General features: G+C 59.7%; 168 protein-coding genes. 74 read left to right on the forward strand and 94 right to left on the reverse strand.

From position 1 onward, the window contains the following. Nucleotides 1-260: 260 nt before the first annotated feature. The 4 genes from ASTEX_RS17510 (at nt 261) to ASTEX_RS17525 (ending at nt 4,326) form a co-directional block, all read left to right on the forward strand. Entirely contained in the window at nt 261-1,679 is a 1,419-nt protein-coding gene (locus tag ASTEX_RS17510; RefSeq protein ID WP_013480970.1) for an alkaline phosphatase, read from the forward strand. 69 nt (nt 1,680-1,748) lie between these two features. Next, nucleotides 1,749-2,693, forward strand: coding sequence for an NAD(P)/FAD-dependent oxidoreductase (locus tag ASTEX_RS17515; RefSeq protein ID WP_013480971.1), 945 nt, complete (start codon nt 1,749-1,751; stop codon nt 2,691-2,693). Further along, nucleotides 2,683-3,855 carry an FAD-binding domain-containing protein gene (locus ASTEX_RS17520; RefSeq protein WP_013480972.1) on the forward strand — a complete coding sequence of 391 codons (1,173 nt, stop codon included), beginning with the start codon at nt 2,683-2,685 and terminating at the stop codon, nt 3,853-3,855. The genes ASTEX_RS17515 and ASTEX_RS17520 overlap by 11 nt, the downstream gene beginning before the upstream one ends. A 15-nt stretch (nt 3,856-3,870) precedes the next feature. Beyond that, a complete protein-coding gene (locus ASTEX_RS17525; RefSeq protein ID WP_013480973.1) occupies nt 3,871-4,326 on the forward strand; it encodes a DUF3429 domain-containing protein in 456 nt (151 codons plus the stop codon). A 3-nt stretch (nt 4,327-4,329) separates the two neighbouring features. Here ASTEX_RS17525 and ASTEX_RS17530 read toward each other — a convergent pair whose 3' ends face one another. Beyond that, the gene (locus ASTEX_RS17530) at nt 4,330-5,382 is read right to left on the reverse strand and encodes a pyridoxine 5'-phosphate synthase (RefSeq protein WP_041659716.1); all 1,053 of its coding nucleotides are present in this window, start codon (nt 5,380-5,382) and stop codon (nt 4,330-4,332) included. Nucleotides 5,383-5,598: 216 nt separating this feature from the next. Between ASTEX_RS17530 and ASTEX_RS17535 the strand changes: the two genes are divergently transcribed. From ASTEX_RS17535 to ASTEX_RS17545, 3 genes are all read left to right on the forward strand, one after another. After that, nucleotides 5,599-6,903, forward strand: coding sequence for an ABC1 kinase family protein (locus ASTEX_RS17535; RefSeq protein WP_013480975.1), 1,305 nt, complete (start codon nt 5,599-5,601; stop codon nt 6,901-6,903). A 124-nt stretch (nt 6,904-7,027) separates the two neighbouring features. Beyond that, nucleotides 7,028-8,950: a methyl-accepting chemotaxis protein gene (locus ASTEX_RS19550; protein ID WP_013480976.1), complete on the forward strand. Its 1,923-nt coding sequence runs from the start codon at nt 7,028-7,030 to the stop codon at nt 8,948-8,950. A gap of 83 nt (nt 8,951-9,033) precedes the next feature. Then, nucleotides 9,034-9,444, forward strand: a complete 411-nt coding sequence (locus tag ASTEX_RS17545) for a hypothetical protein (RefSeq protein WP_013480977.1) — start codon at nt 9,034-9,036, stop codon at nt 9,442-9,444. 7 nt (nt 9,445-9,451) lie between these two features. Here the strand turns inward: ASTEX_RS17545 and ASTEX_RS17550 are convergent, their stop codons facing one another. Both ASTEX_RS17550 and ASTEX_RS17555 read right to left on the reverse strand, forming a co-directional pair. After that, nucleotides 9,452-10,636 carry an MFS transporter gene (locus ASTEX_RS17550; protein ID WP_245532588.1) on the reverse strand — a complete coding sequence of 395 codons (1,185 nt, stop codon included), beginning with the start codon at nt 10,634-10,636 and terminating at the stop codon, nt 9,452-9,454. Nucleotides 10,637-10,749: 113 nt separating this feature from the next. Further along, nucleotides 10,750-12,747 carry a sialate O-acetylesterase gene (locus ASTEX_RS17555; protein WP_013480979.1) on the reverse strand — a complete coding sequence of 666 codons (1,998 nt, stop codon included), beginning with the start codon at nt 12,745-12,747 and terminating at the stop codon, nt 10,750-10,752. Nucleotides 12,748-13,001: 254 nt separating this feature from the next. Between ASTEX_RS17555 and ASTEX_RS17560 the strand changes: the two genes are divergently transcribed. From ASTEX_RS17560 to ASTEX_RS17575, 4 genes are all read left to right on the forward strand, one after another. Continuing rightward, on the forward strand, nt 13,002-16,160 hold the full coding sequence (locus ASTEX_RS17560; RefSeq protein ID WP_013480980.1) for a TonB-dependent receptor: 3,159 nt from the start codon (nt 13,002-13,004) through the stop codon (nt 16,158-16,160). A 15-nt stretch (nt 16,161-16,175) separates the two neighbouring features. Beyond that, on the forward strand, nt 16,176-17,282 hold the full coding sequence (locus ASTEX_RS17565) for a LacI family DNA-binding transcriptional regulator (protein ID WP_013480981.1): 1,107 nt from the start codon (nt 16,176-16,178) through the stop codon (nt 17,280-17,282). 13 nt (nt 17,283-17,295) lie between these two features. Then, nucleotides 17,296-18,990 carry a glycosyl hydrolase family 28-related protein gene (locus tag ASTEX_RS17570; RefSeq protein ID WP_013480982.1) on the forward strand — a complete coding sequence of 565 codons (1,695 nt, stop codon included), beginning with the start codon at nt 17,296-17,298 and terminating at the stop codon, nt 18,988-18,990. Nucleotides 18,991-19,095: 105 nt separating this feature from the next. Continuing rightward, complete coding sequence (locus ASTEX_RS17575; RefSeq protein WP_013480983.1) at nt 19,096-19,950, forward strand: hypothetical protein; 855 nt, start codon at nt 19,096-19,098, stop codon at nt 19,948-19,950. Between the two features lie 193 nt (nt 19,951-20,143). Here ASTEX_RS17575 and ASTEX_RS17580 read toward each other — a convergent pair whose 3' ends face one another. The 3 genes from ASTEX_RS17580 to ASTEX_RS17590 all read right to left on the reverse strand — a co-directional run bounded on the left by ASTEX_RS17580 (nt 20,144) and on the right by ASTEX_RS17590 (nt 22,127). Beyond that, nucleotides 20,144-20,755: a hypothetical protein gene (locus ASTEX_RS17580; RefSeq protein ID WP_013480984.1), complete on the reverse strand. Its 612-nt coding sequence runs from the start codon at nt 20,753-20,755 to the stop codon at nt 20,144-20,146. Nucleotides 20,756-20,766: 11 nt separating this feature from the next. Continuing rightward, the gene (locus ASTEX_RS17585; protein ID WP_245532589.1) at nt 20,767-21,396 is read right to left on the reverse strand and encodes a DUF2490 domain-containing protein; all 630 of its coding nucleotides are present in this window, start codon (nt 21,394-21,396) and stop codon (nt 20,767-20,769) included. 140 nt (nt 21,397-21,536) lie between these two features. After that, the gene (locus tag ASTEX_RS17590; protein WP_013480986.1) at nt 21,537-22,127 is read right to left on the reverse strand and encodes a hypothetical protein; all 591 of its coding nucleotides are present in this window, start codon (nt 22,125-22,127) and stop codon (nt 21,537-21,539) included. Between the two features lie 161 nt (nt 22,128-22,288). Between ASTEX_RS17590 and ASTEX_RS17595 the strand changes: the two genes are divergently transcribed. The 4 genes from ASTEX_RS17595 to ASTEX_RS17610 are packed head-to-tail and all read left to right on the forward strand — an operon-like array spanning nt 22,289 to nt 26,447. Then, nucleotides 22,289-23,395 carry a sensor histidine kinase gene (locus ASTEX_RS17595; protein ID WP_013480987.1) on the forward strand — a complete coding sequence of 369 codons (1,107 nt, stop codon included), beginning with the start codon at nt 22,289-22,291 and terminating at the stop codon, nt 23,393-23,395. 10 nt (nt 23,396-23,405) lie between these two features. Next, nucleotides 23,406-24,062: a response regulator gene (locus ASTEX_RS17600; RefSeq protein ID WP_013480988.1), complete on the forward strand. Its 657-nt coding sequence runs from the start codon at nt 23,406-23,408 to the stop codon at nt 24,060-24,062. Continuing rightward, entirely contained in the window at nt 24,059-25,993 is a 1,935-nt protein-coding gene (locus ASTEX_RS17605; RefSeq protein ID WP_013480989.1) for a sensor histidine kinase, read from the forward strand. Before ASTEX_RS17600 ends, ASTEX_RS17605 begins: the two co-directional genes overlap by 4 nt. A gap of 10 nt (nt 25,994-26,003) precedes the next feature. After that, entirely contained in the window at nt 26,004-26,447 is a 444-nt protein-coding gene (locus ASTEX_RS17610; RefSeq protein ID WP_013480990.1) for a response regulator, read from the forward strand. A gap of 49 nt (nt 26,448-26,496) precedes the next feature. Here ASTEX_RS17610 and ASTEX_RS17615 read toward each other — a convergent pair whose 3' ends face one another. The 4 genes from ASTEX_RS17615 to kduI (ASTEX_RS17630) form a co-directional block, all read right to left on the reverse strand. Then, entirely contained in the window at nt 26,497-27,843 is a 1,347-nt protein-coding gene (locus ASTEX_RS17615; RefSeq protein WP_013480991.1) for a BNR repeat-containing protein, read from the reverse strand. Then, nucleotides 27,827-29,083: a DUF2264 domain-containing protein gene (locus ASTEX_RS17620; protein WP_013480992.1), complete on the reverse strand. Its 1,257-nt coding sequence runs from the start codon at nt 29,081-29,083 to the stop codon at nt 27,827-27,829. Before ASTEX_RS17620 ends, ASTEX_RS17615 begins: the two co-directional genes overlap by 17 nt. 25 nt (nt 29,084-29,108) lie before the next feature. Further along, nucleotides 29,109-31,199 carry a glycoside hydrolase family 88 protein gene (locus ASTEX_RS19555; protein ID WP_013480993.1) on the reverse strand — a complete coding sequence of 697 codons (2,091 nt, stop codon included), beginning with the start codon at nt 31,197-31,199 and terminating at the stop codon, nt 29,109-29,111. Between the two features lie 75 nt (nt 31,200-31,274). Continuing rightward, nucleotides 31,275-32,123 (reverse strand): 5-dehydro-4-deoxy-D-glucuronate isomerase, encoded by an 849-nt coding sequence (kduI, locus tag ASTEX_RS17630; protein ID WP_013480994.1) that lies wholly within the window; start codon nt 32,121-32,123, stop codon nt 31,275-31,277. Between the two features lie 411 nt (nt 32,124-32,534). Here kduI (ASTEX_RS17630) and ASTEX_RS17635 point away from each other — a divergent pair, with 411 nt between their 5' ends. Beyond that, nucleotides 32,535-33,857 carry an MFS transporter gene (locus ASTEX_RS17635; protein WP_013480995.1) on the forward strand — a complete coding sequence of 441 codons (1,323 nt, stop codon included), beginning with the start codon at nt 32,535-32,537 and terminating at the stop codon, nt 33,855-33,857. Further along, nucleotides 33,850-35,076, forward strand: a complete 1,227-nt coding sequence (locus ASTEX_RS17640; RefSeq protein ID WP_013480996.1) for an alginate lyase family protein — start codon at nt 33,850-33,852, stop codon at nt 35,074-35,076. Before ASTEX_RS17635 ends, ASTEX_RS17640 begins: the two co-directional genes overlap by 8 nt. Here ASTEX_RS17640 and ASTEX_RS17645 read toward each other — a convergent pair. Both ASTEX_RS17645 and ASTEX_RS20395 read right to left on the reverse strand, forming a co-directional pair. Further along, nucleotides 35,073-36,284, reverse strand: coding sequence for an energy transducer TonB (locus tag ASTEX_RS17645; RefSeq protein WP_013480997.1), 1,212 nt, complete (start codon nt 36,282-36,284; stop codon nt 35,073-35,075). The genes ASTEX_RS17640 and ASTEX_RS17645 overlap by 4 nt on opposite strands. A 465-nt stretch (nt 36,285-36,749) precedes the next feature. Further along, nucleotides 36,750-36,962, reverse strand: coding sequence for a hypothetical protein (locus ASTEX_RS20395; protein ID WP_144004816.1), 213 nt, complete (start codon nt 36,960-36,962; stop codon nt 36,750-36,752). Between ASTEX_RS20395 and ASTEX_RS17650 the strand changes: the two genes are divergently transcribed. Together ASTEX_RS17650 and ASTEX_RS17655 are read left to right on the forward strand one after the other, a co-directional pair. Then, on the forward strand, nt 36,961-38,946 hold the full coding sequence (locus tag ASTEX_RS17650; protein ID WP_013480998.1) for an alpha/beta hydrolase family protein: 1,986 nt from the start codon (nt 36,961-36,963) through the stop codon (nt 38,944-38,946). The two genes, ASTEX_RS20395 and ASTEX_RS17650, sit on opposite strands and share 2 nt — an antisense overlap. Before the next feature lie 399 nt (nt 38,947-39,345). Next, nucleotides 39,346-42,330, forward strand: coding sequence for a TonB-dependent receptor domain-containing protein (locus ASTEX_RS17655; RefSeq protein ID WP_013481000.1), 2,985 nt, complete (start codon nt 39,346-39,348; stop codon nt 42,328-42,330). Between the two features lie 378 nt (nt 42,331-42,708). Here the strand turns inward: ASTEX_RS17655 and ASTEX_RS17660 are convergent, their stop codons facing one another. Continuing rightward, the gene (locus ASTEX_RS17660; protein WP_013481001.1) at nt 42,709-43,731 is read right to left on the reverse strand and encodes a hypothetical protein; all 1,023 of its coding nucleotides are present in this window, start codon (nt 43,729-43,731) and stop codon (nt 42,709-42,711) included. Nucleotides 43,732-43,933: 202 nt separating this feature from the next. After that, nucleotides 43,934-44,089, reverse strand: a complete 156-nt coding sequence (locus ASTEX_RS20605; RefSeq protein ID WP_168148185.1) for a hypothetical protein — start codon at nt 44,087-44,089, stop codon at nt 43,934-43,936. 935 nt (nt 44,090-45,024) lie between these two features. On the opposite strand from ASTEX_RS20605, the gene ASTEX_RS17665 reads away from it, so the two are divergent. The 3 genes from ASTEX_RS17665 to ASTEX_RS19560 are packed head-to-tail and all read left to right on the forward strand — an operon-like array spanning nt 45,025 to nt 47,645. Further along, nucleotides 45,025-46,317, forward strand: coding sequence for an ATP-binding protein (locus ASTEX_RS17665; RefSeq protein ID WP_013481002.1), 1,293 nt, complete (start codon nt 45,025-45,027; stop codon nt 46,315-46,317). Nucleotides 46,318-46,322: 5 nt separating this feature from the next. Then, a complete protein-coding gene (locus ASTEX_RS20610) occupies nt 46,323-46,853 on the forward strand; it encodes a TOTE conflict system archaeo-eukaryotic primase domain-containing protein (RefSeq protein ID WP_041659717.1) in 531 nt (176 codons plus the stop codon). Then, nucleotides 46,854-47,645 carry a DEAD/DEAH box helicase gene (locus tag ASTEX_RS19560; RefSeq protein ID WP_049781774.1) on the forward strand — a complete coding sequence of 264 codons (792 nt, stop codon included), beginning with the start codon at nt 46,854-46,856 and terminating at the stop codon, nt 47,643-47,645. It abuts the gene before it with no gap. Between the two features lie 393 nt (nt 47,646-48,038). On the opposite strand, the gene ASTEX_RS17680 is transcribed toward ASTEX_RS19560, so the two are convergent. Beyond that, nucleotides 48,039-48,842, reverse strand: a complete 804-nt coding sequence (locus tag ASTEX_RS17680) for an IclR family transcriptional regulator (RefSeq protein WP_245532590.1) — start codon at nt 48,840-48,842, stop codon at nt 48,039-48,041. 324 nt (nt 48,843-49,166) lie between these two features. Here ASTEX_RS17680 and ASTEX_RS17685 point away from each other — a divergent pair, with 324 nt between their 5' ends. Next, nucleotides 49,167-50,009, forward strand: coding sequence for a fumarylacetoacetate hydrolase family protein (locus tag ASTEX_RS17685; protein WP_013481004.1), 843 nt, complete (start codon nt 49,167-49,169; stop codon nt 50,007-50,009). Nucleotides 50,010-50,301: 292 nt separating this feature from the next. Continuing rightward, on the forward strand, nt 50,302-51,135 hold the full coding sequence (locus ASTEX_RS17690) for an alpha/beta fold hydrolase (protein ID WP_013481005.1): 834 nt from the start codon (nt 50,302-50,304) through the stop codon (nt 51,133-51,135). Here ASTEX_RS17690 and ASTEX_RS17695 read toward each other — a convergent pair. From ASTEX_RS17695 to ASTEX_RS17715, 5 genes are all read right to left on the reverse strand, one after another. Next, nucleotides 51,126-51,932, reverse strand: coding sequence for a kinase (locus ASTEX_RS17695; RefSeq protein ID WP_013481006.1), 807 nt, complete (start codon nt 51,930-51,932; stop codon nt 51,126-51,128). The genes ASTEX_RS17690 and ASTEX_RS17695 overlap by 10 nt on opposite strands. Next, nucleotides 51,916-52,884 (reverse strand): 2-hydroxyacid dehydrogenase, encoded by a 969-nt coding sequence (locus ASTEX_RS17700; RefSeq protein ID WP_013481007.1) that lies wholly within the window; start codon nt 52,882-52,884, stop codon nt 51,916-51,918. The genes ASTEX_RS17695 and ASTEX_RS17700 overlap by 17 nt, the downstream gene beginning before the upstream one ends. A 49-nt stretch (nt 52,885-52,933) precedes the next feature. Then, nucleotides 52,934-53,899: a zinc-binding alcohol dehydrogenase family protein gene (locus tag ASTEX_RS17705; protein WP_013481008.1), complete on the reverse strand. Its 966-nt coding sequence runs from the start codon at nt 53,897-53,899 to the stop codon at nt 52,934-52,936. A 121-nt stretch (nt 53,900-54,020) separates the two neighbouring features. Beyond that, complete coding sequence (locus tag ASTEX_RS17710; protein WP_041659742.1) at nt 54,021-54,887, reverse strand: LysR family transcriptional regulator; 867 nt, start codon at nt 54,885-54,887, stop codon at nt 54,021-54,023. 203 nt (nt 54,888-55,090) lie between these two features. Next, nucleotides 55,091-56,779 carry a methyl-accepting chemotaxis protein gene (locus ASTEX_RS17715; protein ID WP_013481010.1) on the reverse strand — a complete coding sequence of 563 codons (1,689 nt, stop codon included), beginning with the start codon at nt 56,777-56,779 and terminating at the stop codon, nt 55,091-55,093. Nucleotides 56,780-57,099: 320 nt separating this feature from the next. On the opposite strand from ASTEX_RS17715, the gene ASTEX_RS17720 reads away from it, so the two are divergent. The 4 genes from ASTEX_RS17720 (at nt 57,100) to ASTEX_RS17735 (ending at nt 62,468) form a co-directional block, all read left to right on the forward strand. Next, a complete protein-coding gene (locus tag ASTEX_RS17720) occupies nt 57,100-58,335 on the forward strand; it encodes an AAA family ATPase (protein ID WP_013481011.1) in 1,236 nt (411 codons plus the stop codon). An 11-nt stretch (nt 58,336-58,346) separates the two neighbouring features. Beyond that, nucleotides 58,347-59,429, forward strand: a complete 1,083-nt coding sequence (locus tag ASTEX_RS17725) for a ParB/RepB/Spo0J family partition protein (RefSeq protein ID WP_013481012.1) — start codon at nt 58,347-58,349, stop codon at nt 59,427-59,429. A gap of 224 nt (nt 59,430-59,653) precedes the next feature. After that, nucleotides 59,654-60,757 carry a replication initiator protein A gene (locus ASTEX_RS17730; protein WP_013481013.1) on the forward strand — a complete coding sequence of 368 codons (1,104 nt, stop codon included), beginning with the start codon at nt 59,654-59,656 and terminating at the stop codon, nt 60,755-60,757. A gap of 673 nt (nt 60,758-61,430) precedes the next feature. Beyond that, a complete protein-coding gene (locus ASTEX_RS17735) occupies nt 61,431-62,468 on the forward strand; it encodes a glycoside hydrolase family 43 protein (protein ID WP_013481014.1) in 1,038 nt (345 codons plus the stop codon). A 467-nt stretch (nt 62,469-62,935) separates the two neighbouring features. Here ASTEX_RS17735 and iolB read toward each other — a convergent pair whose 3' ends face one another. The 5 genes from iolB to ASTEX_RS17760 form a co-directional block, all read right to left on the reverse strand. After that, on the reverse strand, nt 62,936-63,739 hold the full coding sequence (gene iolB, locus ASTEX_RS17740) for a 5-deoxy-glucuronate isomerase (protein ID WP_013481015.1): 804 nt from the start codon (nt 63,737-63,739) through the stop codon (nt 62,936-62,938). Further along, nucleotides 63,736-64,638 (reverse strand): myo-inosose-2 dehydratase, encoded by a 903-nt coding sequence (gene iolE, locus ASTEX_RS17745; RefSeq protein WP_013481016.1) that lies wholly within the window; start codon nt 64,636-64,638, stop codon nt 63,736-63,738. The genes iolB and iolE overlap by 4 nt, the downstream gene beginning before the upstream one ends. Further along, the gene (gene iolD / locus ASTEX_RS17750) at nt 64,635-66,461 is read right to left on the reverse strand and encodes a 3D-(3,5/4)-trihydroxycyclohexane-1,2-dione acylhydrolase (decyclizing) (protein ID WP_013481017.1); all 1,827 of its coding nucleotides are present in this window, start codon (nt 66,459-66,461) and stop codon (nt 64,635-64,637) included. Before iolD ends, iolE begins: the two co-directional genes overlap by 4 nt. 14 nt (nt 66,462-66,475) lie before the next feature. Further along, nucleotides 66,476-68,392, reverse strand: a complete 1,917-nt coding sequence (locus tag ASTEX_RS17755) for a bifunctional 5-dehydro-2-deoxygluconokinase/5-dehydro-2-deoxyphosphogluconate aldolase (protein ID WP_013481018.1) — start codon at nt 68,390-68,392, stop codon at nt 66,476-66,478. A gap of 88 nt (nt 68,393-68,480) precedes the next feature. Continuing rightward, complete coding sequence (locus ASTEX_RS17760) at nt 68,481-69,359, reverse strand: MurR/RpiR family transcriptional regulator (RefSeq protein WP_013481019.1); 879 nt, start codon at nt 69,357-69,359, stop codon at nt 68,481-68,483. A 183-nt stretch (nt 69,360-69,542) separates the two neighbouring features. On the opposite strand from ASTEX_RS17760, the gene iolG reads away from it, so the two are divergent. Continuing rightward, complete coding sequence (gene iolG, locus ASTEX_RS17765; protein ID WP_013481020.1) at nt 69,543-70,526, forward strand: inositol 2-dehydrogenase; 984 nt, start codon at nt 69,543-69,545, stop codon at nt 70,524-70,526. On the opposite strand, the gene ASTEX_RS17770 is transcribed toward iolG, so the two are convergent. From ASTEX_RS17770 to cyoA, 9 genes are all read right to left on the reverse strand, one after another. After that, nucleotides 70,516-72,813, reverse strand: coding sequence for a GH92 family glycosyl hydrolase (locus tag ASTEX_RS17770; RefSeq protein ID WP_013481021.1), 2,298 nt, complete (start codon nt 72,811-72,813; stop codon nt 70,516-70,518). The two genes, iolG and ASTEX_RS17770, sit on opposite strands and share 11 nt — an antisense overlap. A 4-nt stretch (nt 72,814-72,817) precedes the next feature. Next, entirely contained in the window at nt 72,818-73,828 is a 1,011-nt protein-coding gene (locus ASTEX_RS17775) for an ABC transporter permease (protein WP_013481022.1), read from the reverse strand. Continuing rightward, a complete protein-coding gene (locus tag ASTEX_RS17780; protein WP_013481023.1) occupies nt 73,828-75,369 on the reverse strand; it encodes a sugar ABC transporter ATP-binding protein in 1,542 nt (513 codons plus the stop codon). Before ASTEX_RS17780 ends, ASTEX_RS17775 begins: the two co-directional genes overlap by 1 nt. A 7-nt stretch (nt 75,370-75,376) precedes the next feature. After that, nucleotides 75,377-76,339, reverse strand: coding sequence for a substrate-binding domain-containing protein (locus tag ASTEX_RS17785; protein WP_013481024.1), 963 nt, complete (start codon nt 76,337-76,339; stop codon nt 75,377-75,379). A gap of 147 nt (nt 76,340-76,486) precedes the next feature. Beyond that, on the reverse strand, nt 76,487-77,986 hold the full coding sequence (locus ASTEX_RS17790) for a CoA-acylating methylmalonate-semialdehyde dehydrogenase (RefSeq protein WP_013481025.1): 1,500 nt from the start codon (nt 77,984-77,986) through the stop codon (nt 76,487-76,489). 153 nt (nt 77,987-78,139) lie between these two features. Then, entirely contained in the window at nt 78,140-78,583 is a 444-nt protein-coding gene (cyoD, locus tag ASTEX_RS17795; protein ID WP_013481026.1) for a cytochrome o ubiquinol oxidase subunit IV, read from the reverse strand. Further along, on the reverse strand, nt 78,583-79,260 hold the full coding sequence (gene cyoC, locus ASTEX_RS17800; protein ID WP_013481027.1) for a cytochrome o ubiquinol oxidase subunit III: 678 nt from the start codon (nt 79,258-79,260) through the stop codon (nt 78,583-78,585). The genes cyoD and cyoC overlap by 1 nt, the downstream gene beginning before the upstream one ends. 2 nt (nt 79,261-79,262) lie before the next feature. Then, entirely contained in the window at nt 79,263-81,290 is a 2,028-nt protein-coding gene (cyoB, locus tag ASTEX_RS17805; protein WP_013481028.1) for a cytochrome o ubiquinol oxidase subunit I, read from the reverse strand. 46 nt (nt 81,291-81,336) lie between these two features. After that, nucleotides 81,337-82,302, reverse strand: coding sequence for a ubiquinol oxidase subunit II (gene cyoA / locus ASTEX_RS17810; RefSeq protein WP_049781787.1), 966 nt, complete (start codon nt 82,300-82,302; stop codon nt 81,337-81,339). A 381-nt stretch (nt 82,303-82,683) separates the two neighbouring features. Between cyoA and ASTEX_RS17815 the strand changes: the two genes are divergently transcribed. After that, nucleotides 82,684-83,115, forward strand: a complete 432-nt coding sequence (locus tag ASTEX_RS17815; RefSeq protein ID WP_013481030.1) for a hypothetical protein — start codon at nt 82,684-82,686, stop codon at nt 83,113-83,115. 214 nt (nt 83,116-83,329) lie between these two features. On the opposite strand, the gene ASTEX_RS17820 is transcribed toward ASTEX_RS17815, so the two are convergent. Then, a complete protein-coding gene (locus ASTEX_RS17820) occupies nt 83,330-84,040 on the reverse strand; it encodes an SURF1 family protein (protein WP_013481031.1) in 711 nt (236 codons plus the stop codon). Nucleotides 84,041-84,267: 227 nt separating this feature from the next. Between ASTEX_RS17820 and ASTEX_RS17825 the strand changes: the two genes are divergently transcribed. Next, nucleotides 84,268-85,413, forward strand: a complete 1,146-nt coding sequence (locus tag ASTEX_RS17825) for a hypothetical protein (protein ID WP_013481032.1) — start codon at nt 84,268-84,270, stop codon at nt 85,411-85,413. 38 nt (nt 85,414-85,451) lie between these two features. Here the strand turns inward: ASTEX_RS17825 and ASTEX_RS17830 are convergent, their stop codons facing one another. The 7 genes from ASTEX_RS17830 to pelA form a co-directional block, all read right to left on the reverse strand. Next, nucleotides 85,452-88,319 (reverse strand): M16 family metallopeptidase, encoded by a 2,868-nt coding sequence (locus ASTEX_RS17830; RefSeq protein ID WP_013481033.1) that lies wholly within the window; start codon nt 88,317-88,319, stop codon nt 85,452-85,454. 125 nt (nt 88,320-88,444) lie between these two features. After that, complete coding sequence (kduI, locus tag ASTEX_RS17835) at nt 88,445-89,293, reverse strand: 5-dehydro-4-deoxy-D-glucuronate isomerase (protein WP_013481034.1); 849 nt, start codon at nt 89,291-89,293, stop codon at nt 88,445-88,447. A gap of 2 nt (nt 89,294-89,295) precedes the next feature. Next, nucleotides 89,296-90,666: an oligogalacturonate lyase family protein gene (locus tag ASTEX_RS17840; protein WP_013481035.1), complete on the reverse strand. Its 1,371-nt coding sequence runs from the start codon at nt 90,664-90,666 to the stop codon at nt 89,296-89,298. 11 nt (nt 90,667-90,677) lie between these two features. Beyond that, nucleotides 90,678-92,927 carry a glycoside hydrolase family 88 protein gene (locus ASTEX_RS19565; RefSeq protein ID WP_013481036.1) on the reverse strand — a complete coding sequence of 750 codons (2,250 nt, stop codon included), beginning with the start codon at nt 92,925-92,927 and terminating at the stop codon, nt 90,678-90,680. 81 nt (nt 92,928-93,008) lie between these two features. After that, nucleotides 93,009-96,317: a TonB-dependent receptor gene (locus ASTEX_RS17850; RefSeq protein WP_013481037.1), complete on the reverse strand. Its 3,309-nt coding sequence runs from the start codon at nt 96,315-96,317 to the stop codon at nt 93,009-93,011. 116 nt (nt 96,318-96,433) lie between these two features. After that, complete coding sequence (locus ASTEX_RS17855; RefSeq protein WP_013481038.1) at nt 96,434-97,864, reverse strand: glycoside hydrolase family 28 protein; 1,431 nt, start codon at nt 97,862-97,864, stop codon at nt 96,434-96,436. A 7-nt stretch (nt 97,865-97,871) separates the two neighbouring features. Further along, entirely contained in the window at nt 97,872-99,185 is a 1,314-nt protein-coding gene (pelA, locus tag ASTEX_RS17860) for a pectate lyase (protein ID WP_013481039.1), read from the reverse strand. Between the two features lie 376 nt (nt 99,186-99,561). On the opposite strand from pelA, the gene ASTEX_RS17865 reads away from it, so the two are divergent. Next, entirely contained in the window at nt 99,562-101,835 is a 2,274-nt protein-coding gene (locus tag ASTEX_RS17865; protein WP_013481040.1) for a hypothetical protein, read from the forward strand. 46 nt (nt 101,836-101,881) lie between these two features. On the opposite strand, the gene ASTEX_RS17870 is transcribed toward ASTEX_RS17865, so the two are convergent. Continuing rightward, nucleotides 101,882-102,355, reverse strand: a complete 474-nt coding sequence (locus ASTEX_RS17870) for a VOC family protein (protein ID WP_013481041.1) — start codon at nt 102,353-102,355, stop codon at nt 101,882-101,884. 620 nt (nt 102,356-102,975) lie between these two features. Continuing rightward, complete coding sequence (galB, locus tag ASTEX_RS17875) at nt 102,976-105,687, reverse strand: beta-galactosidase GalB (protein WP_013481042.1); 2,712 nt, start codon at nt 105,685-105,687, stop codon at nt 102,976-102,978. On the opposite strand from galB, the gene ASTEX_RS17880 reads away from it, so the two are divergent. Continuing rightward, a complete protein-coding gene (locus tag ASTEX_RS17880; protein ID WP_041659719.1) occupies nt 105,686-105,880 on the forward strand; it encodes a hypothetical protein in 195 nt (64 codons plus the stop codon). The two genes, galB and ASTEX_RS17880, sit on opposite strands and share 2 nt — an antisense overlap. Nucleotides 105,881-105,917: 37 nt before the next feature. Here the strand turns inward: ASTEX_RS17880 and ASTEX_RS17885 are convergent, their stop codons facing one another. Further along, the gene (locus tag ASTEX_RS17885; RefSeq protein WP_013481043.1) at nt 105,918-108,776 is read right to left on the reverse strand and encodes a TonB-dependent receptor; all 2,859 of its coding nucleotides are present in this window, start codon (nt 108,774-108,776) and stop codon (nt 105,918-105,920) included. Nucleotides 108,777-109,223: 447 nt separating this feature from the next. Continuing rightward, nucleotides 109,224-112,589, reverse strand: a complete 3,366-nt coding sequence (locus tag ASTEX_RS17890) for a DUF4450 domain-containing protein (RefSeq protein ID WP_013481044.1) — start codon at nt 112,587-112,589, stop codon at nt 109,224-109,226. Nucleotides 112,590-113,542: 953 nt separating this feature from the next. Here ASTEX_RS17890 and ASTEX_RS17895 point away from each other — a divergent pair. The 8 genes from ASTEX_RS17895 (at nt 113,543) to ASTEX_RS17930 (ending at nt 130,990) form a co-directional block, all read left to right on the forward strand. Then, nucleotides 113,543-116,083: a GH92 family glycosyl hydrolase gene (locus ASTEX_RS17895; RefSeq protein WP_245532591.1), complete on the forward strand. Its 2,541-nt coding sequence runs from the start codon at nt 113,543-113,545 to the stop codon at nt 116,081-116,083. A 44-nt stretch (nt 116,084-116,127) separates the two neighbouring features. Continuing rightward, nucleotides 116,128-119,259 carry a glycoside hydrolase family 2 TIM barrel-domain containing protein gene (locus tag ASTEX_RS17900; RefSeq protein ID WP_013481046.1) on the forward strand — a complete coding sequence of 1,044 codons (3,132 nt, stop codon included), beginning with the start codon at nt 116,128-116,130 and terminating at the stop codon, nt 119,257-119,259. A 14-nt stretch (nt 119,260-119,273) separates the two neighbouring features. Continuing rightward, a complete protein-coding gene (locus ASTEX_RS17905) occupies nt 119,274-122,048 on the forward strand; it encodes a glycosyl hydrolase 115 family protein (RefSeq protein WP_013481047.1) in 2,775 nt (924 codons plus the stop codon). Between the two features lie 34 nt (nt 122,049-122,082). Beyond that, complete coding sequence (locus ASTEX_RS17910; protein ID WP_013481048.1) at nt 122,083-122,811, forward strand: DUF6445 family protein; 729 nt, start codon at nt 122,083-122,085, stop codon at nt 122,809-122,811. Between the two features lie 298 nt (nt 122,812-123,109). Continuing rightward, nucleotides 123,110-124,669, forward strand: coding sequence for a rhamnogalacturonidase (locus ASTEX_RS17915; RefSeq protein ID WP_013481049.1), 1,560 nt, complete (start codon nt 123,110-123,112; stop codon nt 124,667-124,669). Beyond that, nucleotides 124,656-125,552, forward strand: a complete 897-nt coding sequence (locus ASTEX_RS17920) for a formylglycine-generating enzyme family protein (protein ID WP_013481050.1) — start codon at nt 124,656-124,658, stop codon at nt 125,550-125,552. Before ASTEX_RS17915 ends, ASTEX_RS17920 begins: the two co-directional genes overlap by 14 nt. Before the next feature lie 497 nt (nt 125,553-126,049). Then, nucleotides 126,050-129,163 (forward strand): TonB-dependent receptor, encoded by a 3,114-nt coding sequence (locus ASTEX_RS17925; RefSeq protein ID WP_013481051.1) that lies wholly within the window; start codon nt 126,050-126,052, stop codon nt 129,161-129,163. Between the two features lie 183 nt (nt 129,164-129,346). Continuing rightward, nucleotides 129,347-130,990 carry an alpha-L-fucosidase gene (locus ASTEX_RS17930; protein WP_013481052.1) on the forward strand — a complete coding sequence of 548 codons (1,644 nt, stop codon included), beginning with the start codon at nt 129,347-129,349 and terminating at the stop codon, nt 130,988-130,990. A 29-nt stretch (nt 130,991-131,019) separates the two neighbouring features. Here the strand turns inward: ASTEX_RS17930 and ASTEX_RS17935 are convergent, their stop codons facing one another. Then, nucleotides 131,020-133,929, reverse strand: a complete 2,910-nt coding sequence (locus ASTEX_RS17935) for a glycoside hydrolase family 31 protein (RefSeq protein WP_013481053.1) — start codon at nt 133,927-133,929, stop codon at nt 131,020-131,022. Between the two features lie 196 nt (nt 133,930-134,125). Between ASTEX_RS17935 and ASTEX_RS17940 the strand changes: the two genes are divergently transcribed. After that, nucleotides 134,126-135,706, forward strand: coding sequence for an alpha-N-arabinofuranosidase (locus tag ASTEX_RS17940; protein WP_013481054.1), 1,581 nt, complete (start codon nt 134,126-134,128; stop codon nt 135,704-135,706). A gap of 4 nt (nt 135,707-135,710) precedes the next feature. Here the strand turns inward: ASTEX_RS17940 and ASTEX_RS17945 are convergent, their stop codons facing one another. The 5 genes from ASTEX_RS17945 to ASTEX_RS17965 form a co-directional block, all read right to left on the reverse strand. After that, complete coding sequence (locus ASTEX_RS17945) at nt 135,711-136,628, reverse strand: family 43 glycosylhydrolase (RefSeq protein WP_013481055.1); 918 nt, start codon at nt 136,626-136,628, stop codon at nt 135,711-135,713. 8 nt (nt 136,629-136,636) lie between these two features. After that, on the reverse strand, nt 136,637-139,063 hold the full coding sequence (gene galA, locus ASTEX_RS17950) for a beta-galactosidase GalA (protein ID WP_013481056.1): 2,427 nt from the start codon (nt 139,061-139,063) through the stop codon (nt 136,637-136,639). Between the two features lie 144 nt (nt 139,064-139,207). Continuing rightward, nucleotides 139,208-140,119, reverse strand: a complete 912-nt coding sequence (locus ASTEX_RS17955) for a glucosamine kinase nucleotide-binding domain-containing protein (RefSeq protein WP_013481057.1) — start codon at nt 140,117-140,119, stop codon at nt 139,208-139,210. A gap of 45 nt (nt 140,120-140,164) precedes the next feature. Further along, complete coding sequence (locus ASTEX_RS17960) at nt 140,165-141,283, reverse strand: acyltransferase family protein (protein ID WP_013481058.1); 1,119 nt, start codon at nt 141,281-141,283, stop codon at nt 140,165-140,167. Further along, nucleotides 141,280-143,577 carry an alpha-N-acetylglucosaminidase gene (locus ASTEX_RS17965; protein ID WP_013481059.1) on the reverse strand — a complete coding sequence of 766 codons (2,298 nt, stop codon included), beginning with the start codon at nt 143,575-143,577 and terminating at the stop codon, nt 141,280-141,282. The genes ASTEX_RS17960 and ASTEX_RS17965 overlap by 4 nt, the downstream gene beginning before the upstream one ends. A 994-nt stretch (nt 143,578-144,571) precedes the next feature. Here ASTEX_RS17965 and ASTEX_RS17970 point away from each other — a divergent pair. From ASTEX_RS17970 to ASTEX_RS17990, 5 genes are all read left to right on the forward strand, one after another. Beyond that, a complete protein-coding gene (locus tag ASTEX_RS17970; RefSeq protein ID WP_013481060.1) occupies nt 144,572-147,583 on the forward strand; it encodes a TonB-dependent receptor in 3,012 nt (1,003 codons plus the stop codon). A 144-nt stretch (nt 147,584-147,727) separates the two neighbouring features. Further along, the gene (locus ASTEX_RS17975) at nt 147,728-149,233 is read left to right on the forward strand and encodes a tryptophan halogenase family protein (protein ID WP_013481061.1); all 1,506 of its coding nucleotides are present in this window, start codon (nt 147,728-147,730) and stop codon (nt 149,231-149,233) included. Between the two features lie 8 nt (nt 149,234-149,241). After that, nucleotides 149,242-151,608 (forward strand): glycoside hydrolase family 95 protein, encoded by a 2,367-nt coding sequence (locus tag ASTEX_RS17980; protein WP_013481062.1) that lies wholly within the window; start codon nt 149,242-149,244, stop codon nt 151,606-151,608. Nucleotides 151,609-151,792: 184 nt separating this feature from the next. Further along, a complete protein-coding gene (locus ASTEX_RS17985) occupies nt 151,793-152,554 on the forward strand; it encodes a FadR/GntR family transcriptional regulator (protein WP_013481063.1) in 762 nt (253 codons plus the stop codon). Between the two features lie 183 nt (nt 152,555-152,737). Next, nucleotides 152,738-153,547 (forward strand): FadR/GntR family transcriptional regulator, encoded by an 810-nt coding sequence (locus ASTEX_RS17990; protein ID WP_013481064.1) that lies wholly within the window; start codon nt 152,738-152,740, stop codon nt 153,545-153,547. A 264-nt stretch (nt 153,548-153,811) separates the two neighbouring features. Here the strand turns inward: ASTEX_RS17990 and ASTEX_RS17995 are convergent, their stop codons facing one another. Next, entirely contained in the window at nt 153,812-156,490 is a 2,679-nt protein-coding gene (locus ASTEX_RS17995; RefSeq protein ID WP_013481065.1) for a TonB-dependent receptor, read from the reverse strand. Nucleotides 156,491-157,184: 694 nt separating this feature from the next. On the opposite strand from ASTEX_RS17995, the gene ASTEX_RS18005 reads away from it, so the two are divergent. Then, complete coding sequence (locus ASTEX_RS18005; RefSeq protein ID WP_013481066.1) at nt 157,185-157,544, forward strand: YciI family protein; 360 nt, start codon at nt 157,185-157,187, stop codon at nt 157,542-157,544. Beyond that, complete coding sequence (locus ASTEX_RS18010) at nt 157,544-158,779, forward strand: RNA polymerase sigma factor (protein WP_013481067.1); 1,236 nt, start codon at nt 157,544-157,546, stop codon at nt 158,777-158,779. The genes ASTEX_RS18005 and ASTEX_RS18010 overlap by 1 nt, the downstream gene beginning before the upstream one ends. A 31-nt stretch (nt 158,780-158,810) precedes the next feature. On the opposite strand, the gene ASTEX_RS18015 is transcribed toward ASTEX_RS18010, so the two are convergent. Continuing rightward, nucleotides 158,811-160,652, reverse strand: coding sequence for a glycoside hydrolase family 97 protein (locus ASTEX_RS18015; RefSeq protein WP_013481068.1), 1,842 nt, complete (start codon nt 160,650-160,652; stop codon nt 158,811-158,813). 254 nt (nt 160,653-160,906) lie between these two features. Between ASTEX_RS18015 and ASTEX_RS18020 the strand changes: the two genes are divergently transcribed. Then, nucleotides 160,907-161,914: an NAD-dependent epimerase/dehydratase family protein gene (locus ASTEX_RS18020; protein WP_013481069.1), complete on the forward strand. Its 1,008-nt coding sequence runs from the start codon at nt 160,907-160,909 to the stop codon at nt 161,912-161,914. 5 nt (nt 161,915-161,919) lie between these two features. On the opposite strand, the gene ASTEX_RS18025 is transcribed toward ASTEX_RS18020, so the two are convergent. The 3 genes from ASTEX_RS18025 to ASTEX_RS18035 all read right to left on the reverse strand — a co-directional run bounded on the left by ASTEX_RS18025 (nt 161,920) and on the right by ASTEX_RS18035 (nt 164,108). Beyond that, on the reverse strand, nt 161,920-162,132 hold the full coding sequence (locus tag ASTEX_RS18025; RefSeq protein WP_049781777.1) for a carboxymuconolactone decarboxylase family protein: 213 nt from the start codon (nt 162,130-162,132) through the stop codon (nt 161,920-161,922). A 244-nt stretch (nt 162,133-162,376) separates the two neighbouring features. Continuing rightward, nucleotides 162,377-163,723 (reverse strand): IS1380 family transposase, encoded by a 1,347-nt coding sequence (locus ASTEX_RS18030; RefSeq protein ID WP_013479916.1) that lies wholly within the window; start codon nt 163,721-163,723, stop codon nt 162,377-162,379. Between the two features lie 76 nt (nt 163,724-163,799). Then, nucleotides 163,800-164,108, reverse strand: a complete 309-nt coding sequence (locus tag ASTEX_RS18035; protein WP_049781778.1) for a carboxymuconolactone decarboxylase family protein — start codon at nt 164,106-164,108, stop codon at nt 163,800-163,802. A 117-nt stretch (nt 164,109-164,225) separates the two neighbouring features. Here ASTEX_RS18035 and ASTEX_RS18040 point away from each other — a divergent pair, with 117 nt between their 5' ends. After that, entirely contained in the window at nt 164,226-165,119 is an 894-nt protein-coding gene (locus ASTEX_RS18040; protein WP_013481070.1) for a LysR family transcriptional regulator, read from the forward strand. A gap of 37 nt (nt 165,120-165,156) precedes the next feature. Here ASTEX_RS18040 and ASTEX_RS18045 read toward each other — a convergent pair whose 3' ends face one another. Both ASTEX_RS18045 and ASTEX_RS18050 read right to left on the reverse strand, forming a co-directional pair. After that, nucleotides 165,157-166,602 (reverse strand): S41 family peptidase, encoded by a 1,446-nt coding sequence (locus ASTEX_RS18045; RefSeq protein WP_013481071.1) that lies wholly within the window; start codon nt 166,600-166,602, stop codon nt 165,157-165,159. 14 nt (nt 166,603-166,616) lie between these two features. Further along, the gene (locus ASTEX_RS18050) at nt 166,617-167,705 is read right to left on the reverse strand and encodes a serine hydrolase domain-containing protein (protein ID WP_013481072.1); all 1,089 of its coding nucleotides are present in this window, start codon (nt 167,703-167,705) and stop codon (nt 166,617-166,619) included. Between the two features lie 167 nt (nt 167,706-167,872). Here ASTEX_RS18050 and ASTEX_RS18055 point away from each other — a divergent pair, with 167 nt between their 5' ends. Further along, nucleotides 167,873-168,889, forward strand: coding sequence for a glycoside hydrolase family 43 protein (locus tag ASTEX_RS18055; protein ID WP_013481073.1), 1,017 nt, complete (start codon nt 167,873-167,875; stop codon nt 168,887-168,889). 241 nt (nt 168,890-169,130) lie between these two features. Here the strand turns inward: ASTEX_RS18055 and ASTEX_RS21015 are convergent, their stop codons facing one another. Then, on the reverse strand, nt 169,131-169,241 hold the full coding sequence (locus ASTEX_RS21015; RefSeq protein WP_342626505.1) for a GntT/GntP/DsdX family permease: 111 nt from the start codon (nt 169,239-169,241) through the stop codon (nt 169,131-169,133). A gap of 79 nt (nt 169,242-169,320) precedes the next feature. Here ASTEX_RS21015 and ASTEX_RS18060 point away from each other — a divergent pair, with 79 nt between their 5' ends. Continuing rightward, entirely contained in the window at nt 169,321-169,632 is a 312-nt protein-coding gene (locus tag ASTEX_RS18060; RefSeq protein WP_041659724.1) for a substrate-binding domain-containing protein, read from the forward strand. Nucleotides 169,633-169,642: 10 nt separating this feature from the next. On the opposite strand, the gene ASTEX_RS18065 is transcribed toward ASTEX_RS18060, so the two are convergent. Then, complete coding sequence (locus ASTEX_RS18065) at nt 169,643-170,122, reverse strand: hypothetical protein (protein ID WP_144004821.1); 480 nt, start codon at nt 170,120-170,122, stop codon at nt 169,643-169,645. Between the two features lie 496 nt (nt 170,123-170,618). On the opposite strand from ASTEX_RS18065, the gene ASTEX_RS18070 reads away from it, so the two are divergent. The 3 genes from ASTEX_RS18070 to ASTEX_RS18080 all read left to right on the forward strand — a co-directional run bounded on the left by ASTEX_RS18070 (nt 170,619) and on the right by ASTEX_RS18080 (nt 175,363). Further along, nucleotides 170,619-170,798, forward strand: coding sequence for a hypothetical protein (locus ASTEX_RS18070; RefSeq protein WP_049781779.1), 180 nt, complete (start codon nt 170,619-170,621; stop codon nt 170,796-170,798). An 88-nt stretch (nt 170,799-170,886) separates the two neighbouring features. Then, nucleotides 170,887-173,148 carry an alpha/beta hydrolase family protein gene (locus tag ASTEX_RS18075; protein ID WP_013481075.1) on the forward strand — a complete coding sequence of 754 codons (2,262 nt, stop codon included), beginning with the start codon at nt 170,887-170,889 and terminating at the stop codon, nt 173,146-173,148. Nucleotides 173,149-173,281: 133 nt separating this feature from the next. Next, entirely contained in the window at nt 173,282-175,363 is a 2,082-nt protein-coding gene (locus tag ASTEX_RS18080; protein WP_013481076.1) for a methyl-accepting chemotaxis protein, read from the forward strand. A gap of 86 nt (nt 175,364-175,449) precedes the next feature. Here ASTEX_RS18080 and ASTEX_RS18085 read toward each other — a convergent pair whose 3' ends face one another. Beyond that, nucleotides 175,450-177,807: a beta-galactosidase gene (locus tag ASTEX_RS18085; protein ID WP_013481077.1), complete on the reverse strand. Its 2,358-nt coding sequence runs from the start codon at nt 177,805-177,807 to the stop codon at nt 175,450-175,452. Between the two features lie 329 nt (nt 177,808-178,136). On the opposite strand from ASTEX_RS18085, the gene ASTEX_RS20015 reads away from it, so the two are divergent. Together ASTEX_RS20015 and ASTEX_RS20020 are read left to right on the forward strand one after the other, a co-directional pair. After that, the gene (locus ASTEX_RS20015) at nt 178,137-178,946 is read left to right on the forward strand and encodes an ATP-binding protein (RefSeq protein ID WP_083805653.1); all 810 of its coding nucleotides are present in this window, start codon (nt 178,137-178,139) and stop codon (nt 178,944-178,946) included. Beyond that, complete coding sequence (locus ASTEX_RS20020) at nt 178,873-179,295, forward strand: DUF4143 domain-containing protein (RefSeq protein WP_083805654.1); 423 nt, start codon at nt 178,873-178,875, stop codon at nt 179,293-179,295. Before ASTEX_RS20015 ends, ASTEX_RS20020 begins: the two co-directional genes overlap by 74 nt. Before the next feature lie 169 nt (nt 179,296-179,464). Here ASTEX_RS20020 and atzF read toward each other — a convergent pair whose 3' ends face one another. Genes atzF through ASTEX_RS18115 form a run of 5 tightly spaced genes read right to left on the reverse strand, consistent with a single transcriptional unit; the run spans nt 179,465 to nt 186,790 of the window. After that, nucleotides 179,465-181,225 carry an allophanate hydrolase gene (gene atzF / locus ASTEX_RS18095; protein WP_013481078.1) on the reverse strand — a complete coding sequence of 587 codons (1,761 nt, stop codon included), beginning with the start codon at nt 181,223-181,225 and terminating at the stop codon, nt 179,465-179,467. Then, complete coding sequence (gene uca, locus ASTEX_RS18100; RefSeq protein ID WP_013481079.1) at nt 181,225-184,833, reverse strand: urea carboxylase; 3,609 nt, start codon at nt 184,831-184,833, stop codon at nt 181,225-181,227. The genes atzF and uca overlap by 1 nt, the downstream gene beginning before the upstream one ends. After that, nucleotides 184,830-185,447 carry an urea amidolyase associated protein UAAP2 gene (locus tag ASTEX_RS18105; protein WP_013481080.1) on the reverse strand — a complete coding sequence of 206 codons (618 nt, stop codon included), beginning with the start codon at nt 185,445-185,447 and terminating at the stop codon, nt 184,830-184,832. The genes uca and ASTEX_RS18105 overlap by 4 nt, the downstream gene beginning before the upstream one ends. Then, a complete protein-coding gene (locus ASTEX_RS18110) occupies nt 185,447-186,256 on the reverse strand; it encodes an urea amidolyase associated protein UAAP1 (RefSeq protein WP_013481081.1) in 810 nt (269 codons plus the stop codon). The genes ASTEX_RS18105 and ASTEX_RS18110 overlap by 1 nt, the downstream gene beginning before the upstream one ends. Nucleotides 186,257-186,280: 24 nt before the next feature. Then, nucleotides 186,281-186,790: a CopG family ribbon-helix-helix protein gene (locus ASTEX_RS18115; RefSeq protein WP_013481082.1), complete on the reverse strand. Its 510-nt coding sequence runs from the start codon at nt 186,788-186,790 to the stop codon at nt 186,281-186,283. 201 nt (nt 186,791-186,991) lie between these two features. Between ASTEX_RS18115 and ASTEX_RS18120 the strand changes: the two genes are divergently transcribed. From ASTEX_RS18120 to ASTEX_RS18130, 3 genes are read left to right on the forward strand one after another with little or no spacing between them, the layout of a single operon-like run. Beyond that, the gene (locus ASTEX_RS18120) at nt 186,992-188,083 is read left to right on the forward strand and encodes a putative urea ABC transporter substrate-binding protein (RefSeq protein WP_013481083.1); all 1,092 of its coding nucleotides are present in this window, start codon (nt 186,992-186,994) and stop codon (nt 188,081-188,083) included. 8 nt (nt 188,084-188,091) lie between these two features. Beyond that, the gene (locus ASTEX_RS18125) at nt 188,092-188,910 is read left to right on the forward strand and encodes an ABC transporter permease (protein WP_013481084.1); all 819 of its coding nucleotides are present in this window, start codon (nt 188,092-188,094) and stop codon (nt 188,908-188,910) included. Next, a complete protein-coding gene (locus tag ASTEX_RS18130) occupies nt 188,907-189,686 on the forward strand; it encodes an ATP-binding cassette domain-containing protein (protein ID WP_013481085.1) in 780 nt (259 codons plus the stop codon). The genes ASTEX_RS18125 and ASTEX_RS18130 overlap by 4 nt, the downstream gene beginning before the upstream one ends. Before the next feature lie 318 nt (nt 189,687-190,004). On the opposite strand, the gene ASTEX_RS18135 is transcribed toward ASTEX_RS18130, so the two are convergent. The 7 genes from ASTEX_RS18135 to ASTEX_RS18160 all read right to left on the reverse strand — a co-directional run bounded on the left by ASTEX_RS18135 (nt 190,005) and on the right by ASTEX_RS18160 (nt 193,532). Continuing rightward, nucleotides 190,005-190,385 carry a type II toxin-antitoxin system death-on-curing family toxin gene (locus tag ASTEX_RS18135; protein WP_013481087.1) on the reverse strand — a complete coding sequence of 127 codons (381 nt, stop codon included), beginning with the start codon at nt 190,383-190,385 and terminating at the stop codon, nt 190,005-190,007. Next, nucleotides 190,385-190,816, reverse strand: coding sequence for a hypothetical protein (locus ASTEX_RS20890; protein ID WP_245532586.1), 432 nt, complete (start codon nt 190,814-190,816; stop codon nt 190,385-190,387). Before ASTEX_RS20890 ends, ASTEX_RS18135 begins: the two co-directional genes overlap by 1 nt. Nucleotides 190,817-191,013: 197 nt before the next feature. After that, the gene (locus tag ASTEX_RS20895; RefSeq protein ID WP_013481089.1) at nt 191,014-191,541 is read right to left on the reverse strand and encodes a hypothetical protein; all 528 of its coding nucleotides are present in this window, start codon (nt 191,539-191,541) and stop codon (nt 191,014-191,016) included. Next, a complete protein-coding gene (locus ASTEX_RS18150) occupies nt 191,538-191,816 on the reverse strand; it encodes a type II toxin-antitoxin system TacA family antitoxin (RefSeq protein ID WP_013481090.1) in 279 nt (92 codons plus the stop codon). The genes ASTEX_RS20895 and ASTEX_RS18150 overlap by 4 nt, the downstream gene beginning before the upstream one ends. Before the next feature lie 157 nt (nt 191,817-191,973). Next, the gene (gene vapC, locus ASTEX_RS20025; RefSeq protein WP_013481091.1) at nt 191,974-192,393 is read right to left on the reverse strand and encodes a type II toxin-antitoxin system tRNA(fMet)-specific endonuclease VapC; all 420 of its coding nucleotides are present in this window, start codon (nt 192,391-192,393) and stop codon (nt 191,974-191,976) included. Then, the gene (vapB, locus tag ASTEX_RS18155) at nt 192,393-192,617 is read right to left on the reverse strand and encodes a type II toxin-antitoxin system VapB family antitoxin (RefSeq protein WP_041659775.1); all 225 of its coding nucleotides are present in this window, start codon (nt 192,615-192,617) and stop codon (nt 192,393-192,395) included. The genes vapC and vapB overlap by 1 nt, the downstream gene beginning before the upstream one ends. 615 nt (nt 192,618-193,232) lie before the next feature. Continuing rightward, the gene (locus tag ASTEX_RS18160) at nt 193,233-193,532 is read right to left on the reverse strand and encodes a hypothetical protein (RefSeq protein WP_013481093.1); all 300 of its coding nucleotides are present in this window, start codon (nt 193,530-193,532) and stop codon (nt 193,233-193,235) included. Between the two features lie 192 nt (nt 193,533-193,724). On the opposite strand from ASTEX_RS18160, the gene ASTEX_RS18165 reads away from it, so the two are divergent. Together ASTEX_RS18165 and ASTEX_RS18170 are read left to right on the forward strand one after the other, a co-directional pair. Continuing rightward, nucleotides 193,725-194,060 carry a helix-turn-helix domain-containing protein gene (locus tag ASTEX_RS18165; RefSeq protein WP_041659726.1) on the forward strand — a complete coding sequence of 112 codons (336 nt, stop codon included), beginning with the start codon at nt 193,725-193,727 and terminating at the stop codon, nt 194,058-194,060. Continuing rightward, a complete protein-coding gene (locus tag ASTEX_RS18170) occupies nt 194,053-195,300 on the forward strand; it encodes a type II toxin-antitoxin system HipA family toxin (RefSeq protein WP_013481095.1) in 1,248 nt (415 codons plus the stop codon). The genes ASTEX_RS18165 and ASTEX_RS18170 overlap by 8 nt, the downstream gene beginning before the upstream one ends. Nucleotides 195,301-195,535: 235 nt before the next feature. On the opposite strand, the gene ASTEX_RS18175 is transcribed toward ASTEX_RS18170, so the two are convergent. Then, nucleotides 195,536-196,168, reverse strand: coding sequence for a TetR/AcrR family transcriptional regulator (locus ASTEX_RS18175; RefSeq protein ID WP_041659727.1), 633 nt, complete (start codon nt 196,166-196,168; stop codon nt 195,536-195,538). Nucleotides 196,169-196,311: 143 nt separating this feature from the next. Between ASTEX_RS18175 and ASTEX_RS18180 the strand changes: the two genes are divergently transcribed. The 5 genes from ASTEX_RS18180 to ASTEX_RS18200 all read left to right on the forward strand — a co-directional run bounded on the left by ASTEX_RS18180 (nt 196,312) and on the right by ASTEX_RS18200 (nt 203,690). Beyond that, nucleotides 196,312-197,349 carry an efflux RND transporter periplasmic adaptor subunit gene (locus ASTEX_RS18180; protein WP_049781783.1) on the forward strand — a complete coding sequence of 346 codons (1,038 nt, stop codon included), beginning with the start codon at nt 196,312-196,314 and terminating at the stop codon, nt 197,347-197,349. Continuing rightward, the gene (locus ASTEX_RS18185) at nt 197,346-200,414 is read left to right on the forward strand and encodes an efflux RND transporter permease subunit (RefSeq protein WP_013481098.1); all 3,069 of its coding nucleotides are present in this window, start codon (nt 197,346-197,348) and stop codon (nt 200,412-200,414) included. Before ASTEX_RS18180 ends, ASTEX_RS18185 begins: the two co-directional genes overlap by 4 nt. Next, nucleotides 200,407-201,750, forward strand: coding sequence for an efflux transporter outer membrane subunit (locus ASTEX_RS18190; RefSeq protein ID WP_013481099.1), 1,344 nt, complete (start codon nt 200,407-200,409; stop codon nt 201,748-201,750). Before ASTEX_RS18185 ends, ASTEX_RS18190 begins: the two co-directional genes overlap by 8 nt. 35 nt (nt 201,751-201,785) lie before the next feature. Then, complete coding sequence (locus ASTEX_RS18195) at nt 201,786-202,595, forward strand: oxidoreductase (RefSeq protein ID WP_013481100.1); 810 nt, start codon at nt 201,786-201,788, stop codon at nt 202,593-202,595. 201 nt (nt 202,596-202,796) lie between these two features. Further along, a complete protein-coding gene (locus ASTEX_RS18200; RefSeq protein WP_013481101.1) occupies nt 202,797-203,690 on the forward strand; it encodes an NAD(P)/FAD-dependent oxidoreductase in 894 nt (297 codons plus the stop codon). A 747-nt stretch (nt 203,691-204,437) separates the two neighbouring features. Here the strand turns inward: ASTEX_RS18200 and ASTEX_RS18205 are convergent. Further along, on the reverse strand, nt 204,438-204,788 hold the full coding sequence (locus ASTEX_RS18205) for a cupin domain-containing protein (protein ID WP_013481102.1): 351 nt from the start codon (nt 204,786-204,788) through the stop codon (nt 204,438-204,440). A 123-nt stretch (nt 204,789-204,911) separates the two neighbouring features. After that, nucleotides 204,912-205,850 (reverse strand): 5-dehydro-4-deoxyglucarate dehydratase, encoded by a 939-nt coding sequence (kdgD, locus tag ASTEX_RS18210; protein WP_013481103.1) that lies wholly within the window; start codon nt 205,848-205,850, stop codon nt 204,912-204,914. Between the two features lie 294 nt (nt 205,851-206,144). On the opposite strand from kdgD, the gene ASTEX_RS18215 reads away from it, so the two are divergent. From ASTEX_RS18215 to ASTEX_RS18230, 4 genes are read left to right on the forward strand one after another with little or no spacing between them, the layout of a single operon-like run. Continuing rightward, nucleotides 206,145-207,485 carry an MFS transporter gene (locus ASTEX_RS18215; RefSeq protein WP_013481105.1) on the forward strand — a complete coding sequence of 447 codons (1,341 nt, stop codon included), beginning with the start codon at nt 206,145-206,147 and terminating at the stop codon, nt 207,483-207,485. Continuing rightward, nucleotides 207,485-209,326, forward strand: coding sequence for a DUF8034 domain-containing protein (locus ASTEX_RS18220; RefSeq protein ID WP_013481106.1), 1,842 nt, complete (start codon nt 207,485-207,487; stop codon nt 209,324-209,326). Before ASTEX_RS18215 ends, ASTEX_RS18220 begins: the two co-directional genes overlap by 1 nt. 55 nt (nt 209,327-209,381) lie before the next feature. After that, nucleotides 209,382-209,609: an AbrB/MazE/SpoVT family DNA-binding domain-containing protein gene (locus tag ASTEX_RS18225; RefSeq protein ID WP_013481107.1), complete on the forward strand. Its 228-nt coding sequence runs from the start codon at nt 209,382-209,384 to the stop codon at nt 209,607-209,609. Continuing rightward, a complete protein-coding gene (locus tag ASTEX_RS18230; protein ID WP_085930508.1) occupies nt 209,606-209,989 on the forward strand; it encodes a type II toxin-antitoxin system death-on-curing family toxin in 384 nt (127 codons plus the stop codon). The genes ASTEX_RS18225 and ASTEX_RS18230 overlap by 4 nt, the downstream gene beginning before the upstream one ends. Before the next feature lie 27 nt (nt 209,990-210,016). Here the strand turns inward: ASTEX_RS18230 and ASTEX_RS18235 are convergent, their stop codons facing one another. The 11 genes from ASTEX_RS18235 to ASTEX_RS18285 all read right to left on the reverse strand — a co-directional run bounded on the left by ASTEX_RS18235 (nt 210,017) and on the right by ASTEX_RS18285 (nt 223,622). After that, nucleotides 210,017-210,913: a LysR family transcriptional regulator gene (locus ASTEX_RS18235; protein ID WP_013481109.1), complete on the reverse strand. Its 897-nt coding sequence runs from the start codon at nt 210,911-210,913 to the stop codon at nt 210,017-210,019. A gap of 179 nt (nt 210,914-211,092) precedes the next feature. Next, nucleotides 211,093-213,879, reverse strand: a complete 2,787-nt coding sequence (locus ASTEX_RS18240; RefSeq protein WP_013481110.1) for a TonB-dependent receptor — start codon at nt 213,877-213,879, stop codon at nt 211,093-211,095. A 182-nt stretch (nt 213,880-214,061) separates the two neighbouring features. Further along, nucleotides 214,062-214,781, reverse strand: coding sequence for an SDR family NAD(P)-dependent oxidoreductase (locus ASTEX_RS18245; protein WP_013481111.1), 720 nt, complete (start codon nt 214,779-214,781; stop codon nt 214,062-214,064). Continuing rightward, entirely contained in the window at nt 214,781-215,932 is a 1,152-nt protein-coding gene (gene dgoD, locus ASTEX_RS18250; protein WP_013481112.1) for a galactonate dehydratase, read from the reverse strand. The genes ASTEX_RS18245 and dgoD overlap by 1 nt, the downstream gene beginning before the upstream one ends. A gap of 6 nt (nt 215,933-215,938) precedes the next feature. Beyond that, nucleotides 215,939-216,688, reverse strand: coding sequence for a FadR/GntR family transcriptional regulator (locus ASTEX_RS18255; protein WP_013481113.1), 750 nt, complete (start codon nt 216,686-216,688; stop codon nt 215,939-215,941). Between the two features lie 11 nt (nt 216,689-216,699). Beyond that, a complete protein-coding gene (locus ASTEX_RS18260) occupies nt 216,700-218,139 on the reverse strand; it encodes a sugar porter family MFS transporter (RefSeq protein WP_013481114.1) in 1,440 nt (479 codons plus the stop codon). A gap of 125 nt (nt 218,140-218,264) precedes the next feature. Next, on the reverse strand, nt 218,265-219,467 hold the full coding sequence (locus ASTEX_RS18265; protein ID WP_013481115.1) for a glutathionylspermidine synthase family protein: 1,203 nt from the start codon (nt 219,465-219,467) through the stop codon (nt 218,265-218,267). Nucleotides 219,468-219,480: 13 nt separating this feature from the next. Then, entirely contained in the window at nt 219,481-220,188 is a 708-nt protein-coding gene (locus ASTEX_RS19580) for a DUF1190 domain-containing protein (protein ID WP_013481116.1), read from the reverse strand. Nucleotides 220,189-220,203: 15 nt separating this feature from the next. Continuing rightward, nucleotides 220,204-220,626, reverse strand: coding sequence for a DUF350 domain-containing protein (locus ASTEX_RS18275; protein WP_013481117.1), 423 nt, complete (start codon nt 220,624-220,626; stop codon nt 220,204-220,206). A gap of 78 nt (nt 220,627-220,704) precedes the next feature. Beyond that, nucleotides 220,705-222,786 (reverse strand): hypothetical protein, encoded by a 2,082-nt coding sequence (locus tag ASTEX_RS18280; RefSeq protein ID WP_013481118.1) that lies wholly within the window; start codon nt 222,784-222,786, stop codon nt 220,705-220,707. A gap of 89 nt (nt 222,787-222,875) precedes the next feature. After that, on the reverse strand, nt 222,876-223,622 hold the full coding sequence (locus tag ASTEX_RS18285; RefSeq protein WP_013481119.1) for an SDR family oxidoreductase: 747 nt from the start codon (nt 223,620-223,622) through the stop codon (nt 222,876-222,878). Between the two features lie 217 nt (nt 223,623-223,839). Here ASTEX_RS18285 and ASTEX_RS18290 point away from each other — a divergent pair, with 217 nt between their 5' ends. Then, nucleotides 223,840-224,967: a glycoside hydrolase family 130 protein gene (locus ASTEX_RS18290; protein WP_041659783.1), complete on the forward strand. Its 1,128-nt coding sequence runs from the start codon at nt 223,840-223,842 to the stop codon at nt 224,965-224,967. Nucleotides 224,968-224,989: 22 nt separating this feature from the next. Here the strand turns inward: ASTEX_RS18290 and ASTEX_RS18295 are convergent, their stop codons facing one another. The 4 genes from ASTEX_RS18295 to ASTEX_RS18310 all read right to left on the reverse strand — a co-directional run bounded on the left by ASTEX_RS18295 (nt 224,990) and on the right by ASTEX_RS18310 (nt 227,742). Continuing rightward, nucleotides 224,990-226,099: a Fic family protein gene (locus tag ASTEX_RS18295; RefSeq protein WP_013481121.1), complete on the reverse strand. Its 1,110-nt coding sequence runs from the start codon at nt 226,097-226,099 to the stop codon at nt 224,990-224,992. Between the two features lie 159 nt (nt 226,100-226,258). Further along, complete coding sequence (locus tag ASTEX_RS18300; RefSeq protein ID WP_013481122.1) at nt 226,259-226,780, reverse strand: YciE/YciF ferroxidase family protein; 522 nt, start codon at nt 226,778-226,780, stop codon at nt 226,259-226,261. Between the two features lie 101 nt (nt 226,781-226,881). Further along, complete coding sequence (locus tag ASTEX_RS18305; protein ID WP_013481123.1) at nt 226,882-227,067, reverse strand: hypothetical protein; 186 nt, start codon at nt 227,065-227,067, stop codon at nt 226,882-226,884. Nucleotides 227,068-227,088: 21 nt separating this feature from the next. Further along, the gene (locus ASTEX_RS18310) at nt 227,089-227,742 is read right to left on the reverse strand and encodes a DUF6766 family protein (protein WP_013481124.1); all 654 of its coding nucleotides are present in this window, start codon (nt 227,740-227,742) and stop codon (nt 227,089-227,091) included. Between the two features lie 235 nt (nt 227,743-227,977). Between ASTEX_RS18310 and ASTEX_RS18315 the strand changes: the two genes are divergently transcribed. Beyond that, nucleotides 227,978-229,156 carry a zinc-dependent alcohol dehydrogenase gene (locus ASTEX_RS18315; RefSeq protein ID WP_013481125.1) on the forward strand — a complete coding sequence of 393 codons (1,179 nt, stop codon included), beginning with the start codon at nt 227,978-227,980 and terminating at the stop codon, nt 229,154-229,156. A 6-nt stretch (nt 229,157-229,162) separates the two neighbouring features. Here ASTEX_RS18315 and ASTEX_RS18320 read toward each other — a convergent pair whose 3' ends face one another. Both ASTEX_RS18320 and ASTEX_RS18325 read right to left on the reverse strand, forming a co-directional pair. Then, on the reverse strand, nt 229,163-230,086 hold the full coding sequence (locus ASTEX_RS18320; protein ID WP_013481126.1) for a FecR family protein: 924 nt from the start codon (nt 230,084-230,086) through the stop codon (nt 229,163-229,165). Next, complete coding sequence (locus ASTEX_RS18325) at nt 230,071-230,616, reverse strand: RNA polymerase sigma factor (RefSeq protein ID WP_013481127.1); 546 nt, start codon at nt 230,614-230,616, stop codon at nt 230,071-230,073. The genes ASTEX_RS18320 and ASTEX_RS18325 overlap by 16 nt, the downstream gene beginning before the upstream one ends. Between the last annotated feature and the right edge of the window lie 70 nt (nt 230,617-230,686).

Below are 230,686 nucleotides of genomic sequence, written 5' to 3' on the forward strand. Positions count from 1 at the left end.
TAAAGCGTAGCGCGGAAAAAGGAAGCCGCTCATTCGAACCGGCCGCAGGCTCACGCACGACCAAACGGGGAGCACCGCTTTAAAGCCCGTGTCTGCGGTCACCGGGGGCCCAAACGCCATCGCACTAGACAGCAACCAAAGTTGTCATATAAATACGCAAAAACCACCGAAAAAGGTCTGACCAATTGTGCAGGCCTTCGGTTATCCCTTCAACGCCTGGCCCAACACCAATGCGGTCAAGCCTCCAGGTCCGGTTCCCAATGAAATCCCTGCTCGCCTGCCTGTCCCTGTCCGTTTTTTTCGTCGCCCCAGCTATGGCAGAGGCCCCGGCCCCGCTGACGCCGGAGCTGCGTGGCGCGCTGGCCCGCACGCCCAATACCCAAAAAGCGCGCAATATCATCCTGTTCATCGGCGACGGAATGGGCATCAGCTCGGTCACCGCCGGCCGAATTTTGGCGGGTCAGACGCGTGGCGTGGATGGGGCTTCTTATCGCCTGACTTTTGAAGGCCTGCCTTATACGGGCCTGTCCAAGACCTATTCGGCGGACAAGTTTGTGACCGACTCGGCCAACGGCATTTCGGCCATCACGACGGGCGTCAAGACGATCAATGCCGCCATTGGCGTCGATGCAACGGTAAAAAGCAATGACTGCGCCTCATCACTGAAAGGCCGCGTCCCGACGATCGCCGAAACCCTGAAAGCACAGGGCAAGGCCACGGGCATTGTCACCACGGCCGGCCTCACCGACGCCACGCCGTCCGGAGCTTATGGCCACGTACCAACGCGCGGCTGGCGCTCGGATGCCGAATTGCCCGCCGAAGCGAAACAGGCCGGATGTATCGACCTCGCCCGCCAGATGATCGAAGCCCCCAAGGCGGTGCGCCTTGATGTGGCGCTGGGCGGTGACCGCGCGCGGTTTTTGACGACCGCGCAGGGCGGCAAGCGCCAGGACCGCGACCTTACGGCCGACTGGCGCAAGTTGCCCGGTTCCGTGGTGATCACCGACAAGGCGGAGCTGGCTGGCGTCGATACGAAGGCCACAAAGACCCTGCTTGGCCTGTTTGCCGATGGTGACCTGCCCTCGGTCGTCGATCACAAAGGTCAGGGCTCGACACCCACTTTGGAAGAGATGACGCGCATAGCCATCTCGGTGTTGTCGCAGAACAAGGACGGTTTCTTCCTGCTGGTCGAATCCGCTTCCATCGACAAATGGCACCACGAAAACAACGCCTACCGCGCCCTGACCGATGTCGATGAGCTTGATAAGGCGGTGAAGGCGGCGCTGGAAATGACTGACGCCAGCGACACGCTGATCATCATCACCGCCGACCACAGCCACGGCCTGACGCTCAGCGCCGGATCAACGCGCAATGAGCCGATTTTGGGGCTGGCGCGCAAGAACGGCGCCAATGAGCCGGACAAGAACGGCCTGCCGCGCCTGACGCTGAACTATGCGACCGGCCCCGGCGCGCGCCCGGCGGGCAGCCCCCCTCTGACGGAAGAGGAGGCGTTATCGCCCGACTTCCATCAGTTGGCTCTGACGCCCATGTCGAGCGCCCAGCACGCCGGCGAAGACGTGCCTGTCTATGCCTCTGGCCCGTTTGCGCACCTGCTGACAGGGACGGTGGAATCGACCTTCCTCTATCAGGTCATGCGTTACGCCGCAGAAAAGCGCTAGATCATTCCGCTCAAGCGTGAAGCAACCCGGCCCGCTGATCCACGAGAAAGACCTGATCGTAAAGAGGTTATGTCACAACGTATCGGGATTATCGGGGCCGGGATCAGCGGCCTGGCGGCAGCGCAGCGCCTCATTGCCACGGGCTATGCCGTAGATATATTCGATAAGGGGCGCGGCCCCGGTGGGCGCATGTCAACGCGCCGCGAGCGGATTGACGATGCAACGTACCTGTTCGATCACGGTGCGCAATATTTTACCGTACGTGATCCGCGCTTTGTGTCTCAGGTCGATGCCTGGACCCACGAAGGACTAGCGGCGCGCTGGCCAGACGCCGGGCCCGATGCCTTTGTCGGCACGCCGATGATGTGTTCACCGCTGGCCGCCCTGTGCGAGCCTTTTGGAGTGCGTTTCGCCACACGCATTGAAGGCATCATCGGGGCACCCGGCGCGTGGCACCTCACAGCCGAAAACGAGACGTTTGGCCCCTATGCACAGGTGATTGTCGCCATTCCCTCCGAACAGGCAGCGAGTCTGCTCGCGTCTTGGGCACCGGACTTTGCGCAACTGGCCCTAAAGAATGTGTCTCAGCCCTGCTGGACCACGATGGTGTCTTTTGAAGAAGACCCGCGCGACCTTGCGCCCGTAATGCGGGTGCAGGGGCCGGTACTGGCGTGGGTCGCTAACAATGCCTCAAAGCCCGACCGTTCGGGGGGCAGCGCTTGGGTATTGCAGGCGACACCCGACTGGACGGCGGCCTATATCGACCTCAGCCGCGAAGACGCTGCCGCGCCGATGTTCGCCGCATGGCAGGCGCTGGTGAGCCATCCCCTGCCGCAGCCCGTGCTGCTCAAGGCGCACTTGTGGCGCTATGCCCGCACAGGCGAGGGTGTGGACGGTTGTATTTACGATAAGGCGCTGTGTCTGGGTGTCTGCGGCGACTGGTTGAAGGGACCGCGCGTCGAAGCGGCATGGCTGTCCGGCCTCGAACTGGCGGAGGCCCTCCTTGCCGCCTGAAGGGCTTACGCGTGCGCAGGCACTTGAGCGTCTGGAGGCCTTCCTGCCGCGTGCCGGAAGCGCCTACGCCCGCGATCGCAATATCGACCCCGGTCCCAACGACACCGGGCACGTGTCAAAACTCTCCCCCTATGTGCGCCACCGTCTGATCGGTGAATGGGAGCTGGCCCGCGCGGCCGAAAAAGCGCACGGTGCCGCCGCCAGCAAGTTTATCGACGAGGTGTGCTGGCGATCCTACTGGCGCGGCTATCTGGAGATGCGCCCGGCGCTCTGGGCGAGCTATGTTGATTATCTCCTCAGCGATGAGGCCGAAACGGCGCGTCAGACAGATACCTACTGCGCGGCGGTGTCCGGGCAGACCGGCATCGACGCGTTCGATGTCTGGACGGCTGAGTTGATTACGACGGGCTATCTGCACAATCACGCGCGCATGTCATTTGCCAGTATCTGGGTGCACACGCTGCGTCTGCCCTGGCAATTGGGCGCGGCCTTTTTCCTTGAGCATCTCCTCGACGGCGACGAAGCGGCCAACACCCTGTCATGGCGCTGGGTCGCCGGCTTGCACACGCCGGGCAAGGTCTATCTGGCCTCAAGCGAAGCTATAGACACCTGCTCCGCCGGGCGTTTCCGCCCCACCGGTCTGGCGCACACAGCCGCCCCGGTACCTATGGAACCTCCTGTTTCCCTTTCGCCCTTAGCGGGTCCTCTGGCCACACCGCGCGAGCCCTCTGTGCTGCTGATCACCGCCGAAGATCTGGGGGCCGATGGCTTCCGGCTGGGCGATATACGCCTTGCCGGCATCGCGGCTTATGTCTCCGGTAAGGCACCGGTCGGCGCAGCCATCGCCGCCACCGCGCAGACATTGGCAGAGCAGACGGACACAGAGGTCCGCTTGTTTGACACCCCGGACGAACTGGCGGCGGCTGTGGCAGCGTTCGGTGCCGGCAGCCTCGTCACCAGCCGCCTGCCCATCGGGACGACGCGCACGGACCTTCTGCATCTCTTGGGTCGCATGGACGTTCCCGTCCGACTGCATGAGCGCACCCGCCTCTGGGACGCGATCGCCTGGGCCGCCGCCAGCAGGGGCTTTTACGCCTTCCGCCCCGTGATTGCGCACCTCATGGCGCTCACCGACCCCGGCGGGTTTCAGGACAGGCTCTAACCGGGAGACCGAACTATGGACGCTACTCTGTCGAAACTGGACACCCGCTGGGTTACTGCGCTTACGCTCGCCGGCGGCCTGCCGTTCATAGCGGCTGTCCTTATGGCCGCACTCGGTGTACGCTTGCTCACCCTGAGCGGCCCGGACATCGCCATCACCTATGGGGCCGTGATCGCGTCCTTTTTGTGCGGCCTGCACTGGGGCCTTGTGCTGGGGGGACGAGCTCAGGCAACGTGGCTGCTAATCCTAAGCAATGTCCTTTGCCTTCTCGCATGGTCAGGGCCGCTTCTGGCCTTGTCCGGTTGGTCAGTGGCCGCATTAGGCGTTCTGATCGCCGTTTTCTTGAGTTTGCTGGCGGTCGACAACATCCTGATGCTTCGGGGCGGGTTGTCGGCTGCGTTTTTCAGGTTGCGCGTGGTCATAACCAGTCTCGTCGTCGCGTGTCTGCTTACGGTGGCCCTCCTCGCATGAGCCTCAGCCCGCGCGCCGCAAAGGCGTGCCGGAGCGGCCCGGAGCCTCAGTCTGACGCAGATGTTTGATGAGCGTAATCCCCGCAAAACTGGCCGGCAAGTTCGCCGCGAGCGCAAGCGCCTCAAGACGCGCTAACGGCAAGGCCAGAAGACGTTCTGCTGCATAGAGCTGTGGGTCCTCCAGTTGAGGCAGGGTCTCACAACAAAACCGTTCAAGGCTCTCTTTTAGCTGCGTATCATCCATACCAGCGACACGCTCAGCAATGCGTTTGTGTCTCTCGGCCGAAGCATCATCTCCTATGCCCGCCCCAGACATGCGTTCACGTAAGGTCTTGACTGCCGCAGACAGCCCCACGTTCAGAGCTTCAGGCATCAGCCGCCGTCCGATATTGACCTGCCGGAAACTGCGCGATCGCGCCAACACCACAAGGTCAGCAGGCCGCAGCCCGCCACCGAGATGCACCTCAACACCGTGACGATGGAGATAGCGACCCAGGCTGAGCACGTGCGACAAGGCATCAAAGGCTCGGTCGATATCAAGGCTGTGCAGGCTGGCCGCCAGATGCGACATATCAAGTTCCACCGCAAAAAGACCGTAGCGAAGGGCCTGTTCCGCGGCCTCCAGCGTCGGTTCCAGCGTGACAAACAGCGCACTTTCGCTGTCCTTGAGCGTCTTTTGGACCTTCTGGATGTGGCCTATATGGGATTTGAGGAAGAGGCTGGTGCTCGTCCATTGGCCGACCTTCGCTTCGCGCCCCAGATAGATGCGGTCGGCCTTGAGGCGACGCGCGCGCTCAACGTGGTCATGGGCCGTGGTCACCCGCAAACAGAAGTCTCTGTGCCGTTCGCCGCAAACGGCCGCCATGCGCGCCAGGTCGTCATCCGAGATCAGGCCATGATCGGAGGTCAGGTGGATCATCACCCCTTCGGCCCCGCCTTCGATCACACTGTCGGCCAGCCGTGACAGGTCAACGGTTTCGCCGACGCCGAGCCCCGGTAGAAGCGCCGCACTTTCAAGACTGACGGCCAGTCGGAGGCCGGGCTTGGATCCCAACATGAAAATCTCCGTATACCACGCACCACGCACCACGCAACCTCCCGCGGCTCGTCTGGTTTACGTCTGGGTGCAGGGGCCCGATGACGGCCAAAATGTCGCAGGGCACAGTGGTCTTCTTGCGCGCCCCGCGCATCCATCACCACCTGTAGAACGTAAATCACCTGAACCCGGTGCTCGCTTATGTCCGCAAAACCGCCAAGCCTGAGACCCTCCGCCATGCCGGCTGGTGCCGCCGCACGCCTGTTCGCGCTAGGCGGGCTGGCCGCATCTGGCCTGGGCCACGTGGTCAAGGAAAGCGCCAGACAGATGTCGCGCGGACAGAAGCCGGAGCTCGCCAGCCTGTTGTTTGATGAAACCAACGGCCTTCGCGTGGCGGATCAGCTGGCGCGGATGCGCGGCGCGGCCATGAAAGTGGGACAGATTCTGTCGATGGACAGCGGCGACATCCTGCCGCCCACTTTCACTCAGGCCTTGAGCCGCCTGCAGCAGGAGGCCCACATCATGCCGCGCGACCAGCTGGAGCGCGTCTTGCGCAGCGCATGGGGCGATGACTGGCGTCAGCATTTCGTGCGTTTTGACCTGACGCCCTTTGCGGCAGCGTCGATAGGTCAGGTGCACCGCGCGCAACTAAAAAACGGCGAGGCGCTGGCCATCAAAGTTCAGTTCCCGAACGTGACGAAAACCATAGATTCCGACGTCGCCAATATCGCCGGGCTCCTGAAACTGCTCGGTGTGGCGCAGAAGGTGAAGGATCTGCCGGACCTCATTGAGACGGCGCGCGTTCAATTGCACGAAGAGGCGGATTACCTTCGCGAAGCCGCCCACATGGCACGCTACGCCGACGCCCTGTCCGACGACCCGACCTTTGTGGTGCCGCGCGCTCATGCGCCGCTTCTGCGTCCCAACATCCTGCCGATGGATTTCGTCGAGGGCGAGCCGGTCGAGACGCTGCTCACTGCGCCTGCCGCCACACGTAATCAGGCGATGGAGACACTGTTTGGTCTGGTGCTGCGCGAGCTGTTTGACCTGAGGCTGATGCAGACCGACCCCAACTTTGCCAACTTTAAATGGCGGCCGCAAACGGGGCAGGTGGTACTTCTTGATTTCGGTGCCACGCGCACTATTCCCGAGACCACGGTGGAGGCCTATCGCATCCTGATGGAGGCGGGCCTCAACGAAGACCGCGAAGGGCTGATCGTGGGCTTAAGCGAGATCGGGGCAGTCAATGAGGCCGTCCTGACCGCACACCGCGCGCGCCTGAACGCCATGCTCGACATCATGATACAGCACCTGCGGCGGCCGCTACTCGATCTGGCGGATCGCCGTTTCGTACCGCTGATCCGTGAGAAAGCGCACGAAATCGCTATGGATCAGACAACCTGGCAAAGCCCGCCTGCGGATACCCTGTTTGTGCAGCGCAAACTCAGCGGTATGGCGCTTTTGGGGGTGCGCATGCGCGCGACCCTCCCCTTGCGTGGCATGGTGGCTCAGGCGGTAGGTTCAAAATTATCACACCCCTAAAGCGAATGACGCGCCTCCTGGACATGCCCTTGATAGCGAGCATGCACAATTTATAGGTTTGTTAACCCCACTCAAAGAATGATGTTATTCCACAAATACGCGTAAGCGATACATCCGAGGGAACATGCGTCTGAAACTGGCAAATCTGCCTCTGGCGGGGAAATTCATCCTGATCGTAGCCGCTATGGCCGTTCCTCTATCCCTCATGACCGGCCTTTTCGTAGTGAGCGAAAAGTCTATGATTTCCTTCACAGAAATGGAACGTGAAGGCGTGAGCTACATCCGTCCCCTGTGGGCTGCATTGGCAGACCGTACGGCCCTGACGCTCAATGAGACGCCCGGTTTTGCCCCTACAGCCGATTTTCAAAGCGCCCTCACCGCGGTAAAATCAGACGGCGGAAACGATCCCCATCTTCTGGCCACCCTCATAACGCGCGCAGCCGATGCGAGTAATTTGACGCTCGATCCGGACGTTGACACCTACTATCTCCAGTCGAACGCAACCGTTACCCTGCCTCAGATCGTTGCCTTGAATGACGACCTTTCGCGCGCAGTAAAAAGCCTTACGAAAGCCCCTAACACGTCGGACCTCATCGCCTTTGAAATCGCGGGCGCCAAACTGGATGCGGCCAATGACACTTTGGCATTCAATCTGTCGTCAGCCCTTTCGGGCACGAAAAGCAAGACGCTGTCAGCAAGTCTGGAAACCCCGCGCCTGCGTCTCAAGGCGGCGACACAGGTCTTGACCGAGTCGCGGGAGGCGATATCAAACCGTCTGCAGCAGGGACAGGCGGTTGACGCGCAGGCGCAGGCGCAATTCTACGAAGCCCAGACCCGCTTTCATCAGGCCGTTGTAGCGGTCTGGCAGGTGACCACCCAAGACCTTGACCGTTTGCTTCAGGCTCGCATCCAGTTTGTGTGGAAAGAACTGATCAGCATGCTGAGCCTTGCCGGTTTGGTGGCGGCCCTATCGATAGGACTGGCGGTTTACGTTGCGCGTCAGATGTCTTCGCAACTGGTCGCACTGTCGCGCGTCATGGGCCAGCTCGCAGAAGATAACCTCGCCTCAGACGTCGTGGCCACGGCTCAGAAGGACGAGATCGGGGCCATGGCGCGCGCTATCCTGGGCTTCCGCCAGGTCCTTATTGACCGCAAAACCCTACAGGCTGAGCAGGAGGCCACGCGGGTCGCGAGACAGGCCCGGCTGGATTATGAACGCGACCTCATCGACCGGTTCCGAACCCGAATGGCCGTTATGGCCAGTGATCTGGTGCGCTCATCCGAGGAGCTTTCGGCCGCAGCCCAGACCCTTTCAGCCTCGGCCGAAGAAACCACCCGACAGGCCTCTGCCGTCAATGAGGCAGCCAGTTCCGCCTCCAGCAATGTGCAGACCGTGGCCGCCGCAACTGAAGAGATGAGCGCGGCCGTTATGGAAATCTCCAGTCAGGTGCGTGAAACCACCTCGGCCTCGAAGGATGCGGCGACTATCGCTCAGAAAAGCCAGTCCGAAATCCGCGCCCTGGCGACGGCCGCGGCGGGTATTGGCGAAGTCGTCAGCCTGATCAGCAGCATCGCCCGGCAAACCAATCTTCTGGCGCTCAATGCCACTATTGAGTCTGCCCGTGCCGGTGAAGCGGGCAAAGGCTTCGCAGTGGTCGCCACAGAGGTCAAGGCGCTGGCCAACCAGACCGCGATGGCGACTGATGATATCTCGCGTCGCATCGAAGAGATTCAAGACGCCACAAACGCCTGTCTGTCCGCTATTAATGAGATTGCGCTGCGAATTGACGACGTCGCTGACCGCAATGGTGCGGTCGCGGCCGCGGTGGAGCAGCAGGGCATGGCCACTCAGGAAATCGCCTCCAACACCCATCAGGCTGCCTCCCGCACCCTGTCGGTAACGGAAAACATCTTCGGCGTAGAGACGGCGGCTGAATCCACCGGTGCGGCGTCTGTTCAGTTGCTGGGCCTGTCCCAGCACCTAACGCAACAGGCCGAAACGCTTGATGCTGAATTTCAGACATTTGTGCGGGCGCTGGCGGCCTGAGTCACCAGCGTCAGGTTTGAGTAGACAAGATCGCAGTAATCAGGCCTAATCGTGCCAACGATTGCACAATCGAGGGGATGAAGATGGGGCCCGATCCGCACACCGCCGCTGCCGCGTGGCAGCACGCCCACCCGCTGACCATGGTGATGATTTCCAGCACGATCTCGCTGATCGTGGTCAGTCTTATCGTGCTGATCCGCTGGGGCGTCAGCCACAAGGCGTGGGCCTTTCACCCGGAGGGGCCGCGCGGTTTCCTGAAAGACGAATGCGTGCGCTGGGGGGCGATCCTGCTGCCCTATCTGGTGCTGTCGATCGCGTTCAAAGTCTTCATCTATGACCTGCACCCGGAATGGAACCGCCCGGAGGTATGGGTAGGTTTCGCTATCGTGGCCATTGTGGGCCGCCGTCTGCTGGCACGTCACCCCTTCATAAAGGCCATGGGTCGCCACATTGATCTGGCCAAGGCGCAGGCCAAGGCTGCGGCCAAAGGCTGAGCCGATTTTACGCTTGGGCCTGAGAGGCATAAACCCGCGACAGGTGCAAAACGCCGACCGCCGCCAGATAGACCGTACCGGCGACAAAGAATATCAGGCTGTAAGAGCCGGTATACTCCAGCACCACGCCTGAAAACAGCGCCATTAGCATAGCGCCCACCGCCCCCGCCGCCCCGCCAAGGCCGACGACGCTGCCAACCACCTCCGGCGGGAAAAGGTCCGACGGCACGGCCAGCAGATTGGCCGAAAAAGCCTGATGCGCGGCGGCTGCTACGGCCACGATCACGACTGACAGCCATAGCCAGGGACTGAGCGGCACCGCGACCAGGGGCAGGATGACCAGCGCGCAGGCGAGCATCACGCGGCTGCGCGACTGTCCGACACTGAGGCCACGCGCCATCAGACGCGCCGAGGCCCAGCCGCCGATGATGCTGCCTAAATCGGCCAGCATAAAGATCAGCAATAAAGGCACGCCAAACTGCCGCAAATCCAGACTGTGGGTGCGATAAAGAAAGTCCGGAAGCCAGAACAGATAGAGCCACCACACGGGCACGGTGAGGAACTTCACCACAATATAGACCCACGCGCGCCGCGTCCGGATCACCTGCGCCAGTGCGGACCAGCTGGGCGGCGCTAAGGGCCGCGGTGCCTCCGCCGTCTGTGGCCGCTTATACATTCTGAACCACAGGAGCAGCCATAGAAAGCTGACAAGGCCTGTGATCAGAAACGCCCCGCGCCAGCCATAGGTCTGGGTGAGCCATGGCACGAGCGCCAGAGTGAGCAGAGCCCCGGAGGCCGAGCCGGCGTTAAAGAGGCCAATGGCCAACGCGCGTTCCTGCGCGTGGAACCCCTCGGAAATCGCCTTCAGACGCGCGGGAAAGGTGCCGGATTCGCCCACCCCCAGCAGAAAGCGGATCAGACCAAACTGCGCGGTTGTGGTGGCCAGCCCCAGCAGGGTGTGTGCCGCTGCCCATAAGGTAAAGGCCCCGGCATAGCCCAGCCGCGCGCCGACACGGTCCATCAGTGGCCCGAAGGTCAGAAACCCCACCACAAAGGCCGCGTGAAAGGCGATCACCACGCTGGAATAGTCGATTTCAGACCAGCCCAGTTCGGCCTGCATCATCGGTTTGAGCAGGCCAAACATCTGACGGTCCATATAGGTCAGGCAGGAGGCCACAAAGATGAGGCCCACGACCCGCCAGGGTCGGCGCCGCGCGCCCGTTTCCATCGCTTACCTGTCCCGTCTTTTGTTTGCCTGATCATGGGGCAAAGACGGGGCCTTGTCACGCACGGGCAAGCCACCCCTTATAAGCCGGGCGGCATAGGCAGGCTGAAGGGCACGACCGGCAGGCCGCTCTTGCCATAGAGATTAACCGGCGGTGAGCCCTGCCAGGCGTAGCGCACCTGACGCGCGGACGCGTCGGCGGGAAGGCGTACGGTGTCGCCCTCGACCTGCGCCGGAACGAAGCGGCACTTGCCCGCGGTGTCGCACAGCTCAAAGGTCGCGGCTTCGTGCGAGCCGTAGGCGATCAGGCTGCCGCCCGTATCGGTAAAACGCACGCGGATTGCGTCAGGGGCGGCTTCGGCCTTAACCGGTGACGGCGCGCGCAACAGCGGACGACCATAGGCGACACGCAGCATCTCAGTGCCCAGACGCGCCCCGACCTCATCCTTATGCGCCGGGTGAATGTCATAAGAGACGCCGAGATCGATCAGGACAGCAAGGCCCATGTGCGGGTCCTTCGCTACGGTCAGGCGCTGCGCTTCCCGCAGCCTTGCCCAGTCATTGTCGCCCGGCACAGCACTGCGCGGTCCATAGCCCGGCAGTTGTGCGATGATCACCGGCAGGGCTGGATCGTGGAAAAACGACCGCCACGAGGCCGCCCAGCCGTCCAGCAGCTCCGCATAGGTCGCCGCCTCGGCCGTATTGGTTTCGCCCTGATACCAAGCGATGCCTTTCAGCGCAAAACCGTCGAGCGGGGCGATCATGCCGTTCCACAACATGCTGACGCCACGCGGCGCGGCCCACGGCACGAAGGGCGGCGGCGTCTTCCAGTTGCGGCGCTCTGACCCGGTCTGATAGCGCCACGGCCCGGACAGATCGACCGAAGGCGCACCGCTCAACTCAAGGTGCAACTCCCCCGCCTTGCCGATCAGCCCGCCGGCTCCGCGCTCATCGAGCACGCGGATAACGATGTGATTGCGCCCGGACCTGAGAAGTCCCGCGGGAAGGGTGTAGGCGCGGGGTTCACTGCCCAGCAGCGTTGCGCCGACCACATGACCGTTGACCCACACCTGATCGCGCTCATCAATTCGCCCCAGCCGCAGGATGGCGGGTTTGCCCGCCTGTTCCGCCGTCAGCTCGACGCTATGTCGATACCACATCAGGCCATCAAAGGCGCGCAAAGCCGCGATGCCGGAACGCTCCCATGTGCCGGGCAGCGGCATTTGGGGCCATTGACGATCATCAAAAGCCGGGGTGTGCCAGTTAGCGGCGGCGGTATCGGCGGTTTTGGCCCAGGCGTCCGTCGCCGCAATCAGCTCCGCCGTGGCCGCCTTTGGATCGCTAGCAAAAGCATTCAGGCGCTTGATATCGGCGGCATAGTCAGGGCGTTGGCCAAGAACCGCCGGAGCCATCCAGTCTTCGATCGAGGTGCCACCCCACGACGACTGCACCAGACCGATGGGAGCCCCGGTATTGGCGGCAGCCATAGTGCGCGCCATATGCCAGCAGGCAGCGGAAAAGCCCGGCAGAGTTTCCGGCCCGGCCAGCGCCCACGCCTGTTCCGGCGTTACAAAGCGCTCGGCGCGTGGGCTGGCTGTGCGCTTGACCTTGAACAGGCGAACGGGCTTGCCCTCCCCCTCTTCAGCCGTGCGCTTGGGGTAGGAGGTATCGCCGACCGACAGGTCCATGTTCGACTGACCCGAGCAGAGGAAGACATCGCCCGCGACCACGTCTTTTAGCGCCAGGCGGCTGCCATCCGACGCGCTTACCTCTAATGTGCCGCTGGCCCCGTCCGTAACCGGCGGCAAGGTGGCGCGCCATTGCCCACCGCTATCCGCTTTGGCAGTGACCGAGGCGGTCCCAAAGCGCACGGTGATCGTGGTCCCGGCGGGCGCATCGCCGCGCAGGCTGACGGGCTTTCCGCGCTGAAGCACCATATGATCGCCGAACAAAGGGTCAATTTTGAGCGCGTTTTGCGGGGCCTGTGAGGCTTGTGGGGCTTGGGCACTGGCGGCTGAGGTCAGCGCCATAAGGCCCGCCCCGATGGCCGCAGCCCGTCGGGCGGTCTTCCTGATCATGCGTGTCTTCCTGTGTTCACTCTTGTTTTGCCCAGCTGCGCACAGACGCAGAGGTTTGCCCAGAGTTATCCGGGAAGGTAAGCAAAAAAAGATACCGGTGTCTATTTCAATCCCGGATCTACGACTTAAGTCGAACACCTTTCTTTAAAGACAAAGGATTGAGTGTCGGATTCAAACTTGACACCGGTATCGGATTCGATTTACGCCATACCCATAGCCGGGCGTAGATAAAAAAAGCCCGCGGAGGAACACCCATGATGCCATCTTTCCTGACGGGCGCCCGGCCCTTCAAGGCGGCCTGCCTATCAACCGTCGCCGCTTCCGCCCTTACCCTTCTGGCCGGGCTGAACCCCGCCATGGCCCAGACCAGCCAGGCCGCAGAGCCCGCCACCGCTAACGACGGCGTCGAAGTCGTCGTAGTGCGCGGTATTCGCGGGTCGCTGAATGACGCGCTGGAAATCCGCCGCAAATCGGATGTCATCCTCGATGGGATCTCCGCCGATGATATCGGCTCGACCCCCGACCTTAATCTGGGGGAGGCACTGCAACGCATCCCCGGCGTGCAGATCAACCGCTCCGACGACCGCCGTGACGCGACGATCAGCGTGCGCGGCCTGCCCAGCGAATACACCAAGACGACCGTGATGGGACAAAGCATCGCCGCCCCGACTCTGGGTACGCGCGGATCGGGCAATCCGTTCGGCATCTATGACGCTTCGATCTTTGGCGGGGCCGATGTGGTCAAATCCTTCTCGGCCGACATGCCGGCGGGGGGGCTGGGCTCGGTAGTCAATCTGCGCATCCGCCCGGCCCTGTCGCGCAAGGAAGGCGGCGTCTTCCGCGCCGAAGCGCAATGGGAAGAGACCACGGCCAAGCTCAACCCCGCCTTCTTCGTCACGGGCTCGAAGAAGCTGTCACCGGATTTTGGCATCTACGGCACCCTGTCCTACTCGCGCCAGCTGTTCCGCCGCGACACCATCCGCATCAATGCCTATACGGCCTATACGCAGGCCCGCCTGACGCAGTTGGCGGCGGGTAATCCCGCCTTCGCCATTCCGGCCACCACGGACGGCGTCGCCAATCAGGTCGTCTATCCATCCGAAGTGCGGCAGTATTCGCGCACCTCCGACGGCTATCGCCTGTCGGGTGCCGCGGGCTTTGAATGGCGCGTCAATGACGCCCTAAATGTGCGCCTCGATGCGATTGCCACACGCCGCGATCTGGATGAGGCCAATCTCGACATCCTCACGGCCTTCGCCTCAGACACGACCGGCATTGTGACGCCGCTCAGCAATCCGGTGAAGGTCGGGCAGTTCGACCGCGGATCCGACGGCACCATCGAAAACGTCTATGTGGTCAACAAGGTTCAGGCCAGCGACGTACAACTGCCCATTGGCAACCGCGGCATGCCGTCAGTTGACGAAAGCTTTGCCCTCTATCCGCAGATCAACTTCCGCACCGGGGCCTGGCGCATTGATGCCATTGGCACCCTTTCCGAAGCCTTGGGCACGCGCGATGAATACCTCTATGAGCAACGTGTTCAGCCGACGACGGGCCGCACCGACACCAATGGCGACGGCATCGACGATACGACCAATGGCATCACCGCCGTGCTTGATACCGGCCTTGGCGATTACAGGAACTACCGCCTCGATCTCAACCTGCCCGCGCGACTGCTGAACGTCGTGGGCCCCTATACGGTCAGTGCCGGCAATGCCATTCAGGCGCGCAATGGTCTGCGCCCGGAAAACGTCGTCTTTACCGCCAGCGGAGCCAATCATCGGGTGCGGCGTAGCCTCTATGCGCTGGACCTAAAGGCGGTACGCGAACTCGATTTCGGCCCCATCACCAGCATCGAGTTCGGCGTCTATTATTCGAAGGAAAAGGCCCGGCAAATCTATCAGGAAAACGCCAATCTGGGCCTTCAGCTGAACAATCTGACCAACGACATTTTCAAGCTGAACGATGCAGTCACCAAGGGCGGCAACTTCTTCGGCTCAGGCGCGCCCCATGCCGAAATTGATAACTTCTGGTCGGTCGATTACCGCCTGATCCAGCAGCAGATCTTCCCGGTGCTTAACACCGTGCCAACCAATGTCGGTTTCACCATGACGGCGGCGCAACTGGCCACCTTCTTCCCGGAACTGACGCCGGCGGCGCGCAACCGTATCACCTATGCAAAAATCCTTGAGCTGGCCCCGCGCAACGAATTGTCGGGCATGATCCAGCGCTTCCCGCTCAACCGCGTGGCCGGTCAGAACTTCCGCGCCTCGCGCGAAAACCTCGAAGCCTTTGCCCTGACGCGTTTCGACTTTTCCGAAGTGATGGACCTTAAGGTGCGCGGCAATCTGGGCCTGCGCTACGTCAAGGCCGACCTGTCGGGCCTGATCGAGGATCAGGCGCTGAACTTCTATCAGGCGCTGGGCTTCACCAGCACCGACTTCCGACCCGGCTACTTCCTGCCGCCGGAGCCGGCCGGCGGCAGTTATGATGCGCTTTTGCCGTCGATGAACCTGATCGTCGATCTGACGCCCAAGCTGTTGGCGCGCGCCGCCTATTACGAGACGTTTGAAGCCTTTGATATGGTGGAGTTTTCACCCGCTCCTACCCGCGTGTTGGAAAATGTCGATCCGGATACGGGCGAGTCGCTCAGCTCCATCCGCATCGACATGAACCGCTTTGACCTGAAACCGCGCAGCTCCAAGGCGTTTGATCTGGGCCTGTCGTGGTATAATCGCCGGGGCAATGTGGTGGCGCTTGGCTACTTCCACAAAAAGATCGAAAACAATATCGTCCTGCAGAACAACTACTGCCCGGTGGGGCAGAGCTTCAGCGCCGAGGGTCAGACCTTCGGGCCGCTCTATGTCGATGGCACGGGCTTCTGCCGCATTCAGCAGGGGGCCACGACCGACCTCGGCAATCAGCGCATCACGATTAACCGCACCATCAATGACCCGAACGCCATTACGGTCGAGGGCTTTGAATTCCAGGTTCAGCAGGACTTCTCCTTCCTCCCCGGCCTCTGGAAGAATTTCGGCATGGTCTTCAACGCCACTAAGGTCACCTCCAGCGGGGCCAATGGCTCCAAGCTCTATGGCGTGGCCGACAGCACCTACAACCTGATCGGCTATTACGAAGACGACAAGTGGCAGGCGCGTCTGGCCTATAACTACGCGTCCGATATCCTGCTCGAAGGCGGCTCGACCTTTACCGGCTCCTCCAGCCGCGTGCGGCCGCGCGGTCAGCTCGACTTCTCCGGTGCTTACACGCCAAATGCCACGACGGAGGTGCGCCTTGAGGTCTATAACCTCACCAATTCGCGGCGCGAGGAATACGAAGGCGTCGAGGCCTTTAACCGCGTTGCAGATTACGACGGCATCACCTATTCCCTCAGCGTAACAAAGAAATTCTAAACAGGCGTAAACAGCGTGGACGACACCAAACGGACCCCGGCCCCCAAGGACCGCAACGCGGCCCCTCTTGGCCCCTCTGTGCGCAAGCCGGGGTCAGCCCTGACCATTACCGATGTCGCCGAATTTGCCGGGGTATCGAAAAAGACGGTCAGCCGTGTGCTTAATCGCGAACCGATGAAGGCCACCACGCGGGCAAAGGTCGAGGCCGCGATCGAGACTCTGGGCTTTGTGCCCAATGCGCAGGCGCGCGCGCTGGCCTTTCGCAAGAATTTTGTGATTGTGCTGTTCATCCACGACTCGACCTCGCCCATGGCCATGACGTTTCAGCGCGGCGTCCTGTCGGCCATTGGCGACAGCGAGCTGGCTCTGGCCGTGCGACCGGTCAACCGCGAGTCGCCGGAACTTCTGAGTGAGATCGAGACTTTTCTGGCGCGTCAGAAACCAATGGGGGCTATCTTCCTGCCGCCCTTGTCCGAGCGCGACGATATTGGTGAGATGTGCCAGAGGCTGAACGTCAAATATGTGCGCGTCGGCTCGGCCCAGCTCGATATGATGTCTCGCAGCGTATGGTCGAACGACCGCGCAGCGGTGATGGACGCGGTGCGCGACATCGTCGCCCTCGGTCATAAGCGCATCGGCTTTGTGCGCGGCCCCAAAGGCTTCTTGTCGGCGCGGGAGCGCGAAGCGGGATTCCGTCAGGCGCTGGCGGCGGCCGGGGTCACCCCGGACGAAACGCTGTTTGCTGACGGACGCTATACGTTCGACTCTGGCCTTGCCGCCGGTGAGACCCTGCTCAGCCTGTCGCAACCGCCGAGCGTGATTTTCGCCAGCAATGATTCCATGGCCGCCGGCGTGGTGCGGGCGGCGCATGAAAAGGGGCTGAGGCTGCCGCACGACCTGTCGATTGTCGGCTTTGACGATGGACCGGTCGCTGTGCAGCTCTGGCCAACCCTGACCACGGTCCACTGGCCAGTGATCGAAATGGGCGTGCTGGCCGTGCACAAGCTGGTCCCTGAAACCCTGCCAGTGGGCGAGGACCCCGCGGCCCTGCCCTCCATGGTCGCCTCGTCCCTGATACGTCGAGAGTCTCTGGGGGAGTCTCCAGACGCACCCGCCCGATGAAAGGAATACCGCCATGTCTGACACGCCCTCCCGCCGCGACACGCTGCGCCAACTGTCTGCCCTCGCGGGGGCGGGCCTGACGGGCATGGGGCTGTCGGGTGAGGCCCTGTCGCGGACGCCGTTTACGCGTACCCACACCCTGCCCTCGCTGAAGGGGCTACCTGACTATTCCTACGCGGGTTACGGCTTCGGCGTGGCGCCGATTCCGTCTGAACCGGGCACGGTCATCGACGTCAGAAGCTTCGGCGCGAAGGGCGACGGAGAGACCGACGATTCCCCGGCTGTGCGTGAGGCGCTGGCGGCGGCGCACAGGGTTGAAGGGAAGGTAACGCTGCGCTTTCCGGCGGGACGCTTCGTCCTGACCGAGGTGCTCCGCATCGAACGCAGCAATTTTGTCTTTGAGGGGGCCGGACAGGACGACGAAGGCACCACACTCTATTTCCCGCGCCCGCTGCGTCTGGTGGACGAAACCCAGACCCTGAAAGAACTCCGCGAGTATATCCGTAAGGAAAACAAACGGCAGGTCGAAAAGGACCGCAATATCGACTACTGGTTCAGCGAATATAGCTGGAGCGAAGGTTTTATCCGCGTTGGGATTCCCGGCGTGCGCTACGCTGAGTACCTGCCGGAATACGACACGCCGCCCGACATCGTGACCGCCGGGGCTTCGGGCGCTAAATGGACGCGGCAGCTGGAGGTGGCTGACGCTTCGGGAATCACGCCCGGTCAGATCCTCCAGATCCAGTGGTTCGCCGACAAGGGCCGCGACAGTGCCATCCTGCGCTCGCTCTATGGCGACACCACGCGCACCCTGGGGCAACGTCACTACGACAATCCGGCACGCGCCCTGATCAGCCAGACCACCCGTGTCATTTCGGTCAAAGGCAGGCGGCTGGAGTTGGGGGATCCGTTATTGCACGCCGTCTCGGCGGCGCAACCGGCGCGCCTTGTGCGCAGGGCCTTTCTGACCGATGTCGGCATTCAGGGCCTGCGCATCGAATTTCCCGACGCGCCCGCCTTCGGCCATCATCTGGAAGAGGGCTATAATGCCATCGCGCTCAATGAGATGTTTGACGGCTGGGTGCGCGACGTCACCATACACAATGCCGATTCCGGCATCCTGACCTATGACAGCGCCAGCCTTACCCTTAGCGGCATAGCAACGACCGGAGCGCGCGAAGCCCACTATTCGGTACACGTCGGCAATGCCCACAATGTGCTGGTCAAGGACGTGCGGGTCGCTAATCCGGTCGTTCATCCTTTAAGCGTCAATACGCAGGCAACGCGCGCCGTTTATTCGCGCGCCGTCGTCCTGATGCGCGGCCTGATCGATCAGCATGCCGGGGCCAACCATGAGAACCTGTTTGACGCCGTGCGTCTGCACATCCGCCCCAAAAAAGCGGACGGCGTCTGGGTGCACGACACTTGGGCCGGGGGCGGCGCCCCCTACTGGCAGCCCAATCACGGTCTGCACAACTCAACGTGGAACCTCGAAGTCGTGATCGAAGGTGGTGCGCCGTGGAGCGCCGAAGTCACCCTGCGCGGTCTGAAACAGGGGATCGGGGAAAACGTCATCGGCGTCTATGGAAACCGCCGCCTGAGCGTGATCTATCCCGACGCCGCGCGGATCGAGGGCATCAATGTCTGCATCGAAGCCGCCCCCTCCCTCTACGATCATCAGCTGGCGCAGCGACAGACGCGCACATAAGGAGGGCATCTCAAGAAATCCGAAGACGAGGTCACGACGTACCAGAGGCACATCGCGATGATTGAACGTGCGTTTTGGATAGACCTCTAACCTTATGGAATTCTTATGAAAACGCTTGCACTCACCCTGCTTTGCGCGCCCGCTCTTGCGTCCCTGTCTCTGGCGTCTGTGGCCCATGCCGGGCCCGTGGATTCCGGGCGCTGGGCCGTCAGCGGCAGCATTGGAACTGAAGTCCCGGTTTCCGGCGATGTCCACGGCGGCACAACGACGGGTCAGATTCCGCTGGCAACCATTGCCTCGCTGCGCGATGCCGGCGCGCCAGCCCTGCCCACTGCCCTGACGGCCACCGGCAATGCCGGTCAGTTGCGCATTCAGTCGCGTGGATTCGACGATATTTACGACAACGCTACGGCGCTGAACTTCGAAGCCACCTATGGCATTGGTGATGGTCGCGAATTGTTCGGCAACTTTGAGTATGTAAAGGCCGATGAAGGCTCGACACAGGTCGGCACTGCCGCTGTGGTCAATGGCACCAGCACCGTGGCCGAAGTCCCGGTCTATGGCCGCTTTGGCGAATACAAGGGCATTGGCGTTTCTGTCGGTGCGCGTCAGTGGTTTAACGAAGGCGGCACGTTCGAGCCCTATATCGCCGGACGCATCGGCGTCAGCAAGATCGACGAAATCCGCGCCACCTTCACCATCCCGGACCTGACCATCAATCAGGCTCTGCGCAACGTGCCCTTCTATGACGACACGACGATCCTCACCGCCGGGGCGGAAGCGGGCGTCAGCTATAAGATGTCGGAAAATGTCTCACTGATCGCGGAAACGGGCCTGCGCTACTATGGCAAGCTGGACGGCAATGACAGCGCCGTAGGCGGTCTGGGCCTCGCCTCAATCAACGAAGAAGGTAACCGGCTGGTGGTGCCGGTGACACTGAAACTGCGCGCCGTTTTCTGAGCAAAGCGGCCAATTGTAATGATTGAGGGCCGGACCCGGTGGGTCTGGCCCTTTTTTGATAGTGCAGTTGCATTCAAACCGCGATCAGAGAACCCAACACGAAATCCGACAAGCAAGATGCAGTTGTTTTGAAATTACACTCTAAAACGACACTTTAGATTTATTGTGCGTCCAGACTGAGCTGACAACGCTCCTAATTCAACGCATATCGCGCCTGCCACGCACCCGCTACCTCGGCGGGGGCGACGCCGATAGTCACATCTTCCCCACGGGCTTCTTTCAGGCGGAACAGCCACGGCGTGCGCGATTGTGGCTGATAGGACTGGGCCATGGCGCGGATATCCTCTTCAGGCACCTCGAACACCACGCGCGTAAACTGGCTGCATTCACCGGGCATTTCAAACGCCGGGCAGTAGTCGATCCAGTGTGTCACTGTGCTCGGTTTGACCTTCACAAGGCGGTCACCGATCTGATAGCGCACCTCTGATATCTCACGTCGTGCCCCGCTATAGGTAAGGTCGTGCCAGACCTCCCAGCGTGCCTGACCTGTCTGCCGGTCTATGCGTACCTGAACGTGGCCGTCCCAGATATAGGCCCCATTGGCCGGCCCCGGTTTGCGCGTCGCTTTCACGGTTGACAGAAGAATTGCATCGTCAAGGTGGTCGCCCTTGATGAGGGCGCGGCGTGCAAAATGTGCCGGCTCAAGCTTAGCCAAGCCCTTGGACAGGCGCATGTTTTCGACCGGAGTCGAGTCCGACGGACCAAAGAAAAATGCGGCCATGATGGCCAGATGCGCGACGCTCATACGAAAATCCTTTAAAACTGCGCGGTCAGGCTGAGGCTGAGAATATGATCAACAGCGTCTTCGCCCGGACGGCGCACCCACTGATGAATATATCCCGGCTCAAGGGTCAGGCGGGACGTCAGGGGCACCGATACGCCGACGCTGTTACGCCAGCGCTCAAGGCCCTCGCGTTGTCCCCAGTCCGTGGTGTTGGCGGCCCAGAAGGCCTCGCTCCACACGACACCACTGACTTTTTGAGTGAGCGGCTTGCTGAAGCGAAGCTGCTGACGCAGACGCCAGCCCATATCGTCACGCCCGTCTATCCGCCTTTGCTCCAGACGCGTGCGCCCGTTCAAAACCGCACCGCCCTCAAAGGCCGCTACGCGGTAAGTCAGTTGTTGCCACAGACGGTGTTCATCCGTTTTAGCCGGCCCCGGCGGATTGGTTTGCACGAAGGCATAGCCCAAGCTCCCGCGGGTGGTTGGGCTGAAACCATAACTGACGCTGGGGCGGATAAGATACTGTCCCAGACGCGAGGCGTCATTGTTAAAGCGCTTTTGCACTTCGACCGTAGCAGAGACCTGGCCATTTACCTTGAAATGGGAATGCAGACCACCCCACACGGCAGTGTCTTCGCTCGCCGCGTGAGCGGCAAAAGGCATAAGACAACCAAAAGCGAGCGGCACCAGCCGGGATATGCGAAACATCAAACGGACCTTGAAAGAAAGAAAAGACGCAGGCGGATCAGAAGTCGGGGGGTCAGCGCCTGACCCGCCTGCACACGGCTTAAGTAAGGGGGGTATTACTTAGCCGAGTAGGGCAGGGAGGAATGGTGCAGAACGATGCGCAGCTTGCCTTCGCCGTCCCGGATATAGCCCCAGGTCTTGTCCACCACGGTGACATTGCCCTTCGCGTCGGTCAGGGTGACATTGCCCATCGAAATGGCGCTGTCGCCAGTGATAACGATGCCGGCATTATCGATCTTGAAGCCACGCCAGCTCTTTAGGGCAAAGCCCTTATCGTTTGGGAACTTGGTGTCGCCGCCGACAAAATACGCCAGCGCACCGTCACGGGTCGTGCGGAAGGTTTGCGGGGCCACCGTTAGGGTCGGCTTGAACAGCACCTGGCCGTAATTATAGCCGTAAGCGCTATCCAGCACCTTTTCGGCCAGCCGCTTTGCGGCTGCGTAGCCGTTTTTGTCATTTTCGGTCGAAATCGCGACCAGCGCTTCGCCCCAGGCCTTCTGGGCGGCTTCGACTTCGGCCACAGTGATCGGGGCATAGACGGCCGGGCTGATCTGAGCCGTGTTACCCGCCGCTAGCGCCGGGGCACCCGCGAAGGCCAGCGGCAAGGCCAGAGCCAGACAGGCAGCCTTCAAATTCATCTTTTTCATCGTTTTGCACCTTTCCTCTTCAACCGCCGCCAACATCGTTGCGGCTTGTGAGAAGAAGGTAGGGGCAGACGGGACGGCAGCGCATCCGCCGACTGGCGCGCCTTGCGGCCTAGGCCGGATGGCCTATGCACAACAGGGCTTTCCCGTTATAGAGACAAGCAATGGAAAGCGCCTCTCCCCTGCTGTCTACGCAGATTGAAACCGTCGCCGAACTGCGAGAGCTTTATCGCGCGGCCGAGGCGCGGGCGGCGCGTCTGCGGCTGTTGTCACAGGCCGGGGGTGAGCTGGCGCTGGCCGAGATGACCACGGTCGAGACCGTGCTGCAGGCATGCGCCGGGCGACTGGCGCATTTTCTGGGGCGAGGTAGAGCGTCTATCGCACCACAAGGGCCGGGGCTGGGTCTGCGCGCGCCGGGTCAGAGCGAAGGCACGGCTGCGGCTCCTTTCGCCTTCGTTATTATCGACGGCTTCGCTGATCTGAGCGACATACCGGATAGCGAAGACCGTGAGGCCGTGCGGCTCGTTTTGGAACTGATGGGTGCCACGGCCAGCCGCATCGAGCGTGAGGCCGAACGCGGCCGACTGACCGCCACCCTGCGTGAGCGCGAACAGCGGCTGGAATACGTCGTCGGACGCCTGTTCACAGCGCAGGAAGACGAACGCCGCCGCCTGTCGCATGAATTGCACGATGGTGTGGCTCAGACAGCGACGGCGCTGGTTCGCCTGCTCGAAGGCGGCACGGATCGCGTAAAGGAACCCGTCGCCGGTCCGCAGCGGGCGCGTCTGGCGCAGATTGCGCGCGAGCTGGTGCAGGAAATCCGGGCCATTATCGGCGGTCTGCGCCCCACCCTTCTAGATGATCTGGGTCTGCGCGCCGCCTTGCGCTATCTGGCCGAGTCACTGGAGACGGACGGTTATACCGTGACCTTTGACGTGCCTGTGGGGGCCATGCCCCTGCCCTCCGCCGTCGAAACCGCCCTGTTTCGTGTGGCGCAGGAGGCCGTCAGCAATATCCGTAAACACGCCGGAGGCCCCTGCCCGGTCACCCTGAGCTTACGCGCCGATGCAGATTCGGGCATCACCTTGCAAATAGGCGATGCCGGGCGTGGCCTGAGTTACTCAGAGCCCACCGGCTTGGGGGCGCGGCAAGGCATGCATGTGGGGCGTGAAGTGATGCACGAGCGCATGCTGGCCATTGGCGGACACCTCTTGTGGGAGGCCAGTCCCGACGGCGTCAGCGTTACAGCCCACCTGCCCCAACCTTTGTGAGTGTATCCTTTTGACCGCCGATCCCTTACGCATCCTGATTGTTGACGACCACGCCCTGGCGCGCGAGGGGCTGAAGGCCGTGCTGACCAGCAGCGGATTCAGCGTTGTGGGCGAAGCCGCCGATGGCCCGGCCGCTATTGCCCTGACCGAGGCCTTGTGTCCGGACGTGGTGCTGATGGATGTCCGCCTGAAGGGCGATATGGACGGCCTTGAAGCCACGCGACGCATCGCGGCCCTCGGCCTGGCGGCGCGCGTGCTGATGCTCACCCTGCACGATCTGCCCGCCTATGTGCGTGAAGCTCTGGCGGCGGGAGCGGCAGGCTATGTTCTCAAGGATACCGCTATTGACGATCTTCAAGCGGCCATTGTGCGTGTGGCGCAGGGGCAGACCGCCCTGCCGCTTGATCTCGTCAGCGCCGCCATGCGCGCGCCGGAACCGGTTGAACGTGACCCGACTGCCCTGTCCAGCCTAACCGGGCGCGAGCGCGAAATCGTCCATCTGATCGCCGAAGGCATGACCAATAAGGAGATCGGGCGGTCCTTAGGTATCAGCCCAGCGACGGTAAAGGCGCATGTCGAGCGGCTGATCGCCAAGCTGGGGGTCACAGACCGCACACAGGCGGCGGTACTGGCGTCGCGCCATCTTCCAGCGGGGCGTGAGGCATGAGGCTGGCACGCTTTCTGACCCGCTTCTGGGCCGACCGGCCGCTGGCGCTCAAAGGGCTGGTGGTGGTGGCTCTGCCGCTGGCCATCCTGCTGGTGTCGCTCAGCCTGCTGTTTCAGGCCAGCCATGCCGAAGAACAGGCCGAAGACGATGTGCGCCGCGCCTTCGCCGTGCAGCGCGACACCTATCAGGTCCACGCCCTTCTGGCCGAAGCCGCCGCCGGGGTGCGCGGCTATGTGCTGACACGACAGGCGCGGTTTCTGGAACCCTATCGCAAAGCCGAAGCCGATCTGCCGCCGACCTTTAACAGACTGGACGGAATCATCCGCGACGCCGAAATCCGGCAGCGGTTTGAGCGCATCCGCTCACTGGCGGTGCGCAAACGAGAAGGCCTGCACACTATTGTCGAACTCGCCGACGGTCGACCCGGCAACGGACGCAATACGGCTGAGATCGAGGCCGCGCTGGTATCCAACAAGATCGTGCTCGACGCCATGCGCCAGGAAATCGACCGCATTCAGGTGCGTGAAAACGCGCTTCTTGATCAAAGGCTGCGCCGCGTGGAAGAGGTGCGCAACCGCTTCCTTTTCCTGACGGCCATCAGCGCCATTGTCGGCCTTCTGGGCAGTCTGGCGGCCGTCTATCTGTTCTCGACCGGCATTGTGCGCCGCATCGGCAACCTTGAGGACAATGCCGAGCGACTGGCGCAGGGCGAGGCGCTGAACGACCTGCCGCAGGACGCTGATGAGATCGGGCGGCTGGCGCAACGGCTGACGCGTGCCAGCGCGCTCTTGCGTGGCCGTGAACAGGCCTTGCGCGAAAGCGAGGAACGCTTCCGCCTCGTGATCGAAGAAGTGCGTGATTACGGCATTTTTGCGCTTGATCCCGATGGCGTGGTGACGAGCTGGAACCTGGGGGCGGAACGCATCAAGGGCTGGACGGCACCGGAAATTCTGGGGCAGCATTTTAGCCGTTTCTACCCCGACGAAACGCGCGACTTTCTGCCCGCCCAGATGTTGCAACGGGCACGCGACCGCGGCACGGTAGAAGACGAGGGCTGGCGCCTGCGCAAGGACGGCTCGCGCTTCTGGGCCAATGTGGTGATCACCAGCCTGCACGATGATAATGGCCAGGTGCGGGGCTTTGCCAAGGTAACGCGCGACATGACCGAACGCCGCCGCAGCGAAGAGGCGCTGCGCATGGCGCGTGAGGACGCCATTGCCGCCAATTTGGCCAAGAGCGAATTCCTGTCGCGGACCAGCCACGAACTGCGCACACCGATGAGCGCCATTCTGGGCTTTGGGCAGTTGCTGGAATTGGATGAAGAGACGCTGTCGACGCCGCACCGGGCCGCCGTACAGCAGATCATGAAGGCCGGACGACATCTTCTGTCGCTGATCAACGACCTTCTCGATATTTCGAGCATCGAAGCCGGGGCGACCGATATGTCGATCGAAGCGGTCGATCTGGACGACGTTGTGCAGGAGGTGCACGCACTGGCTGCCCCAATTGTGGCTACGGGCGGGTTGAGCTTCCAGCTTGATGCGGCCGAGCCCGGCCTGATCGCCCAGGCGGACCGGCGGCGGCTGATACAGGTCCTTCTGAACCTGATTGCCAACGCTGCCAAATATAACCGCACCGGTACCTGCGTGCGTCTGGCCTATGGACGCAAGGGCGACGACATTCGCATCGAGGTCGAAGACGATGGCGAAGGCATCGACCCGTCGGCAGCCTCACGCCTGTTCACGCCGTTTGACCGGCTGGGCCAGCAGTCGAAGACGCGAGTCGAAGGCACAGGGCTGGGGCTCGCCTTGTCCAAGCGCCTCGTGGAATCCATGAGCGGCGAGATTGGCTATGAGGCCCCGGCGCAGGGGGCGCGCTTCTGGTTTACACTGCCGGCGGCCTCACCTACATCCGATAAACCAGAGACCTGAGACCACGACCATGCCGGGACACCTGATCGCACCGGGAGACCTTTTGTCACGCCGCATCCTCGTAATCGACGATGAAGAGGCCAATGTGCTGCTGCTAATCGCGCTGCTGAAGCGCGAAGGCTATAATGATGTGCACGGGATTACCGACCCGGCCCGCGCCATGCAAGCCTACATCGACCTCGCGCCCGATCTGGTGCTTCTCGACCTGATGATGCCGGAAGTGGACGGGTTTCAGCTTCTTGAAGCCTTCGGACGCCATGAACGCGCCGATGAATACCGCCCGGTTTTGGTGCTGACGGCGGATACCACGCTTCAGGCGCGCCGACGCGCGCTGTCGCTGGGGGCCAAGGACTTTGTGGCCAAGCCCTTTGATGTGATCGAAGTCGCCTTACGGATTTCTAACCTTCTGGAAACCCGGCTCTTGTACGAGCGCTTGCGTCAGCACAGCGCATAGGGGTTTCAAAGGGCACTGGTGCCGTGGCTATGCAGTTACTTGCGAGCTTTTAACGACCGAAGGCGGTCAGGTCGGTCAGCAGGATCAGGTCGGATGGCTCCGGAATACGCGTTTGTGGCAGGTCGCGATTGGGCGGCAGGGCCTGCCAGACGAGGGTGTACACCCGGCCGTCCGGGCCGGTCGTCTGGGTTGTCTGCACGCGGCTGACATCCGTGACCCCGATCCGGGCGGCCGCGCGGGCATTGAGGCTTTCGACCCTGCGCTCCTCGATCGGCTTCAGGGTACGGGAATCGACGACGAACGCCAGCGCCTGCCCCAGCCGCGTCACCGGTATAATGAGCTGACCGGCCGACCCGGGGCGCGCCCCTTCGACAAACAGTTCGCTGTTGAGCGAGCCGCCGCCTTTAAAGTCCCAGCGGTAGCTGGTCCAGGCGCTGATCTGTTGGCGGTTCCACGTCTTGCCTTCGCGGCGCGCCAGCCAGATCTGCGTGTTTCCGGCGGCGTCGTACTTGTGGTAGGTGATCGTAACGCGCTTGTCGGCATCAAAGCCGATCACGGTGTTGTTGTTGATCATGCCGCCCTTGACCGGCACCGGATCGACGACTTCGGCGTCCTTCAGGCGGATCGGCAGGGGCAGTGGTGATCCGTCAGCCTTTTCCCAGTGTATCAGGTCACGGCTGCGCGCATAGGACAGGTCATGATTGGTCTCGGCCATTGGTGAGTCGCGCCACACCCAGGTGATGTGAAACCAACCGTCCGGCCCCGACACAGGGCCAACGAAATAGGCGTTGCGCTGCCCTTCGCCATCGACCAGCGGGGCCGAGGTAAGTGAAGACCAGCGCCCGGCGCCAGTGTCATAGACATTATAGACTTCGTTGCCGCGGCCGCTTGACCCATCGCGGTACTTATAGACCAGACGCCCGTCGCCATCGTGCAGGAAGATGGGATAGGTCATGTGGGCTTCACGCGTCGCCTCGACCATGACCGGCACGCGTTTCAAGGTGCGCACATCGCCAGACGGGTCGCTGCGGAAATAGGTCAGGGGATCGACGTGCATATTGCCCGCTACGTGCAGCGCCCCTATGGGATCGAGCGCCATGGCGATATAGTTATGGCTGTCCCAGCCGAGCCAGGTATCCACCTTGTGATAGACCCAGTGAGCCGGGTTGTTCAGCGGGCGCTGTGCCACGGTTAGTTGCCGATTGGCATCGTAATAGGCGACGTAAAGATGGGTCTTTGACACCGCCATAGCAAAGCGCGCGCTATGGCCCGCCCAGACGCGGTCAATCGCTTCCGGCATCGGCGGTGTCTGCGCCACAGCGGGCGGCAGACCGACCCACAGTCCGAACAACCCAATGGCCAAAGCTTTGATAATCGACCTAGTAATCAACAGCATAATCCTTCGAGAAGCCCTGACCAGCAAAGGCCTTCTTCTGAGTCCAGTCCTCGGCGGGCGCGGTCCAGAAACTGTCACTGGCCGGCAGTCCGAGTGCTAGAAAGCTCTCTGACGTTATGTACATGCTGCCGTTGTTCGAATACCAGTCGCCCAGTTCCGGGTGATGTCCGACAAAACCGATGGTCAGATACCCCTCCGAAGTGAAGTTCGACGGCGCGCTGAACACCGCGCGATGCACGGCGCTCAGGGCCGCGCGCACCTGCCCTTCGGAGAGTTTCGCCGGTAGGGCCTTGCGCAAGGCCAGAAGCGCCAGCGGCTGAAACGCCGCCGTGCGATAGGTCAACGAGCGGCCGACGGGTGGATAAGTGCCGGTCGGTGACACGAAGCGCTCCAGATGCTCGCCGTAGCGCTGCATACGCTTTTGCCATTTGGGCAGTTCGACCTCTGGCTTGAGGTTGTTGAAGCTGGGCTTCAGCCGCACCAGTACCTCAAGGATTTCGACCAGCATCGGATAGATAACGTAGGAATTGTAGTAGTCGAAGTGCAGCCGCGTGCCGTCCGCGATCCAGCCATCGCCCGCATACCATTCCTCCATCTTCTTTATCGTCAGATCGACGCGCATGGGGTCCCAGTCTTCGCCGATCATCAGCAGGAAGACCTCGTTCATGGCGGCAAACAGCAACCAGTTGGTATAGGGCGGTGACACGCGGCGAAGCTGTTTGATCTCGGTCACGATTCGCGATTTGGTCGTCGCATCAAGCGGCTCCCAGAGCTGTTTGGGCGCACGCATCAGGGCATTGGTGAAATAGGCGGAATCGACCAGCGCCTGACCGTGCCCCCGCCACAACAGATAGTCGGGGCTCTTAGGATCAACGGAATGAACATAGGCTTCTGGGGCCTGTTGCGTCAGTGTGCGGCGAACGCGGCCCTCAGCTGTGTCATCGTCCGGCAGAGTCAGCCATGGCGCCACGCCGGCAATCAGGCGCGCGAAAGCCTCCATATAGGCGACGTCGCGATTGCGCCCATCCCAGGTGGGGCTGACCTCCAGCTGAAACCGGGCTTTCAACTGGCCTTTGGCCATGTTCGACAGCACAGGTTCGGCTATCTTTTGCAACAGCCCGGCCATATAGGCGCGATCCGTCTCAGCCGCAGCGACCTTGGGCTTAGCCGCCGACGCGGCCCCGGCCCCCAGCGCCGCCGTGCCCGCTACAGCCGCAGTCAGAAAATCCCGTCTTTGCATGGTATCACCTTACTGTTGGCGGTCTTTACTTCTTCAGTTCCGCGCGACGCGCATCCAGCCACGTCCGGAAGGCGTCGAGGGTTTTGACGCCTTGCTGATCCTGACTCCACGCCGTGCCAAAGGCGTAACGAACGCTTTGGGGGTCCCGGAATGTGACGAAGACAGAGTTGCCGTCATCGCGAACACCGCCGTCGATGGCCTCCGGTCGGTAAAACACAACGAGGCCAAGCGCGTCATCGGCAAGAGATTGAACGCCCCAGGAGGCGATATAGGCCCAGCCCGACGCATCGGCTTCCCCCCGCAAAAGCGTGACGCCCGGATGTTTGACAAAGCCCGTCAGCAGCGGCGACTGCCCCCCTTCGCCCTTGGCGCTGACATGGGTCAGGGCCGAGCCCTTGCGGATCTCCAGCCGCGTCGTCAGACGCGACGCGGCCCCGTCAAAGCCTGTATTGCCCACTTCGATAATCGCGGCTGCCGGGCCGTTTTCGATGACCTTCGCCGTGATGGCCGACTTGCCCAGTTGAGTCGCGCGGTTATTGCGCAACACCCCGACCCCGCCGATCCCGACCGTGTCACCAACCTTGAAGATGTCCATGCCCCACGGCGCCATGGCGTGATAGTTGTCAACGCCGTGCCCGATCGTGTGCAGGATGGGGCCCGGCGTTTTTTTGCCGAAGATGTCGATGGCCAGACGCTCATCGAGATACATGCGGTAGGCGGCAAGGTCCGATTCCCAGCCGATCCCTTCAAAGGCCAGCAGGCCATCGTGAATGAAATGCGACTCCGGCACGGTGTAGTCCTTGCGCAAATGGAAGACACCGCCGCTCAGCACATTGTTGATCAGTGTGCCGCCGTCCTGAACGTTCAGCACCGCCTGCACCGGAACCGGTGCGCTTTGCACGGTCAAATCCTTGCCCGGCTTCAAATCGAGATCGGCCACCGCCGTGGCGGCGAGCAGAAACGCCCCGACGCCATAGAACTGCGTGTCGTCATAGGAGACGTTTTCGGGGCGGTCAGAAACCGGCTGTACCCAGCCAAACTTGCCATCGGGATGCACGGCGCGCACAAGCGCCGTCCAGCCCTTGCGCAGGGTGGGCTCATATTCCCGCGCGTCCAGCAAACCCGCCTTGATGCCCCAGGCAAACCCGTAGGTGAAGAAGGCTGTACCGCTCGATTCCGGCAGCGACTTGGTGGGGTCGGACAACAGCGACGGCGACCAGTAGCCATCCGGCTTCTGGATCGTTTTCAGCTTGCCCGCCATTTCCTTGAAGACAGTCTGCATGCGTCCGCGCACGGGGTCGCCCTCAGGCAGAAGCGGGATCATGCGCGCAAGCCCGGCAAAGGCCCAGCCATCGCCCCGGCTCCAGAACACCTTTTCCCCATTGGGCCCGCGGCGATCAAAGAAGCGGGAATCGCGGAAATAGAGGCGCTCCTGCGGATCATAAAGATAGTCAGTCGTCGCCAGAAACTCTTTCTTGGCGTAATCCGCATACCTCGGATCGCCGGTAACACGCGACAGCTCAAACCACGCCGGCGGGGCCATGAAGAGCGCATCGACCCAGCACCAGCGCTCATCGCAATCGACGCCACGCGGATCGGAATATTCCCGGTGCTTCAGGCCAACCTCGGGCGGGAAGGCCAGAATGGTGTCAAACCTCTGCTTCAAAGGCGCAATGGCCTCCGGCCCCGCCCCGTTCTGCGAGGCCCACAGATAGGACTGACCGATCACGTGATCATCAGCGTGGTAGGGCGTGGGACCCAGTTGCCATTTATTGGCCTGACCACGGGCGAGGATGGTTTGCTTATAGATCGGATTGCTGGAGTGTTTGGCCATCTCGGTCAGGCCAACAAACAGGGCCCCCTGCACCCAGCCGGTCTTGTGCGGCGTATCGGCAGAGGCATTGGCCGGGATCGCGCCGCCCGCCAGATTGGCTAACTGATACGCCGCCACCTTGTCGGCTAGCGCCATGACCTCCGCCGGACGGTACGGAATGGCTGCCTCCGTCTGTGCCGTTGCCTTTTGCGCGGGTTGCGGTGTTGCAGAGACGGCATTTGAGGGCAGGCCCGCCGTCACACAAGTCGTAAGGGCGGCGGTCGCAAACAGAAACGTTTTCATGGGCGTTCTCTCTGTAGTTTTGATTTCAGACGCGGCGGGACAGGTCATAGGCGTGAGCTTCCACTTTTCATCGCCTCAGGACAACTGGCAGATTTCGAGCGGGGTCATATCGTCATAGTCGAGGTTTTCGCCGCCCATAGACCAGATAAAGGCATAGCGCGACGTGCCCGCACCCGTATGTACGGACCACGGCGGGCAGATAACGGCCTGTTCGTTGCGCACCACCATTTGCCGCATCTGATCAGGCCGGCCCATAAAGTGAAACACCGCATCGTCGGCGCCGAGGTCGAAATAGAAATAGACCTCCGAACGCCGATCATGGGTGTGCGGTGGCATGGTGTTCCACACGCTGCCCGGCTGAAGGAGGGTCAGTCCGACGAGAAGCTGTGCCGATTCGCACACGCCCGGCACCACGAGCTGGTAAATCGTGCGGGCATTGGCGGTTTCCAGCGCCCCGCGATGCAACGCATTGACGTCCGCGATGGACAGATGTCTGACCTCAAATGCCTTATGCGCCGGCGTCGAGGCCAGATAAAAGCGGGCCGGGTTTTGCGGCGTCAGGGAACGAAAGACCACGCACTCAGTCCCCTTGGGCAGATAGAGGGCGTCGTGCAAAGCCAGCGTATAATCCACGCCGTTGACGCAAACTATCCCTACACCCGGACCGATATTTACTGCCGCCATCTCGCGGCTCGATAGGAAGGCCTGACCGCCCAGAGACGCCGGTTCGGAGATGACCGGCAGCGCGACAGAACCGCTAACCGGTAAGGCGCCACCGATTACAAGCCGCTCCTGATGGACATAATTTAAACGGATGTCATCGGCGACAAACAGGCCATCAATAAGATAGCGTTCGCGCAGGTCATCCGCTGAGGCCCCCATTAATTCATCGGGATGGGTGGCGTAAAAGGTTCGCTCGTACACGGAAAGGTCTCTGGGAATTGGGTCTATCGGACAACGATTTCGGGCCCTGCACCCGATTTTTTATCTTACAAATAACGCGTACCATTTTATGGTTCCATAGTCCATATATAGTGACAAACAATCTCCACGTTGCGCACCGCTGGTCGAGGCGCCTTCAAAAACGCATTGATCCCTTCGCCCGGATGAGTATGCTCGATAACAAAAAGTCAAAACGGGGCCCGACATGAAAAAAGCTTTGCACAACGCTGGGCGCACGTTTGCAACGCGTTACGACAACAGGTTTTGGCCACTCTAATAAACGGATATCGCCAAAAAGCGGGTTGAAACCCGGCCAGATTTGTTTCTATATGAGAAACAATTATCTCCATAAATGAAACTCCAGCCATTTTAAGGCTGGACAGGGAGTTCTGAATGACCGCCTCTGCCTCACCGGCCGCGACGGGCCCGGTCACCCGCTATCGCTGGGTGATCTGCGCGCTGTTGTTCATCGCCATCGGCATCAACTATATCGACCGGCAGATGATCGGCATTTTGAAGCCCACCCTTCAGGGCGAGCTTCAGTGGACTGAGATCGACTATGCCAACATCGTCTTCTGGTTTCAGTGTTTCTATGCGGTTGGCTTCCTCACCTTCGGTCGCGTTATCGACGCCGTCGGCGTGCGCATCGGCTATGCGGTAGCCTTTACCATCTGGACCATCGCCTCGATCGGTCACGGCCTGATCCACAGCATCACGCAGTTCGCCATTGCCCGCTCGGTTCTGGGCTTCGGGGAGGCCGGCGCCTTCCCTGCATCGCTTAAGGCCGTGTCGGAATGGTTCCCGCAGAAGGAACGCGCGCAGGCCGTCGGCATCTTCAACGCAGGGACCGCCATGGGGCCGATCATCACGCCCCTGCTCGTCCCGGCCATTACGCTGGCCTTTGGCTGGCGCGCCGCCTTTATCGCCATCGGCATCATCACCGCCCTGTGGCTGGTGGCGTGGGTGATCATGTACCGCCGTCCACAGGAGCATCCGAAGGTGTCGCCCGCCGAGCTGGCGCATATTCAGTCCGACGACACGAGCGCCACCGAAGCCGCCGCGCCCACGGCGAAAATCTCGTGGTTCAAGCTTTTGACCTTCCGTCAGACCTGGGCCTATGCGCTGGGTAAGTTCCTGACCGACCCCATCTGGTGGCTCTATCTATTCTGGTTGCCGGACTTCCTGCACAAGCGGCATGGCCTTGATCTGAAGACCTTCGGACCGCCGTTGATTGCCATCTATCTGCTGGCCGATTTCGGGTCGATCTTCGGCGGCTGGGCGTCGTCAAAACAACTTAAGGCCGGGCGCACGCCCAATGCGGCCCGCAAATCCACCATGCTGATGTGTGCGCTTCTGGTGACGCCCATCGTCGCGGCGCAGTTCGTCGATAGTCTCTGGGCCGCAGTCGCCATCATCGGGCTAGCCGCCGCCTCGCACCAGGCGTGGTCGGCCAACCTGATGACCCTGCCGTCGGACCTCTTCCCCAAACAGGCCGTAGCCTCGGTTATCGGCATTGGCGGCATGGCCGGAGCCATCGGCGGAATGCTAATGACCACCTACAACGGCTATATCCTTGAGCTGTTCAAATCGTACCAACCGATCTTCATCGTCGCCGGCTCGGCCTATCTGGTGGCCATTCTCGTCATCCACACCCTGACGCCCAAGCTCGAAAAGGTCGCCGAAGAAAAGATTTTGAAGGCAAAGACCGATGCGTAATCTCATCGCACTGAGCCTAATCCTGTCGCTTGGGGCTTCTGCGGTCGCTGCCGCACCGGTATGCGAAGGCACGAAAGGTTACAGCGCGACCTTTGACGGGCGGCGCACCTTCGGCTGGTCCCCGACCCGGCTTGAGAGCTTTCGGATCAAGGGCCTGGAGGCCCCTGCTGTGGTGAAAGTCATTAAAGACGCCGAAAAGGTCCTGACCGCCGGGCCGTGGAGCGTCACCTATAAGACGCGTACGCCGCCGTCCGGAGACCGGCACGACTATATGAGCCTGGGGCCCTACTGGTGGCCCGACCCGGCAATGGCGGGCGGCGAGCCCTATATCCGACGCGACGGGCAGGTCAACCCGGAGCGTGCCACTGCCGCCTTCGACCGCACAGCCCTGACCCGAATGGCCGATGCGGTGGAGGCACTGTCGCTCGCCTACTTTTTCACCGGCAAGCGCGCCTATGCCGAGCGGGCGGCTCTGATCCTGCGCGTGTGGTTCCTAGACCCCGCCACCCGCATGAACCCCAATGTCAACTTCGGTCAGGGGGTGCCCGGCCGCACCAAAGGCCGTGCCGAAGGCCTGATCGACATGGAAAACCTGATCGGGGTGGTCGAAGGCATCGGCCTTCTGGCCCCGTCCGGGGCTTTGACGGCCAAGGACACGGCAGGTCTGCAACAGTGGTTTTCGGACATGGCCGACTGGTTCGTCACCGATCCGCTGGGCAAGGAGGAAGCCGCGGCGCTGAATAACCATGCCGTCCATTACGATCATCAGTTGATCACCTTTGCCCTGTTTGCCGGGCGAACCGATCTGGCGCGGCAGGTGGCAGAAGGCTTCACGAAACGCATCGACGCGCAGATCGCCGCCGACGGCCGCCAGCCGAAAGAGCTGGAACGCACGCGCTCTCAACACTACAGCTACACCAATCTGTCGGCGATGCTCGATATTGCCGCCCTGTCGCGCTGCGTCGGGGTCGATCTATGGATGCACAAGGGGCCGCAGGCGCAGTCTTTGCGCACCGCGCTCGATTTCCACGCGGCTTTCGCGGGCGATGGCAAACAGTGGGCGTGGAAGGAAATCTCGCCCGAACCGGAGATGGTCTATCAGCTGCTGCTCAAGGCCACTGCCGCGACGAGCGATGCGTCGCTGGCTGCCAAGGCGCAGACCTACGCTGCCGAACACGGCTCAGAGCGCTTTGTGCTGCGGGATGGCCCAGCGTTTTAGGACGCCGAGTCTTCCAAACCGCCGGGCACTTCGTTTTCATCCGAACCGTCCTTTCCGCGGACAAAACGGACCAGCAGACGACAACCACTCAGTCCACGCTCAGATACCTTGAACGTCGATTGCGTGAGCATACTTGAAGCCGCCTGACCAAATTCCGGCAGAGGGTGGCTCCAGCTGGATTTCAGCCGCACCTGCCCCCAGGGCGCAACGTCGAAACTCAACATCGCAACGCCTTCGACTCCAAGGCGAGCCGCTTGAGCCGGATAATATTCCGGACGGTAAATAAAGCTCATCGCTCGGCTGCGCGCCTCCGCCGGACAGGTCTTTTGCTCGTCACCGTCGCCGTCCGATCCGAACGTTGTATTGTTGAGCGTCATAAGCTCGCCCACGCCCTGCTCCACAGGCAGATCGGCGGCGGGAATAGCAAAGCTGGTTAGGCACTGTGCCACCGCCTGACCGGGATAGAAGACGCGCTGGCCAAGGGCCTTTTCAATGGCGTCAAGATCCGCCGTCTCGCCCGAACCCCGCAGTCGGTGGCCGGTTTTGACCTTGCCATTCGCCAAAATATCATATTCCGCGACCAGCCATTGCGGACGGCCGGGTTTACGACTTAGACGGCTGGCCTCCGGATAGGCTTTCAGACGAATGCGGCGGTCGGCGGCCCGGCAATCCTCCGAACGCGAATCAGACAGCTTCAGACCGCTCGCATAGTTGCGCAAATGCCTGGCCTCATAGGTCAGGGCGCGGGCCATCTCCGGTGAAAAGTCCGTCTTCACGTCCCACGTCATCTTACAGCCGGTAAGCGGCTTTGCCTGTGGTCCCAAATTCCAGCCCGCTGCCCAGGCCGGTAGAAATGCGTTTCTATTCAGCGCCAAATCCCCGCCCGCCGGACGGATATTGGTCATTCGGCCATTGGACAGCACGTCGAAGGCCAGAGAGTAGCCCTTGCGCGAGGCCTGATCCGAACTATTGAACGTGATGGGGTCGCTGTTCTTTATTACAGGTATCTGCGCCATCAAACCGGCTGGGAAAATGAAGGTCACGGGCCAGTTCAGCGTGCCATTGCTACAGCTTATCCCGTCGCGGGCCTCAAGGGTAAAGACCTGCGTCTTTGTTACCGGCGCAGGCTGATAGGAGATCTGCGCCTGCGCTGACACGCCCGCGGCCAAAAGCGACGCCACCGTAATGGCAACTACAGCGTGTTTCATGCAATACCCCTCCCTGTGTGCGGCTTTGCGCCCGCCACTCAATTGATACGACAAATGACACCGACTGCAAAGTGAAATTGTAATGACATACCGCAAAAGGCCGTTGTATTTCAAAATTCAAAACCGCAGCTTATGAGCGACTTGGGACTGGGCTGTTAACTCGCGCCGAAAATAAAGAGTCGCGTAAATGGCTGTCTTCTAGACCCGCGACCAGGCCCAGATCGGGATCTGGGGAGCATCCGCACGCACACCGCCAAGAAGGATTTTTCCCCAAGTCGAACGCTATCGCGCGACAAGGTCGAGTCACGCTGCAAAGTCTCTTCCGCTCGAAAATGCATGTCAGTCTGGTACACGCGTCATAATTGCGCCCGCTCTCACGGGGACTACCCTACCCATCAGTCCAAAGTTCGGGCGGACCTTACCTGGTCCGAAAGTCGTGCGAAGATATCATTTCAAATAACGCGGTCATTCAAAAAGAATACTGTCGCTTAAAATCTTTGCTCTCATTTGATCCAGAAGGAGGAGTTTGCAGATATCACTTGCGGATAAAGCATCTGGACTGCCAAGACTCTTAAAACGGTTGCTAATAACGTGCGTTTTTGAGTTGCGCAGCTTGACGGAAAGCCCCAAAAAAGGCTCATAAGATACTTCTCCAAAGGACGTTACGGAGCTTCCCATGACTGGCCTTCCCTTCGCCCGCCGTCGCACCGGTGCGTTACTCGCCTTTGCGGCAAGTCTGGCTGTTGCCGCTGCCATTACGCCTGTGATGGCCGCGCCGGTACCTATAGAATCCTTCGCGAAGTTCGAGGCGATTAACAATGTTACCATTTCGCCCGACGGAAAGCACGTCGCGGCGATCGTGTCAGCACCGAACCAGAAGTGGCCGGTCATTTCGGTATGGGATGCATCTGATCTGGCCAAGCCGCCAGTGTGGATCCCATCAGCAACCAATCGCATCACCGGTGTCGGCTTTTTCGGCAATGACAAGATTCTGTTCCGCGCCGAACAGGAGATCACACGCGGGGATGGCCGTCTGAGCTTTACCGTCAAAACCTACATGGCCGATATCGACGGTAAGAACATCATCGAGCCGTTCAAGACAGGCGGTCGCAGCGAGGCCAATACGGTCGGAGATGCAGCCTCGGTCTGGCTCAGCAACCTCTATGACGAGGACAAGGTGATTATCCGTAAGCCCGGCGAAGGGGCGTGGGAATACTACGAGCTGAGCCGCAAAACAGGGGCTACTCGCCTTGTCGCTAAGGACAGCGAGAAGTGGGAATTTGTCGCAGCTGGCGTCAACCTCACCACGGCTGAGCCTCTGATCCGGCAGGCGGTCGATGTGCGGGAAGGGGGTAAGTTCTACCTCATCACCCAGATCAAGAATCCGGCCACCGGAATGTGGGTCGATCACCCGCAACTGGGCTATGTTCTCGAAGAACGGGTCGATCTGGCCATACTGGGTTACGATACGGATACCAACAAGCTGTTTGTGCGCACCAATCGCGGTCGCGACAAAAGCGCGATCTACAGCTACGACATCACGGCCAAGGCGTTCTCTGAAGAGCCGCTCTTTGCCAATGACAAGTACAATATCATGGCCATCGGCCTGAAGCAGAACTATGCCGAGAAGAAGCTAGACTCCGTGTCTGCGATCTACCTGGGTGGCCCTGCGGAAATTCAGGTATTTCTGGATGAAAAATGGGCCGCCGTGCAAAAGCAGGTCAAGGCGGCCTTTCCCGGCAAAAACGTCACCTTTCGCGTGAACCGCGGCGACGACAAGGCCGTAGTTGCCGTCGATGCCGTCGATTATCCGACCGACTACTATATCTATCAGAACGGTGCCCTGACTAAGATGGGTAACGAGCGGCCCTGGATCGACCCCAAATCCTTGGGGAAAGGCGAGTTCGTCACCTATAAGGCGAGAGACGGGCTGGATATCCCGGCGATTGTCACCTATCCGCCGGAATGGACGCCCGCCAAGGGGCCAGTGCCGCTGGTAGTTCTGCCGCATGGCGGTCCGTGGGCTCGCGATGAAATGAGTTGGGATGGGTCGGGCTGGCCGCAATTTCTGGCGACCCGCGGTATCGCAGTGATTCAGCCCCAGTACCGGGGCTCTGAAGGGTGGGGTGACAAGTTGTGGAAGGCGGGTGACCGCGAGTGGGGTCAGAAGATGTCAGATGACAATGACGACGCTGCCGCCTTTATGGTGACCAAGGGGGTTGCCGATCCCAAGCGAACGGCGATCTTCGGCTACTCCTACGGCGGCTTCGCAGCCATAGCGGCCAGCGTACGTCCCAACAGCCCGTATCGTTGCGCCATTGCCGGTGCCGGGGTTTCCAGTCTGGAGCGGCTCGGCAGTTTCTGGGGCGGCAACCACATACAGCGTGACGTTCAGGGGCACACGGTTAAGGGCATGGATCCCCTGAAAAATGTCGGCAACGCGAATATCCCTATATTGCTCTATCACGGTGACCGCGACCGTCAGGCCGATACGGATCACTCACGCATGTTCTTCAAGGCGATGAAGGCCGCCGGAAAGGATGTCCAATATGTTGAAATCAAGGACATGTGGCACACCCTGCCGTGGCGTCCGGAGTGGCATACGCAAAGCCTGACCCTGATCGAAAACTACCTTAAGTCCGATAAGTGCGGTTTGCTGTAAATCGGCGCTGAAAAGGGCTTTAGCTTTACCCCGCCATCCTTGGCGGGGTTTTTTGTGTTCGCACTCGACATCGCGCGCATAGCGGCTCGCCTTAAAGTTTTGTTTTATTGCGGATTTTTAAAAAAAGACTGCGCTAATTTAAGACTGGCTTTTTCAGAAAACGTTTTTCTATTCTTCGGAGCATTAAATAAGTTTAATGTATAACGTTGGTATTTTGAATGATTTGCGTCAGTTATCCCAAGTATTTGAGGCAAACTTACCACAGGACCAGGGTTTGTTACGTCGCCAACGATTTTTGCATTGCGTCTCAAATGTGACGAGTTAGTGTCGGATTGTTGAAAATTCGCCTTCCGCTATGCACCGGAGGGCTTCCCCGCAATACAAATCCCGGAGGCGGCATTGACCAAACCCTCTCACCTGACTCGTAAATGGCTTCTGGCTGGTACGATTTTAACCGGCGTTCTGTTCGGCGTGGCGGCTGCCAACGCGCAAGACGCTCAGCCAGCAAAGACCGATGAGCCTGCGGCCGACGAAACGACCGAAGTCGTGATCACCGGCTCGCGCATCAAAGGCAAGGAATACACTTCGGCGTCGCCGGTAACGGTGATTACGGCTGAACGTTCCTCGGCCGCGGGTCTGATCTCGGCGACCGAAATTCTGCAAAGCTCGACCACGGCGGCCTCGTCGGGTCAGATCAACAATACGTTCACAGGTTATATTGTCGGTGGCGGTGATGGCATCAACACCATCTCCCTTCGCGGTCTGGGTGCCCAGCGCTCGCTGGTTCTGATAAACGGTCGTCGCATGCCCCCCGCCGGTGTCGGCGGCACGGTCGGTCCGGTCGATCTCAACACCATCCCTTCCGCCTTCGTTTCGCGCTATGAAATCCTGAAAGACGGGGCCTCCTCGATCTACGGTTCTGATGCCGTTGCGGGCGTGGTCAACGTCATCACCCGCTCGAACTTTGAAGGCCTGACCCTTGAGGCCCAGACGAACCGCACGCAGGACGGCGGTGGCGGCACCGCTAACCTCAGCGCCATCTGGGGCAAGTCGTTCGACAAGGGGCACTTGGCCCTTTCGCTCGAAGGCTTCAAGCAGGATGCGCTCACGATCGGTGATCGTGACGCCTTCCTCTGCCCGCAGGATAACTATTACAAGGCTGACGGCTCGCGCGCCGACCTGATCGACCCGACGACAGGCAATATCAAGTGCTATACGCACGGCATCGAAGGCTATGTTGGCGTCTACGCGCCGTTCGACGCCTTTGGTCTGAGCAGCTACTGGGGTAGCCGCAAGATTTCGCCGGGCAGCACGCCTACGGAAGGGGTCACCGGCTGGGCCTTTACCCCCTATGCCGAGCGCAGCTTCAACGATCCGAAGTCGCACGACGCCACGATCATATCGCCGGTGAAGCGTCTGTCCTTCTTCATGCAGGGCGAGTATCGTCCGGACTGGCTGGGCGGCGGTGAACTTTACAGCGAACTTATGTTCACCCTGCGTAATTCCGAGCAGGTGGCTTACGCACAATTCTTCCCCTATGTGCACGAACAGTCCACCATCAATCCGTTCCGTACCGGTACGGTGCCTATCCGCTCCATCATTCCCAGCTTTCCGGTCAATGCGACGCTCGCCCAACTCGGCTATCCCGGCATGGGCGCCAACCCGATCAGCCTTTACCGTCAATCCTCCGAGCAGGAAGTGCGCACCCTGCGTGCACTGGGCGGGGCTCGCGGTGAATGGAACAGCTGGGCGTGGGACGTTTATCTGTCGCACTCTGTCAGCAACGGCACCTATTCCAACGATGCGATCATTCTGGATCGCCTGAACTGGGGTACCGGCACCAACCAGGACACGCTCGAACTGATGCCGGGCAATGCCTGTGGTGCGGGTGCACCGACGGGTTGTATCCCGTTCACAGAACTCTTCTCGAAAGCCGGTCTTGAAGACGGCAACTATTCGAAAGCGGTTCGCGACTGGTACTTCACGCGCGACAACGGCTCCACCAAGTACACGCAGACGATCCTCGAAGGTTCTGTCACGGGCGACCTTATCACGCTTCCGGCTGGTCCGGTCGGCAGCGCCTTCGGTGTCAGCTTCCGTCGTGACAAGATCAACGATCAGCCGGGTGAGCTATCGCTGACAAAGAATATCTGGGGCCGCACCACGGCCGGGGTTACCAAGGGCACGGACACGCTTTCGGAAGTCTATGCCGAATTCGAGGTGCCTCTGGTCAACAATGTCTTCCTCGTGAAGGACCTCAAACTGAACGCATCGGGTCGCTACTCGAACTACGACAGCGTTGGCGACGACACGACCTATAAGCTGGGTCTGAACTGGGCCCTGAACGATGTCCTGCGTCTGCGGGCGACCCATGGCACCTCGTTCCGCGCGCCGGCGCTTTACGAACTGTACCTGAAGGACCAGACCGGCTTCCTGCAGCAGGCCTCGGTCGATCCGTGCATCAACTACGGTCGGGTCGGTGAAGACGGCGGCTTCGTGCGTAATGACCGCGTCCGCGCCAACTGCGCCGCGGCCGGACTTCCGGCGGATTTTGCCGGTGGCGGTTCGTCGGCGATCGTGAAGACCGGTGGCGGGCTTGACCTGAAGCCTGAAACCTCGACGGCGACGACCTACGGAATCGTTCTGACGCCACCGGAAACCGGACTCCGCCTGGCGGTCGATTTCTGGAAAATCGAAGTCCGCGATCAGATCTCTTCGACGGGTGCGGGCGTCGTGGGGGCGTGCTACAACGCCGTGGACTTCGCGACCAACAAGTTCTGTACTCTGTTCAGCCGCCGCGCCAGCGACGACGGCATCGACGTCATCGATGCCAGCTATCGCAACATCCCGACGGAAACAACCAAGGGTGTGGACATCGTCGCCAGTTACGAAAAGGACTTCAATTTCGGCAACCTCCTGATTGATCTGCAGGCGACCCACACCGAAGAGTATCTCTCCCAGCTCTTCCCCGGCGACGTAGTCTACGACTATCAAGGCATTGCGGGTCAGCCGGCTTGGGTGGGTAACGTCCAGACCTCGTTCAAGAAGGACGACTGGCGCATGGTGTGGACTCTCAACTACACGGGCGACACCGAAAACCTCGGCCGCTTTGGTGAGGAGGGTAAGACCAGCCCGACATCGATCATCCCCAACGCCACATATCGCACTGACGTCGAGGCCTTCATCACGCATGATCTGAGCGTGCAATATCGTGGCAAGGATTGGTACGCGACCGCGGCGGTTTCGAACCTGACCGACGAAAAGCCCACGGTCATAGGCAACGGCAGCACGATCACCCGTCTCGGTAACTACCCCCTGTCCAGCCAGTATTTCGAAGGCTACCTGGGGCGTCAGTTCTATCTCAAGCTCTCCAAGAGCTTCTGATCCCACCGGGAGTGATAAGAGAGAGCGGCAGTCAACTGCCGCTCTTTTTTTGTCAAAAATGGGCGCAAGAGTGAAATGCGGTGCGCCGGTCCCCGTTGAACTCGGCATCCTCCCGGACGGGTCTGAGGGAGGTTGAATAGAGTGTGTGTTGAGTTCCGCCAGAAAATGACCCCTTGAGGGTCGAAATTTTCATCTCACCGTGACCCTCATTTGAGAGATAAACCCGTTACGCGATAACGGTAGGCTTGGGTCATTCCGCGGCAAACATGCAGACTCTAGCTAAGGCGAAAATCAGCACGCACGGCTTAACTCCCCGTCTATGTAAAAGACCCACGCCGAGATCGTAGACATCCCGACCGTGAGCCACCCCCTCACGACCTACTCGTTCTTTTTGCCGCCCGGAGTCCCGACATTGCCCTGAGCGCCACCGCCGGCTTGGCCGGGTTCGGTCGGGTTGCCGTTTGAGCGGTCTGGATTAATGACATTGGTGTTGTCGATGACAGGCACCTTGCCATCGATCTTGATCGGCGTGCGAACATTCTCAGGACCTCCAGGATTGACTACGCCGCCACCAGGGAGGGTCGGGATCGGAGCGGTTCGGTCCATGCCCGCTGTTGCACCCGTACCATCATCCGGCGCTGGGTTCGTGACATGGCTGCCGTTGCGCGGATTTTTTAAGTCATTGGCGCTCAAGTCGGACGGCAGCGCCCGGCGCGGGTTGCCTTCGGGGTTCGGCCGGCTGGCTCCGCCACCGGTGAATCTGTAACCACACATGACGTCGCCATCATCGCCGCAAGACGGCTTAGGGCCATACTTTTTGTCCCATTCGGCCTGCATGTCGGCATCGGACTTCGTCAACCAGTCCCAGATGCCGGGATTATCGACATCGGAAATCATCGAGTTGTCGCGCCCGGGGGTACGCGTCCGTTCGGTGACCGAGGTCAAGGCAGGTGCGTTTACGTTGCGAGACCCAGTCAACGTGCTCTGAGCCTCGGTCACCGTGGACTGGGCGTCGGCGCGTTGGGTCGGGCCAGTAACTCCGGGAGTTACGGTCGTCGAGACACCGCCACGTTTTCCGCTGACAGCGGCCTGCGCTGCGGTGATGGCGTCCAGAACCTTGGCTCCGCTTGTTCCGAGGAGAGGAGTGCCTAGGTCCACGCCGACTTGCTGCATTTCGTTAACATGGTCGTCGACGAAGCGGTCGCTGGTCGCCAGACGCACGCCCAACGACTGGGCTTCCTGAAGGGTGACTACTTTCTTGGCATGGGCAACCTGCGCCATGTTAGCCAATTGTTGGCGCGCCAAGTTGCGGTTGTATCCCGGCGGCAGGGCATGGGCGGCGCCAGCGGCCAGCATGAGGGTAAAGAGGGCGCATGCCGATAGCAGATGGGTTTTACGCATGGGATTATCCTTTGTGTGGAGGAAAAAGACGTCAGGAGGAACTCAAGGCAACACAAGGTCTTTTAGGATTTCGCTTTAATCGTGTGGCACCCCTTGGCCAGGTCAGTCGGGCTTAATCCTTGCTGGGAGGGGTAAACCGGCGTCCGCTTTGCAGCCTGTCGGAAGTGCTCGCCAGGTCGCTTTTTGGAGAGATGACCGTGCGCTACAAAGCGATCCGGTGAAGGGCGCGCGGGTCGTCAGGCCGCATCAGGACGGCACAGGCGGAATAACTCTGCGCATCGCGGTAGCGGCTCCAGTCACGGGCCGCCTTGCGCACAAGAACCGCAGGCTTAAGGCCGGCGACGCAGCCAACACGCAATGGGCCCCCGCGGCGACCAGGCCGGCGCTTGGAACAGCTCTGTGGGCGAAGAGAGACATGCGAGAATCCATCGAACGGGGGCCATCAGGGACTGACCAATCATGTTCGAATTTCGCGGATTGACGTTGTTGCAAGCTGTTGCATCCCGCAGCAAATCGCGGTGGTCAGCTGTTGCAAACCGTTGCTTCGTAGGGGTTGTAACTTGTTGGAAGGGGGAAGTGCGGTCTATTAGATCTGGTGGTCCAGCGTCAGTGTGAATGTGAACCGCGCCTAGTTCACCGCGGACCTAAAACCCAAGTGCAACGTCGGCTATGATGAAATGGCAATCAAACTCCACAGCATGGTTGGACGAACGAGAAACATCTACGACCGCCAAGTTTTTAGCTGCGATTTGTGCTTAACTTCTTTGGCAATAAGATCAAAGGTTAATAGGGGATTCACCGCAAGCTAGGAAACCTCGCACCATTTGGTTCAAACGCAAAAAGTTCATTATGCCATTGATATTATTGCCTTTTTGCCCAATCTCGAAAGCCAGATTTGAACCGACGACCTTCAGGTTATGAGCCTGATAAAAATACAAATATCTATCTGAATTTAAATACAATTCCGACACTTGAATAATACTTGTGCCAATTTTTGTGTTATAACATCACTCACTAAGCCCATTGATCAATATTTTAGCTGTTCATCCTAAAGGCCGCCGCCCATATGAGCGCGCCGGTCAGGCCATCCATGACACCGCCAATACCGTTGCCCGGCGCTCGGAATTTTCCCGCCCTAGGCGAAGTCGGCGCTGGCAGCTATTGTACTCGAGAGCGCAAAGAACCATTTTCAACCGCGGAAATCATCCCTAACGTTCGTTTCGCACACTATCTAATGTACATTCCGCACAAATTGTAATATGCAAACCGCACATTTCAATAAATCCGCGCGAGATGATGGACAACGATCTTTTCCCCCGGCACATGACGTCGATGCTGACAGAGGCTTTGCAATCAGCCCGCGTCGTTAACGTCGTTGGCCCGCGTCAGGCCGGCAAGACCACACTCGTGCGGGAACTCTATGGGCGTGGCAGGTTCCTAACGCTAGATCACGAAGCGACTCTTACGGCATTCGAGAATGATCCGGCCGGCCAACTTGAAGCCCTCATGTCCGAAGGCGCAACTCCCCTAGTCATCGATGAAGCGCAACGGTCAAAACGACTCGCCTTGGCAATTAAAGCCCATGTAGACCGGCATCGCCGAATGGGCCAAGTACTGCTCACGGGGTCATCGAATATATTTTCGAGTGCCGAGGTCATGGATTCGCTCGCCGGACGCGCCCAAACGCTCGTGCTACACCCGTTGTCGGCTGCGGAAATCTACCGTGAAGCCCCGACCGCTCTCCTGGACTGGGCGCAGCATTCCGCCGACATCGCCAGCTTACCAGACCTGCCTAATTTCACGCGCACTGAGGCTATCGATCTCCTAACAAAGGGCGGTTACCCTGAAATCAGACCGCTCGGCGAGCGCGCCCGGCAGCGCCGGTACCGCGCCTATATTGACAGTATCGTCGATCGCGACGTCGCCGATATTCTGAAAGTCCGCAAAACAGACGCCCTGCGACGCACGATCGATCAATTAGCCGTGCGGACCGCAAATGAGCTGAACATGCAAGAGCTTTGCTCGAATGTCGGTATCCAGCGCCAAACGGCGGATCAATATTGCGACGTCCTTGAACGGCTGTCCCTAGTTAAGCGTTTGGCCGCCTGGGCATCTGGGGAGGTGCGCCGCGATATCCGTCACCCCAAAATTCATATGCTAGATACCGGGATCGCCACCGCCCTACGCAACCTGGGCGCCGATAGCTTTGCCCCTGACGCCCATCCGGCGGCCTTGGGCGGCCTCCTGGAAACGTGGGTCTTCAGCGAATTAATCAAGAACCTCCCTTACGCGGATTCCGAATGGCGGCCTTGGCATTGGCGTGGCGACGCTGGCCGCGAGGTGGATATACTGCTTGAAACAGGACGAGAACTCGTTGCCTTTGAGATCAAGGCATCTACCACTATCACGCCGGCCGATCTTAAAAATCTGAAATGGTTCATTTCCGAAGGGCCCGGCAAAAGCTGGAAAACGACTGGTATTATTATCTACCTGGGATCCCAACCGCTCAGTCTCGGCGACCGATTGTTTGCCGTGCCGTTATCGGTGTTCTGGGCAAAGAACTGGCGCAAAAGCCGCGGGATTTAATAGCCATGCCGGCCGAGGAACTCGAACAGCGCCTTGCCAGACTTGAGAAGGCATTGACGGAGATTGATACGGCGCGGGCCCGCCTAGTCGAAGAAATTCAAACCCTCCGACTCGGCGCGGTCACGACGGCACATACCCTGCAGGCCCCCGCAGTTACGATGAACTCCAGAACAGCGGACAAACTTGCACTGTTTCGTAGCCTATTTGGTGGCCGGACGGATGTTTACGCTCAACGGTGGGACAATCCCAAAACAGGCAAGTCAGGGTATTCTCCGGCCTGTCAAAATGAATGGGCCAAAGGGATTTGCGACAAACCCCGCATCAAATGCGGGGACTGTCCCAATCAAGCCTTTAAAGCCTTTGACGATGCGGCAGCATTGCGACATCTGACAGGCAAGCCGGCTGGCAAAGCTTCGAAGCGCTTTTGCGCGAAGCCAAGGCCCGATACGTCGTTGGGTTATCCGCGACCGTCGCTCGAAAGGATGGCCACCATCCCATCATTTTCATGCAGTGCGGCCCCGTCCGTCACCGAGTAGATGCAAAGTCGCAGGCGGCTCTGCCGCCCGTTCCGTCACCAAGTCGCCTTCCGTAATACGGCATTTAGGGCCCAACGAACCGCGCCTGAAGAAAAGCTGTCGATCCAGGAGCTCTACAAACAGCTTGCGGCCGACCAGGGACGAAATGATCTCATATTTAATGACATCCTGGAGGCATTAGAGAACGGGCGCAGTCCGGTCGTCATCACGGAACGCAAGGACCATCTGCTTCAGATGGCCGAACGCCTTGGGAAATTCGCCCGCAATGTTATCGTGTTGCACGGCGGCATGGGCATCCGGCAACATCGCGCAATAGCGGCGAAGCTCGCTGAAATAGCACCTTCTGAAGAGCGGGTCATCATGGCAACCGGCCGTTATCTCGGCGAGGGCTTCGACGATCCTCGCCTCGACACGCTTTTCTTAACGATGCCAATTTCGTGGCGCGGAACACTCGCTCAATATGCCGGGCGGCTGCACCGGCTGTACGCCGGGAAGACCAACGTTCGCATCTATGATTATCGAGACCACCACGAGTCTGTGTTGTCGAGAATGGCCCAAAAGCGCGAGTTAGGTTATAAAACCTTGGTTATGAAATTGGAACGACGCTTCTATGATTTTTACGATATTGATACTGAAACAGAGCTGGATCTTGGTCAGCGACCGCTAAGTCGAGCGTGGCGAAACGTTGCAGTTGACCGAGGTAACAGCGACAAGGTGCCCCGATGCTTGGCAGCGCGCCAAGAGCGCCGACCGACAACAAAACGCGCCACGCGAGGGATAAAGTTGTCCTAGTCGAAGACGAAGCGCGCGCCTTTCCCCACGACCAGTTCGCTACAGCGCTCCCTTCGTTTTCCAAAAACCTTCGGTGGCGTCCCTGGGGACGAGCTTCGACGGTCGTCATCCGTGTCCTTTAGGGCCGACAGGTTTTTTGGCGCTTTTTGTGCTAACACATCGGCCTAATAGAATCAGAGGCTTGTGGTTGCCCAATTGGCTGAACTTGCCTTAGGTGGCTGGGGTAAAAGTGGAAGCGAAAACGATTTGACTGGTGGTAAATTATTGATTTAAAACATTTTTTGTCTTTAGGCGCCGGAGCCAGATTTGAACTGACGACCTTCAGGTTATGAGCCTGACAGCCATAAGGTAGGCCAGAGGGTTCGAGCAGCGGTCAACCTATGCGGGAATGCGTTACCCTTTGTAACCTAACTCACGGCTTATCGTCAAGGTGACTTCCTTTACGTAGCCCTTTAGAGTTTCAAGTCTTCCATCGTCCATATACTGGGCGGCGCTGGAGATAGAGACGGCCGCGACAATCTTGCCCGACAGGTCGCGGATGGGCGCGGAGACGCACCGAATGCGATCTTCGTTCTCATCCATATCGAGCGCATACCCACCTTCGCGGTAGGTCTTCATGATGTCGAGCCAGCCTTTGAGGTCGTAGCGATAATTTGGGAATTCGCGCGCCTCACGGTTATAGACCTCGCGCAGCTTGTCCTCATCGGCGTCGAGCAGCAGGGCCTTACCCAAGCCCGTCGGGCGCAGATATTGCCGCTCACCGATCACACAGCGCACCTCGATGCGGCGGGTGCCGGGGATTTTATCGATATAGTGCACCTGATGGCCGTCGAGCACGCCCAGATTGACCGTATCGCCCGTATCGGCCGCCAGCCTCACCAGATGATCGTGCGACACGCGTGTCAGAGTGATCTGCTGCGAGGCCGCATGGCCCAACTCCAGCAACCGCGTGCCCAGCGCGTAGCCTTCGCGCTGCGTAAATGACAAAAAGCCGTAGTCGACCAGAGTCGAGGCCAGACGGTGCACGGTCGATTTGTTGAGCCCCAGAGACCGCGAGATTTTGGGCAGGGTGTTGTCACCCTTGGCCACGCGGCCGAGCACGTCCAGACCGCGCATCAGGGTCAAGGCCCCGGCGATTCCCTTTTCCTTTTCGGCGCCGACCTCGGCCATGTCTTCGACATCGGCCACCAAAGCCATATTTTCCACTGCTTTTACTCGCGCCAACTCAGGCATCTCCGGCCACCGACAAACATCTGTGTAATCTAAAGGGCATTGAGGTTCCTGTGAAGCGTTTTTGAAACAGTAGCTTCACAAAGCGGGACGGAACAGTTTTATACGCGGTGTCGGGTGCCGTCCCTGCGTGGCGCTGGCCAAAACAATCCCTCTTTCACAAACGGCAGAGGCCCCAAAGCGATTTTATATAAGAAAGAGATTCTGCTGGCGAAAGCATTTCGACTCTTTGCCGTCGCGCGCAAACCCGCTATCCCTGACCCATTGCCCCTGAACTTATAAGGAAACCCTATGAAACTGCTGCGTTTTGGTGAGCCCGGTCAGGAAAAGCCCGGCCTGCTTGATGCTGACGGCCGTATCCGCGACCTGTCTGGCGTTGTCGCCGACATCACCGGTGCCACCCTGTCGGATGAGGCGCTGGCCAAACTGAAGGCCATCGACCCCGCCACCTTGCCGCTGGCCCCCGAAGGCGTGCGCTACGGTCCATGCGTGGCCGGCGTAGGTAAGTTCCTGTGCATCGGCCTCAACTATGCCGACCACGCCGCCGAATCGAACCTGCCCATCCCCGAAGAGCCGGTCCTGTTTTCCAAGACAACCTCGTGCATTATCGGCCCGAACGACGAAGTGAAGAAGCCGCGCGGTTCGACCAAGCTCGACTGGGAGGTCGAACTGGGCATCGTGATCGGCAAGACAGCTTCTTACGCGACCGAAGCCGAAGCCGAAGCCTGCATCGCCGGCTATTGCACCATCAATGATGTCTCCGAACGCGCGTTTCAGCTGGAACGCGGCGGCACCTGGGACAAGGGCAAGGGCTGCGACACCTTCGGCCCCATCGGCCCGTGGCTGGTGACCCGCGATGAAGTCGCCGACCCGACAAACCTCAAAATGTGGCTGAGCGTCAACGGCAAGACTTATCAGGACGGTTCGACCGCCACCATGATCTTCAAACCCGCCTTTATCGTCTCCTACGTCTCGCAGTTCATGAGCCTGCATCCGGGCGATGTCATCTCGACCGGCACGCCGCCGGGCGTCGGTCTGGGGCAAAAGCCGCCGGTCTATCTGGAGGTTGGCGATGTGATGGAGCTGGGCATCGAAGGCCTTGGCACCCAAAAGCAGACGGTTATTGCGGCCTGACTCCGAGCCCATATTTAACAAAGAAGCGTCGGTCCATTTTAGCGGATCGGCGCTTTTGTTTTTCGCGTAAAAGTTTATTATGCCGCAGGGTTACCACCCTGCCCCAGCGTTGCGCATTTAACAACGCTCTATTCCAAAAGTTCCGGCTTCTGTAACAACGGTGATCGCGTTATCTCTTCATTCGTCGAATGTAAGCGTCCCGCTCAAAACCGAACTCTCTCAAATTTCAGACCTTTTTTGAAAATGGCCTCTTGCCGTGACCGGCGGAGCCTTACCCGAACGGAGCCACACCATGTCCAATTTCGTCACCGCCGCCGATGGTACCCAGATATTCTTCAAGGATTGGGGCCCCAAGTCCGCCCAGCCCGTCGTCTTCCACCACGGCTGGCCCCTGTCGTCCGACGACTGGGATACGCAGATGCTCTACTTCCTCGCCAAGGGCTACCGCGTGGTGGCCCACGACCGCCGCGGCCACGGTCGCTCCGAGCAGGTCAGCGAAGGCCACAATATCGATACCTATGCCGCTGACGCCCACGCGGTGGCGGAATATCTCGACCTCAAAAACGCTATCCACATAGGTCACTCGACCGGCGGCGGCGAAGTCGCCCGTTATGTGGCGCGCTACGGCGGCAATGGCCGCGTCGCCAAGGCCATTCTGGTCAGCGCCATTACACCCATCATGCTAAAGACCGATACCTTCCCCGGCGGCCTGCCTATCGAGGTCTTTGATGGTCTGCGTGCCCAGACGGCCGCCAGTCGCACGCAGTTTTTCAAAGAACTGCCCATCCCCTTCTATGGCTTTAACCGTGACGGCGTCGCCCCGATTGATGCCGTGATCGACAACTGGTGGCGTCAGGGCATGATGGGCTCGGCCAAGGCCCATTACGAAGGCATCAAGGCCTTTTCGGAAACCGACCTCAGCGAAGACCTGAAAGCGATCGACGTGCCCGTGCTGATCCTGCACGGCGACGATGACCAGATTGTGCCAGTCAAGGCCTCAGCGCTCGAAGCCATCAAACTGGTGAAGAACGGAACGCTGAAAATCTATCCCGGCCTGTCACACGGTATGCTGACCATCAATGCTGATCTGCTCAACGCCGATATGCTGGCCTTTATTCAAAATTGATCGACGCTACGGTCTGAATTGAAGCGAATCGTCAAATTTGCATAACGCGGCATGTCCTCCAGGATATGCTGCGTCAGGCGTTCATAGTGGGCAATAAAGCGCGCCAGCGCCGCCGCTTGCATGAGACCGGAAGTGTCGCGGCTTTCGGCCTGTAATCTCTGGCGAAGGGCATCTTCTTGCTGGGTGCGCCACCCTTGAACCACCTCAAAGCCGGGCGCGGCCAGCAGGATAAGCCGGTCCATCCGCGTAAAGAGGTCGGCATAGGGTCCCGCCAACTGTTGATTCACATAGGCCCGCCAAACCCCATCCGGGTCTTCGTCGCGCTCCAGCGCGTTGACCGGCGTGCGTATGGCGCTTTCGCTTTGAGGCCGCGCCCCGACGCACCAGCCTTCGAACAGGATCAGATCCGGCGCGGTGATACGCGGCCAGTCGTGACGCGGCAGCGGGTGATCCGTCGCCTTGTCAAAACGCGGCAGGGCAACCCCCTCGCCGCCTTTCAGTGCATCGAGCACCGACACCCCCAAACCCACATCGTGCGTGCCGGGCACACCGCGCGTGGCAAACAAGGGATGGGCCGAAACGGGCCGCTTGTCTGGCGGCAAACACAGATCATCCAGCGACAGGACGGCGACGCGCAGCCCTCTTTCGGTAAACGTCTGTCGCACCCCTTCGGCAATGGTTGATTTTCCACAGCCCTGTGCCCCGCACAGGCCGATCAGCCGCGCCCCTTCGTCTCGCCAGCGTGCGATGGCGTCTATCACCAGACGGGCCGCCGGGAGGTCAGGCAATGGGGTCAATCAGTGGCTCCCCGGCAAAGAAGCGATCGAGATTATAGGCGGCGCGCAGGCCCATCTCATCGCGGGTTTCGCGCGTCGCCGAACCCAGATGCGGCAAGAGGACGACATTATCGAGCGGCAGCAGGTCCGGATGCACCTGCGGTTCGCGCTCATAGACATCCAGCCCGGCGGCCCAGATCGTCCCTGCCTTCAGCGCATGGACGAGGTCCGCCTCATTGACGACCGAACCGCGCGCCGTATTGATCAGAATGGCGGTTGACTTCATAAGGCGAAGCAAGCGCGCATCAATCAGATGTCGCGTCGACTCACCACCAGGCGTATGGAGCGATAGCACATCCGCTTCGGCAGCCAGCGCGTCAAACGAATCCACATAACGTGCCTTAAGGCGCGTCTCGATCTCTGGCGCGACGCGGTGGCGACTGTGATAGGCAATCTTCATCCCCAGTGCCGTCTGCGCCTTATAGGCCGTCGCCTGACCAATCCGGCCGAACCCAACAAGACACAGCGTCTTGCCCTTCAAGCCCTGTCCCAGAAACTGCGTCGGCTTCCAGCCGTTCCAGCGCCCGTCACGCAGACCGCGTTCGGCCTCTGAAGCCCGGCGGCTGGTCATCAGCATCAGCAAGAGGGCGATCTCGGCTGTGGCTTCTGTCAGCACATCGGGCGTGTTGGAAACGCGGATTCCCGTCGCTTTCGCCGCTTCAAGGTCGATATGTTCGAATCCTGCCCCAAAATTGGCAATCATCCGCACACGCGTGCCAGGGCGTAACATTTCTTTGGTGAGTATGTCGGTCACCGTCGGGCACAGCGCGTCGTAAGCGTCCATAGCCTCACTCAGTTGCGCCTGCGTCAACGGCACACCCGTCTCATTGACGGTCACCTCATAACGGTCCTTCAGATAGGCGAAGGCCCCTTCGGGCCAGGAACGGGTCAGTAAAATGCGGGGACGGGACATCAGAGCTCCTTGGCGGGAGTCTCAGTTGTCTTCCTCCCCTCTCCTTAAATCAATCGGGAAAACCGCTTAAGACCGTTTTGCCGATGCTGGAACCCGCCTCTATCTGATCGTGCACGCGGATCAGGTTAGCCGCACTGATCGGGCCGGCGTGCTGCGTCATTGTGGTGCGAATCTCACCGCGATCGACCAGGGCCGACACTGCGGCCAGCAGCCGGTGCTGCTCGATCATATCCGGCGTCTGAAAAGTGGATCGCGTGAACATAAATTCCCAGCTTAGCGTCACGCTTTTGCGCTTAAACGGCACGATATCGAAGTGCTCAGGATCGTCGATCAGCACAATATGGCCTTGTGGTTTGATGACCGTCTTGAGGGCCTCATAATGCCGGTCGCTGGCGGTCAGACTGGCGATAAAATCGACCTCCTTGAGTCCTATGCGCCGCAGTTCTTCCGCCAACGGGAGTCTATGGTTTATAACGGCGTTAGCTCCCATGTTTTCAACCCATTGAACCGTTTGCGGGCGCGATCCTGTGGCGATAACGGTCAGATTTGTTAGGCTTCGGGCCAACTGTATCAATATTGACCCCACTCCCCCTGCCCCGCCAACGATCAGCAGGGTTTGCGGTGCCGCCGAAGCGTCACGCGACACCTTCAAACGCTCAAACAAGATCTCCCAGGCGGTGATGGCCGTCAGCGGCAACGCGGCCGCTTCGGCGAATCCCAGAGTCTGCGGTTTCGGGCCGACAAGCCGCTCATCGACGGCGTGAAATTGGGCATTTGTGCCCGGACGGGCGATATCGCCGGCGTAAAAAACGGCATCGCCAGGGCGGAACAGGGTCACCTCTGAGCCCACGGACTCTACGACCCCCGCCGCATCGAATCCCAGCACCCGCGGCCGGTTGTCCGGAGGGGCGGCGAAGCGCCTCAGCTTTGTATCGGCGGGGTTGACCGACACCGCTTCGACCCGAACGATCAGATCGCGCGGCCTGGCAACGGGTTTGGGCAGGTCCGGTTTCACTGTAGCCTATCGCCTTCATCACAGCCTCCTTATCGGCAAAGGGACGATGAACGGCATATAATTCATTCAAATGTTTGCAAAACAGCCAGTTTTGCATAGGCTCCATTCATAATTGAATGCATCAAAGGTGAGAAGGTACGCTCTGCGTGACATAGTCAATTAGAGCGCGCAGACGCGCCATGGGTTTGAGATCGGCATGATACCCCACAAACACCTCGCGACCCGGGGTCTCTTCGCCCAGATCGACCGGAACCAGCCCTAGAGGGCGCGCAATGCGTGTGGGTAGCACCGCCAGACCACGCCCGCCGACGGCGGCCAGGGCTTGAAGGTCGCGGCTGTTGGAGCGAAAAACCGGGCGCGCCAGTGGCAGGAGCCGTTGTAGCCATATGACATCGCTGAGATGGCCAAGGGCTTCGTCCATAAGAATCAATTGATGATTTTCTCCTTCGCCGGCTTCTGGCAACCCATGGCGGTTGAGATAGCTTGCCGAGGCATAAAGACCATAGTCGATGTGCGTCAGCTTGCGCTGCACGGCATTGCACTCGGTAAAGCCGCCGAACCGGAACACCAGATCGGCCTCGCGACGGTCGAGATCAAGGGCGCGCGTGTCCACCACGGCCTCAATCACCACCTGTGGGTGGTCGGCCATGAAGCCTTCAAAAACCGGCATCAGAACATGATTGAAAAACCACTCGGAAGAGGACACGCGGATGATACCCGACAGGGCCTGTTGCGCGCCGCTCAGACGCCGCGACAGGGCCAGCACCTCGTCCTCCATGGCGCGTGCGTGTTCGGCCACCGCCAACCCCAGCCCTGTCGCTACCAGACCGCGCGTTGTGCGCTGAAACAGGCGCTCGCCAAAAGCCGTCTCAGCGGCTTCAAGACGTCGCCCCATAGTCGGCTGACTGAGATCCAGCGTCTTACCCGCCGCTGACAGCGTCCCTTCGCGATGGATGGCCAGCACCAGCCGCAGATCATCCCACGACAGATTGGGGACCTTATCTTGCCGATTTTGAATGGAAAATGACAAAAATAGCCCCCGGCCTGCAAATACGCATGAAGGCTACTCTCCTGGCCAGCAAAAGCAAGTGCCCAAAAATGGAAGAGACGGCGCAGCCTGTGGGGGCCTGCCACGCCGTCTCTTTGCAATCACGCCCTACTCACGCGGCGCAATTGAGCCTGAAGTGGGGGTTACGCTGCCCGCACCGTACTCAGGAACTGATCCATTTCCCGGCGCAGACGCTCAGCCTGTTGTGCCAGTTCTCCCGATGAGGTCAGCACCTGCGCGGCGGCATCACCCGTCTGACCCGAGGCCTGCGCCACGCCGGTGATGTTCAGCGTCACCTCCTGCGTGCCCACACACGCCTGATTGACCGCCTGAATGATTTCCTGCGTAGCCGCGGACTGCTGCTCAACCGCGGCCGAGATCATAGCGTTGGTCGTGTCAATGTTCTGGATGGTCGAGGTGATGGTGCGGAAGGCGGTTGCCGCCTTGGACGTGGCCTCCTGAATCTGTCCGATACGGGCGGAAATATCCGTTGTGGCCTTGGAAGTTTGACCTGCCAGTGCCTTGACCTCTGAGGCGACCACGGCAAACCCTTTACCGGCTTCACCCGCGCGTGCCGATTCGATCGTGGCATTGAGTGCGAGCAGATTGGTTTGTCCGGCCAGGCCCGCGATCAGATCGACAATGCCGTTAATCGAGGCTGCCACTTCGCTCAGCTCGTTAACCACTTCGGCTGCGGAGTCGGCCTGCGCCACTGCCGCCCGTGAGGTCTGGGCCGATGAAGCCACCTGACGGCCGATTTCGCCGACTGATGCGCCCATTTCCTCCGCCGCGGAGGCCACCGAGGTCACATTGGTGCCCGCCTCTTCGGCCGCTGATGAAACAGCCACCGACTGCGCAGCGGTTTCCTGTGCCGTGGCGGTCAGTTGGGCCGCGGAAGCCTGCATTTCGGTGGCCGCCGACGACACCATGGCAACGATCTGACCGACCGAGGCTTCGAAATCGTCGGCCAGTTTCAGCATGGCCCGGCGACGGTCTTCCTCGGCACGGACCTTCAAGGCCTCGGCCTCATTGCGCAGCGTCTCAGCCTCAAACAGGCCCTGACGGAAGATCTCCAGAGTCTGGGCCATGGCGCCGATTTCGTCGCCGCGCGTCTGTCCGTCGATCCTGAGGTCGAGCGCGCCCTTTGAAACCTGCAACATCTGGTCGGTGACCCGGCGCAGCGAACGCACGATGTCACCAAAGGCAATAAATGAGGCCAGGGCCGTAATCAGGACGACCACTGCGATGGAAATGACGAGACCCATTATCGCCTGATTGTGGGTTTTGGCGCTCAGCGCTTCCAGCTCAGCTTCATTAGCCTTTTGCTTAGCGTCGATAGTATTGCGGATGTCGGTCGTCAGCTTGTCCACCGTCCCTGCCTGCTCCGCCAATCCCGCCGCCAGCGCGGTTTGGTCATTATTGAGAGCCATAGGCAGGTAGCGGTTGCGAATATCGTCGGAAATCAGACTAAACTGGCCTTTCAAAGGCTCAAAATCGGCTTTGTATTGAGGTGCCAGCTTGATCAGAGCTTCATATCTCTGATGGAAGCGCTCATCTGCAGTTTTGATCTGGGCCTCATAAATTTCGCAGGCCCTGCTTGGGCAGGTTTGAAACGCCAGACCATTGATAGCTCCCTGTATTGCATAGACGTTCTGGTTCATCCGCGCCCCTGCCAGCAGGGCAGCATCCTGAGAATTGATGTAACCTAGATAAGCCTCTTCAGCCTTTGCCATATTGGCATTTTGCCATAGCGTCATGCCTATGGCAGATAAGCCGAAGGCACCGATAATGGCCAAGATCTTGGTGCCGATCTTGATGTCCGACAGTTTCATACGCCTCTCCTGCACTGGTGACGGCATTCATTGGCCGTCAGGGACACACCTGCTGCGCTTTGGTGTCGGCCAGGGGTTAACAGGGCGGCAACCATACACATATCATTGATATTTGATTTTCAGCGTAAACCCTTGCCGACGGGTTAACGGCTGACGGTTTTTTGAAAAAGTTTAAACTTGTGTTTTCTCGGTAGAATCCCTGTTTATCCACAGCCCGATAGCCGTATTAGGGTTAACAAAATTTTTACCCCTTGGCCTCATTGAAGCTTTACGGGTACATTTCCTAAAATTTTCATTCATCGGTCTTTGGAGGCGTCAAAATGAACGCAAATCATTGGAATAATGAGGGCTTTCATTCTCACCTCGCCGAAGCCGAACGAATCACGCAACTGGCGCAGGCCGGTGAACAGATGGTTGAGCGCTTGCGCCGCACCGCTTTCCTGCCCGGCGCGACCAAGGCGCTGAATGTACGGCTGGGCATTGCCGAAGCGGCTGAATTGCTGGGCTGTTCCACGAACCGCATCCGCATGGCTGAGCAGGATGGCCGCCTCCCCCCGCCGCCCGAAAGCGATACGGGCCGCCGTCTGGGCTATGACATCCCGGCATTGCTCAACATGCGTCAGGTGCTGGGGGCGTCGCCGCGCCGCTCGCCCGAAGACCCGCCGGCCATCATCACGGTCCAAAACTTTAAGGGCGGCGTCGGCAAATCAACGGTCACCACCCACCTCGCCCACTATCTGGCCGTTCAGGGCTATCGGGTACTGGTCGTCGATTGCGACAGTCAGGCGACCACCACCACTTTGTTCGGCTTCAATCCGCACTTTGCGATCCGTCGGGAAGAGACCCTTTATCCCTATCTGTCGATAGAACCGACGGAGGACAGCCTGCATTATGCAGTCAAATCGACCATCTGGCCTAATGTCGATCTGATCCCCTCCAATCTTCAGATGTTCGATGTCGAATATGAGCTGGCGGCGGCCGGTTCGGGCGGCGGCGGCACCCTCGCCTCGCGCTTCCGTAAGCTGAAACAGGGGCTCAATGAGCTGGCGCAGGATTACGATGTCGTGCTGCTCGACCCGCCCCCGGCGCTGGGCACCATTTCGTTGGCTGTGATGCAGGCGGCCAATGCCCTTCTGGTGCCCCTGGCGGCGACCACGCCCGACTTCTGCTCAACGGTACAGTTCCTGTCGATGATGTCGCAGGTAATCACGCAGCTTCAGGAGGCGGGGATTCAGGTCGAGTACGACTTCTGCCGCCTGATCTGCTCCAAATTCAATTCCAACGATCCCAGCCACGCTATGATCCAGCGCATTATGGAGCAATCCTTCGGCCCGGCGCTCTTACCTATCCCCATACTTGAGTCCGCTGAGATCAGCCACGCCGCCCTGCGCATGATGACGGTCTATGAGCTGGAGAAGCCAGTGGGGACACCCAAGACGCACAAACGCTGCCGCAGCAATATCGACGAGGCGATGGGCCAGATAGAAAAACTTATCCGTCTGCGTTGGGGACGGGTGGATAATGAGAAGGGCGCGGCACTGGCCGCGGCCTTGTAGGGGATCACATCATGTCCAAACGACAGTCTGACTACCTCTCCGCCCTGCTCAACGACGCCCTGTCTGAAAGTACGCCCGCACCGGCGGCGCCTGCCCGACCGTCACCAGTCGTGCCGGCGGCCCCCGCACCCGCAAGTGTCCGCTCAGCCACCACCCTGCTGGCCCGGGAGTCCGCTCTGGCGCGTGTGGCCAATGGCGAGGTTAAGCAGGTGACGCAGCTTCTGCTCGACCCGGCTCGCGTGCGCATCTGGTCCGGCAACCCACGCCACCAGGAGTCCCTTACCGAAGCCAATTGCCGCGAGCTGATCGATGCCATTCTGGCAGAGGGTGGGCAAAAGGTCCCTGCCATTGTTCGTCGCGTCGATAATGACCCGGAATGCGATTACGAGGTGATTGCCGGTTCGCGTCGCCACTGGGCCATTTCGTGGCTGCGTGCGAACAACTATCCGGACATGATGTTCCTGGCGCAGGTCTACGCGCTCGACGACGAGTCGGCCTTCCGCATCTCGGATATCGAAAACCGGGCGCGTAAGGATGTCTCTGATTTCGAGCGCGCCCGCACCTATCTGGCGGCACTCGACCAGCACTATGGCGGCAAGCAGGTGCGTATGGCCGAACGTCTGCGTCTGTCAAAGGGCTGGCTGTCGAAAATGCTCAGCGTCGGTGCCCTACCCGACTGGGCTGTCGCGGCCTTTGCCAGCCCGGCCGATATCCAACTTGCCACCTGCTACCCGCTGGCGCAACGCATCCAGTCTCTGGAAGCTGCCAACGACACTGAGCTTTTGCCGCTTATGAAGTACGCCGCCGAAGAACTGGCCAAGTTGCAGGCCAACTTCCGTGACGGCCCCAGCGTTCCCGCCGCCGAGGTGGTGCGTCAGTTGATGACCGTCGATGCGCCCGCAGCTGCCGAAGACCGCAGCCTGCTCACCCTCCCTGCCCCGTCCGGCCGTCCCGCTCTCAGCGTCATGTCCTCCAATCGCAACGGTGTATCACTGCGCCTGCACGCGGGATCTGGCGCTTCGGCGCGAGAACTGACCGAACTGTTTCGTAAGGCCCTTGAGGCTCTGGACAAGCAGGGCAAGGGGCTCAGGTAAAAAGTTTCTTCGAGGAAATTTTTTGGGGTTTTGAGCCTGCGGCCCAAGCCCCTGATCTGAAAGTCTTCAAGTTTGTAGGGCCTGAAGGCCCCACACGCCGAGACTCACCTCCACCTGAGAATCGGGGTATGAAAAAGTTTCCTCAAAGAAACTTTCCGGGTTCCGCAACTTTGTGGAACTTAAGAAGCCCCGAATTCTTATGCGTCTTACGTTAGCACTCAGACATGGCTTACAGCATTATGGCCGAAGACAAGTCCGAACAGATTGATCTCTTCCTGCCGTATCTGGCCGATCTGAGCCTGCGCGATCAACGCGAGATGATGGAGCGGCCTTTTTTCAGTCTGGCCAAATCGAAGCGCCTAAAGCCGATCGACTACACCTCACCCGATGGCAAGGTGTGGGTGCATGTCTCGGCCAATCCTGACTATGGTATGGCGACCATCTGGGACGCCGACATTCTGATCTATTGCGCCAGCGTGCTGAACGACCTCAAACAGCGTCGCGTCAACGACATTCCGCGCACGCTGAAAATCATGCCCTATGACCTCCTGCGCTCCATCGGTCGCCCTATTTCGGGCCGCTCCTATGAGCTTTTGGGGCAAGCCCTGGACCGGCTGCAATCGACAACCGTCAAAACCAATATCCGCTCGGACTTACGCCGTGAGGCCACCTTCTCCTGGCTCGACAACTGGAGCCAGCTGGTCGACGAAAAGACTGATCGCTCGCGCGGGCTGAGTCTCTCGCTCTCAAGTTGGTTCTATGAGGGCGTGCTGATGAATGGGGGCGTCCTGTCGATCGACCGCGCCTATTTCGACATCACGGGCGGGCGCGAGCGCTGGCTGTACAAGGTCGCGCGCAAACACGCCGGCGGGGCAGGTGAGGGCGGTTTCGCCATCGCCCTGCCAACCCTGTTCGAAAAGTCCGGCGCCGAAGGCCAGTACCGCCGCTTCAAGTTCGAAATAGCTGCCATCGTTCGCCGAAACGACCTGCCGGGGTACGATCTCAGCCTGACCGAAGCCGCCACCTCGCGCGAACCACTTCTGCATATGGTCCGCCGCGATGCCAGCCCTGCGCCCGTCGAAGTGATCAAGCCGACGGCTAAACCCAAACCCGTCAGCGCCAATGACGAACCGCGCGGCTATATCACCGAAGACACGCTGGAGCACCTGCGTAAACACTATCGCGGCTGGGACTTCCACGCCCTGCATGCAGACTTCCGCGCCTGGCTGAGCGAAAGTGCTGAACGCGCCCCCGACCGCTACCAGAGTGCCTTTATCGGCTTTGTGAAGCGCTATCACGAAAAGAACCGTCATCAGTTGCGGGCCTAGATTTGATGAAGGGACAACGCACGGATCGCGCTCAAACAGCAAAGCGGTAGCGCAACAAAAAACGCCCATTGCATGCCTATACGCTCAGGCGTCTACGATCTTCCGGCGAACTCGCTTCCCACCAGGTCACCCAATAAAGGATTGTCGTTTACGCGCCCGGTGTGGGTGGCGAGGGCTGCGGCACCGGCGTGTTTCATCTTCATTCTTTTCGATCTTCCTCAAAAGCGTTCCCGAAGTGACGAATCACTCTGCGGCGTCTGGCGACAAACCCTCACAAAAACCGAATCTGTTGACAGGAAGGGAATCGGTTTGAACGAGTTTTGCAAAGGGGGAAGCCAAATTGATTCAAAATCCCCAGCCCTGCACGGGAGTTTCGACACATCGGGAACGGCCTTTGGCACATCAGGAACAATCCCCTGACACTTCGGGAACGCAGTCTTTGATACTTCGGGAACGTAGACCAGACACAACGGGAACACTGTGCAGGCCTAGCCAGATGAATCCATTGCGAATTTAAGGCTTCGGCGGGCGTTTAACTTTGTAACTTAAGACTCTTGAACGTCTCTAACGCTTCCAGATGTTTAGATATGGAAAAGGATCAAAGGAGCGTTTTGACAAGGGCAGGGGAGGGCGATAGGGTAATTGTAAGACATAATTACAATGGGATGCCGAAATGCCAAAACTCACTTCATTATCGCGCCGTCTGTTTATTGGGTCTGCGAGCGCTGCGGGACTAAGCGCGCCATTAATCGCGAAGGCGAAAACCGCACCGATTATCAACCCGATTATCGAGCAGCGCGCCGATCCACAAATCCTGAAGCACAGTGACGGCTATTACTATTTCATGGCGACAGTGCCGGAGTATGATCGTTTGGTCATTCGCCGCGCCAGGACGCTGGGGGGACTGTCCGCAGCGGAGGAGGTCGTGGTTTGGCGTCGCCCAACTGAGGGCAAGATGGGCGGCTACATCTGGGCACCGGAACTGCATCATTTCGATGGTCAGTGGCGGCTCTATTTCGGAGCCGGGGATAAGGGCGAGCCCTTTCGCGTGCGCACCTACGTCATCTCTACGGCTGAATCCAATCCACTGACCGCGAAGTGGAACCCGCCGGTGCAGGTGCAGATGCCCTGGGACACTTTCAATCTCGACGCCAGCCTGTTTAAGCACCGGGGCGTGACCTACATGATATGGGCCCAGAAGGAGCCCGGCATCGACACCAATTCCAACCTCTACCTCGCGCCTTTGGCCACGGCGACGACCTTTGCGCAGGCGCCCGTGCGCCTGACCATTCCCACCTACGACTGGGAGACGGTGAAGTACAAGGTCGCCGAAGGTCCCGCGGTGCTGATACGCAATGGCCGCGTCTTCGTAACCTATTCGGCCTCGGCGACCGATCACAACTATTGTCTGGGTCTTCTCTCGGCCAGGGCTGATGCCGAGTTAATGGACCCGGCCTCGTGGAGCAAGTCGCCGGTACCGGTTTTCGTCAGCTCTGAGAAGAACAATATCTGGGGACCGGGGCACAATGGCTTCACAGTGGACGAGCGCGGCCGCGATGTCATCGTCTATCACGCCCGCGACTATAAGGAGATCAAGGGCAACTCGCTTTTCGACCCCAACCGCCACTCCCGATTGCAATACGTGAAGTGGCGCAAGGATGGCACCCCCGATTTTGGCGAACCGGTGGCCGTGGGACCGCTGAAGCAGTAAATTTCTGATTCAAAATCAGAGTCTTAACGACTTTCGGAGCGTTTATTTTCGCGACCTTATCAACGGCGCGCTCAGAAGGCGCGTGAGTGGCCTTCAAGTTCGTTTTTGATGCAGAGTGCCAAAAGGGAGAAATCCCGCCATACGGGCTTCTAAATGCCCGTTACGTGGATTTGTGATTTTCGGAGCTGGAGAGCTAAAGTCTAAGGGGCCACAGCCCCCTCTATCCCAATAACGAGGGGCGAGAACGTTAGGTCAGGTGCAGAGCTCGATGGGGCAGAGGGCTTCGTCCGAATGCAGGTTCGCACCCGGTTTCGGGGTGCAGGGGGCGTGACCCCTGCATGCTTAATCATGTTCGAAGAAACTCAGTTTTCGAACACGTCCTCCTTGTCATGTTAGAAAAGGCCAATTTTTGTAACATGTGGGGTTGGAGTTTTGGGGAGGACACAGTCTGATCATCCCGACACCCCTCAGCCTTTCAGCATCCACTCGTGTTGCGGGTCATTGCGGAAGATCCAGCGGCGTTCCGGTCCAGCCATGACGTTGAGGTAGTAGAGGCTGTAGCCATGCGGCGCACCGACCGGGTGATAGCCGCGCGGAACCAGTACCACGTCGCCGTCTTCGACCAGCACCGCCTCATCGAGGCTGCGATCATCGGTATAGACGCGCTGAAAGCCGAAGCCCTGCGGCGGGTCGATACGGTGATAGTAGGTTTCTTCGAGCTGCGTCTCCAGCTCAGGCTCGGCGCTGTCGTGCTTGTGCGGCGGATAGCTGGACCAGTGTCCGGCAGGAGTGACCACCTCGACAACCAGCAGGCTATGGGCCGGGCGGTCCTGCGGCAGGATGTTGCGGATATAACGGGTATTAGTGCCCTGACCGCGCACTTCCCTCGACATGTCCGAGGCCGCGATCTGGCGCACCGCATGACCGACCTGACCAGGCGCGGTACAGATGGCCAGTTCGACTGCGTCCATGGAGGTAACGGCATAGGCGGTGGCGGGCGGTACGAAAACGGCCCCGGGTGGCGCATCCTCGAATGCTGAGCGCCGCCCGCCGACGGCGGCGAAGTGATCCGTTCCGGCCGCGATATTGGCGGTCCCGCTGACGATGACGAGGCAGGTTTCGCGCGTCTCTTCGTGCCCGTGATAGGTCTGACCGGCGTCCAGTCGCACCAGGGTGAAACCCACATAGGTCCAGCCTGCCGACTGCGGCGTAATGACGGTGACGCGGCCCTCGGTATCGGGCGGGGCCGGGCGAACGCGCAGATGGCTCATCGGGCGGCCTCTGACAGTCCGGCGGCCAGAGCGGCGGTCCGCAGGGTTTTCAGTCCCATATCAGCGTAGGCGCGTGGATCTGCTTTGGCCGGGTCCTGCTCAGCCTCGATGATAATCCAGCCCGCATAGTCTATGCGTTTCAGGCCCTGCATAATGCGGGTAAAGTCAATCGAGCCGTCGCCCGGAACTGTGAACATACCCGCCAGCACGCCGTTGAGGAAGCTGTCCTCAGCCCCGGCGGTGCGGTCAAACACGGCCTGACGCACATCTTTGCAGTGAACGTGGACGATGCGTTCCGGATGGCTGTCGATCAGGCGATAGGGGTCGATACCGCCCAGAACGGCGTGGCCCGTATCGAGCGTTACCCCGACATTGGGCGTGGTGTGGTCTAGAAATGCCGTCAGGTCCGCTTCGTCCTGCACAACCGTGCCCAGATGGTAGTGGTAGGCGAGCTTGAGGCCATGACTGTTAACATAGTCGGCCACCGCGCTCAGGCGCGCACCAAAGCGGACCCAGCCTTCGGCATCGAGATGCGGGCGGTCCTTCAGCGGGATGTCCTTCTGACCGTGAATGGCATTGCTGGTTTCGGCGATGACGAAGACGCGGCTGCCCATGGCCTTCAAAAGCGCCAGATGTCCTTGCAGGGCCGCGATTTCGGCTTCGGCTTCACGCGTCAGAAGCTCGCAGCTATACCAGCCCCCAACCAGTTCCAGCCCGTAGCCACCAAGCAGGGCCTTCAGAACCACGGGGTCTTTGGGGAATTTTCCGCCCAGCTCCGACCCGGCAAAACCGACCTCGGCAATGTCTTTCAGAACGCTGTCGAGCGGCGTATCGCCGCCGAGTTCGGGCATGTCGTCATTGATCCAGGCAATGGGGCTGACGCCGAAGGTAATGGTCATGAGGGGTCCCTGAGTGCTTTGAGTTTTTGTTCATAGGCGTTGCGTGCGGCGCGGACGGTGGCGGAGTCGGAGACTTCGGGAACGGCCACGTCCCACCATGTTCCGCCTTCGCCCAAGCCTTGCGTGGCCTCGGTTTCTATGAGGATCAGATTGACACCGCCGCGGGTTCTGGCGGCTTCGATGGCACTTTCCAGTGCGTCGATGGAGCCCGCGTGCTGGGCGTGGGCCCCCATGGCGCGAGCGTGGGCCACAAAGTCGATATCGGGCAGGGTTTCGTGGTGACTGTCTTCGAGGCGGTTGTTGAAGGGGGCTCCGCCCGTTGCCTTTTGCAGACGATGGATGCAGCCAAAGCCGCGATTGTCGATCAGGATGACGGTCAGTCGCACACCCATCATGACGGCTGTGGCCAGTTCCGAATTCATCATCAAATAGCTGCCATCGCCGACGAGGACATAGACCTCGCGCTCCGGCTCGGCCATGGCCACACCGAGCCCGCCGGCAATCTCATAGCCCATGCAGGAATAGCCGTATTCCATATGATAGCCGCCGCTCTGACGCGTCCGCCACAGCTTATGCATATCGCCGGGCAGGCCTCCGGCGGCTGCCACGACTACGGCGTTTTCAGGGGCCCGCCGCATGAGTGCGCCCAGCACCTGAGCCTCGGTAGGCGTGCCCTGTGCGGCCATAACCGCGTCAGCGCGTGTCTCCCACACGGTGCGCGCAGCGCTCAGGCGCTCTGCCCAGTTCTGCGGAGCCTGATAGTCGCTCGAGATCTGCGACAGGACGGTCTTTGCGTCGCCGATGACGGGCAGGGCATCGAACTTATGCGCATCGAAGGCAGCCGTATTTATCGATGCGATCCGCGCCTGCCGGAAGAGGGCCGCAGAACCGGTCGTAAAGTCCTGAAGCCGCGTGCCGATGGCAATGATCAGGTCAGCCTCACGCGCCGCCTGATTGGCGACATCCGTGCCGGTGACGCCTATAGCGCCCAGATTGAACGGGTGGTCATAGGGGAGGGCGCCCTTGCCGGCTTGCGTTTCGCAGAGCGGAATTCGGTGTTTCAGGCAGAATGCCGACAGGGCGCTTTCGGCCTGACTATAGCGCACGCCCCCTCCAGCGATAACGAGGGGGCGTTTGGCTTCATTCAGCGCCTGATGCAGGGCGGCCAGGTCCTGGGCATCGGCCGGCGCGCGCCGGCGGGACCACAGGCGTTGCTCAAAGAAACGTTCAGGATAGTCAAAGGCTTCGGCCTGCACATCCTGACAAAGGGCGAGGGTCACTGGGCCGCAGTTGGCAGGATCGGTCAGCACCGCCATGGCGGCGGGGAGAGCCTTCAGTATCTGTTCGGGGCGGGTAATGCGGTCGAAGTAGCGCGAAACGGGCCGGAAACAGTCATTTGCCGAGACGGTGGCGTCACCGAACGCCTCGATCTGTTGCAAGACCGGGTCGGGGCGGCGGCTGGCATAGACGTCGCCGGGCAGGAAAAGGACCGGCAGGCGGTTGACATGGGCCACGGCGGCGGCGGTGACCATATTGGTCGCCCCCGGCCCGATGGAAGTTGTGCAGGCAAAAGCGCGGCCGCGTGCCATCTGCTTGGCATAGGCTATGGCGGCGTGCGCCATGCCCTGTTCATTATGGGCCCGATAGGTCGGCAGGCGATCGTGCACCGCATAGAGGGCTTCGCCCAGACCGGCCACATTTCCATGCCCGAAAATGGCCCAGACGCCGGCAAAGAAGGGCACGGGGCCGTCGTCTGAGTCGATCATCTGCACGGCCATCCAGCGCGTCAGGGCCTGCGCCATGGTCAGTCGGATAAGGGTCATGGCGTCTCTCCCGCTCAGCTTTGCGGCTGACGGATTGTCCGCCACCCGTCCACCAGCCGCGACAGCTTGTCTGCCATGACGACGGTGGCGGCGTCATCATCCAATTCACCACGCAGCCACTGTGCCGCGACATCATGGAAAATGGTGCGCCCGATGGCAAAGCCTTTCACGCGCTCAAAGCGGGCAGCCACCGCGAAGGCCTCCAGAAGCTCGTTTTCGGGGGCTGAGAGGCCCAGAACGACGACGCCGCGGCACAGCGGGTCATTGGCGGCAATGACAGCTTCTATATTCTGCCAGGTATCAGCATCAGCGACGGGTTCCAGCTTCCACCAGTCGGGCTTGATACCGAGGTCGTACAGGCGCTGCATGCCACGTGCGCGGGTCATCGCATCGGTCGCCATACCGGCAGGCAGGATCAGTTCCAGCAGCAGTTCGTGACCTGAGCGGCGGCACGCGTCATAAAGGGTGATAAGCTGACGCTCCTGCTCGCCGCGCAGGTCCTTTTCATCGTCGGGATGATAGAGGACAAGGCATTTGACCACCTGATTGACGGGCCAGGTGTGCAGGTCAAGCCCCACATCTGCCCCTGTTTCAAATTGCAGCGGCCTTGATTTCGGCACCTCCACCGGGCGGCCTATCCAGTAGGTCGTATGTCCGGCCTCGCTGAGGGCTTCGGCGCCATAGCGGCCATCAAGCAGCACGCCGAAATCGGGATTGCCCTGCGCCAGGCGGTCCACGGCCCTGAGCGCCAGCCGTTTGAAGGCCGACACGCGCGTCAGGTCGGCACCGAAATCGCTTGCCATCTCCTCGAACTGAAACCGGTGATCCATGGCCAGGATCATCAGGGCGTCGTAGTCGCGGTGGCGGGTGCGCGCCCAGTGCAGGTGATCCAGCGCGCTTTGGGCTTCGTGCGCCATCGGGTGCTGCGCGGCCATAAAGGCTTGTAACTCATCGAAGGTCGGCATGGCCGGAGCGCAGGAATGGCGGGTGACCACGAGCGCCCCGCAGGCATTGGCCCAACGTCCACAGGTAGCGAGGTCTTCGCCGCCCAGCCAGCCGCGCAGGAAGCCGGCGCTGAAGGCATCTCCGGCCCCCAGCACATTCATCACCTCGATAGGGAAGCCCGGTACGACGAGCCCGTCCGTGATGTGGTCAGGGACCTCACCGGGGAAGATGGCGCAGCCGTCCGGCCCGAGCTTGCACACCAGTATGGCGTTTGTCTGGGCGCGAATGACCTTGAGGGCGGTTATCACATCCTCATGCCCACCGAGAATGCGTACCTCTTCTTCGGTGCCGATAATCAGGTCACACAAGGGTGTGACGGTGGCCAGACGCCGCGTCACCTCCGGATCGGCGACGTAGCGCTGCTCGCCCATGTCTCGCGTCGTCAGGCCCCACAGAACGGGGCGGTAGTCGATGTCAAAGGCGATCTGGCCGCCTGCGGCCTTCACTTGCCGCACGGCCTCCAGACTGGCGGCAAAAACGCCCGGTTGGGAGAGGTGTGTGCCATCAATGACCAGCGCGCGCGCTGAAGTCAGCCAGCGAGTGTCAATATCGGCCATGTCGATGGCCATGTCGGCGCAGTTTTCGCGATAAAAGATGAGCGGGAATGTGTCCTTATCGACAATCCCCAGCAAAACAAGCGCCGTCAGGCGCGCCGGATCGGTTACCACACCGGTCGTATCTACGCTTTCGCGACGCAGCGCCTCAAGGATGAAGCGGCCCATATGATCGGCGCCGACCCGCGTGATCAGCCCGGCCTTCAGCCCCAGCCGCGACGCACCGATGGCCGTATTGGTCGGGCTGCCGCCGACATACTTGGCAAACGAGGCCATGTCTTCGAGACGGCCACCGATCTGTTGCCCGTACAGGTCCACACTGGACCGGCCCAGCGTAATGACATCCAGTCCGCCAAGGGTGTTAGCGCCCATAAAACCTCCCACGAGGCCCTTAAAACGGCCTCTTTTGGAATGTTTATTTCTTTATTTGAAATTTTGCAATTGTCATTTCAAAACGATTTTACCCCTCGGGTGCATTGGCGAAGGCGTAAGCGACGACGAGGGACTGCGCCAGACACAGAGGCGCCGTGAGCGAGCGGAAGGCGCGTACTTCGGACTCTCGTAGCAAAAGGCTTTGGTGCCCCGGCTTGACGAGGGGGGAGACGTTGGAATCTGTGATCGACAGGACCTGCGCGCCGCGTTCCAACGCCAGCGCATGGCAACGCACGGTTTCTTCGGCATAGGGCCGGAAACTGATGGCAATCAGCAGGTCTTCGGCACGGATACCGCGCGCCTGCTGCTCCCAAAGGCCGCCCGCCCCGTCAAGAAACACCACGCGCTTACCGGCCCGCTGAAGGGCGTAGGCGAGGTAGGACGCGACGGGAAAGGCGCGGCGAAAGCCGGCAATATAAACGTTCTCGGCGGCGATAATGGCCTCTACACTGGTACGAATCTGATCGGCTGAAACACTCTGCCGCAAATGATTGAGGGCCAGAATATCGGCCTCGGCAAACTCGTCGAGAATGGTGCTGAGCCCTTCCTCTCCAATGGCCTCAGAGGCCCCAAAGGCGCGGGCCCGCTCCCCATAGGCCAGACTGATGTGGCTGGACAACAACTCATCGCGGATGACCTTCTGCATCTGCGACGCCCCGGCATAGCCCAGCGTCTTGGCAAAGCGTACCAGTGTTGAAGGCTGGACGTCGGCGCGTTCGGCGACCACGGCCAGCGTCTCAAAGGCCACGTCCTCAGGCTTGTCCAGGACGAAGCTGGCCACCTGCTTCATGCGCCGCGAGGCGTCGTCATATTGACGCATAATCGCCGTGCGCAGGGCATCAAGCGTCTGCGGCGCATCGCCGCCGGGCAGGTCATCTTCGGGGATTTCCGTTGGGTGTGGGCTCATCGGTGCGCTCCGCCGCAGAGTAGGGAATCAGGCATTTTCCAAGTTGACACAATATGGAATATTTGTTCCAAAACACAAAGCCAAACGTGGAACCCTGCAATCTAAAGTGCGGGTTTCAAAAATGGAATAAATATTTCAAAGCGGGATCAGGCCTGCTGCCAGACCCAAACCAAAGGAAACGCAATGTTTGAAGTGGCTGTTATCGGCGCCGGGCGTATCGGTCGTATCCACGCCAGAAATGTCGCCGCACACCCGGCCTTACACCTGAAGGCCATTGTCGATCCGGTGGGCGACAGCGCGGCGGAACTGGCGAAGGCGCTGGGGTCTGAGGTTTCGACCTTTGAGGCCGTATTAGCCGACCCGAAAGTCAAGGGTGTGATCATCGCCTCACCGACAGATCAGCACCTGACGCAGACGCTTCAATGCATCGCGGCGGGCAAGGCGGTCCTGTGCGAAAAGCCGCTGGATCAGGATCTGGAAACCGCACGCGGAGCCGCAGCGCAACTGGGTGGGGATAAACCGCTTCTGTTGGGCTTCAATCGTCGTTTCGACCGCCATTTCGGGGCTCTGAAACAGCAGCTTGAGGCCGGGCGTATCGGCGCGCTGGAAAGCCTTTTGATCGTCAGCCACGATCCCGCGCCGCCGCCGGTGTCCTACGTCAAGGTATCGGGAGGCCTGTTCAAGGACATGGCTATCCACGATTTTGACATGGCGCGCTTTATTCTGGGCGAAGAGATCGTCGAGGTCTATGCAGCGGCGGCCTGTCTGGTCGATCCGGCCATCGGTGAGGCGGGGGATGTGGACACCGCGAAGACGACGCTGAAAACCGCCTCTGGTCGTCTGTGCGTCATCAGCAATTCGCGCCGTTCCGGCTATGGCTACGATCAGCGCCTCGAAGCCTATGGGCAGAAGGGGCTTCTGAAAGCCGACAATGTGCTGGAAAGCACGGTGGCGCACTGGGGGGCCGAAGGTCCGGTGCTCGATGCCTTCCAGAACTTTTTCCTCGACCGCTATGCCGAGGCCTATCGTAGCGAAATCGCGCACTTTGCCGACATCGTGGCGGGTAAGGCCAAGCCGATGGTGGGCTATGACGATGCCGTGCGCGCGCTGGAACTGGCCGAAGCGGCGGCCTATTCGGTCGCCACCGGTCAGGTCGTCAGGGTTTAGTAAACTGGGTGGCCCAGCCATTGGGTTGGGCCGCCATATCCAGCTCCAGCGTACCGCCCCTGATCAGCTCGGCATGGGTGAGCCACGCGCGGTCGATCATCTTGCCATTCAGACGCGCACCCGTGACATAGAGATTGGTCTCAGAGGTGTTGGGCGCGACGATCTGAAAGGTCTTGCCGCCGTCAAGGTGAATGGTCGTCTTCCGGAACACGGGTGAGCCGATGTAGTAGAAGGGCTGCCCCGCATTGGGATAGAGCCCCAGACTGGCCCAGACGTACCATGAGGACATGGTGCCCGCGTCGTCATTGCCGGGCAGGCCATTGCGCGTCGGCTTATAGTGCATAGTCAGGATCCGCCGCACACGCTCGGCGGTGCGATCCGGACGCCCGGCGTGGATATAGAGCCAGGGGGCCAGAATATCGGGCTCATTGCCCTGAAGGTAATAGCCTTCGTCAAACAACCGGTCGAGCCAGCGCACAAAGCCTTCGCGCCCGCCCGTTTTCGCCATCAGCCCATCGACATCGTGCGGTACGTAGGTCGAATACTGCAGCGAATTGCCCTCATAGAACGGGGCCTCCCACCACGGGCCGGACTTGTCCGGATAGTCATAGGTGCAGGTGAAGTTTTCCAGCCAGCGTCCGTTTGCATAGCGCGGACGGATGCAGCCCAGATCATCGTCCCACAGCTTTTTCCACGCCTCGGCGCGTTTGAGATAGCGGGCCTGAACGGCTTTGTCACCCAGATGCGCGGCCACAGAGGCGATGGCGAAGTCGTTATAGGCGTATTCGAGCGTGCGCGACGCCGAGCGCGTCTGGCTCATCGAGACATAGCCCAGAGACAGATAGTCCTTCAGCACGCGCCCCTGAAGGAAGGGCTTGTCGCTTTCGACCTCGCCATTCTTAAGCAAGGCGGCATAGGCCTGTTTGACATCAAAGCCACCGAGGTTTTTGACGACGGCATCGGCGATCAGCACATCGCCGTTCGATCCTCCCTGCGTCATGCCATTGGCCCCGGCGATGCGTGAATCCGGCAGCCAGCCCGTATGGGCATAGGTATCGATCAGCGAGCGGATCATGTCGCGCTGGCGCTGCGGCTGGATGATGGTCATCAGCGGATGCAGGGTACGGAACGTATCCCACAGGGTATAGAAATCCTCGTAATGGGGCTCGTTTGAGTTCCACCAGACGTTCTCGCCGCTCAGGTCGTGCGGCATGGTGTGGCTGCGGTAGAGTCCCGAATAGAAGTTGCGTTTCTGGGTGTCGTCGCCGCCTTCGACCTCGATTTTGGAGAGCGCGCCGTTCCACAGATCGCGTGCCCTTTCGTGCTGCGCATCGAAGTCCCACCCAGGCAGTTCGGCGGCGAGATTGGCTTTGGCCTTTTCGACGCTAATGAAAGAGACAGCCAGCTTCATCTGCACGACAGAGCTGTTCGTCGTATCGAACGTCATGAAACCACCCAGCCGGTTCGAAAACTCCTGCTCAGTGTCGTATTCGATCATAAGCCCCTGACGGTTTGCGGCGCTCTTGGTCTGATTGCCGCCGTCCAGACGCCCGGTGCCGGTCTGAATCTGGGCCTCGCCCTGTCGGGCTCTCCACGCCCCGTATTTTACCGCTGGTCGGTCGAACACAGCGTAGAAGTAGAGCTTGTAGGGGGCCGGGTTCCAGCCGCCTTCAAAGCTGGCCCAGCCGGAGAGGGTGTGGTCGTCCACCACCTCGACCTGTGCCGCCGTGGTGCGTTGACCACTCCCGCGCAGACCGATGACAGAAGTGGCGTCGAGCACAAACTGACCGGGCGCGCCCTTGGGGAAGGTCACGCGCTGGAAGCCTACCAGTCGTGAGGCCGTCAGTTCGACACGCACGGCCTTTGACGGATCATTGGCCAGGGTTACGGCATAATAGCCGGGCGAGGCCATCTCATCGTGCCTGGCGAAAACCAGATGGTTGACGCCCAGTTCACCAGACGTCGGGGTGACGCGGAAATTGCCGTACTTGCTGGTGCCGCCGGTTCCGGTGACGTGGGTGAAGCTGAAGCCCAGAATGGCGCTTTTGGAGTCGTAGCCATTGGTGTCGCCATTGGCCGTATCCGGGCTCAAGGAGATAAAGCCAAAGGGGATGCCCGCGCCGGGGACTGTATTGCCACCGTCATCAACGCCTACGAACGGGTTGGCCAGAACCGTATAGTCCGGGGTCGCCGTCTGCTGCGCCCCAGCCGGAACACTGAGGGTGCACAGGGCCGCTGCCAATATCAGGGCGCGGACCGAACCGCTACGTTTCAAACCATAGGACATACGATCAGACCTTTCCACGATGCGATTTGGCGTAGGCATCAAAGGCGACGGCCGCGACGATGATCAGGCCGATCACCACCTGCTGGAAATAGGACGACACGTGCATGATGACGAGCCCGTTCGACAGCACCCCGATGAGCAGCGCTCCGATAAGCGTGCCGCGGATATTGCCCGCGCCGCCCGACAGGCTGGCCCCGCCGATCACGACCGAAGCGATGACGCGCAGTTCGTAATTGATGCCCGCCACGGCCTCTGCCGAACCGAGGCGAGCCGACAGCAAAAAGCCCGACAGCCCAGCCAGAAAGCCAACGATCACATAGACGCTGATCAGTATCGCCTTGACATTGATCCCGGCCAGGCGTGCGGCTTCGGCATTACCGCCTACCGCATAGACCTGCCGCCCGAAGCGCGTATAGCGCAGTGTCACATGCCCGGCCAGCGCGACGAGGGCAAAAAGGATGACCGGCACCGGTACACCCAGAACCGTCCCCGTGCCCCACCAGCGATAGCCGGCATCAAAGCCGGAAATCGGCCCGCCGTCATTGAGGATCAGTGTTGCCCCGCGCCAGATGGTCATCCCCCCGAGTGTCACGATAAAGGCGGGCACCTTCAGCCAGGTAATCGTTTTGCCGTGCGCATAGCCTGCCGCCAGACCAATGGCTGAGGCGACGCTGAGCGCCACCAGCCATTGCGGCAGGTCGCCGCCCATATGCTGCACCACCCAGGCGGCGGCAATCGCCGCAAAGGCCAGCAGTGAGCCTACCGCCAGATCGACCCCGGCGGTGAGGATGACGAAAGTCATGCCGACGGCGATGACGCCATAGATCGACACCTCGGTCAGTATGTTAAGCGCATTGCGCAGCGACAGAAAGCGCGGGTTCCAAGCTGCGAACCCGACAATCAGCAGCAGCAGAAACAGGGTCGTCCCCCAAGTCCGCAAAAAGGCCACCGTGTCGAAGGGCGGCTTGGCCGGGGGCGCAGGCAGGTCAGGGGCGGGGGCAGGGGTGGACGTCATCAATGGGACTCAAGGGTTGGAGGCTTGGGGGCGCTGCCGGTGGCCATCAGCGCCATCAGGGTTTCTTCATCCGCAGCGGCGGCTTCCAGTGTGCCGGTGATGCGGCCTTCGCGGAAGACGATGATACGATCGCTGACGGCCATCACTTCGGGCAGTTCGGAGGAGATGACGATGACCGCCATGCCTTCGGACGCCATGTCAAACAGGACCTGATGCACGTCAGCCTTGGCGCCGACATCAATGCCACGTGTCGGTTCATCGACGATCAGCACCTTGGGGGACAGGGCCATGCAGCGCGCCAGAAGCACCTTCTGCTGATTGCCGCCAGACAGGGTGCCTATGGCGGCTTCGGCACTGCTCATGCGGATGCGCAGCTTCTGCCGGAAGGTTTCGACGAGGCGGCGCTCGGCCCCCTCATCGACGAAGCCGCCGGGACGCGACAGGGCCTTCAGCCCTGATAGCGAAAGGTTATGGCGGATAGAGTGATCGAGAAAACAGCCCTGCTGCTTACGGTCTTCGGGCACCAGCGCGATTCCAGCGTCCAGGGCCTGCGCCGGGGAGGCGATGTCGAGCGCGCGGCCACATAACTGGATGCGCCCGCTATCCTTGCGGTCGGCCCCATAAAGCACGCGCGCCAGATCCGTGCGTCCTGCGCCGACCAGCCCGGCCAGACCAACGATTTCTCCGGCGTTCACCTCAAAAGAAATATTGTCGAGGGAGGTGCCGCGCGCCTCATGCGCGCCACGTCGGCGGCTAACCCCTTCGATCCGCAGAACTGGCGTCGGTGCGACCTGACGCGCAGGGCGCTTGAGAAAGGCGACATCGCGCCCGATCATCAGGCGCACCATGTCATCGATACTGACGTCTGACACCTGACCGCTGGCCACAAAACGCCCATCGCGCAACACCGTATAGGCGTCACAGATGGCCTTCACCTCCTTCAGGCGGTGGGTGACATAGATGACCGCGATGCCGCGTGCTTTAAGTGTGCCAACGATGCGGTGCAGTATGTCCACTTCACGCGGGCTGAGCGCCGCTGTGGGTTCGTCCATAATAATCAGCTTCGCCTGAAGCGTCATGGCTCTGGCGATTTCGACCATCTGCTGATCTGCGACATTGAGGCGGCTGACCTCCAGATCGGGATCGAGGCTGAGACCCAGATCGTTCAGAATGCGGCAGGCATCGGCGCGCATCTGCCGATGATCAATCAGGCCCAAGCGCAGGGGTTCACGCCCCAGATAGAGGTTTTCAGCGACGCTCAGGAAGGGCTGAAGGTTGAACTCCTGATAGATGGTAACAATGCCCGCCTTTTGCCGCTGGCTGGGCGTATCGTCGGGGCGGAGAGGCTTCCCGTCAAAGGTAAGCGTCCCACCGTCGCTGCCCTGCGCCCCGGCCAGTATTTTCAGGAGCGTCGATTTGCCCGCGCCGTTTTCTCCCAGCAGGGCATGAACCTCGCCTGCTTCGACGCGCAAGCTCGCCCCGCCCAGCGCCACGACACCGGGAAAACGCTTGGTGATTTCACTGGCTTCGAGCAGGGCCATGGTCGGCCTACTTCACTTCGCCAATGCGCGACGCCTGAGCGAGCGTGTCGCGGGTGATCAGCACCGGCGTCAGACTTTTGGAGACAATCGGGGTTTTGTCTTTCAGATTGGCCACGACAGCGCGCAGAGCCGATCGGATCTGCTCGCCCGGATTCTGTTCGACGCTGGCGGCCATTTCGCTGTCGCGGATACGTTCCAGCGCTTCGGGAATCGCATCGAAGCCCAAAACGGCTATCTGCTGCGTCGTAAAGCCTGCGCCGCGAATGGCCTCAAGCGCGCCCATGGCCATGTCGTCATTAAGGCAAAGGATGACGTCCGGATGCGCGCCGCCCATCGACGTGAGGACGTTCTGGGTGACGCTAAGCGCCTGATCCCGCTTGGAATTGCCGGTCTGTTCGGCGACGATCTGATAGGTCGCACCGCCCGCCGCCAATCCTTCATGCACGCCCTTGACGCGCTCAATTGAAGAGGTGCTGCCCGGATCATTCGTGATGACGACGACCTTGGCCCCCTTGGGGTAGGTCTTGACCACCCAGTCTGCCATGGCTCGCCCGCCTTCGACATTATTGGCCCCAAAATGCGGCACCGGGTGTTTTCCGCCGCCGATCTGACGATCGACGGACACGACCAAGGTCTTTTCGTCGATCAGGGCGTCGGTGGCCGAGGCCAGCGCCTTGGAGTCGGTGGGGGCGATGATTACCGCCGAGATGCCCTGGACGCGCGCGGCCTCCAGATCGGACACCTGCTTGGAGGAGTTGTTCTGACCGTCCAGCACCTGTACCTTTACACCGAGCTTTTTGGCCTCGTCCTCCAGATCGCGGCGCATGGCCACGAAGAAGGGTTGTGACAGGTCACTGAAGCTGACGACGATGCCGTCGGTAGCGGAGGCGGAACCGGATTTCTGACAGGCGGTCAGGCCCAGACCAAGGCCAAGACTGGCGGCCAGCAGGTGGCGGCGGTTAATCGACATAGAGTTCCTCCCGTGGAACCGTGCGCCTTACGGCTGCGTCATCTGTTCTATGTCCGGGGCGAAGGCGTGTGGCAGGGTGCCCCGGATGGACGTGCCGATTGGTCGGCTTGTTTTGTTTAGATAGTAAATGGAATTTTTATTCCAGCGTCAACGCATAGTCGGAATAATGAAGCTGGAATCGTGACTCTGGCCCGCGCGCGGCCATCTTTGTGTAACGGTTTTGGTGCGGGTATAGAAACGCACGCCATCGATGCCATATTGGTTGAGGTCGCCGAAACCGGAGCGCTTCCAGCCGCCGAAGCTGTGATAGGCGACTGGGACGGGGATGGGGACATTGATGCCGACCATGCCGACCTCAACCTGTGAGGCGAATTCGCGCGCCGCGTCGCCGTTGCGCGTGAAGATAGCCACGCCATTGCCATACGGGTGTTGCGACGGCAGGCGGATGGCCTCTTCCAAGGTCCTAGCCCGCACGATTTGCAGCACCGGACCGAAGATTTCGTCCTGATAGGTCTGCATGGCGGGGGTCACGTGATCGAACAGGCTGGGGGCCAGGAAGAAGCCCTCCTCATGCCCCTGAAGTTTGAAGCCCCGCCCGTCGAGCACCAACTCAGCCCCCTCATCGACGCCCATCTGGATATAGTGTTCGATGCGCGCCTTGTGCGCCGCCGACACGACCGGGCCATAGTGGGCCTCGGCATCGGTCGAGACACCGACGCGCAAGCCTTCGGCCGCCGCCAGAAGCTTCGGCCGCAGACGCTCCGCCGTCTCTTCGCCCACCGGCACCACCACAGGCAGCGCCATGCAACGTTCGCCGGCAGAGCCATAGGCGGCCCCCATTATATCGGCCACCGCCTGATCGAGATCGGCATCAGGCAGGACGATGCCGTGGTTCTTTGCGCCGCCCATGCACTGCATCCGCTTGCCGTTTTGCGACCCGCGACCATAGACGTATTGCGCGATGTCAGACGAGCCGACGAAGCTCACGGCGCGGATATCGGGGTGATCAAGTATGGCATCAACCACCACCTTGTCGCCGTGCACGACATTGAGCACGCCTTCGGGCAGACCAGCCTCCAGCAGCAGCTCCGCCAGCCGCACGGGGACGGAAGGGTCACGCTCGGACGGCTTGAGGATGAAGGCATTGCCGGTGGCCAGCGCCGGTGCGAACATCCACATGGGGATCATGGCCGGGAAGTTGAATGGCGTGATGCCGGCCACGACACCCAGTGGCTGACGCATCGAAAAGACGTCAATGCCAGGCCCGGCGCCTTCTGTATATTCGCCTTTCAGCAGATGCGGGATGCCGCAGACGAACTCAACGACCTCCAGCCCACGCTGAATATCGCCCTTCGCATCGGAAATGACCTTGCCATGCTCGGATGCCAGAAGATGCGCCAGCGCGTCCATGTCACGTTCCAGCAAGCGTTTGAACTCAAACATCACCCGCGCGCGGCGCTGCGGATTAAGCGCGGCCCAACCCGCCTGCGCCACCTTCGCCACCGCTACGGCCTGAGCCAGCTCCTCCGAGGTGCCCAGATCGACCTTCGCCTGAACCCGGCCGGTATTCGGATCGAACACCTCACCGACCCGGCCCGACACCCCCGCTACCGCCTGCCCGCCGATAAAGTGTGAGATATGTCGCATGGGTTTCCACCTGTCAGGGCTAATCTTTGACGTTTTGGAAAAATTATTTCATATAATTTAATTTTGCAATGATCATTTTATTTTATCAGACGGCATAAGAAAACCGCCCAGACAAAGTCCGGGCGGTACGGTGTCGTCAATGAGGGCGGGGGCTTAACCCATACCGCCGCCGCTCATCATGCCGGGGGCCATGTTGTGGTTGAGATGCGTCATCACCCACAAGGAGCCAACGATCAGGATGCCGACAATAATCGCCGTGAAGATAAAAGCGAGATTGTTCCACACCTGGCTCGAGGAGCTGTTCATGTGCAGGAAATAGCGCAGGTGCACCACAATCTGGATCACGCCAAGGATCAGGATGACCGGCACCAGGGTCGCGGCCGGCAGAAGCTTCAGCATGGTCAGGGCGAACGGAATAGCCGTCAGAATGACCGACAGACTAAAGCCGATCAGATAGTCCTTCACCGAGGCGTGGCCCGCGCCATGATCGCGGCCATGGCCCTGACCATGCTGGAGCTTATCCACCGCATGGTGGTCTGCCAGCGAGGTATGCGGGTCCTTGGCGGGGTGCAGGGTGGGTTTGTCAGGGATGTGCATCAGGCGGCTCCCATCAGATAGACGATGCTGAAAACGCCGATCCAGATGATGTCGAGGAAGTGCCAGAACAGGCTCAGTTCCATCATGCGGATACGGTTGGCGGGGGTGAGGCCGCGGCGGAACAAGTGGACGAACATGACACCCATCCAGATCAGGCCCGACGTGACGTGCAGGCCGTGCGTGCCGACCAGCGTAAAGAAGGCCGACAGGAAGGCCGACCGGTCGGGACCGGCACCTTCGTGGATCAGGTGGTTGAACTCATAAAGTTCCATGCCCATGAAGCCAAGGCCCAGAAGCCCGGTCACGGCCAGCCAGCCCAGAACGCCGTTCAGCTTGTTGTTCTGCATCGAAATCATCGACAGACCGAAGGTCAGCGACGACAGCAGAAGCAGCGAGGTTTCGATGGCGACGAAGCCGAGATCGAACAGCTCACGGCCATTGGGGCCGCCTGCGGTTGCGTCCTTCAGCACCGCGTAGGTGGCAAACAGGGTCGCAAAGATCAGGCAATCGCTCATCAGGTAGATCCAGAAGCCGAGTGTAACCTTGGCCTCTTCGTCGTGGTGATGGTGATCGTGCGTGTCGTGGACGTCGTTCGGATTGTGGTCGTAGGCCGATTCCAGCTGTTGCTTGAAAGCGCCCACGGGGTTTTCCGCCGGATTAACGGGGGTGCTGCTCATGGTTACGCCTCCGTCGTTTTGAGCTTGGCGAAGCGCGCGTCTTCGATAGCCTTGATCTCGTCAGGCTGGACGTAATAGTCGCGGTCTTCATTGAAGGTTTGCAGGATGGCCAGACCGATCATGCCGATCAGGGTGACGACAGCCAGCCACCAGATGTGCCAGACGAGCGCGAAGCCGAACGAAATGCTGGCCAGACCGATCAGCAGGCCGGTTGCCGTATTGCGCGGCATGTGGATTGGCTCATAGGCCTTGGGCTGGATATAGGCCTGACCCGTCTGCTTGGCGTCCCAGAAGGCATCGTGGTTCCCGATGGCCGGGGTGACGGCGAAGTTATAGAAGGGCGGCGGCGAAGAGGTCGCCCATTCCAATGTGCGGCCATCCCATGGGTCACCGCTATCGTCGCGCAGCTCATCGCGCTTCCAGATGGAATAGCCGATCTGCACGATCTGGGCGATGATGCCGGCGAAGATGATCAGGGCACCGATGGCGGCGACGATCAGGTACTGATGCCAGACGGGGTTGTCCATGTGGCTCAGGCGGCGGGTCATGCCCATCAGGCCCAGCGCGTAGAGCGGCATGAAGGCAACGTAGAACCCGATCAGCCAGCACCAGAAGCTGACCTTGCCGATGCCCGAATGCAGGCGGAAGCCGAAGGCCTTCGGGAACCAGTAGTTCAGGCCCGCGATACAGCCAAACAAAACGCCGCCGATGATGACATTGTGGAAGTGGGCAATCAGGAAGACCGAGTTATGCAGCACGAAGTCTGCCCCCGGAATGGCCAGCATGACGCCGGTCGCGCCGCCGATGACGAAGGTGATGATGAAGCCCATGGTCCACAGCATCGGTACTTCGAGGCGCACGCGGCCGCGGTACATGGTGAACAGCCAGTTGAACACCTTAACCCCGGTGGGGATCGAGATGATCATCGTTGAGATGCCAAAGAAGGCGTTGACGTTGGCACCTGCGCCCATGGTGAAGAAGTGGTGCAGCCATACGATGAAGGACAGAATAGCAATACACATGGTCGCATAGACCATGGCGTCATAGCCAAACAGACGCTTGCGGCAGAAGGTGGCCACGATCTCCGAGAAGATACCGAAGGCGGGCAGGACAAGGATGTACACTTCCGGGTGACCCCAGGCCCAGATCAGGTTGACGTACATCATGGCGTTGCCACCGCCGTCATTGGTAAAGAAGTGCATCCCCAGATAGCGGTCGAGGCCCAGCAGCGCCAGAGTGACGGTCAGAATGGGGAAGGCGGCGACGATGAGGATGTTGGCGGCCAGTGTCGTCCAGGTGAAGACCGGCATTCGCATCAGGGTCATACCCGGCGCACGCATCTTGAAGATGGTCGCAATCAGGTTCACCCCGGACAGCGTTGTGCCTATCCCGGAAATCTGGATGGCCCAGAGATAATAATCCACCCCAACACCGGGTGAGAACTGTAGTCCCGACAGTGGCGCATAGGCTAGCCAGCCCGTGTGCGCGAATTCACCGATGACCAGCGAGACGTTGATCAGCACCGCACCCGCCGCCGTGAACCAGAAGCTGAGGCTATTCAGATACGGGAAGGCAACGTCGCGCGCCCCGATCTGAAGTGGCATAATGACGTTCATCAGGCCGATTACGAAGGGCATGGCGACGAAGAAGATCATGATCACGCCGTGCGCGGTGAAGATCTGGTCAAAGTGGTCGGGCGGCAGGAAGCCCGCGCCGCCTGCCGAGGCCAATGCCTGTTGCGCGCGCATCATCAGGGCGTCGGCAAAGCCACGTAGCAGCATGATGAGGGCCAGGATGATGTACATCACGCCGATCTTCTTGTGATCAACGCTGGTCAGCCACTCTTTCCACACATAGGGCCAGAGCTTGAAATAGGTGGTCAGGCCGAGAACGAGCACGGCGGCACCGACCATACCGGCACCGGCCCCCATGATAATGGGGTCGTGCCACGGCACGGAGCTGATATCGAGTTTACCGAAGAGGAAGCGAAGAACGGGGTCTTCGTGGAGTTCGGCGACAGGGCTGGACATGGGTTATAATCTTTTTACGGGTCAAACGGTGGGGGCGGCGCGGAACTCAGCTTTCCGGAATGGCGCGGTTCAGCGCCACCTTGTCGGCCGTCTTGTTTTTGGACGTCAGAATTTCTGGGGCAACGCAATCGACCGCGCCGGGCACCAGATTCTTCATCATCGCCATGTTGAAGGCGTCTTCCTTACACAGGCCACCATCGGCGCAGCCGTTGAGTATCTTGGTAAAGAGGGCGGGCTGAACCGCCGCATAATAGGCCGGCGCTTTCAGGGTGCTTTTCTGATGCAGGGTCTTGTAGGCGCCGGTATCAAGTGTCTGACCGGACGCCTTGGCGCTGGCTACCCACGCGTCGAAACCGGTCTGATCCACGGCCTTCGCCTTGAACTTCATTTCGGCAAACCCGAAGCCCGAATAGTTGGCCGAAATGCCGTCATAGACACCGGCGTGGTCGGCGCGCAGCGACAGGTGGGTCTGCATGCCGTTCATGGCGTAGATCTGCGTGCCGAGCTGCGGTATGAAGAAGGAGTTCATCACGCTGGCTGAGGTGATCTCAAAATGAACCGGCACGCCGACGGGCATTGCCATTTCGTTGACCGTGGCGATACCGTACTGCGGATAGATGAACAGCCATTTCCAGTCGAGCGCCACGACCTGCACCTCGATGGGAGTCACGCCTACCTTGTCGGCGGCGGCCTCGACCTTTTTGTGCGGGTCAAGCTCGTGCGTCGAAATCCACGTCACTGTGCCGAGCGCAATAATGATCAGTGTCGGGATGGCCCAGACCACGGCTTCGATGCGGTTGGAGTGCTCGAAATTCGGATCATAGGTGGCCTTAGTGTTGGACGCGCGGTAACGCCAGGCGAACCACAGCGTCATGACGATCACCGGCACGACCGGTATCAGCATGAGCAGGGTAGCGAGGATGATCAGGTCCTTTTGCGCGAGACCGACCGGACCTTTGGGGTCCATCAGCGCCCAGTCACAGCCGCTCAAGGAGACGGCGGCGGTCACCATCAGGCCCGCGATTAGGCCTTTGCGGATCAGGTTCCTGCCTTCAAAAAAATTCAGATGCACGACGCGTTCACCGAAGTAAGTCCCGCATGCGGGAGGTTTTCAAATGTCAAAGCGTTCGCGTCCTAATGAAATTGCGGAGAAGCGCAAGGGACAAATTGTCTCAGGCGCATAGGCCGCAGACTGTTAACCATGTGGGTAATTTTGTTATTTGAAATTCGGCACTTATGTAAAAAATGCGTGAGGGTCGCCGCCTCTGGGGATAAATAAATGACGCATGTGTCAGATTGCCGCAGATTCCGCTTGCGCAAACCGTTGCGGCGCGTAACACTGAGACAAATTGACGCTTTCGTGAGTTTTGGCGTCAAGTTTGGAGGAACTGATATGACGGATGCTCTGCACACCTACCGTTTCGGACCGGTCGTCAAGATTGCCCTGCTCAGCGCGGCCCTGCTTCAAATTGTCGCAGGCGTATTGCTGATGTCGCAGGCCTATCTGGCGGGCGGCACCGTCCTGCAGCAGTTTTCGGGCGTGGTGCTGGGGATGATCCCGGTCTCAATCGCCCTGTTCCTGACGCCGGTCCTATGGCGTTGTGAACTGCGCGTCTTTGAAGACCGTCTGGAGTATCAGGGTATCCTGCTCGACATCGCTATTCCGCGCGATCACATTGTCGCCGCCGTTGCCCCGCGTCGTGGGCTGGGCATGTTCGACGTGTCGCTGGAACTGGTCAATGCGCCCTTCCGCCGCTTGCATCTGGCCATTATGGACCGCAATGAGGAGCGACTGGCGCGTTGGCTGAACAATGTGCATGCCTGATTGCTGATCCGCAGGGTTGAAACGAGAAGAAAAAAAGGCGCTCGTCCATCGGACGGGCGCTTTTGTTTTGGGTATGACGTTGGTCGAAAAACAGCAAAAAGGACGTTCGAGGCAGACCTAGGGGGACACAATCGATTGGGCAAAAGCGGCGCGAAGCGGTGATTTAAGGCAAACACGCGTCACGCCTTTTCCCAACTTTTCGTGCTTATCTGGGCTAATTCCCGCCCTCACGCCCACCGCGACGGCTCAACCATAAACTGACGCCGGCCAGTCCGCCCGCCAGAGTGAACCACGTGATCGCATATACCAGATGATTGTTGGTAAAGCGCACCACAGTTAGGCCGCCCTGCGGTAAGCCGCCCGGCACCGGCATGGCCTCCGCATCGATGAACCACCCGGGGAGCGCCACCTGACGCACTTTAGCGATTTGCGCGACGTCACGCAGGAACCATTGGTCTTTTGTCGGGTCATTGGGCTGCGAGAACAGCCAGCCCTTGTTCTGGCTCATGCGGATAAGGCCCGTGACCTGCACCTCACCTGACACCTGCCCGGCGGCGCGCGTGGCCGGGTCGCGTTTGTCGGTCGGTACGTAGCCGCGATTGATCATCACCGTGCCGTCTGGCGTTTCCAGCGGCGTCATCACCCAGTAGCCGGCCCCCAGATCGGTCAGGGCATAGACCTGTGTCTCCTTATCGTGGCGGAAATGCCCTCGCAGCGTCACGCGACGGTATTCATCGCGTTCCGCTGTAAAGGCGGGCCAGCCCCCCGGTCCTGCCCGCAAAGGCTGCGGTGCGGCATTGATGCGGGCATTTACGGTTTCGATCAGCGCCGTTTTCCACATCAGGCGCTGCACCTGCCACACCCCCAACGCGGTCAGGCCCAGTACGGCTACAAAGATGACGACAAGGGCCAGAAGACGACGCATTGCACTTCCTTTTGCGAGGGCATCGCAGGCCCTATAGGCCATCATTTCGCATTATGCACGAAAATGTGTCATTGGAGAGGGTTCACAGAGACAACTGACCGGTGTTTATTTACCCTGCATTAACCGTGTGATCTCATATGTCGCGGTTGCATAAGTGGCGTACCTTAAAGAGACGCATGGTCGCAACGGGCGGCCGGCGAGTTGCAGAGTCGGGCGGGGGGCCTCTTATGGTATTTGAAATGTCAGGCGGACAAAGAGACGTTCGCAGCCTCGCCAACCTTAGCGAGACGGCTTCGACCTCGCGCGTGCTCAACCTCGGTCTCGTGTACCGCACACATGGTGAACAGGCGGAGTACCGGCAAAAGCCGTTCTTCGCCAACCAGCAAATGAACCGCGCCCTGATCCTCAAACACACCTTGCGCGCCAACGAGCAGGACCTGTTCACCAAGCCACGGCGTACGACGACCAAGATCATCCTGCCCTTTGATCTTGATGACCTTAAGCTGGGAGGGCAGTCGATCCTGATCGGGCAGATCGGTTACGAGGCTTTTCTCCGCAACATCTATAACACCAAGGCGGTCGCGGCCCTGCCGGATGTTGAAGTGCTGCGAGCGCTTGACGAACTGCCTTCGCTCGATCCGTTTCTGGTGCGTGAGCATCTGGGCCGCCGTGGCTATAGACCCGCAGCCTGCTACCTCTATATCACTCAGGCCGATATTGCCCGCATGATAGGCTTTGCCAATGGCGAGATCGAGAGCCTTGTGCGCGAAGCCTTCGGCACCACCATGCAGCAGGCGACGCTGAAGCTGGCCGGCAAGATCTTGGCCAATGAGCTGGATAATGAACTTGATCCGCTGCGCATGACGCTGCGCCTTTCGACCGCGGAATTCTCTGACGGAATCTTTTCCTGGCGCGGCTTCCTTTATTTCAAATGGCGCTATACGGAGCTTCAGGGGGAGCTGAACAAGGTGCTGAACGGGCTGGCCACCTATCAGCCCATGCTGACGCGTGACAAGTCAGTGCTGGAGTTTCTGGGCGACATCCGCCCGCGTCTGGCACGGCGCATTTCACATGCCATTGTCGCGGTTGGGCGCACACTTGCCATTTATGATCAGGCCTATCTGGCCCTCACGAAAGGGCGCGATCCAGGTCCATTCCGCCGCTTTTTGCTGGAAGGGCCGTCGCTTTTTTTCGAGCTTGGCGAGCGGATCGGCATCCTTAGCCATATTAGCTCGTTCTGGAGCTATCGCATGGCGCGTGTGCACCGGCTCCAGAGATTGTCGGCGGAAGAGTATGCCGAACTCCTGATGGACTATTCCGACAGCCTGTCTGCGCTTTATATCGACGAAGAAAATACGGCCCAGAACTGGTAACGCGTACCTTATAAAGTAAAAGCGCCCTCCGCTGACGATCAGCGGAAAGGCTCAACCTTCTGAACCGGACCGTAGCCCAGCGCGTCCAGTCGTTTAGCCTGTGTGGCTGCGTCACCGACCACCACGAGGATCATACGATCCGTATTGAGATAAGTGCGTGCGATCTCTTGCACGGCGGCCTTATCCAGAGTGGCAAGTGTTGCGCTTTCCTGTGCGATATAATCCGCCGGTAAACCCTCATCGCCGATGCGGGCCAGAAGTCCCAGCTTCGCACGCAGGGTCTGGAAGGACCGCGCCCGGGCCTTGGTCAGCGACTCCTTCGTCAGAGCAAGGTCTGCCTCCGTATAGGTCGAGCCAAAGTCGCGCATAATATCGCGCATCAGCGCCGCCGATTCCAGCGTGACATTGGCGCGCACGGGCGCATTCATCTGAAAACGCCCGCCCGTCGTGCCGCCGGCAAAGCGCGAGTCGGCCGCATAGGTATAACCTTTGCCCTCCCGCAGTTCCTGCGTCAGGCGCGACGCAAAGCCCCCGCCGCCCAGAATGTAGTTCGCCGCATACCCTTTGAACCAGTCGTCCGAGGCGCGGGCAGGTCCCGGCCGCACAAACAAAAGCGCTGACTGCTTTGCACCCGCCACGTCATAAAAGAGGACCTGCGTCCGCTCCGGCGCGGTAAAGGCGATACTGCCGGCCGGTTGCAGTGGCTCCCCCTTCCACTGTGCCGCCAACGGAGCAAAGGCCTTGGCGACCTCGGCTTCGCTGATTGCGCCGGCGACACGGATGCGGGCGTTTTGCGGCGAATAGGTGAGTTTCACAAAGCTCTTCAGGTCGTCCAGAGTGAGGCTGGCAACCGACTCCGGTGTGCCACGCACATCGTTCGACAGCACCCGACCTTTATAGAGGGCCTGTCGCATCACAAGTTCCGCCAGTTCCTCCGGCTCGGCGCGCGAGGCCTGAATACCTGCGACCGCGGCGGATTTGGCCAGCGCCAGCTCCCCCGCCTCCCAGCGCGGGGCCGTGAGCATTTCGGTTATAAGGGCGGCCGTGGTGTTGAAGTTACGCGCCAGCGTCGTGCCGCTGATGAGCGTTCGCTCTTCACCAACCGACACCGAAAGGCTGGCCCCCAGACCTTTAAGAGCATTCTGGAATTGTTCACGTGTGCGGGTTTTCGTGCCACGCATAAGCATATCGGCGACAAGGCTGGCGGCGCCCGGTTTGGCCGGATCGTCGCGCAACTGACCGCCATCAATGGCGATCTGGAATGAGACGACGGGCAGCTCATGATCTTCGATTCCACTTACACCCAGGCCGTTGGACAGGGCCGTTTTCCAGATGGCGGGCGTGCGGATCTGGGGTGTCGGTCCGGCAGGTGGTTCGACACTTCGGTCAATCCGCGAAGGGGTGCGCGCGACCGCGGTGCGCCCGGCCGTCTGATCGACCGCCGCTTCGGCCCCCAGTACAATGGCTTCTTCGGCCTCGACCGTGGCCGGTTGCGACCCCGTGAGGGCCAGCGCGTCCTGACCCTTGGGCAGGGTGCCTAGCTCCAGACGCGGTCGTCCCGCGACATAGCGATCCAGCGCCGCCATCAGGTCCGCCGGCTTTGTGGCTTTCAGACGCTGAAGATAGCTGTCAACCATGTCCGGACGCCGGGTCTGGGTTTCGGAGTTGGCAATCATCTGCACCTTGCCGATAACGCTGCCCACTTGCTGATAGAGGGCGGCCTCTCTGGTTGCTTTCAGGCGCTCGAGCTTGTCAGTGCTGATGCCCTCGCGTTTGAAGCGTTCTATGCCGTCGTTGACCGCTGCAAGAACCTTGTCGAGCGGCACGTTTTCAAAGGCCCTCACCTGTATAAAGCCGAGGCCCGCCATTTGATTATCCCAGGTGGACCCATCCACCCCATCGCTAAGCTTCGCCTCATCGACAACGGCGCGATAGACGGGTCCATCAGGCGCTTCTGTCAGGGCCGCAAACAGGAGCTCTGTAGCCACCGCATCAGGTGCGGTGCTTTCCGGCGTCGGCCACGCCAGAGTGAGCTTGGGAAGAGGCGCAAAGGCATCGACGTGGCTGAGGCGGCGCGTGGCTTTCAGGCTGGCCGGGCGGGGAGCTGGGATGGCCGCTGGCTGTCCGGCCTTGAATTCCCCAAAATAACGCTCAACCCACTGTCGGGTCTGAGCGGGGTCAAAGTCCCCCGAAATCACCAGTGTCACATTGTTAGGCACGTACCAGCGACGGTAAAAGCCGCGCACATCTTCAAGCGAGGCTGCTGATAAATCGGCCAGAGAGCCGATGGTCGTCCAGCTATAGGGGTGATCGGGCGCGAACAGGTTAGACTGGATAATTGGCAATTCCTGACCGTAGGGGACATTGTCTACTCGCTGCCGCTTCTCGTTCTTAACGACCTCGATCTCCTTGGCAACGACCGCCGGAGTGACCGTATTGATAAAGAAACCAAGCTTGTCCGACTCCGCCCACAGCATCTTTTCCAGGGCGTCATTCGGCACGGTCTGCAGATAGACCGTCTGGTCCATGCTGGTATAGCCATTGGCCCCTTCCCCGCCGACCCGAGCGGAGAGCTTGTCCAGACCGCCGGGTCCGAGATTTTCGGAGTCTAGGAAGAAGAGATGCTCGAACAGGTGTGCAAAGCCCGTTCGGCCCTGCGTTTCCCGCCCTGAGCCCACATGGGCGACCAGCGCTACTGCGACAACGGGGTCTGAGCGGTCCACATTCATCACGACGCGCAGGCCGTTGGGCAGAGTATAGACCTCTGTCGGGATCAGCGACGCGGTAGCGGCCGATGAGGGGATGGGCGCTTTGGCGGCGGGCTGCGCATAGGCGGGCGTATACCCCAGTGAGACGACCAGAGTGAGGGCTGCGGCCATGCGCAAACGACGAACAGATATGGTCATGATCAATGGCTCCCCGCCCTATGCATCTGTGGTCGGAAGATGTGTGTTACCTTACCTTCGCCTAAGCGAAACCGGATAACGATGTAACCATTAATGGGAGAAGGCGACAAGCCCGTGATTTGTGTTCAGGCGAGCTGGCACAGGTCAAGTTCGCTGAAATCGCCATAGTCGAGGTTTTCGCCGCCCATAGCCCAGATGAAGGCGTAGTTGGACGTGCCCGCCCCGCAATGGATCGACCACGGCGGGCAGATAATGGCGTCTTCATTGGCGGCGACGAGATGGCGCGTGTGACCCGGCTGACCCATGAAGTGAAAGACGCGATCACTTTCACCCATCTGAAAGTAGAAATAGGCTTCTGAGCGGCGGTCATGCAGATGCGGCGGCATGGTGTTCCACACATTGCCGGGCTTAAGCAGCGTCAGGCCCATCAGCAACTGCGCCGAACGGCAGATGCGCGGCACAATCAATTGATGGATAATGCGCTCGTTTGAGGTCTGAAGGCTGCCGCGTTCCAGCGGGTGGCTGCCCGACAGGGGGATGTGCTGGGTGGGGTAGCTGAAATGCGACGGGGTAGAGGCGAGGTAGAAGCGTGCCGGGGTCGCGGCGTCCACGCTTTCAAAGGTCACCTCGCCTGTATCCGCGCCGATATAGAGAGCATCGAGCGGGCTGAGGACATAGGCGACCCCCTCAACGCGCACCACGCCGGCACCGCTGCCGACATTGACGACGCCCATTTCGCGGCGTGTCAGAAAGGATGAACCGGCCGCCGAGGCCGGCTCACTTACCATAGGCAGGGCAACGCGCTGCTCTACCGGGGCGGCCCCGCCGATGACCAGACGTTCCTGATGCAGATAGTTGAACCTGACCGCTTCGGGAGCGAACAGTCCGGTGATCAGATAGCGGTCGCGCAGGGTCTGCGTATCAGCGAGCGCCAGTTGGTCGGGGTGGGTGGCGTAATAGGTCTTTAAAAACATGATCAGCCGGTCGCCCCCGGTCGGGCATCGACCGCGTAGACGTGGTTCGCCCCGTGCATGTTGGAGACGAAGACGAGCCATTTGCCATCCGGCGTGAAGCGCAGATTGGGCTCAAGCCGGTAGTCGTGCGCGCCCATATCGACCAGCCGCGTCGCCTTGAACTTTTCAATCGTGATCAGCTTTTCATCATAGGAAGGCAGGTCGGCATCAACGATGGTTTCGGCCTCCAGCAGTGAAATCCATTTGCCGTCCGGTGCGTGGGCCACCATATCGGCATCGCCACCGTCTGAGGCAAAGGTTTTATTGTCGGGCGCGATGTTGAAGTGCACGCCCCAGTCGTTTTGGTCCAGCCGCTTCCATACGCGCCTGCCGGTGGCGAGTTCCAGACCCGCCACCCAGAAGACCTGACCGCGCGGCGTTTGCAGGTCGTACCACAGCCATTTACCGTCATGGCTGAAGAATTCGTGACCCCAGATCTCCATGTTCATGCTGCGGGTGTGTACGCTTTTTAGTCCTGTGCCATCGGATTTGATCAGTTTAATCCGATCGACACGATGCCACGGTCCTTCCATGCAGAACCGGATCAGGGTCGGGTCGGTCGGCGAAAATTGTGCGTGGCCGATCCATTCCTCGGTTGTGAAAAGGACCCGGCGTGCCTGAGTTTTGAGGTCAATGGTGAACAGTTCTGCCGGCACGCGCGCCGCCCAGCGTTCCAGCATCCGTACCCCCTTGGCCTTGGCAAAGTTGAGCGGTTTGCCGTCCGGGCCCAAGGCGGCGTATTCGGCCTGTCCGAACTTGTCCACCGAAGCCTTGTCCCTCGGCTGCAAGGGTTTGGCCCCATAGGCGACCTGCCCCAGAAGCAGGGTGTCGTCGGCATTCGAGCAGGTGATGCGGCCGGCCGGTATGCGGGTTAGCTTGCGCACCTGTTTCGTGTCCACATGGATGGCGTAAAGCGTCTTGGGGCGGTCCTCGGCCTCACCTTCGCCGGAGTCTGTGACAGCATAGACGGCTTCGCGCGTGGTGCGCATCATGAACAGAAGATCGTTATCCTTGCCCTTGACGAGAAGACTGGTCTTCCAGTCGCTCAAGCGCACGGCGGCAATCCCCGACGGCGACTTCATGACCATTATGTCGCCTTGAGGCGTAAAGGCGTGGCGATAGAAGTAAAGGACGCCGGAGCCGTCTTCATCGGAGACGCGTATCACGCGACGGCCGGTCTTCGGGTCAGTAAAGGCGCGGGGAGCCTGGCCTGGTGGTGTCGTTGCGGGCACTGCCGCGGCTTGCGCCTGCGCGGTCTGACCCACGATCAGAGGCAGCAGGGCCGAGGCACCGCACAGGCCTTTCAACGTGGCGCGGCGGGTCGAATCCGTCATGGGGCTGCTCCTTACTGTACAGGTTTAAAGGTAAAGCTCTGAGTCCTGACAAAGACGTCCCACGCTTCACGTGACTTGAAATCAAGCCCCCCGTCCCAGGCTGATCCCATATAGTAGGTGAAGGGCTGCCCCGGTGTGACGCGCACGAGGATCAGATAGTTTTCAGCGTCTTCGACAAAGCCTTCGACCATGGCCGGATCAACGGCGATGGTGATGGCGATGTGTCCGTGATCGCCGACATCCGGCTCCCAGAAGCTTAAAATGCCCGCCTTGGCGTCCTTCGTCACCACGCCCGATCCGCCATCGCTCTTGCGCTTGTTAATGCCGATACCGACGATCAGAGGGTCTTTGGTATCCGAGCGTAGCGTAGAGGTCATCCGCGTGAAGTTTGAGCCCAGCGGCAGGGAGAAGGTGCGCGTTTCCCACACCTTACGCACCACATCGACGGGCCAGGGACGGTAATCGACGCTGAACTTTGCCTCATCCCCGCCGGTCTTGTCGATGCGGTAAGTCGAGAAGTTGCGCGAGGTCCACAGCTTGTTCTCGTACCAAATGCCAAGCCCTCCCGCACCGCGTCCGCGCCCGACATCGTAATAATCGAGGCCTTCGCCGCGGTCGGTGTGGTAGTTGGGGAACCTTAGCTGGCGGTCCATATAAGGGTAGCGCACACGCTTGGCCCACACGTCGATGCCAGAACCCGACGGGGCTTCGCGCACCTCCAGTGCCGGGCCATAGATGCGGTGTGCGACGCGGTCGTTTTCCCACAAAAGATCGTCGAACCGATCCGGCGCAAAGCGGGCAACTGCGCGCGGCGTCTGATCCGCCGGTGGCGTCAGCTTTTCGATGGGGGTCGGACGTTTCAGCGTCGTCGGATCGTACGCGAGGGCACGGGTCGCCTTCATTTCGGCCTCCCGGCGTGCCTTTTCGGCATCCCCGACCACGGTCACCGGCGCGATGGGCTGCGGCGTGGTGGCAAAGATGGCGTCGTCGCTATCACGGGGCAATGGCGCCTCGGGCAGGCTCTGCACCGGTTCATTGAGGCCCATCACCTCGATCCCCGCCAGAAGATAAGCACCGGTGGCGTAGGGGCCGACGTCGGTAGGTTTGGTCGGCACCGGCCGGTCGCCGGTCTTTTGCGCCGCGCCGATCAGGCCATTGGGCAGAACGTGCCGATTGAGCGCCGCCCAGCCCTTCGTCACTGCGGGCTGATAGGTGGCGCGGTCCAGAAGACCGTGATTGATACCCCATGCCAGTGCATAGACGAAGAAGGCGGAGCCGGAGGTTTCGGCTTCGGGATAGCCTTTCGGATCATTCAGGTCGCTGCGCCAAAGGCCGTCGGCCTGCTGCAATTCGATCAGGCGGCCGGCCATTTTTTTGAAGATATCGACATAGAATGCACGGCCTTCAAAGTCGGCGGGCAGGGCGTCCAGCACACGCACCAGCCCCCCCATTACCCAGCCATTGCCGCGAGCCCAGTAGATAGGTTGGCCACCGGTGCCCAGATGACTCTGGTCCTTAAACCGCTCGTCGCGCAGGAAGAGGCGGTCCTTTTCGACCCACAGACGCGCCGCGGTGCGCCGCCATTCCCTGTCCATGGCCTTCAGGTATTTCGGATCGCCGGTCAGGGCTGACTGTCGCGCCAGCACGGGCGGGGCCATAAATAGGGCATCGCTCCACCACCAGATCAGGGCTTCTGTTTCCTGTGCGCGGTTGAGATGCGGGACCATGTAATCGAGCCTCTGTTGCAGGGGCATGAGCACACCCGGCTGGCCCCGGCGCGCATAGAGTTCCTGATAAAGGTCGCCGATGGCCAGCTCGTCGGCATTGAGCATCAGGCGCTCGGCCCGCGCGCCGCGAAAGGCGTAATGATAGTGCTCCGCCGTGGCGGTCAGAAAACGCAGGGTGTCGGGATTGTCGCTGATCCGCGCCAATCGTCCCGCGCCAACATAGAAGGTGGCGGCCACCCAGTTGGAGGAAATTTCAGAGAGGTTGGACCCGGTCGAAAGCTGGATGGGGCGGCGGCTCATATCGGCGATCTGAGCGGCGGCGACGTATTCCAGCACGGGCAGGACCGCCTGACGGCTTGGCACCTGGTCGGGGGCAAAGGTCGTAGTGGGGCGGGGCGGCGGCGTTAGCCAGCGCGCTTCGATCCCGGCCACGGGGGTTGTCTGCGGCGCATCGGCGGCCACAACGGATGAGGCCAGAAGAGCGCACATGACCAGCGACAGGGTGGCGTGTTTCGGGCGCGGGTGCGGGGTCATGGGCAACGTTCTTAAAAAGGTCCGGCCCCGGTCAAAGGGGCCGGACTCAGTTACGGGCAAAGTTACGCGTACTGAAAGGGTTTAGAAGGTGGTGATGATGCCAAAGTAGTAGCGGCGACCGTAGTAGAGGGTATCGAAGACATAGGGCGTACCGCCACCGACATTGCGATACTCTTCGGGCGCATAGCGGGTGACCGTGTCGTCGAGCAGGTTCTTGCCTTCGGCAAACAGCTCCAGCTTCTTGTTGATCTTGTAGGACATGCGCGCATCCAGAGACTTCGAGCCGTTTTTGTAGATAGGCGTCACGGTCTTGAAGTAGCTGGTCGCGCCACCGTAGGGCTCCAGATTGATGCCAAGAGCCTGCTGGGTCGCTTCGTTTGGCACACGATTGGTGCCTTCACTGGCGTCCATACGATCGTAGTAGAAGTCGCGCTTCTGGTAGGCGACGCGGGCATTGAGCCGACCATCATCATACCAGAGGTTGACGTTATAGTAGAAATCCGACTGGAATCGGGGTGGCAGCGCTTTTCCCGTTATTGGATCGACCGCGGTGTTAGCAGCGTTTGACTCTGTCTTGGAGTAGTTGAAACCACCCCCTGTATACTTGAAATACCAGGGCAGGAAGGTGAAGGCCGTACGGGCTGACACCTCAAAACCGGTTTGCTTCAAGCCGCCGGGGCCGTCTTCGAATGTGTCTGCGATATACTTGGTGCCTTCCAGCTCGTATTCCGGCAGGGTAACGTTTTCGGGGCGCTGGGTCTTCACGTCGATGCTGTAGGAGGCCAGCGACACCTGCGTGTCCTTGTTGGGATACCATTCCAGAGACAAGTTAGAGGTGGTGGCTTCATAACCTTTCAGTTCCGGGTTGCCGATGCGGCCCGAACACCGTGTGGCGGTCGAAGCGGTGGGGTCTTCGGTGTCCGGATCGCCGTCGTCGAAATAGCCCGGATTGTTGGCGTAGAAGTTGAGGAGGGCCTGATCGAGCTTATAACAGTTGGCGGCGCTGGTACCGGTCAGCTGCGTCATACTGGGGCGTGCACGCTGCTTGGCAATCGAATAACGCAAAACCACCTGATCTTCGATCGGCCAGATGGCGAGATTGAAGCTTGGCAGGAAGTCTTCTGACTGACGATCAACCTGAGTGACGCGGCGTGAGACGAAGACGTCGGTATAGGGGGCCGGGTTGAGTGCCGAGACCTTGGTCGTGTCCAGCGTACGGTTATAGAAGTTAACCGACGGCGCAGCATGAACGTCTATCTTCTGATAGCGAAAGCCGAGATTACCCGTAACCTGCATACCAAACAGGCGCGCCTCAAAATCGCCCATCAGGTAGGCCGAGGTCGTGCCTTCTTCTGTCGAATAGCTGGGACGCGTGTAGGTCTTGCCGTCAGACGCGATACATTCGTACAGGCAGTTTAGGTTATGATGGCTGAGGTCGGCATATTGACCCAGCGTGCTGAAGAAGCTGTCGAAGTCGAACGCCGTCCACGAGTTGATCAGCGCACCACGGTCCGGCATCCCTTCAAAATAGTTGGCGCCCGGCATCTTGATGATGCTGTTTTGCAGCAGTTCGCGATACTGGGCCGGAGTCAGCATGTGTTCCTTTTCCAGACGATCCTGACTGGTCGGGCTGGTCACGAGGGTACGTGAGCCGTACTGACAGTTTGCGCCGCTGACGCTGGGGTCACATAGACGAATATAGTCGAGGCTTCGGGCTCGCGACAGTGTGACGCCCGGTGCGATGTTAAAGCCGCCTTCGCGCCAGGTCTTGTTTTCGCGTGCTGTGTGCGACAGTCCGAACTTGACGGTCTTCAGAGGGCCGAAATGGTCGAAGAAGCGCGTGACATCCAGCTGAACGTTCAACTCGTTATTCTTGTCGGCCTGCGGCGTGTATTCCAGACGCGCGGTCGTCGTCGGGTTCTGGAACACGCCGGGACGCGGCGTGGCCCCGGCATTGTCCGGTGAGGTGGGATAGAAGACTGCCGGGCTGGTCAGATCGACATTTGGTACGTCAAATGTCCACAGACCGTTTTCCGGGATCATGTAAAAACGGGCCGAAGGGATGGAGGCGATGATCTTGAACGCATCATCTTCGCGCTCCCCCTTGGCAGACCCATACTGGATGCGGCCCTTGGCGATCCACTGATCCTTTTTGTAGTCGAGTCCGATCTGGGTGTAGTGCTGCTCATTCGTGCGCTGAATATCGCGGATCTGGCTGTCATAGTTCAGCGTGGTGACGCCATTGCCCCGGATCAGATCGTACTGGGTGATGTAGTGGTTCGCGTTGACCACGACATTGCGCATGTTGGTGCTCAGCACGCCGGCCGTGGAGGTCGAGCCCGACGGGGCGATGATTTGCAGGTTATAGGCCTGGAAATCCTGTTTACGGATATTGGGGTTGTAGGAGATGAAGCCGGTCAGGCTGTCGCTGAAGCGATAGTCGGCGCGCAGCTGGAAGGAGGTGCGCGTATCGCGGCGATTTTCGCGACGCATGCGCGGCAGGGACGGTGCATAGTCTTCCCATTGCGCATAGCAGTTCAGACGGCTGTTAATGCCGGTCGTTGGCAGGGCCGCGCAACCGGCCTTGGTCGTGACGGCGGCGGCCACCTTGTCATAGGGGGTGGTGAAGGTTTTTTCCGGCGAGTTGTCGTGATCACCAAACGGCTGATAGCCGACCTGTTTGTCCGATACGCTGTTAAAATCGGTTGAGGTGCGGGCGTCGTCATAGGTGAAGTTGAACAGGATGCCCAGACGGTTGTCGAGGAACTTGCGCGTCAGGATGAGGTTGGCGCGCGGCGACCAGTTGCCGTCCAGCGTGTTGCGCTGGTACTGCAGGTTAAACTTGTACAGCGGCTTGGCGAAGTCGAGGCCGCCGCGCTGTTCGATCTTCACCGTGCCGCCGACGCCGCCGGGGCGCATATCGGCGGTTTGGCCCTTGATGACGTCCACGCTCTTGATCAGGTCAGACGACATGTCGTTGAGTGCCGTGACCGAACGTCCATTCTGGGAGTCGGTTGGCAACATAGACATACCGTCCACCTCAATACGAACGAGGTCATCGCCCTGACCGCGGATCGTGAAGCCCCCCTGGTCGCCTGAGTCTGTAATGTTCAACGCGACACCGGCGATGCGTGCAATGGCTTCACCAACATTCTTGTCCGGGAAGTTACCGACGTCATCGGCAACGATGGAGTCCTGCGCTGTCGCGGCTTTTTTCTTGCGATTGATAGCCGATTGCTCTGCGCGGCGCGCGCCCACAACGATCACTTCCTGAACGTCGTCGGCCTTGGCGGCCGGTTGCGCCGGTGCGTTTTGCGCCAGTGCCGCGCTGGCGCTACAGAGCGCCACCAGAGAGGCGCTGAACATGAGGGCGGTGTTTCTGAGTTTCATGGTCTAAATCCCTTCCCATTTGTGGTGTCCCCGGATTGGCTTCCGGGTCGTTTTGTTGATCTTGAGTTGAGCCACCGGTGTCATAGGGTGGTGGCGGTGATGAATGGGTGCCTCCCTTACGGCAGGCCGGTGAGCGTTTCGGCGTTCTCCAACTGAAGCGGTGCGCCTGTGCGGCTGACGAGGCGGCTGCGGACAAAGCGGACGTTTCGGGCATGACGGATCGAACCCAACTGATCGGCTTCGAGGGTCACATCCTCGATCTGGATGTTGCTGAGAGGTACGTCGGCATAGGCTTCCAGATCGACGGCGGTCTTCAAGCCTTTGGCGGTGACGCGCCGGATGCGAATGTTATGCACCTGAGGCAAACCCTTGCTGCGTGGCACGGGCGCCGTCAGAGTCGCCCAGTAAGCCGGATACGCGGTGAGACCTTCAGGAATCTTCGCGTAGCTGTAGGCCGGGAACCAGTTGAGATTGATGCGTATGCCCGTTTCAGCCTGAGCGACGTCGATGTCGCTGATGTCAATGTCCGAAGCTCCACCGCCGCGCGTTGCGGCTGATTTGAACAGAATACCGTAGCGGACAGGTCCGATGACCCTAAGGTCGTGAACACGCACGTTGCGGATACCGCCAGACGTTTCTGACCCGAAGGTCACTCCGGCATAAGCCGCGCGAATCGTCGAATTGCGAATGACGACATTTTCCGTAGGACGGTTGACGCGCAGACCATCGGCATCCCGTCCGGCTTTCAGGCACAGGGCGTCGTCATTGGCGTCAATATCAGCGTGCTCCACCAGAATTGTGTGCGAAGAGTCGATGTCCACACCATCGGTAGAAGGGCCTTTTCCGTCGATATTATTGCGCACAGTGATGCCAGAGACCTTCACATCGTGCGAATAGACGATCTGCACGGTCCAGAAACCGGAACGCGCTAGTTGCAAAGGCTCAGCCATTGGCCCGTTGCCCAGTTCGATGCGGCTGGAGTTATAAATCTGGATCAGGCGTGGGCGTTGAGCGTCGTAGTCCGCCGCCCAGCGCAGCCCGCGCGCTTCATAATCGGCACGGATCGACTGAAAGCGGTCCCAGAAGACCTTTCCGTTACCATCGATCTTTCCTTCACCGTAGATGCGCACATCGGTTTGGTCATAAACATTCAGAAGAGCGGAGGGCCAGGGCAGCTCAATGCCGGCAATGCGGGTCTGCATAACCGGATAGCTCTCGATCGTTTGCTCCCCCACGAGCGTTACGCCCTTGTCCAGACGCAGCGCCATGCCCGACTTCAGGAACAGTGAACCGGTCAGATAGGTCCCCGGCGCCAGAACAAGCGTGGCATTTTGTGCGGCTGCGGCTTCGATGGCACGTTGTAGGGCCGCCGTATTGCGCGTCACGCCGTCACCCCTCGCACCAAAATCCTCGGCACGCACAGTCGCCGTACTGAGGGTGCCGGGCGCAGCTATGGAAATCTCCCGGTCTTCCTCCGCACGCGCCGCCTTCCCGGTCATCAGACCGGTTGCCAGCAGCAGGTGGAGGGAATGGCGGCGCGATAGCATAAATACCCTATTTCGCGTGCGTTTTGAGCCAGTCGGCATAGGCGTCTATGGCCTTTTTCGGCCCTGACCCGTACCAGGAATAGCCATTGCGGCGGCCTTTGGAGATAGTGTTCACATCGTCCTGAATCGACTTGTCCCAGTCGCCGAAGATCGGCTTGCCGGTCTGGATGTCATAGTTGCGCGACCAGATCGGCCCCGCCCCCGGCTTGTCGATCAGCTTTCGGCCTTCCGCCTTGCTGACCTCGGTAAAGGCTTTGTCATAGATGGCATGACCTTTCAGCCATTCGACGCCGGCATGGATGGCGACGCGCACCTCTGCGGACGGTTTGGATTGACGCATCAGGAACAGAAGCACATCCGTGCTTTCAGCGCTGGCCAGAGAACGCATCTCGTAATTGCGTGCCGAAATGGGGGCGAGCGTCAGAGCATCGACCTGCTGCGGCCAGATGGTTTTTTTGCCATTCACTACGACCTGAGCGTCCAGAATGGGGCGCAACGCGCGCGCGGCGGCCTCACCGGCCTTGCGGCGCAGATCGGCGGGCACAAAAGCAAAATCCGGCTTCCCCTCGGAGATATCGGTCAAAAGCAGGGCGGCTTGCGCCACCGCATCGTCATTGAAGGTGATACCGTCGTGGAAACCGCCTTCCAGCGGATAGTTCTGCGGCCAGCCCCCATTGGGGTATTGCGCCATAAGCAGGTAGTTGATGCCCTTCAGGATGCTGGCGCGGTAGGCGTCGCCCTCTTGTCCGGTGGCTTGCGCCTGCACGCGGCCTAAGAAGCGCATCTCGGTCCAGGTCGCGCCATTGTCCAGCGTGCCGACAAACGTCCAGAAACGGTCGTGCGGGGCATCAAAACTGCCTGTATTTAGCTCCATCGTCTCGGCATTATTGCCAAAGCGCTGACCGCGCAGACGTGGCGGTTTGGTGCGGTCTTGATTCTTGCTCCAGCCCCCCGACGGGGTCTGGAAGCTGACGATGGTGTCGGCGATGGCGCGCGCTTCGGCAGTGGCGTACCAGGCGGCGTCTTTATTCAACGCCATCTTGCCGCTGCCGGCGACGGGCGGCGGGGGCGGAGTTTCGCCCGGCTGAAGCTCTGCGGCCAGCGCCGCCTTATCGTAGGCCATCTGCTTTTGCGAGCGCGCAATATAGTCGGCCCACGCGGCGCGTTGCGTCGCGGGCAACTCGCCCAGACGGTTCAAACTTACCTCAGGTGCCGGCGTATTGGTGCCGATCACCGCCGCCCCGACCATCTGCGGCCCGGCGGCAATAGACACGGCAAGGCTCGTGGCGGAAATCAGGCCCACCCATCTCGCTGACGGCATTTTCGTCCCTTTTATCGGAATGTATTTTTCAAAATAGATACTCGAAGCGTGAGGGGGTGTAAACGAAAATGCTCAATTTCGACACATTTTTTGAAATCTCTTTCATTTGCGAAATATTGCAACGCAGCAGGGCAATTGCATGAAAAAATGTGTGGCTTTCAGGCCATTTTCTGATTGAATGTGCGTAATTGTGAAGAAATGGCCGCGGTCCATATGATTGCTATCGTGGGATGCCGGTATTATGAACAGGGTAAAATTCACGCCGGACACATTTGCTGCCTCTCCCCGGTGCGGATAAAGCCGCTCTCTGGTGATACAAGATTACAAATAAAGAGACTGCGGATATCGCTGCCCACCCCTTATAGGAAGACCGTCCATGCCGATTTCGCTTTCCCGTCGTCATCTGCTGCTCACGGCGGCGGCCACAGGTGTCTCGGCTGCCTTACCCGCCGTGTCGGCTGAGACGACGCCCATCGACCGTGAGGCTGTGGTTCGCCGCCACAATCCGACCCTGACCGCAGTCGATCCGCACGCGCCGCTGATGTTGGGCAACGGGAATATCGGCTTTACGGCGGACATTACCGGGCTTCAGACGTTTTCAGAGCCCTATTCGAAAATCGCACCGCTTCTGACCGAGGCGCAATGGGCCTGGCATAGTTTTCCCAATCCGCAGGGCTATACGGTACGCGATACGCAGATCGAGATCGACGTGCGCGGGCAAAAGCGTCGTTATGGCTATATCAAAGACTGGGCCGAGGCCGCCAAAAACCCCGCCGTGGCGTGGATTCGCGAAAACCCACATCGCTTCTCGCTGGGACGGCTGTCGCTGGATTTACGGTCGGAAGATGGGACGCCAGCGCGCTTTGCCGACATCAAGGACACGCGGCAGACGCTCGACCTGTGGACCGGCACGCTGACCAGCCGCTTTGTCTATGATGACGAGGCTGTGATGGTCGTGACGCGCATCCCGCCCGATAGCGACACGATCATAGCTGAGGTCACCTCGGCTCTGGTGGCGCAGGGTCGGCTGGGCGTCGTCCTGCGTTTTCCCGGCGTGTCGAAGACGCTTAATCCTGATCCATCGGATTGGTACAATCCGGCCGCCCACACCACGACCGAGGTGTCGCGCAGGGCCGGTGAAGTTCGCGTAAGGCGCCAGATCGACTCCACCACCTATCACGCCGCCATCGTCGCCCCGGGGAGCGTTATCGAGGCCAATGCGCCACACAGCTATCGGGTCGGTGCGACAACCCCAACCCTGACGGTCATGGCGTCCTTTTCGCCCGATCCGATTGGCGCCCTGTCACAGCCCGATGCGGCCAAGGCGGCGACCGAAACGCACTGGATCGACTACTGGTCGCAGGGCGGAATGGTCGATTTCAGCGGTTCGACGGATCCGCGCGCGCCGGAGTTGGAACGCCGGGTCATCCTGTCGCAATATCTGATGGCGGTGAATGCGACCGGGGCCTTCCCGCCGCAGGAAGAGGGGCTGTTTTCGAATAGCTGGAACGGCAAGTCTCACCTTGAGATGCACCCCTGGCATTCGGCGCACTTCGCCCTGTGGGGCCGGCCGCACCTGCTGGAAAAGAGCCTGGGTTGGTATGTGACCTTCCTGCCCAAGGCGAAGGCCCGAGCTGCCGAACAGGGGCTGAAAGGCGCGTGGTGGCCCAAGATGATCGGGCCGGACGGCGTCGATAGCCCGTCCAAGGTTTCACCCTTCATCATGTGGCAGCAACCGCATCCCATCTATATGTGCGAACTTTTGTATCGGGCCGGCGACAGTGTGCGCATCATCAAGACCTACGGTGAACTGGTCGAGCAAAGTGCCGACCTCCTGGCCTCTTTCCCCTATCTAGAGGAACAGACGGGCAAGTACCGGCTGGGGCCGCCGATCATCCCGGTGCAGGAAAATTTCGACCCGCTGACGACCTATGACCCGGCCTTTGAGGTGGCCTATTATCGCTGGGGTATCGAGACGGCACAGGCGTGGCGCGAGAGGTCGGGCAAGGTGCGCCGCGCCGACTGGGACGCGGTGCTGGCCAAATGGCCAGACCTGCCGCAAAAGGATGGCCTCTATCTGCCCGTGCGCTCCGAACCCGGCTTCTGGGACAAGGCGGCGGGAGCGTGTAAGTCAGACGCGATTGATGAAACCTGCCAGAACCGCGACCATCCGTCCTTCCTGATGCCGCTGGGCTGGCTGCCGGGACGGGACGTAGATAAGCTCACTATGCGCCATACGTTGGACCGCATGAACCGCGACTGGGACCTGCGGCAAACCTGGGGCTGGGACTATGCCATGATCGCTCTGACTGCCGCGCGGCTGAAATCCCCGGAAGAGGCCATCGACTGGCTGTTTTTCGACGCCAAAAACAATCATTATGGCCAAAGCGGTATGACGCCGCGCGTACATCTCGATGCCCACGCCGCGGCCTTTGTGCCGACCGCAACGGGCGCCGGGGCGCAGGTCGATGCCGGGCCCGACGGGCCGGGCTATCTGCGCGCGGCGGAGACCTATTTCCCTTCGAACGGTAGCCTGCTTTTGGCCGTCGCCCTGATGGCCGGTGGCTGGGACGGGGAGGCCGGGACCGCCCCCGGCTTTCCAACAAACGGCTGGCGCGTGCGGGTTGAAGGCATCCATCCGTCGCTGTGAGCCCCTATTGCCAGAGTGGGCCATTCATAGCTACTTTTGGCTATTTTCAGCCCCTCGCTGCCGCTTCGATGGCCGCCACGTCGATCTTTCCCATGGTCATCATGACTTGAAAGACGCGCTCCGCCACCGCGCCCCCTTGTTTCATGGCGTCGCTTAAGGCGCGCGGTGTGATCTGCCACGACAGGCCCCAGCGGTCCTTGCACCAGCCACACGCGCTCTCTTTGCCGCCATTGCCAACGATGGCGTCCCAGTAGCGGTCGGTTTCGGCCTGATCTTCGGTGGCGATCTGGAACGAAAAAGCTTCGGTTTGCTGGAAGGCGTCGCCACCGTTCAGCCCCAGACAGGGAATGCCGCACACAGTGAATTCTACAGTCAGCACCTGACCCGCCTTGCCACCGGGGAAGTCGGTCGGCGCCTTATGCACGGCGGTCACCTCGCTATCCGGGAAGACGCTGGCGTAAAAGCGCGCGGCCTCTTCGGCCTCGCGCGCGTACCACAGGCAGATCGTGTTCTTGGGCATGACATTCCTCCGTTGTGTTGTGTCTTTACAGGGAAAGCAACGGCCTTGGCACAGCGGAGGGGGCGTCGGGCGTTCGTCTTGCGCCGCCCTAAACGTCGGTTCGATCTTAATCCCCAAAGCGCTGAGTGTCTATATGATCTGCCTTACCGGCCGGCGCGGCACAGCCAGACTCTAAACTCAAAGCCTGAGACAAACTGGACACGGCGTACCGGTTTCATGGGTGGTTTCACTCACTAAATCGGCTCTCGGCGAAATTTACGATTGAAATTTACAAATTGTAGTACTATTGCCATTATTAAACCAAATTGAAATAATAATCACTGGACAAGCTGTATATGTCGGGGAGATGATGGTCACAAGTTTGGCCGATTGATCCTGACGTGTCAGAGGCTTTGATCCCTTTCGGCCGGTCCCACGCGGAATGGCCCCCTAGCTCCGACGCCCCTTAAGGCCTGCTACGGTCCGGGGCGTATAGCGAGTACGTGGTCGTGTGTTTGATCACGTAGTTTACCCGGTTCTCGGTCTTGAGAATTCATAAGACTGGGTTCGGTTTTATTTCTCTCTCAGATCTTGCCCACTGTCGCACGACAGTGGGTTTTTTTTGAGTGAGACTCTCTGACTTAATGCGTTGCCAGGGTGATCTGAGCGCCCGTCAAGCCTGAGGCCTGCGCGCGCAAGGTCAGGCGCCCCTTTTGGCCAGGCTTTGCGCGCACAATGGCCAGAGCCAATCCGTTGAAGGCTTTGCGCCTTGGCGAAGGGAAGGCCGTAAAATCGGTCGGATCGCCATTGTCGGTGGCAACGATCTCGCCCGGTCCCTCCAGCGTGAAGGTCACCGTATCCCTGGCGAACGGTACGGTCTCGCCCTTGTCATCGACAATGCGCAGGGTGACAAAGCTCAGGTCGTTGCCATCGGCGTCAATGACGCTGCGGTCGGCCTCCAGCGCCAGCGCGTGCGCTGTCCCCGTGGTCTGGCGGCGCGCTTCGGCCCACGGCTTGCCGTCCTTATAGACGACGGCGCGGATTTCGCCGGGTTCGTAGATGACGTAGTCCCAGCGCAGCCGATATTCGAACGGACGCTTCTTGATCCGCCCCTGCGACTTGCCATTGATGAACAGCTCGGCCTCATCGCCGTTAGTGAACAGGTGCACCGGCGTCACCTCGCCCTCACGGCCATTTTGAGTGTTACTAGCCCAGTTCCAGTGCGGCAGCAGGTGCGCCACCGGCACCTCGGGACGCCAGCGCGACTGATAAAGCCAGAAGCGGTCTTTCTTAAAACCAGCCAGATCAATAATGCCAAAATAGGAACTGCGTGCCTCGTAATAGGGCGTGGGCTCGCCCAGATAATCCCAGCCGGTCCACACGAACTCACCTGCCACATAGGGGTTCTGATCCTGCGCCGCCCAGTTGCGGTCGGCGGAGGAACCGAAGTCGGCGGCAAACAGTTCGTAGGCGCTGACCTGCCGGGTTTTGGGGTCGCCGCCGACGCCGGGGCGAACCGGCGCGCTGTTGGTGCCGGGCACCGGAAACTGATACTCACCGCGGCTTGACAGGGCTGCCGCGCTTTCACTGTGAAAGATGATCTTGTTGGGGAATTTGGCACGGAAGGCTGGGAATTTGCTGGGCAGGCTGCGGATGCCCGCTCCCTGATAATTGAGGCTGATCACGTCCATTTCGGCCGGAAGCGGCATATCGGCCTGCGCCCAGTTCATTGCATTGGTGACCGGACGGGTCGTGTCTTCCTCGCGCAGGATGGTTACCAGCCGGCGGGCAATCCGTGCCCCCGCCTCGCCGGAATACTGCTCGCCCACCTCATTGCCGACGCTCCAGATGACGATCGAGGGGTGATTGCGGTCGCGCCTCAGCATGGAGCGCAGATCGGCCTCGTGCCAGTCGGGAAAGATCAGGTGGAAGTCGAGTGGGGTCTTGCGCTTTTCCCAGCAGTCGAACACCTCATCCAGCACCAGAATTCCCATGCGGTCGCACAGGTCCAGCAGTTCAGGGGCAGGCGGGTTGTGGCTCATGCGCAGGGCATTGCAACCCATTTCCATAAGCATTTCCAGTTGCCGCTCAGCGGCCCGCACATTGAACGCCGCCCCCAGTGCGCCGAGGTCATGGTGGTTGTTGACGCCTTGGAGCGGCACAAAGTGGTCATTTACATAGAGGCCTTTGTCCGCATCAAAGCGCAGGCTGCGGATGCCGAAGGGAGTCTCATAGCGGTCGATCTGACGACCGCCCTGCATCAGGCTCGTCACCGCGACATAGCGGTTGGGCGACTGCGCCGGTGGCGGTCCCCAAAGGCGGGGTTGTAATACGGTGGCCGAGGCTTTGATTACGCGGCTGGATTTGGCCGCCAACTGCACAGATTGACGCGCGGTTTCACTGACGGCGCGGCCGCTGGACTGACCCTTTGCGTCCATCGCGTAGAGGCGCGTGACAATCGTGATAGCGGCCGGTTCGGTGCCGTCATTATCGATGCGAGTGACGATGTCGACTGTGGCCTCGTCCTGAGAGATGTGCGGCGTGGTGATCTGCGTGCCCCAGTGGGCCACGTGCACCCTGTCGGTCTTGACCAGCCAGACATTGCGGTAAAGCCCCGCCCCCGGATACCAGCGCGCTGACTCTGGCGGGTTGTCGAGGCGGATGACGATGTGGTTGGCACCGCCGTAGGTCAGGTGCGGCGTCAGGTCGAGGCGGAAGGAATTGTAGCCGTAGGGCCAGCCACCGACTAGGCGCTCATTGCACCAGATGGTGGCATAGGACATGGCCCCGTCGATATCCAGGAACAGGCACCGGCCTTTATCTGAGGCTGGTATGTCGAGCCTACGGCGATACCAGGCCGCCCCCCAGGTCTTAAGCCGGCCCATGCCGCCGTAGGGACCTGTTTCCAGAAACGGCCCCTTGATGGCCCAGTCGTGGGGCAGGGCGACCGTCTCCCAGCCGGAATCGTCGAATGTGGATTTGACCCAACTGACCTGCGCCCCCGGATGACCTTCCGGCCGGACGTGGCGTTTATCAGAGTCAAAGATAAAGGGATTGGCGGTGGGCAGTATCCATGGTTTCAGCACAGGCCGCGTGGCGCTCACCTGCGTCGCATCGACGGGGCGCGCGTCCGCCTCCTTACCGTCTTCGCTCTTTTTGATGTCCGGGCGGATGTCGTAATCGAGCGCCCCATCAAGGCCCTCCGGATCGCCCAACCGAAAACGCCAGTTGTCATTGAGTGACAGGCGTTCACGTCCGTTTCGGACGCGGGCAACTGCGCCCTTTGGCCAGAGACTGGCGGCGGTGGCCGTTGTCAGCAAGGCACGGCGGGTCGCTTTAAGGGCAGAGGTCATGCGCTATTTCCAAAGAGAGTGTGACACCACTTGCTTACAGGTGACGATTCCAGAGCAGGATGATGTCAAGGGGAAGCATCACCCCGCACCAGGTTTTTTTGTCGCAATGTTTTTGCGAAAAGCCGCTCACTCTTTTGCGCACATTGCTTTATCGGTTTCAGCCATTCCGGAAAAAAAGGCGGACAGGCCGTGAAAAAGCCTGTCCGCTTAGGGGAGTTCCGGAAGTTAAATCAGAACTTGCTGCGCCAGCCGAAGTGATAGGTGGCACCGGGGTTGAAGTGGCTATATGCCGCGTTGGCGTAACCAAAATTGGTACGGAACGGCTCATTGGTGATGTTGGTGGCTTCGAAGGTCAGTTGCCCTTTCTGGCCGAACCAGTTGGCATTGTAGCTGGCCGACAGATCGACCTGACCGCGATCAGTGGCGATCAGCGGCAGCATCAGGCCGTTTTGCGGTGCCCCGGCGGCGATGCGCTCGTCAAACCACACATAGCTGGCGCGTACCGAGAACAGGTCGTTTTCGTAGTAGGCCGTCGCGTTGACCGTCTGCGGCGACAGCTGCGCCGAAGCGCCGTCGTTTTCGTCGTCCAGATGCGTGTAGTTGGCGCTGAAACCCAGACCATCAACGATGAAGTCCAGCGGTTGCACCCAGCCCAGTTCGATGCCGGTTAGATTGATGGTGTTTACATTGACCGGCTGGTTGACGAAAACGTCAGCGGTGGCAGGGCCGCCGCGGTCATTGATCGCCTGTTGCTGCTGGGCCGTCAGGGACGAGAAGTCGATGCCGAGATCGGTAAATTTGCGCGTTGATTGCTTTACGACGGTGTAGCCGTTGACCGTCTTCTTGAACACCGCCACGCTGACATAACCGAGGCCGCCGGTATAGTATTCCGCTCCGAAGTCGAGGTTTTCCGAATAGTAGGGTTGCAGCGACGGGTTACCGGCCGAGGCCGTTTGCGCCGACGGATCAGAGAAGCTGAGGCCGGGCAGCAGGTTGTTCGGGTTGGCGCGCGTCAGGGTCTTGGAGGCGGCGGCACGCAGTTGCAGCTTGTCCGTCACCATGGTGGTGACGTTGAGCGACGGCAGGTTGGCGCTGTAGTTTGTCTCCATCGTCACAAACCGGCGCACACCGTTGATGGTCACCGGGCCGGTCACGGTCTGATCCGTCACGGCGCGACGCACCCCGGCATTGACCTTGAATACCAGATCACCGACCGGAATCTGGGTGTTGTATTCGATATATAAGCCCTTGTTCTTTTCATTGATGACACCCGACGGTGTGCCTAGAGCCGAGCTGTTGGCGAACGGCGCCCCATTATTGAACGCGGCGTAGTTGGTGGCGGCCTTCAGCTTGTTGAGATCGGGCAGGATGTACTGCGTAAAGCCCGGCGTCCCGTCGAGGATGTGCGTGAAGTCCGACGCGGGGCCGACGCCCAGATAGCTGGCGATCGCGCTTTGTGGCACGGCGGCAAAAGCGGCGGTCTGGTAGTTGGCTGAGTTGTCGAAGGCGGTGATCTTGCGATCGGCTTCGTCATAGGCGGCGCCGAACTTCAGCGACGACCCGCCCTCGAAGTCATAGGTCATGTCCGCGTGGGCACCGGCCGTATAGGTCGAACGCTTGACGTTCTGGATATTCACACGGTTCCAGGTCCAGCCGAGGCTGGGGTCGGCGATATTCTTGTTCGGTTTGATCGTCGGGATGATACCGTCATTGGTGTACTGGATCGTGAGCCCGGAATTAAAAGGCGTATTGAACAGGAAGCTGGGGGCCTCACGGAAGAAGACCGAGTGGGTATAGTTGGCCGCGGCGTCCAGGCGCAGCTTTGGCGTGATCTGCCAGCTCAGGCTGGGGTTGACGTTGACGAAATCGAGGCGCTCGTCAAACTTGCGCGCTTCGACGAACATAGCCGAGTTGGCGAAGGTACCGGAGGTGACCACGTTATTGGCATCAACCTTCAGGTTGATCGGCACCATGCCGCCCGTGGCCGCCGTCGAAGAGTTACGCACAAACCAGTTGAAACTCGACCGGTCGTAGTCCCCCTTGGCCGACGCCGCCATGATGTCGAGCGCAAAGCGAAGGTCGTCCGTGGGGCGGTATTCGACAGCGGTGATCAGGGTGAGGCGATCGCGATGACCATCGACGTAGTTGAGACGGCCCAGACGCGGAATCATGGCGTTGGTGAGCTGATTGGCCGTCAGTCCGGGATTGAGCGCCAGAAGCGCGTTCAGGTCGAGCGTGGCGCCGGTCGTCAGACCGTTCCCGGCATTGGCGGGCACGACGGTGGCGAAGCTGAAATTGTTGCCCTGCGCGTTGCTGCACGCCGTGTCGGTCGTCGGGCAGGCGAGGTTGGCATTGCTCCAGCCCACCGAGTCAAACCCGTCCGAGCGGGTGCGCTGGCGCGAACCGGCCAGACCGACCAGTACGCCCCACTTGTCCCAGGTCTTTGAGAAGGTGACGGCCCCGCGCGGCGAGAAATCACCGGAGGCTTCTCCATAGGAGGCCGAAGCCGAAACGGTCAGGTGCTGTCCCTTGTTGTCGAAGGGGCGGGCGTTTTGCAGATTGACCAGCGACATGCCGCCTTCCAGCTGGCTGGCGGTCGGCGTCTTGGAGACGGTCAGACGGGTGAACAGTTCCGACGGGAAGAGGTCAAGGTCAACTTCACGGTTGGAGGCGCCGCCGTCGATGCCGCCATCAGAGGCCACGGCCACACCGGCATTGTTCAGGACGATCTTGGTGAAGCTAGGCCCAAGGCCGCGCACGTTCACCTGCGTGCCTTCGCCGGTATAGCCGTTACGCGAAATCTGCACGCCGGGTACGCGTTGCAGCGATTCCGCCAGGTTGAGGTCCGGGAACTTGCCGATGTCCTGGGCAAAGATCGAATCTGAGAAGTTGACCGAGTTGCGTTTTGCGCGGGTCGCGTCCTGAAGGCTCTTGCGATAGCCGGTGATCACTACTTCGGTGACATCGGCGCTGGCCGACGTGGCAGTGCTTTGGGCCTGCGCCACGCCGTAGCCGAAACCGGCCAGAATGGTGGCAGACATCAGGGCAAGGCGGGTCGCGCGCATCACGCGCGGATTATGACGGACCATGGGTTCCTCCTGTTGTACATTGTGACGGTTTTGCAGGCCGCAGGCCGGTCCGTCTTCTTATGGTAACGCTCACATTCATACAGGGGTCAGATTTATCGTGTCAATTAGGTCAGTCCAATATTTGTATAACTGTCGCTTTTTGGTCAGGGCGAACCCACTCGCACACCGCTTTTCAATTAAAACAAGCGGATAAAGGGAAGAGCGGCTAGAGTTTGCTGCGTAAAACGGCCCGCGCAGTCCTATAATCTTATAAATTGGAGAATTTATGTGATAAATACGCGTGTCTTTGCTGAGAAGTTACTTGGTCGGAAGCGCGCGTGTGTCAAAACGTCTGAACGGACAGGCCGCGTTCATTGGTCTGACAAAATGAAACGTTTTTTTCGTTGGTGCCTCGCTGTTTTGACGGCCTGAACGTTCACGTCGGGGGCCGTTCACGCCTTATAGCGGTCAGCGTTCAAGGCTGACCGCCATAAGGCCAATCACAACCTCATTCGCGACTGCACGCACGGTGAGGCTTTGCAGCGTCTTGTTGGGGTTGAGGTCGAGACCAAGCACGCTGGCCGCGCCGCCGTCGATCTTTTCACGCTCGGCGCGACCTTTCCAGTCAGAACCCGGTGTCCAGACCCTGCCCGTCTTGAGGTCTATCCGCACCGGGACTTCGCCGCACAGACGGAACTGATAGTCGTCGATAAAGTAGTCGCGCTCGATCGGCCACCAATTCTCCGGATTACGCAGGGTAAGCGCCTGCGTCGTGCCGTCGGTATAAGCGACGACGACCTCGCCATTGGTCAGACGGCTTTGCATGTGGTTTGTCGAACCGGCCATGAGCAGGAAGGCGCGCTTCGCCTGACCGCGTAAGGGCACGCTCACCTCGTCCGGATAATTGTCCCACAGGGAAGCGAAGGCGATGTTGGTGCCGTCCGCAGGCGTCCGAAACCGCAGACCATTGACAATCGTGATCTCGCCGCCCGCCTGACGCAAAGCCGCATCGTCAATAGTGGCCGTGGCATTGACGTGCCCGGCCCATGCGCCGATGCCCTGCGCGGGCATGGCCAGCGATACAAAGGGTGAGCGCGGCGAGCGGTATTTTCCCGGCTGAAAGATATTGGTCACCTTGTCATTAAAGGCGGCGCTGAGGTCCACCGACTCGGCGCGCACCGTCTGCCCCGCCGTCGCCCATGCGGGCCCGGTTATGGGGCAGGACGCAAAGTCCGCTGTCCGGGCCTTGGGGGCCAGCCACGTAAACTTTCCCTGAGACATGGCCGTGAGTGTCGGGTCAGTGTCCGGCACCCGGCTCGCTCTGGTGGAGTCGATTGCCTGACCGGCCCAGACGATGCGCACCTCAGTGCGACCTTGCAACAGCGTCTCAACGCGCAGTTTGGGCGCACCGACGCCTTCGGGGGCGTCCCATGTGGCGGCCTTGCCATTGATGGTCAGGCGCGCCACGCGATCGCGACGCACCGGCAGCACGAATACGGCGCGGCTAAAGCGCTGATCCGACGGGGTGACGGTCCAGATATCGGTCTGACCTTCGCGCCGATAGGCAAAGCTCAGGTTGGGATGGATAAGGCGCGCGTGCTCCCATTCTGCCGGAAGACCGGGGCTGAGGTCCAGCGTGCGGTTGAGCGCATCCGGGCGCACGCCAAACAGGCCTTCGACCACGGTACGTGCCATGACACCCGTGCCGTCGGCAAAATCGCGTTGCGACTCGCGGCGATAGACATCCAGATAATTCATGCTGCCGACATTGCCGGGCGCAATGCCCATATAGAAGCTGGCGAGCACGCTGCCGCGCGTAATTTCATAGGCGCTGTCCGGCCGCCCGGCCTGCCACAGGGCCAGCGCCGTGTGCAGGTTTTCGCCCATCACCACATTATTGATCGACCAGCTATAGGGCATCCAGTCAGAGGATGGCAGCATCCGATAGGGCCGGTCATTCGGTACGCCTTCACCAGTGACGGGCAGGGGGCGCAGGCGGTCTTCCAGATCGGCGGACATGCGCGCGGCCTGACGCGCATCGGGTGCGCCAGAGTCTATGCTGTGATAGAAGCTCCACAGGCCGTAGCTGGGGTGGAGCATCTGCTTGCCCAAATAGTCGCGGAATTCGCCATAGGCTCCACGATCTTCCATCCACAGATAGGTCTGCATCCCACGCGCGATCAGATCGGCCTCGGCCTCATACGGCGTCGGGTCCTTGCCGATCAGGGCGGCGAGACGCGCCATCATGCGGTTGTGATAGAGGTTATAGGCTGTCGTGTAGGCCACACCGCCGCCGGAGTATTGCATATCGTCCGAGGCCCAAATGGCAGCATAGGCCTCATAGAGAGGAAGCTTGTCCGGGCCGTATTCGCGCCGGAACAGGCGCTTTTCCCACGCCATATGCCGCTCCATCACCGGCCAGACGCGTTTGGCGTATTCGAGATCACCCGTCCACAGCAGGTGGCGGAACAGCGCGTCGAAGAAGCCGATATTCATGTCATAGTGGGTGTTTGACAGGTCGCCATTGGTGTGCAGGCCATCCGGATTGCGCGCCAGATTGGTCTTTTCTTCGGGCGGGGCGACGAAATCGGGAATGGGTTTGGTGTTCTGCTTGCGCGTCCAGCCGGTGAAATTCTGCCGCGCACGGTCGTGCCAACCCAGTGCATCGAGCGCATAGGGCCCGCGCCAGCCCAGAAGCCGCGCCCGCCAGGCGATGGCCCCGTGCATAATGCCGCCGCCGTCGCGCTCATCCCACTGTCCGTCCGAAGCAATATTGAGCGCCCCCATGGCCGTATCGAGATAGGGGTCGGGGGTTTCGGTGCGCACGCGGGTGCGTACGTCCGCGAAATGGCGCCGGGCATTTTCAAAACGCACCGCCAGCTCGGAAGCCGCGTAGGGGGGGGAGGTCGAGAGGGTTTCTGATCGTCCGTCTGTATTGCCGGCCGTCACATCGCGATAGGTGCCAAGTTCCTCCGCCGCGCCACGCCGCGTGACCTGTATGGCCAGATAGACCGGAGCCGTACCCAACGCCACATGGCCGGTGACCACTTGTATGGCGGCGCGGTCGGAGGCCAGGAGCTGTGCCGCATCGCTCCATTTTCTCGCATCGGACAGCTTAAGAGCCGCCGGGACGGATACTGTGCCGGTCAGGCGCGCCGTGCGGCTGTCGGCATGGAAGACCTGCGCATCCGTCCCATAGCGGGTGCCTTCTGCATAGTCGGGCTTGAATTGGAAATACTGGCTGATCGGCACTTTTTCGGTGCCGATATCACCATCGCGATTGCCGCGCTGACCATTACCTGCCCCATAGGCGAAGACCAGTTCCGTACCCTTGGGCAGGGCGGTTCCGCTGGCGCGCAACAGGAGGCCTTCGCTGGCGTGGTCGGCAATGACGTCGATGACGAGGCGGCCCGTCGCGCCGATCAACGGATCGCGGATCGTGTAGAGCATCTCACCGGGGCGATAACGGCTCTCGGTGTCTTGCGCGTCATTTATCCACTTGATACCCGCGTGGGTGCGCAGCCCCAGACGCAGATTGCCACCGCGGCCGGGCAGGTAGAGCGAAAATTCCGGCTTGTCGCCCGCATCGACGCGAAAGGCCGTATGCCCGCCATAAAGGGCGCGGTTGAAATATTCCGCGCCATTGCGGATGACGAAATCGCCCTTGTCCGGCCGGTAACGCAGCGGCGTTGAAATCTGACCTTCGATATTGGGGCGCAGACCGCCCGTGGCGGCTGGCGCCTGAGCTAGGGCTTGAGAATAGGGCAGGGGGCCAATCAAGGCCGAAGGGAACAGCAGGAGGCAGGCGAGGGCGGTCGGTCGCAGGCGAGGCATGAAAGCTCCTGATGGCATGTCCCTGTGTGTCACTTTTATAGGGTTGCATCTTAAATATAGAGACGGGCAGTCACCTTCAAGCCATATTCGTCATGATTTAGCACAAACCGTTTTACAGGTCAAAAAAAGAGCCCCTCCGTTTTGGGGAGGGGCTAAATAGGGTGTTCCGCATCAGGGAGTGACAAATCGGAACACGTTTCTGCCTCCGGCTACGCTGAAAAACGCTTGGGAAGCGAAGACAAAACTCTCATATAGGGACAGTATTACATATATAGAAACATCGCAAGCCGATTTGACACCGTATGACCGTCGCGAGCCGCACAGTGGGCGCGGCGGATTCTTACGGAGGGCTTTGCAATTAGGTCATACCAAATTCAGCTGCCTTGAGCGGAGATTTGGCAACCATTGTGCGACGCAAAAACATGCAAATTCCCATTGGGGCATAAAAATACCTTTAAAACCAGATAATTAAATTTAAGGCGCCTGGCGCGGTGACTTATTGTCAAGCGCATAAAATTGGTTTACCTTTCAATCAAGGAGAACCGTAGAGACCCTTGTGGTGCCGAAAAATTGGCAAAGGTCAAGCCAATTTGGCTTTCGACTCAGGTTTAACGGGCGCGCCGTAAGATAATCAGGCCTCAGATGACAACCTGATGCCTTCAAATTTCCTCCAGAGTTTCGGAGGAATGCACATTGGGTTGCTTTAGTGGCATTTCGCGACCCGATAGCTGAGTAAGCGTAACGGCGGGACTCTTCCCTTCGGTCTCGCTGCACTCATCCTGACTGAGCGGACCAGCGGAGCGTTGCTGGTCCGCCTTTTTCGTGAGTTCAGGCCTGAGACGCCGAAAGCTCAAAAGGGTGGCACACAATAACGGCGCGGTCGCGCGGGTCTGGATAATCAGATCGACTGAGGCTGCCGAAAAACAACAGGGCGAGGCGAAATGACAGTGACTATGCGCATCACATTGCTGGCAGGGGTGCTTGTCTGTGCACCGCTTCAGGTGTTTGCTGATCCGAATCTGTATGAGTTGCCTGATCTGCGTATTGGCCTTGGCAACGACAATGAGGGCGACACCATCCCCGGCCCGGCGCGTCCGAATGGCTCCATCCACCCATCCCCTGAAACGCTCAATCCCAACAATTCCGGGTATAATCCGGCCGAAAAGATCAGCGGTTTTGGTCAGTTGCATACGCAGGGCTCAGGCGGCGTTACGACTTACGGTACGTTTTTGCTGTCACCGCAGGTGGGCGCGCCTTTGTTCAATGAGCCCGACCATCTGTCGGACAAGGCCAATGTTGAGATGGCGGCGGATTACTACGCGGTCGATCTGGCGCGATATAAAACGCGGGTTGAGATTACCCCCGCCCACTATTCGGCCCTCTATCGTCTGACCTATCCGCAAACTGATGAGGCCCAGCTGGTTATCGATGTGACGCGCAAGGTAGGCGGTTTGGTCGCCTCCGAAGCGGCCGAGGTGACCTATGATCCGCAAACGGGAAAGATCGTCGGTCATGTCAGGGCCAAGGGTTACTGGAACCCGGCCCTGATCGACATCTGGTTCGTCGCGAAAGTCAGTCAGAAGGCCACGCGCTGGGGCATTTTCGACAAAGCGACGGCGAAACCTGGGGCGAGCGCGGGCCGGACGGGCCCCGATCAGCGGCTGGGGGCCTGGCTGACTTTCAAGGGCGACCCGTCAAAGCCGGTACTGGTCAAGCTGGCCGTCTCCTTCACTAGCGCGGAAACTGCTGAGGCGCTTCTTGATCAGGAGATTCCGGATTGGGATTTCGATGCTGTGCGGCAACAAACGCAGGTGGCGTGGAATGCGCAACTGTCCAAAATCGAAGTGTCAGGCCTGACTGAGCCCCAGACGCGGCGCTTTTATACCGCGCTCTATCACGCCTCCATCCAGCCGCGTGACCGCTCGCTGGATCAGCCCAAGACCCAACTCAATCGACCCAACTGGGACGATCACTATACGCTGTGGGACACCTATCGCACCCTGTTTCCGCTTATGTCTCTGATTTCACATAAGAATTACACCGCCAACCTCGACAGTCTGATTCACACGTTTGACAAGTTCGGGGCGGCGGATACAGCTATTATTGGCGGCCAGAACTACCATGTGGGCCAGGGCGGCGATGAGGTGGACAATGTTCTGGGCGAGGCCCTGATCCGCGGCGCGGACGGCGTCGACTGGTCGCAGGCGTGGCGCGTCACCCATTTCAATGCTTTCGAACGGCGCCGCCCGCGCTATCTGAGCGACGGCTATTTCGGGGTTGGCGATCTCAGCCCGGAGCCGAACAATCAGCGCGCCAAATCCGGTTCATCGACACTGGGCTTTGCGCTGAATGACTACTATGCCGCGCAAATGGCGCAAAAGACCGGGCACGCTGATGAAGCACAGACTCTCCTGAAAAGATCGGCGAACTGGAAAAAGATATGGAACCCGTCCACCCAGAGCGACGGGTTCAGCGGCTTCCTGATGCCGCGCTATCCGAACGGCACGTTTCAGGACATCGACCCCAAGCTGGGTTGGGACGGCAAGGTCCACAACAATGTCGGCTATTACGAAGGCACGGCGTGGATTTATTCTTACGGCGTATTGCATGATCTCGATGGCCTGATCGAAGCGATGGGCGGCCGTGTGCGCTTCAACGAGCGCCTGCAATATGCCCTGAGCGCGCATCTGATCGACATTACCAACGAGCCGTCCTTTTCGACGCCGTGGCTGTTCCACGCGATTGGGCGCGCGGATCAGTCGTCGTACTGGGCGCGCGATACGTTCAAGTATTTCACGGATACGGCCTATCCCGGTGATGAAGATGCCGGTGCGATGAGCTCTAACTATGTGTTCAACCGTCTGGGCCTGTTTCCGAAGCTGACGACTGACCGCTACTACCTACACGGGCCGCGTCATGCGCGCAGCGTCCTGCGTCTTGAGAATGGCAAGACGTTCGAGATTACCGCCACCAATGCCGGTCCCGAGCGCCCCTACATCGCGGCGGTGACGCTCGATGGTCAGCCACTTGAGACGCCCTATGTGACGCAGGCGCAAATCCGGAGTGGCGGGCAACTGTCCTTCACTATGAGCGAAACGCCGGGGCAGTGGGTCTATGACGGGGCAGTCGTGGGGGTCAATGCCTCGGTGCCTGCGCTGGTGGATGGCAAGACCTCGACGAGCTGGGTCGCGGCACCCGGAGACAGCTCGACGTTTGATCGATCCAAACCGGTTTGCTTGAAAGCCTATAGCCTTAGCGTTGGCGCGGAGGCGCCCATGCCTTCGGCCTGGCGACTGGAAGGCTGGGACGGCAAGCGCTGGCGCGAACTGGACCGCCGTAAGGGCGAGGTCTTTGATCGTCCGCACATGACGCGCGTGTTTGACCTCAAAACCGCAGCCTATGCCCGCTACCGGCTACACATGGCCGGGAAGGTGAAGGCGCAGGTGGCCGAGATCGAGTTAATCGCGGGCGCACCCAGAACCTGCATTCAATAACTGGCTTTCGGACGCTCTACGGCGTCTCAACTACGGAAAACACTATGTCCTATCGTCCTTATGCGCTGGCCTCGGTTCTCACCGGGCTGGCGATGCTTGTGCCTGTGCCATCGTTTGCACAAACGCCCCCAGCGCAGGGGACGGCAGAATGGGAGCAGCCTGAGGTGGTGGCGGTGAACCGCGAGCCGATGAAGGCGACCTTCTTCAATTTCGAGAGCCGTGATCTTGCGCTGAAGGGCGACAAATCGGCCTCAACGCGCTTTTTGTCGCTGGATGGCACCTGGGATTTCAAATTCTCCAAAGGTGTCGATAATCGCCCGAAAGATTTCTACAAAGCCGGCGCGAACCTGAGCGGCTGGGATAAGATTCAGGTCCCCGGCATGATTCAGGCGCAGGGCGACGGCAAGTTCGGCCTGCCGGAATTCTTCAATATCAAATATCCCTTCCCGGCGAATGAGCCCTTCATCCCGCACGATATGATCGAGGTGGGCTCGTACAAGCGTAGCTTCGAGGTGGCCGCGGATTGGACCGGTCAGGATGTGTTTTTGCATATCGGCGCGGCGGGTGCGGCCTATTACATCTGGGTCAATGGCGAGAAGGTCGGCTATTCGGAAGATTCTAAGCTGCCGTCCGAATTCAATGTGACGAAGTTCCTCAAGCCTGGTCACAATGAGATCGCGCTGGAAATCTACCGCTATGCCGATGGTTCTTACCTTGAGGATCAGGACTTCTGGCGGCTGTCGGGGATTGAGCGCTCGGTCTATCTTTATGCGGAGCCCAAAACGCGCCTGCGCGATTTCACGGTGCGCGCCACCCTCGACAAGACCTATACAGACGGCGTCTTTGCGCTGGAGGCCGAACTGGCGGGTCAGAAAGGTGCGGCCACAGTGACCGCCACCGTCTATGACGGCGAGACGCCGGTGCTGAAAACCACGAGCAAGGCCAGTGTCGGCAAGCCCGCGCAACTGAGCGGCACACTCAAGGGCGTCAAGGCGTGGACGGCGGAGACGCCCAACCTTTACCGGCTGGTGATCGAGGTCACCGACGCCAAGGGCAATCTGATCTCGGCCACCGCGAAGAAGATCGGCTTCCGCACGGTGGAAATCCGCAATGGCGAGGTCCAGGTCAATGGCAAGCGCATCCTGATCAAAGGCGTCAACCGCCACGAGCACGACCCGAAAACCTACCGCGTCATGACGCAGGAGCTAATGCGCAAGGATGTCGAGCTGATGAAGCAGGCCAATGTCAATGCGCTGCGCACCTCGCACTATCCCAACGACCCGTATCTCTACGACCTCGCTGACGAATATGGCCTCTATATCATGGACGAGGCCAATATCGAGAGCCATGAATATATGACGCTGGGCCGGGATACCGGCGATGTCAGCGTGCAGTTGGGCTACAAGCCGCACTGGGCCGCCGCGCATCTAGATCGCGTCAGCCGTATGGTTGAACGCGACAAGAACCACCCGTCGATCATCTTCTGGTCGCTCGGCAATGAAACGGGGGTTGGCCCCAATTTCGAGGCCGCGGCAAAATGGGTGCGGCAGACTGATCCGACGCGTCTGATCTCCTTCCTCGGCTACAGCGCCCTGACCGAAGAACACAGGCCCAATGCGTATGTCGATATCTATGCGCCGATGTATGACGATATCGATCGGATGCGCGACTATGCCGAAGACCCGCAATTCACCCAGCCGATGATCCAGACGGAATATGCCCATGCCATGGGCAACAGTCTGGGCAACTTCGCCGACTACTGGGAGACGATCCGAGCGCACAAAAAGCTTCAGGGGGGCTTTGTCTGGGACTGGGTCGATCAGTATGTCTATGCCAAGGACGCCAGGGGTCGCACCTATTGGGCGTCTGGTTTCGACCTTAACCCCAAACACGGCGATAACAGCGTCATCGGCGACGGTGTGATCAAGGCCGACCGCGACCCGGACCCCGAATATTACGAGTTGCGCCACGTTCAGGCCCCGCTGGCCTTTAGTCGTGATGCAAGCGGTACGGTTTCTGTGCAAAACCGTCACGATTTCATAGATTTATCGGGCTATGAACTGCGCTGGGAACTGGCGGTTGGTGGCCGTAGACAGACCGGCGGTACTCTCCCGACGCCTGTGGTCAAGGCGGGTGAGACGAAGCCGCTGACGCTGAATCTGCCTGACCTGCCCGCCGACGGTGAAGCCATCCTGACTCTGCGAGCCCTGTCGCGGGAGGGGGCCGTCAAAGGCGTGCCAGGTGGTACCGAACTGGCTTTTGGCCAGTTTATCCTCCGCCCGGCCACGCCCCTGCCGTCGCTAGTGGTGGGCGGCGTTCAGTTATCGCGCACGTCTGAGGCTTTGTCGCTTAAGGCGGCGACGCGACAATTGACGGTGGACCTGCGCACCGGCTTGATGCGTTACGACGAGGCGGGCCGTCGCCTTCTTAGCGGCGGGATGCCCAATTTCTGGCGCGGCCTGACCGATAATGATGTCGGCATCGGCCTTGCAAAAAGTCACGCCGACTGGAAGCATTATTCCACCAAGAGGCGTCTGCGGGGTATCGATAGCGGCCCCGACCGCATCAAGGTGCGCTATGCGCTGGGTGAAGGCGGCGGGCGCTTTGACATTACCTATCAGATGTCCGCCGATGGTCAGGTCGATGTCACCGCTGATTTTGTGCCGTTAAAAGACGATCTGCCTGACCCGCTGCGCGTCGGTCTGCGCTTCGATTTCGATGCGGCACTGGACGGGCTGAACTGGTACGGGCGCGGGCCGTGGGAAAGCTATGCCGACCGCAAGACGGGCGCGGCGCTGGGGCTCTATAGCGCATCCGTGCGGGCGCAATATCATGACTATGCCCGCCCGCAGGAATCCGGCAACAAGACCGATGTGCGCTGGCTGAGCCTGTCTGATGCAGCTGGCTTTGGTGTCCGCGTCAGCGGAGCGCAGCCCCTGTCGGTCAATGCCCTCCCGTTCCCCTATGAGGACCTCTACATGCGCCCCCAAGGCACATGGAAGTCCTCAGATATCGTGCCGCGTGGTGACGGGTCGCTGCTGGTCGATATCACTCAGGCCGGGGTTGGCGGCGATACCGGCTGGAACAGTATTGGACGCCCGCTTGTGAAATACCGCATCCCCTTGCAGCCGGTCAGCTATCGCTTCCGCCTTTCGGCTAATGAAAAGACGAATTAAACAGAGGAAATCCTATGTCACGAGTTTGGCTTTTTTCGACCCTGCTACTGGCCTGTTCGGGCGCGGCCTCGGCGGCGGAGACCACCCTGTTTGACGGCACGCAGCCGATCAGCATCGTCCACGACAAGAACGCGACCGTATCTCTGGCGGCGCAGATGCTGTCGGACGATCTGAAGGCGCTTACGGGTCAGCCGGCGAAGGTATCGCAACGCCTGTCTGACTGCGCGCAGGTTTGCGTTGTTATCGGGCAATTTGATGCGCCGGTTGTCACGAAGCTGGCTAAGGCGGCAGGGGTTGATCCGCTCGCGCTGAAGGGGGCGTGGGAACGTTATGGTCGGGTAGCCTTCACGCATCAGGGCAAGACCTATGTGCTGGTCTATGGCTCCGACCGACGCGGCACCATTTATGGCGTCACGGACCTGTCGCGTGAGCTGGGCGTGTCGCCCTGGGAATGGTGGGCGGATGTCAAGCCACGCCGCGTAAGCCGCCTCACCTTCGATGGGGCGCCGCGCCAGTCGAAAGCACCGTCGGTGCAGTATCGCGGCATCTTTCTAAATGATGAGGACTGGGGCCTTGAGCCGTGGGCCGGCAAGACGCTGGAGCCGGAAGTCGGCAATATCGGGCCCAAGACCTATAAGCGTGTTTTTGAGCTGATGTGGCGCCTGAAGGCCAATACATTATGGCCGGCCATGCACATCAACACCGTTCAGTTCTATGGCAATAAGGCCAACCCCAAGCTGGCCGACGACTACGCGATTGTCATGGGCACCTCGCACGCCGAGCCGATGGCGCGCAACAATCTGCGCGAATGGGATGAGGCGCGCAACGGCCCCTTCAATTTCAAGGTCAACCGCGACAAGATCCTCGACTACTGGCGCACGCGTCTGAAGGAGACAGCCCGCGACGAGAACATTTATACGGTCGGCCTGCGCGGCCTGCATGATGGCCCCATGCAGGGCGCCGATACCCTTGAGGCCCGCAAGGACGTGCTTCAATCGGTGATCGGCCTGCAACGCGATCTGATCCGGTCAACCTTCCGTAAGGCGCCGGAGACGGTGCCGCAGGCTTATGTTCTCTATCACGAGCTTCAGGAGGCCTATGATGCCGGGCTGAAACTGCCCGAAGACGTGACCCTGATGTGGGCGGATGACAATTACGGCTATGTGCGCCGCCTGAGCAATGCGGAGGAGCGCAAACGGTCCGGTGGATCGGGCGTCTATTACCACCTGTCCTACTGGGGACGTCCGCACGATTATTTGTGGCTGGGGACGACGCACCCGGCGTTGATTCATGCTGAAATGCAGAAGTCTTACGCGCTGGACGCCCGGCGCATCTGGATCGTCAATGTCGGCGACATCAAGCCGATTGAGTATCTGACGGAATATTTCCTAGACCTCGCCTTCGATGCCGACCGCTTTGCCGAGGACCCGCGCGACCACCTTACCAAATGGGCAGCGGAGCAGTTTGGCCCCGAGCAGGCGACGCCAGTCGCCGACCTGATGATGGGTTATTATGACCTCGCCTTCGAACGGAAGCCCGAATATATGGGCTTCTCCGAGACCGAACCGGTCACGCCGGTGACGGAGAGCGATTTCGTCAAGCCCGACGGCGAAAAGGCGCAGGCGCGCCTTAAGGCCTATGCGGATCTGGTGGCCCGCGCCGAGGCGGTGGCGAATACCCTGCCTTCCGACCGTAAGTCGGCCTTTTTCGAGATGATCCTCTATCCGGTGCGCGGCGCAGCCAATCTCAACAGCCGTAAACTGAACCTTGATCTGGCTAATCTCTATGCCCGTCAGGGCCGCGCCAGCGCCAATGCTTATGTGGCGAAGGCCAAGGCGGCGCATCAGGCGCTAGTCGCCGATACGGCCACCTATAATGGGCTGGAAAACGGCAAGTGGAACCATATGATGGATATGGCCCCGCGTAAACTGCCGGTGTTTTTGGAACCCATCTGGCCGCAATGGTCAGTGTCGCCGGAAAAGGGCTGTGCAGCGGCGGTCTCAGGCGGCTGGTGGAACGATGAAAACGCGCTGACATTTGTCACGGGTCAGCCGCGAAGCCGCGTCATCGAGCTTTTCAGCCGCGATACGGAGGCCCGCGACTGGTCACTTAAGGTCACGGGGGACAGCCTCAAAATTTCCGACACCAGCGGGCGTCTGGTGACCGGCAACGGTTTTGAGCAACGCCTGACCGTCAGCTATGACGGTGGGGCCTCTACTGGTCCTATCGACATTGCCTGCGGCGGTAAGACAGTCCGCGTCTATACCAAGCTGCTGCCCGCGCCGGCCCAGACGGCGTTTATCGAAAACGACCGCCGTGTCGTCATCCCGCTGGCCTCACAGAGTGGGGAAGATTGGGAACGACTGGACGGTCTCGGTCATTCCGGCAACAGCCTGCGCTCACGTCTAACCCTGCCCACGCGCGCGACCGCTTCTGGCACGCCCCTGACTTATAGCTTTACCACCTATAGCGCCGTGGGCGGCACGGTAAGTGTCGTGGCCCTGCCGGTTCATGCGCTCAATCCGGCGACAGGCCTGAAGGTCGCAGTACAGCTGGATGATGGCCCGCTTCACGTGATGGACTTCGCCACGGCAGGCCGCAGCGATGTCTGGCGTGGCAATGTCCTGATCAACAAGGCTGTGGAAACCTGGAGCTTCAAAAAACTGAATGCTGGGGTTCACACGCTGAAACTCTGGCCGCTCGATCCCGGCGTGGTGCTCGATTATGCCGAGGTGAAGCTGGATGGGGCCGATAAATACTACGGTGTGGTTGAGGCCTCTACCCACTGAGGGTGCCGGTGGAACCCCGCAGAAAGGCTGAGTCATGATCAACGAAACCAGCCATGGGCTCAACTTCGCATCCCGACCCAAGGCGACGCTTGTGGGCGCGGAAAAGGAGCCGTTGATCATTATTGATGATGCCTTTCTCGACCCGGACGCTCTGGTGCACTACGCGACCACGCAGGCCCGGTTTGGGCCCGGCGGTGCGGCCTATCCGGGTGTACGTGCGGCCGTCCCCGAAGGGCTTAACGCAGCGTTGTTCTACGCTTTGCAGCCACTCATGCAGCAGGTGTTTGGGGTAACAGAGGAGGACGAGGTGTCCATGGCATCGTCCTATTCGGTTATCTCTTTCCAACCGGAACACCTGTCACAGGCGCGGAGCCTTCCTCACTACGATTCAACACCGGACAAAAATCTGGCTATCGTGGTTTATCTGTGTGACGAAACTTGGGGTGGGACGCGCTTTTATCGTCACCGCTCAACCGGTTTTGAGCGTGTCTCAACTGACCGCAGCGAAGCCTACAATTTGCGTTTGGGTCAGGAGTTGCTGCATGGGCCGCCGATAAGGGGCTATCCCGATGCAGCACATCCTCTGTTCGACGTGGTGTATGAGGTTGAGGCGCGCTTCAATCGTCTTGTGCTTTATCGCTCACGCGCGCTGCATTCTGCGATTATAGCGAACGCAAACAGGCACGTGGAGAACGCGTTTACAGGGCGCCTGACCCTGACCTCTTTCATCGAGGCGCGCCATCAGGGGCCCTGGAGCCGATGAGGGGTCTCAATCGGGACAGTTTTAAGTGAAAACGCCATCATGATTTACGCGTCTGCTTTGCCGCATAACCCTCATTCGTAAGAGTGTAAATCACCCATAGTCCGCTTTGGACGATCTCACGCCTTTCTTTTTTGATCGAAAGCCTGCCATGAAGCTGCCCCCTATGAAGTCTCTGGCGCGCAAGCCGATAAAGTGGTCACCCCCTTTCGGAAAAATTACGCGACCAGACCAAAATCCGGCGCCATCGGATAGCACACCGCAGCCAACGAATGCGTTAGGCCGGCGAGCGCTTTTGGCCATGCTGCCGGCCACGCTGGCCGGCCTGACCTTGCCTGAGATCTCATGGGCAGGGCCTGGGGCTCCGGACACGCCCTTCGGCTTGAATGTCCGACATTGCGGAGCGCGCGGTGATGGCGTGACCATCGACAGCCCCTCCATCAATGCCGCCATTGAGCAACTTGCGGCCCAAGGCGGTGGAACCCTCTATTTTCCGGCGGGCACCTATGCGTGCTACACGATCCGCCTGAAAAGCCGTATTCGCCTGTACCTCGATGCTGGTGCGGTCATTTTGGCCGCCCCCACGCCAAAGGAGGGGCTGGCAACGGGCGGCTATGATCAGGATGTCGAACTGCCGGAAAGCTATCGCGATTATCAGGATCATGGACATAGCCACTGGCGAAATAGCCTGATCTGGGGTGAGGGTCTGAGCGATATTGCCATCGAAGGTCCCGGCCTGATCTGGGGTAAGGGGCTGGGACGCGGCCACGACTATGATTTCGATATGCCGATCTCTGGTCGACCCGGCGTCGGTGACAAATCCATTGCCCTTAAGCTGTGTCGCAACGTCCTGTTGCGTGATTTCCGCATGTTAAAGGCAGGATGGTTTGCCCTGCTGGCGACGGGTGTGGACAATCTGACCATCGATAACCTGCTGATCGACACCAACCGCGACGGACTGGACATTGATTGTTGTCGCAACGTTAGAGTCAGTAACTGCACTATCAACGCGCCGTGGGATGATGCTATCTGTCCCAAATCGTCGTTCGCGCTGGGCTATGCGCGCGCAACAGAAAACGTAACGATTGATAACTGCTATGTGTCCGGCAGCTACGAAATCGGCTCGGTGCTGGACGGGACGTGGAAGGTCTATCCGTTTGCCCCGCGCGGGTCACACGGACGCATTAAGTTCGGCACAGAGTCCAATGGTGGGTTCCGTAACATAACCATTACGAACTGCGTATTCGATAAATGTCGCGGGCTGGCGCTGGAAACGGTGGATGGGGCACGTCTGGAAGACATAACGATCAGCAATATTACTATGCGTGACGTCACGACCTCGCCGGTCTTCCTCAGACTGGGACGTCGCATGCGCGGACCGGCCTCGCTCTCTGTGGGCACGTTGCGCCGCGTCCTCATCACCAACATCACTTCATCAGGTGCCAACAGGATGCCGTCGATCATCGCGGGCATTGAAGGGCACCCGGTGGAAGACGTTCAGATCAGTCAATGCCATTTTGAACAAGAGGGTGGTGGCGACGAAGCGCTCGCGTCGATCATACCGCTGCAAAACGAGGCTGGCTATCCAGAGCCCACCATGTTCGGGCATTTGCCAGCGCATGGTTTTTTTGTACGCCATGCGCGGAACCTGGTTTTCAGCAACCTCTCTTTTGATCTCCAGACTTCAGACGCCAGGCCCGCGTTCTGGATGCAAAATGTTGAGGGTGTGCACCTGAATGCGCTGCGACTTCCTGATCAGGAAACCAGGTTCGTCCTGAACAATGTTACTGATTTTGCAACAACAGGCAGCCTCACTGTTCCGGAGAAACGTCTGCGAAAGGTGGAACATGCGCACTTCTGACCGCCCCGCAAGCCTTGAGCAAAACAGCCTAATCCAACAGGAAACGCGTATGTTCATCCTCCGTAAATTGGTGGGTTTGTCAGCCTTGATTTTTGCCTGTGCGGGCGGCGTAAGCCTTACAGGCATTACAGTCGCTGTGGCGGCGACGGCGTCAGACGGCCTGAAGCCCGGAGAGGTCTTCAGTGATTGCGCCGACGTATGCCCGCAAATGGTCGTGATCCCGGCCGGTCGGTTTACGCGCGAGGCTCCCAAAGGCGATAAAAAACCGGCGATCACAGAGGTTGAGATAAAGGCGCTGGCGGTTGGGCGCTTTGAAGTTACTTTCCGCGAATATGATGCGTGCGTGGCCGCCAAAGCCTGCACACGGATCAGTGATCTGGGGTGGGGACGAGACAGACGTCCGGTTATTAATATCTCGTGGAATGATGCGCAGACCTATGTCCGCTGGTTGAGCACCAAGACAGGTCAAACCTATCGGCTGCTTAGCGACGCAGAATGGGAGTATGCAGCGCGTGCCGGTCAAGCCGCTTCCTCTAAGTCAGCTAAAGATTTGGATGCCACCCAGGCGGTATTTGCACCACGTGAGAGGACGGAGCCAGTGGGGACGCGGCCGGCAAATGGCTTTGGGCTCTACGACATGTTCGGCAACGCTCTGGAATGGGTAGAGGATTGCTGGAGCGAGGCCGATGCGGCCCCCGAAAAGGATGGGATGTCACTCAGCTCAGCTGACTGTCGGCAACGCGTCCTGCGGGGTGGATCTTGGGTCTATGGGGCGGCGTTTCTTCGGCCAAACGCACGCTTTAAGGATCGCACCTCAGCGATTAACTTCGATCAGGGAATTCGAATCGCTCGCGAGTTAAGTCGAAATGGTCATACCAATTGACCTGTGAAATGCTGTTTTATAAAGCATTTCGTGTTTTTTTGGTCACATTTTGCGTAAAATTTGTCAGGCCAAAATTTCGACCTCGGTTCAATAAATAAAACAAATTGGTTTAATTTTATGGGGTTGCGAGTTTTGCAGCGTCTTGGGCCTCTACTGCGAGGCGTGTTTTTGGAATAAAAATTCTATTACTAGAATTTCGCGGAATTGACATTCCGTAACCGTGATCTTACCCTTCCCGAAGTCTCAGGAAGTGGCAAGAAAACAGATAGCAACTCTCCTTAGGCCAGAACAAACGGGCATACGCCCAAACCCAGGAAAAAGATTTCAAGCTCATTTCGGGTCCGCGACGCCGCTCGCAAGCGTCGATCGGATAGGGCCCCCCAGAGGTTAGGTGTCAGTGCACCCACCTGCGAGGGATAGGCAAAGAGGCTTAACGGCCTCCGGGATTAGCCGAGGCATCATCTTCCGGGTAAGGGCGGTTACAGGAGGAAAGTAGAATGAATAAGGGCGCAAAACTCGGGGGAACTGGTTTCCGGTCGGCGCTATTAGGCGCAACCGTCCTGATGAGCATGGGCGCAACGGCTTATGCGCAGGACGCGAAGCCGGCGGCCGGCGGCGATGTTACCGAAGTCGTTGTCACAGGCTTTAAGCGCAGTGTCGCCGACGCCGTGCGCGCGAAGCGCAACAGTATTGAAATCAGCGATGGTATTTCCTCGGACGGCCTCGGACGGTTCCCGGACCTGAACGTGGGTGAAGCCCTGCAACGTATTCCGGGCATTCAGATCAACCGTGAATCCGAAGGGCGGAACGCTAATATCGGTCTTCGTGGTATGCCGGGCTATTACGCACGTACGACCCTGAATGGTCAGGCATTCGCTGACCCGCCCTATCTGGAAACGACCGGTGGCGCCGACGGCACACCGATGGGTGCATTCAACTCCGATATTTTCTCTGCCTTCTCTGTCCAGAAGTCCCCGATGGCCAACAGCCAGTCGGGCGGCCTTTCGGGCAATATTGATATGCAGATCGCCCCGGCCCTGTCACGCAAAGACGGCGGCTTTGTGAAGGGCTCTTATGAGCGTAACTCGCTCGGTGGCCTAGGTGCCCCGTCAGCGACCTTCGGTTACAACAAGCACATCAACAGCGACTTTGCGGTCTTTGGTGTTCTGGCGATCCGCAAGGAAAACTTCCGTCGTGATACCCTGCGCTTTAACGGTTACAGCCGTTTGGGTCTGCTGAACTCTGGCCTGACCAAGCAGCAGTTTGCTGATAAGTATGGTGCCTATTACTCGTCTTCGGCAACGACCTGCGCCACCGATCAGACCTGTGGTCTGTCGGCCGTTCTGGGGACAAGTGGCTACACCGCTCCGTCTAACGTCGGTTCACTGGCGCAAGGTGGGGTCTGGTCGCTGGGCCTGATGCGTCAATATACGCGTATGAACGTGGGAACGCTGATCACCGGTTCGGGTGGCGCGGAATGGCGCGTCAACGAAAACCTGAAAATGGGTGTCGTCGGCTATTACAGCGAGCGCGACCTGCCCGATACAGTGCAATACTGGCAATTGAACGAGCCCTACATGCTGAGCGCTACGGCTACCAGCAGTTCGACACCCTATTCCATCGTTACGGGTCTAAGTACCCCTGTAGTCATGAGCAATGGCTATGCGGTGATGGAAAAAACGCAGGTGACGAACTTCGATGCCAAGGCCTCAACGCGTATGTTCTCGCAGCGTCAGGCCGCGGAAGGTATCGTAGCCAATGCCGATTGGACCAACGAAAAGTGGAAGCTCTCAACGGTTCTGACTCTTACCAAGTCGTCTAACCGCTCGCTGGAAACCGAAGCTGACCTGAGAACCATTGGGAACACAGCTGCGGGCGGGGCGAACACCCTGACACGCACTCTCAATACGGGTTTTGGCGAGCTCGATGGCTATTCGCAGGTGGTCTCCCCGCAGCCTCAGAATGCCATCTTTGCGATGCCCTTCTATGACGCGACTTCGACCGCCTATCAGGCGGGTTATTGGAACTGGCGTCCGAGCGCGCCTACGGATCTGTTCTCAGCCGACAGCCGTTATATCCTCCACGTTGCCGGTACGCACCGCTATGCGGACAAGACGGTCGAATCTTTGCAGTTCGATGTGGATCGTACGCTCGATTTCGGCCCGCTTTCGAGCGTAGCGGCCGGCGTGCGTAAGGAGAAGAACACCTATAAGATGTCGGGTGTGCGCAACATGGTTTATGGGATTCAATCCCAGAACGTGACGTCTTCCATGCTTATCAAGTCGCCTTCAGCCGATGACTTTATGGAAGGCAATGCCAGCATCAACAGCAACTGGTACGTGATTGACCCGAAACCGTTCCTGTCAGCCATCACTCCAGTCACGCGTTATGCAAACGGTGGCTTGTCCGAACTTGGGTTTAATATCTTCTACGCCGACGGCGGCTTCAGCGGCAGCAACTTCGAAATCACCAATGAGCTGCTGGAGGCCTATTTCCAGGCGAAGTTTGACACCGAAGTGCTGGGCCGTCGCCTGCGCGGAAACATCGGCGTGCGCAGCGAAACCACAGACTATACGGCTCAAACGCTTGACCGTACAGCGCGTGTGACCAGCAATGGTGGTGTCGGTGCCCTGGCTGACTACACCTGGAACACCTATAAGAGCAGCTACGACCACCTCCTGCCGTCGGCGATTGCGGTCTATGACGTGCGTGATGACATGGTCGTGCGTGCGGCATACTACAAGACCTACGTCCGTCCTGATCCGCGCACCAGCAGCCCGGTTCAGACCTACTCCTACTCGACGAATAGTCTTTCGACGTCCACCAACATTATTACTGATGTGACGGTGAGCTTTGCTGGCAATCGTCTGAAGCCTTACACAGCGGACTCGTGGGATCTGTCTTGGGAATGGTATAACCGCCCGAATGGTCTGATCTCGATCGCCTACTTCCGTAAAAAGCTGTCCAACCGTATTGCCAATATTGCGGATCTGTCGATCCTCTGTCCGGCAGACGGCGGCGGCTGGGGCTATGGGCCTCTGAGCTGGGACGGCACCTATTGTAACGCTACGGGTGCTACGACCACGACGAATGGGGTGACGACGAGCTACCATGTGATCGGATCGGGTCAGTACAATATCTCGTCCCCCACCTATGTCAGTGGTCTCGAGCTGAACATCCAGCAAAACTTCGATTTCCTTCCCGGCTTCTGGAAGAACTTCGGGGGCTCTGTGAACTATGCCTTTACCCAGGCCAAGCAGAGAGGCACAGGCGCGGCGGCAGTGCCGTTCCCGGGCATTTCGAAATTCAATTATAATGCGATCCTCTACTATGAGACGCCGAAATTTGGGGTGCGCGCGGTTTACAACTGGCGTTCGGAGTACAATCTCGACGGTCAGGGCACCTATTACGGCGCTGCCCGTAACGCGGCGGCCCGTGGCCAGCTCGACATGTCGGCGTCCTACAATGTCAGCGATAGCATAACGGTGTCTCTGGATGCGTACAACCTGACCAATTCCTACCGTAAGGAATATCAGGGTGACGAACGGATGATCCGTCAGATCGACTATGATGGCCGCACGATTACGGCAACCGTGCGTGCGACCTTTTAGGTCCACTCCACTCCTATAGGTGCAATTCTAACTGACTGTGAGCAGTGTGGTCGTCGGCCACACTGCTTTTTTTATGCTGAATGGACATGGGTCGTTCGAGTTCGGGCTTGTCAAAAAAAGTCCTACAAATTAAAGTTTGAATATAACAAGCCATTTTCCATATAAAACAAACGGAGCGATGCCATGAAGATGACGAAACGCGAGTGGTTCCGTGGTAGCGCCGGTCTGGCGCTGGCATCGGCCATGCCCGCCGGTGCGGCGGAGCTCGTCGAGCCGGGCTTTGACACCCTTGCCGACGGGCCGTTCAAGCCGCAATGGACGTCGTTGGAAAGCCAGTATCAGGTGCCGGACTGGTTCCGTGACGCCAAGTTTGGCATCTGGGCGCACTGGGGGCCACAGTGTGTGCCGGAAGCAGGCGACTGGTACGCGCGCGAAATGTACCTGCAGGGCAGTGGGTCTTATAAGCACTTCGTCAAGACCTATGGTCACCCGGCGGATACGGGCTTTATGGACCTTCTGCCGCGATGGAAGGCGGAAAACTGGAACCCCGATGAGTTGCTTGATCTATATGTCAGCGCCGGCGCCAAATACTTCATGTCTATGGCCAACCACCACGACAATTTCGACATGTACGCTTCGCGTTTCCACGACTGGAACTCAACGCGTATTGGCCCGCGCAAGGATATTGTCGGCATTTGGGAAAAGGCGGCGCGTAAGCGGGGCTTGCGCTTTGGTGTCTCTAACCACTCGGCCCACGCCTGGCACTGGTTCCAGACGGCCTATGGCTACGACGCCGAAGGCCCACGTCGCGGCGAACGCTATGATGCTTACAAGCTCAATAAGCTGGATGGTAAGGGCAAGTGGTGGGAAGGCCTTGATCCGCAAGAGCTTTATGGAGGAGCGGTTATGCCGCTCCCCGATGGCTTCGACAGCATCTCAACTGCCAATGCCTGGCACGAACTGAACGACCGGGTGTGGGATGAAAAGCCGCCGCTGCGCAATCCGGCCTTTACGCGCCAATGGTATCTGCGGTGCAAGGACCTGATCGATAGCTATCGTCCGGATATGGTCTATTTCGACAATTTCGACCTGCCTTTGGGGCAGGCCGGGCTTGATATCACCGCGCACTTCTACAATGCCTCCGCCAAATGGAATGGCGGCAAGGTCGAGGCCGTCGTCAACATGAAGCCGCACGGCCCCTTTAATGGCGGTATCGTCGCCGATGTCGAACGGGGCTCGAAGTCCGGTATCGACGCGCGGCCGTGGCAGACCTGCACCTGCATCGGGCAGTGGCACTATAACCGCCGCCTGTATGACGAAAAGAAGTACCGCCCGGCCGCCGACGTCATCCATCGCCTGTGTGATATCGTTTCCAAGAACGGCAATCTGCTGCTGAGCGTGCCGGTGCGCCCGGACGGCACGATTGACTCCGAGGAACGCAAGATCGTCGAGGGTATTGGCTCTTGGATGTCGCGCTTCTCTGACTCCATCTATGGCACGCGCCCGTGGCAGGTCTTTGGCGAAGGCCCGACCCAGGTTGGCGCGGGCATGTTCGGCGAAAGCTCACAAAAACCGTTTACCGCCGAAGACCTGCGCTTTACGACCAAAGGCAAGGCCCTCTATGCGATCACGCTGGGCCGTCCGGCGCAGACGGTCACTATCCGCTCGCTCCAAGGGCGCGATCAGAAGCGTGTCAAGCGGGTGGAGGTCGTGGGCAGCCGCGATCCACTGACCTTCCGTCAAAGCGCTGACGGTCTGGTCATCGACATCCCGGCGGCGGCCAGCCATGAGTTTGGTGTGGCCCTCAAAATCTACGGCGTGGTTTGATAAGAAAGGGGGCATGTGCCCCCTTTCGTTTAACCTTTGAAGCGGATAGCGACCTTTTGCCCGTCATAGAGGTGGCTGCGGGTCTGCGGCGGGTTTTGCCCGTCGATCAGAACAAAGCGAAGCGCGCGCTTTTGCGCCATGCCGGGGAAGCCTCCATGACGCGCGCCGACGCTTAGGGTCTGCGTCGCCTGCGACCAGTTCAGCGCGCAGGTGCAGTAGGCGCCCTTTTCATAGTCATAGGTTTCGTTGTCGTCCTCATAAAGCGTGAAAGCGGCATCGGCCCCGGCATAGATTCGGACCTCATAGGGCGCATCAGGTTGCTCGGTGGCGTACTGCATGACCGGCCCCAAAGGCAAGATCGACCCTTCGCGGATGTAAAACGGAAACACATTGAGCGGGGTTTCGCGCGTCAGGGTCTGACCGCCCGCCACCTTTTCACCGCTCCAGAAGTCGTACCAGCCGCTGCCCGCCGGGAGGTAGGTGTGCATGGTGAGGTCGGTGACCTTACGGCTTTCGGCCAAAGCGCGCAGATCGGCGGGCGTGCGCCACGCCAGACGCAGGGAGCGTCCGCCGGTCGCCTGGTAATATTCAATCTTGACCGCGACGGCCTGCCCCCGTTTCAGGGTGAGTTTGGTCCCTTTATAGCGCGCCGCGCCATTCGCCCAATCTTCGACCGCCAGCTTACCGTCTATAAACAGCCGATATCCGTCATCACCTTCTAGCCCCAGTTCAAACTCGCCGTCTTCGGGAACGATGATCTGCCCTTCCCAACGGGCGGAGAAGCTGTTGAGGCCGCTCAAACCGCCGGGCGCTTCGGCCAGAGGTGGCCCCGGCCAGGTGTGATCCAGTTTGACGTCGGTGACCTTGCCCTTCGGAGTTTCAAAATTCTCGCCTTCGAAATACTGCCCGGCTAGCCCCGGACGCCCGTCAGGTGTGCGCAGCGCCGATGCGGGTATGGTGGTCGCCGGTGGGTCCTGAAGATTATACATGGCGCGAGTTACCGGCTGCACCAGACAGGCCGGGCCGAACATGAAGGTGTCGTTGATGTCGTACACTCTCGGATCGTGCGGGAAGTCCATAGGAAGGGCGCGCATCAGCGTGTAGTGCGAGGAGGTCACCTGCCAGCTCAGGCTATAGATATAGGGTAGCAGGCGGTAGCGCAGATGCACGGCGTCAAGCAGCGCCGCGTAGACCGTGGGGTCCAGTGTTTTGAAGATATAGGGCTCGCGCTCAATACTGGTGCCATGCACGCGCATCAGGGGGTTGAATACTGCGAACTGGAACCAGCGGGCGAACAGCTCTCTGTAGGCCGGGTTCTTTTCACCGCCGGGGAAGGTGGTGACGAAGAAGCCGCCCGTATCCTGCGTCCAGTAGGGGTTGCCGGTGATGGTGACGTTGAGCCCACCCGAAATCTGTTCGGCAAAGGTCTTCCAGCTGGCAAAGATATCACCTGACCACGAGGTGGCCGCTGTGCGCTGTGCGCCGGCCCAGGCCGAGCGCGTCAGGGTCAGCACGCGCTTATTGCCAGTGGCCCGTTGCCCGTCGTAGGTGCCTTGCGTCGTCATCAGGGTGTAGGGGTTGAGGTAGCGCGTGAAATCGCCCATGGCGTTGACGCCAAGGCTTTTGATATCGGCCTCCACTTCGACCGCGTCCCAGCAGGCCGTGCCCACCTCGACCTCGGTGCCGTCCATCCACAGGGCATCGACGCCCTTGTCCAGCAAGCCATGCTTGATGTGTTTGAAATAGATCTGCCGGCCCTTGGCGCTGAAGGCGTCATAGATGCGCGCCTTTTTGGAGATCCAGTGGAGCGGCTTGAAGCGCAGGCCGTAGCTGTCGAGTTCTTTTGCGAGCGCCGTGTCGTTGCCGATGGATGGCCAGATGGAGATCATCAGCTTCAGGTGCAGATCATGGATTTTGCGGATCATGCCGTCGGGATCGGGGAAGCGTTCCTTGTCCCAGATCATGCCGCTCCAGCTACCGTCCTTATCGGAGCCCCAGTATTGCCAGTCTTGCACGATATAGTCGAGCGGGAAGCCCTCATTGCGGAAGGTCTCGGCCACTTCGACTAAGCGCTGCTGTGTCTGGTAGCGCTCCTTGCTCATGAACAGGCCGAAGGCCTGTTTCGGGTACATGGGCGCGGCCCCGGTCAGGGTCCGGTAGGCGGCGATGACCTTATCGGCGCTGCCGCCGCCCATGAAGTAGTAGTCGACGCCGCCCGGCGCGCTTTCAGCCCAAAGGGTAGCGCCATCAGCTTTGTCAGAAAACCGCATCTTTGAATAGGTGTCCCACAGGATGCCGTAGCCTTCGGAAGACACCATGACGGGGATGATGATGCCGGTATTGGTCTGCACCAGAAGGAGGTTCTGACCGCGGCGGTTCAGCGTCGCTTCGTTGACATAGCCAAAGCCATAAATGCCTTCGCCGGGTTTCAGGGTGAAGCTGTTTTCGACCTCATAGCTTTGAGCGTCCTGCAAGGTAACCGGGCGAATGGCCTGCGGTGACGTGGCGCGTTCGCGCGTGTAAAGGCGGCCATCGGCAGACAGGAAGCTCAGCGCGCCCGAAGCCTTGTCGATCTCGATGCTCAAGGCCGCGCTTTTAATGCGTAGGGCGGTCTTGCTGTCCTCGATCTGGAACGCGACGGATTTGGGGTGGCCGAGGATGACGATACTCTTGTTGGTCCAGTGATTTTTGCCGAGATGCGCGTTCACCCGCACGGTGGTGGGGCCATAGAACAGGACCGTCTTGGTGACGCCGTTTAGGTAAAACTGAACGCCTTCGCTCAGCCGCTGATACTGAAAACCTGACGCATTTGGCGCGGGGAGGCGGATCACATGCCCGTTGGTGTCGAGCGCGCTCAGCCCCTTGGCATGGGCGGCATGGGCCGCGGCCGCAAGGGAGGAACCGGTGAGGGCTGCAAAGGCCCGACGTGAGATGCGCATGATATCCTCCGGAAGTCTTGTTATTAGTCTGAGTATATTAAAACGAGTTTTGATGCGCGCTCAAGGTTTGATTTGGACCCAATACCGTTTTGCGAGCCGCGACGGCGACTGCAAATTGAATTGACAGACCACTTTCCTCAGGCCTACCAAATTGGTTGGCCAAATCAAGGCGTCATGGCTTTTTCCGGGCAGGGGTATGAGACACGATCTGAGCGTAAATATAAGACCCTGGCGCTATCTGGCGGGCATGGTTCTGAGTGGGTGCCTCCTGGCCGGGGCTGCGCTGGCCGAGCCATTTCGCGCCTCCGGAGTGGTGATGGCCGAACCATCGGGCCCGGTCATCAGCCGCTACATCTTCGGTCAGTTTTCCGAGCATCTGGGGCGTGGCATCTATGAGGGCATCTGGGTTGGACCGGACAGCCGCATCCCCAATGTGCGCGGCATCCGCAGCGATGTTGTGGGCGCGCTGAAAGCCATTCATGTGCCGGTTGTGCGCTGGCCCGGCGGCTGTTTTGCCGATGAATATAACTGGCGTGACGGCATTGGCCCGCGGTCCAAACGCCCGGCGCGTAAGAACAACTGGTGGGCCGGATCGCCCGAAACCAATGCCTTTGGTACGCATGAATATTTTGACTTTGTCGAGCAGATCGGAGCCGACGCATATGTGTCGATGAATGTCGGAGCCTCCACGCCGACCGAGATGCGCCAGTGGGTTGAATATATGACCTCGGAAGCGGAGGACACATTGGCGCAGGAGCGTCGGCGCAATGGTCGTGACAAGCCCTGGCCGGTCAAGTTCATCGGGATCGGCAACGAATACTGGGGCTGCGGTGGCAAGATGACGCCGCAGCAGTACGCGCGCGACTTCATGCGCTTTACTGCCTTCTACCATCCGCAGCCCGGTCAGGCGGCCACCCGGGTCGCCGTAGGGGCCAAGAATGGCTTGACCGGGTGGACCGACGCCGTGATGGCTGAGGCGCTGGAGAATATGGACGCGCTGTCCGTCCACTACTACACCTCGCCCACCGGCAATGTCGATGTGACAAAGCCCGCGACGGGGTTCGACGCACAGGACTGGGCAGATACCTTCGTGCAGACCCTGAAGATGGACGAGTATGTCTCCGCCCATTCCCGCGTGATGGACGCTCATGATCCACAAAAGCGCGTGGCGCTGTTTATCGATGAATGGGGCACCTGGTACACGGTCGAGCCGGGCACGGATCCCGGCCACCTCTATCAGCAGAACAGCCTGCGCGACGCTCTGGTCGCAGCAGTAAATTTCGACATCTTTATCCGTCATGCCGACCGGGTCCGCATGGCCAACATCGCCCAGACGGTCAATGTGCTGCAATCGCTCATCCTGACGCGCGGGCCGCAGATGGTGCTGACGCCAACCTACTACGCCTATCAGATGTACGTGCCGTTTCAGGAGGCCACTGCCCTGCCGCTGCGGCTGGCTGCCCCGGATATTAAGGTCGGTACCACCTGGATGCCGTCGCTCAGTGGAGTGGCGGCGCGCGCGACAAACGGCGACTATCTGGTGGCCCTGAGCAATCTGTCACCACACGACGCCGTGGAGATGCGTCTTGATCTGCGCGACCTGCATGTTCAGGCGATCAGTGCGCAAATACTGACGGCGGATGACATGGACGCCCACAATGATTTCGGACGCTCAGACACCGTAAAACCGCACACCTTTGACGAGGCGCGGCTCGAAAACGGGTATCTGGTTGTGATGCAGCCCGCTAAATCGCTCATTGTGCTTACCTTAAAGTAGGCGTTTAGGGCTTTACCTTGACCTCGCGGATCGTGCCATCGCGATTATAGCGCAGCGGCGCGATGCTTATGGAGCGCTTGTGGTCGCCGCCGCCGGGCAACAGGTTGTCGTGATAGAAGAACCATGGCTTACCCTTGAAGGTGAGGATCGCCTGATGGTTGGTCGAGATTTTCAGATAGTCAAAAATCACGCCGCGATAGGTGTAGGGCCCCATTGGCGTCTTTGAGGTTGCATAGACGATTTGCCCCGGCCAGCCGGTTGAAAAGCTGAAATAGTAGAGGCCCTTATGCTTGTGCAGGAACGGGGCCTCGCCGTACTTCTTCTTGGGGTCATCCGCCGGAAAGCCCTTTATGACCAGATTTTCGATCGGGCCGGCCAGCGAGGTCATATCGGCATTGAGCTTGACGATTTTGGGCACACGCGTGCCAAAGGTCAGGTAGGCCTGCCCGTCATCGTCGATCAGCACCTGCGGATCGATGGGTTCATCCCCGGCGTTGGCGTCGCGCGCCTTGTCGATCAGGGCGTCGCTGCGTGCGTCTTTGAATGGCCCGGCCGGGTTGTCGGCTACGGCCACGCCAATCTTATCGCCGCCCACGGGGGCGTAAAAATAGTATTTGCCGTTGCGATAGGCGGCTTCGGGGGCCCAGGCCTTGGCATCGGGGCGCGCCCACTTGAAGACAGTAACATCCAAAAACGCGCCGTCGTCGCGCCAGGTTTTCAGATCGTTCGATGTATAGAGACGCCAACTGGTCGAATCCCAGTATTTACCGGAATTGGAAGCATCATCCGTGGCATAGAGATAGACCTTGCCGTTGAACACGTGCGGTGACGGATCGGCATTGAAGCGGGTGCTGATCGGTTCTCCGGCAAGGGCCTGCGTCGCCATAAGCAGCAGGAGGGCGGCACTGATTTTAAAGGTCATGGTATCATCTATCGCGAAGTGAAGGTGAGGGAGGCAGCGGTCAGGCCTTCGGCGCGGGCCTGAAATGTGAAGCGTCCGCTGGTCTTAGTCGTCTGCACAATGGCCTGCGCATAGCCGTTAAACAAGCGGCGATAAGGGGCCTTGTCGGATTCGTGGCTGTTCGGATTGCCGTTGCCGACGCCGATCAGACGGCTCGGTCCGGTCAACGCAAACTGGATCAGATCGTCAGCCAGCGGCACGGGGGTGCCGACCTTGTCGACGGCGCTGACGCTAACCATCGCCACGTCCTGACCGTCAGCGCTCAGTTGCATCCGATCGGCGCTGAGTATCAGACGATGAGGCGCGCCGGCGGTCTTGCGTTCGGTCTTCATCACCACCTTGCCACGCTTATAGCCATAGGCGGTGAGGGTGCCCGGTGTAAACGGAACGGTCCATTCCAGATGCGAGTCGCGTCGCATCGTCTGGCGGCCCAGCGACTTGCTATTGAGGGATAGCTCGACCTCATCGCAGTTGGAATAGGCCCAGACCGAAACCGTCTCGCCTTCGCTCCAGTTCCAGTGCGGCAAAAGGTGCAGCACGGGTTCGTCCTGCCACCAGGCGCGGTAATAGTGATAGACGTCCTTGGGGAAGCCGCAACTGTCGAAGACGCCGAAATTGGAGGCGACCGAAGGCCACCAGTTAAACGGTGTCGGTTCGCCGCGATAGTCGAACCCGGTCCAGATAAAGCCGCCCAGCAGGTAAGGTTTTGAATTATAGAGGCTCCACCAGCTTTCCGCCGTCGCGCCCCAATAGGGGTGTTCGGTATCGAAGGCCGCCACGACCTGCCGTTTGGCGTCGGTCTTGTATTCGCCGCGGGTGGACACAGCGCTGGCGGTCTCGGTGCCGATGATGGGCATGTCAGGGAAGCGCGTGCGGAAGGGCTCGATTTGGGCTTCGTGATAGTTGAAGCCTATGACGTCCAGCGCCGTTGTTATGCCGTCGCCAAAGCCCTTGTTCATAGCGGCATTGACCTTGCGCGTCGGGTCAAGCTCACGGATGCGCCGCGCCATGCTTTTTGCCACCTTCAGGCCGCGCGCTGTCATTTGCTGCGGTTCCTCATTGCCGATGGACCACAGGATGACGCTGGGGTGATTGCGGTCGCGGCGGATCAGGGCCTCAAGCTCGCTCAGGCCCTGACGGCTGGAGGTCATCTGGCGCGCTTCGTCGATGACCAGAAGCCCAAGTTCGTCACAGGCATCGAGCAGTTCCGGCGTCGGCGGATTGTGGGAGGTGCGATAGGCGTTGGATCCCAGACTTTTGAGTTGTTTCAGACGCCACACCTGAAGCGCATCCGGGATGGCCGCGCCGACTCCGGCATGGTCCTGATGGTTATTGGTGCCCTTGATCTTGAGGGGTTTACCATTGAGGAAGAAGCCCTCTTGGGCATCAAAACGCAGGTCGCGCAGACCGAAACGCAGCGTGTAAAGATCGCGGGTCGCCTCCGTGGTCACCTCCACCCGCAGCGTGTAAAGATAGGGGCTTTCGATGGACCATAGGCGCGGCTGTGGCAGGGTCAGGCGCACCTCGCGGGTCGCCCGGGACTGCGCCGCCAGTTCGACCGTCTGGCGTGTCGTGGCGACCGCGGTGCCATCCCTGTCCAGTGCAGTGACATCGAGCGTGGTGACGCGTCGCGCGTCGCTGCGGTTGACGAGATCGACCGAAGCTTCGACCATGCCGTTCGTCTTCGGCCGAACAAACACGCCCCATTGCGGCACATGCACGGGGTCGGCCTTGACCAGCCATACGTGGCGATAGATGCCGGCCCCTTCGTAGAACCACCCTTCACCATAGGAGGCATCGACGCGCACCAGCAGCACATTGGGCGTGTCGTCGGTATTGATAAAATCGCTAATATCAACGCTGAAAGAGGTGTAGCCGCTGTCGTGCCGCTCCAGCACATAGCCGTTAAAAATGATGGTGGCGTCACGGAATACGCCATCGAACTCCAACCACAGACAGCGGGCCGCATCGGCCTTGTCGAGTGTGATCAGACGGCGATACCAGCCGACCGAGGTTTCCGGAAACTTGCGCCCGATCGGCTTATAGCCGTGTGCGGCGGCGTAGTCCTCATCGTCCTTGTCCGCCGGATTGCGGCGATAGTCTTCATTGTTAACGAAGGGCAGTTCGACCGCCCAGTCGTGCGGCAGGATGACGGGCCGCCAGGTGGAATCGTCGTAATCGGCCGCGTCGGGCTTGGCACCGCTGCGGCCCTGCTTGGCGAGGGTACGCTGATTGGCACCGAAGCCGAAATCGCGTTCCAGATCTTCGGCATGACCGAAGTGAAAGCGCCAGTCGTCCTCAAGGCGCAGACGCTGACGCGGGCTGTTTGGCTCTGGGGCGGCCGTCGCGGCCGGGGTCAGAGTGGTGGCCATGCCGAGGACAGGGAGGCTGGCCATTACGGAGCGTCGGTTGGGTGTCATCGGTCACGCAATCATAAAAGAGGCGCACCCTCTCAAAAGTCCGGAATTTGGAGAGGATGCGCCCAGTTGCCGAAGCCGGCACACGCTTTGTCCGGCGTTTCGGGGAGGACGGTAATCAGATCAGACGAGGATCTTGCCGGGCGAGGCCAGACCGTTGCTGGCCCCTCTGGCCAAAAGGATCGCCCCTTCGACGGCGTCCTGTTCCGGCTCGCTGAGGAGCGCCGCGTCACGCGTCGAAAGCCAGGGGCGGATTGGCTCACCCAGACCGCCAACCAGAGCGATGCGTTTAGCCCCCAGATGGTGCAGTCGCCGCAGATAAAGCCCGATATCTTCGGCCACCCCGCGCACCAGTGCCGTGGCGACCAGATCGCCCTTCTCGGCATAGGCCATGATGGTGGGGGCCATAGCGCCGTAGTCACTGGGTGTGGCTGTGGTGACAAAGGCGATCACGTCGGCGGGTTGCCCGCCAAACGAGGCGATCATTTCGCGCGTGAAGTCGGTTGCCGGGGCGATCTTGTCAAAGCCGCGCAGCGCCGCCCTGAGGGCCGCCCGGCCAAGCCCTGCCGCTGAACCGTCATCGCCGACTTCGAAGCCCCAGCCGCCGATCCCGTGACCCACGCCGTCGCTGAGAATATAGCCTGCGCTGCCCGTGCCGCAGATCTGAATAGCGCCGTCCTTGCCCGAAAAGGCCCCCAGACAGGCGGCGTGCGCGTCGCTGGCCACCGAGATTGCGCCGAAATCCGGGCCGGCATCGACTGTCACCTGCGCACTGGTGGCCGAGGTGACCCCGGCTAGGCCCAGCCCGATATGGATGTCGGGCAGGTCGGCATGGGTGAGCTGCGCCTGCGACAGGGCCTCATCGACGGCGGCCATGATGTTGCGCCACACGAGCCCCAAACCCAGACGGATATTGCCCGCCCCGCCAAAGCCTTCGCCCAGCACCTGCCCGGCGCGGTTACGCAGGCGCGCCCGGCAGCGCGTGCCGCCGCCATCAACGCCGATATAGTAGAGGGGAGGGATAATGTCGCTCATGATAGTCACGCTAATAACAGAGACAGGACGGTCCGGTTGCCCGGATCAGAGTTTGATAATGAGGTGTTTGCGGTCCATCCACCAGCCCAGAGCCCAGCAGATCAGCATGTAACACATGGCGCAGGCCAGTGCGCCCCACGAACCTGTCAACGGCGTCTGGAACACGTGCAGGCCGATCAGGTCGTAAAGCCCATGGCCGTCGGCGTTCTTAAAGGTTTGCAGGACTGTGACCAAAAGTTCTGAGAACAGATAGATGACCAGGGGATTGCGCCCGAAGGTCTCAAAGAAGCCCAGACCCTCGCGCCGCTCGGCCAGATCGACATAGGCGATGATGCCGGACAGGATCAGGCAGTCGAGCCCGATGGTCAGCACCGCAAAGGACGACGTCCACAGGCGCTTGGAGAAGGGGAAGCCAAAACTCCACACCAGAGCCGCCGCAACCAGCGCAAGCCCGGCCCCACTGAGGATCATGACGGTGCGCCGACGGTCCTCGCTGTCGAGAATCAGACGGCCGCACAGATAGCCGGCCAGCACATTGACAATAGCGGGAAGTGTCGAGAGCAGGCCTTCGGGCTCATAACCCTTGGCCCCGCCGCGGTACATGTGGTCAAGGCCCAGCACGAACTGGTCGATTTTCGCTCCCAGATTGCCCGTCATGGTGAGCGCGTCGGCGGCCGGTGTGAAGGCGTAGAGCAGTCCCCAATAGCCGAACAGCAGCAGCGCACTCAATATCACCAGACCGCGCACTGACAGATATCGCGCCGCCAGCGACGCAAACAGGTAACAGAGCGCGATACGCTGAAGCACACCCATGATGCGCGTATGGCCGATGTCGTTGAAGGCCCATGCCCCGTCTGTCGTCTGATGCACGAAGGGGAACCAGTACATCAGATAACCCAGCAGGAAGATCAGGGCTGAGCGTCTCAGCACCTTCAGCAGAAACTCTTTGTGCGGCAGAGGCTTGCGGAAGGCGAAGACCATCGAGTTGCCGATGGCAAACAGAAACGAGGGAAAGACCAGATCGGTCAGGGTAAAGCCGAACCACTGCGCGTGCTGAAGCTGCGCAAACGGCTCCGCCCCGGCGGGCGAGGTGTTCACCACGATCATGACGCAGACCGTCAGGCCACGAAACACGTCAAGGGCGGTGTAGCGGGCGGCGCTCATGTCTTGGCCCCTAGGTGCGCAACCAGAGCCCGGGCGGCGTTGAGCGGCTGTTTCGGCGCGTGGCGCTTGAAGGCTATATCGGCCCTGACCCACGCCTGCTCCCAGTCGATCAGTTCGCGCGTAAAGGTCTTCTGATCGAAAGGCGCGCCTCCGCTTGCCGAGGCGCGCAAGGCGGCCAGAAGCTTCATCCAGCGCGGCAGGTAGAAGTCTTTGTAGAGCCCCTGCCACGCCTTCGAAGCATAGTCGTTGAGATTGCCCTTGCCACCCCATACTGTGACCTGCGCCTTGGCGTTCATCACATAGTAAGCCTTTTCTTCAGACGTATCGCCATAGGCGCTCGCCTCATCGATCCAGCTGGCCAGCGTGTCGGGCTGCGCCCCCATCAGCGTATCGACCTGCGTGACCAGCGCGATGACCTCTTCGCGCAAGCCGTCGCCGGTTTTCACATCGCCCGACTTATAGGCCTTCATGGCGGCGATCAGACGGTCGTCGATCTCTTCGGAGACCAGATGACGCACGGCATCAATTACGTCGTGGCGATAAAGCGCCGAGCCTCCAAAACCTTTCAGCGAGAGAAGGGCATCAATCGCGCGGCGTAGTTTTTTGCGGTCGCCCGGGTGGCCCTCGAACTCGACCATATCTGCCGTCGGGCGTTTGCACAGGAGGTAGGCCCCAGCCTTGCTGCGCCACCAGCGCGGCGACCAGTAGCGCGTCGAAAACGCCGCCTCGACATAGGTGCTCCATGCCAAAATAAGCGCGGGCGTCACCTGACCATATCGGCTTTTCAGGTAGGTGGTGAGCCATTCGGTCACCGTTTGATTGGCCTGACCCCAGGCCAGATCATAGGCGTATTCATAGACGATGGAGTTGTTGTGCAGACCTTCGGGGAAGAGGCCGAAGCCCTTGAGGTCGCCCGTGTCCTTGCGTGCCAGAAGGCCCCGGATGTCGTCGCGGTAGAAGCCGAGATCCCCATAGACGGGGTTTGACGCGCCGTAATTGTGCACATAGCCGTAAATCCACGGCTTGCCCTGAAAGGCGTTGCTCGATTGCCAAACGCCGGGGTAGCGGTCATTACCGATATCAAGGATCATCAGCTTATCCTGCGGCACGTCGCGCAGGAAAGCCCCGATGGCGTCGGGCGTCCAGAAGTGCTTGTCTGCGCCGAACAGCCAGCCCTGCATGGTCCACACGGCATCGGGCCGCGCCTGACGGATGGAATCATAGATGGCTTTGCCATAGGCGGCGAGTCGCTCAGCTTTCACCGCCGGATCGACGACGGTCTCTGTTTCCTTCGTGTTCGCGGTTGAGTCGCCGTACTTGGCGTTCTTGACGTCCGAACCGTCGTGTGAGATCGGCGGCAGCATCTCGTTGAAGGAATCGGCCAGATAGTAGCGGCCTTCGCCATAGGTCTCAGTGTAGAGGGCGATGAAACGCGCGGCGATCTTCGCAAACAATGGATCGGCCGGATCGAGCCAGTAGGTCTCATGGAAGCCTTCCCACGGACGCATGGGATAGATGCGCGCCTGCGGGTGCTTCTGTGCAAAGGCCTTGGGCACATAGCCGCCAAAGGCCGGAAGGATGGGCGTCATGCCCAGTTCTTTCATGCGGCCCAGAATGCGGCTCTGTAACTTGTGTTTCTTCTGGATCCACGCCTGCGGAACGGGCGCCAGATAGCCCTCGATGTTGCCCATACGGTGCCAGGGCGTGAAGGCGGGGCCTGAAAAATAGTCAGACAGTTCGGCGTCGTTCAGGCCCAGCTCGCGCCATAGAGCCTGCCAGACATATTCCTGTCCTTCCATAGCCAGCGGCATGTCGATGCCGTGAAGCGCCATCCAGTCCAGTTCGCGCTCCCAGCGCGCCCAGTCCCAAAAGGGCGTCGTATACCCAAAGGTGCAGGTATTCATATAAACCCGGTGCGCGAACGGGCTTTCGACCTTTGTTCCACTGGCGTTCGGCAGGCGCGTAGGCAGGGCAACGCGGTTGCCTTCCCAGCTCAGGTTCGCCGCCCCTGCGCTTTTGAGGTAGCTATAAGCACCGTGGGTCAGGGCCACCGGTGAGTTGCCTGCGATGGTGACGCTAGCGCCTGTGCTTTTGGCCGCGTACCACGGAGTGGTGCCGGAAGCATCCAGCGTCAGACGCACACGCGCCGCTTCCCTGCCCAGAAGGCGCCTAAGCACACCCTCAGCGGCGGAGGTCGTGGTGGCTTCGGCGCGCGCCACAGGCATCATGAGGCCCAGCGCGGTCGCCGTGGCCATTGAGGTTGAAAGGAACGTCCGGCGGCTAAGTGCGGGCATTGCAGGGTCTCAACGGAGGAAGGAACGCGAACAGCAACTGACCTTGATTACGCTGCCTTATGGGAAACAAAAGGTGAATGACAGGCCGGATTTACTGCTGAGCCGAAGAAATATCGCATTTAATATTTGATTCAGCCCGATAATTCTGTGCCGCCGGGTGAGGGTGGCTATGAGAGTAGTCTATGCGTCAAAAAATTGGCCTGTCAATTTTTTATATCAAAACTGTGTCGCTTTTTTCCGTGCAGATAACTGCGACACAACCGGCGTGGTTGGCGATTAGGATTCTAAAATATTGTTATGAATGTATTTTTATAGAACCAGTCTGCACCCTAATGGGTTGCAATGGCTCTGCTCCTTGCGCGGCATGCCGGTTAACCGGGAGCGCATACGTCTGGCGACTCAGCGGCTAACCGCTCAGGACGGCGCTTTGGCGGGCCAATATTGGTTTGACCTATCCGAGTGAAAGGCAAACGCTTGCCGCCCAAACATTGGCAAACCAAACCGTTTTGAGCGATTTGTATACCGTGGATATTTTTGCTTGTGTCATATATGAGACACCGTTTCGTCAAATTCGTAATTTGGTTGACCTCTTATTTGTGGTCGCAAAAAACTTAAATATCTGAAAAACTTTAATTAAAAAAATTGGTAGCGGAACCATTTCGCAATTGCGGCCAAATTGGCGCGCAAAAATCGTTTATGTCAGACAGATTACAAATTGACAGGCCAATTATTCGGCGCATATTCACCCTCGATTGACGCCGGTGGCTCATTAAGTTGTCCCTCAGGTGTCGTCAATAAGACGATAGAAAAAGCAGAAAATGCTTAAGTTGAGTAAGCCGCGACTTTAAAGTCTGTGTTGCGTGCAGGGATGTTAACAAGGTCTGAATCCGGTCCTTTACCTTGCGCCAAACACAGAAAAAGGCCGCGGGATGGAATTGCACCAAGGTCATGCCGCTCAGTTGAGTAAGGCCAGATATCCCAGGAGAAGTTAGAGATGAAATTGCGGTCATACGCGAGGGGGACGAAATCCATCCTTCTTGGCGCCACCATGCTGATGGGTTGCGGTGCCGCCGTCGCGCAAGCGCAGGATGCCGCGAAGGACGCGGCTGAGCCGGAAGTGGTCGTCGTTACGGGTCTGAAAAAGAGCTATGCTGACGCCGTTCGTGCCAAGCGCAACAATATTGAAATCACCGACGGTATTTCATCGGACGGTCTGGGTCGCTTCCCCGACCTGAACGTGGGTGAGGCGCTGCAACGCATTCCTGGTGTTCAGATCAACCGCGAAGCGGAAGGCCGTAACGCCACCATCAACGTGCGCGGCATGCCGGGCTCCTACGCCCGCACGACGCTGAACGGGGTGGCCTTCGCTGCGCCGCCGTCGCTTGCTAATGATCAGGGCGCACCGCTGGGTGCCTTCAACTCCGACATCTTTTCGGCCTTCGTGATCGAAAAGTCTCCGATGGCCAATGCCCAGTCGGGCGGCCTGTCGGGCAATGTGGATATGCAGATCGCCGGCGCCCTGTCGCGCTCTGAAGGTGGTCTGTTCAAGGCCGCTATGGAATATAACGAACTGGGCGGCATGACGGCCCCGGCTTTCACGCTGGGCTACAACAAGCGCCTGAGCAGCGATCTGGCGGTGTTTGGTACGGTCGCGTATAAAAAAGAGAACTTCCGTCGCGATACGCTGCGCTTTAACGGCTACAGCCGCCTGACACCGGGCCTGACTGGCCTGTCGCAATCGCAGTTTGCTGCCACCTACGGTGATTATTATTCGGCGACGGCCTGCCCGTCTTCGGGTTCGTTCTGCCGCACGCTGAATGACGCGGTCGGGGCCACAACCGGGCAGAATTTCAACACGGCAACCACGGGTTCGAAGGGCAATACCGGCGTTTATGCGCTGGACGCCATACGTCAATACACCCGCGAAAACATCGGTGAGCTGTGGACTGCGACGGGCGGCATCGAATGGAAGCCGAACGAAAACACCAAGGTGGGTCTGATCGGTTACTATAGCCAGCGCGATCTGCCGAAGACGACGCAATACTTCCTTATCAACGCTGTGTGGGACGGTGCGGGCACCATCACGCCGTCGGGCACGCCGGTTCAGACCTCGGATGGCCGCTGGCTTTATCAGACGGCCGACTACGCCAACTTCCCGGCCAAGTCGTCCACCCGTCTCTACTCGCAAAAGCAGGAGTCGGAGGGTTTTGTCGGTAACCTCGACTGGTCGAACGAAGACTGGAAGGTTTCTGCCATTGTTGCCGGCTCGAAGGGCGCCAACCAGTCTCTGGAAACCGAACTGGATCTGCAAACCAACCCGGTCACCGGAGGCAACGGCATCACCGGCCGACTGACGACCGGTTTCGGTGATCTGGACGGCTTCAGCTACACCGTCAACCCCACTCCGCAAAACGTAATCTTCAACACGGGCTGGATCTGGGGTGCCAGTTCCGATCCTGAGGGCTACAACACCGCCGATGGCAAATATTATCTGAACATCTCCGGTTCGGAAAGCTTTGCCGAACAGACCGTTACCTCGGCGCAGGTCGATGTTGAGCGCTTCGTAAACTTCGGCCCGATCACCAGCGTCAAGGGTGGCCTGCGTCTTGAAAAGAATGAGTTCAAGTCGTGGGGCTTCCGCAACATGGCCTACGGGGCGAAGCTGCAAAACATCACGCAGGACATGGTCTATACGCCGTCCTTCGTGGACGACTTCATGAACGGCAATGCCTCGATCAGCAAAAACTGGCAAGTCATCGATGCTGAGCGCTTCATCGCCGCGGTTACGCCGGTAGACATCTACACCCCGTCGGGCGGCGGTCTGACGACGCGCGGCTTCAACATCCTGTATAAGGATGGTGCGTTTGCCGATAACAACTATCGTACCCAGAACAACCTGACCCAGGCCTATATCCAGTTCAAGTACGAAACCCAGCTTCTGGGCACCCGTGTCCGCGGTAACTTCGGTACCCGTTACGAAGGTACGGAAAATACAATCGACTCGCTCGACACCTACCGTAACTTCACGGGCGCCGTTGGCTCTCTGTCGGACTTCAAGTGGCAGCGTCTGGAAAACAAGTATCACTACTGGCTGCCGTCGGCGATCTTCGTCGCAGACGTCCGTGATGACCTGATCGTGCGTGGGGCCTATTATAAGACCTACGTCCGTCCGCAGGACCGTCAGTTCTCGCCCGTGACACGTATCGGCGAGCCTGTGGTTAACTCGCAGCTCTCTACGCCGACCCAGACGATCCGCAATGCCTCGGTTCGCATTGGTAATAACAAGCTGCGTCCGTATCTGGCTGACTCCTACGATCTGTCGCTGGAATGGTATAACCGTCCGAACGGCGTGATCTCGCTGGCCTACTTCAAGAAGGTCATCACGGGTCGCATCGTCGGCACGTCGGATCCGGCGATCCTCTGTCCGGCTGATGGGTCTAACTGGGGCTTTGGTCCGCTGTCGTGGGATGGCCAGAACTGTACTGCGACCAGCCAGAGCACGGCGACCAACGTCCTGCGCATCGGGGCTTCGGGGGCCTACAACCTCGACAGCGACACGACCGTGGACGGGCTTGAGTTCAACATCCAGCAGAACTTCGACTTCCTGCCGGGCTTCTGGAAGAACTTTGGCGGTAACTTCAACTATGCCTACACCAAGTCGAAGAGCCCGGCTATCGCGCCCTTCCCCGGTATATCGAAGCACGCGGCCAACGCCATCCTGTACTACGAAACTCCGAAGTACGGCGTCCGCGCGGTTTATAACTACCGCACCGACTATCCTCTGAACGCTAACGGCACCTATACGGGTGGCGCGCGTTCGGTGAAGGAACGCGGTCAGTTGGACCTGTCGGCCTCGTACAACATCACGGATCGCTTCACCATCTCGCTGGATGCCTACAACATCACCGACGAGAAGCGCTACGAGTACGAAAACGATACCCGCTTCGTGCGCTGGATCGATTATGACGGCCGTACCTTCACCCTCACGGGTCGTGCGACCTTCTAAGCCTCCTGCGGGTTCCCGTTCGCGGGAACCCGTTCCGACCGTATCCAGAGCGCTCCCCCTCCTGAAAATAGCTCTGGATGCGGGCCTCGATGCCTGACAAGTAATTTGTCAGGCATCTTTTTTTCCAGATAACGGGATGGGGACATGTCCCAGAAAATAAGACACGTGGTCATTGCGGGCGGTGGCACAGCGGGGTGGATGACCGCTGCATGGTTTGCGCGACTGCTTAAGGATGACGTAGATACTATCACGCTGGTTGAAAGCGAAGAGATTTCGACCATCGGCGTGGGCGAGGCGACGACCCCCTATATTCGCGTCTTCAATCAGGTATTGGACATCGACGAGCACGCCTTTCTCAAGTCGACCTATGGTACCTACAAGCTGGGGATCGAGTTTGTCGATTGGGGGGCCATCAATAACCGCTATGTCCACCCGTTCGGGCCTTTCGGCCGTGAATTCGGCGCGCTGCCGTTTCATTCGGTCTGGCTGCGCCACGCCCTGAGTGATCGCAACGCGTCGCTCGACGCCTATAATCTTCAGGCGTTGGCGGCCAAAGCCGGCAAATTCATGCCGCCCGCCGGGGCCAATTCACCGCTGGCTGAAATCAGCTATGCCTATCATTTCGACGCGAGCCATTATGCCGCCTTCCTGCGCCAGATGTCTGAGGCCGAAGGGGTGCGCCGCGTCGAAGGCCGCATAGAACACGTCGATCTGGATGAGCGAGGCTTTATTAGCGGTCTGCGTCTGAACGGTGAGCGCCTGATCGAGGGCGACCTGTTTATCGACTGTACCGGTTTCCGCTCGCTGTTGCTGGGTGAAGCGCTGGGTGTCGGCTTTGAAGACTGGTCGCGCTGGCTGCCGTGCGACCGCGCGCTGGCTGTTCCTAGCCGCTCGACCGAGCCGCCCGTGCCCTATACCCGTTCGACCGCACACAGTGCCGGCTGGCGCTGGCGCATCCCGTTGCAGCACCGCGTCGGCAATGGCAGCGTCTTTTGCAGCCAGTTCATGGACGAGGAGACGGCGCGCGAGAACCTTCTGGCCAATCTCGACGGGGAGCCTCTGGCCGAGCCGCGCGCCATCCGTTTCCAGACGGGCCGCCGGCAAAAGTTCTGGGAAAAGAACTGCGTCGCCATCGGCCTGTCGTCGGGTTTTCTGGAGCCGCTCGAATCGACCTCAATCATGCTGATCCAAAACGGCATTGCGCGCTTGCAGTATCTGTTCCCCGATCGCGACTTCCATCAGGCCGATATCGACACCTACAATGCCGATCTGACGCGCGAATATGAGGAGGTCCGCGACTTCCTCATCCTCCATTATTACGTAGGGTCACGTTGTGACAGCGACTTCTGGCGCTATTGCCGCGACATGTCGGTGCCGGACGCCCTGACGCAGCGGCTCAATCTGTTCCGTAGTCGCGGCCGCATCCCGCAGGAGCGTGGCGAGCAGTTCCGTACCGGCAACTGGCTCGCGGTGATGTGGGGGCAGGGCCTGCGCCCGGCCGCACCCGATCCGCTGGTGCTCAGCATTCCTGAGGAGCGTTCGGAAACCTGGCTACGCCAGACGCGCGACGTAATTGCCGCCTGCCGCGACCGGATGCCGCCGCACGAGGACTATATTCGCCATTTCTGCGCGGCCACTATTTCAGCTTAAGGACCCACATGACCCGATCGACGCGCCGCGAAACCCTCGGTGGACTTCTGGCCCTCAGCACCCTGCCTCTACTGGCCGCGCAGGCTCGCGCACAGGGCCCGACGGCGTCGACAAGGGTGCTGAGTTTCAATGCGCCTGCGGCGCGCTGGATGGAGGCCTTGCCGGTCGGAAATGGGCGTCTGGGGGCTATGGTTTATGGCGGCGTCAGGAGCGAACGGCTGCAACTGAATCATATCGAGCTGTGGTCTGGCCGCACGGTCGAGGACAACCCCAAGACCACGCGTGCCGCGCTGCCCAAGGTTCGCGAACTGCTGTTTGCCGATAAGCGCGCCGAGGCAAACCGTCTGGCGCAGGACGACATGATGGCCCCGATGAACGAGGTCGATTACGGCTCGTATCAAATGCTGGGCGACCTGCGGCTGGAGATGGGCCATGAGGAGGCCGTCAGCGACTATAGCCGCGAACTGGATATGGCGACGGGGCAGGTGACGGTGCGCTACCGCATCGGCAAGGCCACCTACAGCCGGACCGTTCTGGCCTCGGCCCCCGATCAGTGTCTGGCCGTGCGGATCGAAACCAGTGCCCCGGAAGGCCTTTCCCTGAAGGCGACGCTGAAGCGCGACCGTGATGTGGCCTTTGACTGGCAGGGTCAGGTGCTGAAAATGTCGGGTCAGCCGCAGCCCTTCGGTGTGCACTACTGCGCCTATCTGGCCTGCCGCAGTGAAGGTGGCAGTGTCGCACCTGACGGCCACGGTTTCCGCGTGTCCGGCGCGCGGGCGGTCGTCCTCAACCTGACCGGGGCTACCGACCTGTTGGCTCCCGAACCGGAAAAGGTGGCGCAGGCCGCGCAGGCCAAACTCGTCGCCCGGTCGTGGCAGGCTCTCGCCCGTGATCAGGAACGCGATCACCGCGCCCTGTTTGAACGGGTGGAGCTGACGCTGGCATCTGCGGGTGTGCCGCGTCTGGCGTCTGAGCGACTGGCGGCGGCGTCAGACGCGGCCGAAATGGCGCTGATCGAGACCTATTTCAACTTCGGACGTTACCTGTTGATTGGTTCCAACCGTCCGGGCTCCCTGCCGCCCAATCTTCAGGGTCTGTGGGCCGATGGTTTTGCGCCGCCGTGGAGCGCCGACTATCACATCAATATCAATATCCAGATGAACTACTGGCCGGCCGAGGTGTGCGGCCTTTCCGAACTGCACGAGAGCCTGTTCGACTATGTGGATCGCCTGATGCCCTATGCGCGGCAGACGGCACAGATCGCCTATGGCTGCCGTGGGGCGGTGGCTCACTATACGACCAATCCGTGGGGGCACACCGCGCTGGATGGCAAGGTGCAGTGGGGGTTGTGGCCCGAAGGGCTGGCCTGGCTAACCCTGCATTACTGGGAGCATTATCTCTATACGGGCGATCTCGAATTCCTGAAGACGCGCGCCTTGCCTGTGTTCCGGGCCTGCGCCGAGTTTACGCTCGACTACCTCGTCGAAGACCCTCGCACCGGCAAGCTCGTTTCGGGTCCGGCCAGTTCGCCGGAAAATAGCTATGTGATGGACAATGGCGAGGTGGGCTATGTCGATATGGGCTGTGCCATGTCGCAATCCATGGCCTTTACCGTCCTGACCCTGACGCAGAAGGCCACTGAGGCCCTGTCGGTTGAGCCTGAACTGCGCGAGGCCTGTGCGGCGGCGCTGGCGCGACTGGACCGGCTGAAGATCGGGCCGGACGGGCGCGTTCAGGAATGGAGCGAGCCGCTGAAAGAGGCGGAACCTGGTCACCGCCATATCTCGCACCTTTTCGGCCTCTATCCCGGCATTGAGATCGACGCCCACGACACGCCTGATCTGGCCGATGCGGCACGGCGCACCCTGGGTGAGCGCTTGCGTCACGGCGGTGGCCACACCGGCTGGAGCGCCGCGTGGCTGACTATGTTCCGGGCGCGTCTGGGTGAGGGCGATGAGGCGCTAGCCATGTTGCGCAAGCTGTTCCGCCAGTCCACAGGGGCCAACTTCTTCGACACCCACCCCTACACGCCGGAGCCGATTTTCCAGATCGATGGCAATCTTGGGGCGACGGCTGCCATCGCCGAAATGCTGGTGCAAAGCCATAGTGGCATCTTGCGGCTGCTGCCCGCCCTGCCGAAGTCATGGGCGAACGGGCGCGTGCGCGGCCTGCGGGCGCGCGGCGGTCTAATCGTCGATCTGGAGTGGGCAAACGGTCAGTTGACCCATTGTGTTGTGAAGGCCTCGCGCAAGGCGCGCTACCGGCTTCTGCCGCCGCCGGGGCAGGAGGGGCTCAAAGCGCTCAGCGCGGGCGAGGAGGCGCTGAACTGGGGCAAGCCGGTCGAATTACAGGCCGGACGGACCTATGCGCTCTGAATTTTTGTTTTGTCGCGATGTTTTTGTCGAAAAACGCGCTCATTTTTCGAGCGATCGCTCACGGTGTGGTGCGAGCGAGGCCAGGTCGGCGGGCAGAGGATCCGATCAAATGCGCGCGGGCGCATTGACCCGACGGTCAAGTGCGGGCTATCCAAGACGTTCAACAGCCGTGCGGCGGAACGTGATGTCAAACGAAGAGATGGCCTCGGAGGAGCTACGCACACAGCGCGATCTGCGGGCGTATCAGATTATTGGGCAATCCCTGCTGCAACGCATCCGCTCCGGTGAGTTTCATGCCACGGGTAAGCTGCCTACCGAGCGCGAACTGGCCGAGGTCTATAGCGTCGGCCGCGCGGTCATCCGCGATGCGCTGGTTATGCTCGAAGTCAAGGGGCTCGTGCAGTCGCGTCAGGGGTCGGGCATCTACATTACCAAAACTGCCTATGCTGAGGGTTGGCCTGAGCGCAACGAGGAGTTTGCCGACCGACCTTTGAGCGAAGCCCCCGCGCCGAAATGGCTCGACATCCTGCACGCTCAGCAATGCCTTGAAAGCCATATTGCCAAGCAGGCGGCGCTGGCGGGTGCCGATGGCCTGTGGCTGGAGGATCTGATTGAGCGCTTGCGTCTGACGGCCTCTGCGGCGGAACTATACCGCCTTGACGGGCAATGGCACAGCGCTCTGGCGCAGGCGTCACGCAATACAGAACTGATGTGGCTGTCGCAACAGATGTGGGAACGCCGGGCTCAGGCTTCGGCGGCGCATCTGCCGAACGACTCACCCCCTTTCCTGGCCCTGCGTAATCTATGCGCTGGCGACCACAAACGGACGTTGGATGCGGTCAGAAAAGGCGATAGCGACCGCGCCTATTACGCCATGTGGCACCACTTCGAGAACCTAAAGACCTTGTACAAGTCCGAAACCATCGCGCTGAGCGTGCCGTCCTGACCGTATTGGCCGCTCAATCCCGGTGAACGGTCATGGCTGAGTCACAAACCTGTAAAGCTTTTTTCGCTGTCTATGGGGCCGTAACCCCAAAATTAGATATTGGTTGGCCAATAAAAAGTGTATGGTCTGAATGGCGGGCGCAACACCCGCACTGCGGCAGACCGCAAGAATTTGAGAGCCCTGATGAACCCCAGAGTGGCATCCCGACACAGCCGTGAAGGTCTCACCGACGCAGAGCCGGCAGGCACCGAGGAGACGTGGAGCGAGAAAGATCTTCGCGCTTATCAGGTGATCGGCAAATCACTTCTGGAGCGCATCCGTTCCGGCGAGTTCCGCAGTAGCGGCAAGCTGCCGACCGAGCGTGATCTGGCGGAAATCTATGGGGTGGGCCGCGCGGTCATCCGCGACGCCCTGGTCATGCTCGAAGTCAAGGGCGCGGTGCAGTCGCGTCAGGGCTCCGGCATCTACATCATGCCGCAGGCCTATGCGCACGGCGTTAATGTTGAAGCATCGGACGGTTTTTCTACAAGCGACCTGGCGGTAGCGCAGCTTAACCCCCAGCATCTGATTGACGCGCATCAATGGCTGGATTGTCAGATCGCGCGCATAACGGCGACGCGCCACAGTGAAGACGACATGGCGTCTATGGAAAAGGCCTTGCAGATGCTGGTCAATACCAGTGCAGATGAGGAATACGAGCCGCGCAACCACCAATTCCATCGGCAGATCGCGCAGGCCACGCACAATTACGAATTTGTCTTCATGTCGGAACAGGCCTGGCAGCGGCGTCAGCAGAGCCCGGCGCTGCGCAATCTCAGCGTTCTCCTGTACGGTGACCGCTTCCGCAGCGTGGTGTTTGCCGACCATCAGCGCACGCTTGACTTCCTGCATCGCGGCGACGGAGACGGGGCCTTCTACTCGATGTGGCACCACTATGAGAATTTGAAAACGGCGCTGACCTTAAGCGAGTCTCTGCCGGCCATCCAGGGCTAAAGCATTCGTCGGCTCAATTGAGCCGACGAGGGCTCTGATTTTTTGTGACGCCTTATCTTTTTGTCCGAGAAGTGGTGTCCACTTTTTGCCATTTCGCTCCAAGGCGAGATCAGAGCGTCCACACACAATTTCCGCAGATGCCAGATGACTGACGCCGGGGCTGAGAGAGCGATACGCACTCTGTTTCGCAGCCCCGGCGTCTGACCGGCAAGGACCTGGGGAGGAGGATAACAAAAGGCCCTGGCCGGTCATTCGGTACTCGATTTACAGTTTATACTGGAACGACAGGTAATAGCTGGGGCCGGTAACGGCGGTCATTTGCCAGATATTGTCCGTCTTATAGTAGGCTTCCTCTGTCTCGCCTGTGATGTTCTGGGCCCCGAACGACAGGCTCAGTTGGGGGTTGATCGTATAGCCCAGCACCACATCAATCTGAGTACGATCCTTCACAATGTGGGTTTCACGTGCAAAGAAGCTATCTGCAGAGTTCTGGAGGTATTCTGAGCGGTAGTTGGCCGACACCCGCGCGCTGAAGACCGAGTTTTCCCAGTACCCTGTCAGGTTGGCGGTGTTCTCGGAGAGGTTACGCAACTGGAACTTGGCGGTCTTGTCCTGTGTCACGTGCGTGTAGTTGGCAATCACACCGAACCCGTTGACAGGTAGCAAGGCATCGAGCGACTGCTGCCAGTTCAGTTCATAGCCCTTGATCATGTTCTTTGAGGGATCGTTGGCCTTAACGGTGATGTCATAGATGGCATTGTTGGTGCCGACACAGTCCGTGCCGTTGTCGCTAAGAGCGACGCCTTCAAAGCTGGCCGGACAGACGAAGGTGTCGTATGTGCCGTTTTTAACCTCTTTGCTGAAGGCGGCGAAGCTCAGCGCATTGCCCTTCCCGTAATACCATTCCACACCGAGGTCGAGCTGATTGGCCGTGAGGGGCTTCAGTTTGGATTCCCCAAGGGCGATGGTGTAGGTTGTTATGCCGCCGGACACGGACGAATTAATGGTCGTGGCCAGGCTGGTGTTCGAGTCAAGGATCGGGCGCACAAGCACCTTGGCCGCTGAGGCGCGGACCAGAAGGTTCGGGCTCAGGTCGAACACTAAGTTGGCCGATGGCAGAACGTTATTATAGTCGTTGCTTGACGAATAGGTGCCTGCGGCGATGCGCACGTCGGCGCTGGAATTGGGGTTCGGTGTCGTCAGATAGCCGTCAACGGTCTGTTTCGTCGCCTCAGAGCGGACGCCGACATTCCCACGGAATGGCACGCTGAAAATCTCACCCTTCAGGTCAGCCAGAAAATAGACCGCCTTGATTTCACGACCGAGGCCGTAGGTGGCTTCGGGGGCGAATTGCAGCGGTATGGTAACGCCTTCCTTGGCTAACATCTGACGATAGCCGTCGATATCGGGCACCACCCAGCCGCTCTGGAAGCTGCCCTGGCCGTCGAGGAAATCGGTCACGGCGTTTGCCGTGGTCATCGCGGGTGTGAAAGCTGCGGTGGGGTAGTAGCCCAGCACCAGTCGGTCACGCCGGTGTCGCAGACGGTTGAAGTTCTCCTTCTTGTACTTGAGACCAAAGCTCACCGATTGCAGCGCGCCCTGATCGACCCAGTATTTGGCATCAAGCTGGCCGGAGGTTTCGTCGGTGTCGTTGTGCGTCAGACCGCCGTTGGGGTATTCATTGCGGGTAAGCTTGGAATAGGCATAGGCGGACGGATCGGAGAGGTTGACCGAAGGCGTGAAAGTGACGTTCGACGGGTCGGACATGTCAAGCGTTGCCGAAGGGATGGCAATGGCCAGAATGGCCGCTTCTTCGGTCAGGTAGGACTTGCCTTCGGTGTAGTTCAGCACCCCTTTTATGGTTAGCTTCTCGATACCGGTATATTTGAAATCGGCGGTGTAGGCGGACGAGGTCAGATCGCGCGTTTCAAGCTGGCGGTTGTTCTCCATAGAGAAGTTGTTGGCCACGATCTTCGTCGCCAGACCGTCTTTTACCTCATTGACCTTGATGGTGCCGAGGCCGCCAAACAGGAAAACCTGCTGATTGACGTCATAGGTGGTATAGTCGTGCGAATAGACGGCGGTGAAACCGATGTCGGTGTTCGCGTTCGGCTTGTACTGCACGGCCGCATTGATCTGAGCGCGTTCGGTTTCACGATCGATCCGACGATAGCGGGGCCGGCGTGGCACCGTGGCGCCCGCAGGCACGGCCACGGACCCGGCCGCGAAGGTGTTGCTGGCGGTTGTGGTGTACCAGCGATCCATGAAGCTGTAGTCGGCGCGGTCGGTCAGCTTCTGATAGCCCCCGCCTACAAAGACGCCAAGCTTGCCGTCCATAAACTGATCGGCGTAGGTAAAGCTGAGTTTCGGCGTCATGTCACCATCGGCCAGCGTCGCTTTCTGGGCCTTGGCGGCAAAGACGAGCTTACGTCCTTTGAGGTTTAGCGGACGGACCGTGTCGATATTCACTGTACCGGCAAGACCCCCGGCATCCATGTCAGCGGTCGGGGACTTGATGACCTGAATCCCCGAAGCCAGTTCCGTCTGGATGACGTCATAACGGAAGCCGTCGGTGAAATTGGCGGTCTTGAAGGTCTGGCCATTGACGGTCGTGTAGGCATATTGGGGCCCAAGACCCCGTACGCTGATCGTCGCGCCGCGTCCGTTCACATTGCCAATCTGCACGCCCGGAATGCGCTGGATGGCTTCGGCGATGTTTTCGGAGGGAAACTTGCCAATGTCTTCAGCCGAGATGCCATCTGACACGCGGATGTCGTTTTTCTTTGTCTTTAGCGCGTCAGCAAGGCTCTTTTTGAACCCCACGACGACCACTTCCTGAACCTTATCGGCCGGTGCCGGCTCAGCCGTCTGAGCCAAAGCCGATGACCCCAGTAGGCCACCCGCCAACGCGGTGCTCAACAGAGCAAAATGTTTGAATGCCATATTCAATCCCCTGAATTCGGACACAGTGGTGCATTGAGTGACGGGAGGTCACACCCAATACGGAAATTTGTGTGGATGCCCGGACGCTCTGACGTAGTGGCGTTTGCCGGATTTGCCTGGGCCGATAACGACTATGCGCTCAAAAATTGGGCTGTCAATTTAAAGTTCATAAAGCTACCATTTTTTGTAAGCCAATATATGGCAATTTTGATATATAAAAATAGAGCCGGAATTAATATATTGAAAAAACATGATAAATTTCCAAGATTAGTGGAAAACCAATTCTTCTGCTGGCTGGAACTGTTGTAATTTTGCCGCGTTAATCAGGTTACCGAAGCGTCATTTTGGTTCGGTGCTCGACTGCTGTTTATATTGGTGTGCCAATATAAGGTGGCGTACGGTCACCGCTGCCGCAGCATGGTGGTTGCCGACTATTCAGCGCACGCTCGATATCCTGCATCGCGGCGACAGAGACGGGGCCTTCTCTTCAATGTGGCACCACTACGAAAATCTGGCCCTGACCTAAAGCGAGCCTTTGCCGGCAATTCAACGCTGAGCCTGGGGTTGCCAACAGGGCGTGCGACGGGCAAAAACTATGTTCGGAATTTTTTTGCTGGCCTTGTCGAATCCGTCCGCATTGGCGCGTCAGTCAGCCGAAGACATATAGGTCTTCGTTCCAAGAAGGATACGCGCCATGAACTACATGCTCTTGATTACGGAAACGGCCGAAGGCTTTGCCGACCGTCATAATGAAAACGCCCCAAGCTACTGGAGCGGCTGGATGACCTATTCGGCCGCGATTGCAGAGGCGGGCATCTTTGTTTCGGGTGCCGGTCTTGCCGGACCTGAGACGGCCACCGTTCTACGCTTTGATACGAAAGGTCAGCGCGTGCAGGACGGGCCCTTTATCGACTCCAAGGAGCAGGTCGGAGGCTTTTTTATCATCGACGTACCGCATCTGGATGCCGCTCTCGAATGGGCACGCAAGGCCCCGATCACCCGTGGCGGTTCGGTTGAGGTGCGCCCGTGTCTGCCACCGCCGCCGCGTGACTGATGTCGCGGGATCACCGGGTCATAGAGCGTGTTTTCCAAGAGTCGTCTGGGCGTCTGACCGCCTATCTGGCAACGCGTTTTGGTGACGTAGCTCTGGCCGAAGATGCCTTGAGTGCGGCTTTTACCGCCGCGCTCAAGGCCTGGCCGGAGAGGGGGGTGCCGTCCTCTCCGGAAGCTTGGCTCTATCAGGCAGCCAAGCGCTTTATTCTCGATACCGTGCGTCGTCGTAAGACGGCAACCGCCTATGCGGATGATCCTGTTGCGCAGAGGCCGGAGGCGGAGGATGCGCCGGGTTTTGTCTTTCCGGATGAGCGGCTGAAGCTGTTGTTTGTCTGCGCCCACCCGGCCATTTCGGATGACCTTCACATCGCCCTGATGCTGAATACCGTCCTGGGGGTTGAGGCACACCGCATCGCCCATGCCTTCGTGATTTCGCCGGCGACGATGAGCCAGCGGCTCACCCGCGCCAAGGCGAAGATTCGCGAGGCGCGTATTCCCTTTGTCATCCCGGATGCCGAGGACATGCCGCCGCGCCTGCATAGCGTGCTACAGGCCATCTATGCCGGTTTTGGCATAGGTTGGGACGAGGCGCGCACGCGCATGGGGGCAGAGGAGCTGACACAGGAATGTCTGCTGCTGGCGCGCCTTGTCGCGCAACTTATGCCGCAGGCTCCGGAGGCCCTGGGCTGTCTGGCACTTCTGCTCTACAGCGACGCCCGCCAAAAAAGCCGGACATGCGACGGCGCCTACGTCCCTTTGTCCGAGCAGGATGTGGCTTTTTGGGACGCCGATCAGATGCACGAGGCCGGTCAGATTCTGCAAAGCGCCGCGCGGCTCAGGCACTCGGGCCCGTTTCAACTGATGGCTGCCATTCAGAGCGCTCATATCGAAGCCCGATTGACGGGTCATAACTACAGCGAAGGCGTGCTGCAACTCTACGCGGGCCTGCGTCACATAGCCCCCAGTCTGGGTGTCGAGGTGGCGTTTGCCATGGCGCTGGGCAAGGCGCAGGGCGCTGAGTTCGGGCTACGCCAGCTCGACCTGATCGATCCGGCGCAAATCGCCAGCTATCAGCCCTATTGGGCGACGCGGGCCGACCTGCTGCGTCGGGCAGGGCGGATGATGGAGTCCGCCAGCGCCTATGATCTGGCCATCGGCCTTTCCGGCGACAGTGCCGTGCGTCAGTATCTGATCGGGCGCAGGGCCGGTCTCGGGGCTCATGGCGCTCACGCCTAACGTCAATCCCCGATTAGCCCGACGTGTCGCCTTATTTCCGGCTGATCCGGGCGACGTATCCGCCCTGCGGGCTCAGGGGGATTTCCAAGCTCTCGCCGGGCGTGAGGTGACGCTTGCCGGTCATGAAGCTGGCGGGGTTTTGGCGGTCGTCGGCATAATCTTCGATTTGCCAATTGCCCGATTTTAGGAAGTCCAGTTTCAGACGTACGGTTTTTGTGGCCTCATTATTAATGACGGCGATGTACCAGACTTCACCTGACCGGCGGGCGAGGGCAGCGACCTCGCCCGGTTGACTGGGTGCCAGCACCCTGGTTTCATCCCAGACGGCAGGTATGTCTTTTATGACCCCGAACGCCGGGTTGGAGATATAGGTCTGCGGATGCCCGCCGAACGACAAAAAAGGCGAGGTAAAGATGACCATCTGCGCCAGTTCGTGTGACCACGTATTGCCCTGAAGCTCTTTTGGCGTGAAGACGGTGGGCGTGTAGTCGCCCGGCCCCACAACATAGCGTGTAAACGGCAGGATGGTATCATGCGCCGCGGGCAGCTTCCGATTATAGCGCGTAATGTGCCATTCATGACCGCGCACGCCTTCCCGTGTCAGGACGTTGGGCCAGGTCCTTTCGGTACCGCTGGGTTTTATGGCACCATGGAAATCAACCATCAGGCGCGCTGCGGCGGCATCGCGGGCTGTGTCTTCATACCAGTTCGACCACGCCCGGCTCCCCGGTTCCGGGAAGTCGATCTTGACGCCTACCACGCCGGCCTCGGCTAGTCGTTTGAAAAAGTTGCGCCGGGCGTTGGCGTCAAAGACTTCTCGGCTGTGTACCCAAACCCAGATACCGACGCCTTTTTCCCGCGCGTAGCGCACGGTTTTTTCCAACGTCGGCCAGGGTTGCTTCCACTTCGCCCAGCCGTCGTCGATCAGATAATATTCATAGCCAAGCGTCTTCGTCCAATCGACCCACTGCGGCTGATCGTCTTCGAGGGGATCACCGATCGCTAGCCACTGCCAGGTGGAGCGACCCGGCTTGATCCAATCAGCTCTGGCCAACTCGGCCGCCGGGGCCGGGTTTACGTTTTGAACGAGCGTAGAATTGACCAGTTCGGTGAGGTTTCGCGCGATGATCGTGACCCGCCACGGCTGAATGACCGCGGCGTCCGTCGTCCAGCCCTCGGTATTGGCGTACAGCGTGTTGAGAAGCAGGCCGTCCTGAGACACGCCGACCGCACTGTCGGCATAGTCTTTGACGGCGGCCTCTGTCAGTGCGACCCAGAATCCGTTGATTTTAAGTGTAATCGGTGCGCTGAGCCGTTTGCCCGTCAATTGCGGTAAACGGCTTTGAAAATAAGGGTTTTCGTAGTCCTCTTTGAGTTCGGATACCCACATTGTGGCGTCCGCGTCGCTGGGTCGCCAGCCTGAAAGGTCCGCTTCGACTTTCCGGCCGGTCTGCGCGGGCAATCTGAGCCTGACCGCAACGCCGTCATCTGCCACCTGCACATCGGCGAAGGCCACGCTGCCTAAGTCTAGCAGAGAGAGCGTCGCCGTATTGGCCTTGTGTTCCGCAAAGCGCTTGGCGCCGTAGTGGCGGTACTTTTCGGCGACCTTACCCCTCGTGACCTTGGTAATGATCGAATGCTGACCCACGTCGGTGGAGTTGGTGCGGATACCAAGGGGGGAGGCGGCCAGCACGTCTTTGCCATAAGCGGTCACCTTGTAGGTCAGGTGCCCGCTCTCGTCGCTGACATGGACCCTGACCCTTCCGGAGGGACTTTCGATGTTCACCGTAGCGGCGTCCGCCGTCTGGGCGACCGAGAACATGGCGACCCCCAGCAGCGCGACCGTTCTGAAAATCGCTCTGGTCACTATCATGAAATCTCTCCAATGCCTTGCCGGAAGGCCCCCGTGGACTCCGGACACTAAGGACGCGCCCTTTTTCTGCGTACCAGAGTTAAATGTGCGAGCGATTTCGTCAACATTTAATTGTAGGACAAAACAAAATTTAAACTGCTATTTTGCATATGGACCAACACGGGCCCCTGGTAAGACGTGCAAAAGTGCCGCCTGTCCAAATCGTCACTCAAGCCGTATAAGATCGCTGAGGGTGTATTCAGGGAGGCCTGATCATGGCGGATACGGTACTGGTGACCGGCATAGGAGGATTTATCGCCAAGCATCTGGCGGCGCAGCTTCTGGCCGAGGGGTTCACGGTCCGGGGCACAGTGCGAAGCCCGTCGCGCGCCGAAGAGGTGCGCGTGGCCCTTAAGGCGCAGGATCTGCCGCTGGATCGTCTGAGTTTTGTCACGCTTGATCTGGAACGCGATGAGGGCTGGGACGTGGCGGCGCGCGACTGCCGCTTTGTGCACCATGTGGCCGCACCCTTTCCGCTGGTACAGCCCACTGACCGCGAAGCTCTGGTGCCCGCCGCGCGCGATGGCGCCCTGCGTGTACTGAAGGCCGCAAGCGGAGCGGAACGCATACTCATGACCTCTTCGATTGCCGCAATGATGTATGCGCCGCGCGCACAAAGGCGTTTCACCTTCGGCCCCGACGACTGGTCCGATCCCGAATGGTCGCTCAACACCCCCTACGTCGTCGCCAAGACCCGGGCCGAGCAGGCGGCCTGGGCCTATATGGAGCAGGTTGGTCGCCATCAGGTCCTGACGGCCATCAATCCGGGTCTGGTGCTGGGCCCGCCGCTGGATGCGCATTGGGGCACATCGCTCGACGTCGTGTCGATGCTGATTCAGGGCAAGTACCCCGCCGTGCCGCCTGTGGCCTTTCCCATCGTCGACGTGCGTGACGTGGCAGCCTTGCATGTGAAGGCGATGACCGCACCGGTCGGAGGGCGCCGCCTGCTGGCCGCTGCCGACACCCTGTCCCTGTCTGAAATGGGTCAGTGGTTGCGCACTGTGCTGCCCCAAAATGCGAAGCGCATTCCGACGCAGACACTACCGCTGAGCGTGACGCGCGTTTTGTCATTGTTCGACAAGTCGCTCGCCACGCTCAAGCCCGATCTCGGTCGCTACCCCGTGGCTGACAGCCGTCTGACCACGGAGTTGACCGGTCTGACCTTGAACAGCGCCAGAAATGCGGTCACGGCAGCCGCACGGGCCCTGTCCGGCAATGCCTGAACCGCTCAGGCCGTCCAGGCGAGGGCGGGGTCACTCATAAACCCTTCCTTGGGCGTATGGGTCAGGTGGTTGGTGTAATTGGAGATTGTTTTAACGGCGATAATGGTAACGACCTCCAGCACCTGCGCCTTTGTGAAGCCCGCCGCCAGGAAGGCGTCTGCCGCCGCGTCTCCGGCAAAGCCGCGTTCGCGCACCACGGTTTCGGTAAAGAGGCGCAAGGCCTGAAGTCTGGCGTCGGCGACCGGCGCGCGGTTTCGCAGGGCCTGAATGACCCCTTCGTCCAGATGGGCGTTACGCGCTAACCCGCTTCATTCATCGTAACGGTGTTAGCCTTTCCGTTTAGAACGGCTTTTTCACGGACGCGCTTGTTGGCGTCGTGTTTTCCGCCACGCGCTGGGTTTGATTTTGCTCCGATGGGGGTTGACGGTGATGGCGGCGGCTTTGAGGGCATAGCCCCGTCGTTTATGCGGGCGCGGCTTTGAGGGACGCCATTATATGGCGCAAGAGCGAAGCCTCCGGGCAAGCTGCGGCGAAGGCAATCCTTACGCGATGGGCGGTCTCTTTGATCCGAGCCCCGATCTTCAGAAGGCGCAAGCGGATGGTATTGAACTCAGCGGTCGCCAGCTTATGGGCCTTGGGGATCTGATCCCGGACAGCCAGCATCAGCCAGTAGGCAGCGGTGTGAAGGATCAGGCGCATCTGGTTGGCCAGAGGGCAGCGACAAGAGGTGCGATCACTTTTAAGCTGGGTCTTGTGGAGCTTGATCAGATTTTCAGCGTTGCCTCGGGCACAATAGAGTTTGGCATAGAGGGTTTCCGGATCGGGATCGGTCAGGGATGTGACGACGAAGCGATTGTCGAGGCCCATAGGCGTGGCTTCAATGCGGGCGATAACGCGGCGCTCACAGCCCCAGGATTTGGCTCCATGACGGACTTCGGTGTAGCCGCGCACGGCCGCGGCGTCCTGTTCGGCCCGAACGACACGGATGTGGTCAGCAAAGGCTTCGACCTTAGCATGCAAAGGCTTTGAGCCGGCGAGCCCGAAGATATAGTCAACGCCCTTGTGCTCAGCCCAGGCCATGACTTCGGGGCGGGCATAGTGGCCGTCACCGCGCAGGGTAATGTGGGTTGTGGGCCAGTGTTTGCGGATCTGGCGCACCATCCTACGGACCCAGCCGCGCACCTCCTTGCCTGACGGCGTTTTGCCGGGTCGCAGGATGACGACGACCGGTCGGCCTGTGCTCACATCGTAGACGTGGATGGGCTTAAAGACGTATTCCCCTTCATGGGCATTGAAGAGCGACAACTGCTGGCGGCCGTGAACCACGTCGACCGTGTCATCGATATCGAGGGTTACGGCGGCGGGAACAGCCGACCCGAAACTGGCGCAGTACTGGTCGATAAGACCGTAGGTCAGCTTGATCGAGCTACGCAGGTCCGGCGCATTCTCAAGGCGCGACAAGGTCGGTTGTGAGCACAGGTCCTTGCCGCCTTCGGGCAGTCGCCCACATGCCAGCTTGAAGGCCGGATCGGTGCGCAGGAAAGCCAGATCGTTGCCATCTTCATAGCCACAGGCGATGGCGAAGACCCGCGCCTTCAGGATCGAGGCAAGGGAATGGGTTACCAGGAAGGGGTTGCGTCGATCCGGTATCAGCCGCCAAAGCCGATCAATGATCCCGATCCGGCGCTCAGCCGCAGACAACAGCATGACACCGCCATCCGAACTGATGCGTCCGCCATCAAAGGCAGCCGTGATTTTCTTGCGCGAAACGCTTGGCAAATCGAACGGAAGATCGGTATCTTGGTCCATGGCGGGTGTGGCCTTGGCGGTCTTTGGTTTAAGTTCGGTGTGGTAACCAGAATCTATTCCAAAACAACGCTTTACGCTACACCCGCTGCACCTTTTTGCCGCCACCGTGAATTAGACCGGCTAACCAGGTGTGACCCATAGTGCAGTATTCGCAGGCGTGCAGCACGCTGACGGTTAGATAGACAAGCTGAAGCTCTGCCGGGCTGAAGGTTGTTTCGGCGGCCATGGCGGTAAACAGCCAGTCATAGGCCGACAGAGCCAGTGGACTTTCGGCAAGGGTCCCTTGCAGTTTCGGCGTGAAGCCCCAAGCCTTGTGTACAGCTTCAAGGCGCGCCTTTGAACCGGCCGGCGCGGATTCGATCGAATGAACGGTAAAGGGGGTCATGATAGGTATCCTGTCTCGTGAGGCGTCGGGAGTGACGCTCCGTAACGACCTTGTAAACGCCGTGAAATCCGCAATAAATTCATAGACAAACATTATAATCATGCATAATTTGCACGAATGGATTTCCAGGCCCTCGACCTCTTTGTGGCCGTCGCTCGCGCCGGGGGCTTTGCAGCCGTGGCGAAAGAACGGTTCCTCGACCCTTCGACCGTTTCGCGGATCATTGCGGGGCTGGAGGCGGAGCTGAATGTCCGCCTGTTTCAGCGCACGACCCGCTCGCTTAGTCTGACCGAGGCGGGGGCGCTTTATCTGGCGCGCATGGAACCCCTCCTGGATGAGATGCGCCGCGCGGCCGCCGAGGCCTCCAACGTCAATGCCGAACCCACAGGGGTTTTGCGGCTGACGGCTTCGGTGGCTTTCGGTGTACAGCAGATTGCGCCTTTGCTTGGCGACTTTTGCGCCGTGTATCCGCGCCTCAAGCTCGACTGTGTCTTCACTGACGCCAATCTGGACCTCGTTCAGGAGCGCATGGATCTGGCTATCCGGCTTGCCCCGGCGATTGAGGGCGATCTGGTCGCTACCCGGCTTTTTTCAACCCGCTATCACGTGGTGGCGAGCCCCGACTACATCGCGCGCGCTGCGCCCATCGGTGAGCCGCGCGACCTGCTCACCCATCGCTGCCTGCTTCTGGGTTTGCGCGCCTTTCGCTCGACCTGGAAGTTCAAGAATGCTCAGGGTGCGCTTGAAGAGGTGTCGGTGGACGGGGATGTGGTCATCTCTACCCCTCTGGCCCTGCGCGCCGCCGTGCTGGCAGGCGGCGGTCCGGCCCTGTTGTCCGGTTTTCTGATCGCTGACGATCTGCGCGCCGGGCGTCTGGTCGATCTTTTCCCCGACCATCGCCCGACCCCGACCACGTTCGATACGGGCGCGTGGGCCATCTACCCCAGCCGCGCCTATCTGCCGAACAAGGTGCGGGTCATGATAGACTTCCTCAGATCGCGCCTGAGTTAAAGCCAGAAAATCGTGATGCCCTCTGTTGCCTGCGGTGTCAGACCTTGGGCTGAGTGCGTATCCACGCGGCGGCGGCGTCCATCGCCGTATCAAGTCCGAGGGCAATATCTTGCGCTGTAGGTGCCACAAACACGTCCGGGTCGATGCCCTGATCCGGTTGTGGCGTCGGGGAGAAGTAGCCGACCAGAGGCAGGTCGAACTCAATCCCGCTCTGCGGTAACTGCGTGAAGAAGAAGCCGCGGCCATTCAGACCCCTGAGGTTTCCGCCCGTCTGCCGTCCAAACAGCCTGATTTTACCTGTCTGCCGCGCCGAGGAGATAAAGCCGAAGGTTGCTGAGCTATTTGCCGGTCCGATCAAGGCGGCAACGGGCACGCGTAGCTTTTTTGCCGAGGGTAAAAGCGCCGGCACCGTGTCCTTTTGGGGTCGTTCAATAAAGCCGTCGGCCAGCTTGCGCCCGCCGACCCCTATAGATTTGAAGCCTTCGTCCCAGGTCGAAACGTGAGGCGCCAGCACCTCCGGCACGGTTTCAAAGCGCACCTTTTCAACGAAGTTGAAGGCTTGGGTGGGACGGTCAATCAGGCGGCGCAACAGGGGGTTGCCGCAGTCATCGCCCCCTTCATTGCCGCGAATATCCATAATCAGCCCGCGCGCCCCGCTCAGGCTGTCGAGGCGGTCTTCCAGCCATGCTTCCCACTTCCAGGGGCTGTTCCACATGGCCCAGCCGGGCATATCGAGGACGGCAATACCGTCGGCGCGCATTTTCCATGTCCAGCGCGGGTTCGGGCTGTCTTCGGGCACGCGGGTAATCGTCGCCTGACGCGCCTTCAGTGTCATCACCGGGACCTCGACCTGACCGGCGCGACCATCCGGCCAGACGACCTCCAGCCGGTGCGTGTCCCCGGACGGCGGGCACAAAAGCCCCTGAAAAACGTCGAAAAATTCAATGGTCTCCGTCCCCTGTACGCTGAGGAGAGAGCGCCGCTTACCCCCATTGTGACCATCGGCCCGGCTGACAGGCAACAGGCGCGCCAGTAGCTGCGCCGCTGGCAAGCCATTGACGGACGTCACGCGCGTACCGGAGCTCAGCTTACCGGTGCCGCTGAAGTCCTGCCGCACGATCATCTCGTCGCCCAACCACTCGAAGTAAAAGGGTAGGCGCGTCGGGCGGTCGAACAGGGCCGTGATCTCTGCCCTTTTCTGGTTGAAGAAGTTGCAATAGCTATGGCCGCAATTGAGTGCGGACAGAAAGCGTGACAGGATCAGGTAGCGGCTTTCGCTCGAAGGGGTCGCTTCATACGCGCGCTCCAGGTCATCAAGGTGCCCGGCAATTTCAGCGGGCGTATTGTACCGCAACAGCCCCGGATGAATTGCCATCGCCGCCCTAAACACCGTCATGTCCTCGGACCGGCTGGATTTCGACCACGCCCGGCCTGAAAAGGTCGCGCTAGCTGCAAGGGCGGCGAGAAGGGTTCGTCTATACATCTTAAACCTCCCTGTTAGCGGCACCAGGCAGCGACGACTAAGTCCCGCATGAACCCGTTATCCTGCCAAAGTTGTCCCCAGTCAGTGCCGGAGGTGCGGCTGAACGCGATAATGACCCCCTGCCGCTCCGGCCAGATGAGGTTGAGCGTCTGCACGTTGCCGACCGCACCACGTCGTTCGACGACCGTCATAGGCTGCGCGCAGCCCGTAGGCTTGACCGTGTAGGCCCAGGCCCCCAGCGCCACATAGCCGAGCGACGGTTCCCCATCCCACAGCACCTGCAGGCTGCCACGCGACAGCAGGCGTCCGGACATGAGCGCCGTATCGAAGCGCATCAGATCTCGCGCCGAGCCCTTTATGCCGGCCGCCGCCTCATAAGCCGACAGGGAAAGGACGGGCTCCGTCGCGCCGTCGCTATCGACCGCTGTAAAGGGCTCGCGATCGCCCGGCTGGTAAAGACGCAGGGTTTTTAGCCCCAGTGGCCTGCTGATCCGCTCTTCGAGAAGCTGGGCGAAGGGACGCCCCGTCACCTTTTCCAGAACATCCGACAGCAGGTAGTAGTCGCAATTATTGTAGTGGAAGGCTTTCGGATCGGCGCGCAACGGCCCGCGGCAAAATCCGTGATCGGCCTTATCATGGAGGTAAAATTGCGGTACGCCATCGGCATTGGTCGGAGTTTCCGACGGGTCGGGCAGGCCCGACTGATGCCGCAGCAGCGCTTCGAGAGTGACATTTCCGGACGGAAGGTCGGCAAATTCCGACAAAATCGCTTTCAAGGGCGTATCGAGCGACAACTCCTTGCGTTCGACTGACATCATTACCAGCACAGCAGTAATCTGCTTGCTGATCGAGGCCAGTCGCCACGGCGTGTCTAAAGTCGGGGCCTTGCGGGTCTTTGAAAAAAGCGGTCCGGCGGGAATGGCTTCGGTGGGCTGTCCCTCGAGCGATGTCACCACGATACCGCTAAAGCGTCCGGCTGCATTTTCCGCGGTGACGACGGCTTTGACCGGGGTTTGCGCCCACGCGGGCAGGGCGAACAGCCCAGTCATCGCATAAAGGCATAAGGCAAGACCCCGGTTGGAACCTCGTTTCGCTGCGCGCATGATCTGGCTCCCCCGTGTTGTTTTTATCTGCGCATAGGAGGGGCATTTCGATGAAGAGTCCAGAGAACTTTGATACGGGAGACGCTATTGAGGGGCTGTGAAGTGGGCAGTTTACTCAGACAAATATCGGTGCCACACTGCCCTTAAATAGATACGGGAGGTATATCATGATCCGGTCAGGATGGATGCAGGCGTGCGCGGTGGCGGGCGTATCCACCACGGCCTTTTTCGCCATGGCGTTTTCGGGTGCCGCGCAGGTCGCGCCCAAAGGGGGCAATCCATTGTTTACTGACGCTTTTACCGCCGATCCTGCGGCTCTGGTGGTCAAGGACACACTCTACCTTTATGTCGGCCATGATCAGGCGACGGGTGACGAGATGTTCACCATGCGTGAGTGGCTGGTCTATTCCACCGAGGACATGAAGACCTGGCAGGCGCACGGGCCGATAATGAAAGCCACGGATTTTAAATGGGCGGTCCGCGATTCATGGGCGTCGCAGGTCGTGGAAAGCAATGGCAAGTTTTGGCTCTATGCGGCGGTCGAACACGACAAAACCCATCCGGGCAAGGCTATAGGCGTTGCCGTCTCAGACAGCCCCACCGGCCCGTTTGTCGATGCGCGCGGCTCCGCCCTGATCAGCAACGACATGACGCCACAAGGGCCGCACACCTGGGACGATATCGACCCAACCGTCTATATCGAAGACGACGGCACGGCGTGGCTGATCTGGGGCAACGCCAACTGCTATTACGCCCGCTTAAAGCCCAACATGACCGAGCTGGACGGCCCGATTCAGCAAATTCCGCTGCCGAAATACGTTGAGGGGCCCTGGATCCACAAACACGCTCAGACCTACTACCTGACCTATGCTTCGATGGATAAGGCCGTGTCTAACGACGAGTTGATCTCTTATGCGACCGCGCCTTCCATAACCGGGCCGTGGACCTATCGCGGCGAGATCAGCGGGCCCGCCGAAAACAGCTTCACCATTCATCCGGCCATTGTCGAATTCAAGGGGCAACCCTACTTCTTCTATCACAACGGCAAGCTGACGCTGAACGGCGAGAAAGGCGGGCTAGGCCGTCGGGCCGTGGCGGTCGAGCATCTCTACTATAATACCGATGGCACGATCAAACCTATCGTTCACACGACCGAAGGCGTCTCGGCCCCGCGCCAAAAATAGGCAGTTTGATCTTCGTAGACCGCATGGGTGGTTTTCCGTTGCTCTCACTGGCGAATTATTGACGTTGGGTGATCTTCAGCGCGACAGTCCCTAAGTCGGCCATCACCGTCCGGGTGTCTGCTACGATGTCAGAAGTTCAGACGCACAGGCTAAGCAAAAGCGTAAAGCTTAGTCCGAAAATGCCCACAAGCCCCTCCATGATGGTCAATGTCCGCAACGGATCATTCACTGACAGACCGAATTACTCCTTGAACATCCACAGACCGGAATCATTGACACAACTGAACATCAGGCTGCCGGCCCCAATCACTAGAACCATCAGGCTGGGATTGACGCTGGAAAGCTTAACCAAGGGTGCGACGACCCCTGCTACATGAGTCGCCCCGCGAACGAATGGTGCCGGACGAGACTCGTTCGCGCTGGGGGCGGTCTTGCTGAAACGCCTGCTGAAGCAGGCTCCGGATACCAATGCGATCTTCTTCTGTCAGGACGACCTGGCGCAAGAGGCTTTGCTTGAATGCCTGCGCCAGGGTATCTCCGTGCCGGACCGGCTGGCCGTCGCCGGGATCGACGATCTGGCTATTTCCGAATGTACCGTGCCGTCGCTGACGACGATCAAGACACCACGCTACGAGGTCGGGGTAGAGGCGGCGCGGATGCTGCGGGCCCTGATCGAAGGAGAATCCGTACCGCGCGAGACGATAGATCTGGGCGTTCAGCTACGCGCCGGAGAGAGCACCTGAAGGGCACCGCCTATAGCCTGCGACGCGCCAATTCGATGCCAAGACCCAAATTCCACACCAGCCCCCCTAGGAACGTAACGATGACGGCAGCGGGAAAGATCAGGCTTAAAAGTGGCGGAAAAGGCAGAAAGCAGCCAACCGCCTGAAGCCAAACTGGAAAAACGGGAGCCTTGCGCGACGCTGCTATTGTGCTGAGAGCCCACAGTCCACTGATCACTACCCCGCCCAGCGCCAGCGGGTTGATATAACCGGCCAGTCCACGAAATCCTGGCCACAGCAACACACCGAAACCCAGTAGGCCCGCGGCTATCATTAGAAGCGCTGCCGTTAGGCCTATGAGCAGGGGCAGAGGGGAAGCGACGAGTATGAAGACCGCGCGTACTTGATTCGCGACGCACAAGCCGATCAGGATTTTTAGACCCTCACCCAGCATAAGAAGCGGGACACCGGCGGCGATGGCGTCGGCGCCCCCCGAGCCGCCTCTGGACATAACGCTAACGCCCACGGCTAATGCACCGAGGCTCGCGGCTATGTTCAATGCGCTTGCGAAGCTGGCTGACCCTAACCTCATAACGGCCCTCGTTATCCCTGGTGGATGGGGCGCGTCATCACGACCCTCTCCTTTTTCACAATACGTATCAGGCAGCACCTCTCCGGGCAGGACATATGCGCGAAATGCCGAATTCATGCGCGAACGGATGGCATTAGGTTGATCATAACAGTCAAGGTCACCGGCGCGTCAATCCAAGCGCTACCGCGCCGGCGACAACGCCTCTAAAAGACGCTGCCTAAGCCGACACAACCACCCCTGAGCCAGTCGCCAGAAACGTCACCGTTGCGGCGCCGCGTTGATTGGGCTCGTTGAGAGTTTTTCAAGCGTACTTATCAGTGGGGACCAGGGCAACGAACAGGTGTACGAGCGCGGGCACGGACAGAGCAAGCAGAAGACAGAAACCGGCGTTGGCGCGGTGGCTTAGACACTGGCGTTGGAATCGAGCACCCTGACGCCCATGCTGAAACGTCAGGAGTCGGCGGGGTGTCTGGCAAAGGCCCTGCGGGAGGCGTCCGGGCAAGATCTTAAGGCGCTTGGCGAACTGAATGACGACATCCGCCATCTGAGAGATAAGCTCTGTAATGGAATTGACGGTTGGCAGGACCCGGCCTGAGCGTCGCGTAGGACATCTTTTGATACTGAGTTGTCAATCCGCTCAACCTGTGAGAGTTTTGTGACAAAACAGATAATAGGGGGATTAAATGCGCAGACGCCTTTCAGGCCTGACCATAGGCACGGCTTTAAGTGTATGCCTCGCCGCTATGCCCGTGTTGGCTCAGACGAACACGGCCGAAACCACTCAGGTTATTGTGAAGGCGACCGCCCGGCCACACCTGAGCGAGGAGGTTGCGCCGCCGCCGATCAGCGACTTCATCGTTCCGCCCCGCATCGAGCAGATCGCCCTGTCACCGGACGGCAGTCACTTTGCCTTCATTACGCGCAAGGCAGGGTTGCGGCTTCTGACGGTATATAATGTCGATGATGGCAGCAATCAGGTCATTCGCCTGAGTGAGGACCCGCTCTCGACCCTGACCTTTCTCGATAACGATTATATTGCGCTGTCCGACACGCGAACTGCCTCTCGCAGCACCTGCCCGTCGGGTCTGGATAAGACCTTCAAGGCGGCACAATCGGTCGATGATTATCGCTCAGCCCTGACGGACGGCGGCTTCGGCAGTGGTACGACGAACAATTCCGGGGCCAGCGAAGACTGGCTGATCGCTACGATGATCTCGACCGCGCTCACGCCACCGCCTTGCAGGAGTTACGGTGTGCGCGCTCATGAAGCTGCCGCTATTGTCGATCTGCGCACCAAACAATCCCTCAGCCTTGGCGCGCGCATGGGCGGCGACTACGATCAGATGCCGCTCGGCCTGCCCAAGCCCGTGATGATGGACGGCAAGCTCACGCTGGTGGGCCCGTTTCTCGAACTGCGAGACAAGTCGATCGCCGGACAGGTGGCGCAGCGCGTCTATCTGTGGAAGGTCGATCCGCAGACCGGACGCGGGCGGATCATCGACGACAAGGGCGGTGATCTCGACCGGGAGGGCAGCTATGTTGATGACTGGCTGACCGATGGTAAGGGTCAGCCGCAGGTGCGCGCGCAATATACCTATATCAGCGAAACCTTTGCAATCGAGACGCGCCAGGAGGGAAAGTGGACACCGCTTCTAACGCGAAAGATCGACGCCAAGGCCCACACCGTTGCCCCCTTTCTGGTCGGGCGCGGGCGCGATGGTCAGTCCCTGCTGCTGCTGGATGCAGCGACTGGCTCCGATGGCAAGCGCTTCCACTATGTCGAACTGTCGCTTGACGGCAAGGTGTCCGAACCGCTCAATGAGGACGCTTCTCGCGACCGTCCCGTCTTCCATCCGCAGACGGGGGCCCTGGCTGGCTTTGCCCATGATGGTGAAGTCACAACCTACACTTTTTTCGACGCCGATCTCGCCGACTATTACAGCCATGCCGTTGATACGGCACCGGGTCAGGCCGTGCGCGTCGCTGCCATAGCCAATGACCCGGCCAAAATGATCCTGTTTGCGCAGGGGGGTGATGATCCGGGGTCGTGGTCCTATTACGACTTCATCAAGGGCAGGCGCGTCGATATCGGCTCCCAGTATCCCGACGTGCCGCAGGACTGGGTGGCTTCGCAACGCACCGTGCGCTACCCGGCTGCCGACGGCTTAACCATTTCCGCCCTTGTGACCCTGCCGCGTCAGGGCGAAGTCAAGAAGCGCGCGCTGGTCGTCCTGCCGCATGATGGACCTCTGTCGCATGTGGGACGCGGCTATGACTGGCTCGCACAGGTTTTGGCCTCGCGAGGTTATGTCGTGATGCAGCCCAATTACCGCGGCTCGGATGGCTACGGTGCGGCCCTGCAGGATGCCGGAAAAGGGCAGTGGGCGGGCAAAAGCCTCAGTGATCTGGCGGATGGCGTCAAATATCTGGCCGCGCAGGGTCTTATTGACCCGAAGCGCGTATGTATCGCCGGGGAGGGCTATGGTGGGTATGCGGCACTTAGAGGCGCCCAAGCTCAGAACCCTTATCGCTGCGCGGCGTCCATTAATGGCATCATCGACCCGGACGACTACCTCAAGACTGCCCGCAGCAATGCCCCGGTCGATGCCATAGCGTCGCTGAAGGCCGATCCCGCGGCCCCGCGGGCCTTCGTCGCCGACACCCTATCACCGGGCCAGATCGAGACGCAGTTTGGTCAGACCCCTCCTCCGGTCATTGGTGCCGCCGATATCAGCAAACCCGTTTTGCTCATTGCTAGCCCCAATGACGCCGTGGTTCCTTCACGCCAATCGCGCGCTCTGCGCGATGCCTTGCAACGCGCAGGGAAAACGGTCACCTTTGTTGAACTTCCCGACAATGGACATGAGTTGAAAACACAGGCGAGCCGTCTCAGCGCGGCGCAGGCCCTGATCGACTTTCTGGCGAAACACAACCCGGCAAAATAGGACTGCTCGTTTTGACATGGCCCTGACGGGGCGTGTGCCCTGTCTGCGCCTACCATGCGTAACCGCGCGTTGAAGTTAAGCGTTTCGAAACCATGATTGACTACGAATTTTGCTGTGTAGATCGGGTATTCGAATGTTTGCAAAATCTCTGCCGCTTAAGCTTTCCGCGTATTGCGCGCTTGCGCTGTGCCTGGCCTTTGGCGCCGGCGCAGTCGTGATCACCAGCCAGAGCGCAGACGCTCAGCACAAACAGAACGCCGAGATCCAGCTGAACCTGGCCAAAAGTCAGGGTGAGGCCGTCTCTCGCCGGCTCGACCTGGCGGCGAAAGCGGCCGCAGAGATAGGGTCGGCAGCCATCGCGCTGAAAGAAAGTGGGGCCACCTCCCGTATCACTCAGGATGCCGTTCTTAAATCCGTTCTGGAGCGCAACCCGGAGATTCTCGGCGCTTACACGGCTTACGAGCCGAATGCCCTTGATGGTCAGGACGCCAAGTATGCGGGCACAGAGGGCACGGACGCTTCCGGCCGGTTCATCTCCTATTGGAACCGGGGATCGGGAGCGATCATCCGGGAAGTGCTCGCCGATTATGACAAGCCCGGCGCTGGCGATTACTATCAGCGCCCCAAAAATGAAGGTCGTTCGGTCGCTATTGAGCCTTACATCTATCCCGTCGCGGGTAAACCGGTGCTGATGACCTCGTTCACGCATCCGCTGCAAGTTAACGGGCAGTTCATAGGCATTTCGGGTGTTGATATTGATCTGGGCAGCCTGAATGCCGAGATGGCAAAGGCAAAACCGTTCGGCACAGGCTTCGTTGCGCTCGTGTCTTCCACTGGTCTGGCTGTCAGCCACCCGGACGTAAAGACACTGGGCAAGCCTCTGACAGAGGTTGACCCCGGCACGGCGCAGGCCGCGAAACAAGCCATTGAGAGCGGTAAGCAGGTCGCGTTTGACGGGAAGGGTGTAGATGGTAAAAGCTGGCGCTATCTGGCGCTTCCCATCAAAGCCGGGGCGACCGGTGATGTATGGGCCGTTGTGGTCGAGGTTCCGGTTGCGACGCTCAATGCGGACATCAATCGCAGTCTGGGAAATATGATCCTTATCTCCCTGCTCAGCATTGTCGCGGCTATGGGTGCGCTATACGTGCTGATAAGCCGGATGGTCGGGGTGCCCCTGCGAAACCTCGGCTCGGTCATTGATCGCATGGCGGCTGGAGATCACAATGCGCAGGTGCGCGAGGCAAGCCGTTCGGATGAAGTGGGTGCTATCGGCAAGGCAGTGATGTCCTTCCGCGAAAGTCTGAGGCTTAAGGCCGAAGCCGAGGCCTTGAGGGAGCGCGATCAGCAAAGCGAACAGACGCGCCAGCGTCAGCAGTCCATGAATGAACTCGCCTCGCGGTTTGAGACCGCGGTCGGTGGGATCGTTGAAATGGTGTCGGCGGCAGCCACAGAAATGCAAGCAACGGCTCAGCAACTGACGTCAACCGCGCAGGAATCCGCCTTTAAAGCCAGATCGGTCTCCGTGGCCGCCGAGGAAGCCGGGAGCAATGTGACGTCCGTGGCGGGCGCTGCCGAAGAACTGGGCGCATCCGTTTCGGAAATCAGCCGGCAGGTTGAGCACTCTCTGGCGAAGGCTCGGGAGGCGGTCGACGAAGCGGAGACGACGCGCGCGATTGTGCACGAACTCTCCGAAGCGTCCGGACGCATCACCGGCATCGTCGATATGATCTCAGGCATCGCCGCGCAAACCAATCTGCTGGCGCTAAACGCCACGATTGAGTCCGCTCGCGCGGGCGAGGCCGGACGCGGCTTCGCGGTCGTAGCATCGGAAGTCAAGATACTGGCTCAGCAGACGGCCAAGGCGACTGATGAGATCAATCACCAGATTGCGGCCATTCAGACGACAACCACGCAGGCCGTTGCCGCCATTGAGAACATCTCGGCGACTATACAGGCTCTCAATGACTCCTCGGCGACGATCGCCAGTGCCGTCCAGCAGCAAGGCGGTGCTACCCACGAGATTGTTCATTCCGTAACGCGCGCTTCTGCTGGTGCTTCTGAGGTTTCCTCAAACATTTCAGGGGTCGCCCGAATGGCCGAGGAAACAGGGCAGGGGGCGTCTCAGGTCCTGAGTGCGTCTTCTGAACTGGCGCAACAGGCCGAACGGCTCCAGGGTCAGGTTCACACGTTCCTGGCTCAGGTCAGGTCCGCCTAAAACGCCGCATCGTGGTCAGACATTTACCCATGTTCGGAGGTGCCCGGCGGCAGTGAACAGCCAAGGTGCCGCGGCCTTACCTGCTCCTAAGTTTCGACCACAAGCGTGTCACCAACATAGACCTGATAGTCTTTGATGCGACCCGTTACACCGTCTCCGCCTTGTCTCGGCGTATAACGGAAGCCCGCAACTTCGATTGTCCCGCCGAGGTCAATCGCCAGATAATGCGGGTGATCGCGGACGTCGGCAGAGCGAACGGCCGAATGCCAGAAATCGGCGGCCTGACCATTGATAGCGTTCACGGCCGCCCCGTTCAGGCTCGCGACCTCCTCACTATCGACATAGGCCACCGACCAGTCCGACTGATTGATGGGCTGTCCCGCCCTATCGAGGAGGGCAATTTCGGCCACGGCGGCAAACCCTTTCTGGTCATGCGCATTTTGCGAGACGAGGCAGAACTGTCGGCCGTTAGCCGGTGTCTCGAACATCACGTCCTGGCTGCTTGATCCCGGACGGAACGCCCCCGAATGGGTCGGAGGGATGTTTGCGAGCGCCAATGTGCGATTGGACTTCGGCTTCGGGAGATCCCTGTCGAGCCGCAACGCGTCCAGTATGGGGGTCGTTTGCCCGAGCACAACCGGCTTGTCTGGCCCCGTAAGATCGAGGACCACAATTTCATTCACGCCCTTTTTAATCCAAGGGCCCGGAAGATACATGGTCTGAGTGGGGCCGATGCTCCAGTAGCGACCGAGACAGCGGCCATTGATCCACACGACGCCAAGGCCCCAGTTCGACATGTTCAGGAACGAATCGTCGCGTGACGTCGCGGTGAAAGTGCCGCGATAGAAGGACGGCCCGCTCGCGGTTTCCTTCGTCCAGTTGAGCTTCGGAAGGTTGCCATCGGCGCCGAAATCAATCGCCCGCAGTTCCCAGTTTACGACAGGTATGGGCGCGGAGCCTTTGGGGGTAAACGTTACCGGCCCGTGAATGCCTTTGCGATCATGAACCTCCACCCCGAAATTCACGCGCGCGATGGTATAGAGCAGGATTTCAATTACCGCATCATATGATCGGGCGGGGATAGTCACCGACGTGCGCTGATGGCGCACATCAAACGTGCCTACCTCTTTTCCATCGACCCGGATCCAGGCCAGATCGCGCGCCTTATTCACCTTGAGGACGCCTTCAGGCCCGGCCGGCAAGACGGCCTTATAAGAGACCAGACCGCGACTGATGCCGTAAGCTTCGATGGATCGAAGCTCACTCGCCTGAATAGGGTTCGAGGTGTAGCCGGCGCTCACCGGGGCACACTCTTCAAGACTGAAGGGGGCGAGAGCCATCGTGTCCTTTTGCGGAGGGGGGGCGGGCAACCTTTCCCCGGCTTTCAAAAACGGCCGCATGGCTGAGCGGTAGGCCTCGAACTTTTCCCCGATCCGCCCCGCTTCGCTAATGGGCGCATCATAATCATAGCTGGTCGTGTCCGGCTGAAACGGTCGGTCACAACCTCCCCAGAGCCCAAAGCTCGTGCCCCCGTGCGCCATGTAGAGGCTGAAAGAGCCATTTTGTTGGAGCATCCACTTGATGTCGGCCACCGAGCTTTGAACGCCACCAGTTCTATGCCCGGCCCCCCAGACGTCAAACCACCCGGAATAGTATTCGCCGCACATCAAAGGCGCGCGTTGGACGGCGCGCAGAGTATTGAAGCCCGTTTCAGGATCATTGCCGAAGTTGGCAACGGACAATAGCTCCGGGATATGGGTTTTGGCGACAACGTGGGTCGGATTGCACTGAAAGAGTGGCACATCAAACCCGGCCTGCTCAACGGCCTTACGCATGCCTTGCAAATACTCAAGATCGTTTCCGAAAAATCCGTATTCGTTCTCGACCTGCACCATCAGGATGGGGCCGCCTTTGGTAACCTGAAGCGGGCCAAGATGGCGACCCACCTCCTCAATCCAGCGGTGCGCCGGCCCGGTGAAGGCCTCAGCGCGGGTGCGCAGAAATGCATCCCCTTCGGCCTTCAGCAACCACCAGGGCAGGCCCCCCATCTCCCATTCGGCACAGGCATAGGGGCCCGGTCGAAGAATGACCCAAAGACCTTCTTTCTGCGCCATGCGACAAAAGGCGGCGGCATCCCTCTGCCCCTCCCAGTCAAACTGGCCCTCGTTCCACTCGTGGTAATTCCAGAACAGATAAGCGCACACGGCATTTAACCCCATCGCCTTGATCATCTTGAGGCGATGCGGCCAGTACTCGCGGGGTACACGGGGGAAATGCATCTCGCCACATCGAATTTGGATAGGGCGGCCATCGAGGAGGAAGTCGGATGGCCCAATCTCAAAACGGTGCGCTTTAGCCAGAGCGGCGGCGCCCGGCATGAGCGTCGATACGGAGGCGGCCATACCAGCGGACAGGGTCAGGCGACGCGAGGGGAGAAAGGGCATACCGGCAGACTTTCCTGAATAGTGTCACCCACCGAAGGGTTCATGCAGAAAATTATATGACAAATATGCCCGAAGCAACGAGAAATTGTCAGACCTATGGCCGGCGGGAGAAAGTGGTATTGGCACTTCCGGCAGTTATCAGCCTCACCGCTGACTACGTATGAAACCGTGAAATTGAACTTACCCCGCCCATCGGCGAACGTCGGTCGTTGCGAGAGATGCAGCCGAGGCCGCGTGTCGTCGTGCCCGCTGCCTGATGTTCACTCTTTGTCTGATGATGCTGCACATTTGAACTTTGGTTATTTGCGGCCTATGTGAGCAGTCGGCATATGTATGGTTTAAAATTGCGGATACTTTATTTTAATTTCGCGGGAGCCGGCTCAATAAAAACGCGGGCCTCAGAAGAGGTGAAATGTAACCGTTCCGTATCCGCGCTGGCAGGCGGCATCGATCCGAACTGCGCTCAAGGAGCGCAGGTCCTCCTGCTGGAAGGGCCGAGGCAGTGCGGAAAGACCACACTTGCCCGACAGATAGCTGGAGGAGGCGAAGGGACAATCTACCGCACGTTGGATGATCAGACCCTTCTCAATTCGGCCATCGAAGATCCCCATGGCTTTGTCGCCCACGGCAATGAGTTAATGATCATTGATGAGGTACAACGCGCCCCTCTTTTATTACCCGCTGTGAAGAAGGATGTCGACGAGAACGAAACACCAGGCCGTTTTATCCTCACGGGCTCTGCCAATTTTCAGTCCCTACCCAAGGTTAATGAGTCCATGGCTGGGCGTGTCCGAAAAGTGCGTCTCAGACCGCTCAGCGAGGGCGAATTGGAAAATGCTCAGCCGCAATTCCTGGCAAGAATCTTTGCCGGCGATGTGAAGGGCCTGCCGGCATCTAACTTGAACAAGGACGACTATCTCACCTGGGCCCTCCGCGGCGGCTTTCCTGAGGTCGTACGACTGGAAAGCGACCGGCAGCGCCGCCTGTGGCATAAGGACTACGTGCAGGCGCTCATTGATTGCGACCTTAGGGATATCGCCAATATCCGCCTGGTTATCGAAATATATGGATGTATCAGCTATCGGCGCTTCGCTCGCGCTGACCCATGGGACACTCGAGTCTTATATCAAAGCCGTTGAAACCTTATATCTGGTCGATCGTGTCCGCCCTTGGACAAAGACCGACTACGCACGGGTCGGCAAGAAAGATAAATTGTTCATGGCAGATACCGGCCTGACGGCGTCCTGCATGGGGTGGTCTCTGGACAAGGTGCGGCTGAACGGCGAATTGAACGGCAAACTGATAGAGACATTTGTCTACACCCAACTTGCAGCGCTGGTCGATGCGAGTTCGGGGGAGTACACACTCAGTCATTACCGGGACCGGGAAAAACGTGAAGTCGATTTCCTTGTTGAGAACGATGACGCCATTGTGGGCGTCGAAGTAAAAGCCGGAACAAATATCGACGCGAACAGTTCAAGCACCTGAAGTGGTTCAAGGCGAATATGGCGGGGGAAAAACCCTTCTACGGCATCGTGCTTTATTCGGGCGAGTATACCGTATCTTTCGGCGAGGGCCTTTGGGCGGTCCCCACTAGCGCGCTTTGTTGCGCATAATATAAGTTCGGAGAAGTGTTACCAGGCCCGAACAAAGAGCGTTAGAGTTTAGAGGCGATGTACGCGCGCCATCCGCCAAGATCGGTTATATCGGTCGCGCCTACGACAGCGCGCGGTTCAGCCACAAATCCCTTGACCTGTTCGCCACTTTTGAGCGTCACCGTTCCGATGGCCAGAGGCGGCGGCACTTCCGCGACAAAGCTCCCGAATGCCGCGACGCTCAGTTCATAGATTTCGACCTCGATGCCTGTACCGCTGTTGTCGTGTATGAGGGCAGGCTTCGGCGGGACAGTGTCGGCCATGGCATAGAGCTTGTAGGTTGCCGCCGTCGTGGTCTTTTCGATAAATTTTGCGTCGCGCGAAGTGAGCTGCCAATGGAGCGGCATGCCTTCAAGGTGCGCGCCGACGACGCTGAGTTTGATCGTGTCCATGCGTGACTCCTGTGTGAGGTCGTAATCGGGGCGAGCGTAGGCATTGTGCCCATTCCATTGGCTAGCGAAATCCAGCAACGCATTGTCAGTTGCTGCCGAACCGATAAAGGTGATGCCGAAGCCGGTGCCGTTCGGGCGGAAACCGGCGGGCACGGCGACGGCTGCCATATCCAGCAGATTGACGAAATTGGTATAGAGGCCGAGATTGGCGTTGAGTGCGAGCGGGGACGCCTGCATCTCCTTGACGCGGTAAATGGTCGGCGCGGTCGGCAGCATCAGGATGTCGATGTCGTCCCACAGCTCTTCCGCATAGCGTTTATAACCGGCGAGCTTGTAGTGGCCGTCAAAGGTTTCGACCCCAGTGACGGTGAGCCCCCCTTCGACGATCTGGCGCACCGTGGAGTCAATGGACGCCGGCGAGGCTTTGAGAAAATCGGCGATGGCGGCGGTGCGTTCGGCGACCCAGGGGCCGGAATAGAGAAGGGCGGCCGCTGCACTCAACGGGGCAAGGTCGATCTCCACCACCTCAAAGCCCATGCCTATGAGACGCTCAAGCGCCCGGGCGTAAAGGTATTCTGAATGGATATCACCGCACCAGTTCAACTGCGACGCGACCCCGATCCGGCGCACGGGACGCGCTACAGGGGGCAGGTCGCGTGAATATTCATCCTTTGCATCGTATCCACCGACCACGGAATCCACCAATGCCGCGTCTTTCGGATCTTCGGTGAAGACGCTGATGCAGTCCAGCGTCCGGCAGGCCGGGACCAGGCCCGTTGTGCTCCAGCGGCCTTTGGTTGGCTTGTATCCGGTGAGATGGTTGAAAGCCGCGGGGACGCGGCCCGATCCGGCCGTGTCGGTTCCAAAGGCGAAGGCGACGAGGCCCGCTGCCGTGGTGACCGCTGAACCGGAACTTGATCCACCGCTGACATAGGCGCGGTTGAAGACGCAGCGCGGCGCGCCGTATGGGCTGCGGCTGCCATTCAGACCCGTAGCGAACTGGTCGAGATTGGTCTTGCCGACAAGTATGGCGCCGGCGTCGAGCGCCTTTTGCACCACGGTTGCGTTGGAGGTCGCGGCATAGGCATAGTCCGGGCAGCCAGCCGTCGTGTCGAAACCTATAGCATCAATATTGTCCTTCACCGCGAAAGGCACTCCGGCCAGCGGCAGGTGCGTACCCGCCTTGACCTGAGCGTCGATGTCGCGGGCGCGGGCGCGAAGGGTTTCGGCCTCGGCCCGCGAGATCCATGCCTGCGGTTGGACCTCGTCGTATTCGGCCAGACGTGCGATAACGTCCTCGACGACCGCTAGTGCAGAGGTCTGCCCGCTATTCACGGCATCAGCAATCTGTGCGGCATGGAGGCGATCCATCAGATCGCCTCCAGCGCCAGGAGAGGTGCGCCCGGATTGACCGGTTTACCCTCTTCGACATAGACGGCGCGCACGATCCCCTTGTGTGGCGCACCGATACCGCATTCGGTCTTCATGGCTTCGATAACCGCAATGATCGCGCCTCTTTCCACCGTGTCTCCGGCCTTAACGTGCATCTTCCAGATCGAACCGCCAAACGGGGATTCGATCAGTTCGCTGCCTTCCGGTGCGATAATCTCCTCGTTATCCGTCTCGATCGCTGTGTCAGCGGTGAGCGCTGCCACGCGGTCGAACTCACCGCGCGCCTGCCAGTCTTCGCGTTCGGCGAGGAAGGCGGCCTCACGCTGCGTCTGGAAAGCCGAGATGCTGTCGGCTTCCTGCGTCAGAAACGCGCGGTAGTCTTTCAGGCGGAAGACGCTGTCTTCCACCTTAATGGCCCGACGACCCAGCGGGAAATCACGCCGCCAGTCGGTCAGTTCCTCATGGCTAACCGGGAAGAAGCGGATCTGATCGAAGAAACGCAACAGCCACGGCTTGCCGTCGACGAAGGCATCGGTCTGCCGATAGGTGTTCCAGACCTGAATAGTGCGGCCAAATAGCTGGTAGCCGCCTGGGCCCTCCATGCCATAGATGCACATGTAAGCGCCGCCAATACCCACTACGTTGGGCGGCGTCCAGGTTCGGGCGGGGTTGTACTTCGTCGTCACCAGTCGATGGCGCGGGTCGATCGGCGTGGCGACCGGCGCGCCGAGGTAGACATCTCCCAATCCCATGACGAGATAGTGTGCGTCGAAGACGGTGCGCTTGACGTCGTCGGCGCTGTTCAGGCCATTCACCCGGCGGATGAATTCGATATTATCCGGGCACCAGGGAGCGTCGTCGCGCACGGAGGCCATGTACTTGTCGATGGTCTGATAGATGGCGGGATCACCCCAACTCAAGGGCAGGTGCACGATGCGCGAGGGGATTTCGAAGTCGTCCAGGGTGCCTAAGCGGTCTTCGGCTGAGATCAACTCGTCGAGGAGCGTGCCCTGCGGCAGAATGCGGCTGTCGAAATGGATCTGGATCGAACGGATACCCGGCGTGACGTCGATGATCCCGGCGAGCTTTGCGGCTTCGATTTCCAGGAGTAGGGCGTGAACGCGCAGACGCAATTCGATATCGAGTACGATCGGGCCGTACTCGACCAGAAGGTGCCTGTCGCCCTGGCGGCGATAAACGACCTGTGGCCGGTCACCCTGGGCGGGAAGCGTGTGTAGAATGGGCGAGGCGCAGGCTGTAAAATCAGGCAGGGACGGCGAGGCCGTGAGTGCGGCGATGGATGCGTCTTGCGCCCGTTCGGCCGCCACCGCATAGGCGTCATCGACAGGCACGAAGCGCACCGTGTCCCCAGGGGCCAGTTGCCCAATTTTCCAAAGATCGGCCTGTATGACCACGAACGGACAGACGAAACCGCCGAGCGACGGGCCGTCGGGACCGAGGATGATCGGCATGTCGCCGGTGAAATCGACCGCGCCGATGGCATAGGCGTTGTCGTGGATGTTCGACGGGTGCAGCCCGGCTTCGCCGCCGTCCTTACGCGCCCATTCTGGCTTAGGGCCAGACAGGCGGATACCGGTGCGGTTGGAATTATAGTGCACCTTCCACGCTGTGCCCGCGACCATCTCGATGTCGCCGGGGGTGAAGAAGTCCGGCGCGCCGTGCGGGCCGTACAGGACATGCAGCTCCCATTCGCGCGTCAAGGCGGGGCGCAGGGCTTCCGGCAAAACCGCTTCCTCGGCGGATGACGCCGCACTGAGATGCAGGGTATCGCCCGTAGTGACGCCGCGCCCGGCGTGACCGCCGAACTCACCCAGCACGAAGGCCGAGCGACTGCCCAGATAGGCGGGCACATCGAAGCCCCCGGCGACCAGCAGATAACCGCGCAGGCCCGCGCCGAGGACGCGACCTATTTTGAGGGTCTGGCCCGCCTTGACCGCAAAGGGTTGGTAGAGGGGGGCCGTTCCGCCGTCCAGCGTCGCTTCGAAGGCGGCACCCGTCAGGCATACGGTCGTCGCCGCCTTGAAGGTGAGCGTCGGCCCGGCAGCGGTAAACTCCAATCCAGCCGCGTCCGCGCCATTGCCCAGCAGGCGATTGCCAAGCCGGAAGGCCAGCGAATCCATCGGCCCTGACGGCGGTACGCCGACATCCCAATAGCCCTGCCGACCAGGATAGTCCTGCACCGTAGTGGCTGGGCCTCCGGACAGCACCTTGACCGTGTTCGGGGCATAGGGGATCTGTTCCAGTGCCCGTGTGGAAACCTTGCCGCTGGTGAAGGCGTCAGAGCGGACAACGGTGCGAAGCCAGTTGAGATTGGTCTCGATCCCGGCCAATCTCGTTTGATCCAACGCTTCGGCCAAAGCCTTGGCTGCCGTCTCGCGGTCGGGCGCGGTGACAATCAGCTTGGCCAGCATGGGGTCATAGTAGGCGCTGACATCCGAACCCGACGTCACCCAGCCATCGACGCGCGGCCCTTGCGGAAATTTCACCTCGATCAGGCGACCCGACGACGGACGATAGCCTTCGGCCGGGTCTTCGGCATAGAGGCGCACCTGTATCGACGCGCCTTCGCAGTTCGGCGTCGATTTTAGGAAGCTGTAATCGCCTGCCGCGCCCCGTATCATCCACTCGACCAGATCGACGCCCGTGACCTGTTCGGTAACGCCATGTTCGACCTGCAGGCGGGTGTTGACCTCAAGGAAGAAAAAATCGTCGCGGTCGGCATCGTAAAGGAATTCGACTGTTCCGGCGGAGCGGTAATTCGCACCACAGGCCAAACGCACGGCAGCGTCCATCAGTGCCTGGCGCGTGGCGTCGGGCAGGTGCGGGGCAGGCGTTTCCTCGACGACCTTCTGATTGCGGCGCTGCAACGAGCAATCGCGTTCGCCAAGCGCCATGACGTGGCCCTGGCCGTCGCCGAAGACCTGCACCTCGATATGGCGGGCGATGGCGACATAGCGTTCCAGGAACACACCGCCGTCGCCGAAATTGCCCGCCCCCAACCGCGCCACGGTCGCGAAACCTTCGCGGATGTCGACCTCGCTGTAGCAGACCTTCATACCGATCCCGCCGCCGCCAGCCGTGGCCTTAAGTATGACCGGATAGCCTATCGTGTCCGCGGCTGAAATGGCCGCGTCCTCGTCGGTCAGAAGGTCGGTGCCGGGGGCGAGCGGCACGCCCAGCGCCTGCGCCATGTCACGTGCTGTATGTTTGAGGCCAAAGGCGCGGATGTTGTCCGGGGTCGGGCCGATAAAGACTATGCCTTCGGCTTCACACCGTTCGGCAAAAACCGCGTTTTCCGACAGAAAGCCGTAGCCCGGATGGATGGCCTGTGCGCCCGTGTGGCGCGCGGCTTTGAGTATGGCCTCAACGTTGAGATAGCTGTCGCGGGCGGGCGCCGGGCCGATATGAACGGCTTCGTCGGCTTCAGCGACGTGCAACGATCCCGCATCCGCGTCACTGAACACCGCGACCGAGCCGATGCCCATCTTGCGCAGGGTACGGATGATGCGGCAGGCAATGGCGCCACGGTTGGCGATGAGAACCTTGGTGAAGACGGGCTTAGTCATTGATCAGTGACCACCATGCGGATCGGTGTGGGATTAAAGCCGTTGCAGGGATTATTGATCTGCGGGCAGTTGGAGACGACGACTTCGACATCCATCAGGGCTTCGAGATCGACGGTCAGGCCGGGCGCGGAAATGCCATCGACAATCCCTAGGGTTCCATCGGATTCCACCGGCACATTCATGAAGAAGTTGATATTCGATACCATGTCGCGCTTGCCGCGGCCTTTGGTGGCGTTGGCCGTCAGGAAGTTGTCGACGCACGAATGCTGCGACTTGGTGTGGTGGCCGTAACGCAGAGTGTTGGACTCACAGCTGCACGCCCCGCCGATCGTGTCGTGATGGGCGACCGAGGTGGCGACGATGCGCATCATCGGGTTGCCTTCGTTGGATAACAGAATGGCGCCTTCGCGCAGAAAGAGATTGCCCTGCGCCGCTATAGTGTCTTGAGCACTATAGCGTTCGGCATCATCGTCGGCGGCGTACATCAGGAAGTCGACGGCCTGATTGCCTTCGAGGTCGATAATGCGTAAGCGCTGGCCCGCCCTTACCGTATGTATCCACGGCGCTCTGGCAACGACGGTTTCGTCATAGATGATCGTTTCGGTCATGGTCATTACCGTGCGTAATAGTCTTCAGTGTTGAGGAAGGCGCGAAGCCCTTCCGGCGTAGCGATGCGGATCGTGTCGTCTTCAGACGTCACCTCGCCGGTCCACGCCGTCAGGCGCACCGGCGTGACGCTGTACGTTTGGCGCGGGTCGAGGACGTGCGGGGTGTTGGCAAAGACGACGATCAGGTCCATTTCGGCGCGCAGTATTACTTCGCGTCCGGCAGGAAAGGGGCCGACCTGCGGCACGGTCGTACCGTCGTCTTCGATCCTCACGCCCTTGAACCAGTTGAGGCAGGGATGGACGTCTTTGCGTGACAGGCCGAACTTGGCGACGCCCAGCATGAAACGGTCGCGGGCATTGGGATGTTGGCCATGATTAAAGCCGTCGCCGTATTTACGCGCGTTCGAGGCCTGATTTGAGGCACCGCAGAAGGCGTCGTGCGTCGCCGCTGTGTCGGTCAGCACTGACAGCATTACCCGGCCCATATCGGATAGGATGAGTTTGCCTGCCGTGATATAGCCGTTCCACTGCACCTTGAGCGTATCCGCGATGTTAAGACGCTCGGTCGACATCTCCGCGTTGAAGACCAGCATGGACAGGCAGGCGTCGCCTTGGCTGTCGATCAGACGCAACCGCGTGCCGCGTGACAGGCGTTTCGCTCCGTAGCCGCCTGGCGCAAGGGTTTCCTCCCACACCACACGCGCCCCAACCGGCACATCGTCGGCGAGAGCGGGCAGGATGGGCATGGCGTCGACACGTGTGCCTGCCTGTGCGCGCGCATGGTCGCGCGCAGACTTGGGGTCTGCGGTTGTCATGATTGGAGCCTTAAAAAGTAGGGGTTAGCGACTGTTCGCGGCCGCCGGTGGCAAGGGCGGAGTTTGTGTGGATTTGACTTCAGAGGCCTGATGATCGTGCAACTGCGGCAGAAGCGCGGCGGTCGTCACCAGCTTGACCTGGTACATGCCGCGAATGCGGCGGAATCCGTCGCATAAGTCTTCCAGCTGCGACGGCGGTCCCTGAACGAGGAGGACTTCCAGTGACTGGTCGTTCTCCAGGAACACGTGCTGAGACGAAATCACTTCCTTTAAAAAATCCAGCTGCTTTTGCGCCACCCGATGGCGCACCGTGCCCGAGTCTGAGGCGTAGACGAGGGTGACGGTGCCCGCCACCACATCGTCCGGCCTCTGGCGCTCAGCGTGTTCGGCTACCGCTCCGCGGATCAGTTCCGTCATGGCGCTCGACCGCGACGGCAGGCCGCGATCGGCGACCATTTTATCGAAAGAATCGAGGAGAGAACCGGGCAGGCTCATGCTGAGCCGGGCCAGATGATCGGTCTCTGTTTCAGACATGGCCGAACACTCTAAGCGTTATTACGAACTTTGTAAATCGTAATAATGTAAATCGATGGTTTTTGAAAGAAAATAAGAATTACAATCCGTTACATTCTCGTGTTTGGACTGTGGATTGTTTTTTGCCATTCAATACCCGCTGCACCGCAACATCCGCTAACGGACGATGAGGGCCGTTGCCGGGACCAAGAGGGGATTGAAATGAGCATATCGAGACGCGTCATTCTGGGTGGTCTTCTGGCCACCGTCTCAGCGGTCAGTCTGGCCGCGTGCAGCCAACCGAAGGAAGCGCCCAAGGCGCCTGCCGGCAAGACCGAGTTCACCATCGGCTGGTCGATCTACGCCGGCTGGATGCCCTGGCCCTACGCCGCGCAGGCGGGGATCGTGAAGAAGTGGGCCGACAAATATGGCCTGACGATCAATATCCTGCAGATCAACGACTATGTGGAATCCGTCAATCAGTTCACCGCCGGCAAACTCGATGGCGTCACGGTGGCGAGCATGGATGCCCTGACGATCCCGGCCGCGGGCGGCAAGGACACGACCGCGCTGATCGTCGGCGACTATTCCAATGGCAATGACGGCATAGTATCGAAATCCGCCAAGACGGTCGCCGCTCTGAAAGGTACGACCATCAATCTCGTGGAGTTGTCTGTTTCGCACTACCTGCTGGCGCGCGCGCTAGAGCAGGCGGGCCTGAAAATGGCCGATATTAAAACCGTCAATACATCGGATGCCGATATCGTCGGTGCCTTTGCCTCGGCGGACGTGAAGACAGTCGCGACCTGGAATCCGCAGTTGGGCGAAGTGAAGAAGACGAAGGGCGCTACGCTCGTCTTTGACTCTTCGAAGATCCCCGGTGAAATCCTCGACCTCCTTGTGGTCGACACCGCGCTCCTGGCCGCCACACCCGATCTGGGCAAGGCGCTCGCCGGAATCTGGTATGAGACCCTGGCGGTCATGAGCGCCAAAACAGCCGAAGGCGCCGCCGCCCGCGCGGCCATGGCCAGCCTCTCGGGCACGACGCCGGAGGACTATGACAGCCAATTGTCGACCACCTTCATGTACTACTCGGCGCTTGATGCGCTGAAGGCCATGGAAAGCCCTGATCTGGCCACGGTCATGGATCGTGTGCGCCAGTTCAGTTTCGCCCAGGGTCTGTTCGGGCCGGGCGCCAGCTCCGTTGACGCCATTGGCATCTCGCTGCCCGGCAAGACGCTTGGTTCGGCGGAGAATATCAAGCTGCGCTTCGATCCGACCTATACCAAACTCGCCGCCGACAACGCGCTGTAACGGGTCCCATGCGGCGTCTGATCAACATCAAGCCCCATAAGGGGGCGGCTGTCGTGCTGGGGGCTCTGCCCTTAGCAGTTGCCGTCCTTGCCTATACAAAAGCCGCATCGGACCGGCAGGCGGTCAACGCCGCCGACAAACTCCTGCCCACCATCGACCGGATGGCAGAGAGCTTTGGCCGCATTGCCTTTTATCCTGATGCCCTTACCGGCAAGGTACTGGTTCTGGCGGATACGGTGGCCAGTTTGCAGCGCCTGGGCATTGGGATCGGGGTGGCGACGGCCATCGCCCTGGTGCTTGGACTGGCACTGGGCGTCCTGCCCTTGGCCCGCGCTACCCTCGCGCCGCTCATTGCGACGATCGCTGTCATTCCGCCAATCGCTATCCTGCCCATCTTGTTCATCATCTTTGGGCTCGGAGAAACCTCCAAGATTGTGCTGATCGCGATAGGCATTGCGCCCCTCATGGTGCGTGATCTCGCCGCGCATGTCGCGGCCCTGCCCAATGAACAGATACTGAAAGCCCAAACCCTGGGTGCTAGTACCTGGCAACTTACCTTAAGGGTCGCCCTGCCGCAGGCCTTGCCAAGGCTCATAGATAGCCTGCGTCTGTCGATCGGGCCGGCTTGGGTCTTTTTGATTTCGGCCGAGGCGATCGCGTCGGATGTTGGGCTCGGGTACCGCATCTTCCTCGTTCGCCGCTATCTGTCGATGGATATCATTCTGCCCTATGTCGTTTGGATCGCACTTTTAGCGCTTCTGATGGACATCGTCCTGCGCGCCATCAGTCGCGAGGTTTTTCCGTGGTATCACCGGAGGTCGGCATGAGCGACCTCCTAGAGTTCCGGGATATCTGGGTCGAGTACGGTGACAAGATCGTGCTGGAGCGCGTCAACCTGTCCATCGCTGAAGGCAGCTTCGTTGCCATTACCGGCCCTTCGGGTGCCGGCAAATCGACATTCCTGCGGCTGGCACTCGGTCAGGAGTCGCCCGCCAAAGGCCAGGTCTTTCTCGACGGCAAGGTGCTGGCGCCGCAATGCGATCCCGATCGCGGCGTCGTCTTCCAGCGCTATTCCGTCTACCCGCATCTGACCGTCTTGCAAAACGTCCTCCTCGGGCTTGAGTTCGCCAAATCGCCCGTCCTCGGACGTTTATGGGGGAGGGCACGCCGCGATGCGGTCGCTATCGCGACCGAGATGCTGACTGCCGTCGGGTTGCAGCACAATCTGCACGTTTATCCCAGCGCTCTGTCAGGCGGCATGCAACAACGCCTCGCCATCGCCCAGGCATTGGTCAAGCATCCGCGTGTATTGCTTCTCGACGAGCCTTTCGGGGCGCTTGATCCCGAAATACGCCTCGACATGCACGAGCTTATTCTGAAGCTGTGGGCCGAGCGCCGACTGACCATTCTTATGGTGACGCACGACCTGCCTGAGGCCTTCAAGCTCGGCACGCGCGTACTGCGCATCGACAAACGCCGGCGCGATCCGCAGGCGCCTCATCGTTACGGCTCGGACATTGTCAGCGACGTAAGCCCTGACAAGGCCGCCGCGTTGCCGGCGGATCTGGCCACCCTCCTTCTACCTCGCCCGGAAGAGACCTAGCGATGTCAGAAAAGCCCATTGCATCTGCAATCTCGCCCCAACATGCCCGCTTGTCACTGGGGCAATGGCTGTTGTCATTGTGTAGAAAGCTCTTCGCGCGACAGGCATCGTAGGCCGAGCTATCCTAAGGCTTATGGTACTGCCCGAGTAGCAAGAAATCTGTCGCGACTACGATTTCCGAGATGTCTGCGCCGCCCTATTAGAGGAGCGCAAAGAAACCGCGCATTTCGACACTACGAATTCCCAAACCGGGGACGGCACTCTCGAACGAGATAATAGCCCGTGTAATGATCGGGCGGCTTTGCGCTATCGCGCCGTTCAGACGTGTGCCTGCCGGGCGTGCGCCCTTAGCCATGATTCAAGCCTATCAAAGGCAAAGGTATGGGTTTCGTAAAGGGCGACAACGAAATGAATTGTGTCATTAAGTTCAGCGGTTAGTTCATAGCCGTTTAAAATCAAGAAGACGTGCATTGATGCGAAGGCCGTTCGCTTGTTGCCGTCGATGAACGGATGGTTTTGTGAAAGACTTTCCCAGAGCGCTGCCGCCTCTGAGACGATGTCAGAGTAATAACCCGTTTGTGGGCGAAAAAGGGCGGCTTCCAACTGACCCGGGTCTCGCACGCCCTGACCACCTCCATACTCAGCAATTTGAGCGTCATGGATCGTGAGGACGTCCTCAAGCGAAAGGTAGCGGGTCACTATTCCGCCAGCTTCTTATACAACGGACCATATTGCCGCATACTGGCTTTCAGCGCATCTTTGACCGAGATGTCAGGTCGGGGCTTTTGTCTCTCTGCAATTAGGTTGCCAACCGCCTCTTCCAATAGCGACTGCAACTGGCGTCCTTCGACCTTGGCCAGTGCGCGAAGGTCAGAAAGCAGGGCTCTATCCATCTGGGTTGCAAACTTCTCACGCGAATGCGGCTGGTTCATCTTGGGCCTCCTAGCGACAACCCTATCATGAAATTTCATGATCATCCATGTTCCATTCTCGGCAATCGGTACGTCGGAGACTGCAACACGGTTGTCCGATGGCTTCAATCGGATGGCTAAGCCGCTATTATCATCAAGCGGCAACTCTGGGCATGGTGACGGCTCGTCAACCCCAATCACCTTGTCACGCAGCGTCAATTTAGTCGACCTGTACGCCTTTAATGCATACGGCATGTAACATATATTGGGAGAAATTCGTCGTTGTCCCTAGATGCCCATAGGGTTTGCGACAAAACCGTATCTCGGGCGCAGGATCAGCACGCTGTGTCCCCCCTCTTTCGGCCATCATCTACTCAACCGTTCGGATCTCGGTCAGTGGGCCCTCAACTCCGGGCTTACAAGAAACCTCTATCTTGAAAGCTAGGGGAAAAGGTGGCCAATGGCATTACTAACGTCAGGGGGAGATTTTTGAGCGGTTCGGCGCCGTATGCAGCATACCAGCTCGCAGCACGTTCGTTTTTTGCGTCTATGATGAGCAACGTTCCCCCAACCTGTTCTGAAGTTCGTAAGCATCTAAGGGCTGCGGCCGCTAGTAGCTGCCCACCCAGCCCTAACCCTGCGACGGAGAGGTCCGTCGCTATCCGTGCCAACTTGAAGCCCGCGATCTCGTGCCTCGCCAATCCTTTTGCGAGATGTTCTGGGACCTGATCCTGCGATACTGCGGACGGCGTTACCGTGTAGAAGCCGAGAATCCGTTGTGACTTAGCGTTCTCGATAGCGCAAAAGGTTTTCGACGCGTTTTGCTCATGACTCTGCCGAGCAAATTTCTGCAGAAATTCGTTCATCTCGGTGTCGCCACAGTTGAATGATTTTCGATCATGCGACTTGGCAATTGGTGCTTCGTGCCACGCCGGGAGGATCATATTGCGGACGGCAAAGCTGCAATAGCGGCCCCCAGTTTTGCATTTGGCTTAGGCGGGTTTTCGAGCAGCTCCAGAACCCGAGCGAAGTCCCGTCTAGAAAGGACGACGGCTTCAGCGGCTTCAATCACTGAATCTGCTTCTTTCAACGCTGTCTGCATGATGAAGTTGGTGAGGTCCGTATTTTGAATCGCCGCGGCCCGGATCAGCTTGGCTTTTGCTTCTGGCGACACCCTCAAATGCATTCGCTTATTGTCATCAATGGCTACGCTCGGCATCGGAAGCTCCACACAAATGAATTCTAACTCATTGTATATATAGGCGGGAGAATGTCAAATTGTACGCCATGAATGCGCACGACGCATAATATATATTATGAGAAATTGCAGAAGTGATTTAAATCCGCACGATTTTCTAAGAAACGGTGTCGCTTATTTAGTTTGCCATCGGGTCGGACGAAAGCCAGTCCTCGCTCCGCAGCCCTTCAACGCGGGAGAACTCACTCAAATTTCCAGTGACAACAACCAAGCCTCTGCTTCGGGCATGACCTGCAATTAGTACATCATAAACGCCAATCGGAGTACCCCTACGTTCCAAAGACGCTCGAATGTCTGCTGCGTGGGCGGCAGCCTCTGACCCAAATGCAATTACCTCCAGCCGCGCAGCAAACTGCTCGACTTTTGTTCGGTTAAAAGCCGGGCGGTCAGACTTTTCAGCACCGTGTAAAAATTCCGCCAATACTATAGTTGAGATACAAAGCCCATCAGCTTCAGCGTTGAACCGTTCGCGGATAGACTGCGGCCGGTCCCGGAGCACTCTGATGCATAGATTTGTATCAAGCATATATCGAAGCATTAGAAGCGCTCACGGACTTGTTCGGCCAGTTGGTCGCGCTCGCCAAGATCAATGCCTGGGGCCGCAAAAAAATCGTCCCAAATGCTGTTAGACGGCACGATGATACGACGCCCCCCTTCCCTCAAAATAGTCACGTCTTTGACGCCTTCCGGAAAAGCCACATCCTTAGGTAAGCGAACTGCTTGCGAGCGATTCGAATGAAACAAGGTCGTACGGGCCATTATGCACCTCTCAGGAGTGTATCTTAAACTAACCATAACGCGGGATATGTCAATGGGATATACAAAGCAAACATTGTGAGAAATCTGGTGCGATATCAGACGTGATAACATCCATTATCGCGTGTAATATGTGCTAGAAATGTTGTATTGATGGTGGCTCGGCTCATCACCAAAGACTAGTCGGTGTTATTCATTTGTCCGCCTAGCGAGGTTTTTGCCTACGGGTTACGGCGTGACCCCTACACCGTCAGCGATGAAGAACTCGACTGGCTCACTGAGTGCGTAAAGCTCTTGCAGGACACCGTCGCGGCCGGGGCCACAGAGCGCTTAAATCCCGCAAACCTCACAAATTAGAGATAGATTACAGACGGATAGCGGCCTCACACCTCAATGAGAACAACGCGCACCTCTCGCGCGCTGCGCATAACGCACTGTAAAATATAGACTATCACACAGGATTGCGCCCCAGAAGCCTCTCCGCCTTATTATCCTGCCTCCCCACGTCAAAATAAATGGAGGCATGTTTAAGTGCTTAAATTCAATTACTTAAGCCAAAACGGCCTCGCGGCGCAATCACGAGTCTCCCGATTTACCTATGTGCAGACAAACACTTAGGCCTCACTTGGAGGCATTGCTTTTATCTTGCACTAAATCAACCATCTCTTTTTCTTTCGTAAGGACAAAATTCAGAAGAACTAAATTTTCTTTATAAATAAAGGTGTCGCACCAAACATTCTCACACCCATCCAGCAAAACAGGATTTTTATCCGATTTGTGATAAATTTCTATAATATCTCTAATATCACCTTTGGAATTAGTAATTATTCTCTCTACATCTCCGCTAATGTCTAATTTAGAATAAAATTGATAAATATAAGTTCCGCCCTGGTAATCTAAAACTGCCGTGAAAAAATTCATTTTTTATCTTTCATTGAGTGATTTTCAGATTTCTTATAATCAATTTCGGCTTTTCTCACACGCACCCTTACTGAAACCGACTTAGTTATAGTCCTCAAACACTTCGGCGCCATCGGTCCGGGATTAAAGGCATTGAAAAATTGTAAGCTTCATGCTACATATTTATTTATTTTGTAGCGCGAAGATACCAAAATGCCAACTCCACACAACCCTCCTGCCGCTGTGCGACGCGCCATGCGCAAGCTAGGCTCAGACATCCACGATGCCCGTCGGCGTCGTAAGCTTCCCATGGCGGTTGTGGCAGAACGCGCATTCACCTCACGCTCTACATTACAGAAAGTCGAGGCTGGCGACACCAATGTCAGTATAGGCATCTACGCCGGGGTATTGCAGGCGCTTGGGCTACTCGACGGGCTGGGCCAAATCGCTGACATCAGCAATGATAAGGTTGGTCAGGCGCTATCCAGTGCCGACCTGCCAAAGCATGTTCATCTCAAGCGTTCACCCGTATCGTCGCGCAATGAATGACTTCGAAGTCCATATCGATCTGAATGGCCAAACACGCCCGATCGGATTGGCGCGCAGCAATCGCGTCCGCGGCGCTGAGACCATCCTCTTCGAATATGAGAACGCATGGCTGGCAGACACCGACAGGTTCTCGCTGGAGCCCGCCCTCGTTCTGAGCCGCGGCACCTTCGCACCTCCTGTGGGATTGGCGACCTTCGGCTCGATCGGTGACTCTGCCCCCGACACCTGGGGTCGGCGCCTGATGCAACGCGCCGAGCGCCGCATGGCGGAACGCGAAGGAAGGGCTGTGCGTACGCTGACGGAGAGTGACTACCTGCTGGGTGTCGCCGACGAGACTCGACTAGGCGCGTTACGCTTCCGGCGAGCAGAGAATGAGACATTCCAGGCGCCAATCCGCGCCGGTGTGCCGGACCTGATCGACCTTGGCCGGCTACTCCAAGTCACCGAGCGCATTCTCCGCGATGAGGACACGGACGAAGATCTCCAACTGATTTTCGCGCCCGGATCTTCCCTTGGTGGCGCGCGACCGAAAGCGTCAGTGATTGATCAGCATGGCCACCTTTCGATCGCCAAGTTCCCAAAGGAGACCGACGACTACAGCATGGAAACCTGGGAGGAGATCGCATTGCGTCTGGCCGGCCAGGCTGGCATTGCCACGCCTCAGCACGAACTCATCGAGGTCGCCGGCAAAAGGGTTATGCTATCGCGCAGGTTTGATCGGAACGGCGCAATCCGGATTCCATTCTTATCAGCAATGGCAATGATGGGCGCCAAGGACGGTGAACGTGGTAGTTACCCGGAGATAGTCGATGCACTCGCGGAACATGGCGCCCAAGGGAAGACAGACGCCCACGCCCTTTATCGGCGCGTGGTTTTCAACGTGCTGATCTCCAATGTCGATGATCACCTGCGCAACCACGGCTTCCTATGGCTGGGTAAAGCGGGATGGTCACTCTCGCCTGCCTACGATCTGAATCCGGTGCCTACCGACCTTAAAGCACGCGTCCTGACAACAAACATCGACCTTGATGAGGGCACCTGCTCACTCGATCTGCTTGAACAGGCCTCCGAGTATTTCGCCCTAACGCTGGAACAAGCGCGGGCGATCATAAAAGAGGTCGCAACAGTAACGGCAACATGGCGTGACACCGCCAGGGACGTCGGCGCGCGCTCGGCCGAGGTCAATCGCATGGCCAGCGCTTTCGAGCACGACGACTTGGCGCGGGCCCTAGCCTTATGACGCGAACCTGTTGAGTTTCGCTAAAAAATGACCCCTTGAGAGCCGAAGTTTTCATTTCATATTGACCCTCGTTTTTGTGACGGACCCGTTACACGATAAGGGTAGACTTGGGTCAATCCGTGGCGAACAGGCAGGGTTAAGCTCAGGTGAAAATCAACACCTTACTACCATCTGGTGTACGCTCAAAATCCGTAAGGGTGGGGGTTATGTGCTTACGACCTCACGGACAAGTGAACTATGCTGACCGGTGAGCCGCAAGAAAAACACCGACCGCCGCCTGACAATATGACGATATCACATCGTCGCGCTGCGCCGTTTCAGGGTCGAAACGGGCAATATAATGCAGGTCAGCGCCCTTAAACAGCGCGGCGAACAGGCGCGCTGATTGTTTGGGATCGGGAACCGACAGAGCCTGCTTATCGTGCAGATTGCGCAACAAATCTTCTATTTGGCCGACAAACCTCTGCGGTCCGGCCTCATAGTACAACCGGCTCAATGCTAACTGATTAGTGGTGTCAGACATGATCATGGCTTCCATGCTTTTCACGTCTTCACTCAGCAAAAGGCGTAGCAGGCTGTTCCCCACAGCCTGCAACTGCTCCTCTGCCGTTCCTTTTACACCCTCGAATAAATATCCAGGCGCCAAGTCCTGGCACCGCGTAGTAATCGCGGCGCTGAACAACGCCTCCTTGCTATTGAAGTGCCTGTAAATGCTTAGCTTTGATATCTTGGCTTCGCGCGCAACCTTATCCATTGTCGTCGCCTGGAAGCCGAACTCGCTAAACAGAGCACAGGCAACGTCGACGATTTTTGCATGCAGGTCCTGATTGACAGGCCGCCCGCGACGTCCGGTCATTTTTTCAGTCATAGAAATATTGATACTTGACAGTATCCAAATTTTGGCGCTTTACGATACTCATTGGTATCAAATAGCTCAGTTGTTGGATAAAAGTCAACATGCCGTTTCGCTCATTCCTCCATAAAGCCTCCGCCCCCGTTTCAATGGTTGCGATGGCCGCCTTACTTGCCGCGTGCCATGCGTCGCCCAAGGCTGAAACCGACGCACCGACGCGCGTCCTGACCTACATGGTTCGTGCGTCTAATGGGTCCGGCACCGCCTACGCGGGCACCATAAAGGCGCGAGTCGAGCAGACCATCGCCTTTCGGGTCGGCGGCAAGATTATCGAGCGAAAGATCAATGTTGGAGACCATGTATCTCCCGGACAGCTACTGATGCGGCTGGATCCGACCGACTACAACGATGGGCTTGAGGCCGCCATGGCCACAGTCGCGGCTGCCCGCAGCGCGGCGGTTCGAGCCAATGCTAATTACGAGCGCGTGAATAGTCTGGCTGCCAGCGGATCAATCTCGGTCGATACGACAGAACAGGCCCGCGCCGCCAAAGACTCAGCCGATGCCAATCTGAAGGCTGCAGAAGCGCAGTTGGCCACGATTAAGAACCAGCGGGCCTACACGGAACTGCGCGCCGATGTCGCGGGTGTGGTGGTCGAAATCCCCGGAGAAGCGGGCATGGTCACTGCCGCCGGACAACCGGTGATCAGGATAGCCCAGTCCGGAGCCCCGGAAGCGGTCGTGGGTCTGCCCGAAGCGGGTCATGCCGTCGGCGAGGTCGCCCAAGCGACTGTTTTCGGCAGCAACAACGCGACCTACACCGCGCGTTTGCGGCAGGTATCGCTCGTTGCCGATCCCGCCACCCGATTGTTTGAAGCTCGGTATGTTCTCGATGCGGCCCTCACCGACGCCCCGCTGGGATCGACGGTACGGGTAACGCCTGCCGGTGCAAAGGCAGTAACGGCTGCAATGGATGTACCTTTGTCCGCTCTAGTGGATAAGGGACAGGGGACCCGGGTCTGGATCATTGACGCTCAGGGTAAGGTTCGCGCCAGACCGGTGACGGTCGCACGGCTTAACGAAGAAACCGCCTCTATCGCCTCTGGTCTCACTCAGGGCGATGTCGTTGTGGCAGCAGGCGCCCAGTTGCTCAGTGAAGGACAGGCCGTGCAGGTCATCCGTGGGGGTGTGCTGTGAGTTTTCCCAACCTGTCTGCGCTTGCGGTGCGCGAGCGTGCCGTCACCCTATTTCTTATTCTGGCCGTGCTGGCCGCCGGCACCTTCGCCTTCATCAAACTGGGCCGTGCCGAAGACCCGCGCTTTACGGTCAAGATCATGACCGTGACGGCGGTCTGGCCCGGTGCCACCGCCAAAGAGATGGATGAAAATGTAGGTGACATTCTAGAGAAACGCCTTCAGGAACTGCAATACTATGATCGCGTTGAAACGACGGCGCAGCCCGGTGTGTTGCAGGCCAAGGTCATCCTGAAGGACTCGACACCGCCCGCCGCAGTGCCGGATCAGTTTTATCAGGTGCGCAAGAAGCTCGCCGACGAAGCGCGCAACCTGCCCAGAGGCGTATACGGCCCCTTCTTTGACGACGAATTCGGTGACGTTTATTTTTCGTTGTACGCGATCCAGTCAAAGGGTCTGCCGAACCGGGACCTTGTGAAACAGGCCGAAACCCTTCGCCAGCAACTGCTTCAGGTGCCGGGCGTACAAAAGGTCAGGATTCTGGGCGAACGGCCCCAGGCCATATTCGTCGAAGTCCCACAGGCCAAACTGACGACCCTGGGCGTCAATGCGCAGGACATCATGGCCGCACTGGCCGGCCGCAATGACGTAACCCCCTCCGGTTCGGTAGATACGGCCGGACCGAGAATACAAATCCGTCTGGACACCGGCCTGACCTCGCTTGAGGATGTAAGAAACGTAACGCTCAGCGTGCGCGGTCAATTATTGCGTATAGGCGACTTTGCCGAGGTCCGCAGAGGTTACGAAGATCCGGCCACCTATGAGATCAATCATGCCGGTCAGCCCGCCGTTGTGCTCGGCGTCGTCATGGCCCCGCGCTATAATGGCCTGACTCTGGGCAAGGCGCTCGAAAAAGAAGAAGCGGCCATACACGCCCAGTTACCGCTCGGACTATCCGTCACCAAAATCTCGGATCAAGCCAAAGTCATACACCACTCCGTCGATGAATTCATGATGAAGTTCCTCGTGGCTCTGGGCGTGGTGATGCTGGTGTCACTGGTGGCGCTGGGGTTCCGGGTCGGCCTTGTTGTGGCCGCCGCCGTGCCGCTGACCCTGGCGATTGTCTTTGTCATCATGCTGCTCACGGGACGGGACTTTGACCGCATCACGCTCGGCGCCCTGATTATCTCTTTGGGGCTTCTCGTCGATGATGCCATCATCGCCATCGAGATGATGGTGGTAAAGCTGGAAGAGGGCTATGACCGCGTCAAGGCCGCGACCTACGCGTGGACCACGACCGCTGCGCCCATGCTGTCCGGGACGCTGGTGACAATCCTTGGCTTTATTCCCGTCGGTTTTGCCCAGTCATCCGCCGGGGAGTATGCGGGGAATATCTTCTGGGTCGTGGGCTTTGCCCTGATTACCTCGTGGGTCGTTGCAGTCACCTTCACGCCTTATCTGGGCGTGGTTATGCTCCCGGATATTAAACCCAAGCCCGGCCATCATGCCATGTACGACAGTAAAGCGTACACGGCCTTCCGCAAGCTGGTCAGACTGACGGTGGATCACCGCATTCTGACGATTGCCATTACCGTGGGCCTGTTTTTGCTCTCAGGGGCGGGCATGATCGTGGTCAAAAAGCAGTTCTTCCCCAATTCTGACCGCACCGAACTTACCGTCGAAGTCAAGATGCCCGTAGGCTCGGCGTTTGAGGCCACCAAGGCGGTGACGGCGCGCATCGAAGCCGACGCGATGAAGCAGCCGGAGGCAACCGACGTTTCGGCCTATCTGGGACAGGGGGCGCCGCGCTTCTTCTTCTCGCTAAATCCGGAACTGCCCAATCCCGCCTATGCGCAGGTCGTTATCCAGACGAAGGACGTCGAAGCGCGCGCGAAACTCAAAGAACGCCTGCGAAAGTGGGTAAAGGAAGGGCGCTACCCACAGGCGCGCGTACGTGTGACCCAGTTCGTGTTTGGCCCGCCCGTCCCCTACCCTGTGCTCTTCCGCGTCATTGGCCCCGATGAAGCGGGAATCATGAAGGTGGCCGAAAAGGTGCGCAGCGTTCTTGCAGAAAACCCCAATGTCATGGATCCGCATCTGGACTGGGGGGAGAAGACGCCAATCATGCGCTATGTCATTGACGACGCCCGTCTGGCGCAGCTTAACCTGACCCGTCAGGCTGTGGATCTGCAACTGCGCGGCCTCGTCTCCGGCGCCCCAGCGACCCAGATGCGTGAGGGTACGCGCACTGTCGATGTCGTGCTGAAAACCCCTGCCGATGAGCGACGCTCCCCGTCAGACCTGGTCGGGATGACTGTTACCAACACGCTGGGTCAGGCGATCCCCTTAAGTGTCGTCGTCCATCAGGTGCCCGATACCGAAAGCCAGCAGATCAAGCGCTATGACCGTGATCTCTATGTCAGCGTTCAGGGGGATGTTCGCGAGGGCCTTCAGCCACCGGACGTAACCGCAGAACTACTGCCAAAGCTTGAGGCCATCAAGGCGGCCCTGCCCGCGGGATATCGCATCGAAACCGGCGGTTCAGTTGAAGAAAGCGCCAAGGCCAATGTCGCCCTTGTGGCCGTGGTCCCGGTCATGATCCTTCTGACGCTGGTGGTGCTGATGATACAGGTGCGCGCGTTCTCGACCATGTGGATGGTCTTTGCGACCGCTCCGCTCGGCCTGGTCGGCGCGGTTCCCGCCATGCTTTTGTTCAATCAGCCCTTTGGCTTCAATGCCATTCTGGCACTGGTCGGCCTGTCAGGCATCTTGATGCGCAACACGCTCATCCTTGTGCAACAGATCAGCGACAACAAAAAAGAGGGCGCGACAGATTATGACGCCGTCGTCGAAGCCACGGTCAGGCGGGCCCGTCCAGTCATCTTGACGGCAGCGGCCGCGATGCTGGCCTTCATCCCCCTCACCCATTCGGTCTTCTGGGGTTCTCTGGCTTTCGTTCTGATCGGCGGCGTCGGTGTGGGCACCATTCTGACGCTGGTATTCCTGCCTGCCCTCTATTCGTTCTGGTTCAATGTCCGCAAGCCGCAAAGCGAGACGTCACATGCGTAAGTATCTGTCGCTGTTACCCGTGGCGGCTCTGTTGAGCGCCTGCTCAACCCCCACCGCTCATTTTCCCTCCGCTCCATTACCGTCCACGTGGCCGGTAACTCAGGCACCCGCCTATGTGAATAAAGTCTGGTGGACCCAAGGCAGCGATAATGTCCTCCTGAACCTGCTGGCGACGGCGGATCAGCAAAGCCATGACATCCGGATCGCGACCGCCCGCCTGCAGGAGGCCCGGGCTGCCCATACCACCGCGAGGTCATTGCTGTTCCCGGATATTGCCGCTGCGGGTGTCGTTCAGCGCGGCGATGTCGGTCTGACCTATGGCAACCGAACCATCAACATCGCGCAGGGCGAACTGGACGCCAGCTACGATCTCGATCTGTTTGGTGGCTTGAAAGCCCGGTCAAAAGCGGCCAAAGCCGGGGCCGCCGCAGCTGAGTCCTCTCTGGAGGATGTGAAGGGCGCGGTAAGGCTGGAAATCATTGCCGCCTACATCGGTTTGCGTCAGTGTCAGCAAAATCTTGCCAGCCTTCAGATAACTTCGGCATCGGCCCATGACATTGCCGACAGCCTTCGCGAGCAGTGGCAAAAAGGTCTGATTACCGAAGGGCAATGGCGCACGGCAGACAGCGAGGCGAGAGCAGCGGATATGGGCGTCAGCCGATACACCGACGCCTGCGAGCAATATATCAATGTGCTCAGTGTCCTCACCGGCGATGATGAAATGGCTTTGCGGGAAACGCTGACCACCCCCGGCAAGATGCCAACATTACGTCATACTGAAGCCATCAACACACCGATGCCGATCCTGCGTGACCGCCCGGATATGCGCATCGCCGAATCCAACCTGACCGCGGCACGGGCATCCACCCGCTCCGCTCAGGCCGCGCTGTTTCCGAACCTATCGATAGGGGCCTTCTTCGGACGTCAGGATACAAGCGTTGGCCCGTCGGTTGACGTATGGAACACCGCCGCCACCGTCTACTGGCCACTTCTCAATTTTGGCAGGATCAAGGGTCAGATCAACGCCGCTTCCGCCCGAGAGGTTCAGGCCTATGAAGGCTATCGCCTTACGGCCATTGCGGCGCTTGCCGATGTACGCACCAAATGGGTTGCGCTGGAGCAAGCGGAACTTCGCGCTAGACTGGCCGATGCCGATCTGGAGGCGGCCCTGCGCCGCCATGACGAGGCTGATCGCCAGTACAGGGCGGGCCTGACACCGAAGATCGCGTGGCAGGCCTCGCACATTCAACTGGAAACAGCCCGCCGTGCCCTAACAGATACAGAAGCGGACCGCTCGTTGAAAGCGGCTGCACTTTATCGTGCTCAGGGGCTCTGAAATGTCAAAAAATCCCCTAAAGCAAGGCACATCTCATGTTTAACGATAAGGTCATCGTCATTACAGGCGCGTCGTCTGGAATAGGTGAAGCGACCGCTCACCTGCTGGCCCAAAAGGGATTCCGGGTGTTTGCGGGCGCGCGACGTGCGCCGACCTCCCCCCCGGTTCCAAATCTTGAGTTTGGCGTCCTCGACGTTACCAACGACGCTTCAGTTGAAAACTTTATAAATTGGGTTCTGAGAGAAGCGGGCCGAATAGACGTTCTGATTAACAACGCCGGGGTGTCTCTGGTCGGCCCTGTCGAAAAGACGTCGATCAAGGAAGCTCAGGGTCTGTTCGATACGAATGTGTTTGGCCCATTTCGGTTGATGCGTGCCGTTCTGCCGACGATGCGTGAGGCCGGACAAGGGCTGATCATCAATATCAGTTCCGTTTTGGGCTTCCTGCCAGCCCCCTTCATGGGAGTTTATGCCAGCAGCAAGCACGCCCTGGAGGGCTTGTCGGAGTCTTTGGATCATGAGGTGCGCGAGTTCAATGTCAGGGTCGTGCTTGTCGAACCCTCCTTTACCAAAACCAATCTAGACACAAATTCCGCGCAGGTGAGCGAAGGGTTTGGAGCGTATGAAAGTCAGGTCAGTGCGACGCTGAAAGCCGTCATCGCGCAAATCAAGTCTGCCCCGGCACCAATCTCGGTCGCCAGGAAAATCCTCTCGGTCATCACTGGGCCTTATAAGATGCGAGAACCCGCCGACGGCACAGCGAAGCTCCTGAGCCGACTGCGAAGATTCATGCCGGCGGGCGCCGTTGACCGAAGCCTGCGCAAGAGTTTCGGGCTGAGAACCTAGATTGGAATAATTTCTAGGGAAAGCTGTCCGTTCAGGTCGCAATTGAAGCGGCGGCCAAGCGCACGGATCGCATCCCCGGACCGGGACCGAACCAGATTCAGTCCATTATGCGTCTACCAGAAATCGTAGTCCTAGAGACCAGGTGTTCGTTTAAGTCGCAGCCTCTCCTCCCCTTCAAACCTCAACACGTAGCCCATCGAAATGGATCATGTTATAATCATCGGCGGCAGCTTTGCTGGCCTTGCCGCCGCTCTGCAGCTTGGCCGAGCCCGCCGCAAAGTCATCGTTCTTGATACCGGTCTTCAGCGCAACCGATTCGCGACCCGCTCGCACGGTGTGCTCGGGCATGATGACAAACCGCCGTCTGAGATTCTCGCGGCGGCGCGACAGCAGCTCGCTCGCTACCCTGCTATCAGGATGATCAACGCCCGCGCTGACAGCATCTCTGGAGCCATTGACAATTTTTCCGTCTTTACTGGCGATGGTGAAGCCATTCGCGCACGCCGTGTGATCCTGAGCTATGGCGTTGTTGATCAGATGCCTGACGTCCCGGGTTTTGCCGAGAACTGGGGCACATCCGTCATTCCATGCCCCTACTGCGACGGCTTTGAAGTGGCTGACCAGCATTGGGGCCTCGTCTGGTCTGGCCCGCAGTCGATGAACCAGGTTAGGCTATTTCACGATTGGACCGACAGGTTGACGGTTTTCTCTGATGTCCATGACATCGCACCTGACATTCGCGCGGATCTGGCGCGCCGGAAAGTACCTGTCATCGATGGACGGATCACCGGGGTCGTCCGTCACTCGCGTCATGGCTCCACCGTCAACCTCGATACTGGCCCCAATATCGCGGTCGATATCTTGTTTGCACATCCGCGCACCAAACCGTCCGCAAGCTTGCATGAGACACTGGGCCTCGCCACGGTCAATACGCCAACAGGTATTGTACTCAAGACCGACGAGCGGCGCGAAACCAGCATCCCGGGCATCTACGCCGCCGGCGACCTCGCCAATCCCGGTATCCCGTCGGTTACCACGGCCATCTGGCAAGGCGCGATGGCGGGTATCTTTGCACAACAGTCGATGCTGGTTTGAGTGGAACTGACAACTGGACTTGCCCAAAAAAGTGGAGAGCGATTTGGTTTTAAGTGGCCAATCTGAGCGTTACGCTCTCTACCTGAATGGGGCTTTGGTGGCCTTAGTGAGAACAACGTCGGCGGGGGGTATAAAAGCCGTAGATGTCGACAGTTCATGCGGCTGGTCGAATCCCAGGTATCGCGATCGTGCCAAGGCGACGTGGCAGTCGCCCTGATATTGGGACAAAACGGTGACCTTGCGCTATTTCGGAAAGGTTGAAAGCGTCTACGGCCCGGACACGAGTGGCCCCTGCGCGTCAAGCTTCGAATCCTATAATTGTAATCAACCTCAATGCTAGCTATGCGCTTATGCCGAATGCGACGCTGCTCATTGGAGTCAACAACCTCTTCGACAAAGACCCGCCTACCTGCCCGGTTCGGACGGGAGCAACAGCAACGCCTACCCGCCGGACTATGGCGCTTTAGCTCGGTACGCGTTTGCAGGTATCTTCCTGTGCCTATGAGGGAAACTTATCTCAGGTAGAGAGGCTCCGCGGACCAATCTGCGGCGCCTCTTTTCGAGGAGCCGCGGGGGACAACTTTGCCTGCCGCGTTTAACGACTTCGGCGCCCGGATCAAATAGATTTGAGTACGGTAAGCATGGGTTGGGCGGCCTCATGGCTTTGCTTCTTTTGCAGCGCCTCAAGTGCTTCCGAAACAAAGGATGGCGACGCCAATAAAGTTGCCACCTATTGAACAGGCCATTCTACGGTTTTCGTTCTTTCAAGGGATAGGCAATAATCAGTGTTAGCGGCTCTGACCCTGTTTGTTTGATACCCACCTCGCTTCCGCTATAGAGATAGGCCGCCATACCGGCGCTGAGCGGTTTTGCAATTCCGTCCGAGGTGACTTCGCCCGTCCCTGAGATCACATAATAGACCTCATCATGGTCGATAGGGTGCAACCCGATGGCCGAACCTGGGTGCAGGATGCGCTTGCGGAACTCCATGCTGCGGTTAGGGGCCTGATCGCTGATGCGGTAGGAGGTGCTTAATCCGATCCTTCCGTGCGGGTTGGGTTCGGTCTTTTCTATGGTGCGTTCGTCGACGACGACCATCACGCCGTCCGTCGGCTGCGCTATTGTTCCCGTTGCGCCGAGGGTCAAAAGGGCCGCTGTTAAGGGTTTCATCCATCGTGCCATGATCACCGCTTCTTTAGTCTCAAAAGGCATGCGTTGCGATCATGCGGCCGTCTTAAGGGCGGTTGGCTGCACCTTTGCGATCAAGGCCTTAAGCTCAGCCATTTCCGACTCACTGAGATCGGTCAGAGGTGTGCGCACCGGCCCGGCCGGGCGGCCTATCGCTTGCATACCCGCCTTAACTATGGAAACGGCATAGCCTTTGCCCTTATTTCGAAGGGCAATGTAGGGCATGACAAAATCGCGCAGCCCGGCCAGAACCGTCGCCTGATCTTCGGCCCGCACGGCCTTATAGAAGTCCAGGGCCCAATCTGGCAGGAAGTTGAAAATAGCTGACGAATACGTGGTGACACCCATCTTGAGATAGGGCGCGGCAAAGGTTTCGGCTGTGGGCAGGCCGCCGATATAGGTCAGGCGGTCACCCAAACGCGTATAGATCCGCGTCATCAGTTCGATATCGCCGACGCCGTCCTTATAACCCACCAGATTCGGGTTGTTGTCGCACAGGCGCGCCAGCGCCTCGTCCTCGATGATGCCGTTGTCGCGATTATAAACGATGACGCCCAGAGAGGTCGATTTACACACGGCATCAATATGGGCTTCGAAACCGTCCGGCTTGCCGCTGATCAGGTAGGGCGGCAACAGCAGAATGCCGTCGGCGCCGGACTGCTCCGCCGACTGAGCCAGTTCGATGGCGATTTGGGTGCCGTAGCCGCAACCGGCCACGACCGGCACCTTGCTGTTGGTTTCTTTGACCGCCGCAGCGACCACGTTGCGCACCTCGGTCAGGCTAAGCGAGAAGAATTCTCCTGTACCCCCGGCGGCAAACAGACCGGCCAGAGGCTTTTCCAGCATCCACGCGCAATGTTGACGATATGGGCCTTCATCGAAACGGTTGTCGCTATCGAAATGCGTCACTGGGAAAGACAGCAGCCCCATACCAATCGTTTGCGCCATATCCTTGGGACTAATGCCAGCCATTTGAGACCTCCATGCATACCGAATTTTATAGGAACAGGTGATGTGCGCACGCACGATCAGCCGCTTTAGGATGCAACCAGGCCGCCTGTCCATGTTGCGCCGACGCTATCGGCACACCACGCAGGCGTCCAAGCCAAAGGCGGTATTGATCTATGCGTGGAACGCAATGAACGAGGCATCGAAAACCTCCTCAACGGGCAAAAACTATGCCTAACTAGAGAGCATAAAAACACCTTCTGTCTGGCAGGCGCGGGTTCGCAATACGCAGACGGAATGACTACAGAGAGTGACCCCATGCCAGACAGTGCCGCCCGGCCGCCGGAGGTGACGCAAGCCGCCGCCAAGCCTAGCCATATCCGCTATGCCCTGATCGTCTTTTTGTTCATCATCACGACGATCAACTACGCGGACCGTTCGACCTTCTCCATAGCGGGTTCGGCGGCTTCGGAAGCCCTGGGTCTCAATCCCGTGCAGATGGGCTTTATCCTGTCGGCCTTTGGCTGGGCCTATGTGGCGGCGCAGATTCCCGGCGGCGCCCTGCTAGACCGGTTTGGCGTCAAACATGTCTATGTTGGCGCCATTGCGCTTTGGTCACTATTTACAGCGCTTCAGGGCTTTGTCGGACTGATCGGCGGCCTGTCCATTGTCGGATCCCTATTTGTTTTGCGCTTTCTGGTAGGTCTTGCCGAAGCGCCTTCCTTTCCCGGCAATGCGCGCATAGTGGCGGCGTGGTTCCCGGCTTCCGAGCGGGGCACGGCCTCGGCCATCTTCAATTCGGCGCAGTATTTTGCCCTGGTGGCCTTTGCCCCCTTAATGTCGTGGCTCGTGCATGAACATGGCTGGCGCATGGTGTTCTGGTTTATGGGCGCGCTGGGTCTTATTGCGGCTTTCGTCTTTGCAAAATTCATCTCCAGCCCGGACAGGCATCCGTGGGTCAATGTCGGCGAACTGGCCATAATGAAGGAGGGCGGTGCTGTCAGCATGGACGCGCGGCCCAGAGCGAACGCGAGCGGCTTCAGCCTTACGCGGCTCAAGGTGCTTCTGACCAATCGCATGCTGGCCGGCATCTACCTGGCGCAGTATTGCATCAACGTCCTGACCTATTTCTTTGTAACGTGGTTTCCGATCTATCTGGTCAAGGAGCGCGGCCTGAATATCGTGCAGGCGGGCTTTGCTGCTGCCGCACCCGCCCTGTGCGGCTTCATCGGCGGGCTGGTCGGGGGCTTTCTGTCGGATTATCTACTCAAGAGGTCCGGCGACGTCAGCCGCTCGCGTAAAATTCCGATCTTTGTCGGTATGACCCTCGCCCTGTCGATCATTGCCTGCGCGTATGTTGATCAGGAGTGGCTGGTCATCACGCTTATGGCCATCGCCTTCTTTGGCAAGGGGGTAGCCTCGCTTGGCTGGGCTGTGGTTTCAGACGTCGCCCCGCGCGAGTATATCGGGCTGGCGGGCGGCGTGTTCAACATGTTCGGCAATACGGCCGGTATCGTCACCCCTATTGTTATCGGGTATATTGTCGCGGTTACCGGCTCGTTTGATGGGGCGCTCATCTATGTGGGCATCCACTGCCTGATAACCCTGCTGGCTTTCGGTTTTATCACCGGCAAGATTGAGCGATTGAAGATCGACTGATGAACCGCCGCCATTTTCTTTTGTGTGCGACCGCCGGTGCGGCGTTGAGCAGTGTTCCCGCTCTGGCAAGAGCCGCCGACGCCACCCTCAGCACCCCCATGAGCCCCCCGGAATGGGCGCTTTTGCAACGCGAAGTTCTGCGCGTCGAAAGCGAGGCGGTCGAAACCTTTTACAACCGCTATTTCGATGAGCGCGGCTATTTCCAGTGCTTTGAACGCTGGGGGGCCAATGATGGCCCGGACGATGCGATCGAGAATGGCAACGACTGGCCCCACCTGCATGCGCTCGGCGGATCGGAGAGGGTTCTGGACCTCTATACACGTGTCTGGGAGGGACACCTGAAACAATACACAGCCGCCCGAACCGTCGAGACACCGGTAGGGCGCGACGGCATGTATTACCGGGAATTCCCCGTGATGAACGACTGGCAGCACCTGTCCGAAGGGCTGTCCGTCTTTAATCTGATGGGGCTTTCCAACCCTTACGATCCGCGGTTTCAGGCGCGCGTGCGGCGGTTTTCCGGTTTTTATACGGGTGAGGACCCCACGGCCCCCAACTATGATCGCAAACGCAAGATCATCCGTTCAATGATCACAGGCTCAAAAGGCCCGATGCTGCGTAAAGCAACACCGCTTGATTGGGCCGGTGACCCGTTCGACCCGACTGGCTTTTTCATGGAGCACGGGGAGTCCACCTATCAGGAAACGCTCGACCACTATGCGGAATATACCGACGTTGTTGGCGACAGTCCTTTAAACCTTCAGGCGACCAGTCTGGTCATGAACGCCTATATGCTGTCGGGGGAACGTAAATACCGCGACTGGATCACCAACTACCTCGATGCCTGGATCGATCGGGCTAAAAAAAACGGCCATGTCCTGCCGAGCTATGTGGACCTGAAAGGCCGTATCGGCGGGCCGCGCAAGGCATGGTGGGGCAATGTCTATGGCTGGGGCTTTTCCCCGGTCGATCCGGTCACGGGCAAACGCGAGGATCGCAACCGCGTACCGCGCGCCATCGTCGCGTTTTTGAATGCTTACCTGCTGACCGGTGATGACAAATACCTCCAGGTCTGGCGTGACCAGACGGACGCCATCAACGCGCAATCCAGAACCATAGACGGCGTGCTTTGCGCCCCCACCATGTATGGTCCGGACGGTTGGTACGGCTTCAAGTCCGGCCTATATCGCACCAATGGGCTCGACATCTGGTATATGTCCATGCGCGATGACGATTACGCGCGTGCTGATACCGATCATCCGTGGGTGCAGTATCTGGCCGGAAAGAACCCGACCTATCCCGTCACGGCGCTGCGCGCCACGCTGGAAGGCGTCCGGCAGAAAATGGACGCCGTGTCGAAAGATACGACCACCAAAGACACCCGTCTGGCCGATGCGCTGCTGAAGTTTAATCCGGCCGTCGTCACAGCCTTGCTGCATCTGATGTGCGGGGCCATCCATATCGCGCGGCCCACCTGGTCGAAAACGTCCCCTTCGCAGGGCGGCGCCCTCCTTTATGCCCGGTTGCGTTATTTTGACCCGGTCAGACGTCGCGCCGGCACGCCCGAAGACGTCGCCGCGCTGGTCAGTGCCTTGAGCGATACCGCGACAACCCTCACCCTGGTCAACACGCACCCGTTCCGTACGCGTCGCGTTACGATCCAGGCGGGGGGCTATGGCGAGCACCAGTTCACCGGCATGACGGTGGCGCAAAAGACAACGGCGCTCAACACCAATCAGGTGACCCTGGATCTGGCGCCCGGCTGTGGCGCAGAAATCGGCTTTACACACAAACGTCATGTTAATGCCCCGACGCTGAGTCACCCCTGGGACAGGGTATAATGGACGGTAAATTCGCCGGCGATTATTATATTTATAATTATGTCCGGAGATTCGTATGGACGCGCTCAAACTCACGACAATCGGGACGTCCACAGGTGTCGTCATTCCCAAGGAGGTGCTGACGCGCCTCAATGTCGCAAAGGGTGACACCCTCTATGTTACGGAAACGCCTGACGGCGGCTACAGTCTGACGGCTTACGATCCCGACTTTGCGACCAAGATGGAAAAGGCCGATGCCATCATACGACGTTACCGGAATACCCTCAGCGTCCTTGCCAAATAATGCCCTACATCTGGCTTGACGCGCGCGATGCTACAGCGGTCCACGATCGGTCGCTGGTCCTTCATGGCGGACCCGGTGGCGTCAGGGACCAGGGCCTTTTGCTTTCGGCGCTGGCCAGACCGCAACAACTGGCCGTGTATGGCGAAGGTGTGGACAGGATACAACTGGCGGCGGCCTACACGGCTGGTGTGGTGCAGAACTATCCTTTTATCGACGGCAACAAGCGCACCGGATTTATCCTGGGCGTTTTGTTTCTCGAACTCAATGGACTGAACTTTATAGCCAGTGAAGAAGATGCTGCCGATGCTGTGCTGAGCCTTGCCGCGGGCACGCTGGAAGAGGTGGGTTATGTCGATTTCCTGAGACGCAATGCGCGTTAGGGACCAAACCCTATAAGGGTTTGCTCCCTAAACCGTCTTTGGTGCCACCTCTGAACAGAGCTCACGGACCGCCACCAGCGCCGGGTTGGTGTTCGCGCGCCGCCAGACCATATAAAGCTCGACCGGCTTTTCCGGTACGGTGACAATGTTGCGGTAATGAACGCCGGAAAACTGCAAACTCATGGCCGTGTGCGGGACGATAGCGACCCCAAGCCCTGCCCGTACAAGGCCCAGCATCGAATGGATCTGGGTCACCTGCTGCACATAGTCAGGTCGCACATCCACCTCCGAAAAAAGGCTCATCAGCATGTTGTGGAAGTAGCTGGCCCCTTCCCGCGAATACATGATCAACGGTGAGCCATCAAAGGCTTTGAGGGTGAGTTCCGGTGTGGTCAGCCGTATATCCCCCGTCGGCAGGGCCGCGATCAGGGCCTCACTAACCACCCGTTCGCTTTCGAATTCGTGCCGATCCAGTGGCTGTCGCAAAAAGCCAATATCGATCAGCCCCGTTTGTAGGGCTTCTACCTGCTGGCTTGAGACCATCTCCCGCAGATCAAGCTCAATGTTGGGCAAGCGCGCACGTGACTGTGCCACGATCTGCGGCAGGAAGCTGTAACCGGAGACCGCGGTAAAGCCGATACCGATGCGCCCAGCGTCGCCCTGAGCCACCTTTCGTGCCGCCAGCGTGGCGCTTTCCGCCAGCCAGACGATGCGGCGGGCCTCCGGCAGGAAGACGCGACCAGCGGGGGTGAGTCTAACGCTGCGACTGGTGCGTTCAAAGAGCGGAACCCCCAAAATACGCTCCAGAACCTGAATCTGGCGACTGAGTGGAGGCTGGGTCATGTTGAGCCGAGCCGCTGCCCGACCGAAGTGGAGCTCTTCGGCGGCGGTCACGAAACAGCGTATCTGGCTCAGTTCAAACATGTACCCCTGCCTGTGATCGGTTTGGTCAAGGCTATGATGATGCGGGGAAAAAGAAAAGGCACGGCTGAAGGGAACAGCCGTGCCCGAAGTGTGCCGGTCCAAACGGGGAAGAATGACCGACGGCTTGGCGCAGGGGACCCCCGGCGGCGTTCGGCCAGGCAACCCGCGGGTTCTGCGGATCAGAAGCTATAGCGGGCACTGAGGAAGAACTGCCGTCCGGTGTGCGAGCGCACATTCAGGCGGTTTGTGGCATCGACATACTGATCGTTGAATTCATCGGTCAGATTGATGCCTTCAAGGCTAAGCTTAAGCTTCGGTGTCAGGTTATAGGAGGCCTGTATGTCAAAATTGGTCGTCTCATTGGTGCCGGCGACCGTGTTGCCATCGTTGGACGGAACAGCCGTCAGATAGCCTTCCCGATAGGCAACCGAACCCCGCACAGAGAATTCTTCGGTCTCATAATACAGGGTAAGGTTGGCGGCATTTTTCGACAGCCCGACCAGTGTTTCTGAAACCGTTGCCGCGCCCGGGGTAGTGGAGGTCAGGTAATCAATCGTAGAGTCTACATAGGTGTAGTTAGCTAGCACACCGAAATTGCTCCAGAAACCCGGCAGGAAGCTCAGTTGCTGCTGCGCATTGACCTCAAAGCCTTTGAGATCGCCGCCCGGCGAATTGACCGGTTGGCTGACGGCAAAGATGTCGGTAGCCGTTGCTGTCGTGCCGTCGAGCAGAGAATTCGGCAGACCTAGCTGATTGAACGGAATGTCCTGACGCAGGGTCTGCACGAAGGTGTCGATCTTCTTGTAGAACAGGCCAAAGGCGTAGATCGAATTGGGGGCCGGATACCATTCCAGCGACAGGTCCAGATTCTTGGATTTGGTCGGATTGATGTAGGGATTACCGCGTGAATAGGCACGGTTGGCCCCTTGAATGGCCACATCACCGCCGGGTGTCAGCCCCGCGATCGACGGGCGGGCGATGGTTTCCGCCGCGCTCACCCGGAACACGACATCATTTGTGACATCGGCCGCCAGATTGAGCGACGGCAGCGTCATGTCATAGCTGCGCGACGCTTCGACCAGCTTGATCACAGCCCCCACCGCGGCAAAGCCGGACGAGCGCTGATCGGTCTTGAAATAACGCAGACCGGCATCGCCTCGCCACGGCACGCCCAGCGCTGTGAACCGGAAATCCGCTTGCAGAAAGGCACCCGTGTCGGTTTCATCCACAGTGATCCACTGCCCGCGCGCCGACGAATTGTTGATGTCGGTCAGGGCATAGATGCCGCAATTACAATAGATGTTGTACTTCGCGGCAAACTTGTCGAGATCAGGGGCCAGCCACGCCGTGGCATTACCCGACGGCTGATCCAGATTGCGACCGAAACCGGAATAGACGCCAGACACATCCGTCAGCTCCGCGGCCGTCAGAGTCTGCACGACGGTTTCCGAAGTGCGATAATACCCTCGCGAGTCGAACCTGAATTTGCGGCTGTCCAGTCCCCCCTTGATCGTCAGGTTTTCGTTGGCATCGAACTCAAGATAGGCTTTGGACGTGGCAAAAGCGTTTGTCACGAAGTTAGGGCGAATGCGTACCTCGGACGTGCCATTGACCATCGACCAGCTGGCCGGGTTGGTGACATCGAAATTAAGCCCGATGGCCGGCAGCCTTGAGCGGAAATCGTAGCTGTAGCCCTGCGAATTGGCGCGATCAAAGGTGATGATGGTCGAGACCGGGTTGGAAAACTCTGACTGCGAATAGCCGCCGATAAAGCCGCCCCGCAGCTTTTCCGAGAAGTTATGCGTTAAGGTCAGCGTGTATTGGGTAAACTCAGTTTCCATTTCGTCCCAGGCCGTCTGGGTGCGCAGATCGACATTATCGAAAACGCCCTGAACGATGTTCTTCCCCTCAACCGTGCCACTGCGGATGATCGTCTGTGGTTTGCCGGTGCCAGCACGGCTGAAACCAATGGCCTGAAGCTGATGCTCGCCACGCGTGGTTTTGACATCCGAATACAGGATATCGAGCGTTACCAGCGTTGCGTCTGACGGACGCATCTGGAACGATCCCGTCAGGCCCAGGCGTTCGGAATTGATGTCGTAGCTGACATAGGAGGGGATGCGCGGGTGATAGAGGGCCGTAGCTGTATTGGTGTTGTTGATCTGAGCGATCGTGTAGCCATTGAGCGTCGAGGCCGTGTTAAAGCCACTGTTGGCTCCGCCATAGGTCCAGCGCGTAATATTGGCCCCCTCCTCAAGCAGATGCCGCTTTTCGTAGGCCAGAGAGAACAGTGCCCCGAGCTTTCCATCCGCCCAGCGCTGGCTGGCCATCAGGGTCACGCGCGGAGTCACTTCGCGCGCCAGATCATTATAGCTGGCCTGGGCCGACACAACGAGCTGACTGGTTTTGTAATCGAAGGGCCGCGCCGTCTGAAGGTCAACCGTTGCCCCCAGAGAGCCTTCCTCGACCTCCGCCGAGGCGGTCTTGCGCACGCTCAGACTATTGAACAGTTCAGAAGCGAACATATTGAAATCGAAGCCGCGGGTGCGGTTGGTGCCCCCGGAATTGACGGTGCCCCCTGAGGTCGCAATGGCTTCCATGCCGTTGACGCGCACGCGGGTATATTCCGAACCGAGACCTCGTACCGAAATCTGGCGGCCTTCGCCGTTGACACGTGTGATGGCTACGCCGGGGATGCGTTGCAGCGATTCCGCCAGGTTTAGATCGGGGAAGTCCGCAATGTCCTCCGCCTTGATGGCATCGACGACACCACTTTCGTTGCGCTTGGTGCGTATGGCGTTTTGTAACGAGGCCCGAAAGCCGGTCACTACCACTTCAACCGGCGCCTCGGAGCCTTCCTGAGCGACCTGCCTCGCCATGACCGGCGTACCCAGCGCCAGAAGCGTGAGAGCGGAAACCCCGCACGCCAAACGGCGGCGCGCCTTATCGGCTCGACTTGTGATCATGTCTTTTTCCTCGCCTGTATGAAGCTGCCTTTAATGCCGTACCGGCATCCGCTTCTGATTATGTCCGGATATTAGGCAGCTTTCACAAAGGCGTGCGAATCCCAATCGCGCATGAATCGATGCGCGAAATGAATTGAAAGGTTTGCGGCTGTAGCGAGCGCAACGCAAACAGGGGAGGTTGTTTACAACTTCGCCAGACGGCCACCGTCAACGACCATCGAAGTCCCAGTGATGAACCGGGCTTCATCGCCCAGTAGGAAGGCCACAGAGGCGGCAATGTCATTGGGCTGGCCGATGTCGGCCGGATCAATGACCTCGGCACCCGATTTGATGTTCGGGCTGTCGCGGAGCATAGGTGTGTCAATCGCCCCCGGCAAAACCGCATTGGCGCGGATACCCTTGGACTTCCCTTCAATAGAGGCGGTGCGCGCCAGAGACGACAGGGCGGCCTTGGCCGCGGCATAAGGTGCCACCAGAGGCGAGGTCTGGTGCGTATGGATGCTGCCCACAAAGACCAGTACGCCACCCCGCGCCATCGTGGAAAAGGCACGCTGGGTCAGGTTTGCCGCCGCATAGAAGTTGATGGCCATAAGCCGCTGCCAGTCGTCGCCGGTAAGTGCATCCAGCCCCTTATAGATCATCGCGCCGGCGACATTGACCACGCCATCGACATAGCCAAAGTGACTGAAGGCCGTGTCATAGGCTGCCTTCAGCGCTGCCTCCTCAGACACATCGCAGGGCAAGGCAAGCGCCCTCAGCTCTGTGGCCACGGCCTCAAGGGCTGCGGCATTGCGGTCAATCAGCGCCAGTTGCGCCCCCTGCCCGGCCAGACACTGCGCTGTGGCCAGACCGATACCGCTGGCCGCCCCTGTGATCAGGATGGTCTTGCCGGAAAAGCGCATCACCATTCTCTCACAAAGCCGTCCGGGCCACGCCACACCGGATTGCGCCAGGGCGGGCAATCGCGGCTTAGGCGGCGAACCTTGTCCTCATCAACCTCGACCCCAAGACCCGGCCCGCTGAGGGCGGCTACCATGCCGTCTTTCACGTCAAAGATTTCGGGGTTCGTCATATAGCTCAGCAGGTCGTGGCCGCCTGTATTATAGTGGATACCCAGCGACATTTCCTGAATGACGAAGTTTGGCGTGGATAGTGCGACCTGCATACAGGCGGCCAGAGCAATCGGCCCCAGCGGACAATGCGGAGCTATGGCCACGTCATAGGCTTCGGCCATCGCCGCCATGCGCCGCACTTCGGAAATGCCGCCGGCATGGCTGAGGTCTGGCTGCAGTATATCGACCGACGCCGCCTCCAGAAACGGCTTGATGTCCCAGCGGCTGTAGAGACGCTCCCCCAGCGCAATCGGAATGGTGGTCAGTTTTGACAACTGTTCTATGGCTTCGGGATGTTCGCTAAGCAGCGGCTCCTCGATAAACAGGGGCCGCAAGGGCTCCAGCGCGCGCGCCAGTTGCTTGGCCATCGGCTTATGGACCCGTCCGTGAAAATCAAGCCCGGCGTCCATGCCCTCAGCCTTGACGGCTTCCAGACGGCTGACTGTGGCGTCCAGTGAGCGCGGACTATCGAGCCAGCCCATCTCTTCGGTGCCGTTCATCTTGACGCAGGTAAAACCCTGCGTTTTGCGCACGCGGGCCGCTTCGACAACATCCGACGGCCTGTCACCGCCGATCCAGGCATAGACCGGCACGCAATCGCGTACGCGCCCCCCCAGCAATTGATGCACCGGCACGTTCAGCGCCTTACCTTTTAGGTCCCACAGCGCCTGATCAAGACCCGAAAGGGCCGACATCAGCACGGGACCGCCACGATAGAATCCCAGCCGGTAGGCGGTTTGCCAGACGTCTTCGATACGCTCAGGGTCTGTGCCCATAAACCGGTCACGCAACGACGCGAAAGCCCCTTCAACGGCTTCGGTGTGACCTTCCAGCGACGCCTCGCCCCAGCCAACGCGGCCATCTTCGGTTTCAACACGCACGAACAGCCAGCGTGGTGGCACGGGAAAGGTTTCGATTTTGGCGACAGGAGACGTAAGCATGGGCATTCAGACAAACGCGGAGGGTTGAAGGGTGATTTGACTTGTGACCAGTTGCCGCGCGCCTTCGAGCAGCCACTGCATGGTCTCGCGGGCCCGAACGGGGTCGCCTTCACATATGGCTTTAGCAACGCGGGCATGGTCAGGCGCACTGGCCTGACGGCCCTTAACGCGGTTGGTGTAACGGATACTGATGGCAAGCGCTGTGGCGATCATGACGCGCATTTGCTTGAAAAAGCGATTGCCACTCGCGTTGAGTACGGCGATGTGGAAGGCAATATCAGCCGTAAGACCGTCATCCTCGCCACGTTCGGCGGCGTACATGCGTTCGATGGCTTCGCGAATAGCCGCCTTTTGCGCCTCGCTGGCGTCGCGGGCGGCCAGAGCCGCGGCCGCAGGTTCGACCGCCAGACGCATCTCCAGAAAATCGAGCAACAGCTCAGGCGACCCACGACGCTCCAGAAGCCAGTTCAATACATCCGGATCAAACAGGTTCCAGTCATCCTCAGACGCAATGCGTATACCCTGCCGCCGGCGCGAGGTGATCAGGCCTTTGGCCGCCAGCATCTTGACCGCCTCACGCACAATGGTGCGCGCCGCATCAAACTGCAGGCATAGCGCCTTTTCGGTGGGAAAGGTCTTATCTGCATACTGGCCGGTTACAATTGCCGAGCCGAGTGCCTGCACAATCGACTGTGTGGCATTGCTGTGTGCCGCCAGCCCCATACGGGGAAAAGGGTCTGTACCTGCGGTCACCATGGACATGCCCCTCATCGCAAACCGAGCTGGGTTTCGATCTCTTCGAGCGAACGCCCCTTTGTTTCCGGTACAAACCGCGCAATCAGCGCAAAGCCGATCAGGCAGAACAGGCCATAGATCCAGAAGGTGCCTGCCGCCCCCAGCGCCCTGTTAAGGAGCGGGAAGGTGAAGGTCACGCCGAAACAGGCGACCCACAGGGCCGAAACCGACACCGACATGGCCAGACCCCGCACACGGGTCGGAAAAATCTCGGACAGCAAGACCCATGTAATCGGCGCCAGCGACATGGCGTAGAGCGCAATCACCGCCAGCGTCAGCCCGAGCACCAGCGGCCCTGTCAAGCCCATGAAGAAGGCCCCACCAAGTAGCGCGTGGATAATGGCCATGCCCCCGGCACCCCACAACATCAGGGCGCGTCGCCCGGCCCGATCGACAAAGGCCGTCGCCACCAGCGTGAAGATCAGGTTGATCGCCCCGGTAATGACGATGTTGAACATGATGCCGCTGAGGTCATAACCGGCACCGCGATAGATTTCTTCGGCATAGTTGAAAATGACGTTGGTGCCGCTCCATTGCTGAAGCACCGCCAGCCCTATGCCCATTAAGAGCACAGCAAACACCGCTGGCTTGAACAGCTCACGCCAGTGAGCCTGACCGGAGGCCTCGTGGCTTAGACTTCGCGCCACATCCGCAATCTGCCCGTCGGCATAGTCGATACCGCCGATACGCTTAAAGACTGCTTTGGCCTCCTCTATTCGCCCCGCCTTGACCAGCCAGCGAGGGCTTTCCGGCACCAGAATGGCAAGAACCAAAAAAATGAGCGACGGCACGGCGACCGCCGTAAACATCCAGCGCCAGCCGAACTGACCCACCCATGATTGGCGTAAGGCTTCGGTCGTCGCCGCTTCCGTGCCAGACCCGGCTATAAGCAGGTTGACGATCTGCGCCCCCAGAATGCCAATGACCAAGGTAAGCTGGTTGAGCGTCACCAGACGCCCGCGCCACTCCGGAGGCGCGACTTCGGCGATGTAGGTCGGCGACACATTGGAGGCCATGCCAATGGCAACACCGCCGAGAATACGCCAGACGATAAACAGGTCAAAGGACGTCGCCCACCCGGTGAGGATAGAAGAAACGCCGAACAGCACCGCCGACAGGATCAGAAGCGGCTTGCGCCCAAAGCGATCCGACAGAAGACCTGCCACGATCGAGCCCACCAGACAGCCCAGAAGTGCACAACTATTTGCCCAGCCGATCAGGGCCTCTGACGTCAGGTGAAAGTAGGCCTCATAAAAGGGTTTTGCCCCGCCGACAACGACCCAGTCATAGCCAAACAGCAGTCCGCCCAAGGCTGCCACCGCCGAAATCATCCAGATGTAGGCTAGGTTGAGCTTTGCAGGCGACCCGCCCCCGTCACCTGATACCCCCGTCACGCCTGCACCCGCCGCCATTATCCATCCCTTTTATCTTGTCTTGTTTGCGCTTTTATCGAAGCATCCTGCCAAGGCGTCAAGATATATAATACTTATACCCTTTTGTAGGGACGTCTGGGGTGTGCGGGCAGATCGTCCAGGACTTAGCGAAACAGGTGCGGCACAAAGCGCGAGCGGTCATCGGTGATCAGATGGTCGCTCTCGCGGACGCCCATGCCCACCGCCTCCCCGCCAATGACCCAGCTGCCAATCAGGGCATAGGCTCCGGATGCCTCGTCACGAAACAGATCGGCGAAGGCCTGATAGACGAAGTCATTGTCGGCGTAGTTACCGTCGGTATGCGCTTTATGTGCACTTTCATCTGGGGCAAAAACCGACACATTCTGTCCCTCACGACCGAGCGCCGGTTTGCGTACAAAACCACGACCATACGCGCGAAACGCCTCGTCACTGCGGCGCGTCTCCAGCAGATAGGGGGTGTTCGGATACATCTCCCACATCTTTGTCATCAGCAGCTTGTTGGCCAGCAGCATCTTCCACGCCGGTTCGAACAGGCGGACGGTGTGTGTCAACACGGCCTGCGTCAGAAGCGGGCCATAGTCATCGGCCAGCAGCCAGTCCCACGGATAAAGCTTGAACAAGAGCCGGATGGGTACGTCGTTCTGATCGAGGAATGTGCCGCCTTCAACCTCGCTGAAACCGATCTGATCCATCGGCACAAAACAGACCTCCAGCCCGGCTTCACGCGCCACGCTTTCGACATAGGCCACGGTCCCAGTGTCTTCATCGTGCGGAAAGACGCAGGCTACATGCAGCGGGGCGCCGCGTTGACGCACACCCAGCAGGCCGGCGTCCCGCTCCACCTTTAAAGCATGCATCCGGTCCACCAGAGCGCGGTGGAGGTCGTTATACTGGTTGGTTGCCTCAGACCCTGAGGTATCGGTGAGCCAGCTCCATTGTATCACCGCCCCTTCCAGCAGGCTGGTCGGGGTATCGGCATTATATTCCAGCATTTTTGGCGGATTGACCCCGTCGAAGGCGAAGTCGATGCGGCCATAGATGTCGCGCTCACGGGTGTGCCAGCTTCGCTCAATCAGCTTTATGGCGTCGGCCTCATAGCCATAGTTTGCCAGTTCACCGCCTTCGATAATCGCCCCGGCGGCGGCAAGGGCCATCTGATGACAGGCCTCCGTGGCGTCATGGATCGCCTCGATCTCCGCTTCGGTGAAGCGATAGGCCACACCCTCATGCCAGTAGGTCAGGCCGGGAGCACTATGCCAGAGCATCCCCTCCGCTTCGACGCGCGCCTTCCAGTTGTCGCGCACCGGCACGAGACAGCGTTCCATGCGTTTATACTCTCTAGCCGCAGCAGCTGCCGCGGAAGGATGAGGATTTGCCAAACCCACCGCGCGATGACGCCCGATAGCCCGTTTCTGTTTTGCTGTAGGTGCCGCGAGCCGCGTAGCCACGCCCTGAGGGGTCGCGTTCAACATCCATATAGGTCGGCACCGAGCCGCCGGGCGTCACCCGGTAGCCCATCGGGCGCAGTCCCCCGGCGCCATAGCTCGACACCTGCCCGCGGCTGTTGACGTAGACGGGATAGGCACCGCCCCCGCGCTCTCGCTCTTTTTCTCGCAGGTACTGGTCCTGCGACATGCGGCTCATGGCGTTGGACATCATCATGCCCGCCATCAGCGGCACAAACCAGTTGCCACCGGATGGATTGGCGCGACTTTCGCAATTACCCACGCCGTATTCCGCCTCGCACTGTTGCTTGGCGCTGTAGCCCGGTTGCTGGTTCTGCCATTGCCAGGCTTCAGCAAAGGCGGTTTCGCACAGTTTATCGTCGTCCTGCGCCGCCTTGCATTCGTCCAGTGTCTTGTACACGCGCATCTGCTCAGTCTGGGCAACAGGCGGGGTCTGCGTTGTCTGTGGCTCATCGCAGCCCGTCAACATGGCGAGCGCTGAAACCGTCGTCGCCAGCGCCGCGACCCAGCGCGCCTTGCGCCGATTGAGACGGGCAACATAGGCCGCTCTGTAGGCCTTGGTGGAGTTATACCGGGTCATTGTCCTGCCCCTGCCTCAGTACGATAAGGCGGAGGCGTTGAGCATACCCACGACCAGACTGAGCGCCGACAGCGCCAGAGCCGCCGCGATACATCCCTTCTCATTCCCCGGTTCGGTCAGACGGGAGTAGAAGCTCTTGCCAAACAGGCGGACCAGCAGATGCAAAACGATCTGCGACACGATGCCAATGCCGCCCCACAGGACCATGTCCCCCGCATTGAAGGTCGAATGGCCGACAGACTGAATCGGGAAGGCCAGCGCCAGACTGACCGCCAGAAAATGGATCGCCACTGCAATATTGCCCTTGCGGATTTCCTGCAGCTCGCGAATTGGCGTGACCCAAAGATAAACCGTTATACCCACCAGCCAGACAAGCACACCCGTGCCCAGAAACATCAGATAGGCCGGCAGGTTTTCTAGCGACTCAAAGTTGATCAATTGTGTCCCCCTTTTTTGAGTTCAGCCAATCATAGGGGCAGATGGGCGTATGGCAACGGTCTTTTCCGATCGGTGAGGTCACCAGCTAAGAAACACAATGGCATCGGCGGGGACCTTCGCTCGACGGGTGTTAGGGTCGGTTGTCAGCGGCACATCGGCTTCGTCGGCCAGTAGGGTGACATCCGGTAAACGGCTGCGTTTCTTGGCAAAAACCCGCACAGAGGCCACCTGACCTGTCGGGCCTTTTAGGACCAGCATCAGCCCCGCCTGATTGCGCGTCACGGTATACGGGTAGTCGGCAAACAGCCAGAAGGGCAGATCGACGCCGTAAAAGCCGCGCGCAGCTATGATAAAGGCCCCGCCGCTTCCGTAAATCTCCTGCCCGACCTGTCCCGCGGGCTGCCCGTCGGCGTAAAGGTCCTCCAGTGGAAAGGACAGTGCACGATCGATATGACCATTGCGGATAGTCGTGGCCAGTGCCTCTTTCGGCAGGGCGTCGGGATAGTAGGACCAGCTTCGATCGAAAGCAAAGCGGCGATATTCCGACAGCAGCAACTTGACTTTGGGCGGCAACTGCTCCCCGGCCAGTTGCAGCACTTCGTCAAAGGCGGAGAAGGACTCAAAGCACTCATAGGCCGCCATATAGGGCGCGTCGTGCAGGCAGGTGACGCCAAAGAAGTTGCTATAGGCCGACGCGTTCCCGATCTGCGAATCCCACAGGACGGAATTGTGCACGAAGCTGGCCAGAAATACCTCTGCCTGCGCCAGATAGCGCTCATCGCCGTCCATGCGCCACAGCTTGATGCATGCGGCGATGCCCCAAGCCGTCAGATTGGCCTGATAGACGAGTTCAAAGCGCATGCCTTCGGCCGCGTGCATGGCCGCCTGCGCCTCACCTACGTAAAAATCGTCGCCGGTCAACTGATGCGCCTGAAGCATAACATAGGCGTAGAGACCGGCCACATCGGTCTGGCCATAGCCGTCGCCTCGCGTCTCGGTAATCACCGAAAAGTCGCGCACATCGTACTGGATGGGCCACATATACTTGAAATGACGTGCCGATTTGACCGCGTAGTCGAGTGAATCGACAAACAACCGCTTTGCGCGTTTATCACCACGTAAAGCCAGCCGCCCCAGATTCATCAGCGGGTGGTAAAGATACCATGAGTCCACAGCATTGGCGTTCTTGTCTTCCCCGACATTGGGCAGATAGCGGCGGATGACCCGCAACTCCTTATCAAAAAAGCGCCCCATCCCAGCCATCAGCACGTTACGGAAGGGCTCCGCCTTCCCAAACAGAGTCTGATATTCGTCAAGGGCCGAGGCAACGCTCATCTGCACCATGGAATCCGGATATTCCGAGGCGGTGTAAGGATGCAGATAGACCTGTCCATAATGGCGCAGGGTCGCGTCGGGTGCTGTCTTCAGGTCATGCAGGGTCTGTTCAGCGCGCGCCGTCCAGTCGTGAAAGCGCGGTTCGGGCCGATCCAGATGCGGATAGATTTCGCCGATCATGTCGATAAACAGACGCGCCTCGTCCGTCTCATTGGTGGCGCACTCCGTCCGCAGACCCAGATAGGCGTCAGACACGACATAGGTCTGCCCGGCCTTCAGCGGCGCAGTCGGCGGGGACTTGCCGTTTGGGGCGGCAGGCGGCTGATAGCCCAGCTCCGGCCACTCACCGCCCACCACGCCGTCAGGCTTGGTGGCGGTGGCCTGAAAATAGGGATTAAGGGCCGTCAGGTTCTGCACATAGAGGGCACAACCAAATGCCGGTTCCTCGACGCAGAAATAGCACAGGCCTGTATTGTAACCGCGTTGCGCCGCCTCGACGCGGCCCTTTGTGGTCAGCGGATCGCCCTGCTCATCGAGCACGTAGAGGTCGCGCGGCCAAAAGGGCAGGAGCAGATCGAAGGCCGGCCGCAAGGCGCTGCGCACATTCAAAAGCGTCTCGCCCTTCAGACTCACCTCCACCGTCCATTCGCCCACCTCGGTTTCCACGCGAAAACTTAGGCCCGACGCGGGCGTCTTAAGCCCCTCTATCCGATAGGGACCGGCGCTGAAAATCAGGCGCAGGGCCAGACCGCCACGCTCTGGTCGCGATATCTTCAGCCACGGCGTATCCCGCCCCGCCCGGACCTCCAGTGTCAGTTCGCCCATCTGCAATGTCACTACGGCAGGTTGACTGCCTTACAAATCGGCCCGGACCCGCAGGGTTTCGGGCGTCACGCGCCCTGCTTTATGTGCCATCACGCGCGTTCCACCAGGGGTTCGACGCGCAAAACCGAGACATCGGTACGCACCGAGCGCGTCAGAGCAAAGCCGATGGTGTCGGCCAGCTCTTCGGCATAAAGCATCTCATTGCGCGCGATGGCCTCACGCTGCTCTGCGGGGCTCTTTTCCTGCATGTCGGCCCCGACAGAACCGGGCTCGACCAGAGTGACCTTGATTTTGAGATCCATCACCTCCTTACGCAGCGTCTTGGCATAGGTTTCAATCCCGGCCTTGGTCGCCGCATAGACGCTGCTGCCCGCACCTTTGAACTCGGCACTGATTGAGCCCACAAACACCAGATGACCGCCCCCACTGTCTTTCAGGCGCGCAATGGCTTCACGAGCGCAGGCGATATAGCCCAGAAAGTTGGTCTCCGCCGCCAGCCGCCAGTCCTCATCGGTCTCATCCTGCGCCCCGCCAACAGCCAGACCGGCATTGTTGATCAGGATATCAAGCCCGCCCAAGCTGTCGTCTACCGCCGCAAAGACGCGGGCCACGCCTTCGCGGGTTGAGACGTCGGCGGTCAGGCCGAAAACATCAGCCTGCGGATTGACCGCACGCGCATGAGCCAGTGCGTCCTCCAGTTCCGGCTGGTGCCGCCCAAAGGTGACGACACGCGCCCCCTGTTCGGCCAGTAACGCCACCGTGGCCCGTCCGATGCCGGTCGTGCCGCCGGTCACCAGAACCCGTTTGCCCGCAAGCGAAGTCGTCTCGACAGCCATCACCGTCTCCATTTGTTGCAAGGAAGCTGACGAACAAACTGCGGTTGCGGACATCAAAAGAAAATGCGGATCGCCCCACCTTCCCGCAACTTTGCCGATTGCTTACGTCACCCCGTCGTCGGCCCATATCCCGCTTACCGCGAATATCCGATGGTCTCGTAGCCCTGACGCAGTGTGAATGATGTCCACGCCCTATATGTTCCATCCGGTGAGCGATATGCCCTACCCCGTCGATCAGCTTGTTCTGACACCTGATGATATCGACCTGTCGCGCTCGCCGCTGGCCGGGCACCTGAGGGCGGAAACCTTCGTGCTGGGGGCGTTTAATCCTGGCCTCCTGCGCCTGCAGAACGGCAACCTACTGATGATGGTGCGCATTGCCGAAGCCCTGCGCGAGCCCATAGTCGATGGCCACGTCCACACCATCCGCTGGGATGAAGTAACGCAGACCTATGGCCTCGACGCCTGGCCCCTCGATCAGGCCAATACGGCCGATCCCCGCAAATTCACTCTCGCCGGCGGGCAGTGGAAGGTAATGGCTTTGACCTCTTTGTCGTGGCTGTTGCCCGTTGAACTGAGCCCCGACGGTACCCGCGTTCTCACGCTGCACTACGACCGCGCCATCGCACCGGCTTACAGTTTTCAGTGCTATGGGGTGGAGGATGCGCGCATCAGCCGCGTCGGTGAGCGCTGGCTGATGACCACCTGTTCAGTGAGCCCGGAGCGCCATTCGACCACCCTCTACAGCTCGCCAAACGGGCTGGACTGGACCTTTGAAGGGATCGTCCTCGACCATCAGAATAAGGACATGCTGATCTTTGAGGGGTTAATCGACGGCTATTACTGGGCCCAGACGCGGCCTTTGGGAGCGCTTTATTTCGCCTATCCGCCGGGCAGCGACTGGCGTGCCGGGCCATCGATCAATCTGGCGGTCTCCAAGGACGCCCTGTTCTGGAAGCCGTTTGAGCGACCGGGCCTGCGCCCGCCGTCGGGCACGTTGATCATGGAGCGTATGGGCGGTGGCACCCCGCCGATTCTGACCCCTCAGGGCTGGCTGACTCTGTGGCACGGGGTCGAGCCGCATGAGGTGGTGGGCATATACCGCACCTACTGGTCGTTGCTCGACACGCATGACCCTAGCCGTGTGCTACACACCGAAATCACCCCGCTTCTGGAGGCCAATGCCGAACTGACGCGTCCCATCGAACACCAGATGTATCTGCGCGATGTCGTGTTTACGACGGGGATTGTTGACTCGGGCGACCACTATATCGTGGCGTCAGGCGAAGCGGATCTCGCCTGCCGCATCACCCATATCCCTAAGAGGGTTTTCGTATTTGAATAGACATGCGCCCGATGCTTTATTCTTAATTAATCCGAAGGTTTAAGTGGTAGCGCGTGGATTTGCGTTCTCCCGCTTTGATCAACGCTCCAAGATCAACCAACGAAGCCAGATCGCGTGTGGTGGTGGCGGATAGAGCGCCGGTGATGGTCATATAGTTTGCGGCGCTCAGGCCGCCCTTGAAACCGTCCACCCCCTCGGCAAACATGCGCCGTAAGGCTTTTTCCTGACGTGGGTTGAGCTGACCCCGCAGGCGTTCAAACAATCGCGTCTTGGCCATGATAAACTCGATATGGTGCAAGGTGCGGGCTTGAGCCTCGATGGCCTTATCGGCGAACCACAACAGCCATTCCATGACATCAAGGGTTCGGCTGGCGGCTTCCAGCGCAAGATAATAATCTTTGCGGTGCCGCAGCAAAGGGCCGGCGATCCCGGTAATAGCCGGCTTATTAAGGCCCTGAGCCAGCGCCTTTTCGGCAATGGCGCGGCCAATGCGACCATTGCCGTCTTCAAACGGGTGGATCGATTCAAACCACAGATGGGCAATGCCCGCCCGCGTCAATGCGGGTAGCGGAGTGTCACCGGAAGGGGCGGTTCGGGAGAACCACTCCAGAAACGATTTCATTTCCTCAGGCACCCTGATTGCGGGCGGGGCCTCAAAATGCACCTTAGGCGCATAGATCGCCCCGGAAACGATTTGCATGGGCTCCCCGTCTTTACGGTAGGCACCGATCTCCGTGAGATCAGCGCGCCCTCTCATCAGCAAACGGTGCCACTGTAACAGTGTGTCTTCGGTCAGCGGGTCTGATAAATGGGTGTAGAGATCGACCATCATCTCGGCGATGCCCGCCTCCGCCGGGCGAACGCGGCGATGGTCTGTGTCAAGACCGAGATGCCGCTGGATAGAGGACTGAACGCTTCCCCGGTCCAAAATCTCGCCTTCAATGGCCGAGGTATCGACCGCCTCACCGCTCAGGATCTCGACACTAATCTCCTGATGATCCCTGTTGGCCAGATGTTTAGCAACGCCCAGGGCCACACCCGCGCCCTGAAGAAAGGCCGCCTCGGCCGCCCTCATCTGCCGCGCGTCCCAAACAAAATGGGGCCAGTCCGGGTGCTGCCAGTTCCATGTCATGATGTATAACTGCCTTATTTATAGATCAAAATAATGGCATTTTTTGATCTATAAATCCAGTCTTATTGATCATTTTTTGGCGGCAGGTACAAATGAGCCAGAATGATGCGCAGGTCATCATTCTGGCGGAAGCGTTCTGAGTGTATGGGCAACCGCAGCTTACTGCGCCGGTTCGACCTCGGTGGCGGCTTCCAGCGCCTGACGGTTGACCTCTGACGTGGCCAGCCCATTGAGCTTTTCGTCGGTCGCCTTTTCTTCCTGCAAGGTCTCTTTAAGCAGACGGGAAGCGTCGGAATAACCCAGCTGATCGGCCAGAGTGATCAGGCTGCCATAGGCGGCGATCTCGTAGTGTTCGACCTTTTGCGCGCCCACGATCAGCATGACGTCGCGCACCGGGCCCTTTTCGATTTCTTCGATGGTTTCGCCGCCCTCAGCAACCAGCCCTTCCATGGCCAGACACTTGACCCGCTTGAGCTTGAGGCCCTGGGCTTCGACGATCTGGTCGATGCGCTCAATCTGGCCTTGGGTTTCTTCCAGATGCTGGGTGAAGCCTTCGGCCAGTTGCGGGTGGGTGGCAGCGCGCGCCAGCTTGGGTAGCGCCTTAGTCAGTTGCTTTTCGGCGCTGTAGATATCGGACAGTTCGTGGATGAAGGCGTCTTCAAGCGTCTTGATCTTCGGCATATCAGGCTCCGGTATAGAAGGAATGTCGGATGACCCGGCGACCATAGGGACGGACAGCGAAGGAACAAATACGCCCCCCTCCCCCCACCATCAGGATGCGGTCAATCGGGCGCTTTATTCTCCTCTTGCTTTTCGCCGCGGTCGTGAGGACCCAGTTGTTCTTCCGCCTGCGGATACTGTTCGGGGCGCTTCTTCCAGCCGGGCTGGATATCGACGTGCACATTGGCGTTGTCGCCTTCGTTGCCGCCACCCTTAGGGTCATTGAGGTCTTTGTCGGTCGGGTTCATGGGGGACTCCGGATTGAACACTCAGGGATTATCGTCGTGAGGCATATCGACCGGCTTCGACTCCGGCGAGCCATATTGCCGCAGCCAGATCGACAGCAGGACAATGGCGCCGATGGCCAGAAACTCGCTCTGCCAGTTCTGGAACGATTCAAACCAGAAGGTCGGGCCGGCCAGGAAGGCGGCAAACCCGTCTGCGGGCTGGCCTTTCAGCAGCGCTTCTTCAACCTGGTTGCGGTAACTGCCATAGAGGTGCAGCGAAAAGGACAGCAGAAACAGAGCGAAAAAGGCCAGGCTGAGCGAGTATTTATAGAGGCCCAGCACCCAGCCCCCTTTGCGCACCGGCCACGGTGCCCGTGGGTGGGCTTGCGGGACCTTATCGACGTCGCTGTCGCCCTCAAGCGGTTTCGACTCCGATGAGCCCTGCTGACGCAGCCACACGGTGGCCAGCACATAAACGCCCATCTGGAAAAACTCGCTCTCCCAGTTTTCGAACGTCACTTCGATAAAATTGCCCGTCGTCAGATAGCTGGCCAGACTTATGGCCGTCGCCCCTTCCTCCGTTCGCATATCATTGTAGACGCTCCAGCCGGTCAGGGCCTGCACCGCCAAGAACAGGAGGAAGAAGCCCAGCACAAAGATCGACAGGCCGTTTCGTCGCAGAAAAGAAGGTCGCATCGGCATACCTCATTCGGTGTCGGGGCCGCTATTCAAGCGCCGCGCGCTCTAAAAATGCCATGCCGTTTGTGAAGTCCGCCTGTTTCTAAAGAGCCGCTAAAAGCCCGTCTTGAGGGAAAAGGAATGGAGTGGGCCAGCCTTCCGCTGTGCATTCCACAGGAGGCCGGCGCAGTATCGCTTCCGTTGGGGCCGCCCCCCTGCCTCCCCTTTCGACTCTCTTCCCCAAGGACAGACCATGAAAGCACTTTGCTGGCACGGTGTAGGCGACGTTCGCGTCGATGTCGTACCCGATCCTCGACTTCTTGACCCACGTGACGCCATTATTAAGGTCACCTCTACAGCCATTTGCGGGTCGGACCTGCACCTCTACGGCGGCCTGATGCCCAGCCTCAAATCCGGAGATATCCTGGGCCACGAATTTATGGGGATCGTGGTGGAGAAGGGCTCTGAGGTCACGAATCTCAACATCGGTGACCGCGTGGTGGTGCCCTTTACTATTGCCTGCGGCGACTGCTTTTTCTGCCGCAAGGGCCTGACTTCATGCTGCGACCGCTCCAACCCCAATGCGGAAATGGCGGCGAAGGCCATGGGGCATTCGCCGTCTGGCCTCTTTGGCTATACGCACATGCTGGGCGGCTTCTCTGGCGGGCAGGCCGAATATGTGCGCGTGCCCTTCGCCGACGTCGGGCCGTTCAAAGTGCCCGACCATCTGTCGGACGAACAGGTCCTCTTCTTGTCCGACATCTTCCCGACCGGCTATATGGCGGCGGAAAATGCCGATATTGAGCCCGGCGATACGGTCGCCGTCTGGGGGTGCGGTCCGGTGGGGCAATTCGCTATCAGGTCAGCGTGGATGCTGGGGGCGGGCCGCGTCATCGCCATTGACTACGTGCCCGAACGGCTGGCGCTTGCCGCATCCGATGGCAGGACCGAAATCATCGACTTTTCCGAAGAAACCAATGGCGTCTATGAGGCGTTGAACCGAATGACCGGCGGGCGGGGTCCGGATCGCTGTATAGACGCGGTTGGCACCGAAGCCGCGGGGCACGGGTCGGTGGACGCCGTCATCGATAAGGTGAAACAGGCCGTCAAGCTGGTCTCGGACCGTCCGCACGTCGTGCGCGAAACCTTCCTCTCGTGCCGTTGCTGCGGCACCATCTCGATGCCCGGCGTCTATGGCGGCTATCTCGATGCCGTGCCGTTCGGAGCCTTTGTCAACAAGGGGCTTACGCTCAAATCGGGGCAGACCCACGTCCACCGCTACATGCCGATCCTGCTCGACAAAATCGAGCGTGGAGAGATTGACCCGACCTTTCTGATCACCCATCGCGGCCGGCTGGACGACGCCCCGGACCTGTACAAGACGTTCCGCGACAAGGCCGATGGCTGCATCAAGGTCGTGCTGACCCCTTAAGCAGAATCAGTCCCGGCCTGAACGCAGGCGGATGCCGTCCTCACTCACCTGTGTGTCCACGCCATAGAGGGCGTGCAGGGCCTGAGCCAAGGCCTCGGTATTGCCCGCCTCGAATTCACCGTCGATGCGAAGAGCTGATAACCGCGCGTCGGCCACGATCAGCTTACGGTCGCTGTAGCGGTTCATCTCGGCCACCGCTTCTTTCAGCGGCGTGCGGCTGAAGGTTAGGCGGCCTTGCAGCCAGTCACTCACGCCGGCCGTATCCGCCGGATGCACCGGGCCCAGGTCGCCGGCCCGGCCCACCGCCACCGCCTGACCGGCTTTCAGCTTCACAATTTGAGCGCCCGGCCTCTCGCCGCGCACCTCAACACGACCCTCGATCAGGTTGACATCGGTGCCGGTCTCTTCACGGCGCACCGTAAAGCGCGTGCCGGTCACGCGCACCTGGGCCATATCGGTGCGCACGTCAAAAGGACTGGCGTCAGGCCTATGCGCCACCTCGAACAGCGCCTCGCCGCGCATCAGATCGACCTTGCGCCCACGCACCTCGATACGGCTGCCCGTATTCAGCGTGACGCGCGACCCATCGGCCAGAACGACCGCCTGCCGCTTGCCCACCTTGGTTTCGTAGATAACCGGACGCTGGGCGACAAACCACACCCCCAGACCCAGCACAACCGCCGCCGCAATGCCCACAGCCACTGGCCACCGGACACGCTGCGGGCGCGTCTCCGCGAAATCCGGTGCATCGAGCAGACCCACGGCGTCCCACACGGCCTCCAGCTCGCGCTGAGTCCACGTATCGCCCGCTGTCCCGATCGCGTTCGCCGCGCCCTCTTCGACATCGGTCATCGCCTCGACCAGACGCAGCGCCTCCACGTCCTGAGGCGGTGTTTCCTTTGCCTGAAACGGGATTACTGTTCGTACCATCCGCTGTCCTTGAGATTATGCCGGCATTTGGCCAAAGCGTCGGCGAGCAGGCGTTGCACGCTGCGCAGGGGAATGCCCTGTTTTTGCGAAATTTCGGTGAGTTTCAGGCCTTCGACCCGGTGCAGCATAAGCACCAGCCGTTCCTGTGCATTGAGTTTGCGGATAGCCTGGCGGAGCAGGTCCGCATTCTGTCGCCAGCGCAGTTCGTCGAACGGCGTCGGCGCATCTTCGGGCAGATTGTCCGTAAGCTCGACGTGTTGATCGCCTTCGCGGCGGCGGCGATGACGGTAGAGGTCGCGGATCACACTGTCGGCGGTCTTGAATACATAGGTAATATTAAACTCCGGCGGCGGTTCGCGCTGCGCCAGCCGCACCAGCCGCGCATAAATGTCCTGGAGGGCGTCGTCCGTATCGTCCGGCCGCAGCGCGCGCCCCAGATAGCGGCGCAAGCGACCATCCAGCCGCTCGATCAGCCCGCTCACCTGCGCGGCGGCGTTACCCGCCCGTAAGGCTTCGGGGTCCGGCCTCATCGTCCACCTGTCATAGATACCGTACATGGTCCGCCGGTTGAGAACACGCGCCCCCAAAGCTTTTAACGCC

This window comes from Asticcacaulis excentricus CB 48, from assembly GCF_000175215.2.
In the GTDB taxonomy this organism is placed as follows: Bacteria; Pseudomonadota; Alphaproteobacteria; order Caulobacterales; family Caulobacteraceae; genus Asticcacaulis; species Asticcacaulis excentricus.

What these genes read in the sequence shown, in the direction of transcription:
- ASTEX_RS17510 (WP_013480970.1), top strand. Translation starts at nt 261, where the DNA reads ATGAAATCCCTGCTCGCCTGCCTGTCCCTGTCCGTTTTTTTCGTCGCC.
- ASTEX_RS17515 (WP_013480971.1), top strand. Translation starts at nt 1,749, where the DNA reads ATGTCACAACGTATCGGGATTATCGGGGCCGGGATCAGCGGCCTGGCG.
- ASTEX_RS17525 (WP_013480973.1), top strand. Translation starts at nt 3,871, where the DNA reads ATGGACGCTACTCTGTCGAAACTGGACACCCGCTGGGTTACTGCGCTT.
- ASTEX_RS17530 (WP_041659716.1), bottom strand. Translation starts at nt 5,382, where the DNA reads ATGTTGGGATCCAAGCCCGGCCTCCGACTGGCCGTCAGTCTTGAAAGT.
- ASTEX_RS17535 (WP_013480975.1), top strand. Translation starts at nt 5,599, where the DNA reads ATGCCGGCTGGTGCCGCCGCACGCCTGTTCGCGCTAGGCGGGCTGGCC.
- ASTEX_RS19550 (WP_013480976.1), top strand. Translation starts at nt 7,028, where the DNA reads ATGCGTCTGAAACTGGCAAATCTGCCTCTGGCGGGGAAATTCATCCTG.
- ASTEX_RS17545 (WP_013480977.1), top strand. Translation starts at nt 9,034, where the DNA reads ATGGGGCCCGATCCGCACACCGCCGCTGCCGCGTGGCAGCACGCCCAC.
- ASTEX_RS17555 (WP_013480979.1), bottom strand. Translation starts at nt 12,747, where the DNA reads ATGATCAGGAAGACCGCCCGACGGGCTGCGGCCATCGGGGCGGGCCTT.
- ASTEX_RS17560 (WP_013480980.1), top strand. Translation starts at nt 13,002, where the DNA reads ATGATGCCATCTTTCCTGACGGGCGCCCGGCCCTTCAAGGCGGCCTGC.
- ASTEX_RS17570 (WP_013480982.1), top strand. Translation starts at nt 17,296, where the DNA reads ATGTCTGACACGCCCTCCCGCCGCGACACGCTGCGCCAACTGTCTGCC.
- ASTEX_RS17575 (WP_013480983.1), top strand. Translation starts at nt 19,096, where the DNA reads ATGAAAACGCTTGCACTCACCCTGCTTTGCGCGCCCGCTCTTGCGTCC.
- ASTEX_RS17580 (WP_013480984.1), bottom strand. Translation starts at nt 20,755, where the DNA reads ATGAGCGTCGCGCATCTGGCCATCATGGCCGCATTTTTCTTTGGTCCG.
- ASTEX_RS17585 (WP_245532589.1), bottom strand. Translation starts at nt 21,396, where the DNA reads ATGCCTTTTGCCGCTCACGCGGCGAGCGAAGACACTGCCGTGTGGGGT.
- ASTEX_RS17590 (WP_013480986.1), bottom strand. Translation starts at nt 22,127, where the DNA reads ATGAAAAAGATGAATTTGAAGGCTGCCTGTCTGGCTCTGGCCTTGCCG.
- ASTEX_RS17595 (WP_013480987.1), top strand. Translation starts at nt 22,289, where the DNA reads ATGGAAAGCGCCTCTCCCCTGCTGTCTACGCAGATTGAAACCGTCGCC.
- ASTEX_RS17605 (WP_013480989.1), top strand. Translation starts at nt 24,059, where the DNA reads ATGAGGCTGGCACGCTTTCTGACCCGCTTCTGGGCCGACCGGCCGCTG.
- ASTEX_RS17610 (WP_013480990.1), top strand. Translation starts at nt 26,004, where the DNA reads ATGCCGGGACACCTGATCGCACCGGGAGACCTTTTGTCACGCCGCATC.
- ASTEX_RS17615 (WP_013480991.1), bottom strand. Translation starts at nt 27,843, where the DNA reads ATGCTGTTGATTACTAGGTCGATTATCAAAGCTTTGGCCATTGGGTTG.
- ASTEX_RS17620 (WP_013480992.1), bottom strand. Translation starts at nt 29,083, where the DNA reads ATGCAAAGACGGGATTTTCTGACTGCGGCTGTAGCGGGCACGGCGGCG.
- ASTEX_RS19555 (WP_013480993.1), bottom strand. Translation starts at nt 31,199, where the DNA reads ATGAAAACGTTTCTGTTTGCGACCGCCGCCCTTACGACTTGTGTGACG.
- ASTEX_RS17635 (WP_013480995.1), top strand. Translation starts at nt 32,535, where the DNA reads ATGACCGCCTCTGCCTCACCGGCCGCGACGGGCCCGGTCACCCGCTAT.
- ASTEX_RS17640 (WP_013480996.1), top strand. Translation starts at nt 33,850, where the DNA reads ATGCGTAATCTCATCGCACTGAGCCTAATCCTGTCGCTTGGGGCTTCT.
- ASTEX_RS17645 (WP_013480997.1), bottom strand. Translation starts at nt 36,284, where the DNA reads ATGAAACACGCTGTAGTTGCCATTACGGTGGCGTCGCTTTTGGCCGCG.
- ASTEX_RS17650 (WP_013480998.1), top strand. Translation starts at nt 36,961, where the DNA reads ATGACTGGCCTTCCCTTCGCCCGCCGTCGCACCGGTGCGTTACTCGCC.
- ASTEX_RS20395 (WP_144004816.1), bottom strand. Translation starts at nt 36,962, where the DNA reads ATGGGAAGCTCCGTAACGTCCTTTGGAGAAGTATCTTATGAGCCTTTT.
- ASTEX_RS17660 (WP_013481001.1), bottom strand. Translation starts at nt 43,731, where the DNA reads ATGCGTAAAACCCATCTGCTATCGGCATGCGCCCTCTTTACCCTCATG.
- ASTEX_RS17665 (WP_013481002.1), top strand. Translation starts at nt 45,025, where the DNA reads ATGATGGACAACGATCTTTTCCCCCGGCACATGACGTCGATGCTGACA.
- ASTEX_RS20610 (WP_041659717.1), top strand. Translation starts at nt 46,323, where the DNA reads ATGCCGGCCGAGGAACTCGAACAGCGCCTTGCCAGACTTGAGAAGGCA.
- ASTEX_RS19560 (WP_049781774.1), top strand. Translation starts at nt 46,854, where the DNA reads ATGCAAAGTCGCAGGCGGCTCTGCCGCCCGTTCCGTCACCAAGTCGCC.
- ASTEX_RS17680 (WP_245532590.1), bottom strand. Translation starts at nt 48,842, where the DNA reads ATGGCTTTGGTGGCCGATGTCGAAGACATGGCCGAGGTCGGCGCCGAA.
- ASTEX_RS17685 (WP_013481004.1), top strand. Translation starts at nt 49,167, where the DNA reads ATGAAACTGCTGCGTTTTGGTGAGCCCGGTCAGGAAAAGCCCGGCCTG.
- ASTEX_RS17690 (WP_013481005.1), top strand. Translation starts at nt 50,302, where the DNA reads ATGTCCAATTTCGTCACCGCCGCCGATGGTACCCAGATATTCTTCAAG.
- ASTEX_RS17700 (WP_013481007.1), bottom strand. Translation starts at nt 52,884, where the DNA reads ATGTCCCGTCCCCGCATTTTACTGACCCGTTCCTGGCCCGAAGGGGCC.
- ASTEX_RS17715 (WP_013481010.1), bottom strand. Translation starts at nt 56,779, where the DNA reads ATGAAACTGTCGGACATCAAGATCGGCACCAAGATCTTGGCCATTATC.
- ASTEX_RS17720 (WP_013481011.1), top strand. Translation starts at nt 57,100, where the DNA reads ATGAACGCAAATCATTGGAATAATGAGGGCTTTCATTCTCACCTCGCC.
- ASTEX_RS17725 (WP_013481012.1), top strand. Translation starts at nt 58,347, where the DNA reads ATGTCCAAACGACAGTCTGACTACCTCTCCGCCCTGCTCAACGACGCC.
- ASTEX_RS17730 (WP_013481013.1), top strand. Translation starts at nt 59,654, where the DNA reads ATGGCTTACAGCATTATGGCCGAAGACAAGTCCGAACAGATTGATCTC.
- ASTEX_RS17735 (WP_013481014.1), top strand. Translation starts at nt 61,431, where the DNA reads ATGCCAAAACTCACTTCATTATCGCGCCGTCTGTTTATTGGGTCTGCG.
- iolB (WP_013481015.1), bottom strand. Translation starts at nt 63,739, where the DNA reads ATGAGCCATCTGCGCGTTCGCCCGGCCCCGCCCGATACCGAGGGCCGC.
- iolE (WP_013481016.1), bottom strand. Translation starts at nt 64,638, where the DNA reads ATGACCATTACCTTCGGCGTCAGCCCCATTGCCTGGATCAATGACGAC.
- iolD (WP_013481017.1), bottom strand. Translation starts at nt 66,461, where the DNA reads ATGACCCTTATCCGACTGACCATGGCGCAGGCCCTGACGCGCTGGATG.
- ASTEX_RS17755 (WP_013481018.1), bottom strand. Translation starts at nt 68,392, where the DNA reads ATGGGCGCTAACACCCTTGGCGGACTGGATGTCATTACGCTGGGCCGG.
- ASTEX_RS17760 (WP_013481019.1), bottom strand. Translation starts at nt 69,359, where the DNA reads ATGAGCCCACACCCAACGGAAATCCCCGAAGATGACCTGCCCGGCGGC.
- iolG (WP_013481020.1), top strand. Translation starts at nt 69,543, where the DNA reads ATGTTTGAAGTGGCTGTTATCGGCGCCGGGCGTATCGGTCGTATCCAC.
- ASTEX_RS17770 (WP_013481021.1), bottom strand. Translation starts at nt 72,813, where the DNA reads ATGTCCTATGGTTTGAAACGTAGCGGTTCGGTCCGCGCCCTGATATTG.
- ASTEX_RS17775 (WP_013481022.1), bottom strand. Translation starts at nt 73,828, where the DNA reads ATGACGTCCACCCCTGCCCCCGCCCCTGACCTGCCTGCGCCCCCGGCC.
- ASTEX_RS17780 (WP_013481023.1), bottom strand. Translation starts at nt 75,369, where the DNA reads ATGGCCCTGCTCGAAGCCAGTGAAATCACCAAGCGTTTTCCCGGTGTC.
- ASTEX_RS17785 (WP_013481024.1), bottom strand. Translation starts at nt 76,339, where the DNA reads ATGTCGATTAACCGCCGCCACCTGCTGGCCGCCAGTCTTGGCCTTGGT.
- ASTEX_RS17790 (WP_013481025.1), bottom strand. Translation starts at nt 77,986, where the DNA reads ATGCGACATATCTCACACTTTATCGGCGGGCAGGCGGTAGCGGGGGTG.
- cyoD (WP_013481026.1), bottom strand. Translation starts at nt 78,583, where the DNA reads ATGCACATCCCTGACAAACCCACCCTGCACCCCGCCAAGGACCCGCAT.
- cyoC (WP_013481027.1), bottom strand. Translation starts at nt 79,260, where the DNA reads ATGAGCAGCACCCCCGTTAATCCGGCGGAAAACCCCGTGGGCGCTTTC.
- cyoB (WP_013481028.1), bottom strand. Translation starts at nt 81,290, where the DNA reads ATGTCCAGCCCTGTCGCCGAACTCCACGAAGACCCCGTTCTTCGCTTC.
- cyoA (WP_049781787.1), bottom strand. Translation starts at nt 82,302, where the DNA reads ATGGTGACCGCCGCCGTCTCCTTGAGCGGCTGTGACTGGGCGCTGATG.
- ASTEX_RS17815 (WP_013481030.1), top strand. Translation starts at nt 82,684, where the DNA reads ATGACGGATGCTCTGCACACCTACCGTTTCGGACCGGTCGTCAAGATT.
- ASTEX_RS17820 (WP_013481031.1), bottom strand. Translation starts at nt 84,040, where the DNA reads ATGCGTCGTCTTCTGGCCCTTGTCGTCATCTTTGTAGCCGTACTGGGC.
- ASTEX_RS17825 (WP_013481032.1), top strand. Translation starts at nt 84,268, where the DNA reads ATGGTATTTGAAATGTCAGGCGGACAAAGAGACGTTCGCAGCCTCGCC.
- ASTEX_RS17830 (WP_013481033.1), bottom strand. Translation starts at nt 88,319, where the DNA reads ATGACCATATCTGTTCGTCGTTTGCGCATGGCCGCAGCCCTCACTCTG.
- kduI (WP_013481034.1), bottom strand. Translation starts at nt 89,293, where the DNA reads ATGTTTTTAAAGACCTATTACGCCACCCACCCCGACCAACTGGCGCTC.
- ASTEX_RS17840 (WP_013481035.1), bottom strand. Translation starts at nt 90,666, where the DNA reads ATGACGGATTCGACCCGCCGCGCCACGTTGAAAGGCCTGTGCGGTGCC.
- ASTEX_RS19565 (WP_013481036.1), bottom strand. Translation starts at nt 92,927, where the DNA reads ATGACCCCGCACCCGCGCCCGAAACACGCCACCCTGTCGCTGGTCATG.
- ASTEX_RS17850 (WP_013481037.1), bottom strand. Translation starts at nt 96,317, where the DNA reads ATGAAACTCAGAAACACCGCCCTCATGTTCAGCGCCTCTCTGGTGGCG.
- ASTEX_RS17855 (WP_013481038.1), bottom strand. Translation starts at nt 97,864, where the DNA reads ATGCTATCGCGCCGCCATTCCCTCCACCTGCTGCTGGCAACCGGTCTG.
- pelA (WP_013481039.1), bottom strand. Translation starts at nt 99,185, where the DNA reads ATGCCGTCAGCGAGATGGGTGGGCCTGATTTCCGCCACGAGCCTTGCC.
- ASTEX_RS17865 (WP_013481040.1), top strand. Translation starts at nt 99,562, where the DNA reads ATGCCGATTTCGCTTTCCCGTCGTCATCTGCTGCTCACGGCGGCGGCC.
- ASTEX_RS17870 (WP_013481041.1), bottom strand. Translation starts at nt 102,355, where the DNA reads ATGCCCAAGAACACGATCTGCCTGTGGTACGCGCGCGAGGCCGAAGAG.
- ASTEX_RS17880 (WP_041659719.1), top strand. Translation starts at nt 105,686, where the DNA reads ATGCGCTATTTCCAAAGAGAGTGTGACACCACTTGCTTACAGGTGACG.
- galB (WP_013481042.1), bottom strand. Translation starts at nt 105,687, where the DNA reads ATGACCTCTGCCCTTAAAGCGACCCGCCGTGCCTTGCTGACAACGGCC.
- ASTEX_RS17885 (WP_013481043.1), bottom strand. Translation starts at nt 108,776, where the DNA reads ATGGTCCGTCATAATCCGCGCGTGATGCGCGCGACCCGCCTTGCCCTG.
- ASTEX_RS17890 (WP_013481044.1), bottom strand. Translation starts at nt 112,589, where the DNA reads ATGCCTCGCCTGCGACCGACCGCCCTCGCCTGCCTCCTGCTGTTCCCT.
- ASTEX_RS17895 (WP_245532591.1), top strand. Translation starts at nt 113,543, where the DNA reads ATGCGCATCACATTGCTGGCAGGGGTGCTTGTCTGTGCACCGCTTCAG.
- ASTEX_RS17900 (WP_013481046.1), top strand. Translation starts at nt 116,128, where the DNA reads ATGTCCTATCGTCCTTATGCGCTGGCCTCGGTTCTCACCGGGCTGGCG.
- ASTEX_RS17905 (WP_013481047.1), top strand. Translation starts at nt 119,274, where the DNA reads ATGTCACGAGTTTGGCTTTTTTCGACCCTGCTACTGGCCTGTTCGGGC.
- ASTEX_RS17910 (WP_013481048.1), top strand. Translation starts at nt 122,083, where the DNA reads ATGATCAACGAAACCAGCCATGGGCTCAACTTCGCATCCCGACCCAAG.
- ASTEX_RS17915 (WP_013481049.1), top strand. Translation starts at nt 123,110, where the DNA reads ATGCTGCCGGCCACGCTGGCCGGCCTGACCTTGCCTGAGATCTCATGG.
- ASTEX_RS17920 (WP_013481050.1), top strand. Translation starts at nt 124,656, where the DNA reads ATGCGCACTTCTGACCGCCCCGCAAGCCTTGAGCAAAACAGCCTAATC.
- ASTEX_RS17925 (WP_013481051.1), top strand. Translation starts at nt 126,050, where the DNA reads ATGAATAAGGGCGCAAAACTCGGGGGAACTGGTTTCCGGTCGGCGCTA.
- ASTEX_RS17930 (WP_013481052.1), top strand. Translation starts at nt 129,347, where the DNA reads ATGAAGATGACGAAACGCGAGTGGTTCCGTGGTAGCGCCGGTCTGGCG.
- ASTEX_RS17935 (WP_013481053.1), bottom strand. Translation starts at nt 133,929, where the DNA reads ATGCGCATCTCACGTCGGGCCTTTGCAGCCCTCACCGGTTCCTCCCTT.
- ASTEX_RS17940 (WP_013481054.1), top strand. Translation starts at nt 134,126, where the DNA reads ATGAGACACGATCTGAGCGTAAATATAAGACCCTGGCGCTATCTGGCG.
- ASTEX_RS17945 (WP_013481055.1), bottom strand. Translation starts at nt 136,628, where the DNA reads ATGACCTTTAAAATCAGTGCCGCCCTCCTGCTGCTTATGGCGACGCAG.
- galA (WP_013481056.1), bottom strand. Translation starts at nt 139,063, where the DNA reads ATGGCCAGCCTCCCTGTCCTCGGCATGGCCACCACTCTGACCCCGGCC.
- ASTEX_RS17955 (WP_013481057.1), bottom strand. Translation starts at nt 140,119, where the DNA reads ATGAGCGACATTATCCCTCCCCTCTACTATATCGGCGTTGATGGCGGC.
- ASTEX_RS17960 (WP_013481058.1), bottom strand. Translation starts at nt 141,283, where the DNA reads ATGAGCGCCGCCCGCTACACCGCCCTTGACGTGTTTCGTGGCCTGACG.
- ASTEX_RS17965 (WP_013481059.1), bottom strand. Translation starts at nt 143,577, where the DNA reads ATGCCCGCACTTAGCCGCCGGACGTTCCTTTCAACCTCAATGGCCACG.
- ASTEX_RS17970 (WP_013481060.1), top strand. Translation starts at nt 144,572, where the DNA reads ATGAAATTGCGGTCATACGCGAGGGGGACGAAATCCATCCTTCTTGGC.
- ASTEX_RS17975 (WP_013481061.1), top strand. Translation starts at nt 147,728, where the DNA reads ATGTCCCAGAAAATAAGACACGTGGTCATTGCGGGCGGTGGCACAGCG.
- ASTEX_RS17980 (WP_013481062.1), top strand. Translation starts at nt 149,242, where the DNA reads ATGACCCGATCGACGCGCCGCGAAACCCTCGGTGGACTTCTGGCCCTC.
- ASTEX_RS17985 (WP_013481063.1), top strand. Translation starts at nt 151,793, where the DNA reads ATGTCAAACGAAGAGATGGCCTCGGAGGAGCTACGCACACAGCGCGAT.
- ASTEX_RS17990 (WP_013481064.1), top strand. Translation starts at nt 152,738, where the DNA reads ATGAACCCCAGAGTGGCATCCCGACACAGCCGTGAAGGTCTCACCGAC.
- ASTEX_RS17995 (WP_013481065.1), bottom strand. Translation starts at nt 156,490, where the DNA reads ATGGCATTCAAACATTTTGCTCTGTTGAGCACCGCGTTGGCGGGTGGC.
- ASTEX_RS18005 (WP_013481066.1), top strand. Translation starts at nt 157,185, where the DNA reads ATGAACTACATGCTCTTGATTACGGAAACGGCCGAAGGCTTTGCCGAC.
- ASTEX_RS18010 (WP_013481067.1), top strand. Translation starts at nt 157,544, where the DNA reads ATGTCGCGGGATCACCGGGTCATAGAGCGTGTTTTCCAAGAGTCGTCT.
- ASTEX_RS18015 (WP_013481068.1), bottom strand. Translation starts at nt 160,652, where the DNA reads ATGATAGTGACCAGAGCGATTTTCAGAACGGTCGCGCTGCTGGGGGTC.
- ASTEX_RS18020 (WP_013481069.1), top strand. Translation starts at nt 160,907, where the DNA reads ATGGCGGATACGGTACTGGTGACCGGCATAGGAGGATTTATCGCCAAG.
- ASTEX_RS18030 (WP_013479916.1), bottom strand. Translation starts at nt 163,723, where the DNA reads ATGGACCAAGATACCGATCTTCCGTTCGATTTGCCAAGCGTTTCGCGC.
- ASTEX_RS18035 (WP_049781778.1), bottom strand. Translation starts at nt 164,108, where the DNA reads ATGACCCCCTTTACCGTTCATTCGATCGAATCCGCGCCGGCCGGTTCA.
- ASTEX_RS18040 (WP_013481070.1), top strand. Translation starts at nt 164,226, where the DNA reads ATGGATTTCCAGGCCCTCGACCTCTTTGTGGCCGTCGCTCGCGCCGGG.
- ASTEX_RS18045 (WP_013481071.1), bottom strand. Translation starts at nt 166,602, where the DNA reads ATGTATAGACGAACCCTTCTCGCCGCCCTTGCAGCTAGCGCGACCTTT.
- ASTEX_RS18050 (WP_013481072.1), bottom strand. Translation starts at nt 167,705, where the DNA reads ATGCGCGCAGCGAAACGAGGTTCCAACCGGGGTCTTGCCTTATGCCTT.
- ASTEX_RS18055 (WP_013481073.1), top strand. Translation starts at nt 167,873, where the DNA reads ATGATCCGGTCAGGATGGATGCAGGCGTGCGCGGTGGCGGGCGTATCC.
- ASTEX_RS18065 (WP_144004821.1), bottom strand. Translation starts at nt 170,122, where the DNA reads ATGTCCAGAGGCGGCTCGGGGGGCGCCGACGCCATCGCCGCCGGTGTC.
- ASTEX_RS18075 (WP_013481075.1), top strand. Translation starts at nt 170,887, where the DNA reads ATGCGCAGACGCCTTTCAGGCCTGACCATAGGCACGGCTTTAAGTGTA.
- ASTEX_RS18080 (WP_013481076.1), top strand. Translation starts at nt 173,282, where the DNA reads ATGTTTGCAAAATCTCTGCCGCTTAAGCTTTCCGCGTATTGCGCGCTT.
- ASTEX_RS18085 (WP_013481077.1), bottom strand. Translation starts at nt 177,807, where the DNA reads ATGCCCTTTCTCCCCTCGCGTCGCCTGACCCTGTCCGCTGGTATGGCC.
- ASTEX_RS20015 (WP_083805653.1), top strand. Translation starts at nt 178,137, where the DNA reads ATGTATGGTTTAAAATTGCGGATACTTTATTTTAATTTCGCGGGAGCC.
- ASTEX_RS20020 (WP_083805654.1), top strand. Translation starts at nt 178,873, where the DNA reads ATGGATGTATCAGCTATCGGCGCTTCGCTCGCGCTGACCCATGGGACA.
- atzF (WP_013481078.1), bottom strand. Translation starts at nt 181,225, where the DNA reads ATGGATCGCCTCCATGCCGCACAGATTGCTGATGCCGTGAATAGCGGG.
- uca (WP_013481079.1), bottom strand. Translation starts at nt 184,833, where the DNA reads ATGACTAAGCCCGTCTTCACCAAGGTTCTCATCGCCAACCGTGGCGCC.
- ASTEX_RS18105 (WP_013481080.1), bottom strand. Translation starts at nt 185,447, where the DNA reads ATGACCATGACCGAAACGATCATCTATGACGAAACCGTCGTTGCCAGA.
- ASTEX_RS18110 (WP_013481081.1), bottom strand. Translation starts at nt 186,256, where the DNA reads ATGACAACCGCAGACCCCAAGTCTGCGCGCGACCATGCGCGCGCACAG.
- ASTEX_RS18115 (WP_013481082.1), bottom strand. Translation starts at nt 186,790, where the DNA reads ATGTCTGAAACAGAGACCGATCATCTGGCCCGGCTCAGCATGAGCCTG.
- ASTEX_RS18120 (WP_013481083.1), top strand. Translation starts at nt 186,992, where the DNA reads ATGAGCATATCGAGACGCGTCATTCTGGGTGGTCTTCTGGCCACCGTC.
- ASTEX_RS18125 (WP_013481084.1), top strand. Translation starts at nt 188,092, where the DNA reads ATGCGGCGTCTGATCAACATCAAGCCCCATAAGGGGGCGGCTGTCGTG.
- ASTEX_RS18130 (WP_013481085.1), top strand. Translation starts at nt 188,907, where the DNA reads ATGAGCGACCTCCTAGAGTTCCGGGATATCTGGGTCGAGTACGGTGAC.
- ASTEX_RS20895 (WP_013481089.1), bottom strand. Translation starts at nt 191,541, where the DNA reads ATGATCCTCCCGGCGTGGCACGAAGCACCAATTGCCAAGTCGCATGAT.
- ASTEX_RS18150 (WP_013481090.1), bottom strand. Translation starts at nt 191,816, where the DNA reads ATGCCGAGCGTAGCCATTGATGACAATAAGCGAATGCATTTGAGGGTG.
- vapC (WP_013481091.1), bottom strand. Translation starts at nt 192,393, where the DNA reads ATGCTTCGATATATGCTTGATACAAATCTATGCATCAGAGTGCTCCGG.
- ASTEX_RS18160 (WP_013481093.1), bottom strand. Translation starts at nt 193,532, where the DNA reads ATGAATTTTTTCACGGCAGTTTTAGATTACCAGGGCGGAACTTATATT.
- ASTEX_RS18165 (WP_041659726.1), top strand. Translation starts at nt 193,725, where the DNA reads ATGCCAACTCCACACAACCCTCCTGCCGCTGTGCGACGCGCCATGCGC.
- ASTEX_RS18170 (WP_013481095.1), top strand. Translation starts at nt 194,053, where the DNA reads ATGAATGACTTCGAAGTCCATATCGATCTGAATGGCCAAACACGCCCG.
- ASTEX_RS18175 (WP_041659727.1), bottom strand. Translation starts at nt 196,168, where the DNA reads ATGACTGAAAAAATGACCGGACGTCGCGGGCGGCCTGTCAATCAGGAC.
- ASTEX_RS18180 (WP_049781783.1), top strand. Translation starts at nt 196,312, where the DNA reads ATGGCCGCCTTACTTGCCGCGTGCCATGCGTCGCCCAAGGCTGAAACC.
- ASTEX_RS18190 (WP_013481099.1), top strand. Translation starts at nt 200,407, where the DNA reads ATGCGTAAGTATCTGTCGCTGTTACCCGTGGCGGCTCTGTTGAGCGCC.
- ASTEX_RS18195 (WP_013481100.1), top strand. Translation starts at nt 201,786, where the DNA reads ATGTTTAACGATAAGGTCATCGTCATTACAGGCGCGTCGTCTGGAATA.
- ASTEX_RS18200 (WP_013481101.1), top strand. Translation starts at nt 202,797, where the DNA reads ATGGATCATGTTATAATCATCGGCGGCAGCTTTGCTGGCCTTGCCGCC.
- ASTEX_RS18205 (WP_013481102.1), bottom strand. Translation starts at nt 204,788, where the DNA reads ATGGTCGTCGTCGACGAACGCACCATAGAAAAGACCGAACCCAACCCG.
- kdgD (WP_013481103.1), bottom strand. Translation starts at nt 205,850, where the DNA reads ATGGCTGGCATTAGTCCCAAGGATATGGCGCAAACGATTGGTATGGGG.
- ASTEX_RS18215 (WP_013481105.1), top strand. Translation starts at nt 206,145, where the DNA reads ATGCCAGACAGTGCCGCCCGGCCGCCGGAGGTGACGCAAGCCGCCGCC.
- ASTEX_RS18220 (WP_013481106.1), top strand. Translation starts at nt 207,485, where the DNA reads ATGAACCGCCGCCATTTTCTTTTGTGTGCGACCGCCGGTGCGGCGTTG.
- ASTEX_RS18225 (WP_013481107.1), top strand. Translation starts at nt 209,382, where the DNA reads ATGGACGCGCTCAAACTCACGACAATCGGGACGTCCACAGGTGTCGTC.
- ASTEX_RS18235 (WP_013481109.1), bottom strand. Translation starts at nt 210,913, where the DNA reads ATGTTTGAACTGAGCCAGATACGCTGTTTCGTGACCGCCGCCGAAGAG.
- ASTEX_RS18240 (WP_013481110.1), bottom strand. Translation starts at nt 213,879, where the DNA reads ATGATCACAAGTCGAGCCGATAAGGCGCGCCGCCGTTTGGCGTGCGGG.
- ASTEX_RS18245 (WP_013481111.1), bottom strand. Translation starts at nt 214,781, where the DNA reads ATGCGCTTTTCCGGCAAGACCATCCTGATCACAGGGGCGGCCAGCGGT.
- dgoD (WP_013481112.1), bottom strand. Translation starts at nt 215,932, where the DNA reads ATGCTTACGTCTCCTGTCGCCAAAATCGAAACCTTTCCCGTGCCACCA.
- ASTEX_RS18255 (WP_013481113.1), bottom strand. Translation starts at nt 216,688, where the DNA reads ATGGTGACCGCAGGTACAGACCCTTTTCCCCGTATGGGGCTGGCGGCA.
- ASTEX_RS18260 (WP_013481114.1), bottom strand. Translation starts at nt 218,139, where the DNA reads ATGGCGGCGGGTGCAGGCGTGACGGGGGTATCAGGTGACGGGGGCGGG.
- ASTEX_RS18265 (WP_013481115.1), bottom strand. Translation starts at nt 219,467, where the DNA reads ATGGAACGCTGTCTCGTGCCGGTGCGCGACAACTGGAAGGCGCGCGTC.
- ASTEX_RS19580 (WP_013481116.1), bottom strand. Translation starts at nt 220,188, where the DNA reads ATGACCCGGTATAACTCCACCAAGGCCTACAGAGCGGCCTATGTTGCC.
- ASTEX_RS18280 (WP_013481118.1), bottom strand. Translation starts at nt 222,786, where the DNA reads ATGGGCGAACTGACACTGGAGGTCCGGGCGGGGCGGGATACGCCGTGG.
- ASTEX_RS18285 (WP_013481119.1), bottom strand. Translation starts at nt 223,622, where the DNA reads ATGGCTGTCGAGACGACTTCGCTTGCGGGCAAACGGGTTCTGGTGACC.
- ASTEX_RS18290 (WP_041659783.1), top strand. Translation starts at nt 223,840, where the DNA reads ATGCCCTACCCCGTCGATCAGCTTGTTCTGACACCTGATGATATCGAC.
- ASTEX_RS18295 (WP_013481121.1), bottom strand. Translation starts at nt 226,099, where the DNA reads ATGACATGGAACTGGCAGCACCCGGACTGGCCCCATTTTGTTTGGGAC.
- ASTEX_RS18300 (WP_013481122.1), bottom strand. Translation starts at nt 226,780, where the DNA reads ATGCCGAAGATCAAGACGCTTGAAGACGCCTTCATCCACGAACTGTCC.
- ASTEX_RS18305 (WP_013481123.1), bottom strand. Translation starts at nt 227,067, where the DNA reads ATGAACCCGACCGACAAAGACCTCAATGACCCTAAGGGTGGCGGCAAC.
- ASTEX_RS18310 (WP_013481124.1), bottom strand. Translation starts at nt 227,742, where the DNA reads ATGCGACCTTCTTTTCTGCGACGAAACGGCCTGTCGATCTTTGTGCTG.
- ASTEX_RS18315 (WP_013481125.1), top strand. Translation starts at nt 227,978, where the DNA reads ATGAAAGCACTTTGCTGGCACGGTGTAGGCGACGTTCGCGTCGATGTC.
- ASTEX_RS18320 (WP_013481126.1), bottom strand. Translation starts at nt 230,086, where the DNA reads ATGGTACGAACAGTAATCCCGTTTCAGGCAAAGGAAACACCGCCTCAG.
- ASTEX_RS18325 (WP_013481127.1), bottom strand. Translation starts at nt 230,616, where the DNA reads ATGAGGCCGGACCCCGAAGCCTTACGGGCGGGTAACGCCGCCGCGCAG.